Raw genomic sequence first — 224,950 nt, forward strand, 5'->3', positions numbered from 1 at the left:
CGCGGGGAACAACTTCGAGCTGGCGATCGCGGTCGCGGTCGGCACGTTCGGGGCCACCTCCGGCCAAGCCCTCGCTGGCATCGTCGGCCCCCTGATCGAGGTCCCGGCGCTCGTGGCGCTGGTGTACCTGTCCCTGTGGCTCCGGCCACGCCTGTTCCCCTCCCCCACCCCGGCAGCGCGCATCGCTGAACGGGTCTAACCCCTCACCCGAAGGAACCCGTCATGAGCACCAAGCCCACCGTCCTGTTCGTCTGCGTCCACAACGCCGGCCGCTCCCAGATGGCCGCCGGCTACATGCAGGCCCTGGCCGGCGACCGCGTCGACGTCCTCTCCGCCGGCAGCGAGCCCAAGGACCAGATCAACCCGATCGCGATCCAGGCCATGGCCGAGGAAGGCATCGATATCGCCGGGAACCAGCCCAAGGTCCTCACCACCGAGGCCGTCCGGGACAGCGACGTCGTGATCACGATGGGCTGCGGCGACGCGTGCCCGATCTTCCCCGGCAAGCGCTACGAGGACTGGGAGCTGACCGACCCCGCTGGCCGCGGCATCGAGGACGTCCGCCCCATCCGCGACGACATCAAGGGCCGCATCCAGGCCCTCCTGGCCGAGATCGCACCCGCGACCGCCTAACCCCCTGAGCTGTGAGGAAACGACGATGACGGACCTGACCACGAGGCGCGGCCTGCCGGGCCTTGCCTTCCCCGAGGACGCACTCAAGCGTGCCGCGGGCGACCTCGCCACCCGGTTCGAGGGCATCTTCGGACCGGAGACGATCGAGCGGTACGTGCTCGAGTCCTACACGGCTCTCCTTCGCACAGCGCAAGTCCGGGCGCACCTGACCACCAATGCGACCCGGTTCGCGATCGACCGGCTGACTGCTCTCGGGCAGGCCACCGGGGCGATCGAGCGGACGGTGCCGGAGGTGCTGTTCGTCTGCGAGCAGAACGCCGGCCGGTCCCAGATGGCAGCCGTGTTCACCAACGTCCTCTCCGGCGGTGCCGTCCACGTCCGCTCCGCCGGGTCTATGCCCGCCCGAGACCTCCACCCCGTCGTCGCGGAAGCGATGCGAGAGCTGGGCCTCGACCTTGACGAGGCGTTCCCGAAGCCGCTGACAGACGACGTCGTGCAGGCAGCCGACGTCGTGATCACGATGGGCTGCGGCGACGCGTGCCCGATCTACCCCAGCAAGACCTACCGCGACTGGCACCTCACCGACCCCGCCGGGCTCCCCCTCGAGCAGGTGCGCCTCATCCGCGACGACGTTCGCAAGCTCGTCGAATCGCTCCTGGCCGAACTCGGCATCGAATCGAAGGGTCTCCCCGCATGAGCCTCACCCTCTCTGTCCCGCCCCGCACCGACGCACCGACCCTCGCCGGGCTCCCCGTCGCCGTCATCGGCGCCGGCCCTGTTGGCCTCGCTGCTGCCGCGCAGCTCCTCGAACGCGGCGTCGACGTCGTGATCTACGAAGCCGGCCCGAGTGCCGCGACGGCGGTCCGCGCGTGGGGTCACACGCGCCTGTTCACCCCGTGGGAGCACCTCGTCGACCCGGCCGCCGCACGCCTCCTCGACACCACCGACTGGGAGGCCCCGGCAGCGAAGAAGCTCCCCTACGGTGCCGACTTCGTCCGCGACTACCTCGAACCCCTCGCCGCGACCCCTGAGCTGTCCGGCCGCATCCGGTACGGGCACCGGGTCGCCGCAGTGTCCCGGCAGGGCATGGACCGCACCCGCTCCACCGGGCGGGCCGAGACGCCGTTTCTGCTGCGCCTCGACCACGACGGCGAGGTGCGCGACGAACTCGCCCGCGCCGTCATCGACACCTCAGGCACCTACACGACCCCCAACACCCTCACCTCCTCCGGGGTCGGCCTTTCCCACGGCGACGACGTCGCCGGCAGCATCAGCCACGCCCTGCCCGACGTCCTCGGCCGCGACCGGGAACGGTTCGCTGGCCGGCACACGGTCGTCGTCGGCGCTGGCCACTCGGCGGCGAACACCCTCCTCAAGCTCGCCACCCTCGCCAAGGACGCCCCCGGGACGACGATCACGTGGGCGATCCGCAGCAGCACCCCCGCCCGGGTCTACGGGTCAGCAGCCGACCAGCTCGAAGGCCGTGGTGACCTCGGCAGCGCCGTCCGCGACCTCGTCCGTGCCGGCGCGATCGCCCTGGTCGACCGGTTCGAGGTCGACGACGTCACCAAGACCGCTGACGGCGTGCAGCTCGTCGGGCGTCGCCGCGGTGAGCCCCTGACGGTCGCCGCGGACGTGGTGGTGAACGCGACCGGGTTCCGCCCTGACCTCGACATGCTCCGTGAGATCCGGGTATCCCTGGACGAGATCGTCGAAGCACCTCGGCAGCTCGCACCGCTGATCGACCCAAACCTGCATTCCTGCGGCACGGTCTACCCGCACGGGGTCGCAGAGCTCGGGCACCCGGAGCCGAACTTCTACATCGCCGGCATGAAGTCGTACGGCCGTGCCCCGACGTTCCTGCTGCTCACCGGCTACGAGCAGGTGCGTTCCATCGCGGACGAACTCGCTGGCAATCACGAAGCCGCCCGCCTCGTGCAGCTCGAACTCCCCGAGACGGGTGTCTGCTCGACGAACCTCCCGGACGCCTCCGGGTGCGCCGTCGACGGGCCGGCAGCAGGTGGGTGCTGCTCGTGAGCGTCACCGTCCGGGCCATGGCCCCGGACGACTGGCCCGCCATCGAGCAGATCTACCAGGAGGGTATCGACACCGGTAACGCCACCTTCGAGACCCGCACCCCGACCTGGGACGCGTTCGATGCAGGCAAGCTCGCCGCGCACCGGTTCGTCGCGGTCGACGACACCGCGGGCGCCGTGCTCGGCTGGGTGGCGGCGTCTGCGACGTCGGCCAGGCCAGCGTATGCAGGTGTCGTCGAGCACTCCGTCTACGTCACCGCCGCGGCGCGAGGACGTGGCATTGGATGGGAGTTGCTGAGTGCGTTCCTCGACTCGGTGGATGCTTCGGACATCTGGACCGTTCAGTCGTCGATCTTCCCCGAGAACGGGGCGAGCCTGGCCCTCCACGACAGGGCGGGGTTCCGCCGGATCGGGACGCGGGAACGGATCGCGCGCTCCGAAGCAGGCCCTTATGCCGGCGTGTGGCGCGACACCGTTCTGATCGAACGACGCTCACCCACCGACCCTTCCTAGGCGCTGGTGCGGAAGACGCACTCGGTCGAGCACCGCTCAGACCGGTCAGGGCATTCGGCCAGGTCGTGCTCGGCGCGCGAGAGACGCGATCGGAGCTGGTCGAGGCGGGCCTGCTTCTCCTCGATCTGACGCACCTGCTCGGCCAGGAGCGGCCGTAAGGCTTCGCGGACATCGGTGCAGGACGTCGACTCCATGGTGCTGAGGTGCACGCCGATCTGATCAAGAGGCAGCCCGAGTTCCTTGCTGGCCTCGATCAGGTCGAGCCGACTGAGAACGTCCGGGCTGTAATCCCGGTACCCGTTCAAGGTCCTGGCAGCAGTCAAGAGCCCGATGGACTCGTAGTAGCGGAGCGCCGTGGCGGGGACGCCGCTGCGCTTGCTGACCTCGGAGATTCGCACACCGCGACCATAGAGCCGCCGGTGCCACTTGACCTTCAAGCGGCTCGAACCTCTACGGTCACTGACGTGCCTTCCTCCTCCACACCAGTCCAGCCGTGAACGCGGTCGTCTCCTGGCTCGAACACCGGCAGATAGGCCTCTACCTGGCGGCGATCCTGGCTGCCGGCGTCGTCGGCCTCACCGTGCCGGGAGCAAACCACCTAGAGGCAGCGATCGAGCCCGTGCTCGCGCTCCTGCTGTTCGCGACGTTCCTCGGGGTCCCGTTCGCCGCGATCGGGAAGTCCCTCCGCGACGGACGGTTCCTCGCCGCGGTCGGGGTGCTGAACTTCGCCGTCGTCCCGGTCGTCGCGTACGGGCTGTCCCGGTTTGTTGCGGACGAGCCGGCGCTGCTGTTCGGGGTGCTGCTGGTGCTGCTGACCCCGTGCATCGACTACGTGATCGTGTTCGCCGGCCTTGCTGGCGGCGCGTCGGAACGGCTCCTCGCCGCTGCACCGCTGCTGATGCTGGCGCAGATCCTCCTCCTGCCGCTGTACCTGCTGGTGTTCATCGGCCCCGAGGGCGTCGCCGTGGTCGAGGTCGGCCCCTTCGCCCGGGCCTTCCTTCTCCTGATCGCTGTCCCGCTCACCGCGGCCGCGCTCGTGCAGGCACTCGCCCGGCGACACCGATCCGGTGTCGTGATCGAGCGGACGATGCTGGGCGTGATGGTGCCGCTGATGATGGCGACCCTGTTCACCGTCGTGGCCTCCCAAGCGGGAGCTGTTGGGGACTCCTTGGGGCAGTTGCTCGTGCTGGTGCCGATCTACGCCGGGTTCCTCGTCGTCATGGCGGCGATCGGAATCGGCATTGCTCGCACCTTCCGACTCGACGTGCCAGCAACCCGGGCCCTGGTGTTCAGCGGCGCGACCAGGAACTCGCTCGTGGTCTTGCCGCTCGCGCTGGCCCTGCCGGCGTCACTGTCGCTTGCCCCGGTCGTTGTCGTGACCCAGACGCTCGTCGAACTCATGGGCATGGTGATCTTCGTCCGACTCATCCCCCGCCTCGTGAGCAGTCAAACCACAAAGGCCCATCCCGTCACGAAAACTGGCAAGTAGTCCGAGATAGGCCACCGGCCCTCGCCAGCGTTTAGCGTCGAGAGATGCAAATCACCTTGCAGTACTTCGACGGGTGCCCGAACTGGGAAACCACAGCCGAGCGTCTGGCCGTCATTAAGGCAGATCGGAATGACTTCACCGTGATCGAGCAGCGCGTTGAAACGCAGGCCGACGCAGAAGCGTTGGACTTCCGAGGCTCGCCAACACTGCTCATCGACGGCACCCCGCTCTTCCCGGCCCCGGACGCGCCTCCTGGTTTGGCCTGCCGCGTCTACCTCACTCCCGATGGTCTTGCAGGTTCTCCGTCGCTGGCTCAGCTTCAGGAAGCCATCTCGTCGTTTCAGAGCACGGACCATTAGCGCGTCCACCAGTTCGCAGGTGTCCGATAGACGATCCCCTATCGGGCGCTCCAAGCACGCGCTTCTACAGGGCTGAACGTCGGCGCATGCTCGTGGTTGCATCAGGTTCGCGACCGCTTCGTGCAGCCGCATCAGTCGGCGGCCGCCGACTCCCTTTTCCGTTTCGACGAACGAGTGAGCAGGAGAAAGCATCATGAGCAACACCGTCATCCATGACTTGGTTTCCGAGATGCTGAGTCAGCTTCCGTCCGGTGGAGGCATCGTGGCTGTGGATGGCGATGCTGGCGAGCATCTCTCGGACATGGGCAGTCAGTTAGCTCGGGAGATCAGCGCGAGAGGCCTCACGTCGTCGGTCCGATCATTCACGGGCGCAGACTTCGAGTCTTCACCCGCCGGCACGGACGTGCTGTTGGTCGTCGGCGAAGGCGCGTTGCAGCCTGGCGTCCGGACGCGGTGGAACTGGACTCTGTGGGTCGAAGCCTCCGGGGTGCGTGATCCGGCGAGCAACGACCGCAGTGCGGTGGCGTTCGAGAGCTACCGGTCGCGTGACGAGCCCAAGGGCGCCGCCTCGGCCATCGTCGACGTCAGTGACCCCGAGGCCTATCGCCGTGACTGGAACGACGCCTGTTCGATCTGAGCCACTCCCCCACGCACCCTCGTCGTCCGCGGTCAGGGCAGGGGACGGGGAGGCGCGAGGAGCGTTCCGCGTATGACGCTGCCGTGGAAGGTGCGCACGGCGACCGTGACCCAGGCCCCGACGAGCCCGATGTAGAACACGACCGCCAGTACCTGCAGCGCGACGAGTCCCGTGTGCAGGGCCAGACCGTTCAGGCCTGTCACGCAGGTGCCGACGGGGAAGGTGAACGACCACCAGGTGAGTGAGAACGGGAGCCCCTGGCGGATGGTGCGGCGGGTGATGGCCGATGCCAGTGCCGCCCACATCAGGGCGAATCCCAGAGTGGGCACACCGTAGACGAGCCCGAAGACGAACAGGGCGTGCGAGGTTCCCTGGTCGACGGCGAGGTGGGCGTTGCCACCGAGCAGGTTGGCCGCGGTGATCGACTGCCCCAGGGGGCCGAGGACGATCCAGAGGGTCGGGACCATGCCGGCCGGGCCGATCTTGTGCTGGGCCAGGCGTGACCAGATCAGCGTGATGATCACGATCGACGCCAGCAACGACAACCCGAACATCGCGTAGCACCCCCAGAGCATATTCTGCCTGGCCTGCCCCGCGGGCAGGAAGGGCAGCAGCAGCGCACCGGTCGAGGCAGACACCATCGGGGGAACCACGGGCATGAGCCAGCCGCCGAACGCACTGTCGGGGGCCGTGTCGTGCCGGGTGAACGTCAGGTACGGGACCGCGATCGCGCTGACGAGGCCGAGCACCGTACCGATGGTCCACAACACCCAGTCGATGCCGACCGCCAGGGGCGTACCGAGGACGTCTCTGCCCAAGAGCAGGGTGCCCGCGCCGACGGTCAGCAGCGCCATGGGCGGTGCCCCGTAGAAGTGCGCCATCACCGGATTGAGTCGATGCCCCCGCGCGGTGGCTCGGTAACGCACCCAGTGCATGACGGTCGCCGTGCTGAGAGCGACCAACAACACGCTGGCCAGTGCCCAGACGATGGTCGCGGCAGGGCGCAGCCCCGGGAACTGCAACGGCAGGGTCGCCGCGGCGTTGGCGACGATGCCGGTCCCCATGATCGACGCGAACCAGTTCGGGGTCAGGTTCGACACGATCTGCCCGCGGTGCTCGAGCTGGCGGAACAGACCGTGCGTGCGGGGAGGGGCGACAGTCGGTGTGATCGCGGCAGGCATGCCTCGATCTTCGTACGTGCGTCCGGCTGCCGATACGGGCGGATGCTTGTGGTGTCACAATCGATCCTTGTGACCGGACTCCCTGTTGATCTCGAGACGCTCCGACTGCTGGAGGCGATCTCGAGATCGGGCAGTCTGGGCCGGGCCGCGACATCGGTGGGCATCAGCCAGCAGGCGGCGTCGTCTCGCATCACGGGCGCCGAGCGGCGGCTGGGTCGTACGTTGCTCGTCCGCTCTCGGGCGGGCTCGGCGCTGACCGAGCACGGACTCCTGGTGTGCGAGTGGGGCCGACCCCTGCTCGAGGCGGCGACCACCTTCGAACGATCGCTGCACACCCTGATGACCGGCGCCTCCGACGCTCTCCTCGTCGCGGCGAGTCAGACGGTGTCAGAGGCGCTGATGCCACGCTGGATGACAGCGGCAGCGGATCGTGTCCGGGTACGCCTGGAATCGGGCAACAGCGACTGGGTCGTTGACGAGGTCCGTTCGGGGCGCGCGCACCTCGGGTTCACGGAGACCCCTGATGAGGCCGACGGGCTCGCCACGACCGTCCTGGGTGTCGACGAACTGCTCGTCGTCGTCTCGCCGAGGCACGCATGGGCATCGAAGTCCGAACCCGTGACGGCAGCGGATCTCGCATCCACACCGCTCGTGTCTCGGGAGTCGGGCTCGGGCACCCGCCGGACCCTCGAGCTCGCCCTGGGGATCGACCCTGCCCTGATGGCAGAACCCGCTGCGCAGTTGTCGTCGACGGGCGCCATCCGGGCGGCCATCGCCGGCGGTGTGGGTCCGGGAGTCATCAGCTCGTTGCTGGTCGAGGACGACCTCCGTGCCGGGCGCCTCGTCACCGTCCCGGCAGCCGTCGACCTGAGGCGCCCGTTCCGCGCCGTGTGGTCGGCCGGTCTGAGCGCCGGGGCGCAGGATCTCCTGGCCGTGATCGCCGCGTCGCAGCACAGCCCCGACTCCTCGCCGAGATGATCAGAGAAGCGAAGCGTGCCGTAGGGCCGTGACGGCCCGCAGGTGCTTCTCGCCGGCGCGGGTGGCGTTCGCCGGCGACAGATGGGGTGCCGCGAGCACGGGCACGACCCTCGCACGCGGTTCCAGGGTGAAGTACCTCATCACGCCCGTCAGGGCCGGAGTGCCGAAGGTCACGATCGCCCGCAGCTGCGGCAGAGAAACGAGCAGCTGAGCCAGGGCAGGGCGTGCCTCGTCGAGATCGGTGACGGTCGGCGCCCGACCAAGGGCCCACGGGACGATGTTCCATCGCAGGTAGACGTTCCTGCCCAGACCCGACTCGATCCGTGCTCGCCTGAACGCAGACGCCGTCGGCCCCGGGTTGTCCTCACTGCTGATCGCGTCCTCGCCCTGCTTGATCGTGGCAGGACCGGGTGATTCCATCAGCACGAGAACTGTCGCCGCTGCTCCTCCACCTGATGGGTCGAAGCCCGGCACGAAGCGCGCACGTCCTGGTCCGGAGCTCCGCCATTCCGATACGAGCTGATCGAGGCCCCTGGGCTGCTGCATCCCTAGACGCTACGACGTTAGGGACCGTTTCCGCCCACGCTCACCGACGACACGGAACGACCACGACGGCGTCCTCTCCGAGTGCGCTCGCCCCACAGCAAGTGATCCAGTGGGGGATCGTTAGCCGGACGATCGCCAGCCTCGACCACCCCCTTGGGGCTGCGCGGATCTAACCGTCTCAGATAGGTGGTCCGAGACAGGTTCCGGTGACGGGGCACTATGTGACACTGCCGACATGACATCGTCACCCCTCCCTAGGAGCGCCTGTTCGCCGATCGACGCTTCCTACCTCACAGCCCCGCGTGACGCCCAGGCGGATCTTGGAGGGTCGGCCCGGCTGATGCAGAAAAGCGCGGGCGGGGCCTTGAAGAAGCCGAACCACCCGGTCAGGTCCTGGGCGCCTATCGCCAGTCAAGCCGTTGACTGTCAGCCCGTTAGCATCGGGGCTACCTCCCTCGGATCTGATGCATGAGCGAGCGCCCCTCTCCCGAACACCGAGCCCGAGTACGCGCCACCGGCCTTGATCGAGAGCACCTAGTCGCGATGGGCGAGGTCGCGTACTGGTCTGCTCGACTGGAGCGCACGCTAGCGTTCGCCGTCATGGCCCTCGTCAGCGACGATGACCGCGAGACAAATGACATAGGAATTGTGGTGACCCGTGGCGTCTCCTTCAGCGGCCTGCTCGAATTGGGCGCGAAGCTCGTGAAGCTGCACCGCTTCCAGGGGCAGGTACGCGACATGTTCACGCGACTGTCCGCCGACTCGAAAGTTGCGATGGAGAGCCGGAATCACCTGCTGCACGGCGCGTGGACAACACCGGGAAAAGGACCAGCTTCGGCGAGCCGGGTCAAGGCCAAGGGGACCGTGGATCGCACATTCACCGTGGCACAGGTGGAAGACGTCGCTTACGACCTGGCAGTGCTCGCAGATCAGCTATTCATGCTGTTTCTCGTCATCGAAGGCGCGGTCGACTACGAGGAGTGACCACCTTGGGCCGATGCTCTTCGAAAGGTTCTGGGCTAACCGCGCCACCCCGAGTGGCAATCAACCGGGATGCCTCGGACCAATCGGCACGAGGTTCGAAGCGGCCCTCAATGAGCCTTCTGCGACAGCTCCAGCGGTGATTGCAAGCCCGATCTGCGCGTACGCGGCCATCAGCGTGCCGACACGGTGCCGAGCATCTCGCTCGAGGCGCTCCCCCTCCGCCGCAAAGCTCCGATCCGTGACGAAGCACTGCAACTGGTCGTACACGTGGTCCCACCGGACAGCGACCCGAGCGCGGCGCGATCCGTTGACCTCCTCGAAGTGGAGAGACCCGAAAGGCCTCCCATCCCTCATTCCCAGATCGACTCCGGCAAGTCGCCAATCTTGAGCCACGCGCGAGACATCCGCTCTCCAGACGACCACGCTCGGCGGGCTCGCGCCTAATCCGACAATCGTGTATTGCCCTGCAGTCTGCTCGCCCTCGGCCACTCCGCCACCTTCTAACTTCTTGTGATCCTGGACCCTCCGCATGGATGGTGGTAATAGTAATGACCATGGATGCAAGCAAACAAGCGAAGCCGACCTCGGGGCAGCGCAAGGCCTTCGGCATCATCACGATTCAAGGGCTTTTCCTGGACCTGAGCGACTCGCTCATAGCCCAACCAAGCAGCAGCGTCACATGGAGAGCTCACCCTGCCGGCCCACTCTCGGGCCTCACAGCAGCCATAGATGAGCACGAGGCGTCGATCAGCTGGGCGCCGACGTCAGATGTGCTCCGCGAGACGAGTACCGAAGATGCCCCCGACGAGCTCTTGGCCCATGTGCGACAGACCTATCTGACCTATCTCGAGCTATGCCTCAGGCTCGGTGAGTTCCAACTCGAGGCAACTCCGGTCACTGACGCCGCAGAGAACATCACCGGAACGTCACTTCGAGCCCGGCTGGTAGAGCGAGGAGCAGTCTGGCTCGACGAACTTCCCACTGCCAACCAGCAACGGTTCGCACCAATCCCCAGGGCCGACGAGGTGACCATGGTGGACATTCCCGACAGACCCTCGCCGCAGACAGACCCCGGGGGCGGGCAAAGGCCTGATGAATCGACATGACCAAGACCGTCACGTTGGAACGATCAGCTGTGGCGCGGCCAAAGGGAAACGCCGAGCCCCCGCTCGAGCTTCGCGATCGTTTCGAGGTCCGGCCACACCTGGCCCGCCAGGACGCTGAGCAGAGTCGTATGGGTGACACCTGAAGCTTCGGCTACCGACCGGATGCTGCGACTGCCGACGGCCTGACGAAGGTTCTGCGCGAATCTGCGAGCCACTTCCCCGATCGGGTCGTCCGAGCGAACGTCTGGCCACGGGGACGGGGCCAGCGCGGCTGGTTTCGCACGCGCTGTTCTACCCATGCCGCAAGGCTAGGCGCGCCAGCTCGCGCGCACGGCCGCCCCGTCGAACGTATCACAAATTGGTCATTGTAATGACCACTTTCGAGCTTGGAGATGAGCGCCGGTGAGCGATGAAGCTGACGAACGCCGCGAACGGCAGCTCGAGGTAATGAAGCGCATGGCCGAGAGGGAGCCCGAGGTGCTGGCTGCGGCTCATTACGACTACACGCCGAAGATGCCTGCTGATCAGTGGGCCGCCATCCGCCCTTACGTGCGGCGCGTCGTCCGCGACACGGCCCCCAGAACGCCGTACTCCGAGAAGGAGCTCTACCCGGCCGTTTCCCGTCTCGCCCTGTTCGCCTGGGCGGTAGCTAACGTTCCCCTCGAAGATGACAACGTCTTCGACCCGAGGTTCATCAACCGCTTCGTGCAGCATCACCTCGGGCAGTACAGCAGGGCAGGAAAGAACACCCTGCGCGCTCGGTTGAGACGCACGTCGGAGGCGCTCCTGGGCGACGAAGCTGCGGGTACATTCCGGGCCCTGGGCAAGGCTGAGGCGTCACGTCCGTACACCCCGAGCGAGGTGGCGTCGTTGTTGTCGTGGGCCAGTAGCCAGCACGACGAGGAACGGACGACCAGCGCCGGCGCGCTCCTCGCGCTCGGACTCGGGGCAGGACTGACGGGGCGGGAGATCATCGATCTAGAACTCGTGAACATCACGTCAGATAGTCGGGGCGTCGCGGTGCGCGTGTCGGGTGACGAGGCGAGAAACGTCCCGGTTCTTGCTCAGTGGGCCCCCTTCCTGCAGCGCCGAACGGCGTCCAAGGCAGCCTCCCGGTGGGCATTCCGGAGCGGGCAGCGAGGCGGGAACATCAATCTCGTCACGGACTTCGTCAGCCGGAATCCACGCCCTGCGGTCGAGCTGCAGTCCCGACGCATGCGAGCGACCTGGATCGTGGAACACCTCCGGCGGGGGACGCCCCTCGACCTGTTGTTGGAGGTCGCCGGCTTGCAGTCAGCCGAAGCGCTCGACCGGCTCTTGCCTTACGTCGCCAGAGCGGACGACGACCCCCGGCGGTACTCACTTCGCTGATGGTTACCACCCCGGCGCGAGCCGAGGCTGCGGCCATGACGCCCGTATAGGGACAAGACGATCACTTCCCGCGTCGGCCAGGTTCCCTCAGACGCCCAAATGGCGACGGGCATTTGCCACGTCTTCCAGACGCATCACGACCTCACCCCTAAGCAGACGCCCCAGCCGCTCAGGACTCTGCCCAGAGGCAGCCGCGTACGTCCCGACAGAGCGGAATTGTCTCGCTATCTCGACTCGGATGCTGCACGCCAGGCGATGCTGAATGCGAGCAGCGCCCCACTGGTCGAGCTGGCCTGACGAGAACGACACCGCCGAGACCCACTGAGCTTCGGGGTCGCGACCGAAGCGGCCTGGCTCACGCAGGTAGGACCGCGGCTCGAAACGTGGATCAGGCACCTCCGCAGTCTAGATGTGCGCTGAAAGCGCACCAGACCGCTTGATGGCCTTGTCTTGTCTCATGTCCATCTCTCGTGACCACCCCTGACGAGACACAGCCTCCGACTTCCCCCTCTTCCCAACTCGAGCGTGCCGTAGCACACTTTGGTCAATCTAATGACCACGCCACGCTGGAGCTACAGGAGGCGATCTTGCGCTATCAGCCGCGACGTATCGCCCCGACCAAGTGGCTGCCCGTTCGGGACTTCACGCTCGCGTGCGTCCTCGACGCCAAACCCCACGACATGCTCTACACGAGGATCCTCCTGACCTTCGCGAGCCGGTACGTCGTGTGGGCGTTCCACGAAGCCGGTGCGGAGCTGCGCCGCGATGACCTCTTCTACCCGTCCATGATCTACCGCTTCGCCCGCACCTACCCCAGCGCCAAGACGCAGCAGCTTGCCGAGACCAGACTCCTGAACCTCGCTGAAGCGCTTGGTTACGAGCCGTCTCCTCACCGCCTCAACAAGCAGAGCCGGGAGATACGACCCTTCTCGCATTCCGAGCTTCCCGCCTTCGAGAGCTGGGCCGCGTCGAGGTCCACCGACCGAGCCCGCCGGGATTCTTATGGGCTTCTCGCGCTTGCCGGTGGCGCAGGCCTCGGTGCGACCGAGATCGCCGCGGTCCGTGGCCGGGACTTGACGCGCACTCCGGCTGGCTGGGTCGTCCGTGTGACCGGAAAGGCGCCGCGAAGCATCCCCATCCGAATCGGGTGGAATTCGTACGCAGACATCGCTTTCGAGGGACTCGGCGACGATGACTACGCGGTCATCCCCCACCGCAAGGAGTCCTCGCGGGAGATCGCGCTGATGCACTACGGCGCCCGATACGACGGTCCTGCTATTCGGCGCCTCCGCATCACCTGGATCGTGGACCAGATCAACGTTCTGCCCCTGGCGAGCATCGTCTACGCGGCCGGCTTCAAGAACGTCTCGTCCCTCCTTCGCTACGCGCCCTTGGCCAAGGTCATGCCCGAGGTTGAGCTTCACGCGCTTCTCCGCTCAACGGGAGCGACTCAGTGACCGGCAAGCCCTCTTTCCATGACGAGGAGTTCTTCAACGGCATCTACACGGCCGACCGGATCGTCAGCGGATCGACCAAGACGACCAAGTTCCGCGGCGCCGACGCCCGTGAGTGGATGACTTTCCTCCGTTCATCGGGTGTCATCGAGCTCCTCGCGACATGGCGCGCGGAGGACCGCGAGAAGAAAGCCCCGGGCGGTGCCAAACCGAAGATCGATGACCTGGCCATCCTGACCGTGGTGATGATGCTCCTGTCGGAGCAGTCCATGATCTTCGTGCGCGAGATGGGCCGCGTCTTCGAACACCGTCTCGACGATGAAGCCCGTCGCGAGCTCGGCATCGCTCACCTGTACGACAACGACAAGCCCAACGACTGGTACTTCCTGGCATGGCGGGCCATGCACCGCATCATCGACCTCTGGGACGCCTGGCCGGCGCCCCGCCGCCTGCTCACCCGGGACGAGCGGAGCAGCCTGGACGCGCTCCGGGACAAGAACATCGAACGCCGCGCACACGAGCGCAGCATGACCTTCACGAACACGCTGCTGGAGGCCACCGCCCAGAACCTGCCTCGAGCCGTGCGACGTCAGCGTCTCGCGCTCTCCGTCGACCAGACAGTGCTGCGTGCACCGAGCCAGAAGAACCGTTGGCCGCGGGAGAACGGCGTCGAGCAGCCCATGTTCATCGCGGGCACGGACAAGGAACAGCCGAAGTACGCGATGGAACTCGAAGCTGACCTGTACCCGATCGACAAGGGAGAGAAGGAACGCGTCTTCAGCAAGCACACCAAGGAGAACGGCAAGGCGAGCGTCAAGCAGGCACGGAGCCGGTGGCTGCTCGCCTACACCGCGAACCTCATCATCGACGTCAACGAGGACCCTTCAGGGGACCCCACCGAAGCACCACAGCTGATCCGTGGGGCGAGCCTGACGACGCCCAACAAAGGCATCGGGTTCCACACCGTCGAGCTCGTGAAGAACATCCAGGAACGCGGGTACGACATCGCGCGCCTCTCGTCCGACCTCGGGTACTCCGCGGGTCTCACGATGGAGGACTTCCACCGTCCGATGAGAGAGCTCGGCGTCGGCCTCGTCTTCGACTACAACCGCGCGAACCAGACCGGTGTGCGGGGCCAGGTCGGCGGAGCCAAGCTCGTTGAAGGCGGTCAGTTCTGCCCCGGCACACCGAAGCGACTCCTCGATGCAACGGTGCGGCGCAACAACAAGGAGATCGACAACGTCGAGTGGTCCCAGCAGATCGACGAGCGTGACGCATACCGACTCCACAAGAAGGAGGGTCCCGACGCCAACGGCAACGTGAAGATGCGCTGCCCAGCCCTCGGCCCGAGTGCGACGGTCGAGTGCCCCCTCCGCAAGCTCGACAAGCGTGCATCGCCGGACAAGGAACGCCGGCAGGTGCTGCGCGCCAACGTCCCCAAGCAGACAGATAAGGTCTGCTGCCAGACCTCGATCACGGTGCGCCCGGAGGACGGCGAGAAGATGAACCAGATGCTGCCTTATGGCAGCAAGGAGTGGTCCAAGACCTACCGCCGCGACCGCAACAGCATCGAGAGCTTCAACGCCTTCATCAAGACCGGTCCCGAGCGCATCGCCGACTCCAGTGCACGGCGCCTGCGCGGTCTCGCCGCTCAGCAGTTCCTTCTCGCCATGCTCGCGACGGCCGCCAACATCCGCAAGATCGTCACCTTCCTCGCCGCCAAGCACCGAGCGCCGAAGGACCGCGACCGCCGCGTCGCGAAGGGCCTGACGCCGGTGCCTGCACGGCGCACCCGCCGTCGTGATGCCGAGGGCATGAGCAACTACCGCGCCGACTACGTCCGACCCGAACTGTCCCCGTTCCCGACGAGTGGACCCACCGTCGATCCGCCTCCGCGAACGTAGGCCCAGGCCCGTTCCAAGGCACCACACCCGAGCCTTCCGCTATCCCCCACCGCTCACGAGTCAATCCGGCGCGCCCAGAAGGGCGCGTCGCTTCGTCGTTTAAGCCGCCCGCACGCCTGGTGGCCGAGAGGGAGAGGCCAAGAGGTCCCGAACCCCTCGCCGGGAAGCGCTTCTTGGCCCAGAAACGGAAGAAAGCCCCCGAGCTACTCGGGGGCTTTCTTCTCGGGCTGAGTTCCGCAAACGAATTTCGGATGATGCGCAAACAACCCTCTGGCGGTACCGGTGGGATTTGAACCCACGGTGGAGTCTCCCCCACACATGTTTTCGAGACATGATCCTTCGGCCGCTCGGACACGGTACCGGGAGAGAGTTTAGTACATCCCGCGGCCATGTCGGAAATCGGGGTGGCGGGGGTGCCGACCCGCGCCTCCTGCACTCGGCTGGGGCCACGGAGAACCGCGTTCCGCTCCATGAACCGCGGCACGACTCGGTTCATCGAACGGAACGCGGTTCATGGCCACGCCACGCGCGCGGTGAGCAGCCGCCGAAGTGCCCGGCGTAGCGTCCAGGCATGCCCACACGCCACACCGCCGCCGCCTTCTTCTCGGGCGTCGGCGTCACCCTCGCCGCCACCGCAGCCGCCGGAGCCGGCGTCCGCAGCTTACTCCGCCACCGGAACGCCGCCGCCGCCGACCTGAACGCCCTGCTGCCCGTCCACTCGGCCTGGTGGCGCGCCCGGTTCGACCGCGGAGGCGCGCTGCTCTACGTCGCGATGGGCGACTCCGCCGCGCAGGGCATCGGCGCCTCGAGCCCCGCCCGCAGCTACGTCGGCCGCCTCTCGGCGTACATCCGCCGCCAGGGCCACACCTCGCTGCGCGTCGTCAACCTCAGCGTCAGCGGCTCGACCACCTGGCTCTGCCGGAAGGACCAGCTGCCGAAGTTCGAGAAGTACGAACCCGACGTCGTCACCGTGGCCATCGGCGCCAACGACATCATCGCCTTCGACCCCGAGTCGTTCGAGAAGAACATCCGCGTCATCTACGGAGCCCTGCCGTCGCACGCCATCGTCGGCGACCTGCCCGCCATGTGGATCCCCGATCGCGAGAAGAAGCTCGTCGAGGCCAACCGCATCGTCCGCCGCGTCGCCGACGAGTTCGGCCTCACCGTCGCCCCCCTGTACGCCACGACACGGAAGCAGGGCTTCTTCCGCACCTACCGCAACTCGGCCGGCGACCTCTTCCACCCCAACGACCGCGGCTACCGCGTCTGGGCCTCCGCCTTCGAGCCGGCCGTCGCCGCCCGCGTCGCCCGCATCGCCGCCGACCGCGCGGTCACCGACGCCACCGCCACCGTGCACGACGCCGCCGCCGCGGGGGCCGTCGCCCGCACCGCCGAGCGCCGCGCCGGCCGTGCCGCCCAGCGCGGGACGGACGCCGCGGGCCGCTGAGCACCGAGTGGTCGCGAACGGCTCGCACCCCGGTGCGGAGGAGCCGGTCGTGACCACTCGGCCCGCGCCTCCCGCCCTCCCCAGGTCGGCCGAGAGAGCCTTCTCCCCAACAGCCCCGAGGAGGCGCCCCCGCTGTCGGTGGACCCACCTAGGCTGACCGCATGGCCCGCTCCACCTCCCCCTCCTTCCGCTGCACAGAGTGCGGCTGGACCAGCCTCAAGTGGGTCGGTCGCTGCGGGGAGTGCCAGCGCTGGGGCACCGTCGTCGACGTCACCTCGGCCCTGGTCAGCGCCCGGGGCACGGCCCCGGTCACCGTCGGCGGCGACCGCGTCGCCCGCCCCATCACACAGGTCGAGGCGAACAGCGTCGCGTACTGGCCGAGCGGCATCCACGAGTTCGACCGCGTGCTCGGCGGCGGCATCGTCCCCGGCGCGGCCATCCTGCTCAGCGGCGAGCCCGGAGTCGGCAAGTCGACCCTGCTGCTCGAGGTCGCCTCCCGCGCCGCCGCCACCGGTGCCCGCGTGCTCTACGTCACCGCAGAGGAGAGCGCGGCGCAGGTCCGCCTCCGCGCCCAGCGCACCGGTGCCATGCACGACAACCTCTTCCTCGCCGCCGAGGTCGACCTCTCCGTCATCCTCGGGCAGATCGACCAGGTCGACCCGCAGCTCGTCATCGTCGACTCCGTCCAGACGGTCTCGTCGTCGTCCATCGACGGCATCGCGGGCGGCACGTCGCAGGTGCGAGAGGTCGCCTCGACCCTCATCCGCGTCAGCAAAGACCGGAACCTGCCGGTGCTGCTGGTGGGGCACGTGACGAAGGACGGCACGATCGCCGGCCCGCGCCTCCTCGAGCACCTGGTCGACGTCGTCTGCCAGTTCGAGGGCGATCGCCAGACCGCGCTGCGGTTCATCCGCGCCCACAAGAACCGCTTCGGCCCGACCGACGAGGTCGGCTGCTTCGAGATGACCGGCGACGGCATCGCCGAGGTCGCCGACCCCAGCGGCCTCTTCATGTCACGCGGCGGCCCACCGGTCAGCGGCACCTGCATCACCGTCGCGATGGAGGGGCGGCGTGCGCTCCCGGTGGAGGTCCAGGCCCTCATCGTGGCCAGCAGCACCCCGCAGCCCCGCCGCGTCGTCAACGGCGTCGACTCCTCCCGGGTCGCCATGCTGCTCGCCGTGCTCGAACGGCGCGCGGGCATCCGCCTCGGCGACGCCGACGTCTACGTCTCGACCGTCGGCGGCATCAAGATCACCGAGCCCGGCGCCGACCTCGCCATCGCCCTGGCCCTCGCGAGCGCCAGCCGTGACGCGAGCTTCCCCCACACCCTCGCGGCCGTCGGCGAGATCAGCCTCGCAGGCGAGATCCGGCCCGTGTCGTCGCCGAAGCAGCGCGCGTCGGAGGCCCGGCGTCTCGGCTTCACGCAGCTCGTCGACTCGGAGTCGGGCAACCTGCGCGAGGCGCTGCGCCGCGCGTTCAGCGCTGCGGCGACGCCGCGCGAGCGCGAGCTCGACGCCGCGTTCTAGCGCGCGTCGCGCGCGCCGCGAGGCACCCCGTCCTCGCACGCGAACCACGCCGCGGCGGGGTGCCGGTGCGAAGACGGGGTGCGGCACGCCGCGCGCCACCCGGAGCAGCCCGACCCGATCCGGCCCGCGAGACACCACGTCCTCGCACGCGAACTAGGCCGCGGCGTGGTTCCGAGGCGAGAACGTGGTGCGGCACGCTCCGCGCCGCCCGACCCGCCTCGCTTCGCCACACACCCCGTTCTCGCATACGAACCCCGCCGCGGCATGGTGCCGGTGCGAAGACGGGGTGCGGCACGCTGCGCGGGGCCCGGAGCGGCGCGGCGCGACCCGCGTGGCACCCCGTTCTCGCACGCGCACCCCGCCGCGGCAGGGTTCCGTCGCGAAGACGGGGTGCGGCACACGGCGCGCGGCCGGGTGCGGCCCGGCCCGGCCCACCGGGCACGCGAGACACCACGTCCTCGCACGCGAACCACGCCGCGGCGTGGTTCCGAGGCGAGAACGTGGTGCGGCACGGCGCGCGCCACGGCGGGCGGCTAGCGGAGGGCCTTGAGCAGGTCCTCGGGGGTCGCGGCCATCGTGTGCGGCCCGGCGATGTCGAAGAAGACCTGCTCGAGCACGTCGAGGTGCACGTCGAGGAAGGCCCGCAGCGCGTCGGCGTCGTAGAGCATCACCTCGCGGCGCGGGTCGTCCGGCACCATCGCCGCGTAGGCGTCGGCCGACGAGAAGAGCAACAGGATCCGCTTGTCGGTGTTCTCGCGGCCGAAGACGCGCACCTGCTCGGCCGCCCCGAAGACGGGACCGTCGTCGGCGGACTCGTCCGCGCCTCCCTCGGCTCCAGCGGCCGTCGAGCCTCCGTCAGCGCCCGAGGCACCCGCAGCACCGGCACCCGCACCCGCGCCCGCGGGCGCCACCAGCTTCGGCACCACGACCACGTCGTGACGGAGGGCGAACGCGACGGCCGCGACGTCCTGCGACGCCAGCGCCAGCTCGAGGGCCTCGGAACGGGGAGAAGGATCGGTCATGCGCTCAGTTCAGGATCATGGGGGCGGTGTCGGCCGAGACGATGTCTCCGACGCTGACGGTCAGACGGTAGGTCGCGCCTCCCGCAGGAACCGGGGTGCGCGTGCCCTCGCAGGTGTCGGGGGTGGAGCGGGTGCGGTCCCAGGCGATCGCCGGCGTGGTCAAGGTCTGGCCGGCCTGGATGGTGACGACCTGGTCGGTCGGGTTCACCTGGCAGTCCTTCGACGACCACCACTGCTCCTGGCCGCTCGTGACGACGAGGGCCTGCTGGCTCGACCCGAGGTTCAGCGAGCAGTCGACCGAGCCGGTGTTCGTGATCGACATCGAGATCTGGGGCAGCTGCGTCGACGCGTACGTCGCCGCGTCGGTGATCGGCACGAGGTCGACGACGCCCGCGGCGCAGGTGGCGTCGTCGCCCGCGGCGGGCGCGTCGGTGGCCGGAGCGGTCGCGTCGGCGGCGGGAGCCGCGCCCGTGGCGGGTGCCGAGGCCTCGGTCGTCTCCTCGGCGGCGGCCGGGGGCGTGCTCGTCGCGGCAGCGCCGGGCTCGGCGGCGCCGGAGCCGGGTCGCACGACGATCAGCACGATGACGATGATGACGACGACGAGACCGAGGGCGACCATCGCACGCCGACGCCAGTACACCGAGGGCGGCTGCGGCCCGGTCGGATCCATGAACGTCGACATGAGCAGAGGTTAAGCGCTGGTCACCGCCGTGACCGGGAGGGCGGCGGCGTGTGCGCTGAGAATGGGCCGAGCGTGCGCCGAGCCCGTCGAGCCGGCTGAGCCCGGCGAGTCAGTCGAGCCCGGTGGACCACCCGCGCCCGACCGTCGACCTACGGCCGCGGCGGAAGCGCCTTCAGCATGCGCGAGTTGCCCAGCGTGTTCGGCTTCACGCGCGCCAGGTCGAGGAACTCCGCGACGCCCTCGTCGGTCGACCGCACGAGCTCTGCGTACACCTCGGGCGGCACGAGACCCTCGTCGCCGACGTTGAGGTAGTCGTGCTTCTCGAAGAAGTCGACCTCGAACGTGAGGCAGAACAGGCGACCGATCTCGAGACGACGGGCCGCCTCCTCCAGGCCGTCGAGGAGGCGGTGGCCGACTCCCTTGCGGATCCACGCGGGGTCGAGGGCGAGGGTCCGGATCTCGGCCAGGTCGTCCCACATGACGTGCAGCGCGCCACAGCCGACGGGCACCCCGTCGGGGCCGATCGCGATCTGGAACTCCTGCACGTCGCCGTAGAGCGTCACCAGGTCCTTGCCGAGCAGGATGCGTCGCTGCACGAACGGCTCGCAGAGCCTCTGGATGTGCGGCACGTCGCTGACGACGGCGTCACGCACGGTGATGCCGTGCTGGTCGGCGGAGGTCATCGGGCCAGCCTACCCACGCGCCCCGCGCCTCCGGCGGGCGGGGAGAGCCGAGGAGGCGCGGGTCGGCGGGTCGGCGTCGGTCACGGCGGGTCAGCGCCCACCCGCCCGCGGGGACGGTGACCCGCCGCACCCCACCGCGCGAGGACGCACGAACGCCCGAGGGCGGCCCGGCCGGAGCCGGACCGCCCTCGGGCGCCACTGCGGGTGAGACCCGCACGGGGTGCTGCCTAGTCGTCGCTCTTCTCGAGCACGAGCACCTCGTCGCGGCCCTGCTGGCGGGTCGTGGTGAACACGAACTCGCCGTCGACGTAGTCGACCACGACGTGGTCGCCGGCCGTCAGGTCGCCCGTGAGGATGCGCTCGGAGAGGCGGTCCTCCACCTCGTGCTGGATGGCACGACGCAGCGGGCGAGCACCCAGGGCCGGGTCGAAGCCGACCTGGATGAGGCGCTCCTTGGCGGGCACCGTCAGCATGGCCGTCATGTCGCGGTCGAGCAGACGCTCGCTGAGGCGCTTGACGAACAGGTCGACGATCTGGAGCAGCTCGGGGCCCGACAGCTGCGGGAAGACGATGGTGTCGTCCACGCGGTTGAGGAACTCGGGCTTGAAGTGCTTCTTGAGCTCCTCGTTGACCTTGGCGCGCATGCGGTCGTAGCCGGTCGCGGTGTCGCCCTCGATCTGGAAGCCGACGGGGCCGCCGGCGATGCCCTTCGAGCCGAGGTTGGTCGTCATGATGATGACCGTGTTCTTGAAGTCGACGACACGACCCTGGCCGTCGGTCAGACGACCCTCCTCGAGCACCTGCAGCAGGCTGTTGAAGATGTCGGGGTGGGCCTTCTCGATCTCGTCGAACAGCACCACGGAGAACGGCTTGCGGCGCACCTTCTCGGTGAGCTGGCCGCCCTCCTCGAAGCCGACGAACCCGGGAGGGGCACCGAAGAGGCGCGAGACGGTGTGCTTCTCGCCGAACTCCGACATGTCGAGGCTGATCAGCGCGCCCTCGTCGTCGAAGAGGAACTCGGCGAGCGCCTTGGCCAGCTCGGTCTTGCCGACGCCCGTGGGCCCCGCGAAGATGAACGAGCCGGAGGGGCGGTTCGGGTCCTTCAGGCCGGCACGCGTGCGGCGGATGGTCTTGGAGAGCGCCGCGATGGCCTCCTCCTGACCGATGACGCGCTGGTGCAGCGCCTGCTCCATGAAGACGAGACGCGAGGTCTCCTCCTCGGTGAGCTTGAAGACGGGGATGCCCGTCGCCTGGGCCAGCACCTCGGCGATGATGCCCTCGTCGACGGTGCCGCCGGCTCCGGCCTCGCCCGAGCGCCACTGCTTCTCGAGGCGGAGGCGCTCACCGAGCAGCTTCTTCTCCTCGTCGCGGAGCGAGGCGGCCTTCTCGAAGTCCTGGTCCTCGATGGCGGCTTCCTTCTGGGCGCGCACGCCGGCGATGCGGTCGTCGAACTCGCGCAGCTCCGGCGGGGCCGACAGGATCGAGAGGCGCAGGCGGGCGCCGGCCTCGTCGATCAGGTCGATGGCCTTGTCGGGCAGGAAGCGGTCGCTCACGTAGCGGTCGGCGAGGTTCGCCGCCGAGACGATCGCGCCGTCGGTGATGGACACCTTGTGGAAGGCCTCGTACTTGTCGCGGAGGCCCTTGAGGATGTTGATCGTGTGGGGCAGCGACGGCTCGTTGACCTGCACCGACTGGAAGCGGCGCTCGAGGGCGGCGTCCTTCTCGAAGTGCTTGCGGTACTCGTCGAGCGTCGTGGCGCCGATGGTCTGCAGCTCGCCGCGGGCGAGCAGCGGCTTGAGGATCGACGCGGCGTCGATCGCGCCCTCGGCGGCGCCCGCACCCACGAGGGTGTGGATCTCGTCGATGAAGACGATGATGTCGCCGCGCGTGCGGATCTCCTTGGTGACCTTCTTCAGGCGCTCCTCGAAGTCACCGCGGTAGCGGCTGCCGGCGATGAGCGAGCCGAGGTCGAGCGAGTAGAGCTGCTTGTCCTTCAGGGTCTCGGGCACCTCGCCCTTGACGATGGCCTGCGCGAGGCCCTCGACGACGGCGGTCTTGCCGACGCCGGGCTCGCCGATCAGCACGGGGTTGTTCTTCGAGCGGCGGGAGAGGATCTGCATGACCCGCTCCATCTCCTTCTCGCGACCGATGACCGGGTCGAGCTTGTTGTCGCGCGCGGCCTGGGTCAGGTTGCGGCCGAACTGGTCGAGGACCTGGCTGCCGCCCTGGGTGCCCTGCTGCTGCTCGCCTCCCACGGCCACCGCCTCCTTGCCCTGGTAGCCGGACAGGAGCTGGATGACCTGCTGGCGGACCCGGTTGAGGTCGGCGCCGAGCTTCACGAGGACCTGGGCGGCGACGCCCTCGCCCTCGCGGATCAGGCCGAGCAGGATGTGCTCGGTGCCGATGTAGTTGTGGCCGAGCTGGAGGGCCTCGCGGAGGCTGAGCTCGAGGACCTTCTTCGCGCGCGGCGTGAAGGGGATGTGACCGGTGGGCTGCTGCTGGCCCTGGCCGATGATGTCCTGGACCTGCTCGCGCACGGCGTCGAGCGAGATGCCCAGCGACTCGAGGGCCTTGGCGGCGACGCCCTCGCCCTCGTGGATGAGCCCGAGCAGGATGTGCTCGGTACCGATGTAGTTGTGGTTGAGCATCTTCGCCTCTTCCTGGGCGAGGACGACGACGCGACGGGCACGGTCGGTGAATCTCTCGAACATCTTCTCTTGCTCCCTCGGTGGCGGGGTGGGAGTGGCGCCACCGCTCATGCAGTCGGTGCCAACTGGGGGCAGCACCGGTGTCTGTTGTCGAGAGTAACCACGGGCCCCGGGGTTCGCAGCCCCTGTTCGCTGGGGGCGTGACGGAGGTGCAGCGACCTGTCGGAGCGCGCCGGTACGGTCGCTCCATGGGCACCTTCACCGTCGGTCTCGTGCCGCACCCCACCAAGTCCGTGGCCGAGTCGGTCGCGATCCTCTGCGCCTGGAAGCAGGACGGCCTGCCCGGCAAGGGCGACGTGCTGCTGATCGCGCTGCAGAGCGACGAGCACCGGGTCGCGGGCGCGGTCGAGCTGGTCGACGAGCGGTCGTTCCGCGACCGGGTCGACGTCGTGGTCGCCCTCGGCGGCGACGGCACGATGCTCGGGGCGATGCGCCTCGTGGCCGACCGCCCGGTGCCGGTGCTCGGCGTGAACTACGGCAACCTGGGCTTCCTCGTCGAGGTCGAGCCCGCCGACCTGCCCGACGCGCTCGAGCGCCTCGCCGCGAAGCGCTTCTCGCTCGAGCCGCACCACGCCGTCGAGGTGGTGCACTCGACCTCCACCGACGAGCACACCTTCCTCGCCTTCAACGACGTCTCGATCGCGCGCCGCCCGGGCGAGGGCGTCGTCACGGCCGACCTGGTCGTCGACGGCACGCCGTACGGCCACTACAAGGCCGACGCGATCATCGTCGCCACGAGCGCCGGCTCGACCGCCTACAACTACGCCGCGGGCGGGCCGGTCATGTCGCCGGCCGTCGCGGCGACGCTCATCACGCCGGTCGCCCCGATGTCGGGCATCGACCGCTCGGTGGTGCTCGGGCCGGGCGAGGCCCTGCGGTTCCAGGTCGGCGCAGGCACCCGGTCGGCGGCGCTCGAGGTCGACGGCCGCGTGGTCGCCGACGTCAGCGAGGGCTGCGTCGTGTCGATGCGGCTGCAGCGCGAGGCCGGGCAGGTGATCCGCTTCGACGCCGGGCGGCACGCGACGAAGGGGCGGCTGAAGCTCAGCCTGCTCGACCTGCCGCTCCGCGAGGACCAGCTGCTCGAGCTCGTGCCGAGCGACGTCCGCGCCAAGTTCAAGGCCCGGACGGCGCACCGCCGCGGCGGGCTCGTCTCCGCGGCGCAGCTCGAGGCCGAGGCGGCGGAGGTCGTGGCGAGCGCCGAGGCCGAGGACGAGGCGGGCGACGCCGCCCCCTGACGCGACCCTGGAGGCTCCGGGGAGGCACGGGGCGGCAGACGACGGAGGGCCGCCTCCCCGGGGCGGGGAGGCGGCCCTCTCGTGGTCGTGCCGGTACAGCGGGCGCTGCCGCCGGACTACTGCAGGTACAGCTGCAGGTCCTGGCTGACGGCCTTCGCGAACATGCGCAGGCGGGCGCGGCTCTCGACGCGCGAGACGGCCTGGCGCGAGCTGTGCACGCGCTTGCTGATCTCGTCGAGGGTCATCGGCTGGTCGTCGTCGAGGCCGAAGCGCATGCGGATCACGCGGGCCTCGTCCTCCGGCAGCGTCGCCACGAGGGCGTGCATGTCGCGGTTCAGCAGCGAGTTCTCGGTGGCGGCCGTCGGCGACGGCGTCTCCTCGTCCTCGATGAAGTCGCCCAGCTCACTGTCCTCGGCGTCGCCGACGACGGTGTGGATCGAGACGGGCTCGTGCGAGCGCGACTTGAGCTCGACCAGGTCGGCGACCTCCATCGCGACCTCGGCGGCGACCTCCTCGACGGTGGGCGCACGGCCCAGGTCGACGGTCAGGTCGCGCTCGGCGCGCGAGATGCGGTTGATGCGCTCCACCGTGTGCACGGGGATGCGGATGGCACGCGCCTTGTCGGCGAGGCCGCGGGCGATGGCCTGACGGATCCACCAAGTGGCGTACGTCGAGAACTTGTAGCCCTGCGTGTAGTCGAACTTCTCGACCGCGCGCACCAGGCCGAGGTTGCCCTCCTGGATGACGTCCATGAAGGGGAGGCCGCGCTGCGTGTAGCGCTTGGCGATGCTGACGACGAGGCGGAGGTTCGCGGTGATCATGCGGTCCTTCGCACGCTCGCCGTCGTGCTGCAGCCAGCGGAGGTCGCGCATCGTCTCGGCGTGCGCCTTCGTGCGGACCTTCTTGACCGCGTCGGCGGCCTGGAGCTCCTTGAGCTTCTCGCCGGCGAAGAGGCCGACCTCGATGCGGCGGGCGATCTCCGTCTCCTCCGCGGCGTCGAGGAGGGGCATGCGGCCGATGTGGCGGAGGTAGTCGCCCACCTGGTCGGTGGAGGCGCCTCGCACCTGCGAGAGGACCTCGACCTCGGTGTCGTCGGTGGTGTCCGTGGTGTTGCGCGTGGTGACGGTAGTCATCGTTTCTCTCCCTGCTCGAATTCAGACCGTGGTGTCGTGTCGAATAGTTCGTGAAGCTCTTCGGCGTACTTCGAGTCTGGTGCCAGCACGAAATGACACTGGTGTCATTCAGGCAGTTCACAAGGTTGTTCGGAGGGCACGTACAGGGTTTCGAGTGCTTCGGGGGACGAACGGGGTGCGGCTTTGACTCGGAGCACATCGCGGGTGTAGGCCCGGTCGGGGTCGCACGGGGTACGGCTTCCTGGGTGCGACCCCCGTGCATCCCCATGAACACGGGGATCGCGGGGTGTCAAGCGAACACTGCGCGACTGTCCGCCGAACGCGGCGGGGTACGCGGAGACCGGCTGTCCGCCCCACCGATGAGGGGGACACCGAGGCCCGTGGGAGGCGCCCCTCAGCCCCCCGAGACCACCCGGGTGAGCAGGAGGTCGAGAGCGAGATCGCGGGCACGCCGCCGCCCACCGCGGGCGGGATCGCCGCGGGAGGGGTAGTGGGGCCACGACGACGAACGAGGTGACCCGTCCGGGCCCCTCCACGAGGGAGAGGACCCAGGACGAGTCACCTCGTCAGAGCTCGGAGCGGCGCCTCAGCGGCCGGAGCGCTCCTCGGCCTCGGCGCGGGCGCGCTCCTCGGCCTCGATCTGCGAGTAGACGGTCCGCTCGGTGCGGTCGGCACGGAGCAGCGACCGGACGGCGAACCAGAAGATCAGCCCGACGACGATGGTCGGGGTCACGGCGAAGAGCGCGGCTCCCCAGAAGGTCTCAGGCACTCCACCAGGGTAAGCGATGGTGCCCGGGAGTCCACCGGGTACCGAGGCCGGCCCTCACGAGCCGACCCGCGCCTCCGTCACTTGACGAGCGGGAAGAGGATCGTCTCGCGGATGCCGAGGCCGGTGATCGCCATCAGCAGGCGGTCGATGCCCATGCCCATGCCGCCGCTCGGCGGCATGCCGTGCTCGAGCGCGCGGAGGAAGTCCTCGTCGAGGCGCATCGCCTCCGCGTCGCCGCGGGCCGACAGCGCGGCCTGCTCGACGAAGCGCTCGCGCTGGATCACCGGGTCGACGAGCTCCGAGTACGCCGTCGCCAGCTCGAAGCCGCGCACGTAGAGGTCCCACTTCTCGACCACGCCGGCCTTCGACCGGTGCTGGCGCACGAGCGGGCTCGTGTCGACCGGGAAGTCGACGACGAAGGTGGGGCGGTCGAGCGACGGCTTGACGAAGTGCTCCCAGAGCTCCTCGACCAGCTTGCCGTGCGTCTCGTGCGGCACGACGAGCTCGACCGAGTCGGCGAGCTCCCGCAGCTCGGCGACCGTCGTCTCGGGCGTGATCTCGCGGCCCGCGGCCTCGCTGAGCGACTCGTACATCGGCACGCGGGCCCACTCGCCGCCGAGGTCGTACTCCGAGCCGTCGGCGAGGGTGACGAGGTGCGAGCCGGCCACGGCGTGCGCGGCGTTCTGCACGAGCTCCTGCGTGAGGCGGGCCATCTGCTCGTAGTCGCCGTACGCCTGGTAGGCCTCGACCATCGCGAACTCGGGCGAGTGGGTGGAGTCGGCGCCCTCGTTGCGGAAGTTGCGGTTGATCTCGAAGACGCGGTCGATGCCGCCGACCACCGCGCGCTTGAGGAACAGCTCGGGGGCGATGCGGAGGAAGAGCTCGGTGTCGAAGGCGTTGCTGTGCGTCTGGAACGGGCGTGCCGCGGCACCGCCGTGCATCGTCTGGAGCATCGGGGTCTCGACCTCGAGGTACTCGTACGAGTCGAAGGTGCGCCGCAGCGACGAGACGGCCGCGGCACGGGCCCGGACCGTCGCCCGCGCCTGGTCGCGCACGATCAGGTCGAGGTAGCGCTGACGCACCCGCGTCTCTTCGCTGAGCTCGGAGTGCAGGTTCGGCAGCGGCAGGATCGCCTTCGCGGCGATGCTCCACTCGGCGACCATGATCGACAGCTCGCCCCGCCGCGACGAGATGACCTCGCCCTTGACGAAGACGTGGTCGCCGAGGTCGACGAGCTCCTTCCAGTCGGCGAGCGCCTGCTCGCCGACGGCCGCGAGCGAGACCATCGCCTGGATGCGCGTGCCGTCGCCGGCCTGCAGGGCGGCGAAGCAGAGCTTGCCGGTGTTGCGCGCGTGCACGACGCGGCCGGCCAGGCCGACGACGTCGCCCGTCTCGGCGCCGGGCTCGAGGTCGGCGTGGCGGGCACGGACGGCGGCGATCGTGTCGGTCACCGGCACGCCCACGGGGTAGGCCTCGCGGCCCGACTCGAGCAGGCGGGCGCGCTTCTCGAGGCGCACCTGCTTCTGCTCCGACGCCTCACGGGCCGCCTCGGCCTCGGCGGCCGCCTCGTCGGTGGGGGTGCTGGTGTCGGGGGCGTCGGTCATGTGCGAGGGGCTCCTGCAGGGGACGAGGGGTGGAGGCGGTGCGGGCGGTGCGAGCGGTGCGGGCCCGGGGGCGGGCGCGGAGGGGCTGGCGGGGGCGTGCGGGAGGCGCGGTGCGGGTCGAGCCCGGACCTCACGCCCCGTGCCGCGGTGACGGCCCGTCGTCGGCCGACGGGCGCCCGAACGGCACGGTGTCGATGGTACCGGGGCCCACCGACCCCTCGGCGACGGCGAGGGCGCGGTCCATGGCCGAGCGGACGAGGGGCGCGATCACGCGGCCGGGGTCGGGCACGCCGAGCTCGGCGAGCATGCCGACCGACTGGGTGACGATCGCCGCCGAGAACTCGGACGCGGTGGCGACGGCCTCGGCGTAGCGCAGCCGGTCGGCCTCCGCGACGAGCACCGGCTCGGCGCCCATCTCGACGACGAGCGCCTGGCCGATCGGCTGCACCGGCACCGGCGCGGTGACCGCGCAGTACGCCTCCCGCAGGCGCACGAGGTCGATGGTCGTGCCGGTGAAGGTGAGGGCGGGGTGGATGGCGAGGGGGATGGCGCCCGCCTGCAGCGCGGGGCGGAGCACCTCGAGCCCGTGCACGGGCGACGTGTGCACCACGAGCTGGCCGGCCTGCCAGGCGCCGGTCGCGGCCAAGCCCGTGACGAGGTCGGCGAGCTGGTCGTCGGGCACCGCGAGCAGCACGAGCTCGGAGCGCTCGACGATCTGCTGCACGGTCAGCACCGGAGCACCGGGCAGGATCGCCTCGGCGCGGTCGCGGCTGCGCTCGGAGACGGCCGAGATGCCGACGATCGCGTGGCCGGCCGCGGCGAGCGCGGCGCCGAGCACGGGCCCGACGCGGCCGGCGCCGACGACCCCGATGCCGAGGCGTCCGCTCTGCTGGGGGCTCATCGGGGGTCGTCCTCTCGGTGGCGGGCGGGGGCGGGGGCGGGTGCGGATGCGGGTGCGGGTGCGGACGCCGGCGTCGGGGCTGGCGCGGGGGCCGGTGCCGGGGCGGGGGCCGGCCGCGCGTCCGGGGGCGTGGCGGGCGTCGGCGACCCGACCCGCGACTCCTCGGGGGGAATCCGAGAGGGATCCGACGCAGCGAGCCCGTTCTCCGCGGCTGTCTGGTCGCTTGCAACCGGATCACTCTCAGATTTGAGAGCAGGAGCAGGAGCAGAGGCAGGAGCAGAGGCAGGAGGGGCGGGAGCGGGAGCGGCGGGGCCGGGAGCGGAGGCAGGGACCGGGGAGGCGGCGGGCACGACGCCGGCAGCGGTGGCGGGAGCGGGAGCGGGAGCCGAGGCGGCGGGGACCGGGGAGGCGGGGGGCTCGGCCGCCGAGGCGACGGCGAGCCAGCGGTGGGTGCGGTCGGCCCGGGCAGCCTCGACGCCGTCGCGGGCGGCTCCGGTGAAGAAGGCGAGGGCGTCGGCCTCGTCGAGGGCTCCGATCTGGGCGGTGATGGGCCCCGCGACCGTGTGCAGGTGCACGGCGGCGAGCCGGAGCCGCCGCAGCAGCGGGCCCTGGTGCAGGCTCACGCTCTGCACCCGAGGCAGCGGCACGATGATCAGCTCACGCCAGATCGCGCCCTTCCGCAGCAGCAGCGCACCGGGCGCCGCCCGGAAGCCGTTGCGCCGCCACGAGAACCATCGCAGCACCGCGGCCCGACGCGGCGACGTCGTGAAGCCGCCCTCCGAGCCGCGCGACGTGAGGCCGTCCTCGACGAGCCGCAGCGTGTGCGAGGCGTGCTCGTCGGCCGCGGCGCGCAGGTCGTCGGGGGGCGAGGCCGCCGCAGCGGGTCCTCCCGAACTCTCGACGTCCGCCTCCGGCGCCCCGTCCGCCTCGGCCTCGGCCGCCGCCGCGAGCCCGACGAGCTCGGGCAGCACCAACTCGAGCACCCGGCGCACGTCGCCCTCGTCGCCCACCGGCAGCAGCACGCTCGCGCCCTGCTGCCCCGTCGACGACGACGCCGCCGCGCTCGACCGCGAGGCGCGGTTGATGCTGATCTCCCACCAGCCGAACGGCCGCCAGAGCAGCGGCTGGCTCACGCGCACCGAGTGGATGCGCCCGGGCGGGAGCGTCTCGTTCGTCGTCGAGAAGAGGCCGTAGCCGATGCGGATGCCGTCGCGGGTGCCGGCGATGCTGTACCGCAGCGACTTCGACACCCGGTTGACGTAGTAGCCGCTCGAGCCGAGCACGGCCGGCAGCAGCGCGAAGAGCAGGAACCACTCCCCCGTCAGCCGCACCGTGACGACGACGGCGATCGCGGCGGCGACGATGAACAGCGTGTAGCCGCTGAGCACGACGGAGCCGACCAGCCTGCGCAGGTCGACCCGCACGACCGACTCGGGGGGCGCCTCCTCGGTGCCGTCCGCGAGGAACTCCGCGGCGCGCTGCTCGACCAGGCCGACGAAGCCCGGCCGCCCGGCCGGCCCCTTCGCCAGCGAGACCCCCTCGGCGCGCTGGGCCCCGGAGGCGCGGCGCAGGATCTCGCGCCGGAGGTCGTCGGCCGAGGCGGAGCGCAGGTACGCGAGGCTGACGTTGGCGTCGTCGCCCGCCTGGCTGACCTCGAGCTTCGCGGCGCCGAACAGCCGCGCGAGGACGGGCCGCTGCACGGCGATGCCCTGCACCCGGTCGAGGCGTGCCCGGCGCTCGGTGCGGAAGACGATGCCGCTGCGCACCTCCACGGTCTCCTCCGTGACGCGGAAGGTGTTCATCCGCCAGGCCAGCCAGAAGAAGGTCGAGAGCACGGCCACGACGACGACGAGCCCGAGCAGCACCCAGCCGAGCAGGCCGTGGTCGACGACGTAGCCGAACGGGTCGCCGTCGTCGCCCCCGCGGCGCCCGCTGACGATGCGGGCGACGAGCTGCACGACCCAGTCGCGCGCGTTGTAGATGACGACGCCGAGCGCGACGATCAGCGCGGTGCCGCCGCGGAGCAGCGGCGTGGCCGGGTGCAGCCGGTGCCACTCGCCGTCGGTGAGCGCCGCGACCTCGGCGGGGGCCGGCGGCCCGGCGTGCCCGGCGGGGCCGGGAGCCGGCGGCCCGGCAGGCCCCTCCGGCCCCGCAGCCGACGGCCCGACGTCGGTCACAGCCCCGCCCGCCTCGACTCGGCGAGCTCGACCAGGCGGTCGCGCAGCGCCTCCGCCTCGGCCTCGGGCACCCCGGGGATGGTCACGGCCGACGACGCGGCCGCCGTCACGAACTTGAGGTCGCTGAGCCCGAGGGCGCGCACGACCGGCCCGCGGTTGATGTCGATGAGCTGCATGCGGCCGTAGGGCACGGCGACGACGCGGGTGAACAGGATGCCCTTGCGCAGCAGCAGGTCGTCGTCGCGCAGCTGGTAGCCGATGGCCCGCACGCGCCGCGGCACGAACGCGCAGACGAGGAGGGTGACGACGACCAGCCCGGCCGTGAGGAGGCGCCACCAGGGCGAGTCGAGGAGCCACAGCGGCAGCGTGGCCGCCGCCACGACCAGCCCGGTGACGAGCCAGCCGATCAGCTCGGGCCAGACGTACCGCGGCGAGACGCCCGTCCAGGTCGCGTCGGCGACGTCGAGTCGGCTCATGGCGGTCCTCCGGGGCGGTGCGGTCGGCGGGCGTGCTCTCAGGCGGCCTGGGCCCCCGGCCCGCCGTCGTCGTCGTCACCGGGCGGCACGGTGCACATGTGCTCGGCGACGATCCCCCCGACGAGGAGGCCGAGGCCCCCCACGACGGCCACGACCGCGGGCACGACGGAGCCTACTGCCACCCCCACGCCGCGCGTCGTCATGAACAGCAGCACCCCGCCGGCGCCGCCGCCGAAGAGCGCCCCGGCCAGGCTGCTGGCCTTCGCGAGCAGCAGCACCCGGGTGGCGTAGTACGGGTCGACGCGCTCGGTGCGCGAGCCCCGGGCCACGCGCCGGACCGGCATCGCCATCGTCACGACGATGCCGCCGATGGCGAGGAGGACGAGCCCGAGCACCACGGGCGGCACGATCGACGGCCGGCCGGTCGCGACGAGCGCCGCGTCGAGCACGAAGCCGACCACGAGGGCGACGACGGCGAGGCCGATCAGGGTGGCGGGGCGGGTGTGTCTCACGCGTCGGCTCCGGGGGTGTGGTCGGGGGCGGGGGCGGCGGGCTCGGAGCGGGCGGCGCCGGGGGCGCGCTCGGCGGGTGGCCAGAGCACGCCCGCTCCCGCCACCGGCCGGGTGCGGTCGGGCAGCGCGGCCAGCAGGTCGGCGACGCGCCCTGCCCGGCCGAGCCGCGCCTCCGGGTCGACCTGCAGCCAGGGCTCGAGCACGAAGGCCCGCTCGGCGGCGCGGGGGTGGGGCAGCGTGAGGCGAGGGTCGTCGCTCTCGTCGTCGCCGAGCACGACGACGTCGAGGTCGAGGGTGCGGTCGCCCCAGCGCTCGGTGCGCACCCGGCCGCGGTCGGCCTCGATCGACTGCAGGGCCGCCAGGAGGTCGAGGCCGCCCAGGGTGGTGTCGACGAGGGCGACGGCGTTGAGGTAGTCGGGCTTGCTCTCGTCGGGCCCGTCGAGCGTGACGGCCACCGACGAGACGGGGGCGGACGCCGCCACGACGCGCACCCCGTCGACGGCGTCGAGGGCCGCGACGGCGTCGCGGAGCAGCCCGTCGCGGTCGCCGAGGTTGGAGCCGAGCGCGATCACCGCGCGACGGGCGAGGGGCGCGGGAGGCGCGGTGCGCGAGCCGGCGACCGGGACTGAGCCGGGGCGCGCGGGCCCGGCCGTGCTCACGCGCGCTCCCGCACGACGGTGATCGACACGTCGCCGAACGGCACCGTGATCGGCGCGTGGGGCTTGTGCACCGTGACCTCGGCCCGCACCGCGGCGGGGAACGACAGCACGACGTGCGCGAGCCGCTCGGCGAGGGTCTCGACGAGGTCGACCGGGTCGCGCTCGACGGCCGCGACGAGCTGCTCGGCGAGCACGCCGTAGTGGACGGTCTGCGCGAGGTCGTCGCCGTCGGCGGCCGGCGCGGCGTCGAGGTGCACGACGACGTCGACCACGAACTCCTGGCCGTCGCGCCGCTCGTGCTCGAAGACGCCGTGGTGGCCGGTGGCCCGCACGCCGCTCAGGCGCAGCACGTCGAGGCCGTGCGGCACGAGCCGGAGCGGCGGGGCTGCGGGAGCTGCGCCGGCAGCAACGGCGTCGGTGCCGCCCGCCGGCACCTCGGCGCTCACGCGTGCCTCGCCGGTCGGGCGGGCACGGCGGCGCCCTGCCAGGCCTGCAGCACGTCGAGGGCGACGCGGGTGCCGGCCGCGTCGTGCACGCGCACCGCCCACACGCCGGCCTGGGCCGCGAGCACGCTCACCACGGCGGTGGGCAGGTCGCGCTGCTCGGGCGGGGCGCCGTCGGGCAGCAGCTCGCCGAGGAACCTCTTGCGCGACGCCCCCACCAGCAGCGGCTGGCCGAGGCGGGCCAGCTCGGGCAGGGCGGCGAGCACGCGCCAGTTCTGGGCGGCGTCCTTCGAGAAGCCGACTCCGGGGTCGAGCACGAGGCGGTCGAGGCGCACGCCCCGGCCCGCGAGGGCGTCGACGCGGGCGGCGAGCTCGTCGCGGACGCGGCGGGCGACGTCGCCGCCGTAGTCGGGCGCGCTGCGGCCGTGCTCCAGGTGCCCGCGCCAGTGCATGGCGACGAAGAGCCGCTCGGTCTCGGCGGCCACGTCGGCCATCGCGTCGTCGGCGAGGCCGCCCGAGACGTCGTTGATGACGTCGGCGCCGGCCTCGACGGCGGCGCGCGCCGTGGAGGCGTTCATCGTGTCGACGCTGACCCGCACGCCCTCGGACGCCAGCTCGCGGACGACGGGCAGCACCCGGCGCTGCTCCTCGAGGGGGTCGACCCGCGACGCCCCGGGGCGCGTCGACTCGCCGCCGACGTCGACGAGGTCGGCACCCGCGGCGACCAGCTCGCGCGCGTGGTCGAGGGCCGCGCCGAGGCCGACCCAGCGACCGCCGTCGCTGAAGGAGTCGGGGGTCACGTTGAGGATGCCCATGACCAGGGCGCGCCCGCCGTCGGAGGGCAGCAGGTCGAGCGGGACGGCCGGGCGGGCCCGGACGACGACGGGCGCCGCGTCGGCTCCGCGACGTCGCGCGCGCTCACCACGGGGCCGACCGGGCTCGACCGAGGAGCGCGGCGGGCCGTCGACCAGCCCGGGGGCGGCGTGCGAGCCGACCCGGGTGCGCTCGGCGCCGACGGGCAGCGGGCCGTCGAAGCGGCCCCCCGCGACGAGACGACGGCCGGAGGCGCGGGTCGGCTCGGCCTCGCCGCCCGCCTGCACGGGGGTCGAGACCGCACGTCGCGACACGGCGTCGCGCGCGGGCGTCGGCGACGGCTGCGCGGGCTGCGCCGAGGTCGGCTGCGCGGGAGACGGCACCGGCTGCGCAGGAGTCCGGGCCGGCGGCACGCGGATCACCGTGGCGGACACCTCCGCCGCTGCACGCGTGGCCGGCGTGTGCGTCACGGGAGGCAACTGGGCGGGCGGCCGGACGGCGGCCGTCTCGTCGAGGGCGAGCGCGAGGCGCCGCTCCGTGCCGGAGGCCGGGGCCGACGTGGGCGGAGCGTCGACCTCGACCGGGTCGGGGTACCGCTCGCGCCCGCGGGGCCGCCGCCACGCCGGAGCGTCGGCCGCGGCGGCCGGGTCGCGGCGGGAGCCGCCGGTCGGCGAGTCGGTCACGAGGTGCTCCTTGCCATCTGGCCTACGGTTCGACTGACCAGGCTACCGACCGGGGCGGGAGCTCCACACCGCCCCGGTCGGGTGGCCCGCTCAGGCCGTGGCGATGCCGGGAGCGGTGCGCGGCGGGCGCTTGCGGGTCGTGAGGCCCTCGGGCTCCGGCTCGGAGCCGACCCCGCCGTCGACGGCGTCGGCGTCGACGGGCGCCTTCGTCGGCATGGGGATCGCGGGGCGGTCCGACACGGGGCGCTTGTCGCTGGAGAGCCACTGGGGGCGCTCGGGCAGCTTCTTGACGTCCTTGAAGATCTCCGCCAGCTCGTCGTGGTCGAGCGTCTCCTTCTCGAGGAGCTCGGCGGCGAGGTGGTCGAGGATGTCGCGGTTGTCGTTGATGACGGCCCAGGCCTCGTCGTGCGCCTGCTCGAGCAGCACGCGCACCTCCGCGTCGACGGTCTCGGCGATCGTCTCGGAGTAGTCGCGCTGGCCCATGTCGCGGCCCATGAACTGCTCGCCCGAGCCCTGGCCGAGCTTGACCGAGCCGACCTTGTTGCTCATGCCGAACTCGGTGACCATCTTGCGGGCGGTGCCGGTGGCCTTCTCGATGTCGTTCGAGGCGCCGGTGGTCGGGTCGTGGAAGACGAGCTCCTCCGCGACGCGGCCGCCCATGGCGTAGGTGAGCTGGTCGAGCAGCTCGTTGCGGGTGATGCTGTACTTGTCCTCCAGCGGGAGCACCATCGTGTAGCCCAGGGCACGGCCGCGCGGCAGGATCGTGATCTTCGTGACCGGGTCGGTGTGGCGCATCGCCGCGGCGGCGAGGGCGTGGCCGCCCTCGTGGTACGCGGTGATGAGCTTCTCGTGGTCGTTCATGATGCGGCTGCGGCGCTGCGGGCCGGCCATGACGCGGTCGACGGCCTCGTCGAGGGCGCGGTTGTCGATCAGCTGCGCGTTCGAGCGAGCCGTCAGCAGCGCGGCCTCGTTGAGCACGTTGGCCAGGTCGGCACCGGTGAAGCCCGGCGTCTTGCGGGCCAGCACCTCGAGGTTGACGGAGGCGGCGAGGGGCTTGCCCTTGCCGTGCACCTCGAGGATCTGCTTGCGGCCGTCGAGGCCCGGGGCGTCGACGCCGATCTGGCGGTCGAAGCGGCCGGGGCGCAGGAGGGCGGGGTCGAGCACGTCGGGACGGTTGGTCGCCGCGATGAGGATGACGTTGGTCTTGACGTCGAAGCCGTCCATCTCGACGAGCAGCTGGTTCAGCGTCTGCTCGCGCTCGTCGTTGCCGCCGCCGACGCCGGCGCCGCGGTGGCGGCCGACGGCGTCGATCTCGTCGACGAAGATGATGGCGGGCGAGTTCTGCTTGGCCTGCTCGAAGAGGTCACGGACGCGGCTGGCGCCGACGCCGACGAACATCTCGACGAAGTCCGAGCCGGAGATCGAGAAGAACGGCACGCCGGCCTCGCCGGCGACGGCGCGGGCCAGCAAGGTCTTGCCGGTGCCGGGAGGGCCGTAGAGCAGCACGCCCTTGGGGATGCGCGCACCGACGGCCTGGAACTTCGCGGGCTCCTTGAGGAACTCCTTGATCTCCTCGAGCTCCTCGATGGCCTCGTCGGCGCCGGCCACGTCGGTGAACATGACCTGCGGCGTCTCCTTCGACGCGAGCTTGGCCTTGGACTTGCCGAACTGCATGACCTTGCTGCCGCCGCCCTGCATCGACGAGAGCAGGAACCAGAAGATGGCGCCGATGATCACGAAGGGGAGGAGGACGCTCAGCAGCGAGAGGAACCAGTTGCCCTGGCTGACGTTGTCGTCGAAGCTCTCGAGCTTCGCGTCGTCGACCGCCTGGACGACCTCGTCGCCGCGGGGGGTCGCGTAGTAGAACTGCTGCTGCTCGTCGCCGTCCTTCAGGACGAGGTCGACGCGCTGCTCGTTGCTGAAGATGGTCGCCGAGGAGACCTTGTCGTCGTTGAGAGCCTCGAGGCCCTTCTGGGTCGACACGCGCGTCGAGCCGGAGGCGCTGATGACGCTCCAGCCGATCCCGATGCCGAGCACCGCGATCACGACGTAGATGATCGGTCCGCGGAAGAGTTTCTTGAGGTCCATGTCAGTACGGGCGGAGCCCGACACCTTTCTGCAGGGAGAACGTGAGGGAGAGGTTACCTCGCGTCCCCTCGGGGGCTGGTGGGTGTTCGCTCTGAGCGGTCGGGGAGCCCCTCACTGGGGCCACGGCCCCCGTCGGGCCCTCGGCCCGCCCGGGCACCGGTCAGCTGTAGACGTGGGGCGCCAGCACCCCGACGCCGCGCAGGTTGCGGTACTTCTCGTCGAAGTCGAGGCCGTACCCCACGACGAAGTCGTTGGGGATCTCGTAGCCGACGTACTTCACGTCGACCTGCACCTTGGCGGCGGCCGGCTTGCGGAGCAGCGCGAAGATCTCGACGGAGGCGGCGCCGCGGCTCTTGAGGTTCTCGAGCAGCCACGAGAGGGTCAGGCCCGAGTCGATGATGTCCTCGACGATGATGACGTCGCGACCGTGCAGGTCGGTGTCGAGGTCCTTCAGGATGCGCACGACGCCCGAGGACTTCGTGCCCGAGCCGTACGACGACACGGCCATCCAGTCCATCGGCGCGTTGAGCTTGAGCTCGCGCGCGAAGTCGGCCATCACCATGACGGCGCCCTTCAGCACGCCCACGAGCAGCGGGTCACGGCCGGCGTAGTCGACCTCGACCTGGCGGGCGACCTCCGCGATCTTCGCGTGGATCTGCTCCTCGGTGTAGAGGACGCTGGTGAGGTCGCCGTCGATGTCGCTGAGTTCCATGGGCGCGCGTTCTCCTGGGGGGGTCGGGGATGTCGGGGTGGGGGCGACGACGCCAGAGGTGACGACGTCGGGGGCGAGGGGCGGCGGCGCTGGTCGAGCGGCCGGGCCTCAGGCGGTGCCGGCGGCGCTGAAGTGCAGCACGCCCCCGGTGCGCTCCACTGTAACGCCCGGCAACGAGACGGCTCCCTGGCCGTGCCAGTCGGTCACGAGGCGCGCGACCTCGAGGGTCTGCGAGCGGCTGAGGACGACGCCGAACTCGCCCTCGACGGCCAGCCGGATCAGGCGCTGCCGCAGCGCGGCCGGGTCGGCCGCGAGCGCGCGGACGTCGAGCGAGATGCCGGCCTCGGCGTGGTCGGCGACCTCCTCGGCCTGCTCCTCGGCGAAGTGGTCGAGCGCCTCGGAGTCCTCGCGCAGCTGCGCCGCCGTGCGGACGAGCGCCTCCGCGACTCCGGGTCCGAGCTCGCGCTCGAGCACCGGCAGCACGACCTGCCGGACCCGCACGCGGGCGTACGAGGGGTCGTCGTTGTGCGGGTCGAGCCAGGGGCTCAGCCCGAGGTCGGCGCAGGAGGCGCGGGTCGCCTCCCGCCGGACGGCCAGCAGCGGCCGTCGCCACGGCCCCCGCACCGCGTCCATCCCGTGCAGGCTGGTGGGCCCGCTCCCCCGCGCGAGGCCGAGCAGGACGGTCTCGGCCTGGTCGTCGAGGGTGTGGCCGAGGAGCACCGCGACCGCACCGGTCTCGGCGGTGACCTCGCGCAGGGCCCGGTAGCGCGCCTCCCGGGCTGCCCCCTCCGGCCCGCCCTCGACGCCGACGGCGACGCGGCGGACGACCACCGGGTCGAGCCCGAGCGCCGTCGCCTGGGCAGCGGCCGCAGCCGCCACCTCGGCCGACCCGGCCTGCAGCCCGTGGTCGACGACGACGGCTCCGGCCCGCAGCCCCGCCCGGGGCGCCTCGAACGCGGTCGCCGCGGCGAGCGCCAGCGAGTCGGGCCCGCCGCTCAGGGCGACGAGCACGAGGGAGTCGGCGGCCAGGTCGCCGAGGGAGCCTCGGACGGCCCGGCGGACGTCGGCCATGGCGGGGGTCAGACGCGGTCTGTCGGGCATCTTGTAACGTTACCGGCAGCCGCCGACCGGTCTGGTCGGCACCCCCACGACTGAACCAGGAGCACCCATGGCCGCGTACGACGCCGTGATCGAGATCCCCAAGGGAAGCCGCAACAAGTACGAGGTCGACCACGAGACCGGTCGCGTCTACCTCGACCGCGTGCTCTTCACCGGCTTCGTCTACCCGACCGACTACGGGTTCTTCGAGAACACCCTCGGCCTCGACGGCGACCCCGTCGACGTGCTCGTGCTGCTCGACTACCCGCTCTTCCCCGGCGTGGGCGTGAAGGTCCGCCCCGTGGGCGTCTTCAACATGACCGACGACGGCGGCAGCGACGCCAAGGTCATCGCTGTGCCGGCGAAGGACCCGCGCTGGGAGCACATCCAGGACGTCACCGACGTGCCCGAGCACCTCCGCAAGGAGATCGAGCACTTCTTCGAGCACTACAAGGACCTCGAGCCCGGCAAGTGGGTCAAGACCGAGGGCTGGGGCGACGCCGCCGAGGCCGAGGCCATCGTCGAGGCCGGCATCGTGAAGCTCGCGGCCGAGGGCCACTGACCCGCGCACTCCGACGACGGAGGGCCCGACACCTGCTGGTGTCGGGCCCTCCGTCGTCGTGCCGCTAGAGGCGGATGCCGCGCTGCGCCATGAAGTCGACCGGGTTCTGGGGCGTGCCGCCGACGCGCGTCTCGAAGTGCAGGTGGCAGCCGGTCGAGTTGCCGGTCGAGCCGACGTGGCCGATCTGCTGGCCGACCTCGACGTGCTGGCCGACGCTCACCGTGATGCCGCCGTTCGGCTGGTGGCCGTAGCCGGTGGTGACGCCGCCGCCGTTGTCGAGCAGGACGAAGTTGCCGTAGCCGCCGTACCAGCCGGCGTAGCTGACCGTGCCGCTCGTCGCCGCGAAGATGGGCGTGCCGCAGGCCGCGGCGAGGTCGGTGCCCGCGTGCAGGATGTAGGCGTGCGTGACCGGGTTGACCCGCATGCCGAAGCCGCTCGAGATGTTCCCGCCCGAGGGGCGAGTCCAGCCCGAGCTCGAGACGACGCCGGTGGGCGTGCCGTTCGTGGGGCTGCCGAGGCGGGCGGCCTCCGCGGCGGCGGCGGCCTCCGCGGCCTTGCGCTCGGCCTCGCCCTTCTCGAACTCCTCCTTGGTCGTGGTCAGGTCGGACTGCAGCACCGCGAGCTGCGCCTCGAGGGCGTAGCGGTTGGTCTCCTGCTCGTCGAAGGCGTCGGCCGCCGCCTGGGCGGCCTCGTTGGCGGCGGCGAGGGCGTCCTCGGCCTCCGCGGCGAGCACCTTGAGGGCCGCGGCCGCGACGTCGGCCTGGTCGCTGAGCGACTGCGCCGTGTTGCGGTCCTGCGTCGCCTGCGAGTAGATGCCGTCGGCCTGCTCGGTGAGCTTCGACATCGCGCCGATCCGGTACAGGAGCTGGCCGGCGTCGCCCGGGTCGGCGATCAGGCTGCTGCTGATGTCGTTGCCGCCCGACGACCGCCCGAGCTGCGCGGCGAGCTGGCCGGCGCGCTCCTCGCTGGCGGCGGCGACGGCGTCCGCGGCGTCGGCCTGGTCCTGGAGCTGGCCGAGCTTGAACTCCGCCTGGTCGTAGGCGGTCTGCGCCTCCTCGTAGGCCGTGCCCTTGGTGACCGCGTCGGCGTTCTTCGTGTCGAGGTCGGTCTGCAGCTGCTCGAGCAGGCCCTGCACCACGACGATCTCCGCGGCCTTCGCGTTCGCGTCGCCCTGGGCGGCCTGGACGTCCTCCCACGACGGGTAGTCGGCGGCCCGGGCGGGGGCGGGGACGGCCATGACGCCGCCCGTGACCACGAGCGAGAGGGCGGCCACGACGAGGGCGAGGCGAACGGGGCGTCGGTCGCCGCTCATCACGGGGCGACGGCGGGCACGCAGCCGACGGGGGGAGATCTGGATCATGGGACTTCACCGGTTCGTCGTGGTCGAGGCGCCGTGCGGCTCCGCCCGGCCGGGCGCAGGGCCGTCGCGACCAAGCATCAAGGACAGGTCGAACCTAGCTCCCGCTCCCCGCTCCGAGCGAGACCCCCGTCGGTGTGGCGACGGCGCGTCGGCGTCGTGAGGGACCCTCCGGACCAGGGAGGCGCCTCCCCGGTTTGCATCGTGGCCCCGGGTTGCGTATGCTCCTTCCTCGGTTGCTCTGTGATCTTCCGAGATCACTCGGCCCCATCGTTTAGTGGCCTAGGACACCGCCCTTTCACGGCGGCAGCACGGGTTCGAATCCCGTTGGGGTCACGGTTCCAGCAATGGCTCCGAGTCCGGTAGCATCGTCCACGGAGACACCACGCACCACAAGTTTGGCCCTGTAGCGCAGTTGGTTAGCGCGCCGCCCTGTCACGGCGGAGGTCGCCGGTTCAAGTCCGGTCAGGGTCGCAGAGACGGGTCACCCCGTCCGAGAGGCACCGCCTCTCAGCAGGAGCTCCGGCTCCCTCGGCTGGGTAGCTCAGTTGGTAGAGCGTTCGACTGAAAATCGAAAGGTCCGCGGATCGACGCCGCGTCCAGCCACCACGAAGCCCCCGGCCCCGCCGGGGGCTTTCTCGTTCCCCCCGGGGCCGTCGCGGCTCCTCCCGTTCTCGCTCGCGGCTCCTCCCGCGCTCGCTCGCGACGCGACGCGTCGGAGGGGCACCCGGTAGCATCGGACGACCGTCCCCGCGCCCGACGAACCGAGAGGTCCACGGATCGATGCCGTGCCCAGCCGCCGAGAGCCACGCCCGGGGCCTCGCCGCCGCGGGGCCCGGCTCCCCTGACCCCCGGGCCGCCGTCGCGTGAGCATCGGGCACGACCCCGCGGTCGCACACCCCCGCAGCCGCTGGCTCGACCCCGTGGTCGCCGGCCTGGCGGCGCTGCTGGTGGGCGTCGCGGCGGCGTGGGTGCCGTCGTACTGGAGCGACGAGGCGACCACCCTGCAGGCCGCCCGCCTGCCCCTCGGCTCGCTGCTCGAGTTCACCCACCAGCGCGACGCCGTGCACACCGCGTACTACGTCGCCATGCACGCCTGGACGGGCCTGTTCGGCGAGAGCACCCTGTCGACCCGCCTGCCGAGCGCCCTCGCCGCCGGCGCCGGAGCCGCCGGCCTCCTGGTGCTCGTGCGGATGCTGACGACGCGCACGACCGCCGTCCTCGCCGCGGGCATCTACGCGGTGCTGCCCCGGCTGACCCTCGAGGCGGCGGAGGCCCGGCCCTACGCCCTCACCGCCGCCCTGGCCGTCTGGGCGACCGTCCTCGTCCTGGTCGCCTCGAGGCGGCAGAGCCGGTGGTGGTGGGTCGCCTACGGCACCGGCCTGGCGGCGTGCATCGCCGTGTTCGTGCCGATGGTGTCGATCGTGCTCGTGCACGGGGTCTTCCTGCTGCTCGCCCCGGCACAGCGACGTCGACGGGGAGCCCGCCACCGCCTCCTCGGCTGGTCCATCTCGACCGGCGCCGCGCTGCTCGTCACCGCCCCGGTGATCGGCACGGTGATCCGCGAGCGCACCCGGCTGCTGGGCGACGGCGACCCCGCGACCGGCTCCGAGATCACCTGGTACTCGGTGCTGGTCGAGCCGTGGTTCGCGACCTCGGTGGCGTACGCCGTGCTGGGCGCGGGCCTCCTCATCCTCCTGGGCACGCGCCTCCGCGACCGCTCGCGCACGCCCGGCAGCGTCGTGCTGCTCGGCGCGCTGTGGGTCGTGCTGCCGACCGGCGTGATGCTGCTGGTCGGCCTCGCGATCGCCCCGCTCTTCCAGGCACGGCTGGTGGCGTGGTCGGCGCCGGGCATGTGCCTGCTGCTGGCGGTCGCCATCACCGGGTTCCGGAGGCGGTGGGTCAGCATCGCCCTGATCGCCCTGCTGGTCGCGGCCTCGGTGCCGACGTACGTGCTGCAGCGGCTGCCCGACGGCAAGGGCGGCGGCGCCGACCTCGCCCAGGTCGCCAGCTACGTCGAGCAGCAGGCCCGCCCGGGCGACGCCGTCCTGCTCGACGCGACCGGGGTCGTCTCGACCCGGCCCCGCCAGGCGCTCTACGCCTACCCGCAGCGCTTCGCGGGCCTCGACGACGTGGCCTTCGTCAGCTCGGGCATCGCCGCCGGGAGGTTCACCGACGAGACGCTCCAGCTCGACGACGCCGACGACCGCGCCGAGCTCTCGGAGCGCCTCGCCGCCACCGACCGGGTCTGGATCGTGCGACGCCAGGTCGACGTGCTGACCGACGACGACCGCGAGCTCCTCGAGGGGCTCGGCTTCGCGAACGCCCAGGAGCACCGCACGGGGCGGAGCGTCGTCTACCTCTTCGTCAAGCCCGAGGGGCGCGCGGGCGGCTGAGGCCCGGCCGGGCCGGACGGCCGGAACGGGCTGGGCCGGAACGGCTCGCTGGCCTGCCGGCCGCCCCGGCGACCCGACCTCAGGCGCGGAGGTCGCGCAGCACGGCCCCGAGCGTCGACACGAGCTCGTCGACCTCAGCCTCGGTGATCACCAGGGGCGGGGCGAGGCGGATCGTCGAGCCGTGCGTGTCCTTCGCGAGGACGCCGCGGCGCATGAGCTCCTCGCAGACCGCCCGCCCGGTGCCGACCGCGGGGTCGATGTCGACGCCCATCCACAGCCCGGCGCCGCGCACGGTGACGACGCCCTCGCCGACGAGCGCGTCGAGGCCCTCACGGAGGCGGGTGCCGAGCCGCGCGGCGCGCTCCTGCCACTCGCCGGTGGCGAGCATCCGCACGACGGCGAGGCCCACGGCCGCGGCGAGCGGGTTGCCCCCGAACGTCGAGCCGTGTTCGCCGGGCCGCAGCACGCCGAGCACGTCGCGGTCGCCGACGACCGCGCTGACCGGCACGACGCCGCCGCCGAGGGCCTTGCCGAGCAGGTAGAGGTCGGGCACGACGTCGACGAGGTCGCAGCTCACGGTCGCGCCGGTGCGGCCGAGGCCCGACTGGATCTCGTCGGCGATGAACAGCACCCGGCGCTCCCGCGTGATGCGACGCACCTCGGGCAGGTAGTCGGCCGGCGGCACGACGACGCCCGCCTCGCCCTGGATCGGCTCGAGCAGCACGGCCACCGTGTCGTCGTCGATCGCGGCCTCGAGCGCGGCGGAGTCGCCGTAGGGCACCGTGACGAAACCGGGCGTGTAGGGGCCGAAGTCGGCCCGCGCCTCCTCGTCGTCCGAGAAGCTGATGATGGTCGTGGTGCGGCCGTGGAAGTTGCCCGACGCCACGATGATCTTCGCGGCCCCGGGCCGCACGCCCTTGACGCGGTAGCCCCAGGCGCGCGCGACCTTGACGCCCGACTCGACGGCCTCGGCGCCGGTGTTCATCGGCAGCACCATCTGCTTGCCGAGCAGGGCGGCGAGCTCGGCGGCGAACGGGCCGAGCTGGTCGTTGTGGAACGCTCGGCTGGTCAGCGTCACCCGGTCGAGCTGGTCACGGGCGGCCGCGACGAGGGTCGGGTGGCCGTGGCCGAAGTTCACGGCCGAGTAGGCGGCGAGGCAGTCGAGGTAGCGGCGGCCGTCGACGTCGGTGACCCAGGCGCCCTCGGCGGTCGCGACGACCACGGGCAGCGGGTGGTAGTTGTGGGCCAGCGCGGCGTCCTCGACGGCGATGGCCGCCTCGGTGGGGCCGGAGGCGCGGGTCGTGTCGATCGTCATCGTCGCAGCTCCAGGGTGCAGCACTTCACGCCGCCCCCGCCGAGCAGCAGCTCGGAGAGGTCGACGCCGACCGGCTCGTAGCCCCGCTCGCGCAGCTGTCGCGCGAAGCCCGTGGCCTTCTCGGCGATCACCACGTGGAGGCCGTCGCTGTAGCTGTTGAGGCCGAGGATGGTCGCGTCGTCGTCGCTGACCAGGACGGCGTCGGGGAACCGCTCGCGCAGCACGGCAAGGGAGGGCTCGTCGAAGGCGCTCTCGAGGTAGGCGATGTTCTGGGCGCCGCCCTCGACCGGCTCCGGGTCGAGCACGGCCACCGCGGTGTCGAGGTGGTAGAACCGCGGGTCGACCAGGGTCAGGCCGACGACCTCGCGACCGGTGACCCGGGCGAGCTCGGCGTGGGAGTCGGAGGCGCTGCGGAAGCCCGTGCCGGCGAGGATCACGTCGCCGACGAGGAGGAAGTCGCCCTCGCCCTCGTTGACCTCGACGGGCTCGGCGACGCGGAGGCCCGCCTGCCGGAACCACTCCATGTAGGCGGGGCCCTCGGGCTGGCGCTCGGGGTAGGTGAACTTGGCGCCGTAGGCGACGCCGTCGAGCACGAAGCCCCCGTTGGCCGCGTAGACCATGTCGGGCAGGCCGGGCAGCGGGTCGATCAGCTCGACCTGGATGCCGAGCCGGAGGTAGGTCTCGTACAGTGACTCCCACTGCTGCACCGCGAGCGACGTGGAGGTCGGCCTCGACGGGTCCATCCACGGGTTGATGCGGTAGCTGACCGTGAAGTGGTCGGGCCGGCACATCAGCACCGTGCGGCGGGAGGCCCGTCGCGTCGGCGCTGGCGAGGCGGCTGCGGAGGGCTGGGCGGTGGGGGCTGCGATGCTCACGCCAGCCAGTGTCACACGCAGCCTGCGCATCATGGACGCTCAGGACGCACTTAAGTTGCGCAGGCGAGGCCCACCGCGCAACTTTCTAGCGTAGGATGCCCGATGTGGACAACCTCGACTACGGCATCATCGACCTGCTGCGCCAGAACGCCCGCGCGGGCTACGGCGACATCGGCTCGTCGGTCGGCCTCAGCGCCTCCGCCGTGAAGCGGCGCGTCGACCGGCTGGTGGCCGACGGGGTGATCAAGGGGTTCACGGTGCAGGTCGACCCCGCCGTCGACGGACTCGGCACGGAGGCGTTCGTCGAGCTCTTCTGCCGGGGCACCGTGTCGCCGGCCGAGCTGCAGCGCATCCTCAGCACGGTGCCGGAGGTGGTCGACGCCGGCACGGTCACGGGCAGCGCTGACGCGATCGTGCACATGCGGAGCCGCGACATCCCGTCGCTCGAGGAGGCGCTCGAGCGCGTCCGCAACGCCCCGAACGTCGACCACACCCGCAGCGCCATCGTGCTGTCGAAGCTGATCAGCCGCCAGCCCGCGTAGCGCGCCGCGCGCCGAGCGCGCGCCGGGCACCGAGCGCGCCGCCCCCGCGGCGCGCGTTCGCACTCCCGCGCCCTACAGGCGCAGGTCGCGGAACGCCGGGTCGACGTGGCCGGCCCGGTGGGTGACGACCGCCACCGCCTGCTCGCGCACGAAGGGCAGCAGCTCGACCCGCCCCTCCTCCGTGACGTCGCCGGCGTGCACGACGACGTCGAGGCTGCCGCCGACGGCCACGGCGAGCGCCCGCGGGTCGCCGCCGACCATCCGGACGACCAGGTCGCGGTACCGAGCCACGGCCTCCGGGTCGGCGGCGGGCAGGTGCCCGTCTCCCCGGGCGTCCCGCGCGACGGCGCCCGCGGCCCCGGCGGCGGCCTCGTCGTCGGAGGCGCCCTCCGCCGCGTCGGGCTCGGCCGCCCGGGCGAGCAGCTCGAGGTCGTCGAGGGGGTCGGGCCGCCCGCCGCCGCGCTGCAGCAGGCCGGCGGCCGCCCGGGCACGGAACGCCTCGTCGCCCTCGACCACGATCTCGCCCACGCGGAGCGGGGCCCCGGGCGCCCGCACGAGCTGGACGAGCGCCGCCGGCAGGGGCACGGGCGAGCTGACGTCGACCGGGGCGCCCGCCCGCGCCGCCGCCACGAGGAGGCGCACCAGGTCGGCGAGGTCGCCGTCGGACGAGAGGCGGACGACGACCGGGCGGGCCCGGTGCCGCAGCACGACCCGCTCGACGCCGGCGCCGACGGCCTCCCGGGGCGCGAAGACCGCCTGCCAGGCCTGCTCGTCGGAGACGGCGCCCGACCGGACGCGGTCGAACTGCTCGAACGACAGCCCGGAGCGGGCGGCCTCGATGACCGCCACCACCGCCTCCGACAGGCCGGTGAGGCGGAGCGACGCCTGCGGCTCGCGCGGCACGCTCCACCACCGGCCCTGCGTGACCACGGCGTCGGCCCCGGTCGGCGAGACCATGCCCACCGACGAGCGACCCCAGCCCGCCGCCGGCTGCCGGCGGGCGGCGACGTCGGCGGTGCTGCCGTTCACGACGAGGGCACCGGCGTCGGTGCGGCGCACCCACCGGGCCACCTCGTCGACGTCTCGCGAGGCGACCGCGGCCACGTGCCCGCCGCCGAGGGCGGTCTGGTGGGCGAGGGCGTCGTCGAGCGTGGCGACCCGCACGACGCGCAGCAGCGGGCCGCGGACGGCCTGGTCGACGACCCCCGGCTCGCCGACGCCCTCGACGACCCCGAGCGACCAGAGCGCGCCCTCGTCGTCGAGCTGGCGGGGCTCGACCAGCCACCGGTCGCCCTCGCGCAGCGTCGTGAGCGCGGCCCGCAGGGCCGGCCCGGCGGGCTCGACGAGCGGGCCGAGGCGGGTGGAGAGGTCGTCGGCCCGCCCCACCTGGAGGCTCGAGACGGCATCGACGAGCTGCCGGCGCAGGCGGGGGTCGTCGCCGGCCGAGCCGACGAGCAGCACGTGGCTGGTCGCGACGCGCGAGCGGCCCGCGCCGGCGACGGCGCCGCGCACGATCGCGTCGACGGCGAGGTCGACGTCGGCGCTCGGCGTCACGACGACGACCCCGGGGGCGTCGAGGCGGGCGGTGAGCGGCAGGTCGGGCCGCCACGACCGGAACAGGCGGGCCGTCTCGACCGAGCCGGCGAGCACGACCCGGTCGACGGCGGGGTGCACGACGAGGTCGCGGCCGAGGTCGTCCTCGTCGAGCTCGGCGATCGCGAGCAGCTCGGGCGGCACGCCGGCCGCCCAGAGCACCTCGCACAGCACGGCGGAGGTGCGTCGGGCGCGCGGGTCGGGCTTCAGCACGACGCCGCTGCCGGCGGCCAGCGCGGCGGTGACGCCCTCCGCGGGCGTCGCGAGGGCCGCGGCGGCGTCCGAGACCACGACCGTGAGCCGGGGAGGCGCCCAGCGCGCCCCCGTCACGACCTCGAGGCCGCGCGCGAGGGCCGCGTGCCGCCGCGCCGCGTCGACGACCTCGCTGACCTGGTGGTCGGCCTCGCCGACCGTGGTGCCCGTCTCGCCGACCAGCACCTCGACCAGGGTCGTGCGGGCGGCGGCGAGGGCCGCGGCGGCGCGGTCGAGCAGCTGGGCCCGCGTGGCCGGCTCGGCGTGGCCCCACAGGACGCCGGCCTGCGCCGTGCGCGAGACGACCTCCTCGAGGGAGTCGCGGTCGAGCACGCGGGAGCGACCGACGGTCTCCACGCCCGCGTGCGACGTGCCGGCGCGGGCCAGGACGCGACGAGCGGCCCGTCGGCTGCGCTCGAGGGCCGGGTCGGTGTCGCCGACGCCGCCGTGCCCGGGCGCGGCGGGCCGGGTGACGAGGTCGTCGCCCCGGGCGGCGAGGGCCGCCGCGGCGACCCAGCGCTCGACCGCCGCGTCGAGGTCGCCCCCGGTGGCCTCCGCCGTCTCGCTGAGCCGGTGGAGCAGCCACGGGACGGCCGCGTCGGGCTCGGCGTGCGGCGCGACGGGCACGTGCAGCACGAGCCCGCCGGCCTCGGCCAGCAGGGCGTCGGCCTCGGCCGCGCCGAGCTCCGCCTCCAGGTCGAGCAGGTGCGTGACCTCCCGCGCCCGCGCGAGGGTCCAGGCGTGGGCGAGGTCGAGGCGGCCGCGGGCGGCGACCGCGACGTGGGCGACCTCGGCGTGGGCGGGGCGCAGCGCCCAGTCGAGCACCCGGTGGTGGGCCGCGTCGGCCTCGACCGGAGCGGGCGGCGTGGCGGCGGCCCAGCCGTGGCGGTCGGCCTCCGCGACGGCGGACGACGGGTCGCCGCCGGCGGAGAGCCGGACGCGGATCGGGGCGCCGCCGCGGGCCACGCGGCCGCGGGCCCAGTCGGTGAGCAGCTGGAGCGAGGGCAGCGAGTCGGGCAGGCCGGTGGGCAGGGCGACGCCGGCGACGAGGTCGCGCAGGTGCGGCTGGTCGAGGATGCGCGTGAACACGTCGATGGTGAGGTCGAGGTCGGCCGAGCTGGTGACCTGGAGGGTCACGACCCGGGCGGGCTCGGCGGCCAGGGCCCGCTCGTAGAGCGGCGTGAGCCGCTCGACCGCGAGCGCGCTGGTCTCGTCGACGGCCCACGGCGAGGACGGCCCGACGACGTCGTCGACGGTGGTGCGGACGCCCCAGACGTCGTCGCGGCCGAGCGCCGCGGTCAGCTCGGCCAGCCGTCGGTCGGCGCCGGCCCGGCCGAGCACCGCGGGACCCAGCACGCTCACGTCGAGGCGGACGCCGTCGCGGGCCCGCAGCGCGGCCAGCGCGCCGCCCAGCTTGTCGGGGGCGGCGTCGACCACGAGGTGCTGCAGCGTGCGACGGAGCGCCTTGCGGGCCACTCCGATGACCGACCGCGGAGCCAGCGGCCCGAACCCGCCCGCGGCCGAGACGGCGGCGCGCAGGTGCCAGGGCAGCGTCGACGGCATCGAGCGGCTCAGCGCGTCGAGGGTGCGGGCCGCGACGGCGGGGTCGGCGGCCCCCAGGACGCCGTCGACGACCGCGAGGCTGAAGGCGAGCCCGTCGGGGTCGCGGACGACCGCGGCGAGGCGCGCCGCGTCGCGGTCGGCGGGGGCCGCGGCGGCCGCCGCGGCCCAGCGGCGTGCCGTCTCGACGGTCTGCTGCGGGAGGTCGGCGGCGCGCAGATCGGACATGAGCAGAGGATATGCCGCGCCGCCGACCCTGCCCTGGCACGCGTCCCTATGCTGGGCCCATGCCCGACCCGCTCACCGACGACGACTGGGCCGTCTGGGACGAGTTCTACGCGATGCGGCGCCGCCTCGACCGGGCCCTCGAGCTCCGGCTGCACCACGACTCCGGCGTGTCCGCCCCCGAGTACGAGATCCTCGTCGGGCTCGGGCGCAGCTCCGACCGTCGGCTGCGCGTGCGCGACATCGCCGAGCAGATCGGCTGGGAGAAGAGCCGCGTCAGCCACCAGGTCACCCGCATGGAGAAGCGCGGCCTCGTGCGGCGCTCCGACTGCTCGTCGGACGCCCGCGGCACGTGGGTCGAGCTCACCGCGGACGGCCGCCGGGCCATGCTCGCGGCGACCCGGGGGCACACCGAGGCGATCCGCCGCTACTTCGTCGAGGTGCTCGACGACGACGCCGGGGTCGTCCGCGGGTTCTCGCAGCGCGTCCTCGCCGCGATCGGCGACGACGCCTCCCCCGACGCCCCCGCACCGCGGGCGGCCGACGCGCAGCCCTGCTGAGGGCCTGCCCGGCACCTCGCCTCCCCGGCCTCTCGCCTGCCGGAATCTCGGCCCCCCGGCCTCCCGGCTCAGTGTGACCGGTGGTCCTGGATCGTCATGCGCGGCCCGAACTTCGGCTTCGAGAAGCCGCTGCCGGTGATCAGGCGCACCACCCGGCCCCGGTGCCCCCGCCACGGCTCGAGCAGCTCGAGCATGCCGTCGTCGTCGACGGGCCGGCCGACGAGGGCCCAGCCCACGAGGGCGGCCAGGTGGTAGTCGCCGACGCTGGGCGCGTCGGGGTCGCCGTGCGCGCGCTGCATCGTCTCGGCGGCCGTCCAGACGCCGACGCCCGGCACGGAGCGGAGCCGGCGTTCGACCTCGGCGCCGCCGCGCCCCAGGGCGACGGTGCGCTCGAGCGACGCGGCGACGGCGCAGACCCGCATCACGGTGTCGGAGCGCTGCGGGCCGACGCCGGCCCGGTGCCACTCCCAGCTGGGCACCCGGCGCCAGGTGGCCGCGTCGGGCGGGACGGTGAGGCCCTCCGGCGCCGGCCCGGGCGCGGGGTCGCCGTGGCGACGCACCAGCTCGCGCCAGGCCCGCCAGGCCTCGCGGCTCGTCACCTTCTGCTCGAGCACGGCGGGCACGAGCGACTCGACGACGAGGCCCGTGCGCGAGAGCCGCAGGCCCGGTGACCGGTGCCGCGCGGCGGCGAGGAAGTCGACCCCCGACACGTCGAGCCCCGACCAGTCGTCGCCCTCGCCGAGCATCTCGGGCACGGAGGCCAGCAGCCACTCGGCGCCGGGCCCCCAGGTGGCCGCGTGCACGCCGTCACGACCGGAGGTGAGGCAGAGGGTCGCCGCGCCCGCCGGGGTGCGGACGGCACGCCACAGCTGGCCGCCGACCACGCGCCAGGCGGGGTCGCCCGCGCCGCGGGCGAGCGGCCGGAGGGTGGCCCGGACGTCGACGGGGGCCGCGGGCGACCAGGTGCTCTCGAGCGGCGCGGCGCCGTCGCCCGGCCCGGCGCCGGAGGAGGCACCGAGGGCCGGTGTGAGCGTCATGCGGCGATGGTAGGCGACGGCGCCGACATCTCACCCGCGACACGGCCGACCATGAGACGTATGATGTTCCACGTGTCCGACGACGGAGGAGCCATGCCTGTACCTGAGCGACCCACGCGCGGCCCGCGCCGACTCCTCCGCGACCTGACCTTCGAGTCCGTCCTCGGCGCGATCGTCGACGGCACGCTGCGGCCGGGCGAGCGCCTCTTCGAGGACGACATCGCGACCTGGCTGGGCGTCTCGAAGACCCCGGTGAAGGAGGCGCTGGCCCGGTTGGCCAACCAGGGCCTGGTCGAGATCGAGGCGAACCGCTTCACGCGCGTCGCGCCGGCGACGGCTGCCGACCTGCTCGACTCGCTCGAGCTGCTCGGCCTCCTGCACGGGGTCGCCGTGAGGTCCGCGGGCGACGCCGACCCGGGCGAGGTCTCCCACCTCGCGGGCACGGTCGTGCGGGTGCTCGACCGCCCCGGGGCCACCTGCTCCGACCTCCTGGCGGCGACGGGCGCCTTCCTGCCCGTCTCGGGCAACCCCCTCGCCCGGCAGGCCTCCGAGCCGCTGCAGAACCGCACGGCCTTCCTCTCGCGTCACCTCGCGCTCCCCCTCGACGACCCCTCGCTCGCCGCCCCCGTCGCCGAGCTGCGCCGGGCCCTCGACCAGCGCGAGTGGTGCGCGGCCGGCGACGCGGTCGTGGCGCTGCTCGGCCGCCACACGCTCGAGCCGCTGCTCGGCAGCGTGCCCGCGCCCGAGCTCGTCGCCACCGGCCGCCACCGCACCTCCCGGTGACCCGGGCGTGGGCGGCCGACCCGTCAGGCCGCGACGCCCGCGACCCCGACCGCGCGGTCGTCGAGCCGCTCCACGGCCGCGCCCCAGGCGCCGGGCACCCCCGCCGCGACGGCGTCACGGGCGCCCGCGAGGCCCTGCACGAGCAGGCCCGCGTCGGCCTCGCCCCCGGCCCCCGAGGCGTGGTGGTGCAGCAGGAGGCCGAGGTGGTCGAGCACCGCGCCGAGCGACCGGTTCGCCGAGAACGCGGCGAGCGCGGCGCCCACCTCGCACAGGGTGGTCGTGACCGCGGCCGCCGCCTCGGGGGCGCCGGCGCGCACCTGCCGGCACCGCGCCTCCCCCGCCTCGAGGGCTCGGACGAGGCCGGCCCGGTCGGCGGGCTCGGCCGCGGCGACGTCGGCGTCGGCCAGGGCCCAGAGGCCCCAGGTGGTGCGCACCAGGTCGGTCAGCAGCTCGGGACGGGCCGGCGCGATGCGCGTGACCCGGGTCGAGGTCGTCTCGACCAGCCCCAGGTCGCCCAGCCGCGCGAGCGCCATGCGGATCGGGGTGCGCGAGACGCAGAGCCAGGCCGAGAGGTCGTGGTCGCGGATGCGCTCGGCCGGCTCGAACGTGCCGTCGAGGATGGCCTCGAGCAGACGGTCGTACACCTCGTCGCGGTGCAGGCGGCGGGGGATGCGCATGGTCGTCGTGGTGGGGACCGGCACGGGGACCTCCTCGATGTACAGAACTGGAGTTCCACGGTAGGGCATGTATGCCCTCCGGCGCGAGGGGGAGGGCCGAGCCGACCGGATCGCGTCACTCCGGGGTACGACGCGGCGGTCCCTGGGAGGGGCGGCGCGCCTCCCCGGGTACCTTCGGCGCCATGACCGAGACCAACGACATCCGCCGCGTCGCCGAGGTGCTCGACGCCGCCCGCATCGGGATCCTCACCACCCAGAGCGCGCGCCAGCGCCTCGTCAGCCGCCCGCTCGCCGTCGTCGACCGCGAGTTCGACGGCAAGGTGTACTTCTTCACCCCCGACCCCTCGCCCAAGGTCGACGACATCAAGGCGCACCCCCACGTCAACGTCGCCGTCGAGACGGGCAAGGGCTGGCTCTCGCTCGCCGGCGAGGCCTCGATCGTCAAGGACCGCGCCCTGATCGACGAGTTCTGGAGCGCCGGCACCGAGGCCTGGTTCGACCAGGGCAAGGACGACCCGACGGTCGCCCTCATCGAGGTCGACGTCGAGACGGCCGAGTACTGGGTCAGCAACGAGCCGAAGGCCGTGACCTTCCTCAAGTACGCCAAGGCCGCCGTGACGGGCGGACACCCCCAGAACATCGCCGACACGGGCACCGTCGCCCTGTAGGAGGCGCGGCGAGGGTCGGCAGCACCGGCCCGGTCAGTCGCAGGTGACGCCGCGGCCCTGGTCGTCGACGTACTCGCCCGGCCCGAGCTGGGCGCACGTCGACGACAGGCGGGCGGCGTAGTCGAGGGCGGAGACGCCCGCGACGAGGCCGACGACGATCATGACGCTCGAGACGACGAGGCCGACGCGGGCCAGGGCGGCCGACGCTCCGGCCGACGCGGCCCGTCGAACGGCCACGAGGCCGAAGACGAGGCCCAGGGGGGCCGCGAACACCCCGAAGACCACCGAGGCGACGGCGAGGCCGCGCCCCTCGTCGGCGCCGTCGCGCGGCCGTGCCGGCGGGGGCCACTCGTCGTCGCCGACGGCGAAGTACGACCCGACCCCGGGGGCGGCGGGGGCCGGCCAGGTCAGGGCGTCCTGCGCCGACGAGGCCTGCGGCGCGGCGGCCTGCGGCGGCCCGGCCTGCGGCGCCCACTGCGCCGCCGGGGTCGTCGCGGCGGGCTGCGGGAACGGCTGCGGGAACTGCTGGGGCTGCGGGAACGGCTGACCGGCCCAGGCCTGGTCGGCCCCGGCCTGCCCGGGCGCCCCCTGCCGCGCGGGCGGGGGCTGCACCTCGGCGCGCGGCCGCTGCTCACCGGGCGCCGGGCGGGCGAAGCGGGCCCAGGGCGACGGGGGCCGCGGGGCGGGCTGGTCGGTCATGCGCACGAGGCTAGCAACCGCGGCCGACGGTGACCCCGGCCGTCGGGGCTGCCGTCCAGCCGCGGGTGCGCCATGATGGGACCGATCTCGGCCGGCCCGACGGGCCCGACATGCGACGGAGCAGCGCGATGCGAATCGGTATCCTCACCAGCGGCGGCGACTGCCCCGGCCTGAACGCGGTCATCCGCGGGGCCGTGCTCAAGGGCACGACGATCCACGGGCAGGAGTTCGTCGGCTTCCGCGACGGCTGGCGCGGCGTCGTCGACGGCGACGTCATGCCGCTCACGCGGAAGGAGATCCAGGGCATCGCCAAGCAGGGCGGCACCATCCTGGGCACGAGCCGCACCAACCCGTTCGAGGGCGACGGCGGCGTCGCGCGCATCAGCGAGGTGATGGACCGCTTCGGCATCGACGCCATCATGGCGATCGGCGGCGAGGGCACCCTCGCGGCGGCGAAGCGCCTCACCGACGAGGGCCTGAAGATCGTCGGCGTGCCGAAGACCGTCGACAACGACCTCGGCGCCACCGACTACACCTTCGGCTTCGACACGGCCGTGCAGGTCGCCACCGACGCCATGGACCGACTGCGCACCACGGGCGACTCGCACAGCCGCTGCATGGTGGCCGAGGTGATGGGCCGCCACGTCGGCTGGATCGCGCTGCACTCGGGCATGGCCGCCGGCGCGCACGCCATCCTCATCCCCGAGCAGGCGACGAGCATGGACCAGATCGTCGCGTGGGTGAAGGCCGCCTACGACCGCGGCCGGGCGCCGCTCGTCGTGGTCGCCGAGGGCTTCGTGCCCGACCACGAGAGCGACGCGCACTCCGAGCGGGGCCTCGACGCCTTCGGACGCCCGCGCCTCGGCGGCATCGGCGAGCGCCTCGCGCCGGTGATCGAGGAGCGCACCGGGATCGAGACGCGGGCGACGACGCTCGGCCACATCCAGCGCGGCGGCACCCCCACCTCCTACGACCGCGTGCTGGCGACCCGCCTCGGCATGGCCGCGAGCGACAGCGTGGTCGAGGGCCGCTGGGGCCGCATGGTGGCGCTGCGCGGCACCGACATCGTGCACGTCTCGTTCGAGGAGGCCCTCGACAGCCTCAAGACGGTCCCGCAGCACCGCTACGACGAGGCCGCCATCCTCTTCGGCTGAGCGACCGCCGAGGAGGCGCCCCGTCGCCGGCCGGGAGGGCCGCGCCCCAGCCCGCGCGCGTAGCGTGTCGCCATGCGCGCCGTCGTCGTCGAGAGTGACCGCCCCGCCTCCGTGCGGGAGATCGAGCAGGAGTTCCTGGGCACGGGCGACGTCGTCGTCGACGTGGCCTGGTCGAGCCTGAACTACAAGGACGGCATGGCGCTGGCGGGCGACCCCGGCGTGGCCCGCACGCTGCCGCTCGTGCCGGGGATCGACCTCGTGGGCACCGTCGCGACCAGCGCCTCCCCCGCCGTGTCGCCGGGCGACCTGGTCGTGCTGAACGGCGCGGGCATCGGTGAGAGCCGGCACGGCGGCTTCGCCGAGCGGGCCGTGGTCGACGCGGGCTCGCTCGTGCTCGTGCCCGAGGGCGTCTCCGCCCGGCAGGCGGCCGCCGTCGGCACCGCGGGCTTCACCGCGATGCTCAGCGTGCTGCGGCTCGAGCGCGACGTCCGCCCCGGCGACGGCGAGGTCGTCGTGACCGGGGCCGCGGGAGGCGTGGGCTCGGTGGCGATCGCGCTGCTGAGCCGTCTCGGGTACTCGGTCACCGCCTCCTCGGGTCGCGTCGACGAGCTGGGCGGGTACCTGCGCGGCCTCGGCGCCACGACGGTCGTCGACCGCTCCGAGCTCGCCGAGGCCGGCCGGCCCGTGCAGCGTGCCCGCTGGGCCGGCGGGATCGACTCGGTGGGCAGCACGACGCTCGCCTCCGTGCTCGCCCAGACGCGATGGGGCGGCACCGTGACCGCCTGCGGGCTCGCGCAGGGCGCCGACCTGCCGACCTCGGTGCTGCCGTTCATCCTCCGCGCGGTGTCGCTCGCCGGCGTCAACTCGGTCGACGCCCCGGTCGAGCTGCGCCGCGAGGCGTGGGCGAGGCTCGCGACCGACCTCGACCTCGACCTGCTCGACTCCATGACGACGGAGGTGGGCCTCTCGGAGGTCGTGGAGCTCGGCCCCCGGATCGTGGCCGGGTCGGTGCGCGGCCGGACCGTCGTCGACGTGCGCCGCTGAGCGCTCGTCACGAAGTCACGGCGTGGGCTCGCCACGGCGGCCCCGACCGTACTAAGGTCGTGTGAAGTACCGGATACCCGATACGTCCTCGTACATGGTGGTGCGACATGCGCCTCGACCGGTGACCAGGGCCCCGCCCTGGGCCGTGAGCCCGTCGCACCCCCACTCCCGCCCCCGAACAGGAGCACCCGGATGCCGATCCCCACCCTGACCGACCAGCCGCCCGCCCCCCGTCGCCTGCTGCGCGACGTCGTCTACGACAAGATGTTCGACGCGATCATCGACGGCACCCTCGAGTTCGGCGAGCGCCTCAACGACGACCAGCTGGTCGCCTGGCTCGGCGTCTCACGCACCCCCGTCCGCGAGGCCATCGCCAAGCTCGCCGACCAGGCCCTCGTCGACATCGAGGCGAACCGGTACACGCGCATCGTCGCGCCGACCTTCGCCGAGTTCACCGACACCGTCGAGACCGGCTACCAGGTCTGGGCCCTCGTCGTCGAGCGCGGCGTGCCCGCCCTCACCAAGGAGCAGCGCAAGGAGGTGACGGCGATCCTCGACCGCCGCCTCACCGCGTTCTCGAAGCGCAAGCCCGAAGACGTCGCCGATCTCGTCCGCATGAACGAGCTCCTGCTCGACGCCTCCGGCAGCTCGTCGCTCCGTCGCCTCTGGGCGGCCACCGGGCCGCGCCTCCTGCTCGTCCTCCGACGCCCCGCGACCGACGGGATGTACCCGTGGGAGCAGGCCGTCGAGCTGACCCGCGGCCTGCGCGACGCGGTCGGGGACGGCGACGGCGAGGCCGCGGCCCGCCTCGTCCGCGAGCAGCCGGCCTCGTTCGGCGCGTACTTCGACGAGGTCTCCGGCAGCGGCATCTACGCCGCGTGACCTCCCGGGCGGCCCTGCGACGAGCAGGGCCGCCCGACCGGCGCCGACCCGCGCCTCCCCCGCACCCCCAGCACCCCCCCAGCACCCCTGCAGGATCGAGAGCCCGATGCCCATCCCCGTGCCCGACGCCGTCCCCACCCCCCGACGCCTGCTGCGCGACGTCGTCTTCGACCGGCTCGTCACCGCGATCGGCGACGGCACCCTCGAGTTCGGCGAGCGGCTCAACGACGACCAGCTCGTCGCGTGGCTCGGCGTCAGCCGCACCCCCGTGCGCGAGGCGATCGCGAAGCTGGCCGAGCTCGGCCTGGTCGAGATCGAGGCCAACCGGTACACCCGCGTGGTGACGCCGACGGCGGAGCTCTTCGAGGACTGCTCGACCACCATCCTCGGCCTCTGGTCGCTCGCGGCGACCCGGGGCGTGGCGACGATGAGAGACGCCGACGTCGCCGAGATCACGCGCCTCGCCGAGCTGCGCCTGAGCGACGGCGTCGTCGAGACGCCCGAGTCGATCGACGCCATGTTCGCGCTCTTCGACGTGCTCATGCGCGCGGCCGGGAGCCCGACGCTGCTCGCCTGCGCCGAGCCCGTCTCACGCCTCACCACGGTGATGTTCCGCCGTCTCGCCGAGAACTCGGCCTACCCCTGGCAGCTCGGCGCCTCGACGACGACCTCCGTGGCCGAGGGCGTCGCCCGGCGCGACGCCGAGGGGGTCGCCGGCCTGCTGCAGCGGCAGTCGACCGCCCTGGCCCCGTTCTTCGCGGCCGTGCGGGAGACCGGCTTCTACGCCGCGCAGGCGTGACCGAGGGCCTCGCCGGCGCACGCCCCGGGCGGGTCGGCGCAGGCCCGCTCGTCCTCGCCGTCGAGCACGTCCGCGTCACGCGTCAGGGCCGCGACCTGCTCGACGACGTCTCGCTGCACGTGCGGGCCGGTGAGCACTGGGCGCTGATCGGCCCGAACGGCGCCGGCAAGACGACGCTGCTGACGCTCGCGGGCGCCCTCGGGCACCCCACGAGCGGCACCGTCGACGTGCTCGGCCACCGGCTCGGGCGCGTCGACCTGCGCGAGCTCCGGCAGCACGTCGGCCACGTCGACCCGCGCCACCGCATGCTCGGCGACGCGACCGTGCGCGAGGTCGTGTTCACGGGGCTGACGGGCAGCAGCGACCCCGTGGCGCGGTGGCGGCCCACCCCGGAGCAGGAGGCGCGCGCCGACCTGCTCACCGCCTCCGTCGGGCTGGAGTCGCGGCGCGAGGGGCTCTGGAGCGTCCTCTCGCAGGGTGAACGCGGCCGGGCCCTGATCGCCCGCGCGCTGCTCGTCGAGCCGGCCCTGCTCCTCCTCGACGAACCGGCCACGGGGCTCGACGTCGCCGCGCGCGAGCACCTGCTCGACACCGTCGACGCCCTGCGGCTCGCGCACCCGGAGGTCGCGTCGGTCACCGTGACCCACCACCTGGAGGACCTGCCGGCGAGCACGACCCACGCGCTGCTGCTGCGCGACGGCCGGGTGGCGGCGTCGGGCCCGGCCGACGAGGTGCTCACGTCGGAGCTCGTCTCCGCGGCCTTCGACCACCCGCTGGCGATCGACCGCGTCGACGGGCGCTGGCGGGCGCGCTCCCGGCCGCGGACGACGTCGAGGTGACCCGACCTGGGCCCTCGACCGTGGTCGGGGCCCCGATCGAGTCACCTCGACGTGCGGCTGGCGCGGCGCGGGCCGCGCGCTACGCGCGCTACGCGCGCTACGCGGTCGCGGCGGCGGCGGCCGCCCGCGCGGCGGCCGGCAGCGCGTCGACGATCCGCGACACGGCGGCCTCGTCGTGCGCCGCCGTCACGAACCACGCCTCGTAGACCGACGGCGGCAGCGAGACCCCCGCGTCGAGCATCGCGTGGAAGAACGGCGGGTAGCGCCAGGTGTCCTGCGCGCGCATGTCGTCGTAGTCGACCGGCGTCGTGTCGGTGAAGGCGAACGAGAAGAGCGACCCGGCGCGCTGCACCGTGTGCGCCACGCCCTCCGCCGACAGGGCCGACGAGACCTCGGCCGACAGCTGGTCGGCGAGCGAGTCGAGCTTCGCGTAGACCTCGGGGGTCGCGAGCCGCAGCGTCGCGATGCCCGCGGCCACGGCGACCGGGTTCCCGCTCAGGGTGCCCGCCTGGTAGACCGGCCCCAGCGGGGCGAGGAAGTCCATCACCTCGGCGCGGCCGCCGAGCGCGGCGAGCGGCAGGCCGCCGCCGATGACCTTGCCGAAGGTGACGAGGTCGGGCTCCCAGCCCGCGCCGTCGGGCACGACCTGGGCGGCCTCGAGGCCCCACCAGCCGGCGGGCCCGACGCGGAACCCGGTGAGCACCTCGTCGACGATCAGCAGCGCGCCGTGGCGCTTCGTGATCTCCGACAGGCCGCGGTTGAAGCCGCGCACCGGGGGCAGCACGCCCATGTTCGCCGAGGCCGCCTCGACGATGACGGCCGCGATGCGCGGGCCGTGCTCGTCGAACACGGCGCGCACGACGTCGAGGTCGTTGTAGGGCACGACGAGGGTCTGGGCGGCCGTCTCGGCGGTGATGCCCGCCGAGCCCGGCAGCGACAGGGTCGCGACGCCCGAGCCGGCCTCGGCCAGCAGCGAGTCGGAGTGCCCGTGGTAGTGCCCGGCGAACTTCACCAACAGGTCGCGCCCGGTGTAGCCGCGGGCCAGGCGGATCGCCGTCATGGTCGCCTCGGTGCCGGTCGACACCATGCGGATCTTGCCGATCGGGTGCGCGTCGCCGACGGCCACGCGCTCACGCACGAGCTCGGCCAGCTCGGTCTCGCCCGGGGTCGACGCCCCGAACGACAGGCCGCGCGCCGCCGCCTCCTGCACGGCCCGGACGACCTCCGGGTGGGCGTGGCCGAGGATGGCCGGGCCCCACGAGGCGACGAGGTCGACGTACTCGCGCCCCTCGGCGTCGATCACGTGGGGGCCGCGGGCTCCGACGAGGAAGCGGGGCGTGCCTCCCACGCTGCCGTAGGCGCGCACCGGCGAGTTGACCCCGCCCGGGATGGACTGCTTGGCGCGGGTGAAGTAGTGGTCGTTGCTGTGGTCGCTCATCAGAGGTGCCCCTTCCGGAGGCGCGTGGCCAGGTCGGTCGCCCAGTACGTCAGGATCGTGTCGGCTCCCGCGCGCTTGATCGACAGGACGCTCTCGTACGAGGCGGCGTCGGCGTCGATCCAGCCGTTCGCGGCGGCGGCCTGGATCATCGCGTACTCGCCGCTGATCTGGTACGCCCAGACCGGCACGGGGCTCATCGCCGCGGTCTCGGCGAGCACGTCGAGGTAGCTCATCGCGGGCTTGACCATCACGATGTCGGCCCCCTCGGCGAGGTCGAGCTCGACCTCGCGGATGCCCTCGCGGCCGTTCGCCGCGTCCTGCTGGTAGGTGCGGCGGTCGCCGACGAGGGTCGACTGCACGGCCTCGCGGAACGGGCCGTAGAACGCCGAGGCGTACTTCGCGGCGTAGGCGAGCAGCGCGGTGCCGCCGTGGCCGGCGTCGTCGAGGGCCTCGCGGGCCGAACCGATCTGGCCGTCCATCATGCCGCTCATGCCGATCAGCTCGCTACCGGCCTCGGCCTGCACGACCGCCATCTCGTCGTAGCGCGCGAGCGTGGCGTCGTTGTCGACCGAGCCGTCGTCGGCGAGCACGCCGCAGTGGCCGTGGTCGGTGAACTCGTCGAGGCAGAGGTCGGTCTGCACGACGAGGGCGCCGCCCGCCGCGTCGGCGGCGACGCGGGTCGCGACGTTGAGGATGCCCTGCGGGTCGGTCGCGCCCGAGCCGACGGCGTCCTTCTCGAGCGGCACGCCGAAGAGCATGACGCCGCCGACGCCGGCCTCGGCGGCCTCCTCGACCGCACGCGGGAGGCTCGCGAGGCTGTGGTGCACGACGCCCGGCATCGAGCTGATCGGCTGGGGCTCGTCGATGCCCTCGCGCACGAACATCGGCAGCACGAGGTCGGCGGGGTGCAGCCGGGTCTCGGCGACCAGGCGGCGCATGGCGGGGGTCGCGCGGAGGCGACGGGGGCGGACTCGGGGGAACTGCGACATGGTCCTTCTCGGGTGATCAGGTGCGGGGGCCGGTGCCGCGCTCGTGGCGCGGACGGACGGAGGGGCGGGAGGCGCGGGGCACGTCGTGCGCGCCCCGCGCCTCAGAGCGCCTCGTCGAGGCGCGGGGCCTCGGGCGGGGCGTCGGCCGCGAGCGCGCTCGCGTGGTCGACGACGGCCTCGACGAGCGAGGCGGCGGAGCGGGTCTCGGCGATCAGGTGCACGGGCAGCCCCGCGGCACGGGCGTCGAAGGCGGTGCGGGGGCCGATGCACGCGACGAGCGTCGACTCGGGCAGGGGCGCGAGCTGGGCCGCGATCTGCCGGGCGACGCTGCCGGAGGTGACGAGCACCACCGAGATGGAGCCGGAGGCGACGTCGGCGGCGACCTCGTCGCTGACCGGCACGCCCACGGTGCGGTAGGCGGCGACGAACTCGGCGTCGAAGCCGCGGGCGGAGAGGCCGGCGACGAGGGTCGGCTCGGCGATGTCGGACTGCGGCACGAGCACGCGGCCCGTGACGTCGGAGCCCGGCCACTCCTTGACGAGGCCGCGGGCGCTGTTGTCGCCCTCGGGCACGAAGTCGACGCGGTAGCCCGACAGGGTCAGGGCCGCCGCGGTCGTCTCGCCGACGGCGGCGATGCGCGTCTCGGCCGGGGGGCGGATGCCGTGGCCGACCAGCACGTCGACGGTGGTGGCGCTCGTGACGACGAGCCACTCGTAGACGCCGGCCTGCAGCCGGGCGAGGGCCGCGGCGAGCAGCTCGGGAGTCTCCGCCGGGGCGAAGTTGATCAGCGGCGCGATGACGGGCGAGGCGCCGAACGAGCGCAGCGACGCCGAGACGCCGTCGCCCCACTTGCCGCCGCGGGGCACGAGCACCCGGGCGCCCTTCAGCGGCTTGCCGGCGGTCACGAGGCGCTCCCGACCGGGTCGCCGCCGCCGGGGCCCTCGCCGAGCGGGGCGAGGTCGGCGGCGCCGAGCTCGAGCAGCTCGGCGACGACTCGGCCGGCGACCTCGTGCACGTCGACGAGCTGGTCGGCGAGCGAGCCGCCCTCCAGCGAGACGGCGTGCGAGGCGCTGACGTGGGCGCCGCCGTCGGGCCGGTAGACCGTGGCGCTGAGCAGCAGCAGGCCGGCGTCGACGACCGCGGTGGCGCCGATGGGCGCCGAGCAGCCGGCCTCGAGGGCGGCGAGCACCTGGCGCTCGGCGGTGACGACGAGACGCGTCTCGCGGTGGTCGACGGCCCGGAGCGCGCGGGCGAGGTCCGGGTCGGGGTCGCCCTCGCGCACCTCGACGGCGAGCGCGCCCTGGCCGGGGGCGCTCGGCCACGGGCCGAGGCCGAGGAAGTCGGTGACCTGGTCGAGGCGGCCGAGACGGCCGAGGCCGGCCGCGGAGAGCACGACGGCGTCGAGGTCGTCGGTCACCCGGCGGAGGCGCGTGTCGACGTTGCCGCGGATGGGCACGACCTCGAGGTCGGGCCGGGCCGACAGCAGCTGTGCGACCCGGCGGGGCGAGCCGGTGCCGACCCGGGCGCCCTGCGGCAGGGTCTCGAGGGTCAGGCCGTCGCGGGCGCAGAGCGCGTCGCGGGCGTCGGCGCGGCCCGGGATCGCCCCGATGACGAGGCCCGGGTGGGAGGCGGTGGGCAGGTCCTTGAGGGAGTGCACCAGCACGTCGCACTCGTCGGCGAGCAGCGCCGCGCGCAGGGCGCTGGCGAAGACGCCCGTGCCGCCCAGCGACAGCGACTCGCCGGTCGCCTGGGTGCGGTCGCCCTCGGTGTGCACGCGCACGAGCTCGACGTCGTGGCCGGTGGCCTCCGCGAGCCGCTCGGCGATCGTCGTCGACTGCGCGACGGCGAGGGCGCTGGCCCGCGTTCCTACTCGGAGGGTGGTCACGTCGCTACGGCACCAATCCCGAGACGGCGGGCTTGAAGCCGAGGCGCACGTTCTCGCAGCAGCCCGGCCGGCAGACGTCGTACCAGGGGCCGATGTCGGTGAGGTGCGGACGGTCCTCCGCCGGGACGCCCTCGACGCGCTCGAGCACGAGGTCGACGAGGCCGGTGACGTAGTTCGGGTCGATGCCGGGGGTGGGCGTGCGCGTGGCCCAGAAGCCGTTCTTCTCGCTCGTCTCGAGCGCCTCCTCGTCGAGGTCCCACATGACCTCCATGTGGTCGCTCACGAAGCCGAGCGGCACGATGACGACGGCCCGCGTCGGGCCGTCGGCGAGGTCGTCGATGGCGTCGTTGATGTCGGGCTCCAGCCACGGCATCGAGGGCGGCCCGCTGCGCGACTGGTAGACGAGCTGCCAGGGCACGGTCGTGCCTCCCTCGGCGGGGGCCTCGAGGCCCAGGCCCGCCTCGGCGGCGGCCATGACGACCTCCGCGACGGCCTTGTGCTGGGCGGCGTAGGCGCCCTCCTCGTCGAAGCCGCGCGCCTGGGGGCCGCTCTTCGCCGCGTCGGTCGACGGGATGGAGTGGGTGGCGAACAGCACCTGCACCTCGGTCGCGAGGTCGAGGCCCTCGTTCTCGGCCCGGGCCTTCTCGAGGCCCTCGCGGACGCCGTCGATGAAGGGCTGGACGAAGCCGGGGTGGTCGAAGAACTGGCGCACCTTGTCGATCATGACCTTGCCCTCGAGGCCGGTCGCCTCGAGCGCCATCGCGAAGTCCTCGCGGTACTGGCGACACGAGCTGTACGACGAGTACGCGCTGGTGGCGACGGCGATCAGCTTCGTGAAGCCGCGCTCGTCGGCCTCGCGCACGGCGTCGGCCATGTAGGGATCCCAGTTGCGGTTGCCCCAGATCACGGGCAGGTCGACTCCACGGCGGGCCAGCTCGCCCTCGAGGGCGACCTTCAGCTCGCGGTTGTGCTGGTTGATCGGGCTCACGCCGCCGAAGTGACGGTAGTGGGTCGCGACCTCCTCCAGGCGCTCCTCGGGGATGCCCCGGCCGCGCGTGACGTTGCGGAGGAAGGGGATGACGTCGTCCTGGCCCTCGGGCCCGCCGAAGCCGGCCAGCAGGATGGCGTCGTAGTCGGTGGGCTCGCTCACGTGCTCGGGGCCCTGGGCGGCCGCGGGGGTGGCGGCGCGCACGAGCTGGCCGTTGGTGATGCCGGTGGTGTCAGTCACGACAGGACCTCGATGATCTCGGTGGTGGTGAGGCGGCGGCCCGTGTAGAAGGGCACCTCTTCGCGGACGTGGCGGCGGGCCTCCGTGTAGCGGAGGTCGCGCATGAGGTCGACGAGCTGCACGAGCTCGGGCGCCTCGAGCGCGAGGATCCACTCGTAGTCGCCGAGCGAGAAGCTCGCCACGGTGTTGGTGAGGACGGCGCGGTGGGCGGCGCCCTGCTTGCCGTGGTCGGCGAGCATCTGACGACGCTCCTCCTCCGGCAGCAGGTACCACTCGTAGCTGCGCACGAACGGGTAGACGGTGAGCCAGGCCTCGGGCTCCGCGCCCCGCATGAAGGCCGGGCTGTGGCTGCGCGAGAACTCCGCCTGGCGGTGCATGCCCATGGCGTTCCAGGTCGGCAGCAGGCCGCCCAGCACGTCGGTGCGGAGGAGGCGGCGGTACGCCGACTGGATCGCCTCGGGGACCTCGCCGTGCAGCCAGATCATCAGGTCGGCGTCGGCGCGCAGCGCGCTGACGTCGTAGAAGCCGCGCACGACGACGCCCTCGCCGGCGAGCTCGGCCACGAGCTCGTCGAGCTGCGGGACGTCGTCGAGGTCGGGGGCGTAGGGGTTCTGCGGGTCGCGACGCAGCACGGCCCAGAGCGTGTAGCCGAGCGTCTCGGCGGGCTGGTCGCCGGGGGTGCCCTCGGGCGACGGAGCCGGGCCGGAGTCGGCGGTGCGGGGGTGGGTCGGCTCACCCGTGAGGGCGGCGGGGGAATCAGACGTCGGCAGCTCGGGGACTGGCGCGTCGGCGCTGGGACTCATGCTCATCATTCTCCTCCCGCCACGGCTGGGAACCCAACCAGGTAGCAGCACGTCGAGGCATCTGCGGCGACGCCCCCGGCCCGGGGGCGGAGGGCGTCGCGACCGGCGCTGCCGGCGGGGAGGGCGGAGGGGCTCAGCGGCGCTTCACCGCGGCGACGACGACGCCCGCGAGGGCCAGCGCGGCGGCGCCGGCGCCGGCGAGCCACGGGGTGCGGTCGCGCTCGAACGACGCCTTGGCGCGGTGGCCGGCGGCCCCGAGCTGCTTCGGCACGTTGAGCTTGTCCTCCAGCTCGTTGAGCGTCGCGGCGAGCTCGGCCCGGGTGCGGTCGACGCGGGCCTGGATGTCGTCCGCGTCGGTGCGGTCGGCCTTGCTGCTGTCGTTCTTGCTGTCGCTCACGAGGACTCCGTTCGGTGCGGGCGGTGCGGGGATGCGGTGCTGGTGCTGGTGCTGGGTGCCTCACCGGTGCTGGTGCCGGTGCGGCGCTGCTGGTGCGGGCGGGGGCCCGGCCGGGTCAGCGGTCGGTGAGGTCGGCGCGCGGGATGGAGCCCACGCCCTTGATCGCCTTGAGGTCGCGCTTGAGGCTCGCGATCGTCTTCTCGGGCACCGCCGGCAGGCCCTTCTTGATGCTCCTGTAGCCGAGGAATGCCAGCAACGCGGCGACGAGCAGCAGCACGAACGCGACGATGAGCGCCGAGAGCCAGCCCGGCAGCCAGATGGCGATGAGCAGCACGATGCCGGTGAGGAGCACGCCGAGCATGGCGAACACGAACACGAGGGCGCCGACGAGGAAGCCGGCGCCGATGCCGAAGGCCTTGAGGGTGCCGATGACCTCGTACTTGAGCAGGGCGAGCTCGCCCTTGACGAGGTCGGTGACCAGCGTCGGGACGTCCTGCACGAGGGCGAAGAACGACCGCTTGGACGCCTTCCCCCCGTGCCGCACCCCGTCGCTCCGGGTGGAGTCGGTCACTTCTTCTTCTTCCCGCCGCCGAAGGCGCGCGTGACGAGGAACTTGACCCCCTCGACGACCGCGTCGACGGCGTCGGCGGCCTTCGCGCCCGCGAAGTCCTCCGCCTTGACGACCTGGCGCTGCACGGCGCGGCTGTGCCACACCTTCGACGTCTTGTCGGCGATCTGGTCGTAGCGGTCGTGCCCGGCGCGCGCGCCCAGCACGAACCCGAGTGCTGCTCCGGCGACGAAGATCAGTTTGCCTCGCATGTCGCTCCATTCGATGTCGTCCGCGCGCGGACGAGTGCCCGGCGCGTGGGTCCAATGTAGCCCGGGGCCGCACGGAGATGCCCGGACGGGCATGCCGACCCGCCGGGCGGGGACAGCGCGCCCGCGGTGGAGGGAGCGGCGGGCCGTGCTCCGGGTCGTCAGCCCTGGAGCAGCTCCGCGGCGGCGCGACGCGACCGGGCGATCACGGCGGCGAGCCCGCGGCCGGCCACGGCACCGCCGACGCGCACGACGCCGTCGAGGGGAGAGGGGGAGGCGGGGGGCGCCTCCTGGGGGAGGGGAGCGTCCCAGACGACCCGGGCGGTGCCCTCGACCGAGCGCTCGTCGAGGTCGACGCCGAGCAGGGCCGACGCGTCGGCCAGCGCGGTGCGGCGCAGCTCGTCGTCGGGGGTGCCCGCGTCGACCACGGGCGAGTCGTAGCTGAGCCGGAGGACGTGACGGCCCCCCGCGGCCTCGGCCAGCCAGGGCCACTTGACGGTGCCGTGGGTGAGCGCCTTCGCGCGCACCCCGACGGCGCCCGGAGCGACGAGCACGCCGGTGCCCCGCGGCCCGACGTCGAGCCGGTCGTCGCGCAGCACGATCGTGGCGAGGGTGATCAGGCCGGGCTCGGGGGCGCGGCGGCCGGCGAGCGCCCGGGCGGCGCCGTCGCCGACGGCGAGCAGCACGTGCGGGGCGTCGAGGCGCTCGCCCGTGGCCAGGGTCACCGAGCGGGAGTCGACCGCGGCGACGGGCGCCTCGAGCCGGACGTCGACGCCGAGGCGGTCGAGGTCGGCGACGAGGGCGTCGACGAGGCGGGCCATGCCGCCGCGGAGGCCCGCCACGGCCGAGCCCGCCGGCGCGAGGGCACGGACGCTGCGCACGGCGGCGGCCAGCGAGCCCTCGTCGCGCAGCGCGCGGCGCAGGGCCGGCGCGACCCGGTCGACCGGCAGCGCGTCGGGGTGGACGGAGTGGACGCCGCCGACGATCGGCGCGACGAGCCGGTCGAGCACCGCGCCGCCCATCCGGGCGCGCACGAAGGGCCCGACCATCACCTCGTCGGCCCCGACCTCGCCGGGGGCGGAGTCGAGCCGGGCGGCCTCGGCCGCGGCCTCCTCGCCGATCACGGCCACGACGTCGGCCGCGCCGAGGTCGCCGGGCACGCCGAGCAGGCCGGTGCGCGGCAGCGGGAACGCCTCGCCCGCGCCGTGCTGCACCCAGGCGCCGCGGGGGTCGGGCAGCACGACGTCGTCGCCGAGGCCCAGCTCGTCGAGGAACGCCGCGACCGTGCCGCCCTTGGTCGCGAAGCTCTCCGCGCCGGCGTCGAGGTCGATGCCCGCGACCGTGTGGCGCGCGACCTCGCCGCCGAGGCGGGGGCCGCCCTCGACCAGCACGACCCGCCGGCCCGCGCGCGCGAGGTCACGGGCGGCGACCAGCCCGGCCACTCCTCCGCCGACCACGACGACGTCGCCCGCGGCCGGTGCCTCCGAGGAGGCGCGGGTCGCGGCCCCGGAGCCGCGGGCCCCGGGTGCGCTGGTCGCGTCGGTCACGGTCTCGCGCCTCCTCAGAGGGTGTGGGCCAGCTCGACGATGCGCGTCAGCACGTCGGGGTCGGTGTCGGGGTTCACCCCGTGGCCGAGGTTGAGCACATGGGCGGGGGCGGCGCGGCCGCGGCGGACGACGTCACGGACGTGCGCCTCGAGCACCGGCCAGGGCGCCTGGAGCATCGCGGGGTCGATGTTGCCCTGCACGGGCACGTCGCCGCCGAGGCGCCGCGACGCCTCGTCGAGCGGGATCCGCCAGTCGACGCCGACGGCGCCCACGCCGATGCCGTGCATCGCGCTGAGCACCTCGCCGCTGCCGACGCCGAAGTGGATCGTCGGCACGTCGAGGTCGGCGACGTGCGAGAGCGCCCGGGCCGAGAAGGGGGCCACGCGCTGCTCGTAGTCGGCGAGCGAGAGGCTGCCGACCCACGAGTCGAAGAGCTGGGCGGCGCTGGCGCCGGCGAGCACCTGGGCGCGCAGGAAGGCCCCCGTGACGTCGGCCGCCCAGGTGAGCAGCGCCTCCCACGTCTCCGGGTCGCTGTGCATGAGGGTGCGGGCGCGGATGTGGTCCTTCGACGGGCCGCCCTCGACGAGGTAGGCCGCGAGCGTGAACGGGGCGCCGGCGAAACCGATCAGGGGGGTGTCGCCGAGCTCGGCGACGGTGCGGGCGACGCCCTCGGCGATCGACGACAGGGCGTCGGGCTCGAGGGGGCGGAGGGCCGCGACGTCGGCCGGGGTGCGGATCGGCGACTCGAGCACCGGGCCGCGGCCGGGCACGATGTCGACCGCGACGCCCGCGAGCTTGATCGGCACGACGATGTCGCTGAAGAAGATGCCGGCGTCGACGCCGTGGCGGCGGACGGGCTGGAGCGTGATCTCGCTCGACAGCGCCGGGTCGAGGCAGGCGTCGAGCATCTTGGTGCCGACGCGCAGCTCGCGGTACTCGGGCAGCGACCGGCCGGCCTGGCGCATGAACCAGACGGGGAGGCGGTCGGGGCGGTCGCCGCGGAGGGCGCGCACCAGCGGCGAGCCGCTCGTGAGGCCGGAGCTGAGGGGGTGCTGGTCGGGCAGGGTCACGTTCTCCATCCTCCCACCCGGGCGCTGGGCGGCCGGCGGGGGCCGCTCGACGTCGAGGCGCCGCGGTGCGGCCGCGCCGCGCGACGGCCGCGACGCCGACGAGGTGACCCGACCGGGGCCCCGGCGAGCGCCGAGGCCCCCGATCGCGTCACCTCGAGGGCCGGAGGCGCGGGTCAGCCGACGCGGACCACCATCTTGCCGACGTTCTCGCCGCGCATCAGGCCCGTGAACGCGTCGAACGCGGAGTCGATGCCGTCGACGACGGTCTCGTCGTGGACGACCTCGCCGTTCGCCAGCCACGGGCCCATCTCGGCCTGGAACGCCGGGGCGACATGGCGGTAGTCGCCGAGCGTGAAGCCCTTCATCGTGAGGCCGCGGGTGACCATGTTCGTCATGTTCGTGATGCCGACGGGGGCACCGGTCGCGTTGTAGTTCGCGATCGAGCCGCAGAGGGCTGCCCGGCCGCCGTCCTTGAAGGCGCCCAGCGCGGCCGACAGGTGGTCGCCTCCCACGTTGTCGAAGTAGACGTCGATGCCCTCGGGCGCGGCCTCGGCCAGCAGCTCGGCGACGTCGCCCGTCTTGTAGTTGAAGGCCGCGTCGAAGCCGTACTTCGAGGTGAGGAGCGCCACCTTCTCGTCGCTGCCCGCGCTGCCGACGACGCGCGAGGCGCCCTTGAGGCGGGCGATCTGGCCGACCATCGTGCCGACGGCGCCGGCCGCGCCGGAGACGAAGACGACGTCGCCCTCGCGGATGTGGGCGATCTCGGTGAGGCCGACGTAGGCGGTCAGGCCGGTGAGGCCGAGCACGCCGAGGTACGCCGAGAGCGAGACGCCCTCGGTCGGCTGCACGGGGCGGAAGCCCGCGGCCGGGCCCTGGGCGACGTCGCGCCAGCCCAGGTCGTGCAGCACCACGGTGCCGACCGGCAGGTCGTCGCTGCGCGACTCGACCACCTCGCCGACGGCGCCGCCGGTCATGGTCTCGTCGAGCGCGAAGGGCGGCACGTACGACTTCACGTCGTTCATGCGGCCGCGCATGTACGGGTCGACCGAGAGGAAGGCGTTCTGCACGCGGACCTCGCCGTCGGCGAGCTCGGGCAGCTCGACCTCGACGCGGCGGACGTCGTCGGCGGTGGGCTCCCCGACCGGGCGGGCGGCGAGCTGCCACTGGGTGCTGGTGGTGGTGGTCATGGTCCTCCTCGTGGTGCACTGTGTTGCATTCGGCAACGATCATGGCCCCCGAACCCGAGCATCTTCTCGACGTCGAGTCAACGCCCAGCCGAAACAGCCGATCAGAGTTAGGATCGCTCAGTGCTCATCTGCCTCACGGCGTCCCACCAGAACGCCAGTTTCGACTTCCTCGAGAAGCTGAGCATCGGCGCACCCTCGGCGGCGAGCACCCTGGTCGAGGGCAGCGACTTCGTCAGCGGGGCCGTCGTGCTCGCGACCTGCAACCGCTTCGAGGCCTACCTCGACGTCGACGAGCCCCTCACCGCCGCCAGCGCCGTGGCCGTCGAGGCCACCATCAGCACCATGAGCGAGGCCAGCGGCGTCGACCCCGACGAGATGCGCGACACCGTGCGCGTCATCACCGGCGACGAGGTCGTCGAGCACCTCTTCGCCGTCTCGAGCGGCCTCGAGTCCGTCGTCATCGGCGAGGACGAGATCTCCGGCCAGGTGCGCCGCGCCCTCGAGCGCGCCCGCGAGGTCGGCACGACGTCGTCCGACCTCGAGCGTCTCTTCCAGAAGGCCTCGCACACGTCGCGCGGCGTCAAGAACCGCACGAACGTCGGAGGCGCGGGTCGCTCGCTCGTGCGCCTCGCCCTCGAGCTGGCCTCCTCCCGCGTCACGGACTGGGCCCACGCCCGCGTGCTCATCGTGGGCACCGGCCAATACGCCGCCACCACGGTCACCGCCCTCCGCGACCGCGGCGCCGGCGACCTCGCCGTGTTCTCGTCGTCGGGCCGCGCCTCCTGGTTCGGGCTGAAGCACGACCTCCGCCCCTTCGACGACCTGGCCGAGGCCATCGCCTGGAGCGACGTGCTCGTCACCTGCACGACCACGACGACCCCGGTCGTCGTGCCCGAGGTCGTCGACGCCTCGCGTCGCCTCGTCATCGACCTCGGCCTGCCGCGCAACGTCGACCCGCTGGTCGCCACGGTGCCGGGGGTCGAGCTGCTCGACCTCGAGACGATCAGCCTGCACGCCCCGCTGACGCAGCTCACCGCCGCCGACGACGCCCGAGCCATGGTCTCCGACGCCGCCGCCGAGTTCCAGGCCGTCGCCGCCGAGCAGTCGCTGACCCCGGCCGTCGTGGCGCTGCGCAAGCACGTCTTCGACCTGCTCGACTCCGAGATCGAGCGTGCCCGGTCGCGCGGCGACTCCTCCGACCGCACCGAGGCGGCCCTGCGCCACCTGGCCGGCGTGCTGCTGCACACCCCGTCGGTCAGGGCCCGCGAGCTCGCCCGCGAGGGCCGCGGCGAGGACTTCCGCGACGGCCTCGAGGCCCTCTTCGGCCTCACCGACACGCGGGCGGCCGCCGAGCCGCGCCCGCTGCGGTCCGTCGACGACGTGCCCCGCGCCTCCGCCGGCTGACCTGCGGGCCTCGCGCCGCGCCTCCGTCCGCTGCCCTGCGGCGGGTTCCCGCCCCTGCGGGCGGGCTCGTGTCTGTGACGGCACTGCTGCGGCGGGTTCCCGTCCCTGCGGGCGGGCCAGCGCCGACCCGCCCGGGCGGACGGCGACCCGCCGCACCGTTCCTCGCACGCCGCGCGTGCGCCTGCCCCGCGAGATGATGGGCCGATGGAGCCCCTCGTCGTCAGCGCGCTGGTGCTGGTCCGTGACCGCCGCCTCCTCATGGTCACCGCCCGGGGGCGCGACGTGCTGTACCTGCCCGGCGGCAAGCGGGAGTCGGGCGAGACCGGCGAGGACGCCCTCGCCCGCGAGACCCGCGAGGAGGTCGGCCTCGAGCTCGACCCTGCGAGCGTCCGCGAGCTGACGACGGTCAGCACCCAGGCGCACGGCGAGCCCGACGGGCGCCTCGTGCACATGACCCTCTACGCGGCCGAGCCGCTGTCGAGCAGCCCGCCCGCGACTCCCTCGGCGGAGGTGGGCTCGCTGCACTGGGTCACGACCGCCGACGCCCACCGGTGCCCGCCCGCCGGCGTCGAGACGCTGCGCGTCGTCGCCGGGCTCGGGCTCATCGACTGACCCCTGGGCGGGTCGGGCGTGGGCGCCCCGGCTCAGTGCACGTGCTCCAGCAGGTCCGTGCCGAGGGCGCGCAGCGCGTCCACCACGCGGAGGCGGCGGGCCAGCGTGAGGTCGTCGAACGCCACGGTCACGGCGTACGCCACCCCGCGGGCCGGGCCGCGCAGCACGCCGAGCTCGGAGCGCGTCCCCGGTGAGACCCCCACCGTGTTGACGAGCTGCAGGCCGTGGTCGAGCCGGCGGTGCGACACCGGGTCGAGGCCGAACGACCCGGCCACGAGCGAGAGGTCGACGCCGAGCGACAGCCAGCCGAGCACGCGGCTGGAGACCGCCTCGTCGACGACCTCGCCGTGCGTCAGGCGGGTCATCAGCCCGACGAGCTCGACCGCCGTGCCGACGGCGAGGGCCGGGGCGTCGTCCGGGCCGCGCTCGGCGCGCACCTCGTCGAGCAGGGCCGTGCGCACCAGGCCGAGGCCGTCGGCGCGGGCTCGCACGGCGTCGAGGCCGACCCTCCCCACGAGCGCGTTCACGGCCGCGGGGTCGCGCAGCGCGCCGACCAGCGCCGCGGCGTCGGTCACGGCGAGGGCCCGACGCTGCAGGTACGACCAGACCCCTCCGCCGCCGAGCGCGGCCCGGTCGCCGGGGCCGGCCAGGCGCTCGAGCTCGTCGAGGGCGCCGAGACGGCCCGACTCGATCTGCGCGCTGACCTCGACGAGCAGCAGCAGGGCGCCGACCTGGGCGACCGGCAGGGCGACCGTCTCGTCGACGCTCAGCAGGTCGTCGCCGCCGTCGAGGTCGCGCACGGCCACGGAGACCGACGCGCCCTCCACGGCGAGCTCGCCGAGCGTCGTGAACGACCGGCCGAACGACTCGGGCGCACGGGAGCCACCGTGGCGCGCACCGACGCCACGGTCGCCTCCCCGGCGGTCGCGACGACCGCCTCCTGCACCCTCCGTCACCCGCGCGGGGCTACCAGATCGTGACGCGCTCGGCCTCGGGCAGCCAGAGGCGGTCGCCCTCGGTCACGCCGAACGCCGCGTAGAACTCGTCGATGTTGCGGACGATCTGGTTGCAGCGGAACTCGTTCGGCGAGTGCGGGTCGATCGACAGGAGGCGGATCGCCTCCTCGTCGCGGATGGCGATCTGCCAGGCCTGGGCCCAGCTGAGGAAGAAGCGCTGCGCGCCGGTCAGGCCGTCGACGACCGGTGCCTCCTCGCCGCCCAGCGAGAGGAGGTACGCGTCGTAGGCGATCGACAGGCCGCCGAGGTCGCCGATGTTCTCGCCGATCGTGAGGGCGCCGTTGACGTGGTGGCCGGGCACCTGGGCGGGCTCGAGCGCGTCGTACTGCGCGATCAGCGACGAGGTGAGGGTCTCGAAGGCCTCACGGTCGGCGGCCGTCCACCAGTCGGTCAGACGGCCGTCGCCGTCGTACTTCGAGCCCTGGTCGTCGAAGCCGTGGCCGATCTCGTGGCCGATCACCGCACCGATGGCCCCGTAGTTCGCGGCGGCGTCGCGGGTCTCGTCGAAGAACGGGAACTGCAGGATGGCCGCGGGGAAGACGATCTCGTTGAAGCCGGGGTTGTAGTACGCGTTGATCGTCTGGGGCGTCATGAACCACTCGTCGCGGTCGATCGGCGAGCCGATCTTGGCCAGCTCGCGGTCGAACCCGACGACGGCCTGCGAGCGCACGTTGCCGATCAGGTCGCTCGCGTCGACCTCGAGGGCCGAGTAGTCGCGCCACTTCACCGGGTAGCCGATCTTCGGGGTGAACTTGTCGAGCTTCTCGAGCGCGCGCTGCCGGGTCTCGTCGGTCATCCACGAGAGCTGCGTGATGCTCTGGCGGTAGGCCTCGACGAGGTTCGCGACCAGGTCGTCCATCGCGGTCTTCGCCGCCGGCGCGAAGTGCCGCTCGACGTAGATGCGGCCGACGGCCTCGCCCATCGCGCCCTCGACGAACGAGACGCCGCGCTTCCAGCGCGCCCGCTGGACGGGGGTGCCGGTCAGCGTGCGGCCGTAGAAGTCGAAGTTCGCCTCGACGAAGTCGGACGAGAGGTACGCGGCGAACGAGCGGACGACCTGCCAGCTCAGCCAGTCGCGCCACTCGGGCAGCCGCTCGTCGACGAGCAGGCCGGCGAGGCCGGAGACGAACGAGGGCTCGCGCACGACGACCTCGTCGAAGGTGCCGGCCGGCGCCTGCACCGCGTCGCGCCAGACCGCCAGGTCGACCCCCGCCGCCGAGGCCGCGAGCTCCGACCACGGCTGCAGGTTGTAGGTGGCGTCGCTGTCGCGGGTCGCGACGTTGCTCCAGTGGTGCGTGGCCAGCTCGGTCTCGAGCGCCACGACGCGGGCGGCACGGCCGGCGGCGTCGTCGAGCCCGGCCAGGCCGAGCATCGTCTCGACGAAGGCGACGTACGCCGTGCGGACGGACTCGAACTTCTCCTCCCGGTAGTACGACTCGTCGGGCAGGCCGAGGCCGCCCTGCTCGAGGAAGACGACGTAGCGCTCGGGGTCGCCCGGGTCGTTGTCGACGAAGAGCTGCACGAAGCTCGCGACGCCCTGCTTCTCGAAGCTGCCGACCAGGCGCAGCAGGTCGGGCACGTCGCCGACCTGCTCGACCTGCTCGAGCAGCGGGCGGAGCGGGGCCGCGCCCAGCGCCTCCACCCGGCCCTCGTCGAGGAAGCTCGTGAACAGGTCGCCGACCTTGCGGGCCTCGGTGCCCGGCTCGGCCTCCTGCGACTCGTGGATGATGTCGCGGACGGCCGCCTCGGCCTCCTCGGCCAGGACGAGGAAGGAGCCGTAGCGCGCCTTGTCGTCGGGGATCTCGGTGCGGGCGATCCAGCGGCCGTTCACGTGGCGGAACAGGTCGTCCTGCGGGCGCACCGCGGGGTCGAGGTCGTCGGTGGTGATGCCGGAGGTCAGCGCGTCGCTCGTCATGCCCGTCAGCCTAGGTGAGGCCCCCGACGGCCGTCCGGGAGGGGCCGGGAGTCGCCGTCCGGCCCGCACGACCGGCTCTTCGGCCGCCGTCCCCAGGAAACACGGAGGAAACCGCTTCCTCGCTACAGTTCTCGGCATGGCACTCCCCTGGGCACTGCACGGCGACGGCAAGACCGTCGACTCGACCGAGATCGTCGCCCCGGAGGAACGCCTCACCTGGCCCCGCACCGTCGGCCTCGGCGGCCAGCACGTCGTCGCGATGTTCGGCGCGACCTTCCTCGTGCCGATCATCACGGGGTTCCCGCCGAGCACGACCCTGCTCTTCTCCGGCATCGGCACGCTGCTCTTCCTCCTCATCACGAAGAACCGGCTGCCCAGCTACCTCGGCTCGTCGTTCGCCTTCCTCGCGCCGATCGCCGCCGCCACCGACGTGGGCGGCATCCCCCTCGCGCTGAGCGGCATCATCGTCGTCGGGGCGCTGCTCGCCCTCGTCGGCGTGCTCGTGCACCTCGCCGGCACGCGGTGGATCGACGCCCTCCTGCCGCCGGTCGTCAGCGGCTCGATCGTGGCCCTGATCGGCTTCAACCTCGCCCCCGCCGCCCGCGACAACTTCGCCCTCTCGCCGGGCATCGCCCTCATCACGCTGGCCGCGGTCGTGCTCAGCGCCGTCCTCTTCAAGGGCCTCCTCGGGCGCCTCTCGATCTTCGTCGGCGTCGTCGTCGGCTACGTCGCCGCCGTCATCGCGGGCGCGGTCGACTACAGCGCCGTCGCGGCCGCGCCGTGGGTGGGCCTGCCGACGTTCACCGCCCCCGCCTTCGACCTCGGTCAGCTGCCGATCTACCTCGGCTTCCTGCCCGTCGTGCTCGCGCTGATCGCCGAGAACGTGGGGCACGTGAAGGGCGTGGGGCAGCTGACGAAGCGCGACCTCGACCCGCTGACCGGTCGTGCGCTCTTCGCCGACGGCCTCAGCACCGTGATCGCGGGCCTCGGCGGCGGCTCGGCGACGACGACCTACGGCGAGAACATCGGCGTGATGAGCGCCACCCGCGTCTTCTCCACCGCGGCCTACTGGGTCGCCGGCGTCGTGGCGATCCTGCTCGGCCTCTCGCCCAAGATCGGCGCCGTCATCTTCACCATCCCGCCGGGGGTGCTGGGCGGCGTGACCACTGCTCTCTACGGCCTCATCGGCGTCATCGGCATCCGCATCTGGGTCGAGAACAAGGTCGACTTCAGCCGCCCGAAGAACCAGCTCACCGCCGGCGTCGCGCTGATCATGGGCATCGCCGACTTCACCCTCGTGCTCGGCGGCGCCAGCTTCGGCGGCATCATCCTCGGCACGGTCGCGGCGATCGTCGTGTTCCACGTGATGAGCGTGCTGGGTCGGCTCCGGGGCACCGACTGAGCGTGCGCCTCCGCTCGCCCCTCGACCGCGAGATCGTCCGCCTGGCCGTGCCGGCGCTGGGGGCCCTCGTCGCCGAGCCGCTCTTCCTGCTCACCGACACCGCCCTGGTCGGCCACCTCGGCTCCGTGCCCCTGGCCGGCCTCGGCGTGGCCAGCGTCGTCCTGCAGACGGCCCTCGGGCTGCTGATCTTCCTCGCCTACGCCACGACGCCGACGGTCGCGCGGCGGCTCGGCGCCGGTGACCAGCGCGGGGCGATCCGTGCCGGCGTCGACGGCATGTGGTTCGCGCTGCTGGTCGGCGTGGTCGTCGCGGGCGTCGGCGCGGTGACGGCCGAGCCGCTCGTGGGCCTCTTCGGCGTGGCCCACGACGTCGCGGCGGCCGCCACGACCTACCTCTCGGTCTCGCTGCTCGGGCTGCCCGGCATGCTGCTCGTGATCGCCGCGACCGGCCTGCTGCGCGGGCTGCAGGACACCCGCACCCCGCTCGTCGTCGCCACCGTGGGCTTCGCGGTGAACGCCGGGCTCAACGCGCTCTTCCTCTACGGCCTCGGCTGGGGCATCGCGGGCTCGGCGGCGGGCACCGTCGTCGCGCAGTGGGGCATGGCGGCGGTGTACGTCGTCATCGCCGTGCGGGCCGCCCGGGCCGTCGGCGCCGACCTGAGACCGGGGCTCGCCGGGGTCGGCCGCACCGCCCAGGCGGGGGGCTGGCTGCTCGTGCGGAACGCGGGGCTCCGGGCCGCGCTCATCGCGACCGTCGCGGCCGCCGCCTCCTCGGGGGTGACCGGGCTGGCCACGATCCAGGTCGCGCTGACGCTCTTCAGCACCCTCGCGTTCGCCCTCGACGCCCTCGCGATCGCCGGGCAGGCGATGATCGGGCACGCCCTCGGCCGCGGCGACCGCGAGCGCGTGCGGGCGGTCACGCGGCGGCTGATGCTGTTCGGCGTCGGCGGAGGGGTGCTGCTCGGCGGCGTGCTGGCCCTGCTCGCGCCGGTGCTGGCGCCGGTCTTCAGCCCCGACCCGGGCGTGCAGGCGGTGCTGCCGTCGGTGGTGGTGGCGATGGCGGTCGGCATCCCGCTCGCGGGCTTCGTGTTCGTGCTCGACGGGGTGCTGCTCGGAGCGGGCGACGCCCGCTACCTCGCGATCGCGTCGGTCGTGAGCCTCGCCGCCTACCTCGCGGTGCTGCTGCCGGTGGAGTCGCGGGTCGGATCGACGACGTCGGGCGCGGTCGCGCTCTGGCTCGCGTTCGGCCTCGGGTACATCGGGGCCCGGGCGGTCACGCTCGGGCTGCGCGCGCGGACGGACCGGTGGATGGTCGTCGGGGCGCGCTGAGCGCCGCCGGCCGTCGGCTGCGTCGCTCGGGGTGCGGCGCCCTGAGTCTCGCCTGCCGTCGGCTGCGGGGTCGGGCGGCAAATGCCGACCAGATCGGCCCCGAGTGCGCTCTGGTGACCGGATCTCCACTCGTTCTGGGCTCCGCGGTCGGCAATTGCAGCCGGTGGCGCGAGGGGAGGCGCGTGGTGCGGGGGCGGCGGCGCGGCGTCAGGCGGTGGGGGCGTGAGGCGGTGGGGGCGTCAGCGCAGTGGGGGGGCGTCAGGCGGTGGGGCGTCAGCGCTGCGCCGCGCGCGCGTCGCCGGGGAACGACGCGGCCCAGACCTGTGGCAGCCGCGTGCGCAGGTGGTCGGCGAGCAGGTCGTGGTTCAGCTCGAGCCCGTCCGAGATGAAGAGCTTGCCCCCGTCGGCCCCCTTCGCCACGATGCCGCCGTACTGGCTCGCGTACGGGGTCAGCCGCGCGATGTCGGAGAGCAGCACCAGGCGCTCTGCCCGGAATCCGCGGCGGGCGAGGAGGCGGTCCTCCCAGACCTGGAGCCGGGTGCGCCCGAGGGCGCTGGCCATCATGACGAGCCAGACGCCGAAGGCGAGGATGAGCACCGCGGCGATCCAGAACCCGAACGGCAGGGCCTCGTCGGGGTCGGTGAAGCCGACGACGGCCCCGATGAAGGTCATGAACGCGCCCACGATCGCCATGACGTAGCCGATCACCCGCAGCAGCACGCGCTGCCAGCGACGGGTGCGCACCTCGAACAGCACACCGGTGACGGCGTCGGGCACCGGGAACGTCTTGCCCCGCGCCGCGTCGCCGCGACGGACCAGGGCGGCGACGACGATCGGCACGACGATGCCGATCACGAGGGCGAGGGAGACAGACAGGACTGTGATGTGCACACGGCGACGCTAGGGGCGGGAGGCGCGGGTCGGCCGGTGCAGGCACCGCGAGTCGCGAGAACTGCTCACTCGAGAGGTCGCGCCGCTCGTCAGACCGCGGCCGCGACGTGCCCCGTCGTGGGCCCTCCTGGGCACCGAGGGCCCAGGAGGAGACGTCTCGGCGACACCTCGACCGGGAGGGGCGGTCCCGCGGGGCGAGCCAGCGGCCCGGCGACCACAGCGGGCGCGGCGCTCGGTCAGCGCGCCGGCGGCGCCGTCGTCGAGCCCGCGCGGAACACGCTCGTGAAGGTCGTGCCCACCGCGGGCTCCCCCGCGAGCAGCGCGAGCACGGCCCGCCCCGCGGCACGGCCCTTCTCGACCGCGGGCTGCACGACCGTGGTGAGGTCGGCCGCGCGCGGGTCGTCGAGCCGCACCCCGTCGTAGCCGACGACGCTGAGGTCGCGCGGCACCGAGAGCCCCAGCTCGGCCGCGGCGGCGATGACGCCCGAGGCCAGTAGGTCGCTCTGCGCGATGATCGCGGTCGGCCGCTCGTGCTCGGGCACGTCGAGCAGCTGCAGACCGGCCCGGTGGCCCTCGCTCGTCCAGCTGCCGTAGGTGACCAGTCCGCCGACGTCGGGGTAGACGCGGCGGGTGCCGCGCAGCCGCTCGAGCGTGGGCCACGAGGTGCCGAGGGCGACGCGCTCGTCGGTGAGGGGCCCGACCCAGCGCGTGGGGCCCAGCTCGAGGGCGACGACGGCGACGCGACGGTGGCCGAGGTCGTGCAGGTGGCGGGCGAGCAGCTCGGAGGCCCCGACGTTGTCCTCGCCGATGTCGAGCACGCCCTCCATCGGCTTCGCCTCGATCGAGACGAGCGGGATGCCGCGGCGCCGCACGGCCTCGACCGACTCGTCGAGCCGCGTGCTGCAGCCGAAGAGCACGGCCGCGTCGAGGGGCGCGTCGAGCAGGCGCGAGTGCTCGCCCTCGTTCTCGGTCAGCAGCAGCAGCGAGTTGTCTGCGGGGCCGGTCACATCGGCGATGCCGTCGAGCATCGCGACGTTGATCGGGTCGCGGAAGGCGTTGCTCAGGGTGTCCTCGAGCACGGCGCCGACGATGCCCGAGCGGCCGCGGCGCAGCGAGCGCGCCCGGGGGTCGGGCCCGCCGTAGCCGAGCTCGGCGGCGGCCGCGAGCACGCGCGTGCGGGTCTCGTCGGAGACGGGGCCGGCTCCGCTGAACGCCAGGGAGGCGGTGCTCGCGCTGACCCCGGCCGCCCGCGCGACCGCGGCGAGGGTCGGCCTCGCGGCGACGTCGCCCTCTGCCCGGCTCATGGTGCCGCAGCCTAGCTGACCGGCCCGGACGCCCCCGCAGGGCCGGTCGCTGCAGGGCGCCCACGCCGTGGCCGCCCGCCGCAGGGCCGGTCGCCCCAGGGCGCCCCGCCGGGCCGCCCGACGCCGCAGGCTCGCCGCTCAGTTCGCGGCGAACTGCTCGTCGGTCGCGGCGAGCACGCGCAGGACGTTGCCGCCGGCCAGGGCGCGCAGATCTGCGGGGCCCCACCCGCGACTCCTCAGCTCGTCGGCCAGCACCGGGTAGCGCGACACGTCGCGGAGGTCGTCGGGCAGCGTCGGCGTGCCGTCGTAGTCGCCGCCGAGGCCGACGTGGGCCGCCCCGGCGAGGTCGCGGGCGTGCTCGACGTGGTCGGCGACGTCGGCCACGGTGACGGGCGGCGCGGCCTCGCCCGGCTCGCCCTCGGCCCGGGCGACGTCGGCGGCGAGCCAGTCGGCGTACCGCCGCGAGACGAACTGGGGCACGAAGGTGACCATCACGACGCCGCCGACGTCGGGCAGCCGTCGCAGCACGTCGTCGGGCACGTTGCGCGGGTGGTCGGCCACGCCGACGGTCGACGAGTGGCTGAAGACCACCGGCGCCGTCGCGACGTCGAGCGCGTCGCGCATCGTGTCGGGGCTGACGTGCGAGAGGTCGACGAGCACGCCGAGCCGCTCCATCTCGGCGACGACCTCGCGGCCCCGGTCGGTGAGCCCGCCGTGCGGGCGGCTGCCGGTGGCCGAGTCGGCCCACGGGGTGTCGTCGTTGTGCGTCAGCGTCATGTAGCGGACGCCGAGGCGCGCGAACGTGCGCAGCACGGCCAGGTCGTCGCCGATCGAGTGCCCGCCCTCGGCCCCGAGCAGCGACGCGACGCGCCCCTGCTCCACGGCCCGGACCACGTCGGAGGCGGTGCGCGCGAGGGCGAGCGACTCCGGGTAACGAGCCACCATCCGGTGGACGAGGTCGATCTGCTGCAGGGTCGCCCGCACCGGGTCGGGCTCGGTCGTCTCGACGAACACCGACCAGAACTGGCCGACGACGCCGCCCGCTCGGAGCTTCGGCAGGTCCGTGTGCAGCGTCAGGGCCGTGTCGTCGACGCCCTCGACGCTCGAGCCGCGGGCGACGCGGCACTCCCAGGGCAGGTCGTTGTGGCCGTCGATCACCGGGAAGGCCAGGTCGGCGGGCAGCGTCAGCGTCGTCATGGGCCGACCCTACCCACGAGGCGCCGCCCAGCCCCCGCACGCCCGGCCCGCCCTCGACAGCGGACCCGGCGACCCCCTAGGCTGACGGTCGAATCGATTCGACCCGCACCGCACCAGGCCGAGGAGGCGCGGTGCCGGCCGGTCGGAGCGCTCCCGCCCGCCGAACACCGACGCTCGAGGTGACACCGCCATGACCAGCCCCACCGCCGAGACGCGCAGCTACGACGGCGACCTCACCCGCCAGCAGGTCGTCCGGTGGCGGAACGCGCTCTTCGTCGTCTTCGGCCTCAGCGGGCTCGCCGTCGCGACGTGGCTGGGCCGCGTGCCGGCCGTCCGCGACGTGCTCGGCGCGACGACGCTCGAGATGGGCCTGCTCGTCACCGGCCTGAGCGTCGGCTCGATCGTCGGCATCACCTTCTCGAGCCACCTCATCGCCGCGCTCGGCGCCCGCCGCACGGTGCTCGCCTCGCTCGGCACGGTCGCCGTCGGCCTCACGATCGCCGGCCTCAGCACCGACCTCGGCGTCGGCTTCGTCGGCATCGTGCTCGGCCTCGCCGTCTTCGGCCTCGGCAACGGGCTCTGCGACGTCGGCATGAACGTCTCGGGCGCCGCCGCCGAGCGCGTGCTCGGCAAGACCGTCATGCCCCTCTTCCACGCCGCCTTCAGCCTGGGCACCATGGTCGGCGCGCTCCTCAGCGCCGGGGCCGAGGCGCTCGACGTGCCGGTGTCCGTGCACGTGACCGTGCTGGCGGTCGCGATCGCCGCCACGGCGCTCGTGGTCACACGGTGGATGCAGTCGGAGGACCTCGGGCACGCGCCCGTCGAGGGCGACGCGGCCGGCGCCTCCGGCAGCTCCGGCGGCTGGCGCTCGCGCCTCGCGGTGTGGCGCACCCCCGGCACCGTGCTGATCGGCCTCATCGTGCTCGGCATGGCGACCGCCGAGGGCTCGGCCAACGACTGGCTCGCCCTCGCCATGGTCGACGGCCACGGGCTCGAGAACGCCGCCGGCACCGTCGTCTTCTTCGTCTTCGTCACGGCCATGACGATCACCCGCGTCGCGGGCTCGCCGCTGCTCGACCGGTTCGGCCGGGTGCCCATGCTGCGCTTCTCGGCGGTCTCGGCCGCGCTCGGCCTGCTGCTCGTGATCGTGGCGCCCGAGCCGTGGCTCGCGATCGTCGGGGTCGTGTTCTGGGGCGCCGGGTCGGCGCTCGGGTTCCCCGTCGGGCTGTCGGCCGCCGCCGACGACTCGCGGAACGCCGCGGCCCGCGTGAGCGCGGTGGCGACGATCGGCTACGTCGCCTTCCTCGCGATGCCGCCGGTGATCGGGTTCCTCGGCGAGCACGTCGGGCTGCTCAACGGCCTCTGGGTCGTGCTGGTGCTGATCGCCGTGGCCGGGCTCGCCTCAGGTGCCGCGCGGGAGCCCTCCCGCCGCTGACCCGCGCGCCGTCCGTCCCGTCCCGAACCCCTTCCTCGCACGGGAACCCTGCCGCGGCGGGGTGTCGGTGCGAGAACAGGGTGTCGGTGCGGGAAGAGGGTGCGCCCGCGCCGGTCAGGCGGGCTCGCCGGGCGAGCGGGGCTCGTCGGCGCCGAGCGCGACCGTGTAGTCGGCGACGAGCCCCGGCACGTCGGCCCAGTCGCCGTAGTGCGCGGCCGCCTCGACGAGGTCGACGATCGCTCCGCGCACGCCCTCGGGCAGCGCCGGCACGACGCCGTGCACGTGGTCGTCGAGAGCACGGTGAGCGGCAGCAGCAGCTCCGAGTGCACGCGGACCCGCTCGTCGGCCGGCAGCGTGTCGACCATCGTGCGGGCCAGGTCGAGGAAGTGCTCGACGTCGGCGGGCAGCGCGAGGCCGTGGCGCACGAGCAGGGCGGCGGCGGGCAGGCGGGTCTCGGCGGGCTCGGGCAGGGCCTCGAGCACGGGCGACGCGGCGGCGACGCCCGCCAGCACGCGGCCCAGGCGACGCATCAGCGCCTCGTTCGTGCGGCGGTGCCAGACGACGACGCGGGTGCCGCTGAAGGGCACGCCGGTGACGAGGCCGGCCCGGCGCAGGTCGTAGAGGGCGATGCGCACGTCGACGGGGCGCAGCCCGTGCTCGCGGGCGACGACCTGGGCGTCGATCTCGTCGCCGGGGAGGTACCGGCCGGTCGCGATGTCGACGAGCATCAGGCCCGCCGGGTCGACGGCCGGGCGGGGAGCGTGGGAGTCGCGGGTGCGGTGCGGCGGGTCGGGTCGGGCGGGGCAGGGTCGCGCTCACGGCGGGGCCTCTCGATCGGGTGTCGGTCGGGGCACGGCCCCTCGGTCACCCCGACGGTATTTCGCATCTCGCATTCTGTCAAGAAGATATCGACGGATCGTCACGAGCCCGGTCGCTCCCCGGGCACCTAGGATCGTCGGGTGCGTCTCGTCATTGCCCGCTGCTCGGTCGACTACGCCGGCCGACTCAGCGCCCACCTGCCCCTCGCCACCCGCCTGCTGATGGTCAAGCGCGACGGCAGCCTCCTGGTGCACTCCGACGGCGGCAGCTACAAGCCGCTGAACTGGATGAGCCCGCCGTGCACCGTCCGCGTGGTCGAGCCCGACGACGACCAGCGGGAGGCGGGGGTCACCGAGCTCTGGAAGGTCACGCAGCCGAAGACCGCCGACGTGCTCGTCGTCTCGATCCACGAGGTGCTCCACGACTCGAGCCACGAGATGGGCGTCGACCCGGGCCTCACGAAGGACGGCGTCGAGGCCGACCTCCAGAAGCTCCTGGCCGAGCAGATCGAGCTGCTCGGCGAGGGCCACACCCTCGTGCGGCGCGAATACATGACGGCGATCGGGCCGGTCGACATCCTCGCCCGGGACGCCGCGGGAGGCGCGGTGGCGGTCGAGCTGAAGCGTCGCGGGGACATCGACGGCGTGGAGCAGCTGACGCGGTACCTCGAGCTGATGAACCGGGATCCGCACCTCGCGCCGGTGACCGGCGTCTTCGCGGCGCAGGAGATCAAGCCCCAGGCGCGCACGCTCGCCCACGACCGGGGCATCCGGACGCTGCTGCTCGACTACGACGCCATGCGCGGGCTGGACGACTCGCACTCGCGGCTGTTCTGAGCGGCCGCGCACCGCTCGTCGCGCGCGGTTGCGAAATGTGAATATCAGCGTAGTATTCCGGGAGGCGACCGGGCAGGCCGGCGCCGACCCGCAGGAGGACCCGCCATGACCTCGCCCATCTTCGACGCCATGGTCGCCCGTCGCGACGCGACCCCGATCTTCGAGTCGATCGCGGTGACGCTGCCCCTCGACCTGCCCGTCGACGTGCCCGTCGGGCGCATGACGCCGAGGGCCGAGCCGTCGCTCGTGTCGGCGACGCCCGCCGTCGTGCTCGAGCCCGCGACGACGACCTGGCCGCTGCGCCGCGTCGGCTGACGACCCGGCGGCGCCGTCCGCTCCTAAGCTGAGGGCGATGACTCTCCCCTACACCGCCGTCCTCTACGACCTCGACGGCACGATCGCCGACTCCGCGCCCGCCATCACGGCGAGCCTCGCGTTCACCATCGAGCAGCTCGGGCTGCCCGTCCCCCCGCAGGCCGAGATGCTCGCCTGGGTGGGCCCGCCGCTGCCGCAGAGCTTCGAGGTGCGCCTGGGCCTCTCCGGCGACCGCCTCGTCGAGGCGATGAGGGTCTACCGGGCCCACTACCTCGCGCACGGCGCGCTCGACAGCCCGATCTTCCCGGGCGTGCGAGAGCTCATGGCCGCCGTGCACGCGGCCGGGCTGCCGACGTCGACGGCGACCTCGAAGCCGGAGACCCCGGCCACGCGCATCCTCGAGACCCACGACCTGCTGCAGTACCTCGACCTCGTGACGGGCGCCTCCGACGACGAGGTCCGCAACACGAAGGCCGACGTCGTCGCCGAGGCCCTCCGGCGTCTCGGCGAGCGCGGCGTCGACCTGTCGCGGCCCGTGCTGATCGGCGACCGACACCACGACGTCGAGGGCGCCGCGGTGCACGGCGTGCCGACGATCATGGCGGGCTGGGGCTACGGCGACGAGGCCGAGCACGCCGGGGCGGTCGCGGTCGCGGCGACGCCGGCCGACGTCGCGGTGCTGCTCGGCGTCCCGCTGCGCGGCGCGGCGTGACGAAGGTCGGCGGGGCGGCCGTCCGCTCCGCGCCGATCTGGCTGACCACGCTCGCGATCGTGCTGATCGCGCTGAACCTCCGCGGGCCGATCGTGGCCACGGCGCCGGTGCTCGACCAGATGATCGGCGACCTGCAGCTCTCGGCGGTCGTCGCGGGGCTGCTGACGAGCATCCCGGTGCTCTGCTTCGCGCTGGCGAGCCCGCTGGCCTCGGGCCTGATCGTGAAGCTCGGCCCGGAGCGCGCGGTGTCGATCGGCCTCGCCGGCGTGCTCGTCGGCACGGTGCTGCGCGCCCTCGGCACGTCGTCGTGGCTGTACGTCGGCACGATCGTGATCGGCGTCGCCATCACGGTGGGCAACGTGGTGCTGCCGGTGATCATCCGCCGCGACTTCAGCCCCGAGCGCGTGGGCTTCGTCACGGGCATCTACACGTCGGCGCTCAACGTCGGGTCGATGATCACGTCGCTCGCGACGGCGCCGATCGCGGCGGCCGTGGGCTGGCCGCTCGCGCTGATCACGTGGGGCGTGCTCGCCGTGCTGGCGGCGGTCGTCTGGTCGATCGCGGTCGGGCCGCGGGTCGCCTTCGGCCGCGGTCGCCCGGCAGGAGTCGCGGGCGGGGTCGGCGGGGCCGCCGACGCACGCGGGGCGGCCGGCCCCGACGACGCGACCCGCGCCTCCTCGCCGGGTGCGGGCTCGACGTCGGCGTCGGACGTGCTCACCGGCGGGATCTCGGTCGTCGACGAGGCGTCGGCGGCGCGGGACGCGGCCGAGCGCCGGCGCCCCCTGCTGCGCCGGGCGACGACGTGGGGCCTGATGCTGGCCTTCTCGGGGCAGGCGTTCGCGTACTACGGGCTGACGGCCTGGATGCCGACGCTGCTGCGCGACGAGGTCGGGCTGACGCGGGAGGCAGCGGGGGCCAGCTCGTCGATCTTCCAGATCCTGGCGGTCGTGGGGGCGCTCGGCGTGCCGTTGCTCGCGCTGCGGGTGCGCCCGGCGGTCGTCATCGCGATCATCGCGGTCTGCTGGACGGCGATGCCGCTCGGCCTGCTCTTCGCTCCGGAGATGTGGTTCGTCTGGTCGCTCTTCGGCGGCGCCGCCCAGGGCGGCGGGATCACCATCGTGTTCATCGTGATCGTGCGGATGGCCTCGACCGACGACGACGCCCGCCGGCTCTCGGCCCTGGTGCAGGGCGGCGGGTACGCGATCGCGTCGCTCGGGCCGCTCGCGATCGGGGCGCTGCACGACGTGTCGGGCGGGTGGCAGCTGCCGATGGTCGGGGTGTTCCTGTCGACGGTGGTGCTCGGCGTCAGCGGGGTGCTGTCGTCGCGTCGCGTGCGCTGAGCCCCGGTCGGGTCCGACGGCGCGGGGCCACGGGCGCCCGGGCCCACGGGTCCCCAGGCCCTGTCCTGGCTCGGCCCCTGGCGGGAAGTGCCCGCCAGGAAGTGTCCGCCGGGAAGGCCGTTCCACTCCGGAGTGGAACGGCCCGTGTCAGGACGACGCACCCCGTCCCGCTCCTCCACTCCAGAGTGGAGGACCCGCACGCTCCTCCACTCTGGAGTGGAGCACCTTCCCGCTCCTCCACTCCGGAGTGGATCAGCCTCCTCGGCGGGCACCTCCGGGACGAGCCGCTCCGCCCGGTGCCGCCGCGCCCGCACCGCACCGGCACCCGCACCCGCACCCGCACCGCACCGGCACCGGCACCGGCACCGGCACCCGCACCCGACCCGACCCGACGACTCAGCGCCCCCCGAACAACCCCTCGATCGACAGCGGCGCGTGCCCCGTGAGCGTCCGGACGTCGTCCGTCACGCGCGACACCTCCCCCGAGGCGATCGAAGTGTAGGTGCTCACCCACGCGTCGGCCTGCCACGGCTCCGGCTGCCAGCGCTGCCGCGACTCGTACGCCTCCTCGACCGTCTCGGGGTGGTAGGTGAACGGCCGGCCGAGCACGGCGCTGAGCCGGGCCACGACCTCCGAGAGGGTGAGCGCCTCGGGGCCCGTCAGCTCGTAGACCCGCCCGGCGTGCGCCTCCGGGGCCTGCAGCACCGCGGCGGCCGCGTCGGCGACGTCGGCCCGCGCCACGGCCGCGACGCGCCCCTCGCCGGCCGGGCCGCGCAGCACCCCCGACTCGTCGGCGAACTCGGGCAGCACGTCGAGGTAGAAGCTGTCGCGCAGCACGGTCGTCGCGAGCCCGGACGCCGCCAGGTGCTCCTCGGTCGCCGCGTGGTCGCGGGCGAGCGTGAAGACCGCGTCGGGCCCCGCGCCCTGGAACGACGTGTAGACCACGTGGCGCACGCCGGCCTCGACCGCGGCGTCGACGAAGCCCCGGTGCTGGGCGAGACGGTCGACCGCCTCCGCCGCGGAGACCATGAACAGCACGTCGGCCCCGCGCAGCGCCGCCACCGACGCCTCGTGGTCGCCGTACGTCGCGACGGCGACCTCGACGTCGGCCGCGCCGAGGTCGGGAGCGCGCGAGGCGTCGCGCACGACCAGCCGCAGCGGCACGCCAGCCGCCGCGAGCGTGCGCGCGACGCGCCCGCCGACGGCTCCGGTCGCGCCCGTGACGGCCACGCGGCGGCTGGCGCCGGGCTCGGCGGACGGAGAGGACGAGGAGGCGGTGGTGTCGGTCATGCGCCCAGCCTGGCCCTCCGTCGGGTGCGGTGGTGGCGCCTCCCGCAGTTCCTGACACCGAGAATCGTCATCGACTGGGCCGCGGGCATGGTGCTGCGCGGTGCGCGCGGGTAGGTTCGTCCGCGGCGACCGCTGACGACCCCGCCCGGGCCGGCGGCTCGGGCCCCACGAGAGAGCACGAGATGGCGCACGACCACACGCACGGGCACATGGCCGCCGACGGCCGACGCCTGCGCCTCGCGATCGCCGTCGTCGCCCTCGGCCTCGTCGCCCAGGCGGTCGGCGCCGTGCTCTCCGGCTCGCTCGCCCTGCTCGCCGACAGCGGGCACATGGCCTCCGACCTGATCGGCCTCGTCGTCGCGCTCGTCGCCACGGTGGTCGCCGCCCGCCCCGCGAGCGGGCGCCAGACCTACGGCTACCGGCGGGTCGAGGTCTTCGCCGCCCTCGTGAACGGCCTGCTGCTGCTCGCGGTCGCCGGCTCCGTCGCCGTCTCGGCGGTCGGTCGGCTGCTCGACCCCGCCACGCACGAGGTGCTCGGCGTGCCGATGCTCGTCGTCGGCGTGGTCGGCGGGGCGACCAACGTCGTGGCGCTGCTGGTGCTCCGCGGCGGGGCGAGCCACTCGATCAACATGCGCGGCGCCTACCTCGAGGTGCTCGGCGACCTGCTGGGCTCGGTCGCGGTCGTCGTCGCCTCGGTCGTCGTGCTGACGACCGGCTTCGCCCAGGCCGACTCGATCGGCTCGCTCGTGATCACGGCGATGATCGTGCCGCGCGCCTGGGCGCTGCTGCGCGAGGCCGTCCGGGTGCTCTTCGGCTCGGCGCCGGGCGACATCGACCTCGACGACGTGCGCAGCCACATCGCGGGCACGCCCGGGGTCGTCTCGGCCCACGACGTGCACGCGTGGCAGATCACGAGCGGGGCGACGGTGTTCTCGGCGCACGTGGTCGTCGAGCGCGACGTGTTCTGCGACATGAAGGTCGACGAGACGCTCGACGCGCTCGACCGCTGCCTCGCCGCCCACTTCGAGGTCGAGCACGCGACCTTCCAGCTCGAGCCGGCCGACCACGCCGAGCACGAGCGCTCCACGCACGTCTGAGCCGGGCTGCGCGGCGAGTCGGCGGCGACGCCCGCCGCCGGCGCCCGCGCCGTCCACCTCGTCAGGCTGGGGCGAGCAGCGACCCGAGCCAGAGCCCGAGCCCCGCGGCCGCCACGCCGGCGACCAGGAGGCCGAGGGCGGAGGCGGCACCCGCACCGCGCCTCCCCGCGGCGAGCAGGCGGACGGTGTCGACGCTCGCCGTGCTGAAGGTCGTGTAGCCGCCCAGCAGCCCGGTGCCGAGCACCGCCCGCCAGGTCGGCGAGACGACGGCTCCGAGCGCGAGCGCCGTGACCAGCCCGAGCAGCAGCGACCCGCTGACGTTGATCACGGCCGTGCCCCACGGGTAGGGCGACGGGGCACCGGCGGCTGCACCGGCACCGGCGCGGCGACCCGTGCGGCGTGAGCGACGAGCCGCCAGCGCGTCGCCCACCGCCCCGTCGACCCAGAAGCGCGCGCCCGCCCCCACCCCGCCGGCGAGGGCCGTCGCGGCGACCAGCAGCGGCGTCACCGGGAGCCCCGCGCCCACCGGGCACCGACGGCGATCCCGGCGGCCGCCGCGAGCACGCCGAGCAGCACCGACGCGAGCCCGTAGACCGACGCGGTCAGCACGTCGCCCGCGGCTCCGAGCGTCGCCGTCTCGGTCGCGAGCGAGCTGTAGGTCGTGAAGCCGCCGAGCACGCCCGTGCCGAGGCCGAGCCGCAGCACGCGGCGACGCCCCTCGTCGGGCCCGCCGCGGAGCAGGCGCTCCAGCAGCAGGCCGAGCACGAACGCCCCGACGACGTTGATCGCGAAGATCGCGGTGTCGAACGAGCCCGTGGGAGGCACGGCCAGCGTCACGAGGACCCGCAGCGCCGTGCCCACGGCACCACCCGCGACGACGAGCAGCACCAGCGGGAGGCGCCGACGGAGCGGGGTCGACGGGCTGGGCTGCGGGGTCGACGGGTCGCGCGGCGGGGTCGACGGGCTGACGGGCGGGGCCGGCGGCGTCACAGGTCGTCGTCCCACGGCAGCGCCTCGGAGCGCGCGACCGGGGCGAGCGGGACGACCACGACCGGCCGGTGCTGCCGGTGGCTGAGGTGGAGCGCGACCGACCCGGCGAAGAACTCGCGGACGCTGCCGCGGAGGCCTGCCTCGCGGCTGCCGACGACCACGAGCGGGGCGTCGACGCGGTCGGCGAGCGCGCCGAGCACGTGGGCCGGCTCACCGGTGAGGCAGGTGGCGACCAGGTCGACTCCGCGGGCCTCCGCGATCGGCCGCAGCCGCGCCTCCAGCGCCGGGTCGAACTCGAGCTCGGCGGCCCAGCTCTGGGGGTCGAGCGGGTACGAGAGGACGGTGCCGTCGATGCCCTCGGCGAACGCCATCCGGTCGGGCTCGACGCTGACGCAGGCGAGGCCGGTGCCGAACCGCGCCGCGAGGTCGACGGCGGTCGCGACGACCCGCTCGGCGGTCGACGGCACGACCCCGACGACGACGTAGCCGCGGATGCTGCGCTCGGTGCTCTCCATGCCGCCAGTGTTCCACCGCGGGGGTCCGGGCGCGAGCACCGGGCCGGGGTCGAGCCGACCCCTGGCGAAGTGGGGCACGGAGGCGGAGACTGGGGCGATGTGCGGTCGCTACGTCGTCTCCCGGGCGACCTCCGAGCTGTTGCCCGACCTGCTGGCCGGGCTGCCCGACCTGCCCGACGACTTCAACGTCGCGCCGACGACCGCGGTGCCGGTGGTGCGGCAGCGGCACGGGGAGCGCGAGCTGCCCCGGGCCCGGTGGGGCCTGACGCCCTCGTGGTACCCCGACCTGAAGAAGAGGCCACAGCCGATCAACGCGCGGATCGAGACGGTGGCGACGAACGGCATGTTCCGGCGGCCGTTCGCGCAGGCGCGCTGCATCGTGCCGGCGCTGGGCTACTACGAGTGGGTCGTGACGGAGACGGGCAAGCAGCCGCACTTCGTCCACCAGCCGGAGGCGGCCCTCGCGATGGCGGGGGTGATGAGCGCGTGGCCCGACCCCTCGAAGGCCGACGACGACCCCGACAAGTGGGTGCTGTCGATGTCGATCATCACGCGCGACGCGCACGTGGCGCCCGGCGAGGTGCACGACCGCATGCCGGCCTGCCTCGCGCCCGACTCGTACGACGACTGGCTCGGCGACCACCTCGGCACGGCCGAGCTGCTCGAGCTGCTCGACCGCGACTCGCACGAGCTCGCCCACGACCTGACGCACCACCCGGTCAGCCGCGACGCCAACTCGGTGCGAAACACCGGCCCGCAGCTGATCGAGCCGGTCACCCTGGGCTGAGGAGCGGGGCGAGGGCCGGACAACGACAGGCGGGAGGACGTACCCGCCGCATCGCTGATCCACTCCGGAGTGGATCAGCGGATCTGGAGCGTGCCTCCGGGAGCGCGCCGCACCGACCGTGGCCGGCACCGCGCCCGGGCGGGCGGTCCCGACCGCTCAGCCCGCGCCTCCCCCGTGGCTCGTCAGACGCTCGCGGAGATACGACGCCAGCGTGTCCTGGGCGCGCCGCGACTCGCCCGTCACGCGGTTCAGCGGCACACGGCCGCCCGCGGCGAGCGCCGGATCGCGCGGGATGACCACCAGCGAGCGGCGGCCGAACTCGTTCTGCAGCGACTCCTCGGCGCGGGCCGTGCGGTGCTGCCCGAAGACCCCGACGACCACGACGAGCACGCGACGGAGGCCGCCGCTCCCGTGGCGCTCGCGCACCGCCTCCAGCACGCGCCGCGCGTCGGCGGTGCCCGCGCTCGTCGTCGGCGCGACGACGACCCCGAACACGTCGTGGTCGGCGAGCAGGTCGAGCAGGGCACCGTCGGCGTGCGGGCCGAGGTCGTGCAGCGTCAACGACGAGTCGACCGTGCCCGCGTCGTCTCCGCCGGTCAGCCGGGCGCCGAGGTCGCCCCCGGTGTGGTCGACGAGACGGGGCACCGAGCGGTCGCTGAGCTTCGTGAACAGGAGCGCGGTCACCGTCGTGGTGCCGACTCCCCCCGCGGTGCCCGCGACGACGACGCGCCGCCCGCTCACGACGCGCCCCCGGCGGCCGCGCCGCCACCTGCGGCACCCGCCGCACCCGCGACCGGCCCGGCCTCGAACTGCGCCACCTGCACGATGCGCGGCGCCTGCCCGCGCCGCACGAGGCGCCCGCGCCCCGCCGTCATCTGCTCGGCGTACACCTGCGGCAGGATCTGCCCCTCGCTCCGCTCCCCCGACATCACGAACGACGAGCCGCCCGTGTCGCGCAGAGTCTGCAGCGCCGGGTCGTACATCGCCCGGGCCGACCCGGCCACCGGGCGGCTCAGCAGCACGTGCAGCCGCAGGTCACGGGCCGACGGCAGGTACGGCAGCAGCGGCGCCAGCGGCTCGGTGCCGCCCGACGCCACGATGTCGTAGTCGTCGATCACCACGACGATGCGCGGGCCCGAGTCGCGGTCGCCGGCCTGGCGCTTCGCGAGCTCGCCCGCCACCGCCGTCGCGAGCGCCCGGGCGTCCGTCGACGTCGAGGCGTGGCCGCCGAGGTAGTCGTCGGGCACCTCGGCGACGAGGTCGCCGCGGAGGTCCATCAGGGCGACGACGAGCTCGTCGGGCGAGGCCCGGTCGACGAAGCCGCGCACGAGGCCGCGCAGCAGCGTCGACTTGCCCGCCCGCGAGTCGCCGAAGACGAGCAGGTGCTGGTCGACCGAGGGGTCGAGCAGCACGGGCTGCATCGTGTCCTGGCGCAGGCCGAAGGGCACGGCGACCCGCTCGTCGAGCGCGTCGGGCAGCTCGTCGGGCGACAGCTCGGTGGGCAGGAGGCGGATGGGCGCCGCGGCCGGGCCGTTCCAGCTCGTCGCCGAGCGGCGGGCGAGGGCCTCGAGCGCCACCCCGATGTCGTCGTCGTCCGTGTCGTCGAGCACCGGCAGCGCGACCTGCGCGAACAGGTGGTCGTCGGTCAGCACCCGCCCCGGCTGGTCGGAGCGGATGGTCTGCGCGAGCTTCCGTCCGATCACCGAGTCGGCGGGGTCGTTGAGCCGCAGCTCCACCCGGGTGCCGACCAGCGGCTGCTGGGCCATGCGCAGCTCGTTCCAGCGGGTCATGCCGAGCACGACGTGCAGCCCGTAGCTGCCGCCGCGCTGCAGCAGCTCGCCGAAGGGCCCCTCGAGCTCGACGAAGTCGCTGCGCAGCTGGCCGGTGCCGTCGACGACGAGCACGACGTCGGCCGAGATCAGCTCGGGCACCTCCCCGGCGGCGTGCACGCGGCGCAGCATGGCGAGCGAGTCGATGCCGTGGTCGCGGAAGACGCGCTCGCGCACGACGAGCATCGCGGCGAGCTCCTCGAGCAGGCGCAGCAGGCGGTCCTTGCTGGCGCGGGTGGCGACTCCGCCGACGTGGGGGAACCCCTCGATGCGCGACAGGCCGCCCCCGGTGAGGTCCATGCCGTAGACGGTCACCTCGCGGGGCGTGTGCGTGAGGGCGATCGAGGCGACCATCGTGCGGAGGAAGGTGCTGCGCCCGGTCTGCGGCGCCCCGATCACGGCGACGTGGCCGCCGGCGCGCGACAGGTCGAGCAGCCACGGGTCCTGCCGCTGGTGCACCGGGTCGTCGAGCAGGCCCATCGGCACGCTCAGGCCGCCCGCCCCGGGCTCGCCGACCACGCGCGAGAGCGCGAGGCGCGGCGGCAGCGGGGGCAGCCAGACCGGGTCGACGGCGGCCGGCCCCGCCATCAGGCGGTCGACGGCCTCGTCGATGACGGCGCGGCCGACGTCGGGGCGCTTCAGCTCCTCCTCGCGGTCGTCGTCGTCGGTCGAGCCGATGCCGTTGTAGGTCGGCAGCAGCAGCGGCACGGGCCGCACGTCGGCCGTCGAGAGGGCGCGCGCCGCCTCGGTCGGCAGCGGGCCGGAGACGAACCCGGCCCGGAACCGCCGGTACACCGAGGTGTCGACCTTGAGGTACCCGTAGCCGGGCACGGCGGGCAGGTGGAAGGCGTCGGGCCGGTCGAGCACGATCGAGCTCTCGGCCTCGGAGAAGGTGCGGAGGCCGATCCGGTACGAGAGGTACGTGTCGAGGCCGCGCAGCTTGCCGGCCTCGATGCGCTGGCTCGACAGCAGCAGGTGCACGCCGATGGAGCGGCCGATGCGGCCGATCGTGAGCAGCAGGTCGACGAACTCGGGCTCGGCGGTGAGCAGCTCGCCGAACTCGTCGATGACGACGAAGAGGTGCGGCATCGGCGGCAGCTCGGGCCGCTCGGCGCGCATCTCGCGGTAGTGGCTGATCGAGGCGGCGCCGCCCGCGTCGCGCAGCTGCTCCTGCCGACGCACGACCTCGCCCTGGATGCTGACGCGGGCACGCTCGGTGAGCTGGGCGTCGTCGGCGAGGTTGTCGATCAGGCCCGCGACGTGGGGCAGGCCCTGGAACGGCGCGAACGCCGCGCCTCCCTTGTAGTCGACGAGCACCATGCTGAGGTCCTCGGGCGAGTGCGAGAGCGCGAGGCCGAGCACGAGCGTGCGGAGCAGCTCGCTCTTGCCCGACCCGGTCGCGCCGATGCAGATGCCGTGCGGGCCCATGCCGAGCTGCGCCGACTCCTTGAGGTCGAGCAGCACCGGGGCGCCGAAGTCGTCGAGGCCGATCGGCACGCGGAGGAAGTCGCGCGGCGAGCGCGGCGTCCAGGCCGAGGCGGGCGTGAGGGTCGTGATGTCGTCGATGCCGAGCAGCTCGGTGACGCCGATCGAGCGGGCCGAGTCGACCTCGTCCTGCCGGCTGAGGCTGAGCCGCAGCGGCGTCAGGGTGCGGGCGACCGCCTCGAAGAGCTGCGGGGTGGTGGCGTCGACCGTGGCGGTCTGCACGCGCACCTGGCCGTCGTCCTCGATCCGCGCGTCGGTCACGACGGCCTGGTCGCCCTCGACGGTTATGCGCAGCGTCACGTCGGAGGGCTCGTGGAGGCGGTCGCTGAGCAGGTGCACCGTCGTCACCCCGAGGTCGGTGAGCGACAGGTCGGCGTCGGGCACCGGGATGCTCGAGGCGACGTGCCCCCAGTCGTCGACGAACACCACGAGGCGCGACCCCTCGGTGCGCGCGGTCGTGCCGATCGAGCGCTTCGTGGTCGCCGCCTCCTGCGCGCGGTCGCCCAGCTCGCCGCCGATGACGGAGAGCAGCGCGGAGGCGCTGCTCGCGACGCGCCGCGCCGGCACCGGCCCGTCGAGGAGGGCGTCGTCGACCGCGTGCGGCAGGAGGTCGACGCCGCGCCAGTCGGCCGCGGCGCCCTCGGGGAAGGCCGCGGCGACGTGCACGTCGTCGGGCGAGTGCAGGGCGGCGAGCTGCAGGATCATCGAGCGGGCCACGCGGAGCGCCCCCTCGCGGTCGCCGAGCACGGCGACGGAGCCGGCCCGGTCGAGGTCGACGGTGATGGGCATGCCCCGCACCGTCGAGAGGTGGTCGACGACCGACTGGGCCTCGCTGACCATGATCGGGTCGAAGGGCTGCACCGGGTTCGGGTCCTCCGGCACCGACATCGGGAACCAGGCGAGGTCGCCCTCGCCGATGCGGACGGAGAGGAAGTCGTCGTGCTGGCGTCGGCGCTCCCAGAGGCGGGCCGGGTCGCGGACGAGCTCGAGCAGCGCGGCGGGCTCGGGATCGAGCACGGCGGCGGTCGCGCGGACGGCGCGGGCCTTGGTGCGCATCCGGCTGCGCAGCCGCTCGAGGAAGTCGAGGTAGCGCTCGCGCTGCACCCGGCGCTGGCGCACGGCGTTGCCGCGCTGGCTCAGGGTGACCGCGAGGCCGCCGATCAGCGCCACGATGAGCAGCACGCCGCCGACGAGCAGGAAGAGCGGGTTCGAGCTGCCCCGGTAGACCACGATCATCACGACCGACGAGAGGGCGCCGACGACGGGCAGCAGGGCCTGGACGGGCACGCCGCCGACCTTGCCGTCGGCGAGCTGCGGCGGCGGGGTGACGTCCTCGTGCTCGGCGGGCTGCACCGGGCGGGTGATGCGGGTCGGGCGGTGGACGAGCCGGACGGTCATCGTCGTCCCTCCTGTCGGCGCGGGGCGACCGGGGCGGCCGCGGGGTCGGCGGCGGCGTCGGCGTCGGCGGCCCGGCGAGCGCTGCGTCGCTCGGAGCCGGCCGAGCGGTCGGCGTCGGGGGCGGCCCCGAGGTCGGGGCGAGCGCCGGAGGCGCGGGTCGGGCCGCCGCCGGGGCGACCGGACCCCGGGGCGCCCACGACCGCGGCCCCGTCGGGCATCAGCGCCGCGGCGAGCCGGGCGTACGCGATGCGGGTGCGCGTGCCGAGGGCCGCGCTCCCGACCGGGCGTGACGAGCCCCGGCGCGGGTCGTGGGGGATGCGCACGACCGGCACCGTCGGGTCGTCGCCGACCGTGGTGGGCGCCGCGCGGCCCGCACCGCCGACGTCGACGAGGGCGATGACGACGTCCGGCCGGTCGGGGTGGTCCTTGATGGCCGGCACCAGGGCGGCGGCCTCCTCGGCCGCGTGGCGGTCGGCCCGCGCCACGACGCAGACGGTCCGGCTGGCCGACACCACCTCGCCGAGGTCGGCCCGCCAGTCGCGGACGCCCCAGTCGGTGACGACGAGCTCGAAGAAGCGGCTGATCGGGGTGACCTCGTCGAACCACGCCGCGGCGGGCGCGACCGCGCGCGACTCGTCGCGGGGGTCGAGGTCGAGGGCCCAGAGGCCCGACGGGGTGCGCGGCAGCCCGTCGACGGCGTCGGCGGAGCGCCGGGCCGTGCGGCGTCGGCTGCTGGGCGTCGCTCCGGCGCCGGCGGGCACCCCGGCGTGCCAGAGCATGTCGCGGGTGCCCCGGGAGGCGTCGACGCCGAGCACGAGGCCCGGGCGGCGGCGGGCGAGGAGGGCCGCGACGTAGCCGGCGGTGGTGCTCGCGCCCGCCCCGCCGCGCGCCTGGACGACGCCGATGCGGCGCGACACGGGCATCGGTCGGCGCAGCACCTCGTCGACGCGGCTCAGCTCGTGCACGCGGGCCGAGACGCTGCCGACCAGGGCGAGCGGCGCCGAGCGGACGAACGCGTCGAAGGCCGTCACGAGAACGCCGCCAGCAGCTCGGCGTAGAACCCGAAGACGCCGACGAGCACCGGCAGCAGCGCGACGACGCTGAGCGCCTCGACGGTGTTGCCGAACCGGCGGAGCGAGGCCCGCTGGTGCGCGACGGGGTCGACCGCCCCGGCGACGACGGCGACGACGACGCCCGCGGCGAGCACGACGACGAGCAGCCAGGTGGGCGCCAGGGCCTGCGCCAGCGCGCCGCCGAGCAGGCCGACGAGGGCGGCGCCCCACAGCGCCCAGCCCTGCACGGCGATCGGCAGGGCCCGGGTGCGGGCGGCGACGACGAGCACGACCGCGACTCCGAGGCCGACCTGCCACAGGTCGTCCGCCCCGACCAGGGCGACGGCGGTGACCGCGATCGGCCCGGCCACGGCGAAGGTGGCCCAGGTGAGGGTGCGGTAGGCGTCCGTGACGGTGACGAGCACCTCGTCGCGGCGGCCGCGGCGGCCGTCGACGACCTGGTCGTCGAGGCCGGTGAGGCCGGAGGCGCTCATCGCGTACCAGGGCAGCAGGCCGCAGACGACGACCGCGAGCACCGCACCGACGCCGACCGCGCCCGGGTCGTCGACGCCGAGCAGGCGCAGGGCGACCGGCACGGCCGCGAGCACGACGCCGAGCACCGCTCCCCACCACGCCGTGCGGAGGCCGAGGCCGGCGCCGGCGCCGAGCCCCAGGGCGGCCCAGACGAGCACGAGGGCGATCAGCGGCAGGTCGACCGCGGGCACGAGCAGGCCGGAGGCGTCGGTCGCCACGAGCACGACCGCCAGCGGCACCGAGACCCCCAGCGACACCGCCGTGGCGGCCGTGGCGAGCCAGCGGCCGCCGACGCGGCCGGCGACCACCGCGACCAGCACGCCGAGCAGCCAGGTGCCGCCGATCGACGCGAGCGGCTCGACCTCGTCGAGCCGGGTGGCCACCGTCGCGAGCACGGCCGAGAGGAGGCCGACCGAGACGGCGGCCGTGGCGGTGCGTGAACGACGGCTCCAGAGGCCGGGCCGCGACGCCAGCGACTCGGCGAGCACGTCGGTGACGTCGGCGACCTCGGGCGGCGGCGGCGCGGCGTCCTCGCGGAGCAGGCGCAGCAGCTCGCCGTCGACGACGCGCTGCTCGGCGACCGAGAGCGAGGTGTCGAGCTGCTCGCCGGTCGAGCGCACGAGCGTCAGGGGCCGCGAGACCGCTCCGGGGCGCTCGTCGAGCAGCTCCATCAGGCGCGGGATCAGCCCGCCGATCGGCTCGTCGGCCGGCACCACGAGCTCGGCCTTGCGCGTCGATCCGACGATGGTCAGGCGGGTGTAGTCGGTCATCGGGGCTCCGTGGTCGGCGTGGGGCTGGGGTCGGCGTCGCCGGTCTGCGGGGCGGAGGGGGCGTCGGTGGCCGGCACCGCGCCTCCGGAGCCGCCCGTGCCGACCTGCTGCGACTGCTGCTGCTGCACCTTCGCGGCCTCCTGGTCGGCGAGCACCGAGAGCACGAACGAGGTGCCGGCGCAGCCCGCGCAGGCCACGGCGGCGATGACGAGGCTGACGACGAGGCGGCGCACGTTGTCGGTGACGACGCGGCGCTCGTCGAGCTCGCCGAAGAGCAGGGCCGAGACCAGTCGCGCCCGGTGGGTCTTGACGGTCTCGAGCAGGACGACGTCGCGGTCACCGCTCACGGTGCACCTCTCCTCGGGGGTCGGGGGCCTGGCGGGGGTCCGGAGCCGTGCGGGAGTCGCGGGCCGGGTCGCCGGCACCGCTCGCGACGCCGACGGGGCCGGTCACGGGCGCGGGCGCCCGCTGGTCGTCGACGACGCCGGAGGGCTGCACGGCGAGGGTCCGCTCGCCGAGCTCGATGGTCCAGCCGGGCGCGGCGGGGCCGCGGAGGCCGGGGACGAGCGGCTGGCGCGTGCCGTCGGGGGCGACGAGCGACGAGCCGTTCGTCGAGCCGAGGTCGGTGACCCAGAGCACGGAGCCCTGCCACTCGAGCAGCGCGTGGGTCTTCGTCAGGCTGCGGCCGAGGTCGGCCCAGGCGAACACGGGGTGCTCGTCGCCGTCGCGGAGCGTCGGGGCCCGGCCGATGACGAGCGTCGACTCGAGGTCGAGCCGTTCGCCGCTGTCGAGCACGAGCACGACCGACGCGGCGGTGGGCGCCGGGCGCCCCGAGCCGGTGCGGCCGAAGGTGGCCTCGTCGGGCCGCCACGACGACTCCGCCGGGTCGACGGCCCTGGCGGGCCCGGTCGGGGTCTCCGGAGGCGCGAGCACGGGCCGGCGGACGACCGGCGACGACGAGGTGAGCGGGTCGCGACCGCGGCGCAGGTCGACCGTGACGGTCTGTCGTCGCACCGAGAACCGGCCCCGGCGGTCGACGCGGAGCACCGCCGGCGGGCGGCCCGTGAGGTCGTCGACGGTGCGGAGGCGGAGGGCGAGGCGGCCGAGCGACCGGCCCCGGCCGACGAAGAGCACCACGTCGAGGGCGACGACCGCGACGGCGAGCGCCGCGGCGGCGATCTGCAGCCCGAGCGGCACGAGGGGGCCGTCGGGGCTCGTCGCCGAGGCCGAGGGAGCGGAGGAGGCGCCGGCCACGACGCCGACGACCGCCACCGCCAGCAGCACCAGCGGCACGCCCCAGTCGATCGCCACGGCGCTGCGCCGACGCGACGGCGCGGCCGTCTGCACGCCGGCGAGCAGGCCCGAGTACGTGCCGACGGCGCTGCCCGGGGCGGCCGCGACGATCCGGACCCCGCACCAGTGGCACCACGTGGTCGCCTGGCCGAGCGGTTCGCCGCAGCGGCCGCAGCTGCGTGCGCCGACGAGGGCTCCCACCGTGCCGCCTCCTGACCCGGGGACGACACGAGGTCGGGCGACGAGGCCCGGGGCGACCGCCCGCGTCCCCTGAGCCGGTGGTCGGGTGCCAGGCTAGTCGACCCCCCGCGTCGGAGGGTCGCCGCGGCCGCGAACGGGGGCAGACCGATCTGTCGACGGCCACGCACCGTGCAGATGTACCCCTCCAGCGGGTGGCAGACCGGTCGATATCGTGATTTCCTCATGAGTCGACCACCAGGTCGACACAGTCCGACGTTCAGGAGAAGACGATGATGAAGTTCGCCATGGGGAGCGAGACCCTCACGCAGCTGAGCCAGAAGACGAGCGGGGCCGGCGACGACCTCGGCGCCCTCGTGCGCCAGCTCGCCGACGCCGCCGAGCCGCTCGAGGGGCGCTTCAACGGTGCCGGCCGAGCCGCGTTCGACCGTTTCAAGGGCGAGGTCGACGGCATCTCCGTCGAGCTGAACGCCGCCCTGTCGTCGGTGCTCACGGGCATCACCGGCCAGAACCGCGCCTTCCTCGAGGGCGAGCAGCAGATCGCCGACGAGACCACGTCGGCACAGGCGGGCGCCGGCTTCGAGGCCGCCCGATTCGGCACGCAGGCTTAAGGGGAGAGACAGATGGCCAACGCAACGGACCGCCGGGACTTCGACCTCGGTGCATCGGGCAACGCCCAGGACAACTTCAACGCGGTCGCGGGCCGCCTCGAGGCGCTCATCACGCAGCGCGACGCCGACGTGAAGACCGCCATGGCGGACTACCAGGCCGACGGCTCCAGCGAGGAGTACGCGGGCAAGGAGCAGCGCTGGAACCGCGTCGCCACCGAGGTGCGCACGATCATCAACACGCTGCGCACCTCCCTGCAGTCGAACGACGAGTCCGCCCAGACCGCGATGCAGCGCGCCAAGGCCGCGGTCGACGGCATCTAGCCCGCGCCCGTGGTGACGGCACGGGCGACGGCCCTGCCCCACCCGCTCGCCGACGCGAGCGGGTCTGGCAGGGTGACGGCGAGTGCGTCCTTGGCGGACAACTGGCAGGAGAACCGGCCGCTCTGGCGGGCCGTCTGGGGCGCCAGGGCTGACGACCCTGCCGTGGTCGCTTCTTCCGTCCGGCAGACCCTGGACGCCCTGGAGCGCCTCGGGGGTGTCTTCGCCGGCCCCTGGTCCGTCGTCGACGGTGGCCCTGTTCCTCCGGGACGCGACGAGCTCACCGAGCTGGTGACCGCGTCGCGCGAGCGTGACGACCGGGGAGCGATCGTGTCCGCGCGGGGCCATCGGATGCAGTTCGTGACTCTGGGCATCGACTCCGCCGACGAGCCGTTCGCGCAGCTCAGCCTCTCGACCGCGAGCACGGTGGTCGACCCTCGGCGTCCCCGCAACAGCGTCACGCTCCGAGTGGAAGCCAGGGGCGCTGGCGGCCGTGTCTACGGGCCCCTCGCCGACGTAGCCGCGGACGTATCGCTCTTGCTGGCCCGGGTCTGGCATCCCGACGTCGTCGAGCTCCTCGACTCCGCGCTCGTCGACGCACACGTCGACCTGCTGCACCGGCCGGGCTCGTGGCCCCGGATCGGGCCAGTCACCTACTTGTCCGCTCGCGCCTACCCCGCTGCAAGAGAGCTGTCCCGGCTCTCGGTCGCGAGCACGACGGTCGAGGAGAACGGCACGCTCATCGTCGTAGGGACACCGGGGGCGTCGAGCGCCACCTTCGCGGACTGTCTCACGACGTCGCGAGAGGTCGAGGCTGGAGGTGCCCTCGGTCCCGTGCCTGCGGAGTGCTCGCGCGCGACCCAGGGAGGATGATCCCCGTTCCCACCGAAGCGACCTTCCGATCCGGACCGCCGGTCCCGCGATCCAGCCTCGAGACCTTCTCCGGCACGGTCCCTGCGCGCGCCGCAGCGCTCTGGGGCGAACACGGCCTCGGACAGACGGCAGGGGGGTACCTGCGCATCGTGGACCCGGCCCAGTGGGTCGACGTGCTCGCCGAAGCCGCGCCTCGGTTCGCCCAGGGCGTGCCGCTCTTCTCGTCGGCGCTCGGTGATCTCTTCGTCTGGCTCGGCGAGCACCTGCACGTCCTGGAGTTCCGGTCCGGGACGTCACGGATCCTGACGAACTCGCTCGACACCTTCGTGGTGATCGCGGCGTACGAGTCCTTCCTGCAGGATCCGGACTACTTCGACTGGGCCCCGTGGCCCGAGGCCCGAGAACTCGTCGGCGTCCCGGAGGCCGACGAGTGCCTCGGCTCCGTCCCGTTGCCGGCGCTCGGCGGGACGCGGTCGGCGGAGACCCTCCAGAGAGTCGGGATGCAGGAGCACGTCCTGCTCATCGCCTCCCTCGCGGGCCCCCTCGGCTGAGCCGGGCCCCGTCCAGACCCTGCGCCGCAGGGGCGGCGGCGCAGCCGACAAGCGTCCAGACCCTGCGCCGCAGGGGCGGCGGCGCAGCCGACAAGCACTGAGAACGAGAAAAGGCCTCCCACTGGGAGGCCTTTTCGTGTTCGTGCGCGAGGGGGGACTTGAACCCCCACGCCCTTTCGAGCACTGGCACCTGAAGCCAGCGCGTCTGCCAATTCCGCCACTCGCGCGAACTCAGCAACTCTAGCACGGTGGAGGGGCCCCGATGAGCGTCCCCAGGCTGGCCGACACCGACCTCGCCCGCGACCCGGCTAAGATCGGGCGACCAGTGACCCCCGACCTGGAGACGCATGGGACTGCTCGACAACTTCGAACGTGGGCTGGAGCGCGCCGTCAACGGCGCCTTCGCCAAGACGTTCCGTTCGGGCGTCCAGCCGCTGGAGATTACGAACGCCCTGCGCCGTGAGCTCGACACGAAGGCCGCCGTCGTCTCCCGCGACCGCATCCTGGTGCCCAACGACCTCGTCGTCCGGCTGTCGGCGACCGACCACGCGAAGATGTCGGCGATCGGCCCGACCCTGATCGACGAGCTCACGCAGCTGACCCAGCGCCACGCGACCGCGCAGGGCTACGCCTTCGCCGGCCCGCTCAGCGTGCGGCTGCAGGAGGACGACTCGCTCAGCGTCGGCATCATGTCGATCGAGTCGAGCAGCGTGCGCGGCGAGGTCAAGTGGCGGCCCTTCGTAGAGATCGACGGGGTGCGCCACCCGCTGGTCGGCCAGCGCACCGTCATCGGTCGCGGCAGCGACGCCGACATCACGGTGAGCGACACCGGCACGAGCCGACAGCACGTCGAGGTCCTGTGGGACGGCCAGCACGCACAGGTCCGTGACCTGGGGTCGACGAACGGCTCGAAGCTCAACGGGTCGCCGCTGAAGAAGTCGCCCCTGCTGCCCGACTCCACGATCGAGATCGGTCGTACGCGTATCGTGTTCCGCGTGCTCCCCCTGTCCTCGACGCCCGACCCCTTCGCCGGGCCCGACTCCCGGGAGGCCCGTCGATGACCAGCGAGCTGACCCTCCTCGCCCTCCGCTTCGGCTTCCTGGCCGTGCTGTGGCTCTTCGTCTTCGCCATCGTGTTCGCCCTCCGCTCCGACCTCTTCGGCCAGCGGGCGCGCAAGCTGCCCACCGACGGCGGGTCGGGGCAGGCGCAGTCGACCGCCACCGCGCCTCCGGCACCCGCGGCTCCGCGAGCACCGGTGACGCCGGCCCCGGCAGGAGGCGCGGGTCGCCCCGCTCCCGCCGGTGACGGCCCCGCCTCCCGCCTGGTCATCACGAAGGGCGCGAAGGCCGGCCTCGAGATGCCGCTCGGCGACGGCCCGCTCACGATCGGTCGCTCACAGGAGAGCGCCCTCGTGATCCGCGACGACTACACCTCCACGCACCACGCCCGTCTGATGCTCTGGAACGGCCGCTGGGTCGTCCAGGACCTCGACAGCACGAACGGCACCTTCCTCGCGGGCGAGCGAGTGACCGTTCCCACACCGGTGCCCGTCGGCGCCACCGTGACGATCGGGCAGACGAGCTTCGAGCTGCGACGGTAGCGCCCGTGACGCACCCCAAGAGCGCCGCTCTGTCCCACGTGGGCAAGATCCGGTCCAACAACCAGGACAGCGGCTACGCCGGCACGCAGCTGTTCGTCGTCGCCGACGGCATGGGCGGGCACGCGGGGGGCGACGTCGCCTCGGCGATCGCGATCCGCCGCATCCGCGAGACCGACAAGCAGTACAGCTCGCCCGGCGACGCCGAGTTCGCGCTGCAGTCGTCGCTGATCGCCGCCAACCAGCTGCTCGCCGAGACGGTCTTCGAGCACCAGGAGCTCACGGGCATGGGCACGACCGTCAGCGCTCTGCTGCGGGTCGGCGACAGCATGACCGTCGCGCACATCGGCGACTCGCGCATCTACCTGTGGCGCGAGGGCGAGCTCAGCCAGATCACCGCCGACCACACCTTCGTGCAGCGCCTCGTCGACAGCGGCCGGATCACTGCCGAGGAGGCGGCGGTCCACCCCCGCAGGAGCGTCCTGATGCGCGTGCTGGGCGACGTCGACGCGGCGCCCGAGATCGACACCGCGACCCTCGGCACCCTGCCGGGCGACCGCTGGCTGATCTGCTCCGACGGCCTCAGCAGCTACCTGGCGGAGGACCGCATCAAGAAGGCCCTCGCGGCCGGCCTCGACCCCGAGCAGACCTGCCGTCGCCTGGTGAAGGAGACGCTCGACCACGGCGCCCCCGACAACGTCACGGTCGTCATCGTCGACGTCGACGAGTCGGGCGACTCGTCGGTCGAGCCCGCCGTCACGGTCGGCTCGGCCTCCGAGCCCCTGACCTTCGAGGGCGAGGCCGGGCGCAAGTCGCTGCGCCTGCCCAGCATCCTGCTGCACCCGCTCAAGGTCGCGACCACGCCGGAGGACAGCCACTTCGAGCCCGAGAGCGACGAGTACCTCGCCGAGCTCATCGCCGAGGACCGCCGTCGGCGTCGCCGGCGTCGCGTCACCTGGCTGGTCGCGCTCGTCGTCGCGGTCGGGGCCCTGGCCGCCGGCCTCGTGCTGGCCTACCAGTGGACCCAAGACCACTACTACGTGGGCGAGCGCGAGGGCACCGTCGTCATCTACAAGGGCGTGCAGCAGAGCCTCGGCCCGATCAGCCTCAGCGAGGTCTACGAAGAGACCCCCGTCCAGGTCGACGACCTCCCCAACTACACGCAGCTGACCGTGCGCGACACGATCAACGCAGACTCGCTGAGCGACGCGCGCGCCATCGTCGAGAGGCTGACCGATGCCGCCGAGTGACGACGCGTCGACCGAGCTGATCGGCCAGTCCCGAGGAGGCGCGGGAGGCTCCCGCGGGCCCGTCACGTCGTCCGCCGCCTCCGCTCCCCCGGAGAACTTCACCCAGGCCATCACCATCCGCCTGCGCCAGCCGGCCCGGCTCCGCAACCTCGAGCTGCTCATGCTCATCGCGGCGGCGGGCATCTGCGCCGGCGCGATCGTGCTGGTGCAGCTGGGGGCCGCGGGGGCGATCGACCCGAGCGTCCTCGTGTCGGGCTCGAGCATCCTCGGCCTGGCCCTGGTCTTCCACCTCGTGCTGCGCGTCGTCGCCCGGGAGGCCGACCCGTTCATCATGCCGATCGCGCTGACGCTGAACGGCATCGGCATCGCCGAGATCTACCGCCTCGACCTGGCCCGCGGCGTCGCCGGGTGGGACGCCCTCGGCATCAAGCAGATCGCCTGGACGGCCATGGCGATGGCGATCGCCCTCGTCGCGCTGCTCGTCATCCGCAACTACCGCGTGCTGTCGCGCTACCGCTACATCGCGATGTTCGTCTCGATCGTGCTGCTGCTCCTGCCGCTGGTGCCGGGCATCGGCCGCGAGGGCCTCAACGCCCGCGTCTGGATCGACCTCGGGCCCTTCTCGTTCCAGCCCGGCGAGATCGCGAAGATCACGCTCGCCGTCTTCTTCGCCGGCTACCTCGTGACCGCGCGCGACAACCTGTCGCTGATGGGCCCGAAGATCCTCGGCATGCGGTTCCCCCGCGCCCGGGACCTCGGCCCGATCCTCATCGTCTGGCTCGTGGCGATGGGCGTGCTGATCTTCCAGCGCGACCTCGGCACCTCGCTGCTCTACTTCGGCCTGTTCCTCGTGATGATCTACATCGGCACGGGGCGCGCCAGCTGGATCGTGCTCGGCCTCACGCTCTTCCTCGGCGGGGCCCTCGTCGCCAGCACCTTCCTCGGCTACGTGCAGGGGCGCTTCGCCGCCTGGCTCAACCCGTTCGACCCGGTCGAGTACAACGCCGACGGCGGGTCGTTCCAGCTGGTGACCGGCCTGTTCGGCTTCGCGAACGGCGGCCTGCTCGGCACCGGCCTCGGCCAGGGCCGCCCGCAGACGACCCCGCTGGCCGAGAGCGACTACATCTTCGCGGCCCTCGGCGAGGAGCTCGGGCTCGCCGGCATCTTCGCGATCCTCGCGCTCTACATGCTGCTGGTGTCGCGCGGCTTCCGCATCGGCTTCGTCGGCCAGGACGACTTCGGCCGCATGCTCGGCGTCGGCGTCTCGTTCGTCATCGCCCTGCAGGTCTTCGTCGTCCTCGGCGGCGTCACCCGCGTCATCCCCCTGACCGGCCTCACCGCGCCCTTCCTCGCGGCGGGCGGGTCGTCGCTCGTGGCGAACTGGATCATCGTGGCCCTGCTGCTGCGCCTGTCCGATTCGGTGCGCTCCCAACCGAGGCTGGTGGTCGGCTGATGAACAAGGAACTGAGACGCGTGAGCTTCGTCGTGCTGGCGATGTTCGTCGCGCTGCTCGTCTCGAGCACGTACATCACGGCCTTCCAGGCCGACTCGCTGCGGGCGGACAGCCGCAACTACCGCACGCTGCTCGCGAGCTACTCGGCGCAGCGCGGGCCGATCCTCGTCGACGGCCAGCCGGTCGCGCAGTCCGTGCCCGTCGACGACGTGTACGAGTTCCAGCGCACCTACCCGTCGGCCGAGCTGTACGCCCCCGTCACCGGCTACTACACGCTGGGCCAGGGGTCACGGGGCATCGAGGACTCCATGAACGACTACCTCACCGGCAACGCGAACGCCCAGTTCTTCGACCAGGTCAACTCCGTGCTCACGGGGCAGGACCCTGAGGGCGCCACGGTCAACCTCACGATCGACCCGGCCGTGCAGCAGGCCGCCTACGACGCCCTGGGAGACAACTCGGGCGCGGTCGTCGCCGTCGACCCCTCGACCGGCGCGATCCTCGCGATGGTGTCGAAGGAGAGCTACGACCCGAACCTCCTCGCGAGCCACGACCGCGACGCCGTCAAGGCCTCCTACGACCAGCTCGTGGCCGACCCGGGCGACCCGCTGCAGAACCGGGCCATCCAGGGCGACCTCTACGCCCCCGGGTCGACGTTCAAGCTCGTCACGACCGCGGCGGCGCTCGAGAGCGGCGACTACACGCCCGACAGCGAGTTCCCCAACCCGGCAACGCTGACCCTGCCCGGCACCTCGACGAACATCAACAACGCCGAGGGCGGCAGCTGCGGCGGCGGCGAGACCGCGACGCTGGCGACGGCCCTGCGCCTCTCGTGCAACATCCCGATGGCCCAGCTCGGCCAGCAGCTCGGCGCCGACGCCCTGCAGGAGCAGGCGGAGGCGTTCGGCTTCGGCGACGACTCGATCGCCATCCCGCAGGCCGTGACCCCCAGCCAGTTCCCGATCACCGACGAGGACGGCGACCCCATCAGCGACGCCTCGCTCATGCTCCAGTCGTTCGGTCAGGGCTCGGACCGCGTCACGCCGCTCCAGATGGCCATGGTCTCGGCGGCGATCGCCAACGGCGGCACGCAGATGGACCCCACCCTCGTCGAGAGCGTCCTGAACCCCGACCTGAGCCCGGTGCGCGACTTCTCGCCGACCGAGTACGGCGAGCCGATCAGCGCCGACACCGCGTCCACGATGACCGACATGATGGTGCAGGACGTCGCCGACGGCGCCGCCAGCAATGCGAGAATCAGTGGCGTCGACGTGGCCGGCAAGACCGGCACGGCGGAGAACGGCCCGGGCGACCCCTACACGCTCTGGTTCACCGGCTTCGCCCCCGCGGTCGACCCCCAGGTCGCGGTGGCCGTCGTCGTCGAGAACGGCGGAGGACAGGGCCAGTCGGCCTTCGGCAACAGTGTCGCGTCACCAATCGCGAAGAAAGTACTAGAGGCGGTGCTGAACAGATGAGACCTTCCGGCGGAATCACCTTCGGTGGGCGATACCAGTTGTCGACCCGCGTCGCCATCGGCGGCATGGGCGAGGTCTGGGAAGCCACCGACCTCGTCATCGGCCGCACGGTCGCGATCAAGATCCTGAAGGACGAGTACCTGGGCGACCCCGGGTTCCTCGAGCGCTTCCGGGCCGAGGCGCGGCACGCGGCCCTCGTCAACCACGAGGGCATCGCGAACGTCTTCGACTACGGCGAGGAGGAGGGCAGCGCCTACCTCGTGATGGAGCTCGTGCCCGGCGAGGCCATGTCGACGGTGCTCGAGCGCGACCGCGTGCTCCCCACCGACAAGGTGCTCGACATCGTCGCGCAGACGGCGTCGGCCCTCCAGGCCGCCCACGCGGCGGGCCTCGTGCACCGCGACATCAAGCCGGGCAACCTGCTCGTCACGCCCGACGGTCGCGTCAAGATCACCGACTTCGGCATCGCCCGCATCGCCGACCAGGTGCCGCTGACGGCCACCGGCCAGGTCATGGGCACAGTGCAGTACCTCTCGCCCGAGCAGGCCAGCGGCCACCCCGCGTCGCCGAGCACCGACATCTACTCGCTCGGCATCGTCGCCTACGAGGCCCTCGCCGGCCGTCGCCCCTTCACGGGCGAGTCGCAGGTCGCCATCGCCATGGCCCAGATCAACGAGCAGCCGCCGGACCTCCCGGCCTCCGTGCCCGAGCCCGTCCGTCGCCTCGTGCTCTCCTGCATCGCCAAGAAGCCGGCCGACCGCCCCGCGTCCGCGTCGGCGCTGGCGCAGGCCGCCCGCGCGCTCCGCCGGGGCGACGTCGCGGCCGCCACGGTCGCCGTCCCCGCCATCGGCGTCGCCGCCGGCGCGGCCGGCGCCGAGGCCGCCACCCAGCTCTTCTCCGCGCAGGACGACAGCACGCGGGCCTTCGCGCCCGCCGGCGCCGCCGCGACCGGGGCCTACGTGCCCGGCTCGGCCGACCCCGACGCCCTCCGCGGCGACGAGCTCGACGACGACGAGAAGAAGAAGCGCAGCCCCTGGTTCTGGCCGCTGATCGTCCTCGGCGTCCTCGTCCTGGCCGGCGTGGTCGCCCTCGCGGCCTTCGCCCTGAACGGCGACGAGCCGGAGCCCGCGCCCTCGACGTCGAGCGCCCCCTCGACGACGCCGAGCCCCGAGCCGACGACCCCGACCCCCACTCCGAGCGCGACGCCCACCACGGTGCAGGTCGACTCGAGCGACTACGTCGGCCTGGCCGAGGGCGACGCCCGCTCGCAGCTGGAGGACCTGGGCCTCGTCGTCCTGTCGCAGGACAGCTCGACGCCCGCACCCGACCCTGCCGCCGACGGCACCGTCGCGAGCCTCAACCCGACCGGCAACGTGACCAAGGGCAGCACCATCACGCTCTCGATCTACCGCGCCGCGCCGCAGCCGACGCAGCCGACGGCGCCCACCGCGACTCCGAGCACCGTCCCCGCCGACGGTGCGACGACGGCGACCGTCTCGTGGCAGCCCTACCAGAACTGCCCCTCGGGGTACTCGCTGACGGGCTACACGTACACGATCGAGGGCACCGGCACGGACGCGGCCGGCGCCACGAGCGGCGGTCTGGGCACCAACGTCACCCAGGTCCAGGTCAAGTCGACCGCACCGGGCAACGTCACGGTCTCGTACGTGGCCAACTGCGGTTCGCTGCAGAGCGCCGCCTCCGCCGGCGTCACGATCACCGTCGTGGCCCCGACCGACACGGGCGGCGACGAGCCGGGGCAGCCCTCCCAGACCCCCGCCCCGCGCTGATCCACCCCGCGCACGCCGACGGCCGCGACCCCCTCCGGGGCCGCGGCCGTCGTCACGTCACGGGAGCATCACGAAGCCCTGACAATCATCCTCCCGGCGTACCGCGCGACCCGGATGGGGGGCGGGGCGACAAGTACACTTGCGAGGACCGCTGATCCGACCTGCGGTCGCGACGGGAGTGCAGGGCGTGGTTGAAGGCGTGAGAGAGGGAATCCACCTCCTCGCCAACCGGTATCAGATCGGCGATCTCATCGGTCGGGGCGGGATGGCCGACGTCCACGTCGGCACCGACGCCCGGCTGGGGCGCAAGGTCGCGATCAAGCTGATGAAGCCGTCGCTCGCGCTCGACCCGGCCTTCCGCACCCGTTTCCGCCAGGAGGCCCAGGCGGCCGCCCGCATGGCCCACCCCACCATCGTCCGCGTCTTCGACGCCGGCGAGGAGTCCGCTCGTGACGCGCGCGGCCAGGAGGTGCAGGTGCCCTTCATCATCATGGAGTACGTCGAGGGCCGCCTGCTCAAGGACATCGTCGCCGAGGGCCCGCTCGAGCCCGCCGAGGCGGCCCGCCTCACGGAGGGCGTGCTGACCGCCCTCGAGTACTCCCACCGCGCCGGCATCGTGCACCGCGACATCAAGCCCGGCAACGTCATGGTCACCCACTCGGGCCAGGTGAAGGTGATGGACTTCGGCATCGCCCGGGCCATCTCCGACTCGGCCGCCACGGTCGCGCAGACGACGGCGATCCTCGGCACCGCCCAGTACTTCAGCCCCGAGCAGGCGCGCGGCGAGACCGTCGACGCCCGCTCCGACCTCTACTCGACCGGCGTCATGCTCTTCGAGCTGCTCACCGGCCGACCGCCGTTCCGGGGCTCGTCGCCGGTCGCGGTCGCCTACCAGCACGTCAGCGAGGCCCCCGTCCCGCCGAGCACGATCGCCCCCGCGGTCTCCCCCGGCCTCGACGCCGTCGTGCTCCGTGCCCTCGCGAAGGACCGCTTCGAGCGGTTCCAGACCGCGGCCGAGTTCCGCGACGACGTCGCCGCGGCCGCCGCGGGGCGTGCGCCCGCCCGACGGCAGCCCGTGCACGACGCGAACGCGACGATGTTCGGCGTCGACGCCCTGTCCGCGGTCGGCAGCGACGCGGCCCTGAAGGAGCTCTCCTCCGACGACAACGACCGGCCGCAGCGCACGCAGACGCGACCGCCGGTCGCCTGGATCTGGGCCGGCATCGTGCTCGTGGCCATCGTCGTGCTCGCCGTCGTCTTCTGGGTCGCCAACATCAAGCCCCCGGAGATCGCGACGGCCTCGGGCTCGACCGTGCCCGCCGTCGTGGGCATGAGCTACGACGACGCCGCGTCGGCCCTGGAGGACGTCGGGCTGGTGGCCGTCCGCGCCGACGTGCCCAGCGACTCCGTCCCGGTCGACGAGGTGATCGGCGCCTCCCCGGCCGAGGGCACCACGGAGGTGCCGGAGGAGACCGAGGTGACCCTGCAGGTCTCGTCGGGGCCGACCATGGTCGCCGTGCCGGCCCTCAAGGGCCTCGACGTGGCAGCCGCGTGGGCGGCCGTCATCGGTGCCGGGCTCACCGAGGGCACGCAGACCACCGACTACTCGACCGACGTCCCGGCCGGCGGCGTGCTCGAGGCCGACCCGGCGGAGGCCGAGCAGGTGGCCGAGGGCACGACCGTCGACCTCGTCGTCTCGAACGGCCTGGTGCAGGTGCCCGACGTCACGCGACAGTCGGTGACGGCGGCGATGAGCGTGCTGGGCGACCAGCTGGGCCTCGTGGTCGGCACCTACCCCGACGCCGGCTGCTCGGGCCAGAGCGTCTCGACGCAGTCCCTGCCGCCGGGCGACCAGCCGCAGGGCTCCGCGATCCAGCTGGGCGTCTGCAGCGCCGAGTAGCCCCGGCGGCCCGGAGCCCGCTCGTGCGCCCGGTGCGCCCTGCGGTCAGCGGCGGCCCGTCAACGGGTCGAGCCCGCGGGCGGTGACCGCCGCCTCCGGCAGGCCTGCCACTCCGAGCCAGTTGCCGATCATCCGGTAACCACCCTGGGTCAGTACGGACTCCGGGTGGAACTGCACGCCGTAGACCGGCGCCGAGCGGTGCTGCAGGCCCATGATCACGCCGCCGTCCGTCCGCGAGGTCACCTCGAGGTCGGTCGGCACGGTCTCGTCGACGACGGCCAACGAGTGGTACCGGGTGGCCGTGAACGGCTGCGGCACGCCGTCGTAGATCACGCTCGCGTCGTGGCTGACCTGCGACGTCTTGCCGTGCATGAGCTCCTCGGCGTGGGTCACGGTCGCGCCCATCGCCTCGGCGATGGCCTGGTGGCCGAGGCACACCCCGAGCAGGGGCAGGTCGGCCTCGAGCGCCGCGTGCACGACGTCGATCGAGACGCCCGCCGCGGCCGGGGTGCCCGGGCCCGGCGAGAGCAGGACGGCGTCGTAGTCGGCGATGCGGGCCGCGACGTCGGCCGCGGCGAAGGCGTCGTTGCGCACGACGTCGGTCTCGGCGCCCAGCTGCTGCAGGTAGCCGTTCAGGGTGTAGACGAAGCTGTCGTAGTTGTCGACGACGAGTACTCGGGTCACGGGGTCTCCACGGTGACGTCGGGGGCGGGGATGATCTCGTTCACGAACGGGAAGACCCACTCGACGAGGGCGAACAGGACGGCTGCGAGCAGCACGAGGACGAGGAACAGCCGCACCCACCACGGGCCGGGAAGGACGCGCCAGAGGCTCGAGTACATCGTCAGGCTCCCACTCCGGCCGCAGCCAGCTCGGCCGGCACCTCGGTGAGGGGCGACCACTGATCGAAGACCCCGTACGCCACGATGCGCTCCTGCGCCGTGAACATCGGGTTGCAGCTGGTGAGCGTGATGAGACGCTCGCCGGAGGCGGCGCTCACGTCGGGCGCGTCGGGCACCGGCTGCAGCACGGAGACCTGGGTCGCCGGCACGTACTGGAGGTTGCGGAACGTGTACGTGTACCAGCCGTCCTGCGTCTGCACGTAGATCTTGTCGCCGGGCTGGAGGTCGGCGATCTTGTTGAAGGGCGCCCCGTACGTCGTGCGGTGGGCCGCGATGCCGAAGTTGCCGACCTGGCCCGGCATCTGCGTCTCGTCGTAGTGGCCGATGCCGATCTTGTTGAGCGTGCGCACCGTGCTCGTGCCGCCGGCGATGGGCACGGCGTAGTCGGCGCCGAAGCGGGGCACGTAGAAGTTCGCGAAGGTCTGCGCCTGGGCCGGGGCCGCCGTCACCGGCGGGTCGGCGCCCTCGGGCACCTCCGTGGGCGCCGCGCTGGCCTGCTGCTCGAACTGCTCGCTGAGCTGTGACGCCTGGTCGCGGTGCTCGTCGGCGACGACGAGGTCGTTGAACCACTGCTGCCAGCCGATGAAGAGCAGGACGAGGACGCCCGCCGTGATCAGGAGCTCACCGAAGACCCCCACGACGGAGACGCGCCGTCGGGGCCGACGGGGCCGTGGCGGCTTCGGTGCAGCGGCACGGCGTCGGCCACGGGACCGGCGGGAGTCGTCATCCATGGCTCGATCCTACGTGCTGCACCCGTGCGGGAAAGCGGCCGTCACACGGCGTTCACCCGGGGAGGGACCAGGGCTCCCCCAGCACCCGGGACGCTAGTATGTGCGCCATGGCCACTGACAAGAACCGAACCACGAAGCCCGCCCGCGCCCGCGAGGCCCGCTCCGGCGAGGCTCAGACCTCCGCCGAGGCGCCGAACCCGGTGTGGTTCAAGCCGGTCATGTTCGGCTTCATGCTGGTCGGCCTCGCCTGGATCGTGGTCTTCTACGTCAGCCAGAGCACCCTGCCCGTGCAGTCGCTCGGCTCGTGGAACATCCTGATCGGCTTCGGCATCATGTTCGTCGGCTTCCTCATGACCACCCGTTGGCGCTGACGCGGGTTCTCCGCGTCAGGGCCCGGCTCGAACGGGTCTTCGGAACTACGTCGACGTAGTTCTCCCCAGTGTTAATAAGCCTGTGGATAACTCCCTGTGGAGAACGGTGGGGAGAAAGTCCCGGTCACACAGCTCGGCCAGGAACGAGAAGAGGCGGCTCCCCACAAGGAGCCGCCTCTTCTGTCGTTCAGGTGTTCGAGCCCGACCGAGCTGGGCGGTCGGGGCAGGTCGACCCGACCAGACTGCTCAGAGCAGACCGATCAGCTGCGCCGACCTCAGCAGGGTGATCGCGACCACCGCGACGCCGAGGGCGACGAGCACGCCGGTCTGGAGGGCGTGCTTCGACCGGTGGCGGGTCTTGGAGTACAGGAACGCCACCGCGCCTCCCACGATCAGGCCGCCGACGTGGGCCTGCCAGGCGACGCTCGGCAGGATGAAGCCGAGGGCGAGGTTGATCGCGACGAGCACCAGCAGCTGGATGCTGCGGCTGCCGAGGCTGCGGGCGATCACGAAGAACGCGGCCATGAGGCCGAAGACCGCACCGGAGGCGCCCAGCACCACCGAGGACGGCGCCAGGACCGCGACCGCCGCCGACCCGCCGATGCCGGCGATGAAGTACAGCGCCGAGTACCGGGCCCGACCGAGCTGACGTTCGAGCTCCGCTCCGAAGATGTACAGGGAGTACATGTTGAAGAGGATGTGCCAGAAGCTGCCGTGGACGAACATCGTCGTGACCATGCGCCAGGGCTGCTGGATCTCGACCGGCGCGTAGAAGACGAGCGCCTGCGTCACGACGCCGTTGCCGACGCCCGTGAGCAGCTGCAGCAGGAAGACCACCGCGGTGACGGCCATGATGCTGTACGTCACGACGGGCTTCCCCGCCGCGGCGGCCCCGCGGAAACGGGTCACGACGGCCGGCTTCACGCGCGGCGCGGAGCCGCGCGCCTCACGGACGCACTCGGGGCAGTGCACGCCGACCGCGGCCGGGGTCTGGCACTCGCCGCAGATCGTGCGCCCGCACCGCTGGCAGAGCACGAAGCTCTGTCGGTCGGGGTGGCGGTAGCAGTAGTTCGCGGCGTTCCGGGGAGCGTCGGTCACCTAGACCTCGTCGATGGTGACGCTCTCGAGCACGACGTCGTCGATCGGCTTGTCGCGGGCGTCGGTCTTGACGGCCTCGATGGCGTCGACGACCTTCTTCGACTCGTCGTCGGAGACGACGCCGAAGATGGTGTGCTTGCCCTGCAGCCAGGGGGTGGGCACGGTCGTGATGAAGAACTGCGAGCCGTTGGTGCCCTTGCCGCCGCGGGTGCCGGCGTTGGCCATGGCGAGGACGTAGGGGGCGTTGAAGTTCAGCTCGGGGTGGATCTCGTCGTCGAACTGGTAGCCGGGGCCGCCGACGCCCTGGCCGAGCGGGTCGCCGCCCTGGAGCATGAAGTCCTTGATGATGCGGTGGAAGACGACGCCGTCGTAGAGCTTGTCGGTGCTGACCTTGCCCGTGGCGGGGTGGGTCCACTCGATCGTTCCGGTGGCGAGGCCGACGAAGTTGGCGACGGTCTTGGGGGCGTGGTCGCCGAAGAGGTCGACCTTGATCGTGCCGAGGTTGGTCGTGAGGGTGGCGACAGCAGTGTGCGTGGACATGAGCGCCATTCTCCCACAGGGCCCGGACCCCCCAGCGGGTGCCCAGCGATCGCGGTGTTACCTGCCAGGATGCCTCGTGCCACACTGGGAGGCCAGCATCGTACTCACCCGTTGCCTACTAGTCGTTGGAGGAACACTGTGGCCCTGTCACGCAAGCAGAAGAAAGAACTGAAGAAGTTCAAGAAGCACGCGGTCGACGTGTGGTCGGAGCAGCGTGAGGTCCTCGGCCACGCCGGCAAGGTCATCGGCGACGCCCGTGACCACGGCGTGAAGTACGCGAACAAGACGGTCGTGCCGCGCGTCAAGGGCGCCGTCGACTCGAACGTCCGCCCGGCCGTCTCCTCCGGCCTCGCCGCGAGCTCGCACGCCGCGGCCGTCGCGCAGGACCGCTGGAAGCACGACGTGTACCCGGCCGTCGCCTCCTACCTCTCGGGCCTCGACCTGGTCAACGACCCCAAGGTGAAGAAGGCCGTCAAGAACGCCAAGAAGCAGGGCTCGAAGGTCGCGGCCAAGTACGTGCCCTCGAAGAAGAAGTCGGGCCCCGGCGTCGGCGGCGTGCTGCTGATCGGCCTCGGCGTGGTCGCCCTCGGCGGCATCGTCTTCGCCGCTGTGCAGACCCTCCGTGCCGACGACGAGCTCTGGGTCGCCGACGACGACGCCGACACCAAGGCCTAGTCGCCCCCGCACCGCCCCCGAGAGGGCCCGCTCCCCCCGGAGCGGGCCCTCTCGCACGTCCACCCCCCGGTCGACGAGCGAAGCGACGTCGCCCGCCCTCGTCCGCACCTCCGAGCCCGGCCCCCGAGTAGCCGTCGTCCCCTCCGACCTCACAATTTGAGAGAGATCGCCCCGCAGAGCCGCCAGCACCCCCACTGCCCAGGCCTCGTCCCCCGGATCCCTCTCGCTTTCCCGCCCCGGGAGCCCACCCCAGCCCTCCCCGCCAGCGGAGCGGCGCGGCGTCACCCAGCAGCTGACGAGCGAAGCGATGTCACCCCCCGACAACGAGCGAAGCGACGTTGCCCGGCGACGAGCGAAGCGACGTCACCCGCAACGAGCGAAGCGACGTTGCGCCTCCCCCTTCGGGGACTGGATCTGCGGCGCGCTGCGCCGCAGGAGCGGCGGCGCAGCCAACAAGCACGAACGAAAAATCCCCGCGAGTTCCCCGAAGGGGAACGAGCAGGGAAAGACCCATTTTTCGTGGAGCCTAGGAGAATCGAACTCCTGACATCCTGCTTGCAAAGCAGGCGCTCTACCAACTGAGCTAAGGCCCCGTTCGGCGGAGTGAACCGCGGCGGGGAACCCGTCGGTGGTTCTCACGGGAGTGGGGCTAACAGGACTTGAACCTGTGACCTCTTCGTTATCAGCGAAGCGCTCTAACCGCCTGAGCTATAGCCCCCGGACCGTCGTAAAGCCTACAGCACGACGACGGAGTTCACGAATCGAGCGTCTGCTCGGCCCGTGAGCCGGTTCAGTTGTTCGTGAAGCCCACGAGCAGGCCGCCGGTGACGCGGACGCTCAGGTTGTACAGCACGGCGACGATGGCGCCGATGACGGTGCCGACGACGACGTTCAGGACGGCGACGACGATGCTGAAGAGCATGATCTGGGCGATCGAGAACGTGTCCTGGAGGGAGAAGTTCTGGTCGCCGAGGATGTCGCGCAGCAGGGTGTCGAGGTCGTTGAAGATGCCGGTCTGGTTGAGGATCAGCCAGATCAGGAACGTCGCGACGATCGTGATGATGCCGAGGGCCACCGCGATGAGGAACGACAGCTTCACGACCGACCAGAAGTCGATGTAGACGAGCTTGAGTCGGACCTGCTTGGTGCCGGAGGGCTTCTTGGCCTTGCTCTGGAGTCTGTCAGCGACGCTACTCATTGATCGGTTCCTCTTCCGTGCTGTCGTCAGCGGGCTCGACGGCGGGCTCCGGAGCGTTCTCGACGGTGTCGATCACGTCGCCGGGGCTCACGGCGGGCACAGCTTCGTTGTCACCGACCGCGTCGATGACGGCCTCGTCGGACTGTGCCACGAGATTCCGTTCGGTGTTGCGCGCCACGGCGATGATGCGGTCATCAGCGGCGAAGCGGGCGAACACTACGCCCATGGTGTCACGGCCCTTGGCCGGCACCTCGGCCACGGCAGACCGTACCACCTTGCCGCTCGAGAGCACGACGAGCACCTCGTCGTCCTCGCCGACGATGAGGGCGCCGGCGAGGTCGCCCCGCGCCTCCGCCAGCTTGGCCACCTTGATGCCGAGGCCGCCGCGGTTCTGCACGCGGTACTGGTCGGCGGCGGTGCGCTTCGCGTAGCCGCCCTCGGTGACGACGAACACGTAGCCCGTGTCGTCGGCGACCGACGCCGACAGGAGGGTGTCGCCCTCGCGGAAGGTCATGCCCTTCACGCCCGAGGTCGAGCGCCCCATCGGGCGGAGGGAGTCGTTGGTCGCGGTGAATCGCAGCGACATGCCGTGACGGGACACCAGCAGCAGGTCGTCGCTCTCGTCGACGAGCAACGCCGAGACGAGCTCGTCGTCGTCACGGAGGTTGATCGCGATGATGCCGCCGGTGCGGTTCGTGTCGTACTCGGTGAGCGCGGTCTTCTTGATCAGGCCGTCACGCGTGGCGAGCACGAGGTACTGCGCCACCTCGTAGTCGCGGATGTCGAGCACCTGCGAGATCGACTCGTCGGGCTGCATCGCGAGCAGGTTCGCCACGTGCTGGCCCTTGGCGTCGCGCCCGGCCTCCTGCAGCTCGTAGGTCTTGGCGCGGTAGACCCGGCCCTTGTTCGTGAGGAAGAGCAGCCAGTGGTGCGTCGTCGTCACGAAGAAGTGGTCGACGACGTCGTCGGCGCGCAGCTGGGCGCCGCGGACTCCCTTGCCGCCGCGGTGCTGGCTGCGGTAGTTGTCGCTCCGCGTGCGCTTGACGTAGCCGCCGCGGGTGATGGTGACGACCATCTCCTCCTCGGGGATGAGGTCCTCGACGCTCATGTCGCCGTCGAAGCCGAACATGATCTCGGTGCGGCGGTCGTCGCCGTACTTGTCGGTGATCTCCTGCAGCTCGTCGCTGACGATGCTGCGCTGGCGCTCGGGCTTGGCGAGGATGTCCTTGTAGTCGGCGATCTCGCGCTCGAGCTTGTCGGCGTCGTCCTGGATCTTCTGGCGCTCGAGGGCCGCCAGGCGGCGCAGCTGGAGGTTGAGGATGGCCGAGGCCTGGATCTCGTCGACGTCGAGCAGCTCCATCAGGCCGCCCCGCGCCTCCTCGACGGTGGGCGAGCGGCGGATGAGCGCGATGACCTCGTCGAGGGCGTCGAGCGCCTTGAGGTAGCCGCGGAGGATGTGCGCGTCGGCCTCGGCCTTCTTCAGCCGGAACTGGGTCCGACGGACGATGACCTCGATCTGGTGGTCGACCCAGGCGGAGATGAAGCCGTCGAGCGCCAGCGTGCGGGGCACGCCGTCGACGATGGCGAGCATGTTCGCGCCGAAGTTCTCCTGCAGGCTGGTGTGCTTGTAGAGGTTGTTCAGCACGACCTTGGCGACCGCGTCGCGCTTGAGCACGATGACGAGGCGCTGGCCGGTGCGGCCGGAGGTCTCGTCGCGGATGTCGGCGATGCCGCCGATGCGGCCGTCCTTGACGAGCTCGGCGATCTTGATCGCGAGGTTGTCGGGGTTCACCTGGTACGGCAGCTCGGTGACGACGAGGCAAGTGCGCCCCTGGATCTCCTCCACCGAGACGACCGCGCGCATCGTGATCGAGCCGCGGCCCGTGCGGTAGGCGTCCTGGATGCCCTTGACGCCGAGGATCTGCGCGCCGGTCGGGAAGTCGGGGCCCTTGACGCGCTGGATCAGCGCCTCGAGCAGCTCTTCGCGGGTGGCCTCGGGGTTCTGGAGGTACCACTGCGCGCCCGCCGCGACCTCGCGGAGGTTGTGCGGCGGGATGTTCGTCGCCATGCCGACGGCGATGCCGACGGAGCCGTTGACGAGGAGGTTCGGGAACCGGCTCGGCAGGATCGCGGGCTCCTGCGTGCGGCCGTCGTAGTTGTCCTGGAAGTCGACGGTGTCCTCGTCGATGTCGCGGACCATCTCGAGGGCGAGCGGGGCCATCTTCGTCTCGGTGTACCGGGGGGCGGCGGCGCCGTCGTTGCCGGGCGAGCCGAAGTTGCCCTGGCCGAGGGCCAGCGGGTAGCGGAGGCTCCACGGCTGCACGAGACGGACGAGCGCGTCGTAGATCGCCGTGTCGCCGTGCGGGTGGAACTGGCCCATGACGTCGCCGACGACGCGCGAGCACTTCGAGAACGCACGGTCGGGGCGGTAGCCGCCGTCGTACATCGCGTAGATCACGCGGCGGTGGACGGGCTTGAGGCCGTCGCGCACCTCCGGCAGGGCACGCCCGACGATGACGCTCATCGCGTAGTCGAGGTACGAGCGCTGCATCTCGAGCTGCAGGTCGACCTGCTCGATGCTGTCGCGCTTGATCGCCGGGGCGAAGGTGGGGGTGCCCTCGGCGTCGTCGCCCTCGGGGGTCTGGGTCGGCTCGTCGGCCATGATTCTCCGTCTGTCGTGGTGTGCCCCGGTCGTCTCCGCGGGGCGCGGGCGTGCTCCGGCTCAGCCGGAGGCGCGCATCAGATGTCGAGGAAGCGCACGTCTTTCGCGTTCTGCTGGATGAAGGCTCGGCGCGACTCGACGTTCTCGCCCATCAGCGTGTCGAAGATCGTGTCGGCGGCCGCGGCGTCCTCGAGGGTGACCTGGAGGAGGGTGCGGGTGTCCGGGTCCATGGTCGTCTCCCACAGCTCCTTGTAGTCCATCTCGCCGAGGCCCTTGTAGCGCTGGATCCCGTTGTCCTTCGGGATGCGCTTGCCGGCGGCGCGGCCCTGCACGAGCATCGCGTCGCGCTCGGCGTCGCTGTAGACGTACTCGTGCGGTGCGTTGCTCCACTTGAGCTTGAACAGCGGCGGCTGTGCGAGGTACACGTAGCCGAGGTCGATGAGCGGGCGCATGTAGCGGAAGAGCAGCGTCAGCAGGAGGGTCGTGATGTGCTGGCCGTCGACGTCGGCGTCGGCCATCAGGACGATCTTGTGGTACCTCGCCTTGTCGGGGTCGAAGTCCTCGCCGATGTCGGCGCCGAACGCCTTGATCATGGCCTGCACCTCGTTGTTGCCGAGCGCACGGTCGAGGCGCGCCTTCTCGACGTTGAGGATCTTGCCGCGGAGCGGGAGGATCGCCTGCGTCTCGGGGTTGCGCCCCTGGACGGCCGAGCCGCCGGCCGAGTCGCCCTCGACGATGAAGATCTCGGAGAGGGACGGGTCTTTGCTCTGGCAGTCCTTGAGCTTGCCGGGCATGCCGTTCGACTCGAGGACGCCCTTGCGGCGGGTCTGCTCGCGCGCCTTGCGGGCGGCGAGGCGGGCCTGCGACGCGAGGATGCCCTTGCGCACGATCTCGGCGGCCTGCTTCGGGTTGCGGTCGAACCAGTCGTTGAGCTGCGAGCCGGCGACCTTCTGCACGAACGACTTGGCCTCGGTGTTGCCGAGCTTGGTCTTCGTCTGGCCCTCGAACTGCGGCTCGCCGAGCTTGATCGAGATGACGGCCGTGAGCCCCTCGCGGACGTCGTCGCCCGACAGGTTGTCGTCCTTCTCCTTGAGCAGGTTCTTCTCGCGGGCGTAGCGGTTGATCAACGTGGTGAGCGCGGCGCGGAAGCCCTCTTCGTGGGTGCCGCCCTCGTGCGTGTTGATCGTGTTCGCGTAGGTGTGGACGCTCTCCTGGTAGGAGGTGTTCCACTGCATGGCGACCTCGAGCGAGATCTTGCGCTCGACGTCCTCCTGCTCGAAGGCGATGATGTCGTCGTGGACGGTCTCGACCTTCTTCACCGTGTTGAGGTACTCGACGTAGTCGACGAGGCCCTTCTCGTAGTGGAAGACGTCGTGGCGGGCCTCGACGCCCTCCTCCTGCACGCGCTCGTCGCTGAGCTCGATGCGGAGGCCCTTGTTGAGGAAGGCCATCTGCTGGAACCGGGTGCGGAGGGTCTCGTAGTCGAAGTCGACCGTCTCGAAGATCTCGGCGTTGGGCCAGAAGGTGATCGTGGTGCCGGTGGTGTCGTCGGCCTCGCCCTTGGCGAGCGGCGCGACGGGCACGCCGTCGGTGAAGCTCTGGCGGTAGACGTTGCCCTGGCGGCGGACCTCGACGTCGAGCTCGCTCGAGAGGGCGTTGACCACCGAGCTGCCGACGCCGTGCAGGCCGCCCGAGACGGCGTAGCCGCCGCCGCCGAACTTGCCGCCCGCGTGCAGGACGGTGAGCACGACCTCGACGGTCGACCGGCCCTCGATCGGGTGCACGTCGACCGGGATGCCACGGCCGTTGTCGACGACGCGCACGCCGCCGTCCTCGCGCATGGTGATCTCGATGTGGTCGCAGTGGCCGGCCAGGGCCTCGTCGACCGAGTTGTCGACGATCTCGTAGACCAGGTGGTGCAGACCACGGGGCCCCGTCGAGCCGATGTACATGCCGGGCCGCTTGCGCACGGCCTCGAGGCCCTCGAGAACCTGGATCGCACTGGCGCCGTAGGAGTCGTCGGGCTGGGCGTCGGTGGGGTTCGGTGACATGTGCGTGGGGGCTCCTGCCGGACGGGACGAGGGGTGTCGCCCCGCTGCGACACGCGGGCGCGCAGAGCGGTCAGACGACCCTCAGAGTCTACCGCAGGCGTGTCCCCCGTAGGGCGAGATCCGCCCACAGACGGATTTTCACGAGCCGGTTGGACGATTCACCCTCCCTAGCCGTAAGTATCGCGAGGACCACGCCCTGGAACCGATCTGGGGCCGCGTTTCCAGGACGGGGCGTTGGGTGCCAGGAAACGCACCGACTGGATCCCCGCGTCGGGGTACCTCTGGACGATGGTCGTCGTGACCGTCCCGCGCATGAGCCGGAGCTGCGTCGCCCACGCCGTGGAGTCGCACTGCACGGTCAGCGTGCCGTCGTCGATCGACACCGGGTCGGAGTGCGCGGCGAGCTCCTCGCCGACCATGTCGGGCCACGCGGTCATGAGCTCGGACTGCGCCAGCGGCGAGCTCCAGCCCATCTCGGTCGTGACCGTGGCGAGCACGTCGGCGATGCCGCGGGGCTCCCGGCCCGTGCCGAACGGCTGGCTCGGCGAGCCGAGCTTGATGGCCTTGCGGCGACGGCCGTCGCGCGAGCGCCCGTTCGGGTCGCCGAACACGCGCCGGAACCGGAGGTACACGCGCTGCGCCTCGTTGTCGCCCCGGGGAGGCGCGGGCTCGGCCGCCGGGGCCGGCTCCGCGGCCGGGGTGGTCGCGTCGTCGCTCACGGGGTCGCCGCCTCGTCGACCGGCCCGGCCGCCTCCACCGGCGCCGCCTCGACCGGCGTCGCCGCCTCGCTGACCGGCTCGGGCTGCTCGACGATCGTGCCCTTCGCGATGCGCACGGTGTGCGCCTTGAGCCGGGCGGGCACGTCGCCCTCGACCGCGGCGGTGATGAGCACCTGCTCGTAGTCGGCGACGGCGTCGGCGAGTCGCTCGCGCCGTGACCCGTCGAGCTCGGCGAACACGTCGTCGAGCACGATCACCGGGTCGCCCGTCGCGGAGTCGGTGCGGATGACCGCGGCCGACGCGAGCTTCAGCGCGAGGGCGAACGACCACGACTCCCCGTGGCTGGCGTACCCGCGGGCCGGCAGCGCGTTGAGCGAGAGGAAGAGGTCGTCGCGGTGCGGGCCGACGAGGGTGAGGCCGCGGTCGAGCTCGGAGGGCCGCACCCGCGCGAGCGCCTGGCGGAAGACCTCGGGGACCTCCGCCGGCGGGATCGACTCGCTCGGCGCCTCCGCCGCGGTGGTCTCGTCGTCGGGCACGGAGCCCCGGATGCTGAGGACGGTCGAGAGCCGCGCGGCGTGGTCCTCGCCGGCGACGGCGGCGTACGACCGGGCGACCTCGGGGGCGAGGTCGGCGACGAGCTGGTCACGGGCGACGACGATCTCGCTGCCGAGCGCGACGAGCCGTTCGTCCCAGATGTCGAGCGTGCCGAGCCGGTTCGGCTTGACGCCGGAGGCGCGGGCCGACTTCAGGAGCGTGTTGCGCTGCTTGAGCACCCGCTCGTAGTCGGCCTGCACGCCCGCGAGGCGCGGCGAGCGGGTCACGAGCAGCTCGTCGAGGAAGCGGCGGCGGCCCGAGGGCTCGCCGCGGACGAGCGCGAGGTCCTCCGGCGCGAAGAGGACGCTGGTGAAGTAGCGCGGCAGCTCGCGGGGCTTGATCGCCCCGCGGTTGACCTGCGCCCGGTTGGGCGACGACCGGTTGATCTGGACCTCGGCGAGCAGCTCGCGGTCTCCCGCCTCGAGGCGGGCCCGCACGATGGCCGAGTCGGTGCCCTGCCGGATCAGCGCGGCGTCGGACGACACCCGGTGCGAGCCGAGGCTCGCCAGGTAGCCGAGCGACTCGACCAGGTTCGTCTTGCCCTGGCCGTTGCTGCCGACGAAGAGGTTGGGCCCGCGCGCGAGCGCGACTTCTGCGGACGCGTAGTTCCGGAAGTCGGTCAGGCTGAGATGCAGTACTCGCACGCGGGCCGGTGAGGCGACTAGGCCTTCTTGACCGCGTGGCCGCCGAACTGGTTGCGCAGGGCAGCCACGGCCTTCATGGTCGGCGAGCCCTCGCCCTGGCGCGACACGAAGCGCGCGAAGATCGAGGCGCTCAGCGCGGGCATCGGGACGGCGTGGGCGATGCCCTCCTCGAGGGTCCAGCGACCCTCTCCGCTGTCTTCGACGTAGCCGGACAGCGCCTCGAGCTTGGGGTCGGCCTCGAGGGCCAGGACCATGAGCTCGAGCAGCCAGGAGCGGACGACCGTGCCGCGCTGCCACGCCTTGAAGACCGCGGGGACGTCCTCGACGAGGCCCTTGGCCTCGAGGAGCTCGTAGCCCTCGCCGTACGCCTGCATGATCGCGTACTCGATGCCGTTGTGGACCATCTTCGCGTAGTGGCCCGCGCCGACGCCGCCGGCGTGGCTGAAGCCCTCGGCGCGGGGGCCCTCGGGGCGCAGCGCGTCGAAGACGGGCATGGCGCGCTCGACGTCGGCGGCGTCGCCGCCGACCATCAGGCCGTAGCCGTTCTCGAGGCCCCAGACGCCGCCCGAGACGCCGGCGTCCATGTAGCGGATGCCCTTGGCGTCGAGGAGGGTCGCGTGCACCTCGTCGTCGAGCCACTTCGAGTTGCCGCCGTCGATGACCAGGTCACCGGGCTCGAGCACCTCGCCCAGGTCCTTGATGACCGCGTCGGTGATCTGGCCGTGCGGCACCATCACCCAGACGAGGCGGGGCGACGGCAGAGCCGCGGCGAGGGCGCCGAGGTCCGCGACGTCGGAGACGGCGGGGTTCGCGTCGTAGCCGGTGACCTCGATGCCCGCGTTGCGCAGGCGAGCGCGCATGTTGTTGCCCATTTTGCCGAGACCGACGAGGCCGATGTGCATGAGATTCCTTCGTTCAGTGGAGGCGCCGTCTGAGCGCCTTCGTCGTGGTGCGCGTCAGCGCAGGAGGAGGTTGGGCTGCAGCAGGTACTTGTAGCTGTCAGCACCGGCCTGGTCCCTCGAGGACTGACTGGTAATCAGCACGGGACCGGGCTTGTTCGGGTTCTCCGTCTTGGTGAAGGAGATCCGCACGAACTCGGAGTGGACCGCTCCGAGGCCGTCGAGGAGGAACTGCGGCTTCAACGAGACCACCGTGTCCTCCCCCGTCAACAACGCGTCGATCGACTCTGATGCCTGCGCCTGCTCACTGCCGATGGCCTCGAGCGTGAGCCCGTCGATCGTGAACGTGAACCTGAGGGCCGCCTCGCGCTCGAGCACGAGCGAGACGCGGCGGACGGACTCGACGAGCTCGGCCGTGTTGACCACGGCGTAGTTCTCGACGGTCTCGGGGAAGAGCCGCTTGACCGGGGGGAAGTTGCCCTTGATCAGCAGCGAGGTGACGGTCTTGTCGCCCGCCTGGAAGGCGATCAGCTCGCGGTCGTCGCTGCCGGTGATCGAGACGGCGACGGTCGTGGCGCTGCCGAAGGTCTTGCCGACCTCCTGCAGGGTGCGGGCCGGGACGAGCGCGGTGGTCGTCTCGGCGCCGCCGGTCGTGCCGGCGTCGAACTCGATGCCGCGGACGGCGACGCGGTAGCGGTCGGTGGCCACGAGCGAGAGCGAGTTCTCGGAGACCTCGAGCTGCACGCCGGTGATGACCGGGGTGACGTCGTCGCGGGACGCGGCGACGGCGACCTGCGAGATCGCGAGCGAGAAGGCGTCGCCGGGGACGACGCCGGACTGCGCACCGACGGTGGGCAGCGTCGGGTACTCCTCGACGGGCATGCTCAGCAGCGAGAAGTTGGCCGAGCCGCAGCTGACGGCGATGCGGTTCTCGTCGGTGGCGAAGGTGACCGGGGCGTTGGGGAGCCGGCTCGCGATGTCGGCGAGGAGGCGTCCCGAGACGAGGATCGTGCCCGGTTCGTCGACCTCCGCCGCGATGCTCGTCTGGGCCGAGACCTCGTAGTCGAACGACGAGAGCGTGAGCCCGTCGGCGTCGGCCTCGATCAGGACTCCGCTGAGGATCGGGAGCGTCGTGCGCTGCGGGAGGAGCTTCACCGCGAACGAGACGGCATCGCTGAAGACGTCACGGTTGACCTGGAACTTCACGCGGGGACCCCTGTTCGACTACGCACCGGTGGATTGCCCGCCAATACTGCCACAGCGATGAGGCGGGTGGCCCCGGGGCTCCGGAGGGCGGCCCGCTGTCCACAAGGTTGTCTCTCGATCAATTTCTTGTAATCCAGGATTAACAGTCTTAACCGTTGTGCACAGTGTGGATAACCTGTTTAAAACCCCGCAGCCAGAGGGAACTACACGTTTGTGACTTGTGCACGGAGTGTGGAAGTCGGAGGGGGACCCGAGGGTGTCCGACCCTGCGTCCCGAGGCTGTTCCCACAGGTCGAGGCGATCTCCCCACAACGGGCCCCCGACTTGTCCACGAGTTTCCACAGGTTATCCACACTGTGGGATCGTCCCCGGTCCTGGCGTGGCGCGGGGCGCCTCCACCGGCCCACGGGACGACGAACGGGCGCCGACACGAGGTCGACGCCCGTCGGGGCGGTCCGTCGGGGAGGCGCGCAGCAGCGGCCTCGACTCCCCTACTTGTAGCGGGTGTCCTGCTTGATCCGGCTCGTGAGCTCGGTCACCTGGTTGTAGATCGAGCGCCGCTCCTTCATGAGCTCGCTGATCTTCTTGTTCGCGTACATGACGGTCGTGTGGTCGCGGTTGCCGAAGAGCTGGCCGATCTTCGGCAGGGAGAGGCTCGTCAGCTCGCGGCAGAGGTACATCGCGATCTGTCGAGCGGTCGCGATCGCCTGCGAGCGGGACGACCCGTAGAGGTCGTCGACCGAGAGCTTGAAGTAGTCCGCGGTGTGGTTGATGATGTCGACCGGCGCGATGACGTTGTCCTCGTCGAGGGTGATCAAGTCCTTGAGCACGGTCTGCACGAGCGAGAGGTCGACCGCCGTCCGGTTCAGGCTGGCGAAGGCAGTGACCCTGATCAGCGTGCCCTCGAGCTCGCGGATGTTGCTCGACACCTTCGTCGCAATGAACTCGAGCACCTCGTCGCGGATCTGGAGCTTCTCGCTCTGCGCCTTCTTGCGGAGGATCGCGATGCGGGTCTCGAGGTCGGGCGCCTGCACGTCGGTGATCAGGCCCCACTCGAAGCGCGACCGCATGCGGTCCTCGAAGCCGGTGAGGTGCTTCGGGGGCAGGTCGCTCGTGATGACCAGCTGCTTGTCGTGGTCGTGCAGGGTGTTGAAGGTGTGGAAGAAGGCCTCCTGCGTGGAGTCCTTCCCCTGCAGGAACTGGATGTCGTCGATCAGGAGGATGTCGATCTCGCGGTACCGCTGCTGGAAGAGGTTCGAGCGGTTGTTGGCGATCGAGTTGATGAAGTCGTTCGTGAACTCCTCGCTGCTCACGTAGCGGACCCGGATGCCCGGGTACATCGTCTCGGCGTAGTGGCCGATGGCGTGGAGGAGGTGCGTCTTGCCCAGCCCGGACGAGCCGTAGATGAAGAGGGGGTTGTACGCCTTCGCCGGCGCCTCGGCCACGGCGACCGCGGCCGCGTGCGCGAACCGGTTCGACGCCCCGATCACGAAGTTGTCGAAGCTGTACTTCGGGTTCAGGCGCGAGTCGTTCCGCTTGCCCGACGAGGGCGACTCGACCGGGGTGGGGACGAACGGCGCCTCGATGTAGTGGACGGGCTCCGACTCCTCGGGCTGCTGCGTCAGGGTGTCGGGCGTGATGTCGGGGTTCACCGTGATGGCGAAGCTCGCCACGGAGGCGTCGCCCAGGGCGGCGATGGACTCGAGCAGGGGGGTGCGGATGCGCTGCTCGAGCATCCCGCGGGTCAGGTCGTTGGGCACCTCGAGGTAGAGGGTGCCGCCGAGCACGCCCTTCGGCTCGACGAGGCTGATGAAGCCGTGGAGCTGGGGGGTGATCCGGTCGTCGGTGGTGAGGGTGGCGAGGACGGACCGCCAGAGGTCCTGGACCGGATCGACGGTGTTCGCCACGGGTCATCACTTCCTGTCGGGTGCGCGAGGGGGCCCCGGCTGTCGTTCGGCAGGGCCCGGTCGGGCCCGCACGAGGATCTCTCCTGCACCAAGTTATGCACAGCTTTCTCCACCGGCGGACGATCGTCGTCTGAGCCGGGAGAGCCGCGGATTCCCCGTGGTTACAGGGATCTGGAGCAGGAGGTACCCACCTTAGTTCGGATGAGTATGACCCCCGCAATCGAAGTTCTCAACAGTGTGGACAAATGCCGGGAGCCCGGTCGTTTGACCGCAGCGCGGATGCCGCGTACTTTTAATCAGTTGATTTCAGCCGATTGGGCTGTGACAAGACTTCTTCGGACACGGCAGCAGGCCAGGTCCGCTTCCCCCACGGAGAGAACACCATGAGCAAGAGAACGTTCCAGCCGAACAACCGTCGCCGCGCCAAGAAGCACGGCTTCCGTGCCCGCATGCGCACCCGCGCCGGCCGCGCGATCCTGGCCGCTCGTCGTGGCAAGGGCCGCACCGAGCTCTCCGCGTAGCTAGTCCTTGTTGGCCCGCGCCAACCGGATCGTCCGCGCAGACGACTACCGCAACACAGTGCGCCGTGGCCGCAAGTCGGGCACGGCGCACTCGGTCGTCTACGTGCGGCGCCGTCGAGACGACGACGCGATCCGGTTCGGCTTCATCGTGGCCAAGACGGTCGGCAACGCCGTGGCGCGGAACACCGTCCGACGGCGGCTCAAGCACGTGTGCCACGAGCTGCTCCCGGCGATGAGCCCGGGCACCGACGTGGTCATCCGCGCCTTGCCAGGCAGTCTCGACGTTCCGTGGTCTACCCTGCTCACGGACATCTCGGGGGTCGTCGACGAGAGCGTGAGGTCATGACCGGTGCACTGCAGTTCGTGGCTCTCCTGCCGCGCAACGTCTGCGTCGTGATCCTCCGCGCCTACCGCGCCGTGGTCTCTCCTCTGTACGGAGACGTCTGCCGGTTCCACCCCTCGTGCTCGCGGTACGCCCTCGAGGCGATCCAGCAGCACGGCGTCGTCCGGGGGGTCGCCCTCGGCACCTGGCGCATCGGTCGTTGCAACCCCTGGTCGGCAGGGGGCGTCGACGACGTCCCGGAGCCCCGTCGGCAGAAGCACTCCCTCACCGCCTTCGGGTTCGTGGTCCCTCGACGGGCCGGCTCCGCCCCGCAGACTCCCCCGCGCCTCCTCGCGCAGACCCACTGGAAGGGCTGACCCGCCACCATGGACCTCCTCGGTACCGTTCTCTGGCCGCTGAAGTGGATCGTCGAAGCGATCCTCGTCAGCTTCCACACCATCCTCACGGGTGCCGGCATGGGCACCGACTGGGGCAGCACCTGGGTGCTCTCCATCGTCGGGCTCGTCCTCGTCGTCCGTGCCTGCCTCATCCCGATCTTCGTCCGGCAGATCAAGAGCCAGCGTCGGATGATGGAGATCGCCCCGCGCCTGAAGAAGATCCAGGACAAGTACAAGGGCAAGCGCGACCAGTTCAGCCGCGAGGCCATGTCGCGCGAGACGATGGCGCTCTACAAGGAGACCGGCACCAACCCGCTGAGCTCCTGCCTCCCCCTGCTGATCCAGATGCCGATCTTCTTCAGCCTGTACTCGGTGCTGCACAACGCCCAGCAGGACAAGGTGGGCATCGGCCTGCTCAACCAGGCCCTCTCGACGTCGTTCGGCGAGTCGACCCTGTGGGGCGCTCCGCTGAAGGAGACCTTCCTCGGCGCCACCACGTGGGAGGTCCGCCTCCTCGCCGGCGCGATGGTCGTCGTCATGACCGCGTCGCAGTTCATCACCCAGCTGCAGATCGTCTCGAAGAACATGTCGCCCGAGACCAAGGCGAGCCCCATGTTCAAGCAGCAGCGCATGCTCCTCTACTTCCTCCCCCTCGTCTTCGTCTTCTCGGGCCTCTCCTTCCCCCTCGGCGTGATGTTCTACTGGCTGACCTCGAACATCTGGACCATGGCCCAGCAGTTCCTCGTCATCCGGAACATGCCGACGCCCGGCAGCGAGGCCGCCCTGGCCCGTGAGGAGCGCCTGGCCAAGAAGGCCCAGCGCAAGGGCCTCTCGCTCGGCGACATCACGGTCACCGAGATCGAGCCTGCCCCCGCCGTGCCCAAGCCGACCCAGCGCGTGCAGCCCGTCGGCAAGAACCGCTCCAAGAAGCAGAACGGCGCCAAGAAGTAGCGCGTCGGCCCTCCCCCGGGCCGACGCCTCCGCCCTGCAGCGCCGCAGCACCTGCCCCGCCGATCCCGACCGACCCGGAGAGACGACCATGAACGACATCGACAGCACGAGCGCCGACCACGAGGTCGCCCCCGAGGCCACGCCGGAGGCGCGGGTCGAGACCGACGCACCGGCCGCCTCCCCTGCTCCCGCCGTCGACGCCGTCCCCGGGCCCCCGGCCCGGCGCGAGCCCGTCGGCGACGCTGCCGCGGCCTCGCCGGCGCCGTCCGCCCAGTCGATCATCGACGAGGGCGAGATCGCCGCCGACTACATCGAGGAGCTCCTCGACATCTGCGACTTCGACGGCGACATCGACATCGAGGTCCGTGCCGGTCGGTCGTACATCTCCATCGACTCGAGCGGGGGTGAGGGGTCCCTGCGCCTGCTCTCCAAGCCCGACACGGTCAACGCCCTGCAGGAGCTCACCCGCATCGCCGTGCAGGCGAAGACCGGCGAGTTCTCGCGCCTCATCCTCGACATCGGCGGCTCGCGCGCGACGCGCGAGCAGGAGCTCGGCGCCATGGTCGACCGCGCCGTCGAGAAGATCGAGGAGGGCGCCGCGGCGGCCTCGCTCCCGCCCATGTCGTCGTACGAGCGCAAGCTCGTCCACGACATCGTCGCGGCCCGCGGCTTCACCTCGGAGTCCGAGGGCGAAGGCCGCGACCGCCACACGGTCATCACGCGCGGCTAGCCGCGCTGCGCCTACGCCGCGCTGCGCCGCCGCCTCGCTCGGCGACCCGACCTCCCTGCTCCACCCGACCGGATGACCAGCTGACGCCATGACCGACACCGCCGAGCTCGAGACCGAACCCGCCGTCGCCGCCGAGATCTTCGGCGACCGGCTCGAGGTGGTCCGTCGCTACACCGCCGACCTCGCTCAGCACGGTGAGGAGCTCGGACTCATCGGGCCGCTGGAGCTGCCGCGCCTGTGGACTCGGCACGTCGTCAACTCGGGCCTCGTCGCGCCGCTGCTCACGGCCGGCCGCGTCGGCGACGTCGGCTCAGGGGCCGGGCTGCCCGGCCTCGTCCTGGCCGCGGCGCGACCCGACGCCACGCTCGTGCTGATCGAGCCGATGGAGCGCCGGGTGGAGTGGCTGATCGCCGAGGCGGAGCGCATGGGGCTCGCGAACGTCGAGGTGGTCCGCGCCCGCGCCGAGGAGGTCGAGCTCGACGGATGGCTCGACCAGGTCACGGCCCGCGCCGTGTCCGCGCTCTCCAAGCTGATCCCGCTCACCGCGCCGCTCGTGAAGACCGGTGGCCAGCTGCTCCTGATGAAGGGGGCACGCGTGCAGCAGGAGATGGAGGCGGCTCGGAAGGCCATCGCCAAGGCGCACCTCGTCGACGTCGAGGTGCTGGAACTGGGCGTGGGGCTGGTCGACCCGGCGGAGGTCACGCGCGTCTTCCGCGCGACGCTGGACTGAGGGCGCGGGTCGTCTCCACAGGAAGCGATCTGAGCGCGGACGAGGTCGATCGCTGCGACCCCGTGGCCGTGGATCAGCGGAGTTGCTCTTGTGGCCGGCTCTGCTACTCCCTGCATCGATAAGGCCGCCTTGATCAGCCAATAGTCGGTTAGGCGTAGTAGCGGGGCCGGTGAGCGGTGGTTCCGGCCGAGGCAGTTACCAACATGTTGGCGAGCCTGTGTAGAAACTCGTCCACAGACGTAAATGGGCCACACGACGCCTCCCCTGTGGAGGCTGCGCTGGACCCTGGGGACACCCCGCCCTGGACCTCCGTCGAGGGGTCTCCACGAGCTAGAGTTGACCGTGGTCGTCGGCAGTGCTGGTCGATCAGGGGCCGACACGAGTCGCTGTTCCCACCCGCGACCGGAGGCGTCGACCGTCTCGAGTCGACCACCGTTCCACGTGAAACATGGCGAGCAGGAGATCAGATCGGTGAGTTCCTCCACGGAGTTCGACAACAGCACTCCCCTCGCCCGGGAGCTCGCTGACCTCAACCGTCGGAAGCGAGCGCTCTCCAAGGAGCCTCTTCCGCCGCCGGCGAAGACGAGGGTCCTGACGGTCTCCAACCAGAAGGGCGGGGTCGGCAAGACCACGACGACCGTCAACCTGGCGGCGGCGCTGGCCCGCAGCGGCGCGCGCGTGCTCGTCATCGATCTGGACCCACAGGGCAACGCCTCCACGGCTCTGGGGGTCGAGCACCGGGCAGAGACGCCGAGCGTCTACGACGTGATCGTCGGCGAGGGCGACGTGGCCGACGTCGTGCAGAAGACCCCGGAGTTCGAGGCGCTGTACTGCATCCCCGCCACCATCCACCTCGCCGGTGCGGAGATCGAGCTCGTCTCGCTGGTCGCCCGCGAGCAGCGGCTCCGCCGGGCGCTCGACACTTACCTCGAACAGACCGAAGCAGCTGGTGAGCGATTCGACTACGTCTTCATCGACTGCCCGCCGTCGCTGGGCCTGCTCACCATCAACGCCTTCGTCGCTGCGAGCGAGGTGCTCATCCCCATCCAGTGCGAGTACTACGCGCTGGAGGGCCTGAGTCAGCTCCTCCGCAACATCCAGCTGATCGAGAAGCACCTCAACCCGACGCTGAAGGTCTCCAGCATCCTGCTGACGATGTACGACGGCAGGACGAACCTCGCGCAGCAGGTCGTCGCCGACGTGCGCCAGCACTTCCCCGCGGAGGCCCTGCAGACGCTCATCCCCCGCTCCGTCCGCATCAGCGAGGCACCCGGTTACGGGCAGACCGTCATCAGCTACGACACCAACTCACCGGGCTCCATCTCGTACCTCGAGGCGGCAGCCGAACTAGCGCGCCGAGGAGCACCCCAGTAGTGGCAACCAAGAGAACAGGGCTCGGCCGTGGCATCGGCGCCCTCATCCCCGTCGCCGACGAGTCCCAGGACCGGCCCGTCGACGTCTTCTTCCCGACCGCGCAGCAGACGGCGGAGGAGCTCGTCGCCGTCCCCGGCGCTCGTCTGGCGAACCTGAACCCACTCGACATCCTGCCCAACGCCCAGCAGCCCCGCACGGAGTTCCGCGAGGAGGAGCTGGCGGAGCTGGTCACGAGCATCCGCGAGGTGGGCGTCCTCCAGCCCATCGTCGTCCGGCCTCTGCCGGCGGCACCCCGCGGCAAGGGCAAGGGCACGTCCCGCGAGACGACGGACGTGCAGTACGAGCTCGTCATGGGCGAGCGCAGGCTCCGAGCGACGAAGCAGCTCGGGCTGGCGACCATCCCCGCGATCGTCAAGGACACCGCTGACGAGTCGATGCTGCGGGACGCTCTCCTCGAGAACCTCCACCGCGCGGAGCTCAACCCGCTCGAGGAAGCATCCGCTTATCAGCAACTTCTCGCTGATTTCGGCATCACCCAGGACGAGCTGGCGAACCGCATCGGCCGGAGCCGACCGCAGATCAGCAACACCCTGCGCCTGCTTCGCCTGCCGGCCTCCGTCCAGCGTCGAGTCGCGTCGGGCGTGCTCTCGGCCGGGCATGCACGAGCGATCCTGTCGACGGGTGACTCGCTGTTGATGGAGCGCCTGGCGGACAAGATCGTCAACGAGGACCTCTCCGTGCGGGCAGCGGAGGCGATCGCGGCGGGCGGCAGCAGCAAGCCCCGCTCCACGCGCGCTGCGGTCGGCAAGCACCAGGCCCACCTCGACGAAGTGGCGGAGAACCTCGGCGACGCGCTGGACACGAAGGTGAAGGTGCGACTGGGTGCTCGGAAGGGGTCGATCTCCATCGACTTCGCGTCCATGCAGGACCTGAACCGCATCTTGGCCGCCTTGGGACAGGATCCCTTCGCGCAGGAGTAGAAGCTCCTGAGCTGTGTGACGCCCCTCTCATCGAGAGGGGCGTTTCACGTGGAACGGAGTCGTAGCGACTGGATCGATCTAAGGACAAGTTCTGACGTGCTGGTAGGTGACGGTCGCTAGGGGTGCGTGTGTGGTGTTGCTCCTGGAACTCGGGACTGCTCAGTCGTGTTTCACGTGAAACGGATATCAATCCGGCGGCTGGGCGGTCTAGCCGTCGTCGCTCCCTACTTGTTCGTTGTTGCAGCTGTGTGTGGCCGTGGCGCATGGGGTCGATGCCGCGGTCTCATCCGTGGTCACCGTCTGCGCGGCCGACCATGAGCCTGTGTTGACGGCGTATGCCGTGCCCGAGGTGGCGCACCTGGGGAGCGATGCTCGCGTCAGCGACCGGAGATGTCAACCGCTTCAGACCTCTGGTCGGCATTCCCTTCGATTGTGTGGGATGCGCGGATGCACGGCTCCTTCGAGGGCCACGAGCAATCGAGCACGTGGAGCGGACCCACGATTCGCCACGCCGACGGGATGCTTTGTTGCGTCCGCCTCCCTGGCAGTTCGTTCCTCGCCATGCACAGTGGAGGAGATCATGGGCGGGGTCTACAACGCCCGAGCGCAGGTGGGGGCGGGGAACCATCCCCACGTCGGGTTGAGCTTCATTCCTGGGCACCTCGACGTGCGGTCGACACCGTCGTTCCCGGGCAGGTCGACGAGGGGGCTCGACACGGCGAGGCCGGTACCCCCGTGTTCCACGTGAAACGGCCCGCCTTCAGTAAGAGAGGCGAGCCGTTGCACGTCTTGAGGGTCAGCCGTGGTCGCGGACGGCCTTCTCCGCCAGGGCCGCGTAGACGAGGCCGAGCTCGTAGCCTGCTGCGTCGAGGGCCATCGGCACGAGCGACGTCTCGGTGAGGCCGGGCAGGACGTTGACCTCCAGGAACCACGGGGTGCCCGCCGCGTCGACGATGAGGTCGACCCGGGAGAGGTGGCGTAGGCCCAGCGCTTCGTGGACCGCGACGGCTGCCGCAGCGGCCGCCTCCCCCGCTGCCACATCCAGTCGCGCCGGCGTGTAGAACGTCGTCTCCCCCGCGTTGTAGCGCGCCTCGAACCCGTACGTGCCTGATCGGGGCACGATCTCCACGGCGGGCAGTGCGACGGGCCCGTCGCCGGTGTCGATGACGCCCACGGCGATCTCGGTGCCGGTGATCTTCTGCTCGACGATCACGTCGTCGCAGTAGGTGTACGCGTCGACCATCGCCCGGGGGAGCCCGCCGGGCTCGTCCACGACGGTGACCCCCTGTGCCGAGCCGCCGCGGGCGGGCTTCACCACGACCGGGACGGGGTGCTCCTCCGCGATGGCGGCCAGCACGCCGGCCGCGCCGAGCTCCCGGAAGGCGTCGTGCGAGAGGGTGATGCCACGAGGGGTCCTGACCCCGACGCGACGGGCGAGCTCCTTGGCGGTCGGCTTGTCCCAGGCGAGGCGCGCGGCGGCCGAGGTGCTGCCGACGAACGGGATGTCGAGGGCCTCGAGGAGGCCGCGGAGGGCGCCGTCCTCACCGGAGGCCCCGTGCAGGGCCGGCCAGATCACGTCGGGGCGGTCAGACGTCAGGTGTGCGAGCAGGGAGGCGTCGGGGTCACGGAGCTCCACCTCGATGCCGTTGGCGACGAGGCTGTCGACCACGCGCCTCCCCGATCTCAGGCTCACGTCCCGCTCGTGCGAGATGCCGCCGGCGAGCACGGTCACGGTGTGGATGGCGCTGGTGGTCATGGGTTCTCCCCTGGGGTCGTACGTGCGGGCGTCGTGGCGTGGTGGCGTGCGGGCCTGGCGAACGGTGTGGAGGCGTTCGGACTCGAGTCGGTGCCCTGGCTGTCCCGACCGACCACCGTTGTCACTGAAAAAGTACTGGTCAGGACATGTTCGGCGGCGGCATCGTGACGCCCTGCCGCAGCACCGAGGGCGCCCCGAGGGAGGCCGACGAGAACGTCGCGAGCAGGTCGAGCTCGCCGTTGACCACGGTGGCGAGCCGGGCCACGCCCGTGCGGATCGCTTCGGGCGTCGGGTAACAGAACGACAGGCGGATGTTCTGGCGACCGCCCCCGTCGGCGAAGAACGCGGTGCCGGGCGTGTACGCGACGAGCTCCTTGACCGCCCGGGGCAGCATGGCCTTCGAGTCGAGCTGCTCGGGCAGGGTGACCCAGACGAAGAAGCCGCCGTCGGGCTCCGTCCAGCTGAGCTGTGGGAGGTACTCCCCCAGGGCCGAGAGCATGGCGTCGCGACGCTCCCGGTAGAGACCGCGGAACGTCTCGATCTGGGCCTTCCAGTCGGCCTGGTCGAGGTACTCCGTGATGACGAACTGCCCGAACGAGTTGGGCGAGAGCGTCGCCGACTCGTTGGCGAGGATGAGCTTCTCGCGGATGGCGTGCGGCGCGAGGGCCCAGCCCACCCGGAAGCCGGGCGCGAGGGTCTTGGAGAACGACCCGAGGTAGATGACGCCCTCGTCGTCGACCGAGCGCATCGCCTGGGGCGCCGGCTGGTCGAAGTACAGGAGGCCGTAGGGGTTGTCCTCCAGCACGAGGATGCCCGCGTCGCGGCAGATCTCGAGGATCTCGAGCCGCCGCGCCCAGGTGAGCGTGACGCCCGCCGGGTTGTGGAAGTTCGGGATCGTGTAGAGGAACTTGATGGTGCGCCCCTGGGACCTGACCGCGGCGATCGTCTCGCGCAGCGCCTCCGGCACGAGTCCCTCCGCGTCGGTCGCCACGTGCGCCACGTCGGCCTGGTAGGCCTTGAAGACGCCCAGGGCGCCCACGTAGCTCGGCGACTCGGCGAGCACGACGTCGCCCGGGTTCACGAACAGCCGCGTGACGAGGTCGAGCGCCTGCTGCGAGCCGGTCGTCACGACGACGTCGTCGGCGCTGCCGCGGATGCCCTCCATCGCCATGATCTGCATGATGTGCTCGCGGATCGCCGGGGTGCCTTGGCCGGAGCCGTACTGCAGGGCCATGGCCCCGCCGTTCTGCGACATGACGCGGTCGATGGCGCCGGTGACGAGCTCACGGGGCAGCGCGGAGACGAAGGGCATGCCGCCGGCCAGGGAGACCACCTCGGGGCGGCTGGCGACGGCGAACAGGGCTCGGACCTCGGAGGCGCTCAGGCCGGCCGTACGGTCGGCGTACGAGTCGTACCACGGGTCGAGGTTGGTGCCCTTGTTCGTCATCTGCGTCCCTGTCTGTCGGGGGTGGTGCGGTTCAGGATATGCCCGGAGGCCGCCGGGTACGGCGAGAGCCCGCCCAGCGGGTGTGCTGGGCGGGCTCTCGGGGTGCTGTCGAGGGTGTCGACTACGCGAGGAACTCCGCCAGGTCGGCCTCGAGGGCCGGCTTGGGCTTGGCGCCGATGACGGTCTTGACGACCTGGCCGCCCTGGTAGACCTTCATCGCCGGGATCGACGTGATCTGGTACTGCATGGCGGTCTGCGGGTTGTCGTCGACGTTGAGCTTGACGATCTCGATCTTGCCCTCGTTCTCGGCCGCGATCTGGTCGAGGATGGGCGAGACCGCGCGGCACGGGCCGCACCACTCGGCCCAGAAGTCGACCAGGATCGTCTTGTCGGACTTGAGGACGTCGGCCTCGAAGGACGCGTCGGTGACTGCCTTGGCGGTGCTCATGGTGGTTCCTTTCGTCGTGTGGTTCAGGGGGAGCGCGAGGGTCAGACGGCCACGGACTCGGCCGTGTCGATGCCCTCGGCGGCGCCGTCGGTGTGCTCGGCTAGAAACGTCTGGTCGAGGCTGGCGAGGAAGTGCTCGGCGTCGAGCGCGGCGACGACGCCCGACCCGGCGGCGGTGGCCGCCTGGCGGTACGTCGCGTCGATGACGTCGCCCGCGGCGAAGACGCCGCGCAGGTTGGTCTTCGAGCTGCGGCCCTCGACGGCGATGGTGCCGTCGCTGGTCAGGTCGAGCTGGCCGTGCACGAGGTGCACGCGCGGGTCGTTGCCGATCGCGATGAACAGGCCGTCGAGCTCGAGCTCGCTGGTCACGCCCTCGACGGTGTCGGTGAGCTGCACGCCGGTGGCCTTCTCGCCGCCGAGGATGGCCGTGACCTGCTTGTTGAACAGGAACTCGATCTTCGGGTTGTCGAGGGCACGCTGCTGCATGATCTTCGAGGCGCGCAGCGACTCGGAGCGGTGGATGACGTAGACCTTGCTCGCGAAGCGCGTGAGGAAGGTCGCCTCCTCCATCGCGGAGTCTCCGCCGCCGACGACCGCGATCTCCTTCTGCTTGAAGAAGAAGCCGTCGCACGTGGCGCACCAGCTGACGCCGCGGCCGCTCAGGCGCTCCTCGTCGGCGAGGCCGAGCTTGCGGTAGGCGCTGCCCGTCGCGAAGATCACCGAGACGGCCTCCTCGACGGCGCCGCTGCCGAGCGTGACCTTCTTGACGTCACCGGTCAGGTCGACGCTGGTGACGTCGTCGAGCAGCACCTCGGCGCCGAACTTCTCGGCCTGCTCCTGCAGCTTGAACATGAGCTCGGGGCCCTGGATGCCGTCGGGGAACCCGGGGAAGTTCTCGACCTCGGTGGTCTTCATGAGCTCACCGCCCGCCTCGACGGAGCTGGCGACGATGAGGGGCTCGAGACCGGCACGGGCCGCGTAGATGCCGGCCGTGTAGCCGGCGGGGCCGGAGCCGATGATGATGATCTGGCGCATGAGCACCTTCCTCGAGGAACGTTCTGGATGGGGTGGGATCGAACCGTCGGAGCCGTGTGGCCCCTGCTGTCTCCCTCGACCGTCTGATCAAACGCATCCTAGCGGCGGGGCATTCCCCGCCCCGGGCCCCCTCCCAGAGGGCGTCCAGGAGGCGCGGCGGCAGGCGCCGGGGAGGCGCGGTGCGGCCCTCGGGGAGGGCCTGCGTCAGCGTCGGCGCAGCTTGCCGGCGAGCGGCGCGACACGACGCAGCACCGGCCGGAGCAGCTCGTCGAGCTCGGGCAGGCGGATGAGCGCGAGCAGGCCGAAGTACACGAGAGCCATCACGGCGGCGGCCACCACGACCGTGGCCAGCCCGGCGATCCGGCCCGAGTGCGCGAAGCCGTCGGCGACGAAACCGCCGAGACCGGTCACGACGAGCAGGCCGACGACGCCGGCGAGGAGCGAGAAGAACGCGTACTGGACGTACCGGCGCAGCACCCACCGGCCGTCGATGCCGCCGAGCCGGCGCTTGACGAGCACGAGAGCGACGACCGTCTGCGCCGAGCCCGCGATCGAGGTCGTGACCGCGATGGCGACGGCGATCCGGTCGTCGGGCACGACCGCCGAGGCGATCAGCGTGCCGACGACGAAGATGCCCGACTGCACCAGCTGCATGAAGAACGGCGTGCGCTGGTCGTGGAGGGCGTAGAAGACCCGTTGGACGACGAACAGCACGCTGAACAGCACGAGCCCCGGCATGAAGCCGACGATGACCTGGGCCATCTGGCCGGCGCCGCGGAAGGTGCTCTCGAAGAAGCTCGCGAAGGGGTAGGCCACGACGCACATCGCGACCGTCGCGAAGACCATGAACATGCCGATGGTGCGGAGCGACTGCGAGAGGTCGACGCGCACGGAGCGGAGGTCGCCGCGCGAGGCGTGGCCGCTCATGCGGGTGAAGTACGCGGTCGCGATCGACACCGCGACGATGCCGTGCGGGAGCATGAAGAGCAGCCAGGCGTTCGCGAGGACGGCGTTGGAGGCGCCGGTGCCGCTGCCCTCGGAGGCCACGCGGCTCTGCACCAGGCCGGCCAGCTGCGTCACGAGGACCATGCCGAAGAGCCAGCCCGCGGCCTTGCCCGTGGCGCCGAGGCCCACCCCGCGCCAGCGGAAGTCGGGGCGGTACGTCAGCCCCGCGCGGCGCCAGAACAGCAGCAGGAAACCGGCCTGGGCCAGCACGCCGAGGGTGGCCGTGCCGGCGAGGAGGGTGATGCGCCCCGGCGTCCAGACGTCGACCAGCGAGTTCTCTCCGGCGCCGCCGAAGGCGACCATGAAGACGACGAGGCCCGCGATCGCCACGACGTTGTTGATCACGGGCGCCCAGGTGAAGGGGCCGAACACCTGGCGCGCGTTGAGCACCTCGCTGAGCAGGGAGTACATCGCGTAGAAGAAGATCTGGGGGAGGCACCAGTACGCGAACGCGGTCGCCAGCGCCAGCGAGTCAGAGGTGTAACCGCCCTGGCCGGACGAGTTGGCCTGCTGCGCGTAGATCCGCACGAGCACCGGTGCGAGGAGGGTGCCGAGCAGGCCGACGACGGCGAACAGCATCGTGCCGAGCGTGACCACCTTGTTGATGAAGCGCTGGCCCCCGTCGTCGTCGTGGGTCGCGGCCCGGACGATCTGGGGCACGAGGACGGCGCTGAGCAGGCCGCCGGCGATCAGCGCGTAGATGTTGTTGGGCAGCTGGTTCGCCAGGGCGAACGAGTCGGCGGCGCGGCTGGCCGTCTGGCCGATCGCGGCGGCGAGCACCGCGGTCTTCACGAAGCCGAGGACGCGCGACACCATCGTGCCGGAGGCCAGGAGCACGCTCGCGCGCCCGAGGCCGGCCTGCCCGCTCACGAGCGGCCCGCCCGTCCGTCGGTCGGGTCGGAGGCGGCGGGGTCGGAGGCGGCGGGGCCGTCGGCCGCGGGCCCGTCGGCCGTGACGGGCTCGAGGCCGTCAGCGCCGTCCGCCCCGTCGAGCCCGTCACGGGCTCGACGTCGCTTGCGGAAGGTGCGGTACAGCCCGCCGCCGAAGAGCAGCACGAAGCCGACGGCGAAGACCCACGTCAACGCGGTCTCCCACCCGGCCTGGACGTTGACCTGGACGGTGCTCGGGGCTCCGATGACGGCGCCGGTCGCGCTGGCGAGCGTGATGCTGGCCGAGACGGTGCCGTTGGCCACCGACTGCACGGGCACGCGCACGCGGACCTGCGACTGGGCCTGGACGGTGACGGGGATGCCGACCTCCTCGACGGACAGGATGGAGTTCGACGGCCTCACCGTGACGTAGACGGTCGCCGTGGAGTTCGTGCCGTTCTCGACGTACAACGGCATCGACGAGCGGTCGCCGAGGATGAGCTGGTCGCTGCCCCGCACGACGGAGACGAGCCCGGCGGTCGCGCTCGCCTCCGAGTCGGCCACCGCGACCTCGCTGGCGAGGCCCTCGGTGTTGTCGCGCCACGACTGCGAGGCGAGGCCGAGCAGGCGCAGGCGGACGGGGGCCGTGACGGTCTCCGGCTGCTCGAGGGCGGTGCCGAGGTCGACGACGCGCTGGTCGGCGGCCAGCAGGGTGCGCATCTGCGTGACCCGCGTGGCGTCCTCCGCGCGGTCGACGACGACGGCGCCCGTCTGCGGTGCGTCGAGGGCGTCGCCGAGGCCGACCGTCGTCGTCCAGGGCAGGCCGGCGAGGGCGACCAGCGTCTGGTGCAGGTACGGGCCCTGCGCCGCCCAGTCGCGGTCGAGGGCGGTGAGCAGGGTGCGCGCGTCGCTCGGCCGCTCGCGCGCGACGGTCGCGACGCTCGCCGAGATCTCGGCCACCGCCGCGGCCCAGGTGGCGTCGTCGGAGGCGCCCGCCGCCTGGCCGACCAGTGCGGTGAGGGAGTCGTCGGAGACGAGGCCCGTCCGCCCGCCGAGGTCGACCGCCGCGTTCTCGGTCGAGTCGGTCGAGCCGTCGACGTTCGAGCTCGACAGGATGGTGCTGGTGGCGCCCGACGCCGTCCAGACGTCGAGGTCGGCGGCGACGGCGGAGTCGTCGACCGGCCACACGACGCCGGTGTGGGTCCACGGCCAGCTCAGCAGCGACTCCGTGGTCGGGAGGGGCGGGGCCGTCGTGCCGTCGCCCGGCTGCTCGCCGGCCCCGGGAGCCTGCCCCCCGGGGTCGGTGCCGGCCCCGGCGTCGTCACCCGCGCCTCCCTGCCCGGCGTCGCCCTGGCCCGCGTCGCCCTCGGTCGAGGTCGACGGGTCGCCCGCGCTCGAGGGCGCGGTCTCGCCCTCGGTCGTGGGCGCGGGGGCGGGCGACCCGGTGTCGTCGCCCTCGGCGAAGAGCGACGGGTCGATCAGCGGGTCGAGCGAGAGGGGCACGGGCAGGGAGGCGGCACCCGCCTGGCTGAGGGCGGCGACGTCGGCGTCGGCCCAGGTGAGGGGGAACGACTCGAGGCCCGACGACTGCAGCTGGTCGAGCCAGGAGAGGGCCGAGGGAGGCGCGGAGCTGCCGAGCAGGCGGATGGACGCGATGATCATCGGGTCGACGGCCACCACGGCCCCCGTGCCCTGGACGGCCCGGAGCTGCCGCGTGAGCGTGCCGTCGACGGACGTGTACGAGGCGAGGGCCGCGGCGTCGAGCACGCCGTTCTCGGTCTCGGGCGTCGTGATCGGCACGGCGACCGCGAGGCGGGTGGGCTGGAACGACTCGCCGGGGAACCACACGACGCTGCTGCGCGTCTGCGCGACCTCCTCGCCGTCGTCGTCGAGCAGCCGCGCACCTAGGGCACGGGCACCCCAGGTGAAGCCGTCGAGGCCGACGTCGGCCGCCGCGACGGTGACCGAGGCCACGGTCTGGGTCGAGCCCGCCGACACCGCCGGCACGTCGAGCCGGGTGAGGTACGAGCCGAGGTAGTCGGAGCCGGAGGTCGAGTCGGGCCGCAGCCAGCTCGCGAGCTTGCCGCGCGTCGCGAAGGCGCCCCGGTCGAGGTAGACGCGGGCGACACCGGCCGCGACGTCGGTGTCGCTCGCGTTGCGGACGGTGACGTCGAAGGTGAGGTCGCGGCCGGGCACCAGGACCCCGTCGGCGGCCGGCGAGAGGGTCAGCGTGACGCCGTCGACGGCCTCGCCCTCGTCGGCGGCCGCGGCCGAGCTGCTCGCGGAGGGGCTCGACGAGCCGGAGGGCGCGGCGGTCGCGGCGGACGGCAGGCCGACGACCACGACGAAGACGGCCGTCAGCGCGGCGAGGAGGGCGTGGAGAGGTCTCATAGGCAGTGTGCCCGCCGAGCACGAGGCGGCCGGAGGGCATGGCGAGTCTAGGGAACCGAGCCCGGGGGCACGCGGTGCGGCACCCGGGAACCCGCCCACCGGAGGGCGAGGACCATCCCTGGGGAGGAGGCGCGCGGCCGGGCCCGGGGAGGTCGCTGTGGCAAAGTGGTGCGTCATGGACACCGTCGCCTCCGCCCTCCAGCGACTGGACCTCCTGGCCGCCACCCCCCGCGTCTCCGCGCTCGCCTCCGCCTTCGCCGCGGCGGGCCACGAGCTCGCGCTCGTCGGCGGCCCCGTCCGCGACGCCTTCCTCGGCCGGCCGGTCAACGACCTCGACTTCACGACCAGCGCCTCCCCCGACGAGATCCTCGCGATCGTCGTGCCGCTCGCCGAGGCCCACTGGGACGTCGGCCGGGCCTTCGGCACCATCGCCGCCCGCGTCGACGGCGAGGTCGTCGAGATCACCACCTACCGCAGCGACGTCTACGACGGCGAGACCCGCAAGCCCGTCGTCGAGTTCGGCGACACCCTCGAGGGCGACCTCGTGCGGCGCGACTTCACCGTCAACTCGATGGCGCTGCGGCTGCCCGAGAAGGTGCTCGTCGACCCGTCGGGCGGCGTCGAGGACCTGCTGGCCCGCCGCCTCGCGACGCCGGGCACGGCGGTCGACTCGTTCCGCGACGACCCGCTGCGCATGATGCGGGCCGCACGGTTCACCGCGCAGCTCGGCTTCGAGGTCTCGGAGGAGGTGCGGGAGGCGATGGCGACCCGCGCCTCCACCCTCTCCATCGTGTCGGTCGAGCGCGTCGCCGACGAGCTCTCGAAGCTGCTGCGCACCGACACCCCCCGAGACGGTGTCCGCCTGCTGGTCGACACGGGCCTCGCCGACCACGTCGTGCCCGAGCTCGCCGCGATGCGGCTCGAGGTCGACGAGCACCACCACCACAAGGACGTCTACGAGCACAGCCTCACCGTGCTCGACCAGGCCATCGGCTACGAGCGCGAGCGCCACCCGGGCGAGGCCCCCGACCTCACGCTGCGCCTCGCCGCGCTGCTGCACGACTGCGGCAAGCCCGCCACGCGCCGCCTCGAGGCCGGCGGCGTCGTCACCTTCCACCACCACGACGTGGTCGGCGCGAAGCTCGCGAAGAAGAGGCTGAAGGCCCTCCGGTTCGACAACGACACGATCGCCGCCGTCTCGCGCCTGATCGAGCTGCACCTCCGCTTCTTCGGCTACACCGAGGGCGCCTGGACGGACTCGGCCGTCCGCCGCTACGTGCGCGACGCCGGCGACCAGCTGGAGCGGCTGCACATGCTCACCCGCGCCGACGTGACGACCCGCAACCGGCGGAAGGCCGACCGGCTCGGCTTCGCCTACGACGACCTCGAGGCGCGCATCGCCGAGCTGCGCGACCGCGAGGAGCTCGACTCGCTGCGGCCCGACCTCGACGGCGACGAGATCCAGCGCGTGCTCGGCATCTCGCCGAGCCGCGAGGTGGGCGAGGCGTACCGCTTCCTGCTCGAGCTGCGCACCGAGGAGGGGCCGCTGGGCGCCGAGGTCGCCACCGAGCGCCTGCTCGCGTGGTGGGCGGCGCGCCAGGGCTGAGCCCGGCCCGCCGGACCGTCCTGTCCGGGGTACGCGGCCCTGCAGACGGGCACCGCGACTCCCCCGGTAGCCTGCACGCGTGCGCAGCAGACCCCGAACGGACTCCACCCTCGTCGCGACGTCGGTGGGCGTGCTGATCGTCGCTGCCAGCGCCGTCGGCATCGCCGCCTTCGGCGCCTCGACGGCCCCGGCCCCGGGTGCGCGACTGACGCCGTCCGAGCAGGGCCAGACCACCGTCACCGTCCGCGTCTGGGACGAGACCGTCGCCGCCGGTTACGAGAAGTCGTTCACGGCCTTCGAGCGCGACAACCCCGACATCGACGTCGAGGTCGAGGTCGTGCCCTACGCCGAGTACTTCGACCAGCTCGCCGACGACGTCGACGAGGGCGACGCCCCCGACGTCTACTGGCTGAACAGCTCCCACTACGAGGACTACGCCGAGGCCGGCGACCTCGTCGACGTCGACGCCGTGCTCAGCGGCAGCGCCCGTCGAGCCTGGAGCCCCGCCGTCGTCGAGCAGTTCACGCACGACGGTTCGCTCTGGGGCGTGCCGCAGCTGAGCGACGGCGGCATCGCGCTCTACTACAACGCCGACCTGCTGGCCGCGGCGGGCGTCGACCCGGCCTCGCTCGACGACCTCACCTGGGCACCGGGCGGAGGCGCCGACGACACCCTGCTGCCGCTGCTCCAGCGCCTCACGCTCGACGACCAGGGCCGGAACGCCGCCGACCCCGCCTTCGACGGCACCGTGACGCAGTACGGCTACAACGCGGGCAACGACCTGCAGGCGATCTGGTACGACTACCTGGGCTCGGCCGGGGGCCGTCTCGAGGACCCGGAGGGCGCCTCCTTCGAGCTGGACACGCCGGAGGCGCAGGCCGCGTTCCAGTACCTGGTCGACCTCGTCGGCGTGCACCGCGTCGCGCCCCCGGCCGCCGCCACGAACGCCGACCCGGACTACAGCCGAGACCAGTTCACGGCCGGCCACATGGCCCTGTTCCAGTCGGGGCTCTACAGCCTCTCGACGGTCGAGAGCGAGGCGCAGTTCGACTGGGGCGTCGCGATGATGCCCGCGGGCCCGGCCGGCCGCGTCAGCGTCTCGAACGGGATCGTCGCCGCGGGCGACGCCCACACCGCGCACCTCGACGACACCGCCAAGGTGCTGGCCTGGCTCGGCTCGACCGACGGCGCCGAGTACATCGGGCGCGACGGGGCCGCCGTGCCCGCGGTCACCGGCGCGCAGGAGCCCTACTACGCGTACTGGGCCTCCCGCGGCGTCGACGTCTCGCCGTTCTTCGACGTGATCGCCTCGGGCGACACCATCCCGGCCCCGACCTCGCTGTACGGCACGGCGCAGCCGGCCCTCGACCCGCTGCTCGACCAGGTGTTCGCGGGCTCGCTGCCGGTGCCCGAGGGGCTGGCGGCGGCGCAGGCCGCGGCGGAGGCGGCGGTGGCGGCCGCCGAACAGGCCAGCGACCCGTCGGCGACGCCCGCGCCGTAGGGCCCCGGACCCGGCCGTCTCGGGGGCCGTGACGGGCCCGCCGGGCTCGACCCGCGCCTCCGGCGTTGTGGCCGGAGGCGTCAGCAGGTACGCTGGGAAGGTTGCGTCTGCCTCTCTGGCCGACGCAGCGTCATGAACACCCTCCTGTCACAGACCGTCTGTGGCCGTCAAGTCCGAAGGAGGTGGGTTAGTCATGCACCAGTACGAACTGATGGTCATCCTGGACCCCGAGATCGATGAGCGCACCGTCGCCCCGAGCTTGGACAAGTTCCTCAACGTCATCCGCGCCGATGGCGGCACCGTCGACAACGTCGACATCTGGGGCCGTCGTCGCCTCGCCTACGAGATCAACAAGAAGTCCGAGGGCATCTACGCCGTCGTCAACCTGACGGCGAACCCGTCGGCCACGGTCGAGCTCGACCGCCAGCTGGGTCTCTCCGAGGCCGTGCTGCGCACGAAGGTCCTCCGCGCCGAGGAGGCCATCGCGATGGTCGCCGCCGCGAAGAAGCTCTCCGACGAGAAGGCCGCCCGCAAGGCCGCCAACGCTGCCGCCGCCCCGGCCGCCGCTGCTGCTCCGGCCGCCGCGGTCGCCGGTGCGTCGCCCGCTGCCCCGTCCGCTCCCGCGAAGGCTGCCGAGTAACCGATGGCAGGCGAGACCGTCATCACAGTGGTGGGCAACCTCACCAGTGACCCCGAGCTGCGCTACACGCAGAACGGGCTCGCGGTCGCGAACTTCACCATCGCGTCGACCCCCCGCACGTTGGACCGCGCGTCCAACGAGTGGAAGGACGGCGAGGCGCTCTTCCTGCGTGCCAGCGTCTGGCGCGAGTTCGCCGAGCACGTGGCCTCCTCTCTGACGAAGGGCTCGCGCGTCATCGTGCAGGGCCGTCTGAAGCAGCGGAGCTACGAGACGAAGGAGGGCGAGAAGCGCACCAGCTTCGAGCTCGACGTCGACGAGATCGGCCCTTCGCTGCGCTACGCGACCGCTCAGGTCACCCGTGCGGCCTCCTCCCGCGAGGGCGGCGGCGGCGGTGGCTCCTTCGGGGGCAACCGCGGCGGCGGCCAGCAGGGCCAGGTCGGCGGCGGCCAGCAGTCCGAGCCGTGGGGCCAGCCCGCGCCGGCCCAGGGGGGCAACTCCCAGGGCGGCGGCGACGTCTGGAACACGCCCGGCGGCGGCGGCACCTACAACGACGAGACCCCCTTCTAGGTCGTCACCGACCTCCCAGGTCGTCTCGTCAGGGGCCTCCCGCCCCACCCCCTCAGAACTTCACCATCACTCGAAAGCAGAACAACAATGGCTGGAAAGAGCAGCGGCGACCGTCGCAAGCCCCTCCGCGGCAAGGGCGGCAAGAACGCCGCCCCCGCGAAGGCGATCCGCGTCGGCGTCATCGACTACAAGGACGTCGCGACCCTCCGCAAGTTCATCTCGGAGCGTGGAAAGATCCGCGCCCGTCGCATCACCGGCGTCTCCGTCCAGGAGCAGCGCCTCATCGCCCGTGCCGTGAAGAACGCCCGCGAGATGGCGCTCCTCCCCTACGCCGGCTCCGGCCGCTGATCCAGCGCCGACTGAAGGAGAAGCACCATGTCGAAAGTAATCCTCACGCACGAGGTCTCCGGCCTCGGCTCGGCCGGTGACGTCGTCGACGTCAAGAACGGCTACGCGCGCAACTACCTCGTCCCCCAGGGCTTCGCCGTGGCGTGGAGCCGCGGTGGCGAGAAGCAGGTCGCGCAGATCCGCACGGCCCGCGAGACCCGCGAGCTCAAGACGATCGAGGAGGCCCACGACCTCAAGCAGCGTCTCGAGGCCCAGAAGATCCGTCTCACCGTCAAGACCGGTGCCGACGGCCGCCTCTTCGGCTCCGTCCGCCCCGGCGACGTGGCCGACGCCGTGACCGCCCAGGGCGTCGCGACGATCGACAAGCGCAAGGTCGAGATCCCCTCGGCGATCAAGGTGACGGGTGAGCACGAAGCCACCCTCCGCCTGCGCGAGGACGTCATCGCCACGATCACCCTCACGGTGGTCTCCGCGAAGTAGCTCCACCCGCAGCGCCTGCACCGTCACGAGAGCGGCGGCCCCCTCGGGGGTCGCCGCTCTCGTGCGTCGTGGGGGCGGGTGCGGCGGGCGTGGGCCGCCCCACGCCCCCGTCGAACCCGCGATCGGACATCGCACCCCGGTGCGCCAGGGTGCGATGTCCGATCGCGGGTTCTTGGTGTGGGTCGCCCCCGGAGGCGCGGTCGGCACAGCCAGGGAGGCGCGGGTTGACAGGGCGGGGACGCTCGCGTACGGTCATGGAATCGATTCCATGGAATCGATTCCACAGCCCCACTACGACGAGGTAGAGCCCGATGAACGCCGTCACGATCAAGGACGTCGCCACGCGCGCCGGAGTGTCCCCGGCCACCGCGTCGCGGGTGCTGTCGGGCAACCCGTCGACCTCCGCCGAGTCGCGCGAGCTCGTCGAGCGGGCCGTCCGCGAGCTCGACTTCCGCCCCAACGCGCAGGCCAGGGCCCTCCGCTCGACGCGCTCCGACACCGTGGGCCTGCTCGTCTCCGACGTGCGCAACCCGTTCTTCGCCGACCTCGCCCACACCATCGAGCAGGCGCTGCTCGAGCTCGGCTACGTCACGCTGCTCGGCAACGCCAACGAGAACCAGCAGCAGCAGGACCGCTACCTCGACACCCTCATCTCGCGCCGCGTCGACGGCGTCGTCGTCGCCCCGCAGGGCACCGACTCCGCCAGCATCGAGGCCCTGCTCGCCCGTGAGGTGCCGACCGTCTTCGTCGACCGCACGGTGCCCGGCCTCGACGTGCCGAGCGTCACGACCGACAGCGGCCCCGGCATCCGCGCCGCCGTGCGCCACCTCGCCGAGCTCGGCCACACCCGCGTCGGCTACATCGCCGGCCCGCAGAGCGTCTCGACCGGTCGCGAGCGGCTCGAGTCGTGGACGGCCGCGATCGCCGAGCAGGGCCTCAGCGACGACCCCGCGCTCGTGCACGTCGGCGACTTCCAGTCCGCCAGCGGCTCGGCCGCGGTCCACGCCTTCCTCAGCCTCGACGAGCCGCCGACCGCCATCCTCGCCGCCGACAGCCTGATGGCCGTCGGAGCCATCGCGATGCTGCACCGCCTCGACCTGCGCATCGGCCGCGACGTCGCGGTCGTCGCCTTCGACGACATCGAGTGGTTCTCGCTCATCGACCCCGCCCTCACCGTCATCTCGCACAGCGTGGAGGACATGGGCGCCACCGCCGTCGCACTGCTCCAGGAGGTCATCTCCGGGGGGCGACCGGAGTCGGTGACGCTCGTGAGCGAACTGGTGATCCGCGCCTCCTCGTCCTCTCCCGTCCCGACACCGCCCCGATCCCTCGGCAGGAACTGACCATGACCCCCACGATCGACGACGATCGCCCGCTGCTCACCCTCGACCACGTCAGCAAGTCGTTCGGCCCGGTGACGGTGATCGACGACGTCACCGTGCACGTCCGTGCCGGGAAGGTGCAGGTGCTGCTCGGCGAGAACGGCGCCGGCAAGTCCACGCTGATCAAGATGATGTCGGGCGTCTACCAGCCCGACGGCGGCCGCGTGCTCGTCGACGGCGAGCCCGTCTCGCTGCCCGGCACGCTCGCGGCCGAGAAGCTCGGCATCGCGACGATCCACCAGGAGCTCAACCTCGTCGCCTCGCTCAGCGTCGCCGAGAACGTGATGATGGGCCGCTTCCCGCGCAGGTTCGGCATCGTCGACCGTCGCGAGCTCAAGCGCCGCGCCCGGGCCGCCCTCGAGATGATCGGCCTCGACGTCGACGTCGACACGAAGGTCGGCACGCTCGGCATCGCCCGCCAGCAGCTCGTCGAGATCGCGAAGGCGCTGAGCATCGACGCGCGCATCCTCATCCTCGACGAGCCCACCGCGGCCCTGACCCGCCACGAGACCGAGCAGCTCTTCTCCGTCGTCGCGCAGCTGCGGGCCCGCGGCGTCGGCATGCTCTTCATCAGCCACCACCTCGACGAGATCGCCGAGATCGGCGACACCGTGGCCGTGCTGCGCGACGGGAAGTTCGTCGCCGAGGTGCCGGCGAGCACCCCCGAGGCCGAGCTCGTGCGCCTGATGGTCGGCCGCGACATCGACGAGCAGTACCCGCGCGGCACCGGCCCGGCCGACTCCGCCGAGGAGGTGCTGCGCGTCGAGGGCCTCACCTCGAGCGTCTTCCGCGACGTCAGCTTCACGGTGCACGCCGGTGAGGTGCTCGGCATCGCGGGGCTCGTCGGCGCCGGCCGCACCGAGGTGGTCCGGGCGATCGCGGGAGTCGACAAGTACGACTCCGGCACCGTCAGCGTCCGCGGCGTGGTGCTGAAGAAGGGCGACGTCGCCGGGGCGATCGCCGCGGGCGTCGGCCACGTGCCCGAGGACAGGAAGGCGCAGGGCCTCGTGCTGGGCGCCTCCGTCAACGACAACCTCGGCTACGCGACGTTGGCCCGCAACGCGAGGGCCGGGCTGGTCGACTTCGCCGGGCAGCGCTCGGCGGCCGAGGCGGTCGCGTCGCGCCTCCGCATCAGGATGCGCGACATCGACCAGCAGATCGGCTCGCTCTCCGGGGGCAACCAGCAGAAGGCCGTCTTCGGCCGCTGGATCATCGCCGGCTCGACCGTGCTGCTGCTCGACGAGCCCACCCGGGGCGTCGACGTGGGAGCCAAGGTCGAGATCTACGAGCTCGTCAACGCGATCACGGCCGCCGGCGGAGCCGTCGTCATGGTCAGCAGCGAGCTGCCCGAGGTGATGGGCATGAGCGACCGCATCCTCGTCATGCGCGACGGAGTCGTCGCCGGTGAGGTCGCCGCGGCCGACGCCACGCAGGACGCCCTGATGACGCTCGCCGCCCGCGACGTCGCCCCCACGAACTGACCCCGACAGACGAACCCAGGAAGACGACCCAGATGACCACCACCACCGTGAAGGCGCAGCGACGCTCCTTCGACATCAAGGCGTTCCTCGCCGCCAACGGCGCCCTCGTCGGGCTCGTCGTGCTCTGCCTCGCCCTCTTCATCGCGACGCCGGACTTCCTCACCGGGCGCAACCTGCTCAACATCGGCATCCAGGTGTCGACGGTCGCCGTGCTGGCCTTCGGCATGACCTTCGTCATCGTCGCCGGCGGCATCGACCTCTCGGTCGGCTCGGTCGCGGCCCTGTCGGCCATGGTGTCGGGCTGGTTCTTCGCCACGGCGGGGCTGCCCGGCGGACTGGCGCTCGTGCTGGGGCTCGGCACGGGCCTCCTCGCCGGTGTCGTCAACGGCCTGGCGAGCGCGTACGGCAAGCTGCCGTCGTTCATCGCGACGCTCGCGATGCTCAGCGTGGCGCGGGGGCTCACCCTCGTGGTCTCCGACGGTCGCCCGATCGCGACTCCCCCGGCCGTCTCCTTCCTCGGCGGCAACGTCGGGCCGGTGCCCGTGCCGATCATCGTGCTGGTGATCGCGGCCGCGATAGCGTCGTTCATCCTCAACCGCACCGTCATCGGCCGCTCGATGTACGCCGTCGGCGGCAACGCCGAGGCCGCGCGCCTGTCGGGCCTGCCCGTCAAGCGCATCGTCGTGGTCGTCTTCGGCCTCGCCGGGCTGTTCGCCGCGCTGGCCGGCCTGCTGCTGGCCGGCCGCCTCGACTCGGCCCAGCCGCAGGCGGCCTCGGGCTACGAGCTCGACGCGATCGCCGCCGTCGTCATCGGCGGCGCGAGCCTGGCCGGCGGCGTCGGGCGCATCTCGGGCACGATCATCGGCGCGCTCGTGCTCGTCGTGATCCGCAACGGGCTCAACCTGCTGAACGTCACGTCGTTCTGGCAGCAGGTCGTCATCGGCGTCGTCATCGCGCTGGCGGTCGGCGTCGACGTGCTGCGGCGCAAGACGCGCAACGCCTGAGCGCTACGGCCGCCCGGCCGCTGAGCGTCCCGTGGCCGACACCACGCGCCGCGCCGCCCCGGCGGGCTCCCCCGGGTGCCGGCACCGCGCCTCCCACGCTCCCCTTCCTCTTCTCCCCCACCCCCCACCCGCACCCCACGAAGGACCCACGATGAAGTCGACCTCGTTCCGCAAGACCGCCACGATCGCGGCGATCGCCGCCCTGATCACGACCGGCGCCGCCGGCTGCAACCGCACCCCCGCCGGTGAGGCCGACAAGCCCACCGTCGTGCTCTCGCTCAGCACCCTCAACAACCCGTTCTTCGTCGAGCTGCGCGACGGCGCCGTCGCCGAGGCGAAGAAGCAGGGCGTCGACCTCGAGGTGGTCGACGCGCAGAACGACTCCGCCACGCAGGCGAACCAGCTCGCGACGGCCGCCTCGAGCGCCGACGCGGTCATCCTCAACGCGGTCGACAGCGACGCCGCCGGCCCCGCCGCGAAGCAGCTCAACGACTCGTCGGTGCCGATCGTCGCCGTCGACCGGGCCGTCAACGGCGCCGACGTCGCCTCGTTCGTCGCGAGCGACAACGTGGCCGGCGGCAAGCAGGCCGCCGACGCCCTCGCCGCCGCCATCGGCGAGCAGGGCGAGGTCATCGTGCTGCAGGGCGTCGCGGGCACCTCGGCCAGCCGTGACCGCGGCCAGGGCTTCGCCGACGGCATCGCCGCCTACCCGGGCATCACGGTGGTCGGCCAGCAGACGGCGAACTTCGACCGCGCCACCGCGCTCGACGTGACCACCAACCTGCTGCAGGCGCACCCCGACGCGGTCGGCGTCTTCGCCGAGAACGACGAGATGGGCCTCGGAGCGATCCAGGCGCTCGGCTCGCGCGCCGGCACCGACGTGAAGGTCGCGGCCTTCGACGGCACCGAGGACGGCCTGAAGGCGGTCGAGGCCGGGACGATGTCGAGCACGATCGCCCAGCAGCCCGCCAAGCTAGGTGCACTGGCCGTCGACCAGGCCGTCAAGGCGATCGACGACGACGGGGCGGCCGACGAGGCCGTCGACGTCATCACGGTGACGAAGGAGAACGTGGGTGACTTCAGCTGATGAGCAGTGCGGATGAGGCGGGTGCGGGTGCGGCGGCTGCCGGGCAGGTCGGTGCGGGCGGCGACGCCGGCGCGGCCGGCGCGGCCGGTGCCGGGCAGGTCGGGACCGAGGGAGGCGCGGGGTACGGCCTCGAGGCCGGGATCGTCGGTGACGTGACCGGCTCGGGGGAGCCGCGCCGCGCCTCCGGCGGGCCTGCGGCGGGTGGGGAGGCCGGGGCCGACGCCCAGGACTCCCCCGCCGACGGCGCCCGCCCGGGCACTCCTGCTGCCGGCACCGGCACGGTCGTCGTGGTCGGGTCGATCAACGTCGACCAGGTCGTGACCGTGGCGCGCCTGCCTCGTCCGGGCGAGACGCTCATCGGCACCGGCATGGTGCTGCTGCCCGGCGGCAAGGGCGCGAACCAGGCCGTCGCGGCCGCGCGTCGCGGGGCGACGACCGTCATGGTCGGTGCCGTCGGCGACGACGTGCACGCGGCGGCGGCGACCCCGCTGCTGACCGAGAGCGGCGTCGACACGTCGCGTGTCGAGGTCGTGGCCGGCCCCACCGGGCTGGCCGTGGTCAGCGTCGGCGACGACGCCGAGAACACGATCGTCGTCGTGCCGGGCGCCAACGCGTCGATCGGGCACGACGCCGTGGAGCGTCACGCCGACGTGCTGCGCTCGGCGGCGGTGGTCGTGCTGCAGGGCGAGATCCCGGCCGACGGCATCGAGCACGCGGCGCGGCTCGCGACCGGGCGGGTGCTGCTGAACCTGGCGCCCGTCGTCGCGGTCGACGCCGAGGTCGTGCGGCTGGCCGACCCGCTGGTGCTCAACGAGCACGAGGGGCGCCTGCTGCTCGCGGCGCTCGAGGGCTCGGCGTCGGTCGCCGACGCCGCTGAACTCGGTGAGGACGCCGTCTCGTCGGTCTCGCTCTTCTCCGACTCGCCCGAGGGCGGACCCACCGACGGCTCGGACAGCCTGGGGGAGGCGCGCGACGCGGACGCCGCGGTCGTCACCGCCCTGCGCCAGCACGGGGTGCCCTCGGTGGTGCTCACGCGCGGGAGTGCGGGTGCGATCGTGTCCGACTCCTCCGGACTGCACCACGTCGCGTCGCCGCGCGTGGCGGCGGTCGACTCGTCGGGGGCCGGCGACGCGTTCGTCGGCGCCCTGGCGGCGCGGCTCGCGGCGGGGGCGACCCTGCTCGAGGCGGCGCACGAGGCCGTGCGGGTGGGGGCGTACTCGGTGACGGGTGCGGGGACTCAGCCGTCGTACCCGGGGCTGGGGGACGAGCTGCCGTCTGTGGGCTCCGACCTGGACGGTGACGTGGCTGCTCCTGGGGACGGTGGGGGCGCCTCCTCGGGGGCCGGCTCTGCTGCTGAGGGCCGCGCGTGAAGCGCGGCGGACTGCTCAACGCGCAGCTGAACGAGGCGATCAGCCGGCTCGGGCACGGCGACCTCGTCGTCGTGGCCGACTGCGGGCTGCCGCAGCCGGTCGGGGTGCCGGTCGTCGACCTCGCGGTCGTGCACGGGCTGCCGAGCTTCGCCGGGGTGCTGGACGCGCTGCTGGGCGACCTGGTCGTCGAGGGCGTGACGGCGGCGGCGGAGAGCCGCGGGGCTGCTGCTGGTGAGGTGATCGAGGCGCGGTTCGGTGCGGGCGGCGGCGGCGGCGACGGCGGCGGCGGCGGGCTCGGGCTCGGGCTCGAGGTGGCGCACGTGTCGCACGAGGAGCTCAAGCGGCTCAGCGGCACCGCGCGGCTGTTCGTGCGCACCGGCGAGGCGACCCCGTTCGCGAACGTGGTGCTGCGCTGCGGGGTGCCGTTCTAGCTCGCCTGCTGCGCCCTGCCGAACCCCGTTCCGTTCATCGCACCCCGCTACGTCGGGGTGTGTTGATCGGAACGGGGTTCTTCAGCGTCCGGGGAGACCGGGCGTCAGAACACGGCCCACGACGAGGCCCGGTCGCCGTCGAGCTCGGCGAGGGCCCGGCGGCGGTCGCGGGCGGCGGCCGAGCGCTCGGCGAGGAGCGGCCCGAGCGCGCCGAACACGACGCCCGGCAGCACCCAGCCGGGCCACGGCAGCAGGAACCCGCCCACGAGCACCATGGCCGTCGTCGACAGAGCCGCCGAGATCGAGCCCAGCACCAGGACGCGGAGGCGCGGTGAGGCCCCCGCGAGGACGGGCCGGAAGAGCGACACCAGCGCCCCGAGCAGCGCCCCGGCGACGAGGCCGACCGGGACGGTGAAGCAGGCGAAGATCAGCCACGCGATGACGAGGCCGGGCGCGGCAGCCCACGAGCTGCTCAGGAGGTCGCCGTCGGTGGTGAGCGTGAGGGCGGAGGCGGTCACGGGGGAGACGAGCCCGGCGACGGCGCCGACGAGCAGGCCGGTGAGGGCGTAGGGGCCGGTGCGGGTCGAGGCGTCGCGCAGTGCGGGGGCGGAGGGGCCGTCGGTCATGCCCGTCCCCCTGTCGTCCGGTGGCCGGGCGTGGTCGCCCGTGCTGACTCCATCCAGGCCCACGCGCGCCCCGCGCGCAACCCCGCGAACCACCGACTGATCAACGAACCACGTTCTGACGTGGTTCGTTGATCAGTCGGTGGTTCGGGCGCGCCGGCGGGCTGTGCGGGCGGCGGGCCCGGGGGAGTCGCGGGTCGGCTCGGGCACCCGCCACCCCCGAACGAGCGGGTTGCCGGAAGCTGAACACGAGCCGTGCCCGTACAGGTCCGCGAGCCTCCGTGTCAAATCTCTCGTCCACAGGCAGTTGTCAAATCGGGAGTCTCAACTCCTGGTTCAGACTATTTTCTGCACACAGGGTGGGGAAACGGAAACCCCAGGTCAAAGCCGGTAGACCGAGCGGAATCCCCATTTTCTCCACAGGTCGATCCACAGTTGTCCCCAACCGCCTCCGGCGTTTCTCACCGGTTCTCCCCAGAGTTATCCACAGGGCTGTTTGCTGTGGAGAACTAGGTGTCCATAAGGTGTACCAGCGCTCGTCAGGGTGGGTCGCGACGGTCTGGTCAGGGGTTGTCGGGGGTCTGCCGTAGAACGGTCTCGAGCGCCTCCCGTGCTGCCCGGCACGGCCCCGAACACCGTCTCTTCTCCTCCGGAGGTCCCATGTCGATCGCCCACCTCGGTCTCGCCAACGACACCAGCGACCGTGACCGGAAGGGCGGCGGCGACCGCGGCAACATGATGGACCGCGTGCCTCCGCACGACCTCCTCGCCGAGCAGAGCACCATCGGCGGCATGCTGCTCAGCAAGGACGCCGTGGCCGACGTCATCGAGACGGTGCGCGGCATGGACTTCTACGTGCCGAAGCACGAGGTCATCTACGACGCCATCCTCGGTCTGTACTCGCACGGCGAGCCCACCGACGTCATCACGGTCAGCGACGAGCTGATGAAGTCGGGCGACCTGTCGAGGGCCGGAGGCGCGGAGTACCTCCACACGCTGACCGGCGTCGTGCCCACGGCCGCGAACGCCGGCTACTACGCCTCGATCGTGGCGGAGAAGGCCGTGCTGCGCCGCCTCGTAGAGGCCGGTACGCGCATCGTGCAGATGGGCTACGCGAGCGAGGGCGAGGTCGTCGACCTGGTCAACAACGCGCAGGCCGAGGTCTACAACGTGGCCGGGGGAGTCCAGACCGAGGACTACGTGCCGCTGAACGAGGCCGTGACGGTCGCGATCGACGAGATCGAGGCGGCCAAGGGCCGTGACGGTCAGATGACCGGCGTTCCGACCGGCTTCGCGCAGCTCGACGCGCTGACGAACGGGTTCCACCCCGGGCAGCTGATCATCGTGGCCGCGCGACCGGCCCTGGGTAAGTCGACGCTGGCGCTCGACCTGGCGCGGGCGGCGTCGATCAAGCACGGGCAGGCGTCGGTGTTCTTCTCGCTCGAGATGGGGCGCAGCGAGATCGCGATGCGTCTGATGTCGGCGGAGTCGAGCGTGCCGCTGCAGAACATGCGCAAGGGAACGGTGGATGCGCGTGACTGGACGAACATCGCCCAGGTGAGAGGTCGGATCAACGACGCCCCGCTCTTCATCGACGACTCACCGAACATGACGCTGGTCGAGATCCGGGCGAAGTGCCGTCGTCTGAAGCAGCAGCACAACCTGAAGCTGGTCGTGATCGACTACCTGCAGCTGATGACGTCGGGCAAGCGGGTGGAGAGCCGTCAGCAGGAGGTCTCGGAGTTCTCGCGAGCCCTGAAGCTGATGGCGAAGGAGCTGCAGGTGCCGGTGATCGCGCTGTCGCAGCTGAACCGTGGCCCTGAGCAGCGTGCCGACAAGAAGCCCGCGATCAGCGACCTGCGTGAGTCGGGGTCGCTCGAGCAGGACGCCGACATGGTCATCCTGCTGCACCGCGAGTCGGCCTACGAGAAGGACAACCCCCGCCAGGGCGAGGCCGACTTCATCGTCGCCAAGCACCGCAACGGGCCGACGGACACGATCACGGTGGCGTTCCACGGGATGTTCTCGCGGTTCGTGGACATGCCTAGCTAGCCGAACGTTGTCGACGGCGCGTGCAGATTGGCTCCCCTAAACAAGCTGTCCGCTTTGTGCAGTCAGGCAGACTACGTGGCGCTCGCTCACACAATAAAAGGGCTTGCGCTTCTTAGCGTTAGCGAGTCTCGGCCCCAGACGAAGTCTTTCCACTCGTGCTATTGGCGTGGTTTGGGGATCCGGGAGCGCAACGTGCAAGGCTAAGCGGGCGCGGACGCGCATTGACCTTGGGGAGCTATGTTGTCAATTGGTCTTCAATTCGCGACTTGCCGTCGCTATCGTCGATGGGACCTACTGTCGCCGCCTATCTCATGAATCGCATCAGCCAACTTAATGAGGTCGGTCAAATGGCTCGCAGCCACGGTAAGGGCGTCTCGCCGTAGAACTTGCACCGGATTGAGACGTACTCGCCGATCACCCTGGTGCGCGCGACGAGGTCGATCCCTGTGTCAGTGCGGGCATCCGGGCGCGGGTACTCCATCCACAGCCATACCTTGTCGTAGAGGTCGGTGTGCTGGGGCTCCGTTCGCAGGCAGGCCTGCGGCAGGCGCTTGAGGGAATGTCCGTTGTCGTGCTCGTCCTAGGACTGCGATCGCAGCTCAGCAAGGATGTCGTGGATGCTGGTCGTTTAGAGTGCTTCCCATGATGGTCACTTACTGGCTCTAGCCAAGAGGCGCTGTGGGATCTTACTCGCGGCACACGGCTGGGCCTTGTAACTCGGCTAGATTCAGGGGGGTGGATGTACGGGGACTTATAGCCGACGACTGGAATTGGTTCTGGGGCACATGGTGGCCGACGATCGATTGGGGAAACGCGCCGGCGTGGGTCGGGGCGTTTCTGACCTCGGGGTCTCTTTTCTTGGCCGTACTGATTCTCCGCGGGGACCGCAAAAAGGACAGGCGTTCCGACGCCGATGCATTCTTTACTTACCCGGTTGGATCTAGCACGCTCAAAAACGGTGTCAAGGTTCATTCCACCGTCGAGGTACACCATTACAACGCCGGAGATCGACCAATTATCGGTGCAAGCGTCTGGCAGCTGACGAGCAAGCGTCCTACGAAAAAGGCGTCGCTCGTTTTTAATCCGCGAGGCTTTGAGGAGATGATTTACCCCGGTGACAAAGGGGAGACGAGCCTTAATTTTAGGCGTCCAGAACCGCCTGAGGCTGATCTAATTCTTGTATTCAAGGATGGCCGGGGAGTCGAATGGGTGCGTCATCTTTATACGAACAAATACCTTGGTGAATGGTACTTCCGTCTGCACTATCCGTTCAAGAAGATGCACTGGGAGCTATGACGCTGGTTCTGCCGCGACTGCGGGTCTTCCGATTATTGTGATCCCCTTGGTTGTCCTGGCGAATCGGAACTCGTCAACGGAAAAGTGAACCTCGACGGCATGTCTTACGACTTGTTTTACGCGCTGTCGAGCTGTCAATTCATTCTTTGTAGCGGGTGAAAGATCCATATCCCCAGGGGTTGTCCAAACCCACCAATTTTCGCGGTGTGGAATCCGGTCGAGGCTGTCGCCTAGTGGCTTTCCCTCATAAAATACTTGAGCGTCCAGCGCGGCCGCAGTTGTGGAGGTAGTCATTGTGACTAGCCAAGTATTATAGTATCCTGATCTATCAACGGAGCCGAGGCGTACGCGGAATTTTACATCGTAGGCACTGAGGAGTGCGGCGCTTTCTCTGCGCTGCGCTTCGTACAGTTTCGTTCTAGCGACCTGCTCTCGTAGAACTCTCTCTTGTCTTAGTCGTACCTTGCGAGCAAAGAGGCCACCTACTATCGCAATAGCAATGGTTGCGATTGCCCCGAGCCAGGTGCCGAGAGTGTCAACGGAAATTTTCGAGCTTGGGTCCCATTTGCCTGGTAGGTCGAGCCGATCCGCGACATTTGTTGTGAACACGACCCCCGCCCCGATGGCCGCACCGCCACATCCCCAGGCAATACGAGGCCACCAACTACGCCACTTTATGACAGACATGAGCTGAGTTTGACAGATGTCGTGGCGTCCACGTCCGCGCTTGCCCTCGCAAGCCGTGCGGGGGACTCGGAAACTCGTCGCCCTGTGCCCCTCTGGGTCTGAAGCTGAGACGAGATGCTGGCGAACGCGAATCTGGGCCCTAGACTCCAGATCGTCTAATGCTGCCGTCGACATGTGTCGCCTGCTGATTAATTTGTCGAATTGCCGCCTATATTTTCACTTCGACGAATAATGACAATTCGACGTGAAAATGACCATGGGTAATTAGGCTAGGGGATTAATAACACGTTCCCGTGCGCTTAAGTTGACGATGGCTAGCTGCCCGTGAGAATTGCGACGGTCACGTTCGGCGGAATATGTGGGGGCTTCTCCCCCCAAACCACTTCCCAGCGCGTTTCGACGGAGGTCGGCCCACCCATAAAGCCCCCAGGGACCCCGCAGCAGCGCGCCGACTCGTGAAGTGGCAGAGAGCCAACATTGGCATGGACGACGAATCATCGCGGGAACTAGACCCGTAGTCTGCGTAATCGCCACGGCTAAACGTCGCAGAGGCTCAGAGATGCGGGCCGCCTTACGGTGCCAGCTAGGAGCGCGGGCCACTCAATGCTCAGCGGTGTCTGAGCCGTGAGGTAATGTCACTCACGTGGACGTCTTCCTTGGTAACCCAGCTGGTCGCCTGTACCGCTTTCTCGAATTTTGTAGGCAGCAGGACGCGAATGCGACAGTCTTGGCCGGCTGGTCGCACTATCTGGGTATGCAAGAGGCCCCTGCCGCGGAGGTAGTCGCTGCCATCGCTCCGTTGCTCTCCCTGCCTGACGCCATTGAAGATTTGCTTTACGACCTCCCGGACCATGAGGCGCATAGAGAAGATTTTGGAGAGGCTCTTGCGCAGGCCCGAGGCGCTCTCTCGTGCTGCCTTATTCTCAATGAGCCCATGAGGCAAATGCACGGCATGTACGACAGGGGAACCGTTACAGCGTTGCGAATGTGTAGCCGAACCCTAGAAAGGGACCACTATTCCGCGGTGGCGGCCGACGAACAACTCGACGAAGTGCGCCAGCGCGCGTCTGAACTGATCAACGCGATCAACGGAGCCAGCGGCCTGCCCCAAGCCGTTCGAACCACCCTGCTGGGGTATGCACATGCGGCCCTGCGCGACCTTGACCTATTCAACATCAGGGGCGTCGATGCTCTCGTTGATGACCTAGACCGTTTCCGTGGCCAGGTAAGCCGTGATCCCGGTCTCGTGAGCGCGATCGCCCCCAATAGAAACCTGTGGCAGTCAGTGGTTCGTTTCTCCGAGGCGCTGCTCGTGATAACAAGTCTGGTTCACAGCCCGCTGGCGATTATTGATGACGTACACGACTATCAGGCTGAACTGATTGCTCCCACGATGGTTGTGGCGCCGTCAGAGAGCGCAAAAGGGCAGGAGTAGCGCGCTGCATGCACCGCCGATGTTCCGTCAGGCAAGCCGGATCCGCTTGATCGGGTACACCGCTGTCCCTGATCAGTTCGAAGTCGGTGGGCTAGACGTGGCAGCCAGCTAAGAGGGCGCGGAAAATTACACGCTCTCTCGGCTTGCCATACATTAGCCCCGCGTCGGATGAGGCCGTACTGGGGAGGAATCAACTAACGAGCAGCCGTATGCGGTGACCCTCTCCTCCTCCGTATTTCGGGGGCGGGGTGAGTGGACCAGACGCTGTCCTCAATCTTATGCGGAACGCCTTCACCAATGCCAGATGTGCCGCACTCCCCGGGCGCCCAGCACTTTGAGATTAGCGGGTCCTTGACCTGACCGACGGGCTGGGGCGGATGTCCTCCACAAGTGCACGAGCGCCTCCTCCGTGTTTCAGTCCAGCGCCGAGCTCGTCCGTCGCGGCGGCACGCTCGCCCTCCTCGGGTATCCGGTGACCAGCTCCGAGGTGTCGTACGGCGACTGGCAGAGCCGCGAGCTCACCGTCGTCGGCAGTCTCGCCTACACGCACTCCGACTTTGTCGGCGCCATGCGCGCCCTCGCCGACGGCTCCGTCGACGCTGGCCCGCTGATCAGGGGCACCGTCGGGCTCGCCGAGCTGCTCGCCCTCCTCGAGGAGCTCGACAGCGGGGAGACCCCGCACGCGAAGGTGCTCGTCGCGCCGAACGGGTGACCCCCCCCGAGCAGCGCACATCACTGCCAAGCTGACCCCATGGATCCGGTCGTCATCATGGGGACGCGCCCGGAGGGCGTGACCGTCCTCGACGTCGAGCGCTTACCGCACGAGGACGGCGAGCAGGTGCTGGTCGAGATCAGCCGCGGGGGCCTCACCGCGGCTCGCTGGGTCTTCTTCTTCCACGACGCGCCTGAGGTCGTCCGCTACTTCTCCTCCCTCTCCCGGCACTGGCGCGGGTGGCGTGGCACGAGGGAGTGGAAGAGCCTGGAAGGCGATCTCGAGATCCAGGCGACCCACACCGGGTCTCACGTCGACTTCGTCGTCTCGCTCCGCTCCGAGCCGTCCTGGCGGTCCGAGATCAGCCTCACCGTCGCGGCCGGCACCGACCTCGAGCGGATCGCCGACGTCCTGGCGACGACCCTTCCGACCTGAGGGGACGGCGACGTGACGGGTGTGGGGGAGTGGGCCCGCGACTCCTCGGGTCAGCCCCGGTCGGGAACGCAGGGGGCGTCGTCGCCGAAGGCCTCGGTGACGCGGCGCACGGCCTCGGGGGTGCCCCACTGCTCGACGTGCTCGCAAGCGCGGTCGGCCCGGGAGGCGTACATGCCGAAGACGCCGACGTCGACGTAGGTGTAGTCGTGGACTCCGACGGAGCGGGCGCCGGTGCCGGGCTCGTCGGGCAGGTCGATCACGGCTCCGTCGGGGAAGCGCATCTCGACTCCGTGCGGCGCACAGGTGGGCAGGGCGTCGGTCGAGAGGTCGGCCACGATCACCGGCTCGTCCGTGCTGCACCACGGGATGTCCGTCTCGGCGGCCGTGAGGGTGAGCGGCACGTCGGGGTCGGCCCTCACCGCGAGCACCAGCAGGCCCAGGGCGAGGAGGAGCACCGCCGTGATCCCTGCGAGGAGCTTCATGAGGCGAACCTAGTGCTGGGCCGGGGGCGAGGGAGGCACTGGTCGCCTGACCCGCGCCTCCTGTGCTCTGGGTGATCGCCGGTCAGGGCGCTCGGTCGACGACCGTCCTCGTCACCGAGGTCTGGGCGGTGACGGTGCCGGCCGGCGCGCCGTAGGCCGCCTCGAGCTGCACGACGCGCTCGCCGATCAGCTCGCCGGTGCTCGGGTCGATGACGATGTCCTGGCGCTCGGACCTCGTCGGCTCCTCCCGACCGAGGGCGACCCCCGTCACGCCGTTGATCGTCACGTGCTCGTCGACGATCTCGATGCCGGGCACGAGCGCCGCCGCCCCGTAGAGCGCTGACCGCAGGTCCGCCGGTGCCGTGCCCGTCCGGAGGAGGTCCGTGATCGCGACCCAGGTGGCCTCGTCGCGGCTGTTCGACCCGCCGTCGTAGCTCGCCACCAGGTGGTCGTAGAGCTCCTGCGGGTCGCGCGGCAGGTCGGCCGTCGCCGGGTCCGCGGCGGGCGTGCCGTAGAAGGCGCCGTCGCGCGCTCGCCACGTGCCGTTCGTCTCCGGGCTCTCGACCCGGTTCTCCTCCGCGACCTGTTCCGCGTCGTCGCCGTAGAAGGTCGTGGGCTCGTGGTCTTCTCGGACGAGGGTCCACTCGGCGGCGGGGTCGCCCGGCTCGTACACGGTCGACGTCGACGGCACGAGGTACGTGACCATGTCGCCGGCCCTGTTCTGCCCGACGGTGGCGTAGACGGCCTCGGTCGTCGTGCGGAGGAACTGACCAGGTGCGACCACAGGATCGGAGGCGGTGACCGTCAGTGCCGCCGCCTCCCGCAGCAGGGTGGCGGCCTGTGCCTCGTCGCCGGCGCGGGGGAGGACGATGCTCCCGACGACGACCGCGGCGACGACGGCCGTCACCACCGCGGCGTAGACGGGACTGCGGCGCTGACGCCGTGCTCGCGCCGCACCTCTCTCCGCCTCGAGGGTCGCGACGGGGATGCCGTCCAGGACGCTGCGGCGCATGGTGGTGATCTGCTCGTCGGTGGGGCCGAGGGTCGTGGTCATCGGAGTCCTTCGGTGTGCGGTGTCAGGGTGCTTCGGAGTGCCTGGCGGAGGCGGCTGAGACGGTTCCGGACGGCGCCGTGCGTCGCGCCCAGCGACTCGGCAGCCTGCTGGTAGCTCAGCTCCTCGACGACGCAGAGGCGGTAGAGCTCCTGGTCGACGGGGGTGAGCAGCTCGACGGCGTCCTGGATCGACCGGGCCAGCTCACGGTCGATCGCGGAGGCCTCGGGGCCTCGGGCCTGGTCCGACGCGTCGTCGAGCAGGGCCGTGGTCCGTGATCGCTGCCTCGACCTGGCGAGGCTGAGGTTGCGGGTCACGACCAGCAGCCAGGGCAGCATCGACGTGTCGAGGATCTGCAGGTCGTCGCGTTTCTTCCAGGCCAGCGCGAACGCCTCCTGGGTGATGTCCTCCGCATCGGCCGTGTTCCGCACGATGCGGAACGCGTACCGGTAGACCGGGCGGACGTGGTCGTCGTAGATCCGGCCGAACGCCTCGCGATCGCCGCTGCGCGCAGCTGCGAGGCGCGCCCTGTCGGCGCTGGGTGGCGCAGCCCCCTGTGTGTTCCTCATGACTCGTAGTGTCGGCGGGGGCGGGATCGTCTCATGATCGGCTCCGGGCGCACTCGTGGCACTCGTTCGCCCTTGCGTGGAGGTGCCTTCCCGGGCTTCCTAGGCGGTGACCGCTCCGGTCCGGTGAGTCTCGGGCCAGCGCCCGACGGACTGGAAGAACTCGGTCGCGTCGGCGGAGTCCTTGAACTCCAAAAGGTTGCCGACCTTGCTCGCGAGGACGTCCCGTACTTCCCCTGGCGTCGCGAAGAAGAACTCCTTGCGGCTGTTCGCCTGGTTGAGGGCCCGCCCGGCGAAGTGCCGGTGCAGCTCGGTCTCGAGCGTGACGGCGTCCTCGGAGAAGTAGATGGTGTGGATGTCGAAGCGGAACGGGACGGACGCCCCGCCGAGCTCGTGGACACGGTCCGTCGGCTCCAGCCGTCGCGTGAGACCGATCTTCACGACGCCCTCACCGAACGCTCCACGGTTCGAGATGACGTAGACGTAGCCCGCCCGGATGTTGGCGGCGCGGTAGTCGTTGTCGACGATGGCCTGGTCGATCGCCGCGAGCCGCGACTCGAGATCCCCGTCCGGCGTCCCGGTCGCCTGGAGCTGCGCGATCGTCTGCATGAGGAGCGTGCGCTCCTTGTCGAGCTGCGCCCTCTGTTCTTTGAGCTCCTTCTCGACCCGCGCCTCCTCGCGGAGACGGGCGCGCTCCTCGCGCTGCTCCTCCTTCTCCTCCTGCTTCTTCATCAGCCAGTCCGCGGTCAGCTCGATCTCCTCGAGACGCAGCGCGTGGTAGCTGTCGCTGATGAACATCGCCATCATCACGCCGAGCTTGGCGATGGCGTCACGAGATGCCTCGAGGCGCTTCTTGGCGGTGTGCACGTTGCCGAGCTTGAGGGTGCGAATGCTGTTCTCGGCCTCCGCGTTGTAGGCGCGCAGCATGAGCTTGGAGAGGTCGTCGGTCATCTTGCGACCCTTGGCGAGCGAGTTGTCGAACGAGAAGAGGTTGGACTTCTCGATCGCGTGGCCCTCTCGGACCAGTGCGGCGTACCGAGCCTCGACGTCCTTGAGCCTGGGCAGGTAGGCGGCCGCGTCCTCCAGGGGGTGGTGGTAGCGGTAGATGCCGACTTCCTGCAGGACCTGCGCGTCGTTCAGCTCGACTGCGTCGGAGACGACCACCGGAGCCGGAGCAGGAGGAGCGGCAGGTGCCGGAGCGGGCGGAGCCGCCGGTGAGCTAGAGCGCGTCACCTGCTCCATCATCTTCAACTGGCGCCGGAGGACGACGTTCTCGGCCTCGAACTGGTGAGCGCGAGCCTCAGCGTCGGGTCGACCGTCGAGGGAACCGACACCGGACGTGCTAGCGGCATGCTGTTGAGATGCGCCGTGGCCAGACGAGGCGGGCACGGTGGGCGCCGGCGCTCGAGGCGGTGCAGGCGGCACCACGGCCGGCGCCGCACCGCCCTCCTCGATCCACAGCTGCCAGCCACCGGGCACGGGAGGCCAGTCGGCTGGAGGCGTCCATCCGGCCGGGGGCTTCCATCCCGACGGGACAGGAGGCCAGCCGGGCGGAGGGTTGAACCGTCGCTCTCCGATCGTCATGACCGACGGACGCCGGAGCCGTCGACGGCAACCAGCGCAGACGGGTTCTTCGCCACGGCGGCACCGAGGTGCTGCAGCGTGGCCAGCGGCACGACGCCGCTGAGGTCGATCTCCATGAAGCTGTCACGCGGGGCAGCGACGGCGATCAGGGGGATGAACGCCGGGCGACCGGTCGCCGGGTCGTTGGTCTCCGGGCCGATCTCGGCCGAGATGGTCTGGATTATGCCCCGGCGGTCAGCCTCGAAGATCTCGTGGAGCGACCGCAGGGCCACCTGGTGGAGGGCCCCGGCGTAGCGCTCCTTCGCCGCCGTCTGGGTGAGTTGGGTCTCCGTGATCTCGTCGCTCGCCTTGACGTACCGGAAAGCCTTGATGGTGCGCAGGGCCTCGGGCGCCGGCACCGTCACGCGCAGCCGCAGCTCCGCGGTCTCCGGGTCGAACTCGGCCTCGTGCTCGACCGGGAACGAGTCGGGGTAGACGGAGTTGGCGAGCACGATGCCCACGTACTCCTTGACCGCGTCGACGGCGCCGTAGGCGAGGCCGGCGATCAGGTCGTCGATCGAGGAGTTCTGCCCGGACGCCTTGGACTCACGGAAGCGGCACGACGCTTCGTAGCGCTCGCGCTCGACCGCGAGCAGCTGGACTCGACCGGCCTCGAGCTCCGCGTGCTCGCGAGCGGCTTCGGCGTCGCGGCCCGGGATCCAGTCCCGGTACGCCTCCCACTGGCTCCAGGCCTGCGCGAACTCGGCCTGCGCCCTCTGCTGCGCCTCGTCGAACTTCTTCTTCTTGCCGAACATGCCGGTGGGCACAGGAGGCTCGACGTAGACCGGGGCCGGGGGGACCGGCGTCGGCAGCGGTGGGACGAGAGGTGTCTCGAGGTCCCAACGGGGGAAGGGCGGGTGCTCAACTCGGACCTTCAGGCTCTCGAGGTCGACGAAGTCGTCCACCTCGAGGGTGGCGGCGAGGAGCCCGTCGATCTCGGCGTACTCCAGCGCCAGGTCCTCGTTGAGCTCGTCGACCTCTGCCGACCGCAGTTCGACGTAGGCTGCCTTGGCCTCGCGCTCGTACCGCTTGCGCTCCGCCTCACTGGCGCGGTCCGCGGCGGCGTTCGCCCGCTCCTGCGCGGCTCTGGCGCGCTGTGCCTGAGCGCGGGCCTGGGTCTGTGCCCGTGCCGCCGCGTTGGCGCGTGCCTGCGAGAGGCGCTGTTGGTGCTGCATCTCCGCGAGGATCCCGCGTCGTCGTGCCATGCCCTGATCTCCATCGCTCGTGAACGAAGCTCACTGTACTGAACAATTCCGCTCAGTACGGAACGCCTGTTCGGGGGTCGGCGACCGGCCTGCGAGGTCGATGCTGTTCGGCCCGACGGCCGAGATCACCAGGTCGAGGTGGGCCAGGAAGCGGGGCACGCTCCCTCGCTCAGCCCCGCGGGCAACGCATGTTCGCAGGCGAACGACTCGTCGGCCGGAGGCCCCAACGCCCAGTTGCCATTTTGAGGGGTCGAGGGCTCCTCCTGGGCCCTCAAAGTGGCAACTGAGGCTGGCCCGGGGAGGTGACCCGCGCCTCCTCGGGTCTCGGGGGGTGCAGCCGGCAGGCCTTCCGGCCCGATGGCTGCGATGATCGAGGCGGGGGTGCTCGCGCGCGGGCACAGGGGCGACGTCCGTCTCGACCCCGCCGCGCCGAGGAGGACCGTGTCGAAGCCTGGAACGACCCGCGAGCCGCCGAAGCCGTTCACGGCGCAGCAGAAGCGCGACCTCCGGACGTCGCTGATCATCATCGGCGTGGCCGTCGCCGGGTTCGCCGTGCTGATCGTCGGGGCCCTCTTCTGGGACCACGCGGCGTTCCCGCGCGAGCTCGCGGAGTCCACGCCGCACAGCGTGCTCCAGGAGGAGCGCTCGGACCCCGCCACCTGGTCGTACGTCGACGACGACCTCGTGACGCGGCCCCTGGGGGAGTGCGTCCGCATCGACGGCTGGCGGCTGCAGCGCCCCTGGCAGTGCACCTCGGCCGACGGCAGCCACGTCCTCACCTTCCTGTACTCGACGGGGCGCCACGGCAGCGGTCTCCGTGACCAGACCCTCACCGTCCGGGGCGAGGACGTCCCGATCGAGTGCACCCGGGGCGGCGCGTGGCACGCGGCGTACTACTGCGCGCCGGAGTCCGCGCTCCCGGCGGACGCGGAGTAGCAGCGCCGGACCACCGGCCGCGTGTCTCGGGGAGGCGCTGGTCACCTGACCCGCGCCTCCGTCAGTTGCCGGTCGCGTCGAGCAGGGCCGCGACGGCCTCGTCGACGGTGTCGTGGGTGGTCAGCGTCGTGGTGGGGGTGGCAGCCTGCCAGCCCTCGCCGGGGCGCCCGCGGAGGGAGCCGACGCGGTCGATGTAGCGACCACTGTCGTCCGTGGCCGACGACGAGAAGACGGCGAACTCCACGAGGAGGCCCGGACCCGTGGGGACGGGACTGACGACCGACCCCCGCGGGCCGGGGAACGGCTCGGTGGCGCCCACGGCTGTCATGTCGGCCACGTACGAAGCGTGCCGATCGGCCCTGATGATCTCGAGGTCGCGACCTGCCCGCCCCCGCGCGAGGCCGTCGTCGAGGGCGTCCGACTCGGAGTCGTAGACGGTCGTCCGCCCCCACGGCGACGCACGTTCGCCGGTCGCCCAGACCCGGTAACCCCCGGTGTCGCCCGTCGCGACCACGACCATGTCGGTGTCGTTCAGGTGCGGCTCGAAGATCTTCATGCGCAGGCCCTCCGCGTCGCGCAGGGCGCGGGCCTCGTCGACGGTCGTCATGCGTCAGGCCTCGAGGTCGGTCGTGTCGGTCATCTCTGTCCCCCGTCGATGGCACCGTCAGGAGCGGCGGCTCGTCGTCGATCTTGGCACTGCCTTCCGCAGGCTCAAGTTCGGGCTCGGGCTCGGGCTCGGGCTCGGGCTTGACGCTGCCGGTGGGAGGCGACAGCCTGAGCAGGACTCGGTGACGAGGCAGCGCGACGTCGCACCGCAGGGCGCCCGCCTCCTCACCGGCCACCCCACGGAACGGATGAGGGACCATGACGACGCTCACCACACGCGCCCTGGCCTGCGCGGCCACGGGCGCCGTCGCGCTCGTCCTCTCCGGCTGCGCCTCGAGCCCCGCAGAGCAGAGCCCGCCGCCCGCGTCGACGCGAGCCACAGCGGCCGCCGCCGCCCAGGAGCTGACCACCCGCACGACCGTCCTCAGCCGCGACGGCAGCGCGGCCCCGGTGCTCTGCCTCGACGTCGTCCTCGAGTCGTACCCGCCGATCTGCGACGGACCGGCCGTGCAGGGCTGGGACTGGTCGGGCCTCGAGGGCGCCGAGACCGCCGCGGGCACGACCTGGGGCCGGTACGAGGTCACCGGCACGTGGGACGGGACGGCGCTCACCGTGACCTCCCCGGCCCGACCGTGGGACGGCGTCGCCGTCGACCTCCTCACCCCCAGCTCGTCCGACACCGCAGGCACGGCAGCGTCACCGGCCGTGACCGCTGCCGTCGAGGACTACCGCGCGGCGATCGGCACCGACGGCACCGTGCTCGGCGTCGAGGAGCTCGACGGTCGGGCCCGCGTCCACGTCATCGTCGACGACGGCACCCTGCAGCGGTCGGCGGACGAGCGCTACGGCCCCGGCGTCGTCGTCATCGACCCGGCGCTCGAGCCGGCCGCCGACTCCGCGAGCTGATCCGGCGGTCCTGGGCACCAGTCCGCCGTCAGTCGCCGTCAGTCCGCGAGCCGCCCGCGCAGCGCGATCGCGATCTCCGAGGCGTCGAGGTTCGCGAGGGCGTCGGCCAGCACGTCGGCGTCGAAGAGGCCGTTGTCGCGTGCGTCGAGCAAGGCTGACCGCTGCGCCGCCAGCATCGCGAGGGTGTGCGCCACCGACGCGTCGAACGCCTCCTTCGAGCGCTCGAGCACCGGCGCCTCGGGGGCCGGCACGGCGTCGCCGCTCGCGCGCATCAGCTCGAAGATCCTCGTCCGCTCCGACTCGTTGCATTCGTGCAGCTCCGCCTCGTCGACCGGCGGCGACAGCCGCTTCAGCAACGGACCGACCGTCCCGCCCTGCACCAGCAGCGACAGCGCCGCCACCGCGAACGCGATCAGCACCAGCACCGGACGCTGCGGCGTGTCCTCCGGCAGCGTCTGCGCCGCCGCGACCGTCACCGCACCGCGCATCCCCGCCCACACGACCGCCGTCCCGTCCCGCCACCCGAGCGGCTGCCTCAGGAAGTACTCGATGTCGGCCAGGCCCTGCGTCACCCGCCTCGTGAACTGGTCGAGCGTCCGCTGCGAGGGGGTCCGCGACGACGTGCGCCGCGATGACGTGCGCCGCGACCGGGTGCGGGAGGCGCGGCGCGGGGCCGTGCGGGAGCCTCCGGAGCCGAGACTGGGGGAGGGGGACGGCGACGCGACCTCCGCGGGGGCGGGCACCGCGACTCCCTCAGGCCCGGCCTCGGCGGCGAGCTGCGACGGGCCGGAGCGACCGCGCCGGTTCATCTCGGCGAAGGGCCCGACGGCCCCCTCGGTGCGGATCTGCTCGTGCATGCTCTGCACCCGCGGCTGCATCGCCTCGGCGTGCCGCGCCCTCGCCGACAGCACCCGCAGCAGCGGCGCCACGTACGCCGCCCGCACCACGATCGTCAGCACCAGCGCGCCCACCGCGATCAGCAGCGCCGGCGCCACCCCGGCGTGGTCCTCCTGCACGTCGACCACGATCGACCGGATCTGCAGGCCCATCGTCAGGAACACCGCACCCTCGAGCACCAGCTCGACCGTGCGCCAGTTCTGCGAGTCGGAGAGGCGGTTCTGCGGCGACAGCTCGCGCGGGGCCCGCACCCCGGTCACCAGGCCCGCGACCACCGCCGCCACGAGCCCGGAGGCCCCGACGGCGCTCGCCGGCAGCGACGCCACGAAGGGCACCGCGAACGAGATCACCGTGTTGACGGTCGAGTCCGTCACCCTCCGCCGCAGCGCCAGGTTGGCCGCCCCGACGACGAGCCCGATCACCAGGGCCACGACGACCGAGTACGCGAACGTGCCGACGGCGCCCCAGACCGAGAAGGAGGCGGCGGTCGCCACGATCGCCGTCCGCAACAGCACCAGCGCGGTCGCGTCGTTGAGCAGGCTCTCGCCGTCGAGCATGGCGACCACCCGCTTCGACACCGACGTCTGCCGCACGATCGACGTCGCGACCGCGTCGGTCGGGCTGATCACCGCGCCGAGCGCCACGCCCCACGCGAAGCCGAGGTCGGGCAGCACCAGCATGAAGAAGACGCCGAGCACGAGGGCGCTCGCCACCACCAGCACGACCGACAGGCCGCTGATCGCGCCGAACTCGCGCCGGAAGTTCATCGCCGGCATCGACACCGCCGACGAGTAGAGCAGCGGCGGCAGAACCCCGGCGAGGATCAGCTCGGGGTCGATCTCGACCGCCGCGAACGCGGGCAGGAAGCTCGCGCCCACCCCGATCGCCACGAGCAGCAGGGGAGCGGCGACCCTCAGGCGCGGCCCGACGAGCGTCGCGGCCGCGATCACGAGCAGCGCGGTCATCAGCACCGCGAGCAGCTCGGTGACCTCCATCAGGCCTCGAGCAGGATGCGCAGCGCGGCGACGAGCGCCTTCACGTCGGCCCGGAGCGCGGCGGCCTCGGCCTCGAGGGCGGCGGCACGGCCGGCGGGGGCGGGGGGAGCGGGCTCGAAGGAGAAGGGAGCGGGGGAGGCGGGCTGCGGGTCGCGTGTCGGCTCCGCGTCGGGGGCGGTGTCGAGGTCGTCCTCGTCCTCGGCGTCGTCCTGGTCCAGCTCGTCGTCCGTCGGCTCCAGATCGGGCTCGGGCTCGTCCGTGTCCTCCGTCGCGGGCGCCGGCTCGGCGTCGTCCTCCGTGACCACCGACTCCTCGGCGACCGGCTCGTCCGCGTCGGTCGGCTCCGCCGCCGCGGCGTCCACCTCGTCGGCGACCGCCTGGTCGTCCTCAGCGTCCTCGCCCGCGGGGGGCGCCTCCTCGAGGGCCGGGGCGGGCTTCGACGTGCGGACGACCTGCGAGAACTTGGGGCGCGGCTTCTTGGGCGCGGCCGCGGACTCGGGCGACGCCTCCTCGACCCAGTCGGCGAGGGTCTGCCGGGGCACGCTGAACTCGTCGGAGACCACCGTGAGCACGTTGCGGTCGCCCGGGTTGGTCATCCTGCGCTGGAGGACCCGCGCGGTCGCGGCCTCCTTCGTGGCGTCGTCGTACCACTCGTCGAAAGGCATGCGCTGATTCTAGGGACGCTCCGGCGGATGGCCCGCGAGGTGCCGCCCTGCACGGGAGGATCGGTGCGACGTCACGACCGCGACGTCGACCTCCGCAGGGCCGCGGCCGTCGCGGTCGACGACTCCCTGCCCACCCCACGTCTCCCGGAGGCAGCACGACCATGGCCGCCGATCACGCTCCCGCCGGACCCCGTCGCCGGCCAGCCCGCGGGGAGCTCCTGGTGTCGTACGTCATCCTCATCTGCGTCGCGTGGATCCTCGTCGTGACGGTCTGCGTGGTCGCGTCCACCTTCTTCTACTTCCTGTACGGGTTCACCTTGTCGAACGACGGACAGAGCCCCCCGAAGCAGACTCAGCTCTTCGTCATGACCATGACGATGAACGGCGCAGTCGCCCTCGCTGCCACCGCAGCCGCCGTGGCCTACACGGTGACGACACGGAGGTCGCTGGGCTTGTGGGTACCGGCCGTGGTGGCCGAGTCGTTCACGGTGTTCTGGGCGATCGCCTTCATCTAGCGGTCCCTGCGGCCCAGACGGTGGACGCGGCTCAGCGGCGCACACCTAGAGGGCCCCGCTGATGCAGCGAGGCCCTCCGGTCGTGCGCCGGGCGGGGCTCACGGGGCCGAGGCCCCTGCCCGCCCGGCAGGTCGGTGCAGCGCGGTCAGCGCGCTGCGGTCACGGCGCCGCCGTCACTCGGCGCCGCCGTCGCGCGCGGCCCGGCGGCGGGCGCCGACCAGCAGCGCCGTGCCGAGCGTCAGCATCAGCGCCGAGCCCAGCAGCACGCCGCCGGTGCCGTCCGAGCCCGTGTAGGCCAGGCCGGAGGCGCGGGTGCCGCCGACGGGGCGGGGAGCGACGCGGTCGCCCCCGGCCGGGACGATGGCGGCGGGTGCGACGTAGGTGAACGGCAGCGCGTCGGACGCGCCTCCCGCCGTCGTCACCACGATCGTCGTGGCGCCGGCCACGCAGGCCGGGGTGACGAACGTCAGGCGCGTGCCGTCAGCGGAGACCGTGACCGCGGTGGCCGGGATCGTGACCCCGCAGATCGTCACCGTCGTCGCTCCGGGCACGAACGGCCCGCCGATCACCGTGACGGTGTCGCCGCCCGTGGTCGAGCCCGAGCCGGGGTCGACCGAGGCCGCGCCGGGCTCCGCGAGGTACGTGTAGCCGTCCTCGAGCACCGCGGCCCCGTCAGCGCCGTCCAGGACGACGTCGACCGGGCCCGCGACTCCCGCCGGGGTCACCACGGTGACGCGCGTGTCGGTGGGGGTCCCGACGATCGTCGCCGCGACTCCGCCGAAGGTCACGTCCGTCACGCCGGCGAGGCCGGTGCCCGAGACGACCACCGTCTGGCCGCCCGCCGTGGGGCCGGCCGTCGGCGAGATCGAGACGACGGCGGGGCCGCCGGGGCTCACGTAGACGAAGGGGCTCGGCGCGGTCGTCGTCACTCCCGCGGGGGCGGTGAGGACGACCTCGGCGACGCCGGTGCCGGCCGGGCTGGTCACCACGACCTGCGTGCCGTCGGGCGAGACCGAGACGACCGTGCCGGGGGTGCCGTCGAACGTGACGCCGGTGATCGTGTCGAGGCCGGTGCCCGTCAGGGTCACCGTCGTGCCCCCGACGGCCGGGCCCTGCGTCGGGTCGATCGCCGTGATCGCCGGCGCGACGTACGTGTACGCGAGCTCGGCGCTGCCCGCCGTCGGGTCGGTGACCGTGACGGTCACCGGGCCCGCGGGGGAGGCGGGGGTCGTCGCCGTGAGGGAGTTGCCGTCGGCGGCCACGGTCACCGCGGCCGCCGGCAGCGTGCCGAACGTCACGGTCGTGTCGGGCGTGAAGCCGGTGCCCGTGATCGTGACGACCTGGCCGCCGCTCGTCGGGCCGACGACCGGCGTGATGCCCGTCGCCGTGATCTGCGCGGCGGCGCCCGCGGTCGGCGACTCGCACGCCGCCGAGGCGAGGGTGACCGTGCCGAGCGGCACGTCGACGATCTGCGTGTCACCGACGGTGCCGCTGAGGGTGAGGGCAGCGACGATCGACGTGGCGGTCGCGCTGCCGAACCGGGCCTGCTCGACGCGGCTGACGTCGACGGTCAGCGTCGCACCGAGCAGGTCGCCCGCCAGCGCGGCGCTCGCCGAGACGGTCGGGGTGGTCGCGTCGAGGGTCGCCGCGGTGCCGAAGAGGGTGAGGCCGACCAGGCCGGCGTCCGCGGTCGTGCCGCCGCCGCCGACCGGGCAGGTCACGTCGGCCGTGACCGCGTCGGCCGTCAGCACGTCGATGCCGAGCAGCGACACGGCGGCGCCCGCGACGTCAGACGACGCCGACGAGCCGGTGGTCGTGCTGGAGGCGCGGGTGCTGACCGCGCCCACGGTCACCTCCCCGCCCTGGACCGTCGCGAGGGTCGACCCCTGGCTGTCGAAGGCACCGGGCGCGCCGCCCGTGCCGGCGGTGACGAGGCCGACGGCCGCCGTCGCATCGAGGGCGACGAGGCCGGGGACGGTGCCGGTCAGCGCGACGCCGGCGCCGAGGGCCGAGGCGTCGCCCGGAGCGGCGGAGGCTGGTGAGGCCAGGAGGACGGACGAGCCGAGGACGAGGCCGGCGGTGACGCCGATGGCCGCGGTCCGCGAACGCAGGACAGAACGCATGTGTTGCTCCTTCGCAACAGGGTGCCCCTGATCGGCACCGGTCCGCCGAATCTAAGCTTTTCTCACGGTGTCGTCACCCCCAGTGCGAGGGTGACCGGTGCGGTCTCGTTTCCGCGGGTGCGCGGATGCGCGGATGTGCGGATGTGCCGATGCGCCGATGCGCGGTCGCGCTGGCCGGGCTGCCGCAGGGCCTGCGGGAGCTAGCGGTCGGCCGCAGGCGCGAAGCAGCGGGCGAGCAGCCGCGCGCTGGCCAGCAGCAGGACCGCGAAGGCCGTCTGGTTCACCGCACCCCACACCGGGATGCCGCCGACCACCGCGATCACCGACCAGTTCACGGCGATGTCGACGAGGATCACGACCAGCCCGAGCACGACCCCCGCGCGTCGCCGGAGCAGCAGCAGCACGATGACGAGCGGGTCCCACAGCGTGAGCGAGACCCAGAAGGCCCGGAGAGCGGGGTGGAAGTCGGCGTAGACGTCGGCTCCTCCGACGCCGAGGTCGGCCACGTGCGTCGTGGTGCCGACGGCGAAGCCCGCGATCCAGAGCCACCGGAGGAGCCGGGCGGCATGGTGGCGAGGCGCCGGGGCTGGGGCCCGCGGGTGCGCGGGGCCGGGAGGCGGGGTGACCGGCTGCACGGCGTGAGCCTGGCCGGGGTCTCGACCCGCGCCTCCTCGGGGCCTCGGGCTACGCGGCGACGTCGAAGACGACGATGCGGGCCGCGGACTCCTGCAGGAACGTCGCGACCTCGACGTGCTGGGGGTCGGGCAGGTAGCCGTCGAGGGCCGCCTTGTCGCGGAAGTGCACCGCGAGCATCCAGTCGAACCCGCCCTGCAGGTCCTCGTCGCCGATGTTCGGGCCGCTCGTCACCGAGAGCACGCCGTCGATCGACGTGAGCTTCTCGGTCGACCGCGCGCTCGCCTGCTCGGCGGTGTCCGCCCCCGCGGACTCCGCCCACTCGACCAGCACCACGTGCACCACTTCTCCTGCTCCGAACGCCATGGGTCTCCCTCTCGTCTGCGGCGCCGACTCGCTCGGCGCCTCCGTCGATCCTGCGCCTCCCGCCCGGACGGCGGCAGGGAGCGCGCGTCCCCCCTCGCCGCTGCACCTGCACCTGCTGGCCGGCGGGAGTCGCGGGTCGGCCCGCGCAGGAGAACCACGTCCTCGCACGCGAACCAGGCCGCGGCGTGGTTCGCGTGCGACGACGTGGTGCCTCTCGGGTCGGGCACCCCGTTCTCGCACCGGCACCCCGCCGCGGCGGGGTTCGTGTGCGAGGACGGGGTGTGCGGCGGGGGGCAGGCCGCAGCGGGCAGCACCGGCCGGGTCACGCGAGCCCGGCGCCCCGCCCGTGCCAGGATCGACCGTGACCGACCTGCAGCAGCGACTCCGCGACTCCTTCCGCTGGCGGGGCGACCGCACCGACTGGACCTCCGGCGCCGATGTCACGGGCTGGTGGCGCGACCCGGTCGTCGTCGCCGAGATCGGCTCGGCGCTCGCCGCGCTGCACGGCGCCGACGGAGCCCCCGGCGCCCCCGGAGCGCCCGGCACCCACGACGCCCCGACCGTCGTGCTCGGCCCGATGTCCCGCGGGAGCCTGCTCGGCGTGCTGACCGCCCGCGCCCTCGGCGTCGGCTTCGTCGAGGTCCGCAAAGATCCGGCCCCCCTCGCCGACAGCGACGCCTGGTGGCTGACCACCACCGCCCCCGACTACCAGGACCGCCACCTCACGCTGGGCGTCCGCCGCTCGCTGCTGAGCTCCGGCGACCGCGTCCTCTTCGTCGACGACTGGATCGAGACCGGCGCCCAGGCCGCCGCCTCCCGCCGCCTCGTCGAGATGAGCGGTGCCCGCTGGCTCGGCGCCGCCCTCGTCGTGGACGGCCTCCGCGAGACGCGCCCTCGCCGCGAGCTCGGGGTGCGGGCGCTGCTCCACGTCCGCGAGCTGTAGGAGTCGCGGGCCGGCCGGCCGCACCGGTCACCACCGCGCAGCCCGTGCAAAGACGTGGTGCGTCTCGGGTCGGGCACCCCGTTCTCGCACGGGCACCCTGCCGCGGCGGGGTGCCGGTGCGAGGACGGGGTGCGCGGCGGGGCAGGAGGCGCCCGCCCCGACTACCGTGGGCCCGGATGAGCGACGACGACGTCACCCGCCCCGGCGGCCCGCCCGGCCCCGGCGACCCTCGCGACCCCGCCGGCGACCCCGCCCCGCGCTGGGCGCCCCGCCGCGGCGCCGTCCTCACCATCGGCCTCATCGTCGGCATCTCGCCCTTCGCGACCGACATGTACATCCCCGGCCTCCCGGCCATCGCGGCCGACCTCGACGCCTCGACGGCGCAGGTGCAGCTCAGCCTCACCGCCTTCCTCGTCGCGTTCGCCGTCGGCCAGATCGTCGTCGGGCCGCTCAGCGACGGATCCGGCCGGAGGCGCGTCCTCCTCGCCGGGACCGCCCTCTTCGCCATCGCCTCCCTCGCCTGCGCCCTGGCCCCCGACTCCACCACCCTCGTGCTCGCCCGTGTCGTGCAGGGCCTCGGCGGCGCCGCCGGCAGCGTCGCCGCCCGCGCCATGGTCGGCGACTCGACCACCGGCGTCGCCCGCAGCCGCCTCTTCGCGACCCTCGCCGCGATCAACTCGGTCGGGCCCGTCGTCGCCCCGCTCATCGGCGGGCTCGTGCTCGCGGCGGGGTCGTGGCGCGCCACGTTCGCGCTGCTCGCCGTGCTGGGCACCGGGCTGACCGTCGCGGCGTGGCGACAGCTGCCGGAGACCCTCACCGCGCCTCCCCCCGGCGGAGCCTCGCTCGGCGCCTCGCTGCGCCGCATGGGCGGGCTGCTCGGGATCCCGCGCTTCCGCTGGTACCTCGTCACCGGCTGCGCCGCGACGATCGGCTTCTTCTCGTACATCTCGACGTCGTCGTTCGTCTTCCAGCAGCAGTACGGGTTCAGCGAGGGGCTCTACACGCTCGTCTTCGCCTCGAACGCGTCGTGCATGATCGCGTCGACCCTCGTGTTCCGCCGCCTCGTCGGGCGCTTCGCCGAGGACCGCCTCTTCACGATCGGCCTCGCCACCTGCACCGTCGGGTCGGCGCTCGTGCTCGTCGGGGCCGTCTCCGGGGCCGGGCCGGCGCTGATCTGGCCGGCGCTCGCGCTCGTGACGGCGGGGTGGGGCTGGGTGATCCCGGGCTCGATCACGCTGACGCAGGCGCTCGGGCACCGGGCCCCCGGCACGGCGGCGGCCCTGGTCGGCGGCCTGCAGTTCGGCCTCGGCGGCGCGGCCACCCCACTCGCCGGCGCCCTCGGCGGCACGGCCGTCGCGATGGGCGGGCTGATGCTCGGCTTCATCGCCGTCGGGCTCGCGGTGCAGCTGTGGGCGTCGCGGCCCGGTGCCCCGCAGGGCGACCGGGGGTAGGAGTCGCGGGCCAGGAGGCGTGGCGGGGTCCGGCCCCGCAGGGCCGAGTGGTCACGATGTGCTGCTCACGCGGGCGCGGAAGCGCAGATCGCGACCACTCGGCGGTACGCCGGGCGCGCCCGGCACGGCGGAGGGCCCGGCGTCTGCGACGACGCCGGGCCCTCCGGGCATCCGGTGCGCGAGCACCGGGGGAGCGGGACTAGTGGTCCGTCGCGTCCTTGGCCTTCTCGGTGTCCATGCGCGCCTCGCTCATGGCCTGGTCCTTCTGGCCCTGGTGCGTGAGCTCGGCGTCGTCGGTCTTCTTGCCGACGGCCTCCTCGGCGTGTCCGGCGACCTTCTGAACTGCGTCCTTTGCCTTGTCTCCGAGCGACATGACGTCTCCTTCGTGAAGTGGGTGCCGACGGACGTCGGCTGTCCTGGACGCTAGGCCGGGCGGAGTCGCGGGGCCTGTCTGCCCGGCAGGTTCACAGCCCGGGTGCGTCCGGTGGCCATGAGCGGGGCCCGGGCCGCGCCTGGTGCGGCGGCGTGCGGCGGCGCCGAGTGGTCGCGAACTGCTGCTCCCCGGGCTCGGGAGGAGCAGACCGTCACCACTCGGCGCGCGCGGCGGGGCGGGTCAGGCGGGGGCGATCTCCGCGACGAGCTGCTCGACGCGTCGACGGATGTCGTCGCGGATCGGACGCACCTCGTCGAGGCCACGGCCGGCCGGGTCGGTGAGCTCCCAGTCCTCGTAGCGCTTGCCCGGGAAGACCGGGCACGCGTCGCCGCAGCCCATCGTCACGACGACGTCGCTGTCGCGCACCGCCTCGGTCGTCAGCACCTTCGGCTGCGCCCCGGCGATGTCGACCCCGACCTCGGCCATGGCGGCGACGGCCACGGGGTTGATCTGGTCCTTCGGCTCGCTGCCGGCCGAGAGCACCTCGACGCGGTCGCCCGCGAGGTGCCGCAGCCAGCCGGCGGCCATCTGCGAGCGACCGGCGTTGTGCACGCAGACGAAGAGCACGGCGGGGCGCGCAGTGGTGGCGGGGGAGTCGGCGGCGTCGGTCATGGTGGTCTCCAGGGTCGGGTCGGGGTCGGGGGCGGGCCGATGATACGGGGCGCAGGTGTCTCGACGGCTCGGGCTTCCCTGCCCGGCTCGACCTGCGCCTCCCTCGGGGGCCCGGCCCGCGCCTCCCCGGGGTGGCGCTCCCGGGCGAGAGGGCGCACCATGGCGTGATGCGATCCGACCGAGACCTCACCTCCGTGTCCGAGCCCGCTCGCCCCGCCGTCGTCGACCGGGTGCGCGAGAGCCTCGACGACGCGGCCGCCCGCCACGGAGGGCGCGTGCGCGTCACCCACAGCTACGTCGCGGCCCCGCAGCCGGGAGGCGCGGGTCGCGTCGCCGGCTGGCAGTCACGCGTGCAGGTGGCCGGCGTCCGTCGTCGCCCGGTCGACCTCTGGTGCGCCGTCGACGCCCGCGACCTGATGGTGCTCGGCGGGGCCGACCTCGCCGGCTGGCGCCTCGACGACCCCACCGCCGAGCGCGAGTGCCGCGCGGCCCTCGGCCAGCTGGTCGACGACTTCGTCGCCGGGCGCCTGCCCGTCGACCGCACGTCGGAGCTCGCCCGCACGGGCGCCGTCGTCACCCTGCTCGCGACGGCGGCCGCCGCGACGGCGCTCGCCGTGGCGTCGGTGATCGCGGGGCGCGGCAAGCGCTGAGCTGAGCTGGGCTGAGCCGGTCGGGGCCGAGTGGTCGCGATCTGCTGCTCCCGGGGCCCCCGACGAGCAGTTCGTGACCACTCGCCGCCGCCGTGCCGCATCGCGTCGCGCCGCCGCGCCGCGCCCTACGACGCGAACGCGTGCAGCCCGAGCTCCCGGCTCAGCGCCGCGCTCGCGGCGGCCCCGCGCACGCTCGTGCCCTGCCCGTCGAGGGGCGGGCTGACGACCGCGGCCCCGAGCACGCGGGGAGCTGAGAGCACGATCGCTCCCGAGACGCTGGACTTGGCGGGCACGCCGACCTCGCGCATCCACCGCCCCGACCCGTCGTAGACGCCGCACGTCGCCATCACCGACACCACGTCACGGGCGACGGCGGCGTCGACGACCTGCACGCCGGTCACGGGGTTGCGCCCGCCGAGCGCGAGCGTCGCGCCCATCACGGCGAGGCACCCGGCGTCGACCAGCACCGCGCACGAGCGGGCGTAGGCCTCGACGGCGTCGTCGGCGGTGACGTGCAGCGTGCCCTCGGAGCGCATCAGGTGCGCGAGCGCGTGGTTCCGGTCGCCGAGCAGCTGCTCGGAGCGGCTCACGTCCTCGTCGACCTCGAGGTCGCGCCCCGCGAAGGCGCTGAGGCCTCGGAGGATGCGCGCGGCACGCCCGTCGGCGTCGCCGCCGTCGACGAGGGCGGCGGTGAGCAGGGCCCCCGCGTTGACCATCGGGTTCGGCGGGCGGCCCGTGCCCGCCTCGAGCTCGAGCGCGTCGAAGGCCTCGCCGGTCGGCTCGATGCCCACCCGGTCGAGGGCGTCGCCGCCGGTGTCGGCGAGGGCCAGCGCGAACAGGAACGGCTTGACCGCCGACTGCACCGAGAACGAGGCGCCCGCGTCGCCCGCGGTGCGCACCCTGCCGTCGGGCAGGGCGAGGGCGACTCCGAGCAGGTCGGGGTCGGCGTCGGCCAGCTGCGGGATGCTGTCGTCGACCTCGCCACCGGTCGTCCCGCGCACGCGGCGCAGCAGGTCGTCGAGGTCGAGGTCACGGCGCCGGGCGTCGTCGGGGGAGGGCATGCGACCAGCCTGTCAGCGCCGGCCCGCGGCGGTCCGGTCGGGCGCCGTGCGGGAGGCGCGGGGCGGGCCCGCGGGACGGGGTGCGGGAGGCGCGGGGCGGGGTGCGGGAGGCGCGGGGCGGGCCCGCGGGACCACGTGCGGGAGGCACGGTGCCGGCCTGGGCCGACCCGCGCCTCCCGGGGGTGCGTGCGGTGCGTGCGTGCGGTGCGGATGCGCACCGCCGCGACGTCAGTGGCGGCCGGCGCCTCCGTCGGCGTGGTCGTCGTGCGCGTGGGTGATGGGCTCGCCCTCGACGCGCTCGCGCTTCGCCTTCTCGGCGTCGCCACGGGTCTTGGCGAGGCTCGCGACGGTGGCGACGGCGATCGTCAGGCCGATGAAGAGCAGCGAGAACCAGATCGGGATCTCGGGCACCCAGAGCAGCGGCTCGCCGCCGTTGATGAAAGGCACCTCGTTGACGTGCAGCGCGTGGAAGACGAGCTTGAGGCCGATGAAGGCGAGGATGACCGCGAGGCCCTGCGACAGGTAGACGAGGCGCTCGAGCAGGCCGCCGATGAGGAAGAACAGCTGGCGGAGGCCCATCAGCGCGAAGGCGTTCGCGGTGAAGACGATGTAGGGCTCCTCGGTCAGGCCGTAGATGGCCGGGATCGAGTCGAGCGCGAAGACCAGGTCGACGAAGCCGATCGCGATGACGCAGAGCAGCAGCGGGGTGACGAAGCGCTTGCCGTCGATCTTGGTCGTGAACTTGTCGCCGGCGAACTCGTCGTGCACCGGCAGCACCCGCCGGGCGATCTTGACGAAGGCGTTGTCGGCCGCGTTGCCGCCGTGGCTGCCCTTGATCTGCTGGTACGCCAGCACGAAGAGCAGGGCGCCGAAGATGTAGAAGACCCAGGAGAAGTTCTCGATCAGCGCGGCGCCCGCGGCGATGAAGCCGGCGCGCATGATGAGCGCGATGACGATGCCGATCATCAGCACCTTCTGCTGGTAGATGCGCGGCACGGCGAAGCCGGTCATGATCAGCAGGAAGACGAAGAGGTTGTCGATCGACAGCGCCTTCTCCGTGAGGTAGCCCGCGAAGTACTCGCCGCCGTAGCCCCAGCCGCTCGTGAACCCGATGCCGACGCCGAACAGCAGCGCGAGGCCGATGTAGAAGGCCGACCAGCGGGCGGACTCGCCGATCGTGGGCTCGTGCGGCTTGCGCACGTGGGTGAAGAACTCGTAGACGAAGAAGGCGATCGTGACGCCGATCGTGATGAGCCAGGTGGTCAGGGTGATGTTCACGGGGTGCTCCGCGGGTCTCGGGCAGGGTGCGGGTCGACGTCCGTGCGGGCGCGCGGACGGGGAAGGGCGGGTGTTCTGCTCCTCGACAGTAGGTCGGAGGCGCTGTCAGCCTGCTCGCAGGCAGCCCCCAGCCTCCTGAGAAGCTGCAGTGCCTGCACGGGCGCGTCCCCTACCGTGGCCTCGTGACCACCGCACCCGGGCCCGTGCCGAACAGCCGCGGCGTGCGCCGTCGGAAGGACATCCTCGACGGAGCCCGCGCCGTGTTCGCCGAGGTCGGCTTCCGCGGAGCGACGATGGCCGCGATCGCCGCCCGCGCCGAGGTCACCCACGCCGGGCTGCTCTACCACTTCGCCACGAAGGAGGACGTGCTCGAGGCCGTCCTCGCCGACGGCAGCGAGCGGGGCCGCTCGATCGTCGAGGCCGGGCGCGAGGGGGCGGACCACCTCGAGGCGCTCGAGCAGCTCGTGGCGCTGAACGCCTCCGACCCGGGGTGGTCGCGGCTCTTCTCGGTGCTGCTCGGCGAGAGCGTGTCGCCCGGGCACCCGCTGCGCGACCGCATGGCCGAGCGGTACGACGGCATCTCGGCCTCGCTCGCGGCGCACCTCCGGTCGCTGCGCACGGAGGGCGGTGCGTGGTCGGACGACGACCTCGACGGGCTCGCCCGCGTGCTGCTGGCCGTGATGGACGGGCTGCAGTTCCAGCAGCTGACGGGCGCCCGGTCGCACATGACCGACGACTTCGGGCTGCTCGTCGAGGCGGTGCGCCGCTCGCTCTGAGGGCTGTGCGCCGTGTGCCGTGCGCCGCTGCGCGGCCGGGACGCGGGAGTCGCGGGTCGTGACGGCGCCCCGCCCCGGCAGAGAAGAAGTGACGGTCCAGAAAAGCCGATCGACTCTGGGGTGGAGGAGCGGGTGCCGGTCGGGTCCTGCGCGGGCGTCGTCCTCCACTCTGGAGTGGATCAGCGATTCCAGACCGTACTTCCGGAGCCGGAGCCGGAGCCGGAGCCGTAGCCGCGGCCCCCTCCCCCCGCAGACGACCGACGCCGACCGTGCCCGAGGGCAGCGGCCGGCGTCGGCGGTGGTGAGCTGGGGCCGGAGGCGGCCCCGGGTGCCTAGCTCGCGCCTCCGGCAGCCCTGCGGCGGCGGATCACGACGAGTGCGAGGCCGAGCAGCACGAGCAGCGCTCCTCCGACGATGCCGGGCAGGGCGTCGCTGCCGGTGAAGGCGAGCGGGGTGCCGTCGGCGGCGGTCGCTCCCGAGACGACGCGGAGGTCGTCCCAGCCGTACAGCGATCCGTCGGCGGCCTGCACCACGACGCGGTGCGTGCCGAGCGTCGTGCCGGCCGGGATGGTCACCTGCACGCTCCCGTCGACCGAGGCCGTGGCCCGGGCCAGCACGACGGGCTCCGAGTGCAGCCAGACGGCCACCTCACGCCCGGCCCCGGCGGCGCCGAGGTCGACCGTGATGCGCTGGCCGCGCTGGGCCGTCGCCGGCACCGACACGGAGCCGCGGGCGGCCTCGGTCAGCTGCGCGTCGGGCACCGGGACGGTCGTCCCCGTGCCGGGCGCGGGCGAGGGCGACGGAGCGGGCGTGCCGGGGCCGCCGGGCGTCCCGGGGGTGCCGGGCTCGCCGGGGCCGGGCGTGGGCTCCCCGCCCGCGTCGCCGTAGTTGAGGCCGAAGCCGTAGGCGAAGAGCGGCGTCGCCGTGTCGTTCGGCACGTCGGGCAGCTGCGCGTCGACCTCGGCCATCGACGAGGGCAGCTCGAAGGGCAGGCGCCCCTCGGGCTCGGCGGCGCCCGTGACCACGGCGAGCAGGGCCTCGTCCGAGACGCCGTACGCACCCAGGACGGCGTCGCTCGACTCCACGACGTTCCCCAGCACGAGCGGGCGCGACAGCTGCGGCACGGCGATCGTCAGGGCGCCGGCGGCGTGCGCCGCCTGCAGGGCCTGGAAGTCGGCCTCGGTGCCGGTGAAGTCGAGGTCGGTGAGGTCGTCGCCGCCGCGCGGGTCGGTGAGGCGCACGATGGCGACGTCCGCCTCCTCGGGGGTCGCGACGGGCGTCAGGCCGGCCGCGGTCGCGGCCTCGGCGGAGACCCCGGAGAGGTACGCGGTCGTGCCGGGCGCGACGGCGCCCTCGGCGTCGCCGAGCGGCAGGGCCGCGGCGCCGGTCGCGGGCACGACGTCGTTCGACAGCAGCGTCAGCGACCGGGCCTGGTCGTCGAGGGCGACCGCACGGGAGGCGGCGCTCCCGACGATCTCGTCGGCGGCGGCCGGGTCGACGTACGGGTCCTCGAAGAGGCCCAGCTGGAACTTCTGCGAGAGCACGCGCTGGGCGGCCTCGGAGACGCGCTCGTCGCTGAGCAGCCCGGTCTGGACGGCCTCGACGATGTACTGCGGCTTGTCGCTGCCGCCGATGATGTCGACGCCCGCGTTGATGGCGCTGGCGTAGCGCGCCGGGAGGCTCAGGCCCTCGACGCCCCACGGCATGCCGGCGCCCCAGGGGCCCACGAAGGAGGCGGGGGGACGGTTGTCGAGGCACGCCTGCGGGCAGTCGTTGGCGATGCCCCAGTCGCTCGTCACGACGCCGTCGAAGCCGTACGTGCCGCGCAGCAGGTCCTGCAGCAGGAACTCGTTGTGGCCGGCGCCGACCTGCTCGATCGGGCCCTGGCCGGGGACGACCTCGAGGTCCTTGAGGATGGAGTACGTCGGCATGATGCCCGCCGCGTCGACGTCGAACGCGCCCTCGTAGGGCACGACGTGCTCGGCGAAGTCGCCGCCGGGGAAGGCCGCGTAGCGGCCGTAGTAGTAGTGGCTGTCGTAGCCGTCGACCTGGGCGCCGTAGCCGACCCAGTGCTTGACGACCGTGGCGACGCCCTCGTCGGTGATGCCGTCGGTGCCGCCCTGGAGGCCCTCGACGTAGGCGCCGACGTGGTCCTTCACGGTCTCGCCGACGGAGCCGAAGGTGCCGTTCTGGCGGGTCCAGCGCGGCTCGGTGCTGAGGTCGGCCTGGGGCGAGAGCGCCTCGGTGATGCCGACGGCGCGGTACTCGTCACCGATGATCTCGCCCATCGCGAGCGTCGCGGCGGGGTCGCCCACGGCGCCCATGCCGATCGCGTCGGGGAAGGGCGTGAAGTCGGCGTTCGAGACCGTCTGGCCCTCGGTGACGCTGAAGCCGTTGCGGGGGTCGGTGCTGATCTTGAGCGGGATGCCGAAGGGCTCCGCCTCGGCGGCCTCCTGCAGCTGGTTGTGCTGCTCGGCGAGGGCGCCCGCACCGATGCTGAGGCGCGAGATGTAGGTCGAGATGTGGCGGTCGCGCAGCAGCGGGTCGAAGGCGGCGCGGTCGTACGTGCCGCGGCCGGTGAGGCTCGCGTGCATCAGCAGCCCGGCGCGCTGGTCGAGGTCGAGGCGGGCGACGAGGTCGGAGGCGCGCTCGTCGGCGGTGAGCCGCCAGTCCTCGTAGGGAGTGAGGTCGCCGCTGCGGTCGAGGTCGCGGAACTGCAGCCCGTCGACGGTGATGATCTCGGTCGAGCGGGACTCGAGGGTCGGCTGAGCAGCAGCTGCTGCCCCCGGGCCGGCGGCCGGGTCGGCGGCGAGGACGGCGGGTGCCGGCGTCGCGGCCAGGGCGAGCGAGGCGACGAGCGCCCCTCCCGCCGTCACGCCGAGTGCCCGGCCCCTGCGGCCGGCACCGTGCGTCAGTGATCGCATGTCTACTCCTTCGTAGGCTCGCCCCTCCCCCATCGGAGGGGCACAGCTGAGCTAAAGCCCCCGTTCGGTTTAAGTCAAGCCGACTTCAGGAAGTTGCGCTGCGCGGGGGTGCGGGGGTGCGGGGGTGCGGGGGTTGGGGGTGGGTGGGGTGAGGGTCGGAGCGGCCGGCCGAGGAAGCTCGATCCACTCTGGAGTGGAGGAGCAGGGCGGGGGTGCGAGATGCGAAGGGTCTGATGTTCCACTCTGGAGTGGATCGGCGATCCTGGACCGTGGTTCCCGGGCGGCGCGATGAGGCGCGGAGCCGGGGCCGGACTCGGGGAGCTGCGATCGGCACCCCGTGCCGACAGTGAGGGCGGGAGTGCGGGCGAGAGCGACCCGGGCGGGCGGTCACGAGTGCCCGTCCGGCTCGGACTCGCCCGTCGTCACGGCCGCGCTCCTGCGAAGGGCCGCCGGGCGCCCTCAGCCGCGGCGGTCGAGCTCGTGCGCGATGCCGCGCAGCACCCTCGCCATGTACGGCCCCCAGAGCAGCCCCACGATCAGCCGCACCACGAGCCCGGCCCCCCGCCGCGCCCGGAACGTGTAGCGCCACGAGATGCGCGTGCCGCGGCCACGGGTCGACCCGTCGCTCGCTCCTCCGGCGCTGTACCACCACTCCGCCCGCCCGCTGCGGACGAGCAGCCGCAGCGGCCCGCGGAAGTCGCTCAGCTCGTACGTGAACGCCCCGACGCGGTCGGCCGGCCCGGTGCCGGGCGGGTCGACCTCGACGATCGTCTCGGTGACCGAGCCGCCGTCCGACAGCTGCAGCCGACGCGTCTGGCCGGGCGTGCCCCAGCCGCCCGTCTGGTCGTGCACGGCGACGACGCCCGGCAGCGGGCCCGACCGGGGGTAGAACCCCACGGGCGTCAGGGGAGTGCCGATGTCGAACGCCCGGTCGACCGGTGCGGTGGTGACGGCCTCACGGGTCGCGCTGACTGTCGTCGTCATGGGCAGGGATTCGGAGTCGCGGGCCCGGTCGACTGGTCGGTCTCGCCCCCGGCCGGGTCACGTCCCGCCGAGACCGGCTCCGCAGTCGCCCGCCGACCCGAACCGCGCCTCCTCGCTCGACCCGACCCGCGCCTCCTCGGGGGCGGGCCCCGCGCCTCCCGATCCTGCCGATCGGACGACGACTTTTGCATGTCGGTCGACAGAAGTAGCAGAATGAGCACGGGCCGCCGCACCGTGACGCGCCGCAGACCACCGGATACGAAGGAGCATCCCCATGAGCACACCGTCCGTCCAGCTCTACAGCGTGCGCGACGCCGTCGCGGAGGACCTCAACGGGGCCGTCGCGCGCCTCGCCGAGATCGGCTTCACGAAGGTCGAGCCCTACGGCTTCGCCGAGCGCCCCGCCGAGATCGCCGCCGCGCTCAGCGCCGCCGGCGTCACCGCGCCCTCCGGCCACGCCGCCGTCATCGACTCCGACGACGCCGAGCAGATCTTCGCCGCCGCCGAGCAGATCGGCCTCGAGACCGTCATCGACCCGTTCATCCCGAGCGACCGCTGGCAGACCGCCGACGACGCCGCCCGCATCGCCGAGCGCGTCAACGAGCTCACCGCCCAGGCGGCCTCGCACGGCCTCCGCTTCGGTTACCACAACCACCAGTGGGAGTTCACGAACGAGGTCGACGGGCGCCCGATCTACCACTCGTTCGTCGAGCAGCTCTCGCCCGAGGTCGTCCTCGAGCTCGACACCTTCTGGGCCACCGTCGGCGGCCAGGACACCCCCGCGCTGCTCCGCCAGCTCGGCGACCGCGTGCAGTTCCTCCACATCAAGGACGGCAAGGTCAGCGGCGACATCGCCACCGCCCTGCCGAGCAGCGAGAGCGCGCTCGTCGTGCCCGACGCCCTCAAGGCCGCGTTCGAGAACCAGACGCCGGCCGGCCAGGGCGACGTCGACGTCCGCGCCATCCTCGAGGCCGCGCCGCACGCGCTGCGCGTCGTCGAGTTCGACGCCTACTCGGGCGACGTCTTCGCCGGCATCGCCGAGTCGTTCGCCTGGCTCAAGGAGAACGACACCACGCAGCTCGACGGCACCGACGGGGTCACCGCGTGAGCGGGGGCAGCACGGGCCGCACGGGCGTCGTCGGCGTCGGCGTCATCGGCGCCGGCAACATCAGCTCCCAGTACCTCGAGAACCTCACGAAGTTCCGCGACGTCGAGGTGCGCATGGTCGCCGACCTCGACCTCGCGCGGGCCGAGTCGCAGGCGACGACGTACGGGGTCGCCGCCCACGGCACCGTCGACGAGCTGCTGTCGCGCGACGACATCGAGATCGTCGTCAACCTGACGATCCCGGCCGTGCACACCGAGGTCGGCCGCCAGATCGTCGCCGCGGGCAAGAACGTCTGGAGCGAGAAGCCCCTCGCCCTCGACGCCGAGTCGGGCGCCGAGCTGCTCTCGGCCGCGCGCGAGGCGGGCCTGCGCGTCGCGTGCGCCCCCGACACCGTGCTCGGCGGCGGCATCCAGTCGGCCCTCCGCGCCATCGGCCGCGGCGACATCGGCGAGCCGCTCACGGCGACGACGATGTTCCACGTGCCCGGCCCCGACGCGTGGCACCCGGACCCGGACTTCCTGTTCGCGGTCGGAGCCGGCCCGCTCTTCGACATGGGCCCGTACTACGTGACGACCCTCGTGCACGCCTTCGGCTCGGCCTCGCGGGTGTCGGCCGTCTCGTCGAAGTCGTTCGAGCGCCGCACGATCGGCAGCGGCCCCCGCGCCGGCGAGACCTTCCCCGTCGAGGTGCCGACGCACCACGCGGCGCTGATCAGCTTCGAGGGCGGGCAGTCGGCGCAGTCGACGTTCAGCTTCCAGAACGCGCTGCCCCGCATGGGCTTCGTCGAGATCAGCGGCACCGAGGGCACCATCGTGCTGCCCGACCCCAACATGTTCGACGGCGACTCCACCCTCTGGCGGTTCGGCCAGGAGGAGCCCGAGACGCTCACCGCCTCCGGCTCGTTCTGGGGCCGCGGCTCCGGCGTCGTCGACCTCGCGCGGGCGATCCGCGGCGGCGACGACGAGAAGGCCAGCGGCGCGGTCGCGGCGCACGTCCTCGACGTGCTGCTCGCGGTCTCGACCGCGGCGGAGCAGGGCTCGCCCGTCGACGTCACGTCGTCGGTGCCGAAGCCGACGCCCCTGCCCGAGGGCTGGGACCCGGCCGCGGCGACGCTGTAGGTCGCGGGCGGAGGGCGGCCGAGGCCGTCCCGCAGCCGAGGAGGCGCGGTGTCGGGACGACCGGCACCGCGCCTCCTCGGCGTCCTCCCGTCGTGTGGTCGTCGGCCCTCCGGTCGAGTGGTCGCGAACTGTCGTCGGCGGGCCCCCGGAGCAGCAGTTCGTGACCACTCGGCGGGCTCCGGACGACGTCGGAGGCGCGGCGTACCCTCGTCGGCATGGCCAGCGAGAGATCGGACCCGCGCATCAACGCTGCGCGGTACCGCGTCGAGGGGGAGGCCCCGGCGGAGGACGCCCCCCGCGACACCCGCACCGCCGCCGAGATGCGCGCCTGGGCCCGCACCGCGATCGACGTCGCGGTCGCGCGCGGCGACTTCGACGACCTGCCCCTGGCGGGCAAGCCGCTGCCCGGCCTCGCGGGCGACACGGTCGACCCCGACTGGTGGATCCGCGGCCTGATCGAGCGCGAGGGCCTCACCGGGCTGGCGCCCCCTGCCCTGTCGCTCCGCACCGAGCACGCCGAGTTCGACGACACCCTCGACCGGCTCGGCAGCGAGGCCGCCGTGCGCGCCCACGTCGACGACTACAACGCCCGCATCGTCGAGGCCCGCCGCCAGCTGACCGGCGGCCCGCCCGTCGTGACGCCCACGCGCGACGTCGACGACGAGGTGCTGCGCTGGCACGAGCGTCGTCGTGCCCGTCGTGACGCCGCCGCCGCCGAGGCCGCCGCGGCCCCGCCGCCGCCGAGCTGGCGGGAGCGCCGGGCCCTCCGTCGTGAGCTGCGACGCCGCCGTGAGGAGTCGCGGGTCGAGCCCCCGGAGCCGCCCGCCCCGAGCGGGTGAGGGGGGTGAGGGGCCGACGGCTCACCCGCGTGAGCGGGGAGCCCGGTGTGCCCTCAGGACTCGTACCGGGGGCGCTCCGGCGATAGGGTCGAGTGTTCCCGACGAGTGACCGAGAGGACCGACCGCGTGACGAGCACCGCCTCCGCCGACCTGTCGGGCCCCGAGAACTCGGATCGCGACGCGTCGACCACCGGAGGCGGAGACGCCCCGCTGCTGCGGCCCCGAGGCCGCCGCCGGGCCCAGGCCGCCGTGCTGCCGACCACCTGCCGGGCCTCGTTCGTCCAGTCGGACGCCCTCGTCGCCGCCTCCGAGGCGGCCACCGGCCCGCTGCTCCGCGGTCGCCGCTCGGCCGCCCGTGCCGACGCCGTCGCCGCCGAGGCGGCGGAGCTCGCCGGCGAGCCGGTCGCGGCCCCGACCGCGGGCGTGAGCCGCAAGGTCGTGTCGGCCAGGGCAGCGTCGGCGAGCCGCGCCGCGGACTCGACCCGCGCCTCCGGCCGGCGTGCTGCGGTGCCGAGCGCCGCTGCTGCACCTACGTCCCCCGCCCCTGCCCCCGCGGCTCGTCGTCTCGGTGCCGTCGTGAAGAAGGTCTCGGTGGTCGCCGCGTTGGTCGGCTTCGCCGCCAGCGGCACGCTGCCCCTGCTCGCGAGCGCCGACCAGGGAGCCCAGGCCGTCGCGGCCGGCCCCGGGGCGTCGGCGGTGCGGGGAGCGTCGCAGAGCCTCTCCGTCGACGGCGACGTGGTCGACGCCGACATGAGCCGTGACGCGTACTCGGCGACGTCGTTGGTCGACCTGGCGACGCAGGTGAAGCTGAACTCCGCCGCCGCGAGCACCTCGGTGTGGGACGGCCGCACGACCGAGAGCTACCTCGCCGACCCGCTCTACCCGACGCTCGACCGCGACCAGGTGCTGGCCGTGGCGATGCAGTACATCGGCACCCCGTACGTGCACGGCGGCGAGGACCCGACGAAGTTCGACTGCTCGGGCCTCATCACGTTCGTCTACTCGCAGTTCGGCATCTCGCTGACGCACTACGTGCCCACGCAGGACGCGGAGGGCACTCGCGTCTCGGCCGAGGACGCCGTGCCCGGCGACCTCGTGGTGTTCGACAACCTCGCGCACGACGGGATCTACGCGGGCAACGGGATGATCCTCGACGCGCCCAAGCCCGGCGGCTTCGTCGCGGTGCGCCCCATCTGGGACCAGCCGCACCACTTCGTGCGCATCGGCGCCTAGGGCCCGTCCCGCGCGGCCGCGCGCGCTGCTGTGCAGGCCCGTCGCCGGTCGTCGGTCGCTCGCGCCGTGAGCGGGTCCGGCGCTGATCGCCCGCGCCGGACCGTGAGTCTGCCGGCGGTCGGCCTCGCCGATGCGGTCTGGGCCGCCGGGCGCTCGCGGTCCGGGCGTGACGCCCCAGATTCGTCGATCCACTCCGGAGTGGAGGAGCTCAGCCGTGGACGCGCGTCCTCCCGAGCGCTGTCGCGGTCGGTTCGGCGGGTCCGTGTCCTCCTGGGCGGGCCGGCGCTGACCCTCCCAGGAGGACGAGGACCCGCCGAACCTCGCCGTGGCACCGTGCCGGCAGGCCACCGGTCCCGCTCCTCCACTCCGGAGTGGAGCAGCGGGGTGGGTGTGGGGGGAGGCGGGCTTGCTCCTCCACTCTGGAGTGGATCAGCGATTCCAGGGACCACTTCTCCGAGATCTCGCCGGGCAGGCCCGCGCTGAGGAGCGCCAGACCGACCTGCCCCCGCCCCCCCTCGACCTACTCCCCGAACTGCCCCGTCAACCTCGAGCGGAAGGCGTGGCTGCGGTCGTCGAGCCCGACGAACTCCACCGCCACGTCGTGGGCGGCGAACTTCGTCTCGACCGAGTCGAGGGCGGCGACGCTCGAGGCGTCCCACACCTGGGCCCGGCTCAGGTCGACGACGACCGAGGCCGGGTCGTCGCGGTACGCGAAGTGCTCGACCAGGTCGTTGCTGCTGCCGAAGAACAGCGGCCCGACCACGTCGTAGCGCACCGCGCCGCTCTGCGCGTCGACGGTCCGCTCGACCCGGATCACGTGCGCGATCCGCCGCGCGAAGAGCACCATCGCCAGCAGCACGCCGACCGCGACGCCGATCGCGAGGTTGCCGGTCGCGACGACCACGACGACCGTCACCACCATCACGAGCGTCTCGGGCAGCGGCATCCGCCGCAGCGTCGACGGCTTCACGCTGTGCCAGTCGACCGTCGAGATCGCCACGATCATCATCACCGCGGCCAGCGCGACCATCGGGATCCGCGCCATCACCGAGCTCAGCCCGGTCACCAGCAGCAGCAGGAAGAGCCCGGCCACCACGGTCGACACCCTCGTGCGGGCGCGTCCGATCTTCACGTTCACGACGGTCTGCCCGATCATCGCGCAGCCCGCGATGCCGCCGTAGAAGCCGGCGGCGATGTTCGCGACGCCGAGCGCCCACGACTCCTTGCCCTTGTGCGACGGCGTCTCGGTGATGTCGTCGACCAGCTTGGCCGTCAGCAGCGTCTCCATCAGGCCCACGAACGCCACGCTGAGCGCCGTCGGCAGGATGATCACGAGCGTGTCGAGCGACACCGGCACGAGCCACGGCGTCAGCCCGGGCAGCCCGCCGCCCATGGGGCCCTCGTCGCCGACCGTGTGCACGTCGTTCAGCCCGGCGAACACCACGATCGCCGTCACGACCACGATCGCGATCAGCGGTGCGGGCACGGCCTTCGTCAGCCGCGGCAGCAGCACGACGATCGCGATCGTCAGCGCGAACAGCGGGTAGACCACCCACGGCACGTCGACCACGTGGGGCACCTGTGCGACGAAGATCAGGATGCCGAGCGCGTTGACGAACCCGATCATCACCGACCGCGGGATGAACCGCATCAGCCGCGCCAGCCCCGCCGTGCCGAACGCGACCTGGATCACCCCGGCCAGCAGCACCGCCGGCAGCACGTACTCCACGCCGTGCTGCTGCACGAGCGGCGCCACGACCAGCGCCACCGAGCCGGCCGCCGCCGTCACCATCGCCGGGCGGCCGCCGAGCAGCGACATGACGATCGCGAGCACGACCGACGAGACCAGGCTGACCATCGGGTCGACGCCCGCGATGACCGAGAACGAGATCACCTCGGGCACGAGGGCGAGCGTGGTGACGATGCCGGCCAGCGCCTCCCTCGTGAGCAGCCGCGGCGAGCGGAGCACGCCGAGCACGGTGTCGTCGACGTGCACGGGCACGACGGAGGAGGGGGAGGCGGGAGACGTCACGGGGCTCCTGAGGAGAGTCTGGAAGAGTGGGGGGCGCACGGCGACCCTGCCGTACGATCAACCCTACCCTCACGTGAGGGTAGAGATGGGCCACGCATGAGCGACGTCGACCAGCCGATGATGCAGATCGGCGAGCTGGCAGAGCGCGCCGAGATGTCGCTGCGCACCATCCGCCACTACGACGAGGTCGGCCTGCTCGCCCCTACGGGCCGCACCGAGGGCGGCTTCCGGCTCTACACCGAGGCCGACTTCCAGCGCCTCATGGTGATCCGTCGCATGAAGCCGCTGGGCTTCTCCCTCGACGAGATGGCCGAGCTGCTGCGCGTCGTCGCCGACCTCGAGTCCGCGACCGCGGCAGGCCCCGAGGGAGGCGCGGAGGGCTCCCCGGAGCACGTCGCCGCCGTCCGCGCCCGCCTCGACTCCTTCATCGAGCAGACCGTCGAGCGACGAGCCCGCCTCGAGCGCCAGCTCGGCATGGCCGACGAGTTCCTGGAGCTGCTGCGCAGCCGCTGACGCCGGTGCGCCGGGCCCGGCCCGTGACTCCCGACGGTCCCGGCCGGCCCTGTTACTGCTGCGAGCCCTCGTCCTCGACGCGGCGGGTGACGAGGCCCTCCGCGAACGACGGCCACCAGGTGCCCGCCGCGGGCCCGCCGTTGCAGGTGCCGTCGCTGATGCCGGGCGTCTTGACCCAGAGCAGGGCGTCGAGCCCCCCGCTGCCCCCGGCGACGTGCGGGTCCTGGCCGAGCGCCGCCCCGTCGGGGTTGCACCAGGTGCCCTGCCAGCCCCGGCCGTTGCGCGAGACGTCGATCACGAAGTGGCTGTCGCCGGTGAGGGCGGAGAGGCGCTCGGCGTAGGCGCGCTCCTCGTCGACCCGGTAGAAGCCCGACACGTTCGTGAAGAACCCGCGGGCGTCCTCGACCCCGGCGGCGAGCAGGCGCTCCGACATCGTCTGCGCGTCGACCCAGTTCGAGTTGCCCCCGTCGAGGTAGGCGGGCACGCCCGCCGCCGCGAAGTCCTCGACGGCCTGGCGCAGCAGCGGCAGCCTCTCCTCGACGAGGTCGGGGCAGCGGCTGAGGATGCCGAGCGAGTCGGGCTCGACGATCACCACGGCGTCGTGGCCGCGGATCGTCTCGGCGATGGTGCGGTTCCACGCCGGGTACTCCTCGACCGTGAGCCCGCCCGCCGAGTAGTTGCCGCAGTCGCGGTCGGGGATGGCGTACGTGACGAAGACCGCCGTCGCGCCCTGCGCGTCGGCCGCGTCGAGGAAGTCGGTGACCACCTTGACCAGCTGCTCGTCGTCGTAGCCGTCGCCGATCCACATCGCCACGGGCTGCGCCGCGATCACGCCCGCCGCGTCGGCCTGGCCCGGCTGGCCCGCCGCGTCGAGCTCGGCCTGCGCCCGCGACGCGAGCGAGCCCGGCTCGACGGCGAGCCCGCCGGGGAAGACGAGGTCGGTCGGGGCGGTGCGCATCGTCTCGCGCGTCACGCGGTCGGGCGCGGCGGTCGGCGTGGCCGAGGCGGTGTCGCGGTCGCCGTCGCCGTCGCGCTCGCCGCGGTCGGCGGACGACGTGCAGCCGACGAGGGCGAGCAGCGCGGCGGCGACGACCGCGCCGAGGGCGGCCCGGGCGGCGCGGGGGCCGAGGGCGGCGCGGGGGGTGGTCGACATCGGAGCCTGTTCCCGGGCACGCTCGTCGACGGCCCGACGCTGGAGACTTCCCATGAGAGCACGGCGGGGGCCTCCGGCACAGGCAGCCGAACGGGGGACCGTGGGCGTCCCCCGGGCCCGGGCCGCGCCCGCCGGCGCGGTCGGGAGGGGCCTGCCGGAGGCGCGGTGCGAGCACCCGGCACCGCTCCCGGCACCGCCGGGGCAGGGCCGCCCGTCGACCGGTGGCCTGCTCGGCCGGACGACCAGCGCGTCGGCTGGCGCCCCCGCCGCCCGCTCGGCCAGGCTGGCCGGATGACGCCCCGCGACCGCCTCCTCGCCCTCGTCGTCGCGGTCTGCTGGGGCGTGAACTTCCCGATGACGGCGCTGGCGCTCGAGCACTTCCCGCCGATCTTCCTCGTCGCGCTGCGCTTCTCGCTGCTGGCCGTGCCGACGCTGTTGTTCGTGCCGCGACCGGCCATCCCGTGGCGCAGCCTGCTGCTCGTGGGCGTCGGGCTGGGGATCCTCCAGTTCGGCTTCCTCTACCTCGGCATGGCGGCGGGCATGCCCTCCGGTCTCGCGTCGCTCGTGCTGCAGGCGTCGGCCCCGGCGACCGTCGTGATCGCCGCGTTCTGGCTGCGCGAGCGCATCACCCGGCGCCAGGCGATCGGCATCGGGGTCGCGGTGCTCGCGCTCGCCGTGATCGCGGTGCACCGGGCGCAGGTGGCCGCGCTGCTGCCCGTCGTGCTCGTGCTCTGCGGCGCGCTCGGCTGGGGTCTCGGCAACGTGGCGGTGCGGAGGGCGGCCGCCCCCGACCCGCTGCGGCTCACGCTCTGGATGTCGGTGGTGCCGCCGATCCCCATGCTCGCCCTCTCGCTCGCCGTGGAGGGGCCCGGGCGAATCGGCCGCAGCCTGGCGACCGTCGGCACCCTCGACGCCCTGCCGAGCGTCGTCGGCCTGCTGTACGTCGTGCTGGTCGCGACGGTGCTCGGCTACGGCCTCTGGACCCGCCTGCTCGCCGCGTACCCGTCGAGCACGGTCGCGCCGTTCTCGATGCTCGTGCCCGTGGTCGGGGTGCTCGCGTCGTGGGCGGCCTTCGACGAGGTGCCCGACGCGGTGGAGGTGGTCGCGGGCGTGGCCGTCGTGGGGGGCGTGCTGTACGCCAGCCGGGCTCCGCGCCGCGGCCGACCCGCGACTCCTGCCGTGCCGGAGACGCCCGCGGCCTGACCGGGGGCGGGCGTCACACCCCGGGGCCCGCCGGTACTGTGTCTCTCCGTGCCCCAGCAAGAGCGTGCCCGAGCGACGCGCGCGGCGATCCTCCACGCCGCCGCCGAGGTCTTCGACGAGCGGGGCTACGGCTCGACGTCGCTCGACGTCGTCGCCGACACGGCGGGCGTGACCAAGGGCGCGCTGTACTTCCACTTCCCGTCGAAGGCCGCGCTGGCCGACGCGGTCATCGCCGAGCAGCACCGCCTGGCGCGGGCCTACGCCGACCGGGTCTCGGCCGAGGCCCGCTCGTGCGCGGAGGCGATCGTGCTGTCGTGCGCGTCGCTCGCGACCCAGCTGACCCGCGAGGTGACGATCACGGCGGGCATCCGCCTCACCACCGAGGTGCCCGACCGCGCGCTCACCGTCGCGCCGCCGTACCTCGACTGGCTCGACCAGATGGGCCGGCTCATCCGCGGAGCGGTCAACGAGGGCGCCTTCCGTGCCGACCTCGACGTCGACGCCGCGACGCACCTGCTCGTCGGGGCCTACACGGGCGTGCAGACCCTCTCCGGGGCGACGACCGGGCGGGCCGACGTGTTCGAGCGGCTCGCGCAGCTGCTCTCGGTGCTGCTGCCGTGGATGGCGGCCCCCGGGTCCGAGGGCCTGACCACGTCGCTCGTCGCGCTGGTCAGGCCCACGGACCTCCCCTCGGCCCCCTAGGCGCCCCCCGGCGCCGCGGTCCCTCTGTCCCCCAGGGTACATACCCGCGGGTCGGTTTCGACAGGCCCCCGGCCGGGGGGCGCGGGAGGCCAGGGAGGCGCGGGCCGGCAGCTCAGGGAGCCGGCGGCGTCAGCCGGGCCAGCGCGTCGTCGACGGTGCGCTTCGCCGCCGCGACCGCTCCCGTGTCGACCTGTGACAGGCGCTCGCCGTAGTCGTGGGGCACGGTGAGCTGGTGCTCCCACTCGGCGTCGTAGAGGGCGTCGAGGTACCCCGACGACTCGCGGCAGGCGGCGTCGGCGGTGGCGACGTCGAGCTCGGCCTCGGTGACCGGGGTCGTCGGGTCGGACGACGCGAAGGCGCCGGCCATGGCGTCGGTCGGCATGCCCGCCGGGGTGGGCGGCAGCTCCCAGCCGGCCGCGGCGACGGGCTGCAGGCAGTCGAGCCAGGCGGGCACCGTGTCGAGCACCGCGTCGTCGTCGCGGGCGTCGCGGAAGGCGGCGTCGCTCAGCCGGATGGCGATGTCGCTCACCGTGCCGGTGCCCGTGCCGAGGTCGCCCGAGAGCAGCTCGGGGTGCTCGGAGTAGAGCCGGTCGAGGCACCGGTCGCGCGCGATGCTCTCCGTGGCCGAGACGGGCCGCAGCACGAAGGCCCGCCAGGCGTCCTCGCCCGCGTCGGCGGTCGGGGGCACGTGGTAGCCGCGCTGGCGGGCGTCGGCGAGGTCGAAGGCCCGCACCGGCTGCCGCTCGGCGCCGGTCGTCGCGGCGGCCACGTCGCGCCAGGGCACCGTCGAGCCGTCGCCGCCCTCGTCGGTGCGGCACCGCTCGATCATCAGCTCCTGCGCGTATCCCGAGGCGATCGCCCCGACCCCGACGTACTGGTCGAGCGGCATGGCCCAGGAGTCGCGGTCGCGGTCGGGCACGGACGGCAGCGCCCAGGGCCGGGTCGACGGCAGCCCCGCGACGACGACCCCGGCCACGACGAGGGCGACCGCCACGGCGGTGACCCTCTTGGCGACCTGCTCTCGGTCTCGCTCCGTCACCCGCGCCTCCGCTCGGCCCCGGACACGAGGCCGTTCTCGTAGGCGAACACGACGATCTGCACGCGGCTGCGCAGGGCGAGCTTCTGCAGCACGGCGCGCACGTGGCTCTTCACCGTGGCCTCGCTGAGGAAGGCCTCGGCGGCGATCTCGGTGTTGCTCAGGCCGCGGGCGATGAGCAGCGTCATCTCGCGCTCGCGCGGCGAGAGCGGGGCCAGCGGGTCGACGGGCGGCGTGGGGGCGGGCACGGCGTACCGGTGCACGACGTCGAGCGCGGCGTCGGCGGTCGAGACGGGCTCGCCCGCGAACGCGGCCCTGATGGTGCCGAGCACCTCGTCGGGCGTGGCGTCCTTCGTGAGGAACGCGTACGCGCCGGCCTTGAGCGCCCCGTACACGGCCTCGTCGCGCTGGATCGTCGTCAGGGCGACGACCCGCGGCAGCTCGTCGGGCGAGACGCCCTCGAGCAGCCGGGCCGTGGCCTCGAGGCCGTTCATCACCGGCATGCGCAGGTCCATCAGCACGACGTCGGGGCTCGTGCGCGCCGCCAGCTCGAGCGCCTGCCGCCCGTCGACGGCGGTGCCGACGCAGGCCATGTCGGGCTGCGCCTCGATGAGCATCTCGAGCCCGCTGGCGAACAGCGGCTGGTCGTCGACGACGGCGACGCGGATCATGGGGTGCTCTTCTCGGTCAGGTCGGGCGTGGTCAGGTGGCGAGAGCCCGGGTCGGGAGGGCGCGGCCCGGGGGAGGCCGGCGCCGGGGAGGCGGTGGTCGCGGCCCGCTCACCGCGCGACGGCACGAAGGCGGTCACCTCGAACGAGGCGCCGTCGTCGGCCGGGCCGGCCGTCAGCCAGCCGCCCGCCAGCCGCGCCCGCTCGGTCATGCCGCGGACGCCCGCACCGCTCTCGCGGCCCTCCCGGGCGGCCACGAGCGGGGAGCCCCGCCCGCGTGAGCGGACGAAGAGGGACAGCCCCTCGCCGCGGTGGTCGAGCACGACCGCGACCGTGCTCGTCGTGCCCGCGTGCTTGAGGGCGTTCGTGAGGCTCTCCTGCACGATGCGGTAGACGGCGAGCTCCTGCGAGGGGGCGAGGGCGGGCGTGCCCTCGACGACGACGTCGAGCTGCATGCCCGCCTCGCGCATCGCGGCGGCGAGCACCCCGAGGTCGGCGAGGGTCTGACGCGGGGCGGTCACGTCGTCGTCGTGCGTGATCCGCTCGACCAGTCGCCGCACGTCGAGCAGCGCCGTGCGGCCGACCTCGGCGATCGTGGCGAGCGAGGCGTCGGCGGCCTCGGGGCGCGTGGCCCGCAGCGCGATCGCCCCCTGGGCCTGCGACACGACGACGGCGAGCGAGTGCGCGAGGGCGTCGTGCACGTCGCGCGAGATGCGGGCGCGCTCCTGCTCGAGCCGGAGCTCGAGGTCGGCCGCCTCGAAGCGGGTCTCGGTGGCCTCGAGCGCCGCGCGGATGACGACCACCCGGCGGATGCTCGCGAACGCGACCCCGATCGCCCACGCCCCGGCGAACACGCCGAAGAGGGCGGCCATCAGCAATGAGAACTCGATGCGGAGGCCCGCGGTGCCGGCGCCCACCCAGGTGCTCCAGCTCTGCGGCCGGGTCAGCGTCGGCACGGTGAGCAGCCAGGCGGCGAGCCCGGCCGTCACCCCGGCGACCAGCAGCGCGGCGAGGCGCAGCCACGGCGAGGGCCGGACGGCGACGAAGGCCATGACGAGCGCGACGGCGACGTAGGCCGTCCAGGTGTCCTGCCCGGGGGCCTCGGCGAGGCCGAGCAGCTGCAGCACGGGCACGACGACGACGAGCGCGAGGGCGGTCGACGGCATCCACCACGACAGGCCGATGGCCAGGGCGAACAGGCCGAAGACGACGCTGTTGTCGGCGACGCCGCCGCGGCCCCAGGAGGCCGCCACCCAGAACACGAAGTAGACGGTCGCCGCGGCCGGGGCGACCGCGTGCCGTCCCCACCGCCTGACGTCGATCATGTGCAGAAGGCTAGGTGAGGGGCGGGCCGCACCGCGCCTCCCGGGGGTCAGGTTCATCCCGGAGGCGCATGCCCGAGGGGTGGGGAGGGGCGGCGAGGGGTGGTCGTCCCCAGGGGCGAGCGGGGCCGGACGCGAGAGGGCCGGACGCGACAGGGCCGCGCCTCCGGCCCGTCGTGACGGGGGAGGCGCGGCCCTGGCGAGGCAGCGGGTACGACTAGAAGGTCAGCAGGCCCTGCGTCTTGGTGGTCGCGGCGGCGTAGCGCTGCGCGACGTTCTCCCAGTTCACGATGTTCCAGAAGGCCTTGACGTAGTCGGCACGGACGTTCTGGTAGTCGAGGTAGTAGGCGTGCTCCCAGACGTCGAGCATCAGCAGCGGCACGAGGCCGAACGGCACGTTGCCCTGCTGGTCGAAGAGCTGGAAGACGCTGAGGCGCTGACCGACGACGTCGTACGCGAGAACCGACCAGCCGGAGCCCTGCACGCCGAGCGCGGTGGCCGTGAAGTGCGCCTTGAACTTCTCGAGGTCGCCGAAGTCACGACCGATGGCCTCGAGCAGGTCGCCGACGGGCTCGCTGGTCTCGGGGGTCAGGTTCGTCCAGAAGATCGAGTGGTTGACGTGGCCGCCGAGGTTGAACGCGAGGTCCTTCTCGAGCTTGTTGACGTTGGCGAGGTCGCCCTTGTCGCGCGCCTCGGCGAGGGCGGCGTTGGCCGTGTTCGCCCCGGTCACGTACGTGTTGTGGTGCTTGGAGTGGTGCAGCTCCATGATCTGCGCGCTGATGTGCGGCGCGAGAGCGGAGTAGTCGTAGGGGAGGTCGGGCAGGGTGTACTCAGCCATGGGGGAGTCCTTTCGCTGGGGGTCTCCCACCACCGTACGACCCCCGTGCACCTGCAGGTCAACCGCCTCCCAGGCCAGTCCCAGGCTGGTGGTCTCGCCGGGCGTCGGGGGGCCCCGCTACTGTGGGCCGGGTCGGGGCGAACGAGCCCCGCGCGACGCCGCCGCACGGCGTCGCCCCAGGGTGCAGGAGGCGCGCGATGGCAGGGTTCACCGGCTTCGGCCGACGTCGGGAGGCCGACCCGCGCCTCCCCCCGGGGCAGCACCTCGAGCAGGGCTTCCCCGTGCTCTCGGCCGGCCCGACCCCGAACATCAAGCGGTGGGAGCTGCAGGTCGGCACCGAGCAGGGCCAGCGCTCGCTCACCTGGGCCGACTTCCAGGCCCTGCCGCACGAGGCGATCGAGACCGACATCCACTGCGTCACGAGCTGGAGCAAGCTCGGCACCCACTGGTCGGGCGTCTCGCTCGACACCCTCTTCGACGGCCTCGAGACCGACCACGGCTACGCGATGGCGACGAGCTACGGCGGCTACACCACCAACCTGCCGCTCGACGAGCTGCTCGGCGGCAAGGCGTGGGTCGTCGACACCTACGAGGGCCAGCCCCTGCACGCCGAGCACGGCGGGCCGGCGCGGCTCTTCGTGCCCGGGCTCTACTTCTGGAAGAGCGCGAAGTGGCTGCAGGGCGTCCAGACGATGGCGACCGACCGCCGCGGCTTCTGGGAGAGCATGGGCTACCACGGCCACGGCGACCCCTGGCGCGAAGAACGCTACGCGTGAGCGGTGCCGACCCCTATGCCTGGCGGCCCGGCACGGTCGCGTCGACGACCCCGCTGAGCGGCACCGGGCGGTCCATCGCCATCGCCGTGCCGGGGCTGCGGGCGGCGCGTGCCGGTCAGCACGTCGACCTCCGACTGACCGCCGACGACGGTTACCAGGCCGTCAGGTCGTACTCGCTCTCCGACGTGCGGGGCACCCACGGCGACCCGCTCGCCGCCGAGCTCGAGATCTCGGTCGAGCAGCTGCCCGACGGCGAGGTCTCGCCGTACCTGGTCGAGGCCGCCGAGCCGGGCGACCCGGTCGAGGTGCGCGGCCCGATCGGCGGCTGGTTCGTGTGGCCGCCGACGGAGTTCGACCCCGACTCGGCCGTGCACGCCGTGCTGCCCGAGCCCGCGGGGGCCCCGGCGCCGACGCGGTCGCCCGTGCAGCTGATCGGCGGAGGGTCAGGGGTCGCGCCCCTGGTCGCGATGATCCGCTCGCGGTCGGAGCGTGACGACGCGCCCCCGATGCGGCTGATCTGCTCGGTGCGGACGCCCGACGACCAGTGGTTCGCCCCGGAGCTCGACGAGCTCGCCGCCGCCGCGGGGCCCGACCTCACGGTCGACTGGGTCTTCACGCGCGGAGCGCCGGAGGGAGCGGCCCGGCCCGCCGGGCGCCTCACCCGCGAGCGACTACTCGAGCTGGCGCTGCCCGCCGAGCAGCACCCACTGGTCTACGTCTGCGGCACGAACGGCTTCGTCGAGACGATCGCGGGCTGGCTCGTCGACGCCGGCCACGACCCGACCCGGGTGCGCACGGAGCGGTTCGGCGGGGCGTAGCGGGGCGGCGCGGCGCTGTGCGCACTGCGTGCTGCGTGCTGCGTGCTGCGCAGGCTCGTGCCACGAGCACGCGGCACCGCCGCGGTGACCACAGGGGGGTCTCCGCGACGATGCCGCTCGTGTGCTGATCCGGTGCTGTGCGTGACGCTACGCCGCCCGCCTCCGTCCCGGGCGGACTCACCGGCCGGGCTCAGGCTCGCCGCCGTCGCGGCGTCGACGTCCGAGCGACGCCGGCTCGAGTCGTCGCGATCTGCTCCTCCCGACCCGCGGGAGCAGCAGTTCGTGACCACTCGCCGGCCGCGCTGGCGCCGAGCCGACGCCTCAGTCGGCGCTGACCTGCTCCCGGAAGGTGTCGCGCCGGGTGTGGAGCCCCCAGAGCCGCTCGGCCAGCGCCTCCGGCGTCTTCTCCGGGTCGTCGGGCGTGATGGCCCCGCCGATGATCAGCTGCGACACCTGGATGCCCTCGTCCGCCAGCTCGTCGTGCAGCAGCTGCGCGTACGCGGCCTGGCCGGCGAAGGCGATCGAGGTGCCGGTGACGGTGCGCCCGGGCGTGACGGCCGAGCCGCCGTTGACGAACAGGATCGTGCCGCCGTGGCCGTCCGGCCCGCGCCCGAGGAAGCGCATGCCCGGCAGCACCTGGTGCACGGCCGCGACCGACCCGTAGATCGAGAACTCGACGGGCCCGACGAGGTCGGCCGGCGTCGTCTCGAGCACGGGCCGCATGAAGTCCTTCTGCGGCAGCGGGCTGTACTGCAGCACCTGGATCGGCCCGAGCGCCTCGGTCGCCGCCTCGAGCGCCCGGGCGACGGAGGCGGGGTCGCGCACGTCGGCGACGAAGCCCTGCGCGGTGACGCCGTCGACCTCGAGCTCGGCCGCGAGGGCGTCGAGCCGCCCCTGGTGACGGGAGATCAGCGCGACGCTGAACCCCTCCCGTCCGAATCGACGGGCCACGGCAGCGCCGAGCCCCTTGCCGGCACCGATGATCGCGAGAGTAGTCATGCCCCCCAGCCAAGCAAGGAGGCGCGGGCCGGCACCCAGGGAGCGCCGAGCCTCAGCGCGGGTCGTCGCCCTGCCACACGGGCGGCCCGGGCCTCGGGTGCCGGATCGTCTGCACCAGGCCGGTGATCGCGACCGCGAGGGCGGCGAGCACGGCGATCGCGAGGACGACGCCGAACGGGGTGACGGGGTCGCCACGGCCGAGGTGCGTGCCCACCAGGACGAGGTCGAGCAGCAGCGGGAAGGCCAGGATCCCCCAGCCGACGGGCGAGCCGCGGAAGGTGGGCCAGGTCAGGCGGAGACGGCCCGGGGCGGTGTCGCGCGGGGCGTCGTGCCGTGTCGTGTCGTGCTTCTCGTGGTCGCTCATGGAGTCCCCTCGTCGTCGTCGCTGACCTGACCAGGGTACGCCGCGCCTCCTGAGGATCCTTCGGAACAGAGGGGGCACCTCCTGCTGGGTGCAGGGGCTGCACGACGGGAGGCGTCGCCCAGCGGCGGCCTGCGACCATGAGCGGAGTCCCGTCGACCCCCTGGAGCCCCCGTGTCGCCTCGCACCCTCTTCCGTTCGTTCGCCGTCGCCGAGGTCGTCACCTGGGCCCTGCTCATCGGCGGCATGCTGCTCAAGTACGTCGCGCGGGTCGGCGACTGGCCGGTCAGCGTCGCCGGGCCGATCCACGGCTTCGTCTTCCTCGCGTACCTCGTGGCCGGCGTCGTCGTCGCGGTGAACCAGCGCTGGAGCCTCGGCGTGACGGTCGCGGCCCTCGCCAGCGCCGTCGTGCCGTTCGCGTCGCTGCCCGTCGAGCGCTGGATCGACCGCCGCGGCGGCCTCCGCGGCGACTGGCGCCGCACCGCGACCGACGACCCGCGTGACAGGAGGCCGGCCGACCGCCTCCTCCGCTGGGTCCTCGGGCACCTGGCGCTCGCCGTCGCCCTGCTCGCAGCCGCGGTCGTCGTGGTCTTCGTCGTGCTGCTGGTCGTCGGGCCGCCCGTCGGGGGCTGACCCGCAGGCGGCCGGGCGGCCGCCGCGTGACCGTCGGCCGGTGACCGCGAGGAGTCGCGGGTCGAGAGATCTGGACGGCGACACGGATACCCCCCTAGGGTATGCAGCATGACTCCTCGGCACGACGACGCCGCGCACGGCGACCACGGCGACCACTCGGACCTCGCGACGGCCGCGCACGGGCAGGAGGCGCACGGCGTCGGGGACGACCACGCAGGGCACGACGCGCACGCGGGCCACGACGGGCACGCCGGGCACGACGCGCACGCGGGCCACGACGGGCACGCCGGGCACGACGCGCACGCGGGCCACGACGGGCACGCCGGCCACGGCCACCACGGCCACCACGGCGGACACGGCGACCACGCCGCCCAGTTCCGCGACAAGTTCTGGGTGAGCCTCGTCGTGGCGATCCCGGTCGTGGCCTTCAGCTCGATGTTCGCGGGCCTGCTCGGCTACGACGTGCCGTCCTTCCCCGGCGCCGAGTGGATCTCGCCCGTGCTCGGCACCTTCCTCTTCGTCTGGGGCGGCTGGCCTTTCCTCTCCGGCGGCGTCGCCGAGGCGCGGGCGAAGCAGCCCGGCATGATGCTGCTCATCGCGATGGCCATCACCGTCGCCTTCGTCGCCAGCTGGGCGACGACGCTCGGCATCGGCGGCCTCGACCTCGACTTCTGGTGGGAGCTCGCCCTCCTCGTCGTCATCATGCTGCTCGGCCACTGGATCGAGATGCGCGCCCTCGGGGCTGCCTCCGGTGCCCTCGACGCGCTCGCCGCCCTGCTGCCCGACACGGCCGACCGCGTCGACGCGACGGGCCCCGACGGCTCGACCCGCGACTCCGGCAGCTCGGGCTCCGGCACGACCGAGGTGGCGATCGCCGACCTCGTGGCCGGCGACGTCGTGCTCGTCCGCTCGGGCGCGCGTGTGCCCGCCGACGGCGCGATCGTCGACGGCTCCGCCGAGATGGACGAGTCGATGATCACCGGCGAGAGCCGCACAGTCTCGCGCTCGGAGGGCGACCGCGTCGTGGCGGGCACCGTCGCGACCGACGGCACGCTGCGGGTCCGCGTCACGGCGGTCGGCGACGACACGGCGCTCGCGGGCATCCAGCGGCTGGTCGCCGAGGCGCAGTCGTCGTCGTCGCGGGCGCAGGCGCTCGCCGACCGCGCCGCCGCGCTGCTCTTCTGGTTCGCCGCGGGGGCGGGCGTCGTCACGTTCGTCGTCTGGCTGCTGCTCGGCGACCTCGACCAGGCGATCACGCGCACGGTGACCGTGCTCGTCATCGCCTGCCCGCACGCCCTCGGCCTGGCCATCCCCCTGGTGATCGCGATCTCGACCGAGCGCGCCGCGAAGGCCGGCGTGCTGGTCAAGGACCGCCTGGCCCTCGAGCGCATGCGCACCGTCGACACCGTCCTGTTCGACAAGACGGGCACCCTCACGAAGGGCGAGCCCGCGGTGACGGACGTGGCCCGCGCCTCCTCGTCCGACCTCGTCGACGACGACGCGGCCGTCCGCCTCGCGGCGGCGGTCGAGCGCGACAGCGAGCACCCGGTCGCCCGGGCGCTGGTGCGCGCGGCCGAGGCTGGTGCGGGGCAGGGCGGGGTGCCGGAGTCGCGGGTCGAGTCGTTCCGCTCGCTCACGGGCAGCGGCGTCACGGCGCGTGTCGACGGGGTCGAGGTGAGCGTCGGGGGCCCCGGCCTGCTCCGCGACCAGGGCCTCGAGGTGCCCGGCGACCTGGCGACGGCGACCGAGCCGTGGCGGGCCGACGGCGCCGCGGTGCTCTACCTCGTGCGTGCCGGAGCGGTGGAGGCGGCCTACGCGCTGCGCGACGAGGTGCGGCCGGAGTCGGCGGAGGCCGTGCGACGCCTGCACGACGCGGGCGTGCGGGTCGCGATGGTGACCGGCGACGCGCAGCAGGTGGCCGACGCGGTCGGGCGCGAGCTGGGCATCGACGAGGTGTTCGCCGAGGTGCGCCCGGACGAGAAGGACGCGCGCGTCGCCGAGCTGCAGCAGCGCGGCCAGCGGGTCGCGATGGTCGGCGACGGCGTCAACGACGCTCCCGCGCTGGCCCGGGCCGACGTCGGCATCGCGATCGGCGCGGGCACCGACGTGGCGGTGGAGTCGGCGGGCGTCGTGCTCGCGTCGAACGACCCGCGGGCGGTGCTGTCGGTGATCTCGCTGTCGCGGGTGGGGTACCGCAAGATGATCCAGAACCTCGTCTGGGGAGCGGGCTACAACGTGCTGTCGGTGCCGCTCGCGGCGGGCGTGCTGGCGCCGGTCGGCTTCGTGCTCTCGCCCGCGGCGGGGGCGGTGCTGATGAGCCTGTCGACGGTGATCGTGGCGCTGAACGCGCAGCTGCTGCGCCGCTGGCGGCCTGCCGCCTGAGCGGGGTGCGCTGGCCGCGCCCGCGTCGGTCACTTGCCATCTTGAGGGCTTGCAGAGCCGCTCCAGGCCCCCAAAACGGCAACTGACCGACGGTCGCGCAGCGCCGGGACGGACGCGGCTCAGCGCTGGGCCCTCGGGTCGGCGGGCGGGGCTTGGGGCTGCCCCGCGACTCCTCGGCACCCGGTCGCTGAGGCTGGGAAGCGCCTGATGATTCAGCAGCTAAGAGATCTCTGCGGCGTACCGTCGCCGACATGAGCACAGCCACGCGAGCCGAACCGCACCCACCCCAGCCGAGCGACGTCGTCCGTCAGATCGTGGTGGTGGTCGCGGCCGTGCTGGCCGTCGTCCTCGCCGCGGTGGGGTCGGGCGCCTTCGGCGGCACCTCCGTCTCCGGAGCCTCCGGCGGAGCGCTCAGCGCCGACGCCACCCCGATCGCCCCCGCGACCACCGCCTTCTCGATCTGGTCGGTCATCTACCTCGGCCTCGTCGCCTACGCCGTCTACCAGGCGCTGCCCGGCCAGCGCAGCGTCGACCGCCACCGTCGCCTCGGGTACTGGGTCGCCACCTCCATGCTGCTGAACGCGGCCTGGCTCTTCGCGGCCGTGCAGCTCGGGAACGTGTGGCTCAGCGTCGTCGTGATCGTCGCCCTGCTGGCCGTGCTCGTGCGGATCTTCGTCACCCTCTTCCGCACGCCGACCCACGGCTGGGTCGACGCGCTCGTCACCGACGGCACGATGGGCCTCTACCTCGGCTGGGTCTCGGTCGCGACCGCCGCCAACATCGCCGCGGCGCTGGTCGAGTCCGGCTTCGACGGCCTCGGTGCCCCGAGCAGCGTCTGGTCGACGGTCGTGCTCGCCGTCGCCGGCCTCTCGGGCGTGGCCGTCGCGCTCGCCGGTCGTGGCCGCATCGCGCCCATGCTCTCGCTCGTCTGGGGCCTCTCGTGGGTCGCCGTCGGACGCTTCACCGGCCAGCCGCTCGACACCGCCGCCGGGGTCACGGCACTGGTCGCCGCGGTCGTCGTGCTGGTCGTGACCGCCGCCGTCCGGGTGCGTCACGGCCGCGTCGGCGCGACGGCCGACCTGCACCGCTGACGTGCCGAGTGGTCACGATCTGCTCCCTCCTCGCGCCGGGAGCAGCAGATCGTGGCCACTCGAGCACGTGCGGGAGGCGCGGTGCCGGTCTGGCCGACACCGCGCCTCCCACGGTCGCACCGTGCGGTGCCGGGCTGAGCCCGGGGGTCAGCGACCGCCGTCGATGCGGCGGCCGCGCTGGGCGACCCCGGCGGTGCCGTAGGGGTAGTCGTCGATGCGCGGGGCGCTCGCGTCGCCGAGGCGCGTGAGCTCGTCGGCGGTGAGCACGAGGCCCGACGCGCCCAGGTTGTCGTCGAGCTGCTCGACCGTCCGGGCGCCGAGGATCACCGAGGTCACGGCCGGCTGCGCCAGCAGCCAGGCGAGCGCGACCTGCGAGGCCGAGGCGCCGTGGGCGTCGGCGATCGCGGTGACCGCGTCGATGACCGTCCAGGTGCGCTCGTCCGCGTTGCGCGCCTCCCACGCCTCCATGCCCCGCGTCGGGTCCTCACCGAGTCGGGTCGAGCCGGTGGGCGCCTGGTCGCGGCGGTACTTGCCGCTCAGCCACCCGCCGGCCAGCGGCGACCAGGGCAGCAGGCCGATGCCGGCGTCGAGCGAGGCCGGCACGACCTCGTGCTCGATGTCGCGTACGAGGAGGTTGTACTGCGGCTGCAGCGTGACGGGCGGCGCGAAGCCGAGGGCGTCGGCGCGGCCCACGGCCTTCGTGACCTGCCAGCCGAGGTAGTTCGAGAAGCCGTAGTAGCCGATCTTGCCCGCGCTGATCGCGTCGTCGAGGAACCGCAGGGTCTCGTCGATCGGCGTCAGGGCGTCCCACGCGTGCATCTGGTAGAGGTCGACGTGCTCGGTGCCGAGGCGCCGGAGCGAGTCGTCGAGGGCACGGGCGAGGTGCCGCCGCGAGAGCCCGACGTCGTTCGGGCCGTCGCCCATGGGGAAGCGGCCCTTCGTCGCGAGCACGACCTGCGCCGCGTCGGTGGGGCGGGCGGCGAGCCAGCGCCCGATGATCTCTTCGGAGACCCCGGCGCTGTACACGTCGGCGGTGTCGACGAGCGTTCCGCCGCCCGCGACGAACGCGTCGAGGATCTGGTGAGAGGTGGTCTCGTCGGCTTCTGCGCCGAACGTCATGGTGCCCAGTGTCAGCTCCGACACGGAGGCACCGCTGTTCCCGAGGGTCCTGTAGTCCATGGCCGCGACGCTACGCCGTGCGTCGGCGGCAGGGCTGCGGGAGGCGCGGGGCGGGGACAGCCCCGCCTCACGGACCCCTGGGGAGGACTCCCCGAAAAAATTCTGAGACATTCTCCAAACCGTTCCGAGCGGTGCTCCGAAGACTGCACACCACGGCGGTTCGGGCTGGCCGTGGTGAGCACCGGGTCGGGACCCTGGCGGGTCCCCCGGCGTCGGTGCGCGAGCCGGGGTGTGGGTTGGTTCAGGTCTCCACCCCGGCTCGTCCCTCCCCGGCTCGTCTTCCCCACGAGGCCCGCCTCCGGGGCACATCGGCGTCCGCCGAAGGGGGGGCAGCTCCGGAGGCGTCGCACTATGCTGACGCCGTCGGGGGATCAGCCCGACGCTCCGACGCCGTTCCCTGACCCCGAGCGGCCCGGCGCCCACCTCGACGAGAGGCGTGACCGATGCCGTCGCCCCCGTACCCGTCGCAGCCCGTGACGCCGTCGCCCTTCGACGACCCGCGCATCCGCGGCCTGGAGACCACCGACCCCGACGTCGCCCACGAGGCGATGCGGCGCACCTTCCGCATGCGCGAGCTCGTGCCGGGTGACGCCCACGACTTCTACTACCGCCGCGCGGTGTCGGGCGAGCACCGCTTCGCCGTCGGCGAGATGCGCTACACCGGCACGCTGCGCGCCGAGAGCGAGCCGCTGCCCTTCTTCGGCATCTGCCGCCTGCTCGGCGGGGGCTTCCGGGTGCAGGCGGGCGACGCCGACCACCGGGCGGAGCTGCTGAAGCCGTTCGCGTTCCCCACCACCACGAACAAACGGACCGAGTGGGACGACGTCCACATCGCCCAGCTCATGCTCGACCGGGCCGCCGTGGAGGCCGAGCTGGTGGGGCTGTCGCTCACCGCGCCTCCCGCAGGCCTGCACGTGATCGGCATGGAGCCCCAGAGCGAGGCCCTCGGCCGGTACTGGCGCGGGCACATGCGGCACCTCTACCAGGACGTCGTGCGCAACGACGCGGCGATGGCGAGCCCGTTGATCAGGGGGCAGGCGTTCCGGTCGCTGGTGGCGGCGTTCGTGACGACCTTCCCGACGACGGCGGTCGGCACGAGCGAGGCGTCGAGCGCCCGGCCCGTGCCGTCGACGGTGCGGCGCGCGCTCGCCTACGTCGAGGAGCACGCCCACGACGACATCGGCGTCGTCGAGATCGCCGAGGCGGCCCGGCTGACGCCGCGGGGGCTGCAGCTGGCGTTCCGCCGGCACCTCGACACGACGCCCATGGCGGTGCTGCGGGCGGCCCGGCTGCGCGGGGCGCACCACGACCTGCAGGTGGCTGACCCGACGCGCGGGCACACCGTGGCGGGGATCGCCCAGAGCTGGGGCTTCGCGAACGCGGGGCGCTTCACGGCGGCGTACGTGGCGCACTACGGGCGGTCGCCGCGCGAGACGCTGGAGTCGTAGGGGCGGGTGCGGGTGCGGGTGCCGGTGCCGGGACGCGCCCGGAGGTAGTTCTGGGGAGACTCCTCCACTCTGGAGTGGAGGAGCCTGCCTGGGAAGGGGTCTCGGGGTGGGGTGCCTGGGGAGCGTCCTCCACTCTGGAGTGGAGGAGCGTGCTCGGGGGTGGGGTGCCGGGGGAGGCGTCCTCCACTCAGGAGTGGATGAGCGCTCAGGGCGCACAGCACCGGGCCGCGAGCATCGACCAGGGCGCCGCCGCGACGAGGAGCGGAAGGGGGTGCGGGCGAGAGACCCGACATCGCCGCCCGCACCCAGCAACTCGCAGTCCTGAACCCGTACCGCGAGGCCATCCCAGTGTGATACGAAGGCGAGCTTTCTGCAGATCGACCGGACACGGAGCGAATGCCCTGCCCCCCGGGCGAAGCCGACCACGACGCGTGTCCCCCGACGGGCCGGGAACCGCGCGTGTCGACGCCGACGGCGCAGCGGGGCCGACGGCGCTCAGGCGCCCGCCGCCTCCGCCCCGCCCGACACGTCGGTGTGCACGAAGCCCTGGAACGACCGGCTCGCCGTCGGCCCGCGCTGCCCCTGGTAGCGAGACCCGTACTCCTGCGAACCGTAGGGGTGCTCGGCCGGCGAGCTGAGGCGGAAGAAGCAGAGCTGCCCGATCTTCATGCCCGGCCAGAGCTTGATCGGCAGCGTCGCGACGTTCGACAGCTCGAGCGTCACGTGCCCCGTGAAGCCCGGGTCGATGAACCCCGCCGTCGAGTGCGTGAGCAGGCCGAGGCGGCCGAGCGAGCTCTTGCCCTCCAGCCGGGCGGCGACGTCGTCGGGCAGGGTGACGCGCTCGTAGGTGCTGCCCAGCACGAACTCGCCCGGGTGCAGGATGAACGGCTCGTCGGCGGGCGTCTCGACCAGGCGCGTCAGCTCGGGCTGGTCGGCCGCGGGGTCGATGAACGGGTACTTGTGGTTGTCGAACAGCCGGAACAGCCGGTCGAGCCGCACGTCGATGCTCGACGGCTGGATCAGCGTCGGCTCGTAGGGGTCGAGGCCGATGCGCCCGGCGTCGAGCTCGAGCTTGATGTCGTGGTCGGAGAGCAGCACGCGGCCAGCCTAGACGGCGGGCAGGTCGGGCCCCGGCGCGGGCCCGCGGATGGCCTGCGGGAGTCGCGGGCACCGCCCTGGGGAGGGGGGCGCCTCCCCGGGTCGTCCCCAGGTCGCCCGGCTCGCGCTCGGCCCGGACGGGGCAGGATGGCCCCATGCGTGCCGTCACCGTCCCCGTTCCCGGAGGGCCCCGTGCCCTCGTCGTCAGCGAGGTCCCGGAGCCCGTGCCCGGCCCCCGCGAGGTCGTCGTCGACGTCGCCGCCGCCGGCGTGAACCGCGCCGACGTGAACCAGCGCGAGGGGCACTACCCGTCGCCCGCCGGGGCCCCGTCGTGGCCCGGGCTCGAGGTCAGCGGCACCGTCGTGGCCGTGGGCAGCGAGGTGACCACCGCCTCCCTCGGCGACCACGTCGTCGCCCTGCTCAGCGGCGGCGGCTACGCCGACCGTGTGGCCGTCGACGAGGGCCTGCTGCTGCCCTACCTCAAGGGGCTCGACCTCGTCGAGGCCGCCGGGCTGCCCGAGGCCGTCGCCACCGTCTGGTCGAACGTCGTCATGTCGGCGCAGCTGCAGGCGGGCGAGACGCTGCTCGTGCACGGTGGGTCGAGCGGGGTCGGGTCGATCGCGATCCAGATCGGGAAGGCGCTCGGCGCCACCGTCTACGCCACCGCCGGCACCCCCGCGAAGGTCGAGTTCTGCGAGCAGCTCGGCGCCGACCGCGGCATCGACTACCGGGCGGAGGACTTCGTCGCCGTCACCCAGGAGCTCACCGGCGGCCGCGGCGTCGACGTCGTGCTCGACCTCGTCGGCGGCGACTACCTGGCGCGCGACGTCGACGCGCTCGCCGTGGGCGGCCGCGTCATGGTGATCGCGTCGCAGGGCGGCTCGTCGGCCACGATCGACGTCGCCCGCCTGATGGGCAAGCGGGGCCGGATCTGGGGCACCACGCTGCGCGCCCGCTCGCTCGAGGAGCGCCGCGCGATCATGGCCGAGGTGCGCGAGCACGTCTGGCCGATGGTCGCGTCGGGGGCCGTGCGGCCGGTGCTCGACAGCGTGTTCCCGCTCGAGTTCGCCGCGACGGCGCACGAGCGCATGGAGTCGGGCGAGCACTCGGGGAAGATCCTGCTCGCGGTGCGCTGAGCCCTCGGAGGTCGCGATGAACCGCGTCCCGTGCGATGAACTGCGTCGTAGCTCGGTTCATCGCACGGAACGCGGTTCATGGCGCGGGTGCGGCGCCGCGAGGCAGGAGCGGCTACGCGACGCGCGGGTCGCTGCCGCGCTTCACGACCGACGCGCCGACCACCTCGACGAGCACCGGCACCGCCTCGCCGAGCACCCGGTCGAGACCGCGCACCACGTCGCTCGCCGCCGCGACGACCGGCGCCGGGGCCGCGCCCGCGGTCACCCGCACGCGCACCTTCAGCGCCGGGCGGCCGCGGACCGTCCACGCCGACACGTGCACCGTGGCCACGTCGCGTCGGGCCGAGAGGGCGTCGGCCACCGCCGTCTCGGCGAAGGCGGCCGAGATCGCGATCGACCCGGCCGGCTCGTCGTGCACGACCAGACGGCCGGTGCGTCCGCCGCCGTGGGCGACCGCGGCCACGACGAACACGATCACGAGCAGCAGGCAGAGCGCCGCGAGGGCCACCGCGAGCCAGCTGCCCGCGCCGCCGGCGCCCGCGCCGTGAGCGCCGCCGGACGGGTCGAGCGGCGTCGCCGCGACCGCGTCCGCGACCGCCGAGGAGGCGCGGGTCAGCCAGCCGCGGACGGTCGCGCCCATCGAGCCCGATCCCCCGGGCAGCGTCGCCGCCACGAGGAACGCCCCGACGCCCAGGGCGACGACGCCCACGACGACGAGCAGCATGCGGTTGAGGAACCGGTTCGACGAGGTCACGCGTCCAGCCTCCCGTGGTCGGCGACCCGCGAGGTCACGCGGAGGGCAGGCTGCACGGGCTGGCTCTCGAGCTCGGAGCGGACGGCCGCGAGCACGCCCTGCTCGTCGACGGTCACCCCGGAGGCGGGGGTCAGCTCGACGCGTGCCTCCCGTCGCGAGACCCACACGGTCACCTGCCCGGCACCGAGGCGCCCGGATGTGCGGGCGACCCGCGCGAGCGACGCGGCCAGCACCGTGTCGTCGACGACCGCGGCGACGCGCTCGTCGGTGATCTCGTGGCGTCCGCGGTGGCCGGCGGTCAGGCCGAGCAGCACCAGCACGACGCCGACGACCGCCGCGGCGACGCCGGCGGCCACGACCAGCCCAGGGGCCTCGCCCAGGGCGGTCGTGAGGGCACCGAGCACGTCGACGGGCGACGCGAGCAGCGCGGGGCGGCCGAGGGCGGCGAGCACGGCCTCCGTGCCGAGCCAGGCGGCGGCGAGGGCGGCGACCACGAGCACGACGACGGCGCTGGTCGACCGGCTCGCGCGGCTCTCGCGGCGGACGAGCCGCCGGTAGGGCGCCGTGACGTCCGAGCCGGGGCGCGAGCGGACGCCGGCGTCGGGCGCGGTGGCGTCGGGCGCGGTGATGTCGGGCGCGGTGACGACAGGCGCTGTGCCGTCCGGCCCGGCGACGCCGGGCCCCGTGGTGTCGGAGGCGGCGCTCATGCGACCCTCCCGGTGCGGTCGAGCACAGAACGGCTGACGGTCACGTCGACGCGCGAGACGGTGCGCCCGGTGATCTCGGAGACCCGCCTCGTCAACGTCGACTGGAGCTCGCGCACGAGGCCGACGACGCCTCCCGCAGGCACCTGCACCGACCCGGAGAGCGCGGGCACCCGCACGGGCGTGGTGACGCGGAGCGCGAGGTGGCCGGCGTCGTCGGAGGCGTCGACGCGCACCTCGGCGCGGTCGACGCGCAGCTGCTCGGCGACGACGGCGGCGGCGACGCGGGTGAGCACGCGGGCCGCGAGGCTCACGTGCCCGGGCACGACGGGGCCGCGCCCGGCGGCCCCGCCGTCGCCGTACGCCTCACGCAGGGTGGACGGAGCAGACCCGCCGGCCGTCGCCGCGGCCGACCCTGCCCCGGCGCTCACGACGACGAGCGCCGGCCGCGCAGCGCGTCGAGCAGCCCGCCCAGGTCGGTGCGGCCCGACACGACGCGGCCGACGAGCCCGCCGACCGCGATGCAGAGCGCGACGATCAGCAGGGCGCCGAAGCCCCACTCGAGGCCGACGACCGCGAGCACGGCGCCGACCGCCATGCCGACGACGGTGGCGCTCACGAGACGCGGCCCGGGGCGGCGCTGGGGGTGCCGGCCGCGTCGTCGTCGTCCTCGCCGGGGATGTGGACGTCGTTGATCGCGACGTTCACCTCGGCGACCTGCATGCCGACGAGGTCCTCGATGGCCCGGGCCACGGCGGCGCGCACCTGCTCGGCGACGAGGGTCATCGGCTGCGGGTACTCGACGACGATCGTGACGTCGGCGGCGACCTGGGTCTCGCCGACCTCGACGCGCACGCCCTGGCTGAGGTCGCTGCTGCCGATCACGTCGCGGAGGGCGCCGAACGCCCGGGCCGCTCCGCCGCCGAGGGCGTGCACGCCGGGCACCTCGCGGGCCGCGATGCCGGCCACCTTCGAGATGACGCCGTCGGCGATGACGGTCTTGCCGGGCGAGGCGACGCCCGGGGTGCCGACGCCGCTCGCGGGGGTCGTGGAGGCGACGGGCGCCTTGTCGACACGGCTGGCGCCGGCGGGGGCGGGGATCGTCGCGCCCGACGGCGTGGTGCCGACGGTGCCGGGGGTGGTGGCGGTGCTCGGGGTCTTGTCGGTGGCGGCCATGGGCTGCTCCTTCTCGTCGGTGCGTCGGTGGTGCCGGGTGCGGTCCAGGGGCGCCCGGCGGTACGGTCGTCAGTGAGACGGACGCCGAGGCCCGGGTGTCACGGTCCCCGTCCCTTCCATTTCCTACACGGCCCGGCTCTGCCGGGCCCGGTGACCGAGGAGGCGCGATGGCGGTCGACCTGTCCGGTGCAGCCGACGGGGTGCTCGCGACCCGTGCCGCCGAGGGCGACGAACGCGCCTTCGAGGTGCTGCTGCGCCGCCACCTGGGCCTGATGACCGCCTACGCGACGCGGCTGACGCGCTCCCGGGCCGACGCCTCCGACGCCGTCCAGGAGGCCTCGGTCGTCATCTGGCGCGAGCTGCCGCGGCTGCAGACGCCCGACGCGGTGCGCGGCTGGATGATGACGATCGTGTCGCGCAAGGCCTACGACCTGATCCGCAGCCGACGCGTCGCCGACGACGTCGACGAGCTCGAGGTGCCCTCGCAGAGCGGCGCGGTCGACGACCCGGAGCGCGTCGCCGCCTCCACCGACGCCATGGGCGCCCTGCGCAGCGCGCTCGCCCGGCTGCCCGCCTCGCAGCGCGAGGTGTGGACCCTGCGCGAGGTCGGAGGCGAGTCGTACGCTGACATCGCCGAGCGCACCGGCACCAGCGTGACCGCCGTCCGGGGCCTGCTCGCGCGGGCCCGTGAGACCCTGACCCGAGAGATGGAGGCCTGGCGATGAGCGACGACCCGACGCGCACACCGCTGACGCCCGCCGGCGCGGCCCCGAGCGACCCCGCGGCCGACCCGGTGGTCGACCCGCCGGTGGACCCCGCCGACGTCGATCCGACGCTCGACCCGGCCGACGTCGACCCCGCCGCCGAGCTCGAGGTCGTCGACGACGGCCCGATCTCGATGGAGCGGCTCAGCGACTACCTCGACGCCGGCCGCGAGCCGTACGACCCCGAGATCGAGTCCGACCCGTCGGCGCTGGCGCAGCTGGCGGCCCTCGCGCGCCTCCGCTCGATGACCGTGGGCCTCGTCGCGGAGGACGCCGCCGCCGAGCCCGCCCCCGACCCCTCCTGGATCGCCGGCGTCATGAGCCGGGTGCGGCTCGAGTCGCGCACCGGCCGGGAGATCCCGCTCTCGTCGCCCGACCCGCGGAGCACCCTGCACGTCACCGAGGGAGCCGTGCGCTCGCTGATCCGCGAGGCCGGCGACGCGGTGCCCGGCGCCGTCGTCATCTCGTGCGGCATCGTCGGCGACGTCGACCGGCCCGACGCGGTCGTCGGCATCGAGGTCGCGATCAGCGCGCTCTTCGGCACGACCGTGCCCGACGTGGCCGACGCCGTGCGCGAGGCGGTCGCGGCGCACCTGGCGGCGCAGACCGAGCTCGTCGTCGAGGCCGTCGACGTGACCGTGCGCGACGTGCACCTGCTCGACACCGACGGAGGACTCTGATGGCCGACCCGCTCGACGACGACCGCCTCTCGCTGCTCGCGGCCGAGCTCGGTGCGCTCGCGGCCGCCTGCCCCGGCGTCCAGCGCGTGCAGGCGCGCCCCGGCTTCGGCTCGCTCGTGCGGCAGGCCGTCGAGGGCCTCGGCGCCGTCGTCGGCGGCGGGCCGGGGGGAGGCGCGGACGCGTCGTCGTCGGCCGCCGCGCTCGAGGGCGGTCGCCCGGTGCCCCTCGTGGGCGTCGCCGTCGCGGAGGCGGAGACCCGCGTCACCCTCGACATCGCCGTGGGCGAGGGCGCACAGGGCCCGGCGGTGGCCCGCGAGGTGGCCGCGCGCCTCCTCGAGCGGGTCGCGGCGGAGCCGCTGCCGCCCGCCTCCGTCGACGTGCGGATCGTCGGCCTCACCTAGCGCGGCGGCGGGCGCCGCCGCGTGCGCACCGAGGTGCCGCTACCTGGGGTCTGCGAGGCGCCGAGGGCCCAGGACGGGGCACGTCGGGGGAGTCGCGGCGTCGGCGGGCGCCGTCGCGTCGCCTCCTGCGCGGGTGCAGCAGGGCGGCGCACCGGGGCGAGCCCCGCGCGCGGCGGCGGCCTACCGTGGGCGGGGCGCGGCCGCCCCGGCCGCCGCACCCCGACACGAGGAGGACAGCATGAGCGACGAGCCCCTGGAGTTCCAGAGCAGCAGCGCGGACCCGGATGACGGCAAGAAGTGGGACCAGGCGCTGAAGGGCGAGGACTACGACCTCGACGCGGACGGCGACGTCGACGCCGACGTCGAGACCGACCCGGACGCGGCCGAGGCCCCGGCCCCCGGCACCACCCCCTCGCCCGACCAGGTCTGACCCGCCCGCGGCCTCCGCACCCCGTTCCGTTCACCGAACCCCGATGTGTCGGGGTTCGGTGAACGGAACGGGGTGCGCTGCGTGCGGCGGAGGCGCGGGCCGGGCTGCGGGAGGCGCGGGGCCGGGCTGCGCGGGAGGCGCGGGGCCGGGCTGCGGGGGAGGCGAGCGCGGCTAGGCGGTGCCGCCGAGGTCGGCGGCGAGGCAGGTCGCGTCGACGAAGCGGTCGCAGCGCATCCGGCTGCCGGGCCCCGGCACCTGCTCGGTGCCGAGCACGACGACCGCGTCGCCGCGCCGCAGCCGCCGCGCGACCTCGCGGTCGAGCGCGCCGTGCACCCGCACGAGGTGCACCCGAGCGTCACTGAGGTCGGCCTCGTCGAGGAGGTGGCGGCCGGTCGTCATCCGCGACTCGGGCAGCGCGGCCACCCGCACGACGCTGGCCGAGAGCGGGCCCTCCTGCAGGGTGAGCGCCTCGTCGAGCACGACGCCGACGATCGTCAGCGGTGCCCCGGTGCGGGCCGTCGGCCAGTGCGCGGCCCGGGCGGCCGGCAGGGCCCGGGCGAGACGGGTCGGGGCGGAGGCGACCCGCGTCAGCAGCGACACGGCTCAGCCCTCGCTCGGGTCGAGGTCGGCCGAGCGGGCGTCGTCGTCGGTCGCCGCGTCGCCGTCGGGGCCGTCGAGCGCCGGGTCGGCCTCGATGTCGCGCACGGCGCCGGCGTCGAGCGGGCTGTCCGGCCCCCCGGGGTCGGGAGCGCCGCCCACCCCGCTGTCGCTCGTCCCCGTGCTCGTGTGGTCCTCGTCGGCCATGTCGTCCCCTCCGGTCGTGCACCGCGCCCCGGCCCAGCGCCGGGGGAGGTGCGGAGGGGCCGCACCGCCGACGGGCCCTGCGGCCGGCGCTGACCGGGGCTCACGCCCCGCGCCGGCTCCACCGTCGCGGGCGGCCCCTCCTGTCGTCGAGACAACCACCGTCACGAGCCGCCCCGCAGGCCCTTGACACCAGGTCGGGGGGCGTGCGTGACGGCTCGCGGCGGCGTGCGTCACTCGTCGGCGACGCCCTTGCTGACCGCCGTCGGGGCGTCGAACGAGTCGCCCTCGAGCGCCTGGAGCGCGTCGATGACGTCGTCGGGCGCGCCCTGCTCCTTCGCGGTGGCGATCAGATCGTCCTTCGACACGGGGTAGTCGACCCCGCTGAGGTACTTCTGCATCTGGATCGGGTTCGGGGTGTCGGCCATGGCGGTCTCTCCTTCATCTCGGACGCGGGGCTCGGCCGCAGCCGAGCCACCCCGTCATCTCGGGGTCGGCCGGTCGGGGCGACCGGCCGGGCGGCCGGCCACCTCGACCGGCCGGGGGACCCCGTCGGCACCGACCGGCTGGTCCGGCCGGTCGGGGCCGACGGGGCGGTCGAGGTCGACCACGTCGGTCGCCTCGACGTCTCGGCGGGGCACCGTGGTGGGCGCCTCGAGGTGGACGGCTCCGCTGGGGACGATGCCCGCGCCTCCTCGTCGCTCCATCACGCGCCACTGCGCGGCGACGTCCTCGCCCGCGTGCTCGGCGGGCAGCTCGCCCCAGAACGCGAAGCCGCCGGCCTCGAGCAGCGCCTCGCGCCGGTACAGCGCGCAGCCGCCGACCCAGGCGACCCGGTAGGCGGCCCAGTCGCCCGGCTCGAGGTCGAGGGTCGCGGCCTCGTGCGCGAGGTTCGCGGCGTTGTGCAGCGACCAGCGCTCGAAGCCGGGGGCGCCGCGGCGGATCCGCTCGGGCTGCACGCCGCCCTCCCAGAGCTCGAAGGCGACCCGCTCGTGCGGGCGCACGTCGTCGAGGTACGAGAGCCCCTGCACGGCGGAGCCGACGAACCCGCAGCCGAGCCGCTCGAGGGCGTCGTGCATCCGCGCCAGCGTGCCCGGCTCGAGCCAGACGTCGTCGTCCAGGAAGAGCACGGCCGGCGCCGTCGCCTGCTCGAGCAGCGACTGCCGGTGCTCGGCCAGCCCGCGCCGCGGGTGGTGCACGTGGGTCGAGACCGCGCGGCCCTGCGCCCGCAGCACGCGGACCATCGCCTGCGCGGCGGGGGCCGTCCAGTCGGGGTCGCCGGTCGACTGGTCGCTGATCACGACCGAGAACGGCGGGTCGTCCTGCGCGGCGAGCCCGGCGAGCGTCACCGCGAGCTCGGCCGGCCGGTCGGCCGTGGGCACGAGCACGTCGACGGCGGGGGGCGCGGGAGTCGCGGTGCGCTCCCCGAGGACGGCCGACGCCGCCCACGCCCCCGACCAGAGCCGGCTGCCGCTCACGGCGTCGCCCCGCGGATGCGGTCGACGATGCCGGTCGTGGAGTGGTCGGAGACGTAGTCGAGGATGCGCACCTCGCCGCCGCCCTCGACCACCGCCGCGGTCTCCTCGAGCATCTGCGGCGTGTAGTCGCCGCCCTTCGCGTAGAGGTCGGGCCGGAGGCGCCGGATCAGCGGCACCGCCGTGTCGGTGCCGAACGACGTCACGTAGTCGACGCAGCTCAGCGCCGAGAGCACCCCGGCGCGGTCGGCCAGGCCGTTGATCGGCCGCCCCGGGCCCTTCAGCCTACGGGTCGAGGCGTCGTCGTTGAGGGCGACCACGAGCACGTCGCCGAGCTGCTTCGCCTGGGTGAGGTAGGTCGTGTGGCCGCGGTGCAGCACGTCGAAGCAGCCGTTCGTGAGCACGACGGTGCGCCCGGCGGCGCGCTCGTCGTCGAGGCGGCGGACGAGGTCGTCGACCCCGAGCATCAGGTCGCCGGTGCGGTCGAGGTGCACGACGAGGTCGTCGGTCGAGCAGACGGAGGTGCCGAAGCGCTGCACCACGATGTCGGCGGCGGCCTGCGCGAGGTCGACGCTCGTGGTCAGCGGCAGGCCGGCCGCGCGGCCCACGGTGAGCGCCGCGACGAAGGAGTCGCCGGCGCCGGAGGCCTGCCGCTCCCTCGCCCGCCGGGCCCAGGTGCGGTGCCGGACCCGCGCCTCCGTCCGGCCTGCGGGGGCGTCGGCGCCCGCGCTCGCGCCCGCGTCGACCGGCTCGCGCACCAGCGTCATCGTGCCGTCGTGGTCGAGCGTGACGACGACGACCTGCGACCCGGTCGCCGCGAGCACCCGGTCGGCGGCGTCGGCGACCCGCTCGACCCGCACGTCGGTCGGCAGCGCGTCGCCGACCGCGAGGCCCACGAGCGCGGCGACCTCGCCGGCGTTCGGCGTGACGAGATCGGGGCGGAGGCGCGCCCACGGAGCGAGGTCGTGCGCGTCGACCACCACCAGCGGCGGGCGCTCGGCGGCGGGCCGCGCGACGAGCGCGTCGAGCACCGGGCCGGTCAGCGCGCCCGTGCCGTAGTCGCAGACGAGCTCGGCGTCGGCCCCGGTCGCCTGGGCCGTCGCGGCCTCGGCGAGCTGCGCCAGGGCCGCGGCAGGCGCGGGCGCTGCCCCGAGGTCGTCGAGCCGGATGAGCACCTGGTCGTCGACCATAACCCGGTTCTTCGCGACGGTGACGAGGCCCCGCACCCGCACCACGCCGGAGGTGTCGACCCCGTGCGCCGCGAGCAGCTCGGTGAGCCGTCGGCCGGCCTCGTCGTCGCCGACCAGCCCGGCGAGGCGCACACGGGCCCCGAGCGCGGCGAGGTTGACGGCCGTGTTGGCCGCTCCGCCCGGCACGTAGCGGCGGGTCGCGACCTCGACGACGGGGGCCGGGGCCTCGCGCGTCATGCGCTCGGTCGTGCCCTGCCACCAGCCGTCGAGCACGAGGTCGCCGACGACGCTGACGACGGGCGCCGCCTCGCGGAGGGCCCGGGCGACCTCGGGGCCGAGGCCGCGCACCGCGGAGAGGTCGGGGCGCGCCACGTCAGTCGCCCTCGGCGGGCTGGGCGGGGTGCACGCGGGGCTGCTCGTCGGGCGCGCCGGTGCCCTCGCCGCCGGTGCCCTCGCGCTGGGTGCCCTCGTCGGGGTCGCCGCCCTCGGCCGGGTCCTGGGGGTGGGGCGTGCGCCCGGTGGAGGCGGTGGTCGCCGCGTCGGAGTCGGTGTCGGCCGACGGGGAGGGGGCGGAGGCGCGGGGCGCTCCCTCGACCGGCGCGACCGCGGCGGGGCTCGCCTCGGGCGACGGGCGGCTCGCCGAGGCGGCGGTGTCGGCGGAGCCTGCGGTGCGGGCGGTGCCCGCGGTCTCGTCCGCGCCTCCTGCGCTCGCCGTCGGGGTCGCCCGGCGCTCGCCCGCGAGCACGGGCGTGCCGTAGTGCACGACCTTCGTGAGCGTCATCTCGTCGAGCAGCTCGGGGCCGTAGCCGAAGCCGGCGCCGCTCTCGCCGCGCGGCTGCGCCGACCCGCCGGGAGCCCCGCCGAAGACCGCGTTGATCTTCACCGTGCCGACCGGCAGCTCGGCCATCGCCCGGTTCGCGTGGCCGATCGAGCCCGTCAGCACCGTCGCCGCGAGCCCGTAGCGCCCGGCGCAGGCCAGGCGGAGGCCCTCGTCGAAGTCGTCGACGACCTGCACCGGGGCGACGGGGCCGAAGGTCTCCTCCTGCACGACGGTCATGTGCGGCGTGCAGTCGACGAGCACGGTCGCCGGGTACCAGGAGCCCGGGCCGCCCGGCACGGCCCCGCCGACGAGCGCCCGCGCTCCGCTCGCCAGCGCGTCGTCGACCTGGCGCTGGACCTCGTCACGGAGGCGCCCGTCGACCAGCGGGCCCAGCTCGCCCCGGTCGTTGCGTCGCGTGGCCTCGGCGACCAGCGCCTCGACGAAGGCGTCGGCGACGTCGCGGTGCACGTAGACGCGCTCGACGCTCGTGCAGATCTGCCCCGCGTTGGCGAAGGCGCCGATCGCGGCCTGCTCGGCGGCCCACGCGGGGTCGACGTCGGCGTCGACGATGAGGGCGTCGTCGCCGCCGTTCTCGAGCACGACGTGGGCGCCGGTCAGCGCGGCGACGCGGGCGATGCGGCGGCCGGTGGCGGTGGAGCCGACGTGTGCGACGACGTCGACGTCGGGCTGCTCGGTGAGCGCGGCGCCGACGGCGGCGCCGCCCGAGACGGTGACGAGCACGTCGGGCGGCAGCACGGCGGAGACCATCTCGCCGAGCAGCTGACCGACGTGGGGCGAGCGCTCGCTCGGCTTGTGGACGACGGCGTTGCCCGTCACCAGGGCGGCGCCGATCAGGCCGCAGGCGACGGCGACCGGGTCGTTCCAGGGGGTGACGGCGGCGACCACGCCGCGCGGCTGGTCGATCGTGAAGTCGGCGGCCTCGCGGGCGCCGACGAGGCTGAGGCCCCGGTGCAGCGGCCCGAGCTCGGCGTACTGGCGCAGCGTGTCGGCGCCCGCGAGCACCCCGCCGCGGGAGTCGTCGAACGGCTTGCCCGTCTCGCGCTGGTTGAGCGCGGCGAGCTCGTCGGCCCGCTCGCGCAGCGCCGCGGCGGCGTCGTGCAGCAGCTCGCCGCGGGCGGCGGCGGGGGTGCGCATCCAGGCGCCCTGCGCGGCCCGGGCCCGACGGACGGCGTCGACCACGGCCTCGCGGTCGGCCTCGGCGACGTCGCCCACGAGCGTGCCGTCGCGCGGGTCGAGCACGGTGAGGGTGCCGGGGGCGTGCTGCTCGTGCTCGGTGGGCTGGGCGGGCTGGTGGCCGGCGTCGGGCTGCCCGGCGGCGTCGCGGGGGGCGGCGGGCGCGCTCGCCGTCGGCTCCGGGGTGCGGGAGCCGGGGGTGCTCGGGGCGAAGGTGGTCATGCGGGCCGTCCTCTCGTGTCGGTCGCCCCTGCCCTACCCCGGCCCGGGCGACCTCACACGTGCGCCCGGCGACCCCGCACCGAGGTGACTCGTTCCGGGCCCTCGGCGGGCGGGAAGGCCCAGATCGGGGCACCTCGTGGGCGCGCCTCCCGCGCGCGACGCTCCCCGCGCCTCCCGCGCGCCCCCTGCTGGTCAGTTGCCGTTTTGGGGGGTTCCTGGACCGCCACAGCCCCTCGAAGTGGCAACTGACCCGCCGGTCGCGATGAGGTGACTCGTTCTGGGCCTTCAGGGCGTGGGAGGGCCCAGGTGGAGGCACCTCGATGCGCGGCGCCGAGGCGCCGCGCGGCGTCGCGGCGCCGACGCGCGCGGCGGCGCGGCGACGCGCGCGCGTCAGGCGGCGCGGCGCCCGGCGGGCTGGCAGCGGGGGCACCACCACGCGCGGCGGGGCCGCTCCGACGTGCTGCCCGGGTCGTCGCGCGCGAGCACCGTCGTGCCGCACCGGAGGCACGGCCGCCCGGCCCGCCCGACCACCCAGTGGCTCTCGCCCCGCCGCGTGCTGCCGGTCGTCACCTGGTAGCCCGCGGCCCCCGACGCCGAGGCCCGCAGCAGCCGTGCCGCGAGCGCCAGCAGCGGCGGCAGGTCGACGTCGCCCACGGGCGTCGCCGGGTGCACCCCGCGCAGGAACCCCACCTCGTTCACCCACAGGTCGCCGAGCCCGGCCAGGGTGCGCTGGTCGAGCAGCGCGGCGCGGATCGGCCGGGCGGGGTCGGCGAGGAGTCGCGTGGCGGCCTCCGTAGCGCTCCAGTCGTCGCGCAGCGGGTCGGGACCGAGGTGCCCCACCACCGCGCGCTCGTCGCGCGTCGGCAGCAGCTCCACCACGGGCAGGTCGACGCCCCAGAGCGTGTGGCCGTCGCCGAGCAGGAGGCGCACCCGGACCTGGGGCTGGACGCGACGGGGCACGACACGGCCGGGCCGCGTCACCGTCCACGAGCCCTGCATGCGGAGGTGCGTGTGGAGCGTCGTCGCGTCGTCGAACCGGGTCAGCAGGTGCTTGCCGTGGGTGACGTGCTCGAGCACGCGCCGCCCGTCGAGCCGGGTGCCGGCCGCGGCGCCCGAGCGCAGCTCGCCGCGCTCGACGAGCGCGCCGTCGGCCACGGCTCGGAGCCGCGCCGCCAGCCGGTGGACGCTGTCGCCTTCGGGCACTCCTGGAACCTAGCCCGCGCCTCCGACACTCCCTCCGGGCGCATCGAGGTGACGCGTCCCGGGCCCTCGCGGCTCCCGAGGGCACAGGAAGGGGCACCTCGAGGCGAGCGGCGCCCGCGCCGCCTCAGGCCGGGAAGCGCAGCGTCAGCCGGTGCGACCCGTCGTCGTGCGTCTCGCTCGTGACGGTGCCGCCGAGCAGCTCGGCGCGCTCGCCGAGCCCGGTCAGGCCGTGGTGGGCGCTCGGCAGGTCGAGCAGCGGCAGGGTCGCCGCCCCCGCGTCGACGTGCAGCACGACCTGGCCCGCGTCGACGAGGCCGGTCACCGCGACCGCCGCGCCGGTCGAGTGCTTGCGGGCGTTCGTGAGCCCCTCCTGCACGGTGCGGTAGACGGCGCGCTGCTGCGCCGGCGAGAGCGTCGCCGGCAGGTCGAGCCGGCAGGTGACGTCGATGCCGCTGTCGGCGACGAGCCGGTCGACGTCGGCGAGCGTCGGCTGCGGCGCGAGCTCGCGGCGGTGGCCGCCCGCGGCGCGCAGCACCTCGACCATCGATCGCAGCTCGTCGAGGGTCGTGACGCTGAGGCCGCGGATGGTCCGGGCGACGTCGCGCGCCTGCTCGTCGGGCGACGCCATCTGCAGGGCCCCGGCCTGCACCGCGATCAGGCTCACCTGGTGCGACACGACGTCGTGCATCTCGCGGGCGAGCACCGCCCGCTCGCGCGCGAGCGCGACCTGGGCGGCCTGCCGACGCTCGAGCCCCTGCGCCTCGCGCAGCTCGACCAGCTGCGCCGCGAGCAGGCGCCGTGCCCGCAGGAACGCCCCGAGCAGCGCCGGCACCGCCGTGTAGAGCGCGGCGTAGACGAGGGTCTCGGTGAGGAAGGTGAGGTAGTCCCAGGCGTCCATCGAGACGAGGTAGACGAGGGCGGCCGCGGCGACGCCGATCGTCGTCTCCCACCGCCGGGTGCGCTGCACGCCCAGGGTGAAGAGGGCGACCATCACCGGCAGGAAGGTGCCGCCCCACCAGAAGCCGGGCAGCGCCAGCACCAGGCTGACCCACGGCCAGCGCCGGCGCACGAGCAGGCCCGCGCAGGCGAGCACGCCGAGCGCGATGGTCCACGGGTCCGAGCCGTAGAGCACGAAGCCGGAGCCGGCCGCGGCGAC

General features: G+C 72.9%; 218 protein-coding genes, 7 tRNA genes and 2 pseudogenes (2 of these 227 running past the window's edge). 106 read left to right on the plus strand and 121 right to left on the minus strand.

The window, feature by feature from the left end; genetic code table 11:
• The 5 genes in view from arsB to FHR77_RS13025 are tightly spaced (at most 25 nt apart) and all read left to right on the plus strand, a layout consistent with a single transcriptional unit that may run on beyond the window.
• Positions 1-199 carry the 3' end of an ACR3 family arsenite efflux transporter gene (gene arsB, locus FHR77_RS13005; protein ID WP_055811503.1) on the plus strand. It extends 887 nt beyond the left edge of the window, so only the last 199 of its 1,086 coding nucleotides appear in the window; its start codon lies beyond the left edge, outside the window; its stop codon occupies positions 197-199.
• A 23-nt stretch (positions 200-222) separates the two neighbouring features.
• Positions 223-633: an arsenate reductase ArsC gene (locus tag FHR77_RS13010; protein WP_055811500.1), complete on the plus strand. Its 411-nt coding sequence runs from the start codon at positions 223-225 to the stop codon at positions 631-633.
• 25 nt (positions 634-658) lie between these two features.
• A complete protein-coding gene (locus FHR77_RS13015; protein WP_043594591.1) occupies positions 659-1,330 on the plus strand; it encodes an arsenate reductase ArsC in 672 nt (223 codons plus the stop codon).
• On the plus strand, positions 1,327-2,670 hold the full coding sequence (locus tag FHR77_RS13020; protein ID WP_043594589.1) for an NAD(P)-binding domain-containing protein: 1,344 nt from the start codon (positions 1,327-1,329) through the stop codon (positions 2,668-2,670). Before FHR77_RS13015 ends, FHR77_RS13020 begins: the two co-directional genes overlap by 4 nt.
• Positions 2,667-3,182, plus strand: a complete 516-nt coding sequence (locus tag FHR77_RS13025; RefSeq protein WP_414655455.1) for a GNAT family N-acetyltransferase — start codon at positions 2,667-2,669, stop codon at positions 3,180-3,182. Before FHR77_RS13020 ends, FHR77_RS13025 begins: the two co-directional genes overlap by 4 nt.
• On the opposite strand, the gene FHR77_RS13030 is transcribed toward FHR77_RS13025, so the two are convergent.
• Positions 3,179-3,619 carry a MerR family transcriptional regulator gene (locus FHR77_RS13030; RefSeq protein ID WP_197073513.1) on the minus strand — a complete coding sequence of 147 codons (441 nt, stop codon included), beginning with the start codon at positions 3,617-3,619 and terminating at the stop codon, positions 3,179-3,181. The genes FHR77_RS13025 and FHR77_RS13030 overlap by 4 nt on opposite strands.
• A 56-nt stretch (positions 3,620-3,675) precedes the next feature.
• Here FHR77_RS13030 and FHR77_RS13035 point away from each other — a divergent pair, with 56 nt between their 5' ends.
• The 3 genes from FHR77_RS13035 (at position 3,676) to FHR77_RS13045 (ending at position 5,667) form a co-directional block, all read left to right on the plus strand.
• Entirely contained in the window at positions 3,676-4,671 is a 996-nt protein-coding gene (locus FHR77_RS13035; protein WP_043594585.1) for an arsenic resistance protein, read from the plus strand.
• Positions 4,672-4,715: 44 nt separating this feature from the next.
• Positions 4,716-5,030, plus strand: a complete 315-nt coding sequence (locus tag FHR77_RS13040) for a DsbA family protein (RefSeq protein WP_043594583.1) — start codon at positions 4,716-4,718, stop codon at positions 5,028-5,030.
• 193 nt (positions 5,031-5,223) lie between these two features.
• Complete coding sequence (locus tag FHR77_RS13045; RefSeq protein ID WP_054145818.1) at positions 5,224-5,667, plus strand: nucleoside/nucleotide kinase family protein; 444 nt, start codon at positions 5,224-5,226, stop codon at positions 5,665-5,667.
• Positions 5,668-5,699: 32 nt separating this feature from the next.
• Here the strand turns inward: FHR77_RS13045 and FHR77_RS13050 are convergent, their stop codons facing one another.
• Positions 5,700-6,848: a TDT family transporter gene (locus FHR77_RS13050; RefSeq protein WP_043594582.1), complete on the minus strand. Its 1,149-nt coding sequence runs from the start codon at positions 6,846-6,848 to the stop codon at positions 5,700-5,702.
• Positions 6,849-6,899: 51 nt separating this feature from the next.
• On the opposite strand from FHR77_RS13050, the gene FHR77_RS13055 reads away from it, so the two are divergent.
• Positions 6,900-7,826, plus strand: a complete 927-nt coding sequence (locus tag FHR77_RS13055) for a LysR family transcriptional regulator (protein WP_167260826.1) — start codon at positions 6,900-6,902, stop codon at positions 7,824-7,826.
• Here the strand turns inward: FHR77_RS13055 and FHR77_RS13060 are convergent, their stop codons facing one another.
• Positions 7,827-8,372 carry a uracil-DNA glycosylase family protein gene (locus FHR77_RS13060; protein WP_043594580.1) on the minus strand — a complete coding sequence of 182 codons (546 nt, stop codon included), beginning with the start codon at positions 8,370-8,372 and terminating at the stop codon, positions 7,827-7,829.
• 468 nt (positions 8,373-8,840) lie between these two features.
• Here FHR77_RS13060 and FHR77_RS13065 point away from each other — a divergent pair, with 468 nt between their 5' ends.
• A complete protein-coding gene (locus FHR77_RS13065) occupies positions 8,841-9,356 on the plus strand; it encodes a hypothetical protein (protein WP_152970199.1) in 516 nt (171 codons plus the stop codon).
• A gap of 554 nt (positions 9,357-9,910) precedes the next feature.
• Positions 9,911-10,462 (plus strand): hypothetical protein, encoded by a 552-nt coding sequence (locus tag FHR77_RS13070; protein ID WP_152970198.1) that lies wholly within the window; start codon positions 9,911-9,913, stop codon positions 10,460-10,462.
• Positions 10,463-10,485: 23 nt separating this feature from the next.
• Here FHR77_RS13070 and FHR77_RS16765 read toward each other — a convergent pair whose 3' ends face one another.
• Positions 10,486-10,761 (minus strand): helix-turn-helix domain-containing protein, encoded by a 276-nt coding sequence (locus tag FHR77_RS16765; protein WP_082059912.1) that lies wholly within the window; start codon positions 10,759-10,761, stop codon positions 10,486-10,488.
• 103 nt (positions 10,762-10,864) lie between these two features.
• Between FHR77_RS16765 and FHR77_RS13080 the strand changes: the two genes are divergently transcribed.
• The 3 genes from FHR77_RS13080 to FHR77_RS13090 all read left to right on the plus strand — a co-directional run bounded on the left by FHR77_RS13080 (position 10,865) and on the right by FHR77_RS13090 (position 15,191).
• Positions 10,865-11,833, plus strand: a complete 969-nt coding sequence (locus FHR77_RS13080; RefSeq protein WP_152970197.1) for a hypothetical protein — start codon at positions 10,865-10,867, stop codon at positions 11,831-11,833.
• 587 nt (positions 11,834-12,420) lie between these two features.
• The gene (locus tag FHR77_RS13085; RefSeq protein WP_152970196.1) at positions 12,421-13,290 is read left to right on the plus strand and encodes a hypothetical protein; all 870 of its coding nucleotides are present in this window, start codon (positions 12,421-12,423) and stop codon (positions 13,288-13,290) included.
• Positions 13,287-15,191, plus strand: a complete 1,905-nt coding sequence (locus FHR77_RS13090; protein ID WP_054145817.1) for a hypothetical protein — start codon at positions 13,287-13,289, stop codon at positions 15,189-15,191. Before FHR77_RS13085 ends, FHR77_RS13090 begins: the two co-directional genes overlap by 4 nt.
• 271 nt (positions 15,192-15,462) lie before the next feature.
• On the opposite strand, the gene FHR77_RS13095 is transcribed toward FHR77_RS13090, so the two are convergent.
• Positions 15,463-15,552, minus strand: a tRNA-Ser gene (locus FHR77_RS13095).
• A gap of 210 nt (positions 15,553-15,762) precedes the next feature.
• Between FHR77_RS13095 and FHR77_RS16460 the strand changes: the two genes are divergently transcribed.
• On the plus strand, positions 15,763-16,638 hold the full coding sequence (locus FHR77_RS16460) for an SGNH/GDSL hydrolase family protein (protein WP_167260828.1): 876 nt from the start codon (positions 15,763-15,765) through the stop codon (positions 16,636-16,638).
• A 161-nt stretch (positions 16,639-16,799) separates the two neighbouring features.
• Positions 16,800-18,164, plus strand: a complete 1,365-nt coding sequence (gene radA, locus FHR77_RS13105) for a DNA repair protein RadA (RefSeq protein WP_056057903.1) — start codon at positions 16,800-16,802, stop codon at positions 18,162-18,164.
• A 533-nt stretch (positions 18,165-18,697) separates the two neighbouring features.
• On the opposite strand, the gene FHR77_RS13110 is transcribed toward radA, so the two are convergent.
• The 4 genes from FHR77_RS13110 to FHR77_RS13125 form a co-directional block, all read right to left on the minus strand.
• Positions 18,698-19,186: a dehydrogenase gene (locus FHR77_RS13110; protein ID WP_167260830.1), complete on the minus strand. Its 489-nt coding sequence runs from the start codon at positions 19,184-19,186 to the stop codon at positions 18,698-18,700.
• Between the two features lie 4 nt (positions 19,187-19,190).
• On the minus strand, positions 19,191-19,868 hold the full coding sequence (locus tag FHR77_RS13115) for a hypothetical protein (protein WP_167260832.1): 678 nt from the start codon (positions 19,866-19,868) through the stop codon (positions 19,191-19,193).
• A gap of 149 nt (positions 19,869-20,017) precedes the next feature.
• Entirely contained in the window at positions 20,018-20,551 is a 534-nt protein-coding gene (locus FHR77_RS13120; protein WP_167260834.1) for an amino-acid N-acetyltransferase, read from the minus strand.
• A 227-nt stretch (positions 20,552-20,778) separates the two neighbouring features.
• On the minus strand, positions 20,779-23,262 hold the full coding sequence (locus FHR77_RS13125) for an ATP-dependent Clp protease ATP-binding subunit (RefSeq protein WP_056057913.1): 2,484 nt from the start codon (positions 23,260-23,262) through the stop codon (positions 20,779-20,781).
• A 185-nt stretch (positions 23,263-23,447) separates the two neighbouring features.
• Here FHR77_RS13125 and FHR77_RS13130 point away from each other — a divergent pair, with 185 nt between their 5' ends.
• On the plus strand, positions 23,448-24,494 hold the full coding sequence (locus FHR77_RS13130) for an NAD(+)/NADH kinase (RefSeq protein WP_167260836.1): 1,047 nt from the start codon (positions 23,448-23,450) through the stop codon (positions 24,492-24,494).
• A gap of 116 nt (positions 24,495-24,610) precedes the next feature.
• Here FHR77_RS13130 and FHR77_RS13135 read toward each other — a convergent pair whose 3' ends face one another.
• The 13 genes from FHR77_RS13135 to tilS form a co-directional block, all read right to left on the minus strand.
• Complete coding sequence (locus tag FHR77_RS13135) at positions 24,611-25,627, minus strand: sigma-70 family RNA polymerase sigma factor (protein WP_167260838.1); 1,017 nt, start codon at positions 25,625-25,627, stop codon at positions 24,611-24,613.
• A gap of 586 nt (positions 25,628-26,213) precedes the next feature.
• Entirely contained in the window at positions 26,214-26,396 is a 183-nt protein-coding gene (locus FHR77_RS13140; protein ID WP_056057920.1) for a hypothetical protein, read from the minus strand.
• Between the two features lie 77 nt (positions 26,397-26,473).
• Positions 26,474-28,000, minus strand: a complete 1,527-nt coding sequence (lysS, locus tag FHR77_RS13145; RefSeq protein ID WP_167260840.1) for a lysine--tRNA ligase — start codon at positions 27,998-28,000, stop codon at positions 26,474-26,476.
• A 130-nt stretch (positions 28,001-28,130) separates the two neighbouring features.
• The gene (locus tag FHR77_RS13150) at positions 28,131-28,901 is read right to left on the minus strand and encodes a Rossmann-like and DUF2520 domain-containing protein (RefSeq protein WP_167260842.1); all 771 of its coding nucleotides are present in this window, start codon (positions 28,899-28,901) and stop codon (positions 28,131-28,133) included.
• Positions 28,898-31,078 carry a PH domain-containing protein gene (locus tag FHR77_RS13160; protein ID WP_208380823.1) on the minus strand — a complete coding sequence of 727 codons (2,181 nt, stop codon included), beginning with the start codon at positions 31,076-31,078 and terminating at the stop codon, positions 28,898-28,900. Before FHR77_RS13160 ends, FHR77_RS13150 begins: the two co-directional genes overlap by 4 nt.
• Positions 31,075-31,554, minus strand: coding sequence for a PH domain-containing protein (locus FHR77_RS13165; RefSeq protein WP_167260844.1), 480 nt, complete (start codon positions 31,552-31,554; stop codon positions 31,075-31,077). Before FHR77_RS13165 ends, FHR77_RS13160 begins: the two co-directional genes overlap by 4 nt.
• Before the next feature lie 38 nt (positions 31,555-31,592).
• A complete protein-coding gene (locus FHR77_RS13170; RefSeq protein ID WP_167260846.1) occupies positions 31,593-32,066 on the minus strand; it encodes a DUF3180 family protein in 474 nt (157 codons plus the stop codon).
• Entirely contained in the window at positions 32,063-32,725 is a 663-nt protein-coding gene (gene folK / locus FHR77_RS13175; protein ID WP_167260848.1) for a 2-amino-4-hydroxy-6-hydroxymethyldihydropteridine diphosphokinase, read from the minus strand. Before folK ends, FHR77_RS13170 begins: the two co-directional genes overlap by 4 nt.
• Positions 32,722-33,171, minus strand: a complete 450-nt coding sequence (gene folB / locus FHR77_RS13180) for a dihydroneopterin aldolase (RefSeq protein ID WP_341777374.1) — start codon at positions 33,169-33,171, stop codon at positions 32,722-32,724. The genes folK and folB overlap by 4 nt, the downstream gene beginning before the upstream one ends.
• Positions 33,168-34,664 (minus strand): dihydropteroate synthase, encoded by a 1,497-nt coding sequence (gene folP, locus FHR77_RS16705; protein WP_341777375.1) that lies wholly within the window; start codon positions 34,662-34,664, stop codon positions 33,168-33,170. Before folP ends, folB begins: the two co-directional genes overlap by 4 nt.
• A gap of 90 nt (positions 34,665-34,754) precedes the next feature.
• Entirely contained in the window at positions 34,755-36,752 is a 1,998-nt protein-coding gene (gene ftsH / locus FHR77_RS13190; protein ID WP_167260850.1) for an ATP-dependent zinc metalloprotease FtsH, read from the minus strand.
• Positions 36,753-36,912: 160 nt separating this feature from the next.
• Positions 36,913-37,464: a hypoxanthine phosphoribosyltransferase gene (gene hpt / locus FHR77_RS15645; RefSeq protein WP_056057941.1), complete on the minus strand. Its 552-nt coding sequence runs from the start codon at positions 37,462-37,464 to the stop codon at positions 36,913-36,915.
• Positions 37,465-37,572: 108 nt separating this feature from the next.
• A complete protein-coding gene (gene tilS / locus FHR77_RS15650; RefSeq protein ID WP_208380825.1) occupies positions 37,573-38,565 on the minus strand; it encodes a tRNA lysidine(34) synthetase TilS in 993 nt (330 codons plus the stop codon).
• A gap of 67 nt (positions 38,566-38,632) precedes the next feature.
• Here tilS and ppa point away from each other — a divergent pair, with 67 nt between their 5' ends.
• Positions 38,633-39,124, plus strand: a complete 492-nt coding sequence (gene ppa, locus FHR77_RS13200; RefSeq protein ID WP_167260852.1) for an inorganic diphosphatase — start codon at positions 38,633-38,635, stop codon at positions 39,122-39,124.
• Between the two features lie 64 nt (positions 39,125-39,188).
• Here ppa and FHR77_RS13205 read toward each other — a convergent pair whose 3' ends face one another.
• Positions 39,189-40,484 (minus strand): M23 family metallopeptidase, encoded by a 1,296-nt coding sequence (locus tag FHR77_RS13205; RefSeq protein ID WP_167260854.1) that lies wholly within the window; start codon positions 40,482-40,484, stop codon positions 39,189-39,191.
• A gap of 260 nt (positions 40,485-40,744) precedes the next feature.
• On the opposite strand from FHR77_RS13205, the gene FHR77_RS13210 reads away from it, so the two are divergent.
• From FHR77_RS13210 to FHR77_RS13225, 4 genes are all read left to right on the plus strand, one after another.
• Positions 40,745-40,817, plus strand: a tRNA-Glu gene (locus FHR77_RS13210).
• A gap of 64 nt (positions 40,818-40,881) precedes the next feature.
• Positions 40,882-40,955, plus strand: a tRNA-Asp gene (locus tag FHR77_RS13215).
• A gap of 59 nt (positions 40,956-41,014) precedes the next feature.
• A tRNA-Phe gene (locus FHR77_RS13220) sits at positions 41,015-41,090 on the plus strand.
• A gap of 257 nt (positions 41,091-41,347) precedes the next feature.
• Complete coding sequence (locus tag FHR77_RS13225; protein WP_167260856.1) at positions 41,348-42,877, plus strand: glycosyltransferase family 39 protein; 1,530 nt, start codon at positions 41,348-41,350, stop codon at positions 42,875-42,877.
• A gap of 79 nt (positions 42,878-42,956) precedes the next feature.
• Here FHR77_RS13225 and rocD read toward each other — a convergent pair whose 3' ends face one another.
• On the minus strand, positions 42,957-44,192 hold the full coding sequence (gene rocD, locus FHR77_RS13230) for an ornithine--oxo-acid transaminase (RefSeq protein ID WP_167260858.1): 1,236 nt from the start codon (positions 44,190-44,192) through the stop codon (positions 42,957-42,959).
• A complete protein-coding gene (gene ddaH / locus FHR77_RS13235) occupies positions 44,189-45,067 on the minus strand; it encodes a dimethylargininase (RefSeq protein WP_424956051.1) in 879 nt (292 codons plus the stop codon). Before ddaH ends, rocD begins: the two co-directional genes overlap by 4 nt.
• A gap of 104 nt (positions 45,068-45,171) precedes the next feature.
• Between ddaH and FHR77_RS13240 the strand changes: the two genes are divergently transcribed.
• Positions 45,172-45,609 (plus strand): Lrp/AsnC family transcriptional regulator, encoded by a 438-nt coding sequence (locus FHR77_RS13240; protein ID WP_056057962.1) that lies wholly within the window; start codon positions 45,172-45,174, stop codon positions 45,607-45,609.
• 72 nt (positions 45,610-45,681) lie between these two features.
• Here the strand turns inward: FHR77_RS13240 and FHR77_RS13245 are convergent, their stop codons facing one another.
• Positions 45,682-49,242, minus strand: a complete 3,561-nt coding sequence (locus FHR77_RS13245) for a proline dehydrogenase family protein (RefSeq protein ID WP_167260860.1) — start codon at positions 49,240-49,242, stop codon at positions 45,682-45,684.
• A gap of 59 nt (positions 49,243-49,301) precedes the next feature.
• On the opposite strand from FHR77_RS13245, the gene FHR77_RS13250 reads away from it, so the two are divergent.
• On the plus strand, positions 49,302-49,799 hold the full coding sequence (locus FHR77_RS13250; RefSeq protein WP_167260862.1) for a MarR family winged helix-turn-helix transcriptional regulator: 498 nt from the start codon (positions 49,302-49,304) through the stop codon (positions 49,797-49,799).
• Between the two features lie 68 nt (positions 49,800-49,867).
• Here the strand turns inward: FHR77_RS13250 and FHR77_RS13255 are convergent, their stop codons facing one another.
• Positions 49,868-50,836, minus strand: coding sequence for a DNA-3-methyladenine glycosylase family protein (locus FHR77_RS13255; RefSeq protein WP_167260863.1), 969 nt, complete (start codon positions 50,834-50,836; stop codon positions 49,868-49,870).
• Between the two features lie 93 nt (positions 50,837-50,929).
• On the opposite strand from FHR77_RS13255, the gene FHR77_RS13260 reads away from it, so the two are divergent.
• Positions 50,930-51,619 carry a GntR family transcriptional regulator gene (locus FHR77_RS13260; protein ID WP_167260865.1) on the plus strand — a complete coding sequence of 230 codons (690 nt, stop codon included), beginning with the start codon at positions 50,930-50,932 and terminating at the stop codon, positions 51,617-51,619.
• A gap of 23 nt (positions 51,620-51,642) precedes the next feature.
• On the opposite strand, the gene FHR77_RS13265 is transcribed toward FHR77_RS13260, so the two are convergent.
• Positions 51,643-52,320: a GntR family transcriptional regulator gene (locus FHR77_RS13265; RefSeq protein ID WP_341777376.1), complete on the minus strand. Its 678-nt coding sequence runs from the start codon at positions 52,318-52,320 to the stop codon at positions 51,643-51,645.
• A 158-nt stretch (positions 52,321-52,478) separates the two neighbouring features.
• On the opposite strand from FHR77_RS13265, the gene FHR77_RS13270 reads away from it, so the two are divergent.
• On the plus strand, positions 52,479-52,964 hold the full coding sequence (locus tag FHR77_RS13270; RefSeq protein WP_056057979.1) for a pyridoxamine 5'-phosphate oxidase family protein: 486 nt from the start codon (positions 52,479-52,481) through the stop codon (positions 52,962-52,964).
• A 33-nt stretch (positions 52,965-52,997) separates the two neighbouring features.
• On the opposite strand, the gene FHR77_RS13275 is transcribed toward FHR77_RS13270, so the two are convergent.
• On the minus strand, positions 52,998-53,663 hold the full coding sequence (locus FHR77_RS13275; RefSeq protein ID WP_167260867.1) for a hypothetical protein: 666 nt from the start codon (positions 53,661-53,663) through the stop codon (positions 52,998-53,000).
• 128 nt (positions 53,664-53,791) lie between these two features.
• On the opposite strand from FHR77_RS13275, the gene FHR77_RS13280 reads away from it, so the two are divergent.
• From FHR77_RS13280 to FHR77_RS13300, 5 genes are all read left to right on the plus strand, one after another.
• Complete coding sequence (locus tag FHR77_RS13280; protein WP_056057987.1) at positions 53,792-54,817, plus strand: 6-phosphofructokinase; 1,026 nt, start codon at positions 53,792-53,794, stop codon at positions 54,815-54,817.
• 72 nt (positions 54,818-54,889) lie between these two features.
• Positions 54,890-55,861, plus strand: a complete 972-nt coding sequence (locus tag FHR77_RS13285; protein ID WP_167260869.1) for an MDR family oxidoreductase — start codon at positions 54,890-54,892, stop codon at positions 55,859-55,861.
• A 192-nt stretch (positions 55,862-56,053) separates the two neighbouring features.
• On the plus strand, positions 56,054-56,743 hold the full coding sequence (locus FHR77_RS13290) for a GntR family transcriptional regulator (protein ID WP_167260871.1): 690 nt from the start codon (positions 56,054-56,056) through the stop codon (positions 56,741-56,743).
• A 106-nt stretch (positions 56,744-56,849) separates the two neighbouring features.
• A complete protein-coding gene (locus tag FHR77_RS13295) occupies positions 56,850-57,542 on the plus strand; it encodes a GntR family transcriptional regulator (protein WP_167260873.1) in 693 nt (230 codons plus the stop codon).
• Positions 57,539-58,381 (plus strand): ATP-binding cassette domain-containing protein, encoded by an 843-nt coding sequence (locus FHR77_RS13300; RefSeq protein ID WP_167260875.1) that lies wholly within the window; start codon positions 57,539-57,541, stop codon positions 58,379-58,381. The genes FHR77_RS13295 and FHR77_RS13300 overlap by 4 nt, the downstream gene beginning before the upstream one ends.
• Before the next feature lie 97 nt (positions 58,382-58,478).
• Here FHR77_RS13300 and hemL read toward each other — a convergent pair whose 3' ends face one another.
• The 12 genes from hemL to FHR77_RS13360 all read right to left on the minus strand — a co-directional run bounded on the left by hemL (position 58,479) and on the right by FHR77_RS13360 (position 69,741).
• Complete coding sequence (gene hemL, locus FHR77_RS13305) at positions 58,479-59,819, minus strand: glutamate-1-semialdehyde 2,1-aminomutase (protein WP_167260877.1); 1,341 nt, start codon at positions 59,817-59,819, stop codon at positions 58,479-58,481.
• A complete protein-coding gene (gene hemB, locus FHR77_RS13310) occupies positions 59,819-60,808 on the minus strand; it encodes a porphobilinogen synthase (RefSeq protein WP_167260878.1) in 990 nt (329 codons plus the stop codon). Before hemB ends, hemL begins: the two co-directional genes overlap by 1 nt.
• A 101-nt stretch (positions 60,809-60,909) precedes the next feature.
• Entirely contained in the window at positions 60,910-61,713 is an 804-nt protein-coding gene (locus tag FHR77_RS13315) for a uroporphyrinogen-III synthase (RefSeq protein WP_056058011.1), read from the minus strand.
• A complete protein-coding gene (gene hemC / locus FHR77_RS13320; protein ID WP_167260881.1) occupies positions 61,710-62,693 on the minus strand; it encodes a hydroxymethylbilane synthase in 984 nt (327 codons plus the stop codon). The genes FHR77_RS13315 and hemC overlap by 4 nt, the downstream gene beginning before the upstream one ends.
• 4 nt (positions 62,694-62,697) lie before the next feature.
• Positions 62,698-63,921 (minus strand): ferrochelatase, encoded by a 1,224-nt coding sequence (locus tag FHR77_RS13325; protein WP_424956058.1) that lies wholly within the window; start codon positions 63,919-63,921, stop codon positions 62,698-62,700.
• The gene (gene hemQ / locus FHR77_RS13330) at positions 63,918-64,724 is read right to left on the minus strand and encodes a hydrogen peroxide-dependent heme synthase (RefSeq protein ID WP_370543586.1); all 807 of its coding nucleotides are present in this window, start codon (positions 64,722-64,724) and stop codon (positions 63,918-63,920) included. Before hemQ ends, FHR77_RS13325 begins: the two co-directional genes overlap by 4 nt.
• Positions 64,725-64,857: 133 nt before the next feature.
• A complete protein-coding gene (locus FHR77_RS16180) occupies positions 64,858-65,121 on the minus strand; it encodes a DUF3618 domain-containing protein (RefSeq protein WP_056058017.1) in 264 nt (87 codons plus the stop codon).
• Positions 65,122-65,236: 115 nt separating this feature from the next.
• Positions 65,237-65,692, minus strand: a complete 456-nt coding sequence (locus tag FHR77_RS13340; RefSeq protein WP_341777377.1) for a phage holin family protein — start codon at positions 65,690-65,692, stop codon at positions 65,237-65,239.
• Positions 65,689-65,940 carry a hypothetical protein gene (locus FHR77_RS13345; protein WP_056058020.1) on the minus strand — a complete coding sequence of 84 codons (252 nt, stop codon included), beginning with the start codon at positions 65,938-65,940 and terminating at the stop codon, positions 65,689-65,691. The genes FHR77_RS13340 and FHR77_RS13345 overlap by 4 nt, the downstream gene beginning before the upstream one ends.
• A 158-nt stretch (positions 65,941-66,098) precedes the next feature.
• Entirely contained in the window at positions 66,099-67,484 is a 1,386-nt protein-coding gene (locus tag FHR77_RS13350; RefSeq protein WP_341777378.1) for a protoporphyrinogen/coproporphyrinogen oxidase, read from the minus strand.
• A 14-nt stretch (positions 67,485-67,498) separates the two neighbouring features.
• Positions 67,499-68,563, minus strand: coding sequence for a uroporphyrinogen decarboxylase (gene hemE / locus FHR77_RS13355; RefSeq protein WP_082514646.1), 1,065 nt, complete (start codon positions 68,561-68,563; stop codon positions 67,499-67,501).
• A gap of 164 nt (positions 68,564-68,727) precedes the next feature.
• Entirely contained in the window at positions 68,728-69,741 is a 1,014-nt protein-coding gene (locus FHR77_RS13360) for an NADP-dependent oxidoreductase (RefSeq protein WP_167260885.1), read from the minus strand.
• Between the two features lie 120 nt (positions 69,742-69,861).
• Here FHR77_RS13360 and FHR77_RS13365 point away from each other — a divergent pair, with 120 nt between their 5' ends.
• Together FHR77_RS13365 and FHR77_RS13370 are read left to right on the plus strand one after the other, a co-directional pair.
• Positions 69,862-71,145 carry a glutamyl-tRNA reductase gene (locus tag FHR77_RS13365; protein ID WP_167260886.1) on the plus strand — a complete coding sequence of 428 codons (1,284 nt, stop codon included), beginning with the start codon at positions 69,862-69,864 and terminating at the stop codon, positions 71,143-71,145.
• Positions 71,146-71,349: 204 nt separating this feature from the next.
• Positions 71,350-71,757 (plus strand): NUDIX hydrolase, encoded by a 408-nt coding sequence (locus tag FHR77_RS13370; RefSeq protein ID WP_167260887.1) that lies wholly within the window; start codon positions 71,350-71,352, stop codon positions 71,755-71,757.
• 32 nt (positions 71,758-71,789) lie between these two features.
• Here FHR77_RS13370 and FHR77_RS13375 read toward each other — a convergent pair whose 3' ends face one another.
• Positions 71,790-72,713 carry a serine hydrolase gene (locus FHR77_RS13375; RefSeq protein WP_167260888.1) on the minus strand — a complete coding sequence of 308 codons (924 nt, stop codon included), beginning with the start codon at positions 72,711-72,713 and terminating at the stop codon, positions 71,790-71,792.
• 10 nt (positions 72,714-72,723) lie between these two features.
• Positions 72,724-74,688 (minus strand): M13 family metallopeptidase, encoded by a 1,965-nt coding sequence (locus tag FHR77_RS13380; protein WP_167260889.1) that lies wholly within the window; start codon positions 74,686-74,688, stop codon positions 72,724-72,726.
• Positions 74,689-74,824: 136 nt separating this feature from the next.
• Between FHR77_RS13380 and FHR77_RS13385 the strand changes: the two genes are divergently transcribed.
• Both FHR77_RS13385 and FHR77_RS13390 read left to right on the plus strand, forming a co-directional pair.
• Positions 74,825-76,090, plus strand: coding sequence for a uracil-xanthine permease family protein (locus tag FHR77_RS13385; protein ID WP_056058038.1), 1,266 nt, complete (start codon positions 74,825-74,827; stop codon positions 76,088-76,090).
• A gap of 2 nt (positions 76,091-76,092) precedes the next feature.
• A complete protein-coding gene (locus tag FHR77_RS13390) occupies positions 76,093-77,418 on the plus strand; it encodes an MATE family efflux transporter (protein ID WP_341777379.1) in 1,326 nt (441 codons plus the stop codon).
• 273 nt (positions 77,419-77,691) lie between these two features.
• Here FHR77_RS13390 and FHR77_RS13395 read toward each other — a convergent pair whose 3' ends face one another.
• The 3 genes from FHR77_RS13395 to FHR77_RS13405 all read right to left on the minus strand — a co-directional run bounded on the left by FHR77_RS13395 (position 77,692) and on the right by FHR77_RS13405 (position 80,810).
• Positions 77,692-78,309, minus strand: a complete 618-nt coding sequence (locus tag FHR77_RS13395) for a hypothetical protein (protein WP_056058041.1) — start codon at positions 78,307-78,309, stop codon at positions 77,692-77,694.
• A 236-nt stretch (positions 78,310-78,545) separates the two neighbouring features.
• Positions 78,546-79,613, minus strand: a complete 1,068-nt coding sequence (locus FHR77_RS13400; protein ID WP_167260890.1) for a LacI family DNA-binding transcriptional regulator — start codon at positions 79,611-79,613, stop codon at positions 78,546-78,548.
• Positions 79,614-79,751: 138 nt separating this feature from the next.
• On the minus strand, positions 79,752-80,810 hold the full coding sequence (locus tag FHR77_RS13405) for a dipeptidase (RefSeq protein ID WP_167260891.1): 1,059 nt from the start codon (positions 80,808-80,810) through the stop codon (positions 79,752-79,754).
• 190 nt (positions 80,811-81,000) lie between these two features.
• On the opposite strand from FHR77_RS13405, the gene FHR77_RS13410 reads away from it, so the two are divergent.
• A complete protein-coding gene (locus tag FHR77_RS13410) occupies positions 81,001-82,245 on the plus strand; it encodes an MFS transporter (protein WP_167260892.1) in 1,245 nt (414 codons plus the stop codon).
• A gap of 114 nt (positions 82,246-82,359) precedes the next feature.
• Here FHR77_RS13410 and FHR77_RS13415 read toward each other — a convergent pair whose 3' ends face one another.
• Positions 82,360-82,527 (minus strand): hypothetical protein, encoded by a 168-nt coding sequence (locus tag FHR77_RS13415; protein WP_167260894.1) that lies wholly within the window; start codon positions 82,525-82,527, stop codon positions 82,360-82,362.
• 41 nt (positions 82,528-82,568) lie between these two features.
• Between FHR77_RS13415 and FHR77_RS13420 the strand changes: the two genes are divergently transcribed.
• From FHR77_RS13420 to FHR77_RS13440, 5 genes are all read left to right on the plus strand, one after another.
• Positions 82,569-83,195: a hypothetical protein gene (locus FHR77_RS13420; RefSeq protein WP_167260896.1), complete on the plus strand. Its 627-nt coding sequence runs from the start codon at positions 82,569-82,571 to the stop codon at positions 83,193-83,195.
• Positions 83,196-83,204: 9 nt separating this feature from the next.
• Positions 83,205-83,900 carry an endonuclease NucS gene (gene nucS / locus FHR77_RS13425; protein WP_056058058.1) on the plus strand — a complete coding sequence of 232 codons (696 nt, stop codon included), beginning with the start codon at positions 83,205-83,207 and terminating at the stop codon, positions 83,898-83,900.
• 105 nt (positions 83,901-84,005) lie between these two features.
• On the plus strand, positions 84,006-84,215 hold the full coding sequence (locus FHR77_RS13430) for a hypothetical protein (protein WP_167260898.1): 210 nt from the start codon (positions 84,006-84,008) through the stop codon (positions 84,213-84,215).
• Positions 84,216-84,252: 37 nt separating this feature from the next.
• Positions 84,253-84,927, plus strand: coding sequence for an HAD hydrolase-like protein (locus FHR77_RS13435; protein WP_056058064.1), 675 nt, complete (start codon positions 84,253-84,255; stop codon positions 84,925-84,927).
• The gene (locus tag FHR77_RS13440; RefSeq protein ID WP_341777380.1) at positions 84,924-86,267 is read left to right on the plus strand and encodes an MFS transporter; all 1,344 of its coding nucleotides are present in this window, start codon (positions 84,924-84,926) and stop codon (positions 86,265-86,267) included. The genes FHR77_RS13435 and FHR77_RS13440 overlap by 4 nt, the downstream gene beginning before the upstream one ends.
• A gap of 396 nt (positions 86,268-86,663) precedes the next feature.
• Here FHR77_RS13440 and FHR77_RS13445 read toward each other — a convergent pair whose 3' ends face one another.
• The gene (locus FHR77_RS13445; protein WP_167260900.1) at positions 86,664-87,557 is read right to left on the minus strand and encodes an SDR family oxidoreductase; all 894 of its coding nucleotides are present in this window, start codon (positions 87,555-87,557) and stop codon (positions 86,664-86,666) included.
• Positions 87,558-87,739: 182 nt separating this feature from the next.
• Between FHR77_RS13445 and FHR77_RS13450 the strand changes: the two genes are divergently transcribed.
• Positions 87,740-88,654: a cation diffusion facilitator family transporter gene (locus FHR77_RS13450; protein ID WP_167260902.1), complete on the plus strand. Its 915-nt coding sequence runs from the start codon at positions 87,740-87,742 to the stop codon at positions 88,652-88,654.
• 61 nt (positions 88,655-88,715) lie between these two features.
• Here the strand turns inward: FHR77_RS13450 and FHR77_RS13455 are convergent, their stop codons facing one another.
• From FHR77_RS13455 to FHR77_RS13465, 3 genes are read right to left on the minus strand one after another with little or no spacing between them, the layout of a single operon-like run.
• Positions 88,716-89,162, minus strand: coding sequence for a CrcB family protein (locus FHR77_RS13455; protein WP_167260904.1), 447 nt, complete (start codon positions 89,160-89,162; stop codon positions 88,716-88,718).
• Positions 89,159-89,659 (minus strand): fluoride efflux transporter FluC, encoded by a 501-nt coding sequence (locus FHR77_RS13460; RefSeq protein ID WP_341777381.1) that lies wholly within the window; start codon positions 89,657-89,659, stop codon positions 89,159-89,161. The genes FHR77_RS13455 and FHR77_RS13460 overlap by 4 nt, the downstream gene beginning before the upstream one ends.
• The gene (locus tag FHR77_RS13465) at positions 89,641-90,159 is read right to left on the minus strand and encodes a universal stress protein (RefSeq protein WP_056058075.1); all 519 of its coding nucleotides are present in this window, start codon (positions 90,157-90,159) and stop codon (positions 89,641-89,643) included. The genes FHR77_RS13460 and FHR77_RS13465 overlap by 19 nt, the downstream gene beginning before the upstream one ends.
• Positions 90,160-90,256: 97 nt before the next feature.
• Between FHR77_RS13465 and FHR77_RS13470 the strand changes: the two genes are divergently transcribed.
• The gene (locus FHR77_RS13470; protein ID WP_056058077.1) at positions 90,257-90,946 is read left to right on the plus strand and encodes an SOS response-associated peptidase; all 690 of its coding nucleotides are present in this window, start codon (positions 90,257-90,259) and stop codon (positions 90,944-90,946) included.
• A 156-nt stretch (positions 90,947-91,102) separates the two neighbouring features.
• On the opposite strand, the gene FHR77_RS13475 is transcribed toward FHR77_RS13470, so the two are convergent.
• Genes FHR77_RS13475 through FHR77_RS13500 form a run of 6 tightly spaced genes read right to left on the minus strand, consistent with a single transcriptional unit; the run spans position 91,103 to position 99,508 of the window.
• A complete protein-coding gene (locus FHR77_RS13475) occupies positions 91,103-91,687 on the minus strand; it encodes a hypothetical protein (protein WP_167260906.1) in 585 nt (194 codons plus the stop codon).
• On the minus strand, positions 91,684-95,658 hold the full coding sequence (gene eccCa / locus FHR77_RS13480; protein WP_167260908.1) for a type VII secretion protein EccCa: 3,975 nt from the start codon (positions 95,656-95,658) through the stop codon (positions 91,684-91,686). Before eccCa ends, FHR77_RS13475 begins: the two co-directional genes overlap by 4 nt.
• Positions 95,655-96,689 (minus strand): P-loop NTPase family protein, encoded by a 1,035-nt coding sequence (locus FHR77_RS13485; RefSeq protein ID WP_167260910.1) that lies wholly within the window; start codon positions 96,687-96,689, stop codon positions 95,655-95,657. The genes eccCa and FHR77_RS13485 overlap by 4 nt, the downstream gene beginning before the upstream one ends.
• Entirely contained in the window at positions 96,686-98,014 is a 1,329-nt protein-coding gene (locus tag FHR77_RS13490; protein ID WP_167260912.1) for an EsaB/YukD family protein, read from the minus strand. Before FHR77_RS13490 ends, FHR77_RS13485 begins: the two co-directional genes overlap by 4 nt.
• Positions 98,011-98,361 (minus strand): hypothetical protein, encoded by a 351-nt coding sequence (locus FHR77_RS13495; protein ID WP_167260914.1) that lies wholly within the window; start codon positions 98,359-98,361, stop codon positions 98,011-98,013. The genes FHR77_RS13490 and FHR77_RS13495 overlap by 4 nt, the downstream gene beginning before the upstream one ends.
• On the minus strand, positions 98,351-99,508 hold the full coding sequence (locus tag FHR77_RS13500; RefSeq protein ID WP_167260916.1) for an FHA domain-containing protein: 1,158 nt from the start codon (positions 99,506-99,508) through the stop codon (positions 98,351-98,353). Before FHR77_RS13500 ends, FHR77_RS13495 begins: the two co-directional genes overlap by 11 nt.
• Positions 99,509-99,777: 269 nt before the next feature.
• Between FHR77_RS13500 and FHR77_RS13505 the strand changes: the two genes are divergently transcribed.
• The 4 genes from FHR77_RS13505 to FHR77_RS13520 are packed head-to-tail and all read left to right on the plus strand — an operon-like array spanning position 99,778 to position 101,858.
• Entirely contained in the window at positions 99,778-100,116 is a 339-nt protein-coding gene (locus tag FHR77_RS13505) for a hypothetical protein (RefSeq protein WP_307803216.1), read from the plus strand.
• A gap of 12 nt (positions 100,117-100,128) precedes the next feature.
• Entirely contained in the window at positions 100,129-100,437 is a 309-nt protein-coding gene (locus FHR77_RS13510; protein WP_167260918.1) for a pore-forming ESAT-6 family protein, read from the plus strand.
• Positions 100,438-100,446: 9 nt separating this feature from the next.
• Positions 100,447-101,307 (plus strand): hypothetical protein, encoded by an 861-nt coding sequence (locus FHR77_RS13515; protein ID WP_167260920.1) that lies wholly within the window; start codon positions 100,447-100,449, stop codon positions 101,305-101,307.
• The gene (locus FHR77_RS13520) at positions 101,304-101,858 is read left to right on the plus strand and encodes a T6SS immunity protein Tdi1 domain-containing protein (RefSeq protein ID WP_167260922.1); all 555 of its coding nucleotides are present in this window, start codon (positions 101,304-101,306) and stop codon (positions 101,856-101,858) included. Before FHR77_RS13515 ends, FHR77_RS13520 begins: the two co-directional genes overlap by 4 nt.
• 143 nt (positions 101,859-102,001) lie before the next feature.
• On the opposite strand, the gene FHR77_RS13525 is transcribed toward FHR77_RS13520, so the two are convergent.
• A tRNA-Leu gene (locus tag FHR77_RS13525) sits at positions 102,002-102,085 on the minus strand.
• Between the two features lie 120 nt (positions 102,086-102,205).
• Here FHR77_RS13525 and FHR77_RS13530 point away from each other — a divergent pair.
• From FHR77_RS13530 to pknB, 7 genes are all read left to right on the plus strand, one after another.
• On the plus strand, positions 102,206-102,919 hold the full coding sequence (locus FHR77_RS13530) for an FhaA domain-containing protein (protein ID WP_167260924.1): 714 nt from the start codon (positions 102,206-102,208) through the stop codon (positions 102,917-102,919).
• Positions 102,916-103,458 (plus strand): FHA domain-containing protein FhaB/FipA, encoded by a 543-nt coding sequence (locus tag FHR77_RS13535; protein ID WP_167260926.1) that lies wholly within the window; start codon positions 102,916-102,918, stop codon positions 103,456-103,458. Before FHR77_RS13530 ends, FHR77_RS13535 begins: the two co-directional genes overlap by 4 nt.
• A gap of 5 nt (positions 103,459-103,463) precedes the next feature.
• Positions 103,464-104,705 carry a protein phosphatase 2C domain-containing protein gene (locus FHR77_RS13540; protein ID WP_167260928.1) on the plus strand — a complete coding sequence of 414 codons (1,242 nt, stop codon included), beginning with the start codon at positions 103,464-103,466 and terminating at the stop codon, positions 104,703-104,705.
• The gene (locus FHR77_RS13545; RefSeq protein WP_167260930.1) at positions 104,692-106,158 is read left to right on the plus strand and encodes an FtsW/RodA/SpoVE family cell cycle protein; all 1,467 of its coding nucleotides are present in this window, start codon (positions 104,692-104,694) and stop codon (positions 106,156-106,158) included. The genes FHR77_RS13540 and FHR77_RS13545 overlap by 14 nt, the downstream gene beginning before the upstream one ends.
• Positions 106,158-107,633, plus strand: a complete 1,476-nt coding sequence (locus FHR77_RS13550; RefSeq protein WP_167260932.1) for a peptidoglycan D,D-transpeptidase FtsI family protein — start codon at positions 106,158-106,160, stop codon at positions 107,631-107,633. Before FHR77_RS13545 ends, FHR77_RS13550 begins: the two co-directional genes overlap by 1 nt.
• The gene (locus tag FHR77_RS13555) at positions 107,630-109,423 is read left to right on the plus strand and encodes a protein kinase domain-containing protein (RefSeq protein WP_167260934.1); all 1,794 of its coding nucleotides are present in this window, start codon (positions 107,630-107,632) and stop codon (positions 109,421-109,423) included. Before FHR77_RS13550 ends, FHR77_RS13555 begins: the two co-directional genes overlap by 4 nt.
• Before the next feature lie 199 nt (positions 109,424-109,622).
• Positions 109,623-111,323 carry a Stk1 family PASTA domain-containing Ser/Thr kinase gene (gene pknB, locus FHR77_RS13560; protein WP_341777382.1) on the plus strand — a complete coding sequence of 567 codons (1,701 nt, stop codon included), beginning with the start codon at positions 109,623-109,625 and terminating at the stop codon, positions 111,321-111,323.
• A gap of 45 nt (positions 111,324-111,368) precedes the next feature.
• Here the strand turns inward: pknB and FHR77_RS13565 are convergent, their stop codons facing one another.
• Genes FHR77_RS13565 through FHR77_RS13575 form a run of 3 tightly spaced genes read right to left on the minus strand, consistent with a single transcriptional unit; the run spans position 111,369 to position 112,956 of the window.
• Positions 111,369-112,007 (minus strand): anthranilate synthase component II, encoded by a 639-nt coding sequence (locus FHR77_RS13565; RefSeq protein WP_056058098.1) that lies wholly within the window; start codon positions 112,005-112,007, stop codon positions 111,369-111,371.
• The gene (locus FHR77_RS13570) at positions 112,004-112,165 is read right to left on the minus strand and encodes a hypothetical protein (RefSeq protein ID WP_167260938.1); all 162 of its coding nucleotides are present in this window, start codon (positions 112,163-112,165) and stop codon (positions 112,004-112,006) included. Before FHR77_RS13570 ends, FHR77_RS13565 begins: the two co-directional genes overlap by 4 nt.
• Positions 112,166-112,167: 2 nt before the next feature.
• Positions 112,168-112,956 carry a class E sortase gene (locus FHR77_RS13575; RefSeq protein ID WP_167260940.1) on the minus strand — a complete coding sequence of 263 codons (789 nt, stop codon included), beginning with the start codon at positions 112,954-112,956 and terminating at the stop codon, positions 112,168-112,170.
• 107 nt (positions 112,957-113,063) lie between these two features.
• Here FHR77_RS13575 and FHR77_RS13580 point away from each other — a divergent pair, with 107 nt between their 5' ends.
• A complete protein-coding gene (locus FHR77_RS13580) occupies positions 113,064-113,327 on the plus strand; it encodes a cell division protein CrgA (RefSeq protein WP_056058103.1) in 264 nt (87 codons plus the stop codon).
• A gap of 246 nt (positions 113,328-113,573) precedes the next feature.
• On the opposite strand, the gene FHR77_RS13585 is transcribed toward FHR77_RS13580, so the two are convergent.
• Together FHR77_RS13585 and FHR77_RS13590 are read right to left on the minus strand one after the other, a co-directional pair.
• Positions 113,574-114,425, minus strand: a complete 852-nt coding sequence (locus FHR77_RS13585; protein WP_167260942.1) for a rhomboid family intramembrane serine protease — start codon at positions 114,423-114,425, stop codon at positions 113,574-113,576.
• Entirely contained in the window at positions 114,426-114,965 is a 540-nt protein-coding gene (locus FHR77_RS13590) for a peptidylprolyl isomerase (protein ID WP_056059244.1), read from the minus strand.
• A gap of 138 nt (positions 114,966-115,103) precedes the next feature.
• On the opposite strand from FHR77_RS13590, the gene FHR77_RS13595 reads away from it, so the two are divergent.
• Entirely contained in the window at positions 115,104-115,640 is a 537-nt protein-coding gene (locus tag FHR77_RS13595; RefSeq protein ID WP_167260944.1) for a hypothetical protein, read from the plus strand.
• 520 nt (positions 115,641-116,160) lie between these two features.
• On the opposite strand, the gene FHR77_RS13600 is transcribed toward FHR77_RS13595, so the two are convergent.
• The 10 genes from FHR77_RS13600 to dnaA form a co-directional block, all read right to left on the minus strand.
• A tRNA-Ala gene (locus FHR77_RS13600) sits at positions 116,161-116,233 on the minus strand.
• Between the two features lie 51 nt (positions 116,234-116,284).
• Positions 116,285-116,358: transfer RNA gene (locus tag FHR77_RS13605), tRNA-Ile, on the minus strand.
• Positions 116,359-116,430: 72 nt separating this feature from the next.
• Positions 116,431-116,838, minus strand: coding sequence for a DUF3566 domain-containing protein (locus FHR77_RS13610; RefSeq protein WP_167260946.1), 408 nt, complete (start codon positions 116,836-116,838; stop codon positions 116,431-116,433).
• Positions 116,831-119,500 (minus strand): DNA gyrase subunit A, encoded by a 2,670-nt coding sequence (gene gyrA / locus FHR77_RS13615; RefSeq protein ID WP_167260948.1) that lies wholly within the window; start codon positions 119,498-119,500, stop codon positions 116,831-116,833. Before gyrA ends, FHR77_RS13610 begins: the two co-directional genes overlap by 8 nt.
• 77 nt (positions 119,501-119,577) lie before the next feature.
• Complete coding sequence (gene gyrB, locus FHR77_RS13620) at positions 119,578-121,551, minus strand: DNA topoisomerase (ATP-hydrolyzing) subunit B (RefSeq protein WP_056058114.1); 1,974 nt, start codon at positions 121,549-121,551, stop codon at positions 119,578-119,580.
• 167 nt (positions 121,552-121,718) lie between these two features.
• Complete coding sequence (locus tag FHR77_RS13625) at positions 121,719-122,270, minus strand: DciA family protein (RefSeq protein WP_341777383.1); 552 nt, start codon at positions 122,268-122,270, stop codon at positions 121,719-121,721.
• A complete protein-coding gene (gene recF / locus FHR77_RS13630) occupies positions 122,267-123,508 on the minus strand; it encodes a DNA replication/repair protein RecF (protein WP_167260950.1) in 1,242 nt (413 codons plus the stop codon). Before recF ends, FHR77_RS13625 begins: the two co-directional genes overlap by 4 nt.
• Before the next feature lie 17 nt (positions 123,509-123,525).
• Positions 123,526-124,410 (minus strand): phosphogluconate dehydrogenase (NAD(+)-dependent, decarboxylating), encoded by an 885-nt coding sequence (gene gnd / locus FHR77_RS13635; protein WP_167260952.1) that lies wholly within the window; start codon positions 124,408-124,410, stop codon positions 123,526-123,528.
• Between the two features lie 54 nt (positions 124,411-124,464).
• Positions 124,465-125,613, minus strand: a complete 1,149-nt coding sequence (dnaN, locus tag FHR77_RS13640) for a DNA polymerase III subunit beta (RefSeq protein ID WP_167260954.1) — start codon at positions 125,611-125,613, stop codon at positions 124,465-124,467.
• Between the two features lie 491 nt (positions 125,614-126,104).
• The gene (gene dnaA, locus FHR77_RS13645; protein WP_056058127.1) at positions 126,105-127,520 is read right to left on the minus strand and encodes a chromosomal replication initiator protein DnaA; all 1,416 of its coding nucleotides are present in this window, start codon (positions 127,518-127,520) and stop codon (positions 126,105-126,107) included.
• 383 nt (positions 127,521-127,903) lie between these two features.
• Between dnaA and rpmH the strand changes: the two genes are divergently transcribed.
• The 8 genes from rpmH to FHR77_RS13685 all read left to right on the plus strand — a co-directional run bounded on the left by rpmH (position 127,904) and on the right by FHR77_RS13685 (position 133,526).
• Positions 127,904-128,041 carry a 50S ribosomal protein L34 gene (rpmH, locus tag FHR77_RS13650; RefSeq protein ID WP_043595303.1) on the plus strand — a complete coding sequence of 46 codons (138 nt, stop codon included), beginning with the start codon at positions 127,904-127,906 and terminating at the stop codon, positions 128,039-128,041.
• Positions 128,042-128,051: 10 nt separating this feature from the next.
• Positions 128,052-128,387, plus strand: coding sequence for a ribonuclease P protein component (gene rnpA, locus FHR77_RS13655; RefSeq protein WP_243861674.1), 336 nt, complete (start codon positions 128,052-128,054; stop codon positions 128,385-128,387).
• A complete protein-coding gene (gene yidD, locus FHR77_RS13660; RefSeq protein WP_167260958.1) occupies positions 128,384-128,740 on the plus strand; it encodes a membrane protein insertion efficiency factor YidD in 357 nt (118 codons plus the stop codon). The genes rnpA and yidD overlap by 4 nt, the downstream gene beginning before the upstream one ends.
• 9 nt (positions 128,741-128,749) lie before the next feature.
• Positions 128,750-129,712, plus strand: a complete 963-nt coding sequence (gene yidC, locus FHR77_RS13665) for a membrane protein insertase YidC (protein ID WP_056058135.1) — start codon at positions 128,750-128,752, stop codon at positions 129,710-129,712.
• Positions 129,713-129,800: 88 nt separating this feature from the next.
• Positions 129,801-130,442, plus strand: coding sequence for a Jag family protein (locus FHR77_RS13670; RefSeq protein ID WP_167260960.1), 642 nt, complete (start codon positions 129,801-129,803; stop codon positions 130,440-130,442).
• 88 nt (positions 130,443-130,530) lie between these two features.
• A complete protein-coding gene (gene rsmG, locus FHR77_RS13675) occupies positions 130,531-131,172 on the plus strand; it encodes a 16S rRNA (guanine(527)-N(7))-methyltransferase RsmG (RefSeq protein WP_167260962.1) in 642 nt (213 codons plus the stop codon).
• 471 nt (positions 131,173-131,643) lie between these two features.
• Positions 131,644-132,546 (plus strand): ParA family protein, encoded by a 903-nt coding sequence (locus FHR77_RS13680; protein WP_341777384.1) that lies wholly within the window; start codon positions 131,644-131,646, stop codon positions 132,544-132,546.
• Positions 132,546-133,526 carry a ParB/RepB/Spo0J family partition protein gene (locus FHR77_RS13685; protein WP_167260966.1) on the plus strand — a complete coding sequence of 327 codons (981 nt, stop codon included), beginning with the start codon at positions 132,546-132,548 and terminating at the stop codon, positions 133,524-133,526. Before FHR77_RS13680 ends, FHR77_RS13685 begins: the two co-directional genes overlap by 1 nt.
• A gap of 796 nt (positions 133,527-134,322) precedes the next feature.
• Here FHR77_RS13685 and FHR77_RS13690 read toward each other — a convergent pair.
• From FHR77_RS13690 to FHR77_RS13715, 6 genes are all read right to left on the minus strand, one after another.
• Positions 134,323-135,282, minus strand: a complete 960-nt coding sequence (locus FHR77_RS13690) for a D-alanine--D-alanine ligase family protein (RefSeq protein ID WP_167260968.1) — start codon at positions 135,280-135,282, stop codon at positions 134,323-134,325.
• Between the two features lie 139 nt (positions 135,283-135,421).
• Positions 135,422-136,729: an aminotransferase-like domain-containing protein gene (locus tag FHR77_RS13695; protein WP_167260970.1), complete on the minus strand. Its 1,308-nt coding sequence runs from the start codon at positions 136,727-136,729 to the stop codon at positions 135,422-135,424.
• Positions 136,730-136,850: 121 nt separating this feature from the next.
• The gene (gene trxA, locus FHR77_RS13700) at positions 136,851-137,177 is read right to left on the minus strand and encodes a thioredoxin (protein WP_167260972.1); all 327 of its coding nucleotides are present in this window, start codon (positions 137,175-137,177) and stop codon (positions 136,851-136,853) included.
• Between the two features lie 41 nt (positions 137,178-137,218).
• Complete coding sequence (gene trxB, locus FHR77_RS13705; protein ID WP_167260974.1) at positions 137,219-138,211, minus strand: thioredoxin-disulfide reductase; 993 nt, start codon at positions 138,209-138,211, stop codon at positions 137,219-137,221.
• 204 nt (positions 138,212-138,415) lie between these two features.
• Positions 138,416-140,086, minus strand: a complete 1,671-nt coding sequence (gene murJ / locus FHR77_RS13710; protein WP_341777385.1) for a murein biosynthesis integral membrane protein MurJ — start codon at positions 140,084-140,086, stop codon at positions 138,416-138,418.
• Positions 140,083-142,476, minus strand: a complete 2,394-nt coding sequence (locus FHR77_RS13715; RefSeq protein ID WP_167260976.1) for a DUF6049 family protein — start codon at positions 142,474-142,476, stop codon at positions 140,083-140,085. Before FHR77_RS13715 ends, murJ begins: the two co-directional genes overlap by 4 nt.
• A 175-nt stretch (positions 142,477-142,651) precedes the next feature.
• Between FHR77_RS13715 and FHR77_RS13720 the strand changes: the two genes are divergently transcribed.
• From FHR77_RS13720 to rbsD, 12 genes and pseudogenes are all read left to right on the plus strand, one after another.
• Entirely contained in the window at positions 142,652-144,082 is a 1,431-nt protein-coding gene (locus FHR77_RS13720; protein ID WP_167260978.1) for a CCA tRNA nucleotidyltransferase, read from the plus strand.
• A gap of 79 nt (positions 144,083-144,161) precedes the next feature.
• A complete protein-coding gene (locus FHR77_RS13725) occupies positions 144,162-145,583 on the plus strand; it encodes an extracellular solute-binding protein (protein WP_167260980.1) in 1,422 nt (473 codons plus the stop codon).
• A gap of 193 nt (positions 145,584-145,776) precedes the next feature.
• A pseudogene (gene rpsF / locus FHR77_RS13730) lies at positions 145,777-146,139 on the plus strand (30S ribosomal protein S6); the annotation flags it as partial.
• An 87-nt stretch (positions 146,140-146,226) separates the two neighbouring features.
• Entirely contained in the window at positions 146,227-146,790 is a 564-nt protein-coding gene (locus FHR77_RS13735; RefSeq protein WP_167260982.1) for a single-stranded DNA-binding protein, read from the plus strand.
• An 87-nt stretch (positions 146,791-146,877) separates the two neighbouring features.
• Positions 146,878-147,138, plus strand: a complete 261-nt coding sequence (rpsR, locus tag FHR77_RS13740; protein WP_055964231.1) for a 30S ribosomal protein S18 — start codon at positions 146,878-146,880, stop codon at positions 147,136-147,138.
• A gap of 27 nt (positions 147,139-147,165) precedes the next feature.
• Positions 147,166-147,618 (plus strand): 50S ribosomal protein L9, encoded by a 453-nt coding sequence (gene rplI / locus FHR77_RS13745; RefSeq protein ID WP_056058172.1) that lies wholly within the window; start codon positions 147,166-147,168, stop codon positions 147,616-147,618.
• Positions 147,619-147,929: 311 nt separating this feature from the next.
• Positions 147,930-148,961 (plus strand): LacI family DNA-binding transcriptional regulator, encoded by a 1,032-nt coding sequence (locus tag FHR77_RS13750; protein ID WP_167260984.1) that lies wholly within the window; start codon positions 147,930-147,932, stop codon positions 148,959-148,961.
• Positions 148,962-148,963: 2 nt separating this feature from the next.
• Positions 148,964-150,481, plus strand: coding sequence for a sugar ABC transporter ATP-binding protein (locus tag FHR77_RS13755; protein ID WP_167260986.1), 1,518 nt, complete (start codon positions 148,964-148,966; stop codon positions 150,479-150,481).
• Between the two features lie 32 nt (positions 150,482-150,513).
• On the plus strand, positions 150,514-151,485 hold the full coding sequence (locus FHR77_RS13760) for an ABC transporter permease (protein WP_056058181.1): 972 nt from the start codon (positions 150,514-150,516) through the stop codon (positions 151,483-151,485).
• Positions 151,486-151,636: 151 nt separating this feature from the next.
• A complete protein-coding gene (locus tag FHR77_RS13765) occupies positions 151,637-152,572 on the plus strand; it encodes a substrate-binding domain-containing protein (RefSeq protein WP_167260988.1) in 936 nt (311 codons plus the stop codon).
• The gene (locus tag FHR77_RS13770) at positions 152,572-153,942 is read left to right on the plus strand and encodes a PfkB family carbohydrate kinase (protein WP_208380829.1); all 1,371 of its coding nucleotides are present in this window, start codon (positions 152,572-152,574) and stop codon (positions 153,940-153,942) included. Before FHR77_RS13765 ends, FHR77_RS13770 begins: the two co-directional genes overlap by 1 nt.
• A complete protein-coding gene (gene rbsD / locus FHR77_RS13775) occupies positions 153,939-154,373 on the plus strand; it encodes a D-ribose pyranase (RefSeq protein WP_167260990.1) in 435 nt (144 codons plus the stop codon). Before FHR77_RS13770 ends, rbsD begins: the two co-directional genes overlap by 4 nt.
• Positions 154,374-154,477: 104 nt before the next feature.
• Here the strand turns inward: rbsD and FHR77_RS13780 are convergent, their stop codons facing one another.
• Complete coding sequence (locus FHR77_RS13780) at positions 154,478-154,999, minus strand: hypothetical protein (RefSeq protein ID WP_167260992.1); 522 nt, start codon at positions 154,997-154,999, stop codon at positions 154,478-154,480.
• A 657-nt stretch (positions 155,000-155,656) separates the two neighbouring features.
• Between FHR77_RS13780 and dnaB the strand changes: the two genes are divergently transcribed.
• Positions 155,657-157,048 (plus strand): replicative DNA helicase, encoded by a 1,392-nt coding sequence (dnaB, locus tag FHR77_RS13785; protein ID WP_167260994.1) that lies wholly within the window; start codon positions 155,657-155,659, stop codon positions 157,046-157,048.
• A gap of 343 nt (positions 157,049-157,391) precedes the next feature.
• Here dnaB and FHR77_RS16770 read toward each other — a convergent pair whose 3' ends face one another.
• The gene (locus tag FHR77_RS16770) at positions 157,392-157,595 is read right to left on the minus strand and encodes a restriction endonuclease (protein WP_167261448.1); all 204 of its coding nucleotides are present in this window, start codon (positions 157,593-157,595) and stop codon (positions 157,392-157,394) included.
• 188 nt (positions 157,596-157,783) lie between these two features.
• Here FHR77_RS16770 and FHR77_RS13795 point away from each other — a divergent pair, with 188 nt between their 5' ends.
• The 4 genes and pseudogenes from FHR77_RS13795 (at position 157,784) to FHR77_RS13810 (ending at position 161,613) form a co-directional block, all read left to right on the plus strand.
• Positions 157,784-158,344: a hypothetical protein gene (locus FHR77_RS13795; RefSeq protein WP_167260996.1), complete on the plus strand. Its 561-nt coding sequence runs from the start codon at positions 157,784-157,786 to the stop codon at positions 158,342-158,344.
• Positions 158,345-159,674: 1,330 nt separating this feature from the next.
• Positions 159,675-160,466: a hypothetical protein gene (locus tag FHR77_RS13800; protein WP_167260998.1), complete on the plus strand. Its 792-nt coding sequence runs from the start codon at positions 159,675-159,677 to the stop codon at positions 160,464-160,466.
• A gap of 382 nt (positions 160,467-160,848) precedes the next feature.
• A pseudogene (locus FHR77_RS13805) lies at positions 160,849-161,178 on the plus strand (hypothetical protein); the annotation flags it as partial.
• Positions 161,179-161,217: 39 nt separating this feature from the next.
• Positions 161,218-161,613, plus strand: coding sequence for a DUF6228 family protein (locus FHR77_RS13810; protein WP_167261000.1), 396 nt, complete (start codon positions 161,218-161,220; stop codon positions 161,611-161,613).
• Between the two features lie 50 nt (positions 161,614-161,663).
• On the opposite strand, the gene FHR77_RS13815 is transcribed toward FHR77_RS13810, so the two are convergent.
• From FHR77_RS13815 to FHR77_RS13835, 5 genes are all read right to left on the minus strand, one after another.
• Complete coding sequence (locus FHR77_RS13815; protein WP_167261002.1) at positions 161,664-162,095, minus strand: hypothetical protein; 432 nt, start codon at positions 162,093-162,095, stop codon at positions 161,664-161,666.
• 82 nt (positions 162,096-162,177) lie between these two features.
• Positions 162,178-163,149 carry a CU044_5270 family protein gene (locus FHR77_RS13820; protein WP_167261004.1) on the minus strand — a complete coding sequence of 324 codons (972 nt, stop codon included), beginning with the start codon at positions 163,147-163,149 and terminating at the stop codon, positions 162,178-162,180.
• Positions 163,146-163,715 carry an RNA polymerase sigma factor gene (locus FHR77_RS13825; RefSeq protein ID WP_167261006.1) on the minus strand — a complete coding sequence of 190 codons (570 nt, stop codon included), beginning with the start codon at positions 163,713-163,715 and terminating at the stop codon, positions 163,146-163,148. Before FHR77_RS13825 ends, FHR77_RS13820 begins: the two co-directional genes overlap by 4 nt.
• 99 nt (positions 163,716-163,814) lie before the next feature.
• The gene (locus FHR77_RS13830) at positions 163,815-164,945 is read right to left on the minus strand and encodes an SNIPE associated domain-containing protein (RefSeq protein ID WP_341777386.1); all 1,131 of its coding nucleotides are present in this window, start codon (positions 164,943-164,945) and stop codon (positions 163,815-163,817) included.
• Between the two features lie 347 nt (positions 164,946-165,292).
• Positions 165,293-166,540, minus strand: coding sequence for a hypothetical protein (locus tag FHR77_RS13835; protein WP_208380833.1), 1,248 nt, complete (start codon positions 166,538-166,540; stop codon positions 165,293-165,295).
• A gap of 441 nt (positions 166,541-166,981) precedes the next feature.
• On the opposite strand from FHR77_RS13835, the gene FHR77_RS13840 reads away from it, so the two are divergent.
• A complete protein-coding gene (locus FHR77_RS13840; RefSeq protein WP_167261010.1) occupies positions 166,982-167,476 on the plus strand; it encodes a hypothetical protein in 495 nt (164 codons plus the stop codon).
• Between the two features lie 61 nt (positions 167,477-167,537).
• Here the strand turns inward: FHR77_RS13840 and FHR77_RS13845 are convergent, their stop codons facing one another.
• On the minus strand, positions 167,538-168,083 hold the full coding sequence (locus FHR77_RS13845; RefSeq protein ID WP_167261012.1) for a hypothetical protein: 546 nt from the start codon (positions 168,081-168,083) through the stop codon (positions 167,538-167,540).
• 257 nt (positions 168,084-168,340) lie between these two features.
• Between FHR77_RS13845 and FHR77_RS13850 the strand changes: the two genes are divergently transcribed.
• Positions 168,341-168,988 carry a hypothetical protein gene (locus tag FHR77_RS13850; protein ID WP_167261014.1) on the plus strand — a complete coding sequence of 216 codons (648 nt, stop codon included), beginning with the start codon at positions 168,341-168,343 and terminating at the stop codon, positions 168,986-168,988.
• Positions 168,989-169,026: 38 nt separating this feature from the next.
• Here FHR77_RS13850 and FHR77_RS13855 read toward each other — a convergent pair whose 3' ends face one another.
• Positions 169,027-170,880: a cation:proton antiporter gene (locus FHR77_RS13855; protein ID WP_167261016.1), complete on the minus strand. Its 1,854-nt coding sequence runs from the start codon at positions 170,878-170,880 to the stop codon at positions 169,027-169,029.
• Positions 170,880-171,545, minus strand: a complete 666-nt coding sequence (locus FHR77_RS13860) for a hypothetical protein (RefSeq protein ID WP_167261018.1) — start codon at positions 171,543-171,545, stop codon at positions 170,880-170,882. Before FHR77_RS13860 ends, FHR77_RS13855 begins: the two co-directional genes overlap by 1 nt.
• 221 nt (positions 171,546-171,766) lie before the next feature.
• Between FHR77_RS13860 and FHR77_RS13865 the strand changes: the two genes are divergently transcribed.
• The gene (locus tag FHR77_RS13865) at positions 171,767-172,060 is read left to right on the plus strand and encodes a hypothetical protein (protein ID WP_167261020.1); all 294 of its coding nucleotides are present in this window, start codon (positions 171,767-171,769) and stop codon (positions 172,058-172,060) included.
• A gap of 173 nt (positions 172,061-172,233) precedes the next feature.
• Here the strand turns inward: FHR77_RS13865 and FHR77_RS13870 are convergent, their stop codons facing one another.
• The 3 genes from FHR77_RS13870 to FHR77_RS13880 form a co-directional block, all read right to left on the minus strand.
• The gene (locus FHR77_RS13870; protein ID WP_167261022.1) at positions 172,234-174,183 is read right to left on the minus strand and encodes a beta strand repeat-containing protein; all 1,950 of its coding nucleotides are present in this window, start codon (positions 174,181-174,183) and stop codon (positions 172,234-172,236) included.
• Positions 174,184-174,383: 200 nt separating this feature from the next.
• The gene (locus FHR77_RS13875; protein ID WP_167261024.1) at positions 174,384-174,818 is read right to left on the minus strand and encodes a hypothetical protein; all 435 of its coding nucleotides are present in this window, start codon (positions 174,816-174,818) and stop codon (positions 174,384-174,386) included.
• A gap of 49 nt (positions 174,819-174,867) precedes the next feature.
• Complete coding sequence (locus tag FHR77_RS13880; protein ID WP_082514660.1) at positions 174,868-175,182, minus strand: Dabb family protein; 315 nt, start codon at positions 175,180-175,182, stop codon at positions 174,868-174,870.
• Positions 175,183-175,543: 361 nt separating this feature from the next.
• Here FHR77_RS13880 and FHR77_RS16185 point away from each other — a divergent pair, with 361 nt between their 5' ends.
• Positions 175,544-176,125 (plus strand): adenine phosphoribosyltransferase, encoded by a 582-nt coding sequence (locus FHR77_RS16185; RefSeq protein ID WP_341777387.1) that lies wholly within the window; start codon positions 175,544-175,546, stop codon positions 176,123-176,125.
• Between the two features lie 176 nt (positions 176,126-176,301).
• Entirely contained in the window at positions 176,302-177,576 is a 1,275-nt protein-coding gene (locus tag FHR77_RS13890; RefSeq protein ID WP_167261026.1) for a multidrug effflux MFS transporter, read from the plus strand.
• A 199-nt stretch (positions 177,577-177,775) separates the two neighbouring features.
• Here the strand turns inward: FHR77_RS13890 and FHR77_RS13895 are convergent, their stop codons facing one another.
• Complete coding sequence (locus FHR77_RS13895; RefSeq protein ID WP_167261028.1) at positions 177,776-177,949, minus strand: CsbD family protein; 174 nt, start codon at positions 177,947-177,949, stop codon at positions 177,776-177,778.
• A 240-nt stretch (positions 177,950-178,189) separates the two neighbouring features.
• Positions 178,190-178,621, minus strand: coding sequence for an arsenate reductase ArsC (locus tag FHR77_RS13900; protein WP_167261030.1), 432 nt, complete (start codon positions 178,619-178,621; stop codon positions 178,190-178,192).
• 167 nt (positions 178,622-178,788) lie between these two features.
• Here FHR77_RS13900 and FHR77_RS13905 point away from each other — a divergent pair, with 167 nt between their 5' ends.
• Positions 178,789-179,271: a hypothetical protein gene (locus FHR77_RS13905; protein ID WP_167261032.1), complete on the plus strand. Its 483-nt coding sequence runs from the start codon at positions 178,789-178,791 to the stop codon at positions 179,269-179,271.
• A 125-nt stretch (positions 179,272-179,396) separates the two neighbouring features.
• On the opposite strand, the gene glsA is transcribed toward FHR77_RS13905, so the two are convergent.
• Together glsA and FHR77_RS13915 are read right to left on the minus strand one after the other, a co-directional pair.
• Entirely contained in the window at positions 179,397-180,332 is a 936-nt protein-coding gene (glsA, locus tag FHR77_RS13910) for a glutaminase A (RefSeq protein ID WP_167261034.1), read from the minus strand.
• 228 nt (positions 180,333-180,560) lie between these two features.
• On the minus strand, positions 180,561-181,610 hold the full coding sequence (locus tag FHR77_RS13915; protein ID WP_167261036.1) for a TerC/Alx family metal homeostasis membrane protein: 1,050 nt from the start codon (positions 181,608-181,610) through the stop codon (positions 180,561-180,563).
• A gap of 182 nt (positions 181,611-181,792) precedes the next feature.
• Between FHR77_RS13915 and FHR77_RS13920 the strand changes: the two genes are divergently transcribed.
• Positions 181,793-182,386: a TetR family transcriptional regulator gene (locus tag FHR77_RS13920; protein WP_167261038.1), complete on the plus strand. Its 594-nt coding sequence runs from the start codon at positions 181,793-181,795 to the stop codon at positions 182,384-182,386.
• A 332-nt stretch (positions 182,387-182,718) separates the two neighbouring features.
• Here FHR77_RS13920 and FHR77_RS13925 read toward each other — a convergent pair whose 3' ends face one another.
• Both FHR77_RS13925 and FHR77_RS13930 read right to left on the minus strand, forming a co-directional pair.
• Positions 182,719-185,310, minus strand: coding sequence for a glycoside hydrolase family 3 protein (locus tag FHR77_RS13925; protein WP_208380835.1), 2,592 nt, complete (start codon positions 185,308-185,310; stop codon positions 182,719-182,721).
• Between the two features lie 459 nt (positions 185,311-185,769).
• A complete protein-coding gene (locus tag FHR77_RS13930) occupies positions 185,770-186,294 on the minus strand; it encodes an SRPBCC family protein (protein ID WP_167261040.1) in 525 nt (174 codons plus the stop codon).
• 274 nt (positions 186,295-186,568) lie between these two features.
• Between FHR77_RS13930 and FHR77_RS13935 the strand changes: the two genes are divergently transcribed.
• From FHR77_RS13935 to FHR77_RS16710, 4 genes are all read left to right on the plus strand, one after another.
• Positions 186,569-187,402: a sugar phosphate isomerase/epimerase family protein gene (locus FHR77_RS13935; protein WP_167261042.1), complete on the plus strand. Its 834-nt coding sequence runs from the start codon at positions 186,569-186,571 to the stop codon at positions 187,400-187,402.
• The gene (locus FHR77_RS13940) at positions 187,399-188,520 is read left to right on the plus strand and encodes a Gfo/Idh/MocA family oxidoreductase (RefSeq protein WP_167261044.1); all 1,122 of its coding nucleotides are present in this window, start codon (positions 187,399-187,401) and stop codon (positions 188,518-188,520) included. Before FHR77_RS13935 ends, FHR77_RS13940 begins: the two co-directional genes overlap by 4 nt.
• A 215-nt stretch (positions 188,521-188,735) precedes the next feature.
• The gene (locus FHR77_RS13945) at positions 188,736-189,359 is read left to right on the plus strand and encodes a DnaJ family domain-containing protein (protein ID WP_167261047.1); all 624 of its coding nucleotides are present in this window, start codon (positions 188,736-188,738) and stop codon (positions 189,357-189,359) included.
• A gap of 126 nt (positions 189,360-189,485) precedes the next feature.
• The gene (locus FHR77_RS16710) at positions 189,486-190,592 is read left to right on the plus strand and encodes an NlpC/P60 family protein (RefSeq protein WP_167261049.1); all 1,107 of its coding nucleotides are present in this window, start codon (positions 189,486-189,488) and stop codon (positions 190,590-190,592) included.
• Between the two features lie 520 nt (positions 190,593-191,112).
• Here the strand turns inward: FHR77_RS16710 and FHR77_RS13955 are convergent.
• Entirely contained in the window at positions 191,113-192,624 is a 1,512-nt protein-coding gene (locus FHR77_RS13955) for a SulP family inorganic anion transporter (protein WP_056058318.1), read from the minus strand.
• A gap of 96 nt (positions 192,625-192,720) precedes the next feature.
• Here FHR77_RS13955 and FHR77_RS13960 point away from each other — a divergent pair, with 96 nt between their 5' ends.
• Complete coding sequence (locus FHR77_RS13960) at positions 192,721-193,137, plus strand: MerR family transcriptional regulator (protein ID WP_167261051.1); 417 nt, start codon at positions 192,721-192,723, stop codon at positions 193,135-193,137.
• Positions 193,138-193,189: 52 nt separating this feature from the next.
• On the opposite strand, the gene FHR77_RS13965 is transcribed toward FHR77_RS13960, so the two are convergent.
• Positions 193,190-194,290, minus strand: coding sequence for a glycoside hydrolase family 6 protein (locus FHR77_RS13965; RefSeq protein WP_167261053.1), 1,101 nt, complete (start codon positions 194,288-194,290; stop codon positions 193,190-193,192).
• A gap of 291 nt (positions 194,291-194,581) precedes the next feature.
• Between FHR77_RS13965 and FHR77_RS13970 the strand changes: the two genes are divergently transcribed.
• Both FHR77_RS13970 and FHR77_RS13975 read left to right on the plus strand, forming a co-directional pair.
• Complete coding sequence (locus tag FHR77_RS13970; RefSeq protein ID WP_167261055.1) at positions 194,582-195,493, plus strand: EamA family transporter; 912 nt, start codon at positions 194,582-194,584, stop codon at positions 195,491-195,493.
• Positions 195,494-195,541: 48 nt separating this feature from the next.
• Positions 195,542-196,195: a ScbR family autoregulator-binding transcription factor gene (locus FHR77_RS13975; protein ID WP_167261057.1), complete on the plus strand. Its 654-nt coding sequence runs from the start codon at positions 195,542-195,544 to the stop codon at positions 196,193-196,195.
• Positions 196,196-196,307: 112 nt separating this feature from the next.
• On the opposite strand, the gene FHR77_RS13980 is transcribed toward FHR77_RS13975, so the two are convergent.
• The 4 genes from FHR77_RS13980 to FHR77_RS13995 all read right to left on the minus strand — a co-directional run bounded on the left by FHR77_RS13980 (position 196,308) and on the right by FHR77_RS13995 (position 200,059).
• Complete coding sequence (locus FHR77_RS13980; RefSeq protein WP_167261059.1) at positions 196,308-197,234, minus strand: hypothetical protein; 927 nt, start codon at positions 197,232-197,234, stop codon at positions 196,308-196,310.
• Positions 197,231-197,902 (minus strand): response regulator, encoded by a 672-nt coding sequence (locus FHR77_RS13985; RefSeq protein ID WP_167261061.1) that lies wholly within the window; start codon positions 197,900-197,902, stop codon positions 197,231-197,233. The genes FHR77_RS13980 and FHR77_RS13985 overlap by 4 nt, the downstream gene beginning before the upstream one ends.
• Positions 197,899-199,224: a sensor histidine kinase gene (locus tag FHR77_RS13990; protein WP_167261063.1), complete on the minus strand. Its 1,326-nt coding sequence runs from the start codon at positions 199,222-199,224 to the stop codon at positions 197,899-197,901. Before FHR77_RS13990 ends, FHR77_RS13985 begins: the two co-directional genes overlap by 4 nt.
• A gap of 214 nt (positions 199,225-199,438) precedes the next feature.
• On the minus strand, positions 199,439-200,059 hold the full coding sequence (locus FHR77_RS13995; protein WP_167261065.1) for a superoxide dismutase: 621 nt from the start codon (positions 200,057-200,059) through the stop codon (positions 199,439-199,441).
• 197 nt (positions 200,060-200,256) lie between these two features.
• On the opposite strand from FHR77_RS13995, the gene FHR77_RS14000 reads away from it, so the two are divergent.
• Together FHR77_RS14000 and FHR77_RS14005 are read left to right on the plus strand one after the other, a co-directional pair.
• Positions 200,257-200,835, plus strand: a complete 579-nt coding sequence (locus tag FHR77_RS14000; protein WP_056058347.1) for a molybdopterin-dependent oxidoreductase — start codon at positions 200,257-200,259, stop codon at positions 200,833-200,835.
• On the plus strand, positions 200,832-201,653 hold the full coding sequence (locus FHR77_RS14005; protein ID WP_341777388.1) for an FAD-binding oxidoreductase: 822 nt from the start codon (positions 200,832-200,834) through the stop codon (positions 201,651-201,653). Before FHR77_RS14000 ends, FHR77_RS14005 begins: the two co-directional genes overlap by 4 nt.
• Positions 201,654-201,974: 321 nt before the next feature.
• Here the strand turns inward: FHR77_RS14005 and FHR77_RS14010 are convergent, their stop codons facing one another.
• Positions 201,975-202,652, minus strand: a complete 678-nt coding sequence (locus tag FHR77_RS14010) for an SDR family NAD(P)-dependent oxidoreductase (RefSeq protein ID WP_208380837.1) — start codon at positions 202,650-202,652, stop codon at positions 201,975-201,977.
• Between the two features lie 52 nt (positions 202,653-202,704).
• The gene (locus tag FHR77_RS14015; RefSeq protein ID WP_167261067.1) at positions 202,705-203,016 is read right to left on the minus strand and encodes a hypothetical protein; all 312 of its coding nucleotides are present in this window, start codon (positions 203,014-203,016) and stop codon (positions 202,705-202,707) included.
• A gap of 171 nt (positions 203,017-203,187) precedes the next feature.
• Between FHR77_RS14015 and FHR77_RS14020 the strand changes: the two genes are divergently transcribed.
• From FHR77_RS14020 to FHR77_RS14030, 3 genes are all read left to right on the plus strand, one after another.
• Entirely contained in the window at positions 203,188-203,646 is a 459-nt protein-coding gene (locus FHR77_RS14020; RefSeq protein WP_167261068.1) for a DUF3817 domain-containing protein, read from the plus strand.
• 108 nt (positions 203,647-203,754) lie between these two features.
• Entirely contained in the window at positions 203,755-206,028 is a 2,274-nt protein-coding gene (locus FHR77_RS14025) for a heavy metal translocating P-type ATPase (protein ID WP_167261070.1), read from the plus strand.
• A 251-nt stretch (positions 206,029-206,279) separates the two neighbouring features.
• The gene (locus tag FHR77_RS14030; RefSeq protein WP_167261072.1) at positions 206,280-207,119 is read left to right on the plus strand and encodes a tryptophan-rich sensory protein; all 840 of its coding nucleotides are present in this window, start codon (positions 206,280-206,282) and stop codon (positions 207,117-207,119) included.
• Between the two features lie 147 nt (positions 207,120-207,266).
• On the opposite strand, the gene FHR77_RS14035 is transcribed toward FHR77_RS14030, so the two are convergent.
• Entirely contained in the window at positions 207,267-208,298 is a 1,032-nt protein-coding gene (locus tag FHR77_RS14035; RefSeq protein WP_167261074.1) for an aldo/keto reductase, read from the minus strand.
• Positions 208,299-208,741: 443 nt separating this feature from the next.
• Between FHR77_RS14035 and FHR77_RS14040 the strand changes: the two genes are divergently transcribed.
• On the plus strand, positions 208,742-209,746 hold the full coding sequence (locus tag FHR77_RS14040) for an AraC family transcriptional regulator (RefSeq protein WP_167261076.1): 1,005 nt from the start codon (positions 208,742-208,744) through the stop codon (positions 209,744-209,746).
• Positions 209,747-210,241: 495 nt separating this feature from the next.
• Here FHR77_RS14040 and dcd read toward each other — a convergent pair whose 3' ends face one another.
• Positions 210,242-210,844: a dCTP deaminase gene (gene dcd, locus FHR77_RS14045; protein ID WP_056058380.1), complete on the minus strand. Its 603-nt coding sequence runs from the start codon at positions 210,842-210,844 to the stop codon at positions 210,242-210,244.
• A 155-nt stretch (positions 210,845-210,999) separates the two neighbouring features.
• On the opposite strand from dcd, the gene FHR77_RS14050 reads away from it, so the two are divergent.
• Complete coding sequence (locus FHR77_RS14050) at positions 211,000-211,980, plus strand: NAD(P)H-quinone oxidoreductase (RefSeq protein WP_167261078.1); 981 nt, start codon at positions 211,000-211,002, stop codon at positions 211,978-211,980.
• Between the two features lie 112 nt (positions 211,981-212,092).
• On the opposite strand, the gene FHR77_RS14055 is transcribed toward FHR77_RS14050, so the two are convergent.
• Genes FHR77_RS14055 through FHR77_RS14075 form a run of 5 tightly spaced genes read right to left on the minus strand, consistent with a single transcriptional unit; the run spans position 212,093 to position 214,614 of the window.
• The gene (locus FHR77_RS14055) at positions 212,093-212,734 is read right to left on the minus strand and encodes a hypothetical protein (RefSeq protein ID WP_167261080.1); all 642 of its coding nucleotides are present in this window, start codon (positions 212,732-212,734) and stop codon (positions 212,093-212,095) included.
• The gene (locus tag FHR77_RS14060) at positions 212,731-213,441 is read right to left on the minus strand and encodes a hypothetical protein (protein WP_167261082.1); all 711 of its coding nucleotides are present in this window, start codon (positions 213,439-213,441) and stop codon (positions 212,731-212,733) included. Before FHR77_RS14060 ends, FHR77_RS14055 begins: the two co-directional genes overlap by 4 nt.
• A complete protein-coding gene (locus FHR77_RS14065) occupies positions 213,438-213,869 on the minus strand; it encodes a hypothetical protein (protein WP_167261084.1) in 432 nt (143 codons plus the stop codon). The genes FHR77_RS14060 and FHR77_RS14065 overlap by 4 nt, the downstream gene beginning before the upstream one ends.
• Positions 213,866-214,057: a hypothetical protein gene (locus tag FHR77_RS14070; RefSeq protein ID WP_167261086.1), complete on the minus strand. Its 192-nt coding sequence runs from the start codon at positions 214,055-214,057 to the stop codon at positions 213,866-213,868. The genes FHR77_RS14065 and FHR77_RS14070 overlap by 4 nt, the downstream gene beginning before the upstream one ends.
• A complete protein-coding gene (locus tag FHR77_RS14075) occupies positions 214,054-214,614 on the minus strand; it encodes an Asp23/Gls24 family envelope stress response protein (protein WP_167261088.1) in 561 nt (186 codons plus the stop codon). Before FHR77_RS14075 ends, FHR77_RS14070 begins: the two co-directional genes overlap by 4 nt.
• Before the next feature lie 167 nt (positions 214,615-214,781).
• Between FHR77_RS14075 and FHR77_RS14080 the strand changes: the two genes are divergently transcribed.
• The 4 genes from FHR77_RS14080 to FHR77_RS14095 all read left to right on the plus strand — a co-directional run bounded on the left by FHR77_RS14080 (position 214,782) and on the right by FHR77_RS14095 (position 216,889).
• Positions 214,782-215,339, plus strand: a complete 558-nt coding sequence (locus tag FHR77_RS14080; RefSeq protein ID WP_167261090.1) for an RNA polymerase sigma factor — start codon at positions 214,782-214,784, stop codon at positions 215,337-215,339.
• Complete coding sequence (locus FHR77_RS14085) at positions 215,336-216,058, plus strand: Asp23/Gls24 family envelope stress response protein (protein ID WP_167261092.1); 723 nt, start codon at positions 215,336-215,338, stop codon at positions 216,056-216,058. Before FHR77_RS14080 ends, FHR77_RS14085 begins: the two co-directional genes overlap by 4 nt.
• A complete protein-coding gene (locus FHR77_RS14090; protein ID WP_056058409.1) occupies positions 216,058-216,459 on the plus strand; it encodes a hypothetical protein in 402 nt (133 codons plus the stop codon). Before FHR77_RS14085 ends, FHR77_RS14090 begins: the two co-directional genes overlap by 1 nt.
• 238 nt (positions 216,460-216,697) lie before the next feature.
• On the plus strand, positions 216,698-216,889 hold the full coding sequence (locus FHR77_RS14095) for a hypothetical protein (protein WP_167261094.1): 192 nt from the start codon (positions 216,698-216,700) through the stop codon (positions 216,887-216,889).
• Between the two features lie 171 nt (positions 216,890-217,060).
• On the opposite strand, the gene FHR77_RS14100 is transcribed toward FHR77_RS14095, so the two are convergent.
• The 8 genes from FHR77_RS14100 to FHR77_RS14135 all read right to left on the minus strand — a co-directional run.
• A complete protein-coding gene (locus tag FHR77_RS14100; protein ID WP_167261096.1) occupies positions 217,061-217,489 on the minus strand; it encodes a hypothetical protein in 429 nt (142 codons plus the stop codon).
• 3 nt (positions 217,490-217,492) lie between these two features.
• Positions 217,493-217,693, minus strand: coding sequence for a hypothetical protein (locus tag FHR77_RS14105; RefSeq protein ID WP_167261098.1), 201 nt, complete (start codon positions 217,691-217,693; stop codon positions 217,493-217,495).
• A gap of 230 nt (positions 217,694-217,923) precedes the next feature.
• Positions 217,924-218,118, minus strand: coding sequence for a DUF2795 domain-containing protein (locus tag FHR77_RS14110; protein ID WP_167261099.1), 195 nt, complete (start codon positions 218,116-218,118; stop codon positions 217,924-217,926).
• Positions 218,119-218,172: 54 nt separating this feature from the next.
• A complete protein-coding gene (locus FHR77_RS14115; protein WP_167261101.1) occupies positions 218,173-219,168 on the minus strand; it encodes a glycosyltransferase in 996 nt (331 codons plus the stop codon).
• Complete coding sequence (gene rfaE2, locus FHR77_RS14120; protein ID WP_341777389.1) at positions 219,165-220,727, minus strand: D-glycero-beta-D-manno-heptose 1-phosphate adenylyltransferase; 1,563 nt, start codon at positions 220,725-220,727, stop codon at positions 219,165-219,167. The genes FHR77_RS14115 and rfaE2 overlap by 4 nt, the downstream gene beginning before the upstream one ends.
• Before the next feature lies 1 nt (position 220,728).
• Positions 220,729-222,591, minus strand: a complete 1,863-nt coding sequence (locus tag FHR77_RS14125) for an aldehyde dehydrogenase family protein (RefSeq protein ID WP_167261103.1) — start codon at positions 222,589-222,591, stop codon at positions 220,729-220,731.
• Positions 222,592-222,981: 390 nt separating this feature from the next.
• A complete protein-coding gene (locus FHR77_RS14130) occupies positions 222,982-223,794 on the minus strand; it encodes a DNA-formamidopyrimidine glycosylase family protein (protein WP_167261105.1) in 813 nt (270 codons plus the stop codon).
• A gap of 124 nt (positions 223,795-223,918) precedes the next feature.
• On the minus strand, positions 223,919-224,950 hold the 3' portion of the coding sequence (locus tag FHR77_RS14135) for a sensor histidine kinase (protein WP_341777390.1). The gene runs 150 nt beyond the window's last position; the window shows 1,032 of its 1,182 coding nt (coding positions 151-1,182); the start codon falls outside the window, past its right edge; its stop codon occupies positions 223,919-223,921.

Source organism: Frigoribacterium endophyticum (assembly GCF_011759585.1).
Classification (GTDB): domain Bacteria; phylum Actinomycetota; class Actinomycetes; order Actinomycetales; family Microbacteriaceae; genus Frigoribacterium; species Frigoribacterium endophyticum.

Excerpts from the sequence above, each read along its gene's own strand:
- FHR77_RS13010 (WP_055811500.1), top strand. The coding sequence starts at position 223 with ATGAGCACCAAGCCCACCGTCCTGTTCGTCTGCGTCCACAACGCCGGC.
- FHR77_RS13015 (WP_043594591.1), top strand. The coding sequence starts at position 659 with ATGACGGACCTGACCACGAGGCGCGGCCTGCCGGGCCTTGCCTTCCCC.
- FHR77_RS13020 (WP_043594589.1), top strand. The coding sequence starts at position 1,327 with ATGAGCCTCACCCTCTCTGTCCCGCCCCGCACCGACGCACCGACCCTC.
- FHR77_RS13040 (WP_043594583.1), top strand. The coding sequence starts at position 4,716 with ATGCAAATCACCTTGCAGTACTTCGACGGGTGCCCGAACTGGGAAACC.
- FHR77_RS13045 (WP_054145818.1), top strand. The coding sequence starts at position 5,224 with ATGAGCAACACCGTCATCCATGACTTGGTTTCCGAGATGCTGAGTCAG.
- FHR77_RS13050 (WP_043594582.1), bottom strand. The coding sequence starts at position 6,848 with ATGCCTGCCGCGATCACACCGACTGTCGCCCCTCCCCGCACGCACGGT.
- FHR77_RS13060 (WP_043594580.1), bottom strand. The coding sequence starts at position 8,372 with ATGCAGCAGCCCAGGGGCCTCGATCAGCTCGTATCGGAATGGCGGAGC.
- FHR77_RS13065 (WP_152970199.1), top strand. The coding sequence starts at position 8,841 with ATGAGCGAGCGCCCCTCTCCCGAACACCGAGCCCGAGTACGCGCCACC.
- FHR77_RS13070 (WP_152970198.1), top strand. The coding sequence starts at position 9,911 with ATGGATGCAAGCAAACAAGCGAAGCCGACCTCGGGGCAGCGCAAGGCC.
- FHR77_RS16765 (WP_082059912.1), bottom strand. The coding sequence starts at position 10,761 with ATGGGTAGAACAGCGCGTGCGAAACCAGCCGCGCTGGCCCCGTCCCCG.
- FHR77_RS16460 (WP_167260828.1), top strand. The coding sequence starts at position 15,763 with ATGCCCACACGCCACACCGCCGCCGCCTTCTTCTCGGGCGTCGGCGTC.
- radA (WP_056057903.1), top strand. The coding sequence starts at position 16,800 with ATGGCCCGCTCCACCTCCCCCTCCTTCCGCTGCACAGAGTGCGGCTGG.
- FHR77_RS13110 (WP_167260830.1), bottom strand. The coding sequence starts at position 19,186 with ATGACCGATCCTTCTCCCCGTTCCGAGGCCCTCGAGCTGGCGCTGGCG.
- FHR77_RS13115 (WP_167260832.1), bottom strand. The coding sequence starts at position 19,868 with ATGTCGACGTTCATGGATCCGACCGGGCCGCAGCCGCCCTCGGTGTAC.
- FHR77_RS13120 (WP_167260834.1), bottom strand. The coding sequence starts at position 20,551 with ATGACCTCCGCCGACCAGCACGGCATCACCGTGCGTGACGCCGTCGTC.
- FHR77_RS13125 (WP_056057913.1), bottom strand. The coding sequence starts at position 23,262 with ATGTTCGAGAGATTCACCGACCGTGCCCGTCGCGTCGTCGTCCTCGCC.
- FHR77_RS13130 (WP_167260836.1), top strand. The coding sequence starts at position 23,448 with ATGGGCACCTTCACCGTCGGTCTCGTGCCGCACCCCACCAAGTCCGTG.
- FHR77_RS13135 (WP_167260838.1), bottom strand. The coding sequence starts at position 25,627 with ATGACTACCGTCACCACGCGCAACACCACGGACACCACCGACGACACC.
- lysS (WP_167260840.1), bottom strand. The coding sequence starts at position 28,000 with ATGACCGACGCCCCCGACACCAGCACCCCCACCGACGAGGCGGCCGCC.
- FHR77_RS13150 (WP_167260842.1), bottom strand. The coding sequence starts at position 28,901 with ATGAGCCCCCAGCAGAGCGGACGCCTCGGCATCGGGGTCGTCGGCGCC.
- FHR77_RS13165 (WP_167260844.1), bottom strand. The coding sequence starts at position 31,554 with ATGAGCCGACTCGACGTCGCCGACGCGACCTGGACGGGCGTCTCGCCG.
- ftsH (WP_167260850.1), bottom strand. The coding sequence starts at position 36,752 with ATGGACCTCAAGAAACTCTTCCGCGGACCGATCATCTACGTCGTGATC.
- hpt (WP_056057941.1), bottom strand. The coding sequence starts at position 37,464 with ATGGAACTCAGCGACATCGACGGCGACCTCACCAGCGTCCTCTACACC.
- tilS (WP_208380825.1), bottom strand. The coding sequence starts at position 38,565 with ATGCCCGACAGACCGCGTCTGACCCCCGCCATGGCCGACGTCCGCCGG.
- ppa (WP_167260852.1), top strand. The coding sequence starts at position 38,633 with ATGGCCGCGTACGACGCCGTGATCGAGATCCCCAAGGGAAGCCGCAAC.
- FHR77_RS13205 (WP_167260854.1), bottom strand. The coding sequence starts at position 40,484 with ATGATCCAGATCTCCCCCCGTCGGCTGCGTGCCCGCCGTCGCCCCGTG.
- rocD (WP_167260858.1), bottom strand. The coding sequence starts at position 44,192 with ATGACGATCGACACGACCCGCGCCTCCGGCCCCACCGAGGCGGCCATC.
- FHR77_RS13245 (WP_167260860.1), bottom strand. The coding sequence starts at position 49,242 with ATGTCCGATCTGCGCGCCGCCGACCTCCCGCAGCAGACCGTCGAGACG.
- FHR77_RS13250 (WP_167260862.1), top strand. The coding sequence starts at position 49,302 with ATGCCCGACCCGCTCACCGACGACGACTGGGCCGTCTGGGACGAGTTC.
- FHR77_RS13255 (WP_167260863.1), bottom strand. The coding sequence starts at position 50,836 with ATGACGCTCACACCGGCCCTCGGTGCCTCCTCCGGCGCCGGGCCGGGC.
- FHR77_RS13260 (WP_167260865.1), top strand. The coding sequence starts at position 50,930 with ATGCCTGTACCTGAGCGACCCACGCGCGGCCCGCGCCGACTCCTCCGC.
- FHR77_RS13270 (WP_056057979.1), top strand. The coding sequence starts at position 52,479 with ATGACCGAGACCAACGACATCCGCCGCGTCGCCGAGGTGCTCGACGCC.
- FHR77_RS13275 (WP_167260867.1), bottom strand. The coding sequence starts at position 53,663 with ATGACCGACCAGCCCGCCCCGCGGCCCCCGTCGCCCTGGGCCCGCTTC.
- FHR77_RS13280 (WP_056057987.1), top strand. The coding sequence starts at position 53,792 with ATGCGAATCGGTATCCTCACCAGCGGCGGCGACTGCCCCGGCCTGAAC.
- FHR77_RS13285 (WP_167260869.1), top strand. The coding sequence starts at position 54,890 with ATGCGCGCCGTCGTCGTCGAGAGTGACCGCCCCGCCTCCGTGCGGGAG.
- FHR77_RS13290 (WP_167260871.1), top strand. The coding sequence starts at position 56,054 with ATGCCGATCCCCACCCTGACCGACCAGCCGCCCGCCCCCCGTCGCCTG.
- FHR77_RS13295 (WP_167260873.1), top strand. The coding sequence starts at position 56,850 with ATGCCCATCCCCGTGCCCGACGCCGTCCCCACCCCCCGACGCCTGCTG.
- hemL (WP_167260877.1), bottom strand. The coding sequence starts at position 59,819 with ATGAGCGACCACAGCAACGACCACTACTTCACCCGCGCCAAGCAGTCC.
- hemB (WP_167260878.1), bottom strand. The coding sequence starts at position 60,808 with ATGTCGCAGTTCCCCCGAGTCCGCCCCCGTCGCCTCCGCGCGACCCCC.
- hemQ (WP_370543586.1), bottom strand. The coding sequence starts at position 64,724 with ATGAGTCCCAGCGCCGACGCGCCAGTCCCCGAGCTGCCGACGTCTGAT.
- FHR77_RS13345 (WP_056058020.1), bottom strand. The coding sequence starts at position 65,940 with ATGCGAGGCAAACTGATCTTCGTCGCCGGAGCAGCACTCGGGTTCGTG.
- hemE (WP_082514646.1), bottom strand. The coding sequence starts at position 68,563 with ATGGAGAACGTGACCCTGCCCGACCAGCACCCCCTCAGCTCCGGCCTC.
- FHR77_RS13360 (WP_167260885.1), bottom strand. The coding sequence starts at position 69,741 with ATGACCACCACCACCAGCACCCAGTGGCAGCTCGCCGCCCGCCCGGTC.
- FHR77_RS13370 (WP_167260887.1), top strand. The coding sequence starts at position 71,350 with ATGGAGCCCCTCGTCGTCAGCGCGCTGGTGCTGGTCCGTGACCGCCGC.
- FHR77_RS13380 (WP_167260889.1), bottom strand. The coding sequence starts at position 74,688 with ATGACGAGCGACGCGCTGACCTCCGGCATCACCACCGACGACCTCGAC.
- FHR77_RS13385 (WP_056058038.1), top strand. The coding sequence starts at position 74,825 with ATGGCACTCCCCTGGGCACTGCACGGCGACGGCAAGACCGTCGACTCG.
- FHR77_RS13400 (WP_167260890.1), bottom strand. The coding sequence starts at position 79,613 with ATGAGCCGGGCAGAGGGCGACGTCGCCGCGAGGCCGACCCTCGCCGCG.
- FHR77_RS13405 (WP_167260891.1), bottom strand. The coding sequence starts at position 80,810 with ATGACGACGCTGACGCTGCCCGCCGACCTGGCCTTCCCGGTGATCGAC.
- FHR77_RS13410 (WP_167260892.1), top strand. The coding sequence starts at position 81,001 with ATGACCAGCCCCACCGCCGAGACGCGCAGCTACGACGGCGACCTCACC.
- FHR77_RS13430 (WP_167260898.1), top strand. The coding sequence starts at position 84,006 with ATGACCTCGCCCATCTTCGACGCCATGGTCGCCCGTCGCGACGCGACC.
- FHR77_RS13435 (WP_056058064.1), top strand. The coding sequence starts at position 84,253 with ATGACTCTCCCCTACACCGCCGTCCTCTACGACCTCGACGGCACGATC.
- FHR77_RS13445 (WP_167260900.1), bottom strand. The coding sequence starts at position 87,557 with ATGACCGACACCACCGCCTCCTCGTCCTCTCCGTCCGCCGAGCCCGGC.
- FHR77_RS13450 (WP_167260902.1), top strand. The coding sequence starts at position 87,740 with ATGGCGCACGACCACACGCACGGGCACATGGCCGCCGACGGCCGACGC.
- FHR77_RS13465 (WP_056058075.1), bottom strand. The coding sequence starts at position 90,159 with ATGGAGAGCACCGAGCGCAGCATCCGCGGCTACGTCGTCGTCGGGGTC.
- FHR77_RS13470 (WP_056058077.1), top strand. The coding sequence starts at position 90,257 with ATGTGCGGTCGCTACGTCGTCTCCCGGGCGACCTCCGAGCTGTTGCCC.
- eccCa (WP_167260908.1), bottom strand. The coding sequence starts at position 95,658 with ATGACCGTCCGGCTCGTCCACCGCCCGACCCGCATCACCCGCCCGGTG.
- FHR77_RS13490 (WP_167260912.1), bottom strand. The coding sequence starts at position 98,014 with ATGACCGACTACACCCGCCTGACCATCGTCGGATCGACGCGCAAGGCC.
- FHR77_RS13505 (WP_307803216.1), top strand. The coding sequence starts at position 99,778 with ATGATGAAGTTCGCCATGGGGAGCGAGACCCTCACGCAGCTGAGCCAG.
- FHR77_RS13510 (WP_167260918.1), top strand. The coding sequence starts at position 100,129 with ATGGCCAACGCAACGGACCGCCGGGACTTCGACCTCGGTGCATCGGGC.
- FHR77_RS13520 (WP_167260922.1), top strand. The coding sequence starts at position 101,304 with ATGATCCCCGTTCCCACCGAAGCGACCTTCCGATCCGGACCGCCGGTC.
- FHR77_RS13530 (WP_167260924.1), top strand. The coding sequence starts at position 102,206 with ATGGGACTGCTCGACAACTTCGAACGTGGGCTGGAGCGCGCCGTCAAC.
- FHR77_RS13535 (WP_167260926.1), top strand. The coding sequence starts at position 102,916 with ATGACCAGCGAGCTGACCCTCCTCGCCCTCCGCTTCGGCTTCCTGGCC.
- FHR77_RS13545 (WP_167260930.1), top strand. The coding sequence starts at position 104,692 with ATGCCGCCGAGTGACGACGCGTCGACCGAGCTGATCGGCCAGTCCCGA.
- FHR77_RS13550 (WP_167260932.1), top strand. The coding sequence starts at position 106,158 with ATGAACAAGGAACTGAGACGCGTGAGCTTCGTCGTGCTGGCGATGTTC.
- FHR77_RS13555 (WP_167260934.1), top strand. The coding sequence starts at position 107,630 with ATGAGACCTTCCGGCGGAATCACCTTCGGTGGGCGATACCAGTTGTCG.
- FHR77_RS13570 (WP_167260938.1), bottom strand. The coding sequence starts at position 112,165 with ATGTACTCGAGCCTCTGGCGCGTCCTTCCCGGCCCGTGGTGGGTGCGG.
- FHR77_RS13575 (WP_167260940.1), bottom strand. The coding sequence starts at position 112,956 with ATGGATGACGACTCCCGCCGGTCCCGTGGCCGACGCCGTGCCGCTGCA.
- FHR77_RS13580 (WP_056058103.1), top strand. The coding sequence starts at position 113,064 with ATGGCCACTGACAAGAACCGAACCACGAAGCCCGCCCGCGCCCGCGAG.
- FHR77_RS13590 (WP_056059244.1), bottom strand. The coding sequence starts at position 114,965 with ATGTCCACGCACACTGCTGTCGCCACCCTCACGACCAACCTCGGCACG.
- FHR77_RS13610 (WP_167260946.1), bottom strand. The coding sequence starts at position 116,838 with ATGAGTAGCGTCGCTGACAGACTCCAGAGCAAGGCCAAGAAGCCCTCC.
- gyrA (WP_167260948.1), bottom strand. The coding sequence starts at position 119,500 with ATGGCCGACGAGCCGACCCAGACCCCCGAGGGCGACGACGCCGAGGGC.
- gyrB (WP_056058114.1), bottom strand. The coding sequence starts at position 121,551 with ATGTCACCGAACCCCACCGACGCCCAGCCCGACGACTCCTACGGCGCC.
- gnd (WP_167260952.1), bottom strand. The coding sequence starts at position 124,410 with ATGCACATCGGCCTCGTCGGTCTCGGCAAAATGGGCAACAACATGCGC.
- rpmH (WP_043595303.1), top strand. The coding sequence starts at position 127,904 with ATGAGCAAGAGAACGTTCCAGCCGAACAACCGTCGCCGCGCCAAGAAG.
- yidD (WP_167260958.1), top strand. The coding sequence starts at position 128,384 with ATGACCGGTGCACTGCAGTTCGTGGCTCTCCTGCCGCGCAACGTCTGC.
- yidC (WP_056058135.1), top strand. The coding sequence starts at position 128,750 with ATGGACCTCCTCGGTACCGTTCTCTGGCCGCTGAAGTGGATCGTCGAA.
- FHR77_RS13670 (WP_167260960.1), top strand. The coding sequence starts at position 129,801 with ATGAACGACATCGACAGCACGAGCGCCGACCACGAGGTCGCCCCCGAG.
- rsmG (WP_167260962.1), top strand. The coding sequence starts at position 130,531 with ATGACCGACACCGCCGAGCTCGAGACCGAACCCGCCGTCGCCGCCGAG.
- FHR77_RS13690 (WP_167260968.1), bottom strand. The coding sequence starts at position 135,282 with ATGACCACCAGCGCCATCCACACCGTGACCGTGCTCGCCGGCGGCATC.
- FHR77_RS13695 (WP_167260970.1), bottom strand. The coding sequence starts at position 136,729 with ATGACGAACAAGGGCACCAACCTCGACCCGTGGTACGACTCGTACGCC.
- trxA (WP_167260972.1), bottom strand. The coding sequence starts at position 137,177 with ATGAGCACCGCCAAGGCAGTCACCGACGCGTCCTTCGAGGCCGACGTC.
- trxB (WP_167260974.1), bottom strand. The coding sequence starts at position 138,211 with ATGCGCCAGATCATCATCATCGGCTCCGGCCCCGCCGGCTACACGGCC.
- FHR77_RS13715 (WP_167260976.1), bottom strand. The coding sequence starts at position 142,476 with ATGAGACCTCTCCACGCCCTCCTCGCCGCGCTGACGGCCGTCTTCGTC.
- FHR77_RS13720 (WP_167260978.1), top strand. The coding sequence starts at position 142,652 with ATGGACACCGTCGCCTCCGCCCTCCAGCGACTGGACCTCCTGGCCGCC.
- FHR77_RS13735 (WP_167260982.1), top strand. The coding sequence starts at position 146,227 with ATGGCAGGCGAGACCGTCATCACAGTGGTGGGCAACCTCACCAGTGAC.
- rpsR (WP_055964231.1), top strand. The coding sequence starts at position 146,878 with ATGGCTGGAAAGAGCAGCGGCGACCGTCGCAAGCCCCTCCGCGGCAAG.
- rplI (WP_056058172.1), top strand. The coding sequence starts at position 147,166 with ATGTCGAAAGTAATCCTCACGCACGAGGTCTCCGGCCTCGGCTCGGCC.
- FHR77_RS13750 (WP_167260984.1), top strand. The coding sequence starts at position 147,930 with ATGAACGCCGTCACGATCAAGGACGTCGCCACGCGCGCCGGAGTGTCC.
- FHR77_RS13755 (WP_167260986.1), top strand. The coding sequence starts at position 148,964 with ATGACCCCCACGATCGACGACGATCGCCCGCTGCTCACCCTCGACCAC.
- FHR77_RS13760 (WP_056058181.1), top strand. The coding sequence starts at position 150,514 with ATGACCACCACCACCGTGAAGGCGCAGCGACGCTCCTTCGACATCAAG.
- FHR77_RS13765 (WP_167260988.1), top strand. The coding sequence starts at position 151,637 with ATGAAGTCGACCTCGTTCCGCAAGACCGCCACGATCGCGGCGATCGCC.
- FHR77_RS13770 (WP_208380829.1), top strand. The coding sequence starts at position 152,572 with ATGAGCAGTGCGGATGAGGCGGGTGCGGGTGCGGCGGCTGCCGGGCAG.
- FHR77_RS13780 (WP_167260992.1), bottom strand. The coding sequence starts at position 154,999 with ATGACCGACGGCCCCTCCGCCCCCGCACTGCGCGACGCCTCGACCCGC.
- dnaB (WP_167260994.1), top strand. The coding sequence starts at position 155,657 with ATGTCGATCGCCCACCTCGGTCTCGCCAACGACACCAGCGACCGTGAC.
- FHR77_RS13810 (WP_167261000.1), top strand. The coding sequence starts at position 161,218 with ATGGATCCGGTCGTCATCATGGGGACGCGCCCGGAGGGCGTGACCGTC.
- FHR77_RS13815 (WP_167261002.1), bottom strand. The coding sequence starts at position 162,095 with ATGAAGCTCCTCGCAGGGATCACGGCGGTGCTCCTCCTCGCCCTGGGC.
- FHR77_RS13820 (WP_167261004.1), bottom strand. The coding sequence starts at position 163,149 with ATGACCACGACCCTCGGCCCCACCGACGAGCAGATCACCACCATGCGC.
- FHR77_RS13825 (WP_167261006.1), bottom strand. The coding sequence starts at position 163,715 with ATGAGGAACACACAGGGGGCTGCGCCACCCAGCGCCGACAGGGCGCGC.
- FHR77_RS13835 (WP_208380833.1), bottom strand. The coding sequence starts at position 166,540 with ATGGCACGACGACGCGGGATCCTCGCGGAGATGCAGCACCAACAGCGC.
- FHR77_RS13845 (WP_167261012.1), bottom strand. The coding sequence starts at position 168,083 with ATGACGACCGTCGACGAGGCCCGCGCCCTGCGCGACGCGGAGGGCCTG.
- FHR77_RS13850 (WP_167261014.1), top strand. The coding sequence starts at position 168,341 with ATGACGACGCTCACCACACGCGCCCTGGCCTGCGCGGCCACGGGCGCC.
- FHR77_RS13855 (WP_167261016.1), bottom strand. The coding sequence starts at position 170,880 with ATGGAGGTCACCGAGCTGCTCGCGGTGCTGATGACCGCGCTGCTCGTG.
- FHR77_RS13860 (WP_167261018.1), bottom strand. The coding sequence starts at position 171,545 with ATGCCTTTCGACGAGTGGTACGACGACGCCACGAAGGAGGCCGCGACC.
- FHR77_RS13870 (WP_167261022.1), bottom strand. The coding sequence starts at position 174,183 with ATGCGTTCTGTCCTGCGTTCGCGGACCGCGGCCATCGGCGTCACCGCC.
- FHR77_RS13880 (WP_082514660.1), bottom strand. The coding sequence starts at position 175,182 with ATGGCGTTCGGAGCAGGAGAAGTGGTGCACGTGGTGCTGGTCGAGTGG.
- FHR77_RS13890 (WP_167261026.1), top strand. The coding sequence starts at position 176,302 with ATGAGCGACGACGACGTCACCCGCCCCGGCGGCCCGCCCGGCCCCGGC.
- FHR77_RS13895 (WP_167261028.1), bottom strand. The coding sequence starts at position 177,949 with ATGTCGCTCGGAGACAAGGCAAAGGACGCAGTTCAGAAGGTCGCCGGA.
- FHR77_RS13900 (WP_167261030.1), bottom strand. The coding sequence starts at position 178,621 with ATGACCGACGCCGCCGACTCCCCCGCCACCACTGCGCGCCCCGCCGTG.
- FHR77_RS13905 (WP_167261032.1), top strand. The coding sequence starts at position 178,789 with ATGCGATCCGACCGAGACCTCACCTCCGTGTCCGAGCCCGCTCGCCCC.
- glsA (WP_167261034.1), bottom strand. The coding sequence starts at position 180,332 with ATGCCCTCCCCCGACGACGCCCGGCGCCGTGACCTCGACCTCGACGAC.
- FHR77_RS13925 (WP_208380835.1), bottom strand. The coding sequence starts at position 185,310 with ATGCGATCACTGACGCACGGTGCCGGCCGCAGGGGCCGGGCACTCGGC.
- FHR77_RS13930 (WP_167261040.1), bottom strand. The coding sequence starts at position 186,294 with ATGACGACGACAGTCAGCGCGACCCGTGAGGCCGTCACCACCGCACCG.
- FHR77_RS13935 (WP_167261042.1), top strand. The coding sequence starts at position 186,569 with ATGAGCACACCGTCCGTCCAGCTCTACAGCGTGCGCGACGCCGTCGCG.
- FHR77_RS13945 (WP_167261047.1), top strand. The coding sequence starts at position 188,736 with ATGGCCAGCGAGAGATCGGACCCGCGCATCAACGCTGCGCGGTACCGC.
- FHR77_RS13960 (WP_167261051.1), top strand. The coding sequence starts at position 192,721 with ATGAGCGACGTCGACCAGCCGATGATGCAGATCGGCGAGCTGGCAGAG.
- FHR77_RS13965 (WP_167261053.1), bottom strand. The coding sequence starts at position 194,290 with ATGTCGACCACCCCCCGCGCCGCCCTCGGCCCCCGCGCCGCCCGGGCC.
- FHR77_RS13970 (WP_167261055.1), top strand. The coding sequence starts at position 194,582 with ATGACGCCCCGCGACCGCCTCCTCGCCCTCGTCGTCGCGGTCTGCTGG.
- FHR77_RS13985 (WP_167261061.1), bottom strand. The coding sequence starts at position 197,902 with ATGATCCGCGTCGCCGTCGTCGACGACCAGCCGCTGTTCGCCAGCGGG.
- FHR77_RS13990 (WP_167261063.1), bottom strand. The coding sequence starts at position 199,224 with ATGATCGACGTCAGGCGGTGGGGACGGCACGCGGTCGCCCCGGCCGCG.
- FHR77_RS13995 (WP_167261065.1), bottom strand. The coding sequence starts at position 200,059 with ATGGCTGAGTACACCCTGCCCGACCTCCCCTACGACTACTCCGCTCTC.
- FHR77_RS14000 (WP_056058347.1), top strand. The coding sequence starts at position 200,257 with ATGGCAGGGTTCACCGGCTTCGGCCGACGTCGGGAGGCCGACCCGCGC.
- FHR77_RS14010 (WP_208380837.1), bottom strand. The coding sequence starts at position 202,652 with ATGACTACTCTCGCGATCATCGGTGCCGGCAAGGGGCTCGGCGCTGCC.
- FHR77_RS14015 (WP_167261067.1), bottom strand. The coding sequence starts at position 203,016 with ATGAGCGACCACGAGAAGCACGACACGACACGGCACGACGCCCCGCGC.
- FHR77_RS14025 (WP_167261070.1), top strand. The coding sequence starts at position 203,755 with ATGACTCCTCGGCACGACGACGCCGCGCACGGCGACCACGGCGACCAC.
- FHR77_RS14030 (WP_167261072.1), top strand. The coding sequence starts at position 206,280 with ATGAGCACAGCCACGCGAGCCGAACCGCACCCACCCCAGCCGAGCGAC.
- FHR77_RS14035 (WP_167261074.1), bottom strand. The coding sequence starts at position 208,298 with ATGGACTACAGGACCCTCGGGAACAGCGGTGCCTCCGTGTCGGAGCTG.
- FHR77_RS14040 (WP_167261076.1), top strand. The coding sequence starts at position 208,742 with ATGCCGTCGCCCCCGTACCCGTCGCAGCCCGTGACGCCGTCGCCCTTC.
- FHR77_RS14050 (WP_167261078.1), top strand. The coding sequence starts at position 211,000 with ATGCGTGCCGTCACCGTCCCCGTTCCCGGAGGGCCCCGTGCCCTCGTC.
- FHR77_RS14060 (WP_167261082.1), bottom strand. The coding sequence starts at position 213,441 with ATGAGCGCCGCCTCCGACACCACGGGGCCCGGCGTCGCCGGGCCGGAC.
- FHR77_RS14075 (WP_167261088.1), bottom strand. The coding sequence starts at position 214,614 with ATGGCCGCCACCGACAAGACCCCGAGCACCGCCACCACCCCCGGCACC.
- FHR77_RS14080 (WP_167261090.1), top strand. The coding sequence starts at position 214,782 with ATGGCGGTCGACCTGTCCGGTGCAGCCGACGGGGTGCTCGCGACCCGT.
- FHR77_RS14085 (WP_167261092.1), top strand. The coding sequence starts at position 215,336 with ATGAGCGACGACCCGACGCGCACACCGCTGACGCCCGCCGGCGCGGCC.
- FHR77_RS14090 (WP_056058409.1), top strand. The coding sequence starts at position 216,058 with ATGGCCGACCCGCTCGACGACGACCGCCTCTCGCTGCTCGCGGCCGAG.
- FHR77_RS14095 (WP_167261094.1), top strand. The coding sequence starts at position 216,698 with ATGAGCGACGAGCCCCTGGAGTTCCAGAGCAGCAGCGCGGACCCGGAT.
- FHR77_RS14105 (WP_167261098.1), bottom strand. The coding sequence starts at position 217,693 with ATGGCCGACGAGGACCACACGAGCACGGGGACGAGCGACAGCGGGGTG.
- FHR77_RS14110 (WP_167261099.1), bottom strand. The coding sequence starts at position 218,118 with ATGGCCGACACCCCGAACCCGATCCAGATGCAGAAGTACCTCAGCGGG.
- FHR77_RS14125 (WP_167261103.1), bottom strand. The coding sequence starts at position 222,591 with ATGACCACCTTCGCCCCGAGCACCCCCGGCTCCCGCACCCCGGAGCCG.